The 224,699-nt window shown below is 73.4% G+C and carries 205 protein-coding genes, 1 pseudogene and 1 riboswitch (2 of these 207 only partly in view); of the genes and pseudogenes, 98 read left to right on the top strand and 108 right to left on the bottom strand.

Translation table 11 applies throughout. The annotated features are described in order from the left end of the window. Window positions 1-49: the 3' end of a styrene monooxygenase/indole monooxygenase family protein gene (locus OG500_RS09600; protein WP_327066101.1), read on the top strand. 1,190 nt of this gene lie to the left of the window's left edge; only the last 49 of its 1,239 coding nucleotides appear in the window; the start codon falls outside the window, past its left edge; its stop codon occupies window positions 47-49. A 58-nt stretch (window positions 50-107) separates the two neighbouring features. Here the strand turns inward: OG500_RS09600 and purN are convergent, their stop codons facing one another. After that, entirely contained in the window at window positions 108-731 is a 624-nt protein-coding gene (purN, locus tag OG500_RS09595) for a phosphoribosylglycinamide formyltransferase (protein ID WP_329578631.1), read from the bottom strand. Between the two features lie 143 nt (window positions 732-874). Between purN and OG500_RS09590 the strand changes: the two genes are divergently transcribed. The 5 genes from OG500_RS09590 (at window position 875) to OG500_RS09570 (ending at window position 4,593) form a co-directional block, all read left to right on the top strand. Then, complete coding sequence (locus OG500_RS09590; protein ID WP_329578629.1) at window positions 875-1,405, top strand: GNAT family N-acetyltransferase; 531 nt, start codon at window positions 875-877, stop codon at window positions 1,403-1,405. Between the two features lie 44 nt (window positions 1,406-1,449). After that, window positions 1,450-2,112 carry a hypothetical protein gene (locus OG500_RS09585; RefSeq protein ID WP_329578626.1) on the top strand — a complete coding sequence of 221 codons (663 nt, stop codon included), beginning with the start codon at window positions 1,450-1,452 and terminating at the stop codon, window positions 2,110-2,112. A gap of 114 nt (window positions 2,113-2,226) precedes the next feature. Further along, window positions 2,227-2,808 carry a MarR family winged helix-turn-helix transcriptional regulator gene (locus tag OG500_RS09580; protein ID WP_442907016.1) on the top strand — a complete coding sequence of 194 codons (582 nt, stop codon included), beginning with the start codon at window positions 2,227-2,229 and terminating at the stop codon, window positions 2,806-2,808. Continuing rightward, the gene (locus tag OG500_RS09575; RefSeq protein WP_329578623.1) at window positions 2,805-3,707 is read left to right on the top strand and encodes an ABC transporter ATP-binding protein; all 903 of its coding nucleotides are present in this window, start codon (window positions 2,805-2,807) and stop codon (window positions 3,705-3,707) included. Before OG500_RS09580 ends, OG500_RS09575 begins: the two co-directional genes overlap by 4 nt. Next, the gene (locus tag OG500_RS09570) at window positions 3,667-4,593 is read left to right on the top strand and encodes an ABC transporter permease (protein ID WP_329578620.1); all 927 of its coding nucleotides are present in this window, start codon (window positions 3,667-3,669) and stop codon (window positions 4,591-4,593) included. The genes OG500_RS09575 and OG500_RS09570 overlap by 41 nt, the downstream gene beginning before the upstream one ends. Window positions 4,594-4,686: 93 nt before the next feature. Here the strand turns inward: OG500_RS09570 and OG500_RS09565 are convergent, their stop codons facing one another. The 11 genes from OG500_RS09565 to OG500_RS09515 all read right to left on the bottom strand — a co-directional run bounded on the left by OG500_RS09565 (window position 4,687) and on the right by OG500_RS09515 (window position 18,958). Continuing rightward, a complete protein-coding gene (locus OG500_RS09565) occupies window positions 4,687-5,340 on the bottom strand; it encodes a hypothetical protein (RefSeq protein WP_327066095.1) in 654 nt (217 codons plus the stop codon). Beyond that, a complete protein-coding gene (locus OG500_RS09560) occupies window positions 5,337-6,767 on the bottom strand; it encodes a DUF58 domain-containing protein (RefSeq protein WP_327066094.1) in 1,431 nt (476 codons plus the stop codon). Before OG500_RS09560 ends, OG500_RS09565 begins: the two co-directional genes overlap by 4 nt. Then, a complete protein-coding gene (locus OG500_RS09555; RefSeq protein WP_327066093.1) occupies window positions 6,764-7,801 on the bottom strand; it encodes an AAA family ATPase in 1,038 nt (345 codons plus the stop codon). The genes OG500_RS09560 and OG500_RS09555 overlap by 4 nt, the downstream gene beginning before the upstream one ends. A 106-nt stretch (window positions 7,802-7,907) precedes the next feature. Beyond that, window positions 7,908-8,516, bottom strand: coding sequence for a hypothetical protein (locus OG500_RS09550; protein WP_329578615.1), 609 nt, complete (start codon window positions 8,514-8,516; stop codon window positions 7,908-7,910). Then, the gene (locus OG500_RS09545) at window positions 8,516-9,526 is read right to left on the bottom strand and encodes a DUF4129 domain-containing protein (RefSeq protein WP_329578612.1); all 1,011 of its coding nucleotides are present in this window, start codon (window positions 9,524-9,526) and stop codon (window positions 8,516-8,518) included. The genes OG500_RS09550 and OG500_RS09545 overlap by 1 nt, the downstream gene beginning before the upstream one ends. Window positions 9,527-9,731: 205 nt before the next feature. Then, window positions 9,732-12,284 carry an ABC transporter permease gene (locus OG500_RS09540; RefSeq protein ID WP_329578609.1) on the bottom strand — a complete coding sequence of 851 codons (2,553 nt, stop codon included), beginning with the start codon at window positions 12,282-12,284 and terminating at the stop codon, window positions 9,732-9,734. Window positions 12,285-12,354: 70 nt separating this feature from the next. Then, complete coding sequence (locus OG500_RS09535; RefSeq protein WP_327066089.1) at window positions 12,355-13,116, bottom strand: ABC transporter ATP-binding protein; 762 nt, start codon at window positions 13,114-13,116, stop codon at window positions 12,355-12,357. Window positions 13,117-13,341: 225 nt separating this feature from the next. Further along, complete coding sequence (locus OG500_RS09530; RefSeq protein WP_329578606.1) at window positions 13,342-15,480, bottom strand: restriction endonuclease; 2,139 nt, start codon at window positions 15,478-15,480, stop codon at window positions 13,342-13,344. Window positions 15,481-15,552: 72 nt separating this feature from the next. Then, the gene (locus tag OG500_RS09525) at window positions 15,553-16,287 is read right to left on the bottom strand and encodes a succinate dehydrogenase/fumarate reductase iron-sulfur subunit (RefSeq protein WP_329578603.1); all 735 of its coding nucleotides are present in this window, start codon (window positions 16,285-16,287) and stop codon (window positions 15,553-15,555) included. Next, the gene (locus tag OG500_RS09520; protein ID WP_329578600.1) at window positions 16,284-18,242 is read right to left on the bottom strand and encodes a fumarate reductase/succinate dehydrogenase flavoprotein subunit; all 1,959 of its coding nucleotides are present in this window, start codon (window positions 18,240-18,242) and stop codon (window positions 16,284-16,286) included. The genes OG500_RS09525 and OG500_RS09520 overlap by 4 nt, the downstream gene beginning before the upstream one ends. Then, window positions 18,239-18,958, bottom strand: a complete 720-nt coding sequence (locus OG500_RS09515; protein ID WP_327066085.1) for a succinate dehydrogenase cytochrome b subunit — start codon at window positions 18,956-18,958, stop codon at window positions 18,239-18,241. Before OG500_RS09515 ends, OG500_RS09520 begins: the two co-directional genes overlap by 4 nt. An 84-nt stretch (window positions 18,959-19,042) precedes the next feature. Between OG500_RS09515 and OG500_RS09510 the strand changes: the two genes are divergently transcribed. Together OG500_RS09510 and OG500_RS09505 are read left to right on the top strand one after the other, a co-directional pair. Further along, the gene (locus OG500_RS09510) at window positions 19,043-20,032 is read left to right on the top strand and encodes a LysR family transcriptional regulator (RefSeq protein WP_327066084.1); all 990 of its coding nucleotides are present in this window, start codon (window positions 19,043-19,045) and stop codon (window positions 20,030-20,032) included. A 267-nt stretch (window positions 20,033-20,299) separates the two neighbouring features. Then, a complete protein-coding gene (locus OG500_RS09505) occupies window positions 20,300-22,093 on the top strand; it encodes a hypothetical protein (protein ID WP_329578596.1) in 1,794 nt (597 codons plus the stop codon). A gap of 98 nt (window positions 22,094-22,191) precedes the next feature. Here OG500_RS09505 and OG500_RS09500 read toward each other — a convergent pair whose 3' ends face one another. Both OG500_RS09500 and OG500_RS09495 read right to left on the bottom strand, forming a co-directional pair. Continuing rightward, the gene (locus tag OG500_RS09500; RefSeq protein ID WP_329578593.1) at window positions 22,192-22,584 is read right to left on the bottom strand and encodes an SCO5389 family protein; all 393 of its coding nucleotides are present in this window, start codon (window positions 22,582-22,584) and stop codon (window positions 22,192-22,194) included. A 288-nt stretch (window positions 22,585-22,872) separates the two neighbouring features. Continuing rightward, the gene (locus OG500_RS09495; protein ID WP_329578592.1) at window positions 22,873-23,367 is read right to left on the bottom strand and encodes a hypothetical protein; all 495 of its coding nucleotides are present in this window, start codon (window positions 23,365-23,367) and stop codon (window positions 22,873-22,875) included. Window positions 23,368-23,845: 478 nt separating this feature from the next. Here OG500_RS09495 and OG500_RS09490 point away from each other — a divergent pair, with 478 nt between their 5' ends. Then, window positions 23,846-30,622, top strand: a complete 6,777-nt coding sequence (locus OG500_RS09490) for an RHS repeat-associated core domain-containing protein (protein WP_329578589.1) — start codon at window positions 23,846-23,848, stop codon at window positions 30,620-30,622. Between the two features lie 103 nt (window positions 30,623-30,725). Further along, window positions 30,726-31,199: a hypothetical protein gene (locus tag OG500_RS09485; RefSeq protein WP_327066079.1), complete on the top strand. Its 474-nt coding sequence runs from the start codon at window positions 30,726-30,728 to the stop codon at window positions 31,197-31,199. Between the two features lie 93 nt (window positions 31,200-31,292). On the opposite strand, the gene OG500_RS09480 is transcribed toward OG500_RS09485, so the two are convergent. Then, on the bottom strand, window positions 31,293-33,335 hold the full coding sequence (locus tag OG500_RS09480; protein ID WP_327066078.1) for a transglycosylase domain-containing protein: 2,043 nt from the start codon (window positions 33,333-33,335) through the stop codon (window positions 31,293-31,295). Window positions 33,336-33,562: 227 nt separating this feature from the next. Next, on the bottom strand, window positions 33,563-33,751 hold the full coding sequence (locus OG500_RS09475) for a hypothetical protein (RefSeq protein WP_327066077.1): 189 nt from the start codon (window positions 33,749-33,751) through the stop codon (window positions 33,563-33,565). 192 nt (window positions 33,752-33,943) lie between these two features. On the opposite strand from OG500_RS09475, the gene OG500_RS09470 reads away from it, so the two are divergent. After that, window positions 33,944-34,294 (top strand): hypothetical protein, encoded by a 351-nt coding sequence (locus OG500_RS09470; RefSeq protein WP_327066076.1) that lies wholly within the window; start codon window positions 33,944-33,946, stop codon window positions 34,292-34,294. 24 nt (window positions 34,295-34,318) lie between these two features. On the opposite strand, the gene OG500_RS09465 is transcribed toward OG500_RS09470, so the two are convergent. After that, window positions 34,319-36,409: a S9 family peptidase gene (locus OG500_RS09465; RefSeq protein ID WP_329578585.1), complete on the bottom strand. Its 2,091-nt coding sequence runs from the start codon at window positions 36,407-36,409 to the stop codon at window positions 34,319-34,321. 74 nt (window positions 36,410-36,483) lie between these two features. Continuing rightward, window positions 36,484-36,930, bottom strand: a complete 447-nt coding sequence (locus OG500_RS09460) for a MarR family winged helix-turn-helix transcriptional regulator (protein ID WP_329578582.1) — start codon at window positions 36,928-36,930, stop codon at window positions 36,484-36,486. Window positions 36,931-37,159: 229 nt separating this feature from the next. Between OG500_RS09460 and OG500_RS09455 the strand changes: the two genes are divergently transcribed. Continuing rightward, window positions 37,160-37,516: a hypothetical protein gene (locus tag OG500_RS09455; RefSeq protein WP_327066073.1), complete on the top strand. Its 357-nt coding sequence runs from the start codon at window positions 37,160-37,162 to the stop codon at window positions 37,514-37,516. Between the two features lie 102 nt (window positions 37,517-37,618). Here the strand turns inward: OG500_RS09455 and OG500_RS09450 are convergent, their stop codons facing one another. From OG500_RS09450 to OG500_RS09440, 3 genes are all read right to left on the bottom strand, one after another. Continuing rightward, entirely contained in the window at window positions 37,619-39,310 is a 1,692-nt protein-coding gene (locus OG500_RS09450) for a sigma-70 family RNA polymerase sigma factor (protein ID WP_329578579.1), read from the bottom strand. Window positions 39,311-39,425: 115 nt separating this feature from the next. Continuing rightward, the gene (locus tag OG500_RS09445; RefSeq protein WP_442789322.1) at window positions 39,426-40,790 is read right to left on the bottom strand and encodes a sensor histidine kinase; all 1,365 of its coding nucleotides are present in this window, start codon (window positions 40,788-40,790) and stop codon (window positions 39,426-39,428) included. Window positions 40,791-40,872: 82 nt separating this feature from the next. Continuing rightward, window positions 40,873-41,550, bottom strand: a complete 678-nt coding sequence (locus OG500_RS09440; protein ID WP_327066070.1) for a response regulator transcription factor — start codon at window positions 41,548-41,550, stop codon at window positions 40,873-40,875. Window positions 41,551-42,069: 519 nt separating this feature from the next. Between OG500_RS09440 and OG500_RS09435 the strand changes: the two genes are divergently transcribed. Beyond that, window positions 42,070-43,185 (top strand): MGDG synthase family glycosyltransferase, encoded by a 1,116-nt coding sequence (locus OG500_RS09435; protein WP_329578573.1) that lies wholly within the window; start codon window positions 42,070-42,072, stop codon window positions 43,183-43,185. Continuing rightward, the gene (locus tag OG500_RS09430; RefSeq protein ID WP_327066068.1) at window positions 43,182-43,895 is read left to right on the top strand and encodes a polysaccharide deacetylase family protein; all 714 of its coding nucleotides are present in this window, start codon (window positions 43,182-43,184) and stop codon (window positions 43,893-43,895) included. The genes OG500_RS09435 and OG500_RS09430 overlap by 4 nt, the downstream gene beginning before the upstream one ends. 47 nt (window positions 43,896-43,942) lie before the next feature. Here the strand turns inward: OG500_RS09430 and OG500_RS09425 are convergent, their stop codons facing one another. From OG500_RS09425 to OG500_RS38150, 6 genes are all read right to left on the bottom strand, one after another. Beyond that, the gene (locus tag OG500_RS09425) at window positions 43,943-45,082 is read right to left on the bottom strand and encodes a cytochrome P450 family protein (protein ID WP_327071487.1); all 1,140 of its coding nucleotides are present in this window, start codon (window positions 45,080-45,082) and stop codon (window positions 43,943-43,945) included. Continuing rightward, complete coding sequence (locus OG500_RS09420; RefSeq protein ID WP_327066067.1) at window positions 45,064-46,548, bottom strand: cytochrome P450; 1,485 nt, start codon at window positions 46,546-46,548, stop codon at window positions 45,064-45,066. The genes OG500_RS09425 and OG500_RS09420 overlap by 19 nt, the downstream gene beginning before the upstream one ends. Further along, window positions 46,545-47,183 (bottom strand): GTP-binding protein, encoded by a 639-nt coding sequence (locus tag OG500_RS09415; protein WP_442789130.1) that lies wholly within the window; start codon window positions 47,181-47,183, stop codon window positions 46,545-46,547. The genes OG500_RS09420 and OG500_RS09415 overlap by 4 nt, the downstream gene beginning before the upstream one ends. Then, complete coding sequence (locus OG500_RS09410; protein ID WP_327066066.1) at window positions 47,161-47,517, bottom strand: DUF742 domain-containing protein; 357 nt, start codon at window positions 47,515-47,517, stop codon at window positions 47,161-47,163. The genes OG500_RS09415 and OG500_RS09410 overlap by 23 nt, the downstream gene beginning before the upstream one ends. Then, window positions 47,514-47,939 carry a roadblock/LC7 domain-containing protein gene (locus OG500_RS09405; protein ID WP_327066065.1) on the bottom strand — a complete coding sequence of 142 codons (426 nt, stop codon included), beginning with the start codon at window positions 47,937-47,939 and terminating at the stop codon, window positions 47,514-47,516. The genes OG500_RS09410 and OG500_RS09405 overlap by 4 nt, the downstream gene beginning before the upstream one ends. A 69-nt stretch (window positions 47,940-48,008) precedes the next feature. Then, window positions 48,009-49,805 carry an ATP-binding protein gene (locus OG500_RS38150; protein ID WP_442789129.1) on the bottom strand — a complete coding sequence of 599 codons (1,797 nt, stop codon included), beginning with the start codon at window positions 49,803-49,805 and terminating at the stop codon, window positions 48,009-48,011. 220 nt (window positions 49,806-50,025) lie between these two features. On the opposite strand from OG500_RS38150, the gene OG500_RS09395 reads away from it, so the two are divergent. Further along, window positions 50,026-51,858, top strand: coding sequence for an NAD-binding protein (locus OG500_RS09395; RefSeq protein ID WP_327066064.1), 1,833 nt, complete (start codon window positions 50,026-50,028; stop codon window positions 51,856-51,858). A gap of 16 nt (window positions 51,859-51,874) precedes the next feature. Here the strand turns inward: OG500_RS09395 and OG500_RS09390 are convergent, their stop codons facing one another. The 6 genes from OG500_RS09390 to egtA form a co-directional block, all read right to left on the bottom strand. Then, window positions 51,875-52,780 carry an AurF N-oxygenase family protein gene (locus OG500_RS09390; RefSeq protein WP_329578566.1) on the bottom strand — a complete coding sequence of 302 codons (906 nt, stop codon included), beginning with the start codon at window positions 52,778-52,780 and terminating at the stop codon, window positions 51,875-51,877. Window position 52,781: 1 nt separating this feature from the next. Next, window positions 52,782-53,465, bottom strand: a complete 684-nt coding sequence (locus OG500_RS09385) for a TetR/AcrR family transcriptional regulator (protein WP_327066062.1) — start codon at window positions 53,463-53,465, stop codon at window positions 52,782-52,784. Between the two features lie 130 nt (window positions 53,466-53,595). Further along, window positions 53,596-54,570, bottom strand: a complete 975-nt coding sequence (egtD, locus tag OG500_RS09380) for an L-histidine N(alpha)-methyltransferase (RefSeq protein ID WP_327066061.1) — start codon at window positions 54,568-54,570, stop codon at window positions 53,596-53,598. A gap of 63 nt (window positions 54,571-54,633) precedes the next feature. Next, window positions 54,634-55,386 (bottom strand): ergothioneine biosynthesis protein EgtC, encoded by a 753-nt coding sequence (egtC, locus tag OG500_RS09375; protein WP_329578563.1) that lies wholly within the window; start codon window positions 55,384-55,386, stop codon window positions 54,634-54,636. Beyond that, window positions 55,386-56,771: an ergothioneine biosynthesis protein EgtB gene (egtB, locus tag OG500_RS09370; protein ID WP_329578560.1), complete on the bottom strand. Its 1,386-nt coding sequence runs from the start codon at window positions 56,769-56,771 to the stop codon at window positions 55,386-55,388. The genes egtC and egtB overlap by 1 nt, the downstream gene beginning before the upstream one ends. Next, window positions 56,765-58,180, bottom strand: coding sequence for an ergothioneine biosynthesis glutamate--cysteine ligase EgtA (gene egtA, locus OG500_RS09365; RefSeq protein ID WP_327066058.1), 1,416 nt, complete (start codon window positions 58,178-58,180; stop codon window positions 56,765-56,767). Before egtA ends, egtB begins: the two co-directional genes overlap by 7 nt. Before the next feature lie 254 nt (window positions 58,181-58,434). Between egtA and OG500_RS09360 the strand changes: the two genes are divergently transcribed. The 3 genes from OG500_RS09360 (at window position 58,435) to OG500_RS09350 (ending at window position 62,191) form a co-directional block, all read left to right on the top strand. Beyond that, the gene (locus OG500_RS09360; RefSeq protein WP_327066057.1) at window positions 58,435-59,112 is read left to right on the top strand and encodes a TetR/AcrR family transcriptional regulator; all 678 of its coding nucleotides are present in this window, start codon (window positions 58,435-58,437) and stop codon (window positions 59,110-59,112) included. A 150-nt stretch (window positions 59,113-59,262) separates the two neighbouring features. After that, window positions 59,263-60,771, top strand: coding sequence for an MFS transporter (locus OG500_RS09355; RefSeq protein ID WP_327066056.1), 1,509 nt, complete (start codon window positions 59,263-59,265; stop codon window positions 60,769-60,771). A gap of 313 nt (window positions 60,772-61,084) precedes the next feature. Continuing rightward, window positions 61,085-62,191: a S66 family peptidase gene (locus OG500_RS09350; RefSeq protein WP_329578555.1), complete on the top strand. Its 1,107-nt coding sequence runs from the start codon at window positions 61,085-61,087 to the stop codon at window positions 62,189-62,191. Between the two features lie 78 nt (window positions 62,192-62,269). On the opposite strand, the gene OG500_RS09345 is transcribed toward OG500_RS09350, so the two are convergent. Continuing rightward, a complete protein-coding gene (locus OG500_RS09345) occupies window positions 62,270-62,866 on the bottom strand; it encodes an O-methyltransferase (RefSeq protein ID WP_329578552.1) in 597 nt (198 codons plus the stop codon). A 208-nt stretch (window positions 62,867-63,074) separates the two neighbouring features. Here OG500_RS09345 and OG500_RS09340 point away from each other — a divergent pair, with 208 nt between their 5' ends. After that, the gene (locus OG500_RS09340; RefSeq protein WP_329578549.1) at window positions 63,075-65,027 is read left to right on the top strand and encodes a phosphocholine-specific phospholipase C; all 1,953 of its coding nucleotides are present in this window, start codon (window positions 63,075-63,077) and stop codon (window positions 65,025-65,027) included. Window positions 65,028-65,199: 172 nt separating this feature from the next. Here OG500_RS09340 and OG500_RS09335 read toward each other — a convergent pair whose 3' ends face one another. Next, window positions 65,200-65,328 carry a hypothetical protein gene (locus OG500_RS09335; RefSeq protein WP_327066052.1) on the bottom strand — a complete coding sequence of 43 codons (129 nt, stop codon included), beginning with the start codon at window positions 65,326-65,328 and terminating at the stop codon, window positions 65,200-65,202. 577 nt (window positions 65,329-65,905) lie between these two features. Here OG500_RS09335 and OG500_RS09330 point away from each other — a divergent pair. Then, window positions 65,906-66,919, top strand: coding sequence for a GNAT family N-acetyltransferase (locus OG500_RS09330; protein ID WP_329578546.1), 1,014 nt, complete (start codon window positions 65,906-65,908; stop codon window positions 66,917-66,919). Window positions 66,920-66,932: 13 nt separating this feature from the next. On the opposite strand, the gene OG500_RS09325 is transcribed toward OG500_RS09330, so the two are convergent. From OG500_RS09325 to OG500_RS09315, 3 genes are all read right to left on the bottom strand, one after another. Continuing rightward, complete coding sequence (locus OG500_RS09325) at window positions 66,933-67,142, bottom strand: DUF397 domain-containing protein (RefSeq protein ID WP_329578543.1); 210 nt, start codon at window positions 67,140-67,142, stop codon at window positions 66,933-66,935. A 99-nt stretch (window positions 67,143-67,241) separates the two neighbouring features. Beyond that, entirely contained in the window at window positions 67,242-67,454 is a 213-nt protein-coding gene (locus tag OG500_RS09320; RefSeq protein ID WP_329578540.1) for a DUF397 domain-containing protein, read from the bottom strand. Then, on the bottom strand, window positions 67,451-68,281 hold the full coding sequence (locus OG500_RS09315) for a helix-turn-helix domain-containing protein (RefSeq protein ID WP_329578537.1): 831 nt from the start codon (window positions 68,279-68,281) through the stop codon (window positions 67,451-67,453). The genes OG500_RS09320 and OG500_RS09315 overlap by 4 nt, the downstream gene beginning before the upstream one ends. Before the next feature lie 106 nt (window positions 68,282-68,387). Here OG500_RS09315 and OG500_RS09310 point away from each other — a divergent pair, with 106 nt between their 5' ends. Next, complete coding sequence (locus OG500_RS09310; protein ID WP_329578534.1) at window positions 68,388-68,696, top strand: hypothetical protein; 309 nt, start codon at window positions 68,388-68,390, stop codon at window positions 68,694-68,696. A gap of 263 nt (window positions 68,697-68,959) precedes the next feature. Beyond that, entirely contained in the window at window positions 68,960-69,460 is a 501-nt protein-coding gene (locus OG500_RS09305; protein ID WP_329578531.1) for an NUDIX hydrolase, read from the top strand. An 82-nt stretch (window positions 69,461-69,542) separates the two neighbouring features. Here OG500_RS09305 and OG500_RS09300 read toward each other — a convergent pair whose 3' ends face one another. Further along, on the bottom strand, window positions 69,543-70,460 hold the full coding sequence (locus OG500_RS09300; RefSeq protein WP_329578528.1) for an NAD(P)-dependent oxidoreductase: 918 nt from the start codon (window positions 70,458-70,460) through the stop codon (window positions 69,543-69,545). Between the two features lie 218 nt (window positions 70,461-70,678). Between OG500_RS09300 and OG500_RS09295 the strand changes: the two genes are divergently transcribed. Then, window positions 70,679-71,863 carry an alpha/beta hydrolase family protein gene (locus tag OG500_RS09295; protein ID WP_329578525.1) on the top strand — a complete coding sequence of 395 codons (1,185 nt, stop codon included), beginning with the start codon at window positions 70,679-70,681 and terminating at the stop codon, window positions 71,861-71,863. 41 nt (window positions 71,864-71,904) lie between these two features. Here the strand turns inward: OG500_RS09295 and OG500_RS09290 are convergent, their stop codons facing one another. Next, window positions 71,905-72,318, bottom strand: coding sequence for a RidA family protein (locus OG500_RS09290; RefSeq protein WP_327066039.1), 414 nt, complete (start codon window positions 72,316-72,318; stop codon window positions 71,905-71,907). A 95-nt stretch (window positions 72,319-72,413) separates the two neighbouring features. On the opposite strand from OG500_RS09290, the gene OG500_RS09285 reads away from it, so the two are divergent. After that, window positions 72,414-73,841, top strand: a complete 1,428-nt coding sequence (locus OG500_RS09285; RefSeq protein ID WP_329578520.1) for an FAD-binding oxidoreductase — start codon at window positions 72,414-72,416, stop codon at window positions 73,839-73,841. 7 nt (window positions 73,842-73,848) lie between these two features. Here OG500_RS09285 and OG500_RS09280 read toward each other — a convergent pair whose 3' ends face one another. The 3 genes from OG500_RS09280 to OG500_RS09270 all read right to left on the bottom strand — a co-directional run bounded on the left by OG500_RS09280 (window position 73,849) and on the right by OG500_RS09270 (window position 78,152). Next, window positions 73,849-74,826 (bottom strand): NAD-dependent epimerase/dehydratase family protein, encoded by a 978-nt coding sequence (locus OG500_RS09280; RefSeq protein ID WP_329578517.1) that lies wholly within the window; start codon window positions 74,824-74,826, stop codon window positions 73,849-73,851. Window positions 74,827-74,949: 123 nt separating this feature from the next. Further along, window positions 74,950-77,010 (bottom strand): glycosyl hydrolase family 18 protein, encoded by a 2,061-nt coding sequence (locus tag OG500_RS09275; protein WP_329578514.1) that lies wholly within the window; start codon window positions 77,008-77,010, stop codon window positions 74,950-74,952. 320 nt (window positions 77,011-77,330) lie between these two features. Beyond that, window positions 77,331-78,152 (bottom strand): class I SAM-dependent methyltransferase, encoded by an 822-nt coding sequence (locus OG500_RS09270; RefSeq protein WP_329578511.1) that lies wholly within the window; start codon window positions 78,150-78,152, stop codon window positions 77,331-77,333. Window positions 78,153-78,585: 433 nt separating this feature from the next. Here OG500_RS09270 and OG500_RS09265 point away from each other — a divergent pair, with 433 nt between their 5' ends. After that, on the top strand, window positions 78,586-79,374 hold the full coding sequence (locus OG500_RS09265; protein ID WP_329578508.1) for a transglycosylase SLT domain-containing protein: 789 nt from the start codon (window positions 78,586-78,588) through the stop codon (window positions 79,372-79,374). 75 nt (window positions 79,375-79,449) lie between these two features. Here OG500_RS09265 and OG500_RS09260 read toward each other — a convergent pair whose 3' ends face one another. The 10 genes from OG500_RS09260 to OG500_RS09215 form a co-directional block, all read right to left on the bottom strand. Further along, window positions 79,450-80,364, bottom strand: coding sequence for an ABC transporter substrate-binding protein (locus OG500_RS09260; protein WP_327066033.1), 915 nt, complete (start codon window positions 80,362-80,364; stop codon window positions 79,450-79,452). 43 nt (window positions 80,365-80,407) lie between these two features. Then, complete coding sequence (locus OG500_RS09255) at window positions 80,408-81,103, bottom strand: ABC transporter permease (RefSeq protein ID WP_327066032.1); 696 nt, start codon at window positions 81,101-81,103, stop codon at window positions 80,408-80,410. Further along, window positions 81,070-81,738, bottom strand: coding sequence for an ABC transporter permease (locus OG500_RS09250; protein WP_327066031.1), 669 nt, complete (start codon window positions 81,736-81,738; stop codon window positions 81,070-81,072). Before OG500_RS09250 ends, OG500_RS09255 begins: the two co-directional genes overlap by 34 nt. Further along, entirely contained in the window at window positions 81,728-82,921 is a 1,194-nt protein-coding gene (locus tag OG500_RS09245) for an ABC transporter ATP-binding protein (RefSeq protein WP_329578500.1), read from the bottom strand. The genes OG500_RS09250 and OG500_RS09245 overlap by 11 nt, the downstream gene beginning before the upstream one ends. Window positions 82,922-83,144: 223 nt before the next feature. Then, window positions 83,145-83,543: a rhodanese-like domain-containing protein gene (locus OG500_RS09240; protein WP_327066029.1), complete on the bottom strand. Its 399-nt coding sequence runs from the start codon at window positions 83,541-83,543 to the stop codon at window positions 83,145-83,147. Further along, window positions 83,537-84,073: a cysteine dioxygenase gene (locus tag OG500_RS09235; RefSeq protein ID WP_327066028.1), complete on the bottom strand. Its 537-nt coding sequence runs from the start codon at window positions 84,071-84,073 to the stop codon at window positions 83,537-83,539. The genes OG500_RS09240 and OG500_RS09235 overlap by 7 nt, the downstream gene beginning before the upstream one ends. Before the next feature lie 417 nt (window positions 84,074-84,490). Continuing rightward, window positions 84,491-84,778 (bottom strand): hypothetical protein, encoded by a 288-nt coding sequence (locus OG500_RS09230; RefSeq protein WP_329578496.1) that lies wholly within the window; start codon window positions 84,776-84,778, stop codon window positions 84,491-84,493. Then, window positions 84,775-85,188 (bottom strand): hypothetical protein, encoded by a 414-nt coding sequence (locus tag OG500_RS09225; RefSeq protein ID WP_327066026.1) that lies wholly within the window; start codon window positions 85,186-85,188, stop codon window positions 84,775-84,777. Before OG500_RS09225 ends, OG500_RS09230 begins: the two co-directional genes overlap by 4 nt. A gap of 140 nt (window positions 85,189-85,328) precedes the next feature. Then, window positions 85,329-86,798 (bottom strand): sensor histidine kinase, encoded by a 1,470-nt coding sequence (locus tag OG500_RS09220; RefSeq protein ID WP_327066025.1) that lies wholly within the window; start codon window positions 86,796-86,798, stop codon window positions 85,329-85,331. Beyond that, on the bottom strand, window positions 86,795-87,529 hold the full coding sequence (locus OG500_RS09215; protein WP_327066024.1) for a response regulator transcription factor: 735 nt from the start codon (window positions 87,527-87,529) through the stop codon (window positions 86,795-86,797). The genes OG500_RS09220 and OG500_RS09215 overlap by 4 nt, the downstream gene beginning before the upstream one ends. A gap of 233 nt (window positions 87,530-87,762) precedes the next feature. Here OG500_RS09215 and OG500_RS09210 point away from each other — a divergent pair, with 233 nt between their 5' ends. Continuing rightward, window positions 87,763-88,029, top strand: coding sequence for a GlsB/YeaQ/YmgE family stress response membrane protein (locus OG500_RS09210; protein WP_327066023.1), 267 nt, complete (start codon window positions 87,763-87,765; stop codon window positions 88,027-88,029). A 133-nt stretch (window positions 88,030-88,162) separates the two neighbouring features. On the opposite strand, the gene OG500_RS09205 is transcribed toward OG500_RS09210, so the two are convergent. From OG500_RS09205 to OG500_RS09195, 3 genes are all read right to left on the bottom strand, one after another. Further along, on the bottom strand, window positions 88,163-90,160 hold the full coding sequence (locus tag OG500_RS09205; RefSeq protein ID WP_329578491.1) for a putative Ig domain-containing protein: 1,998 nt from the start codon (window positions 90,158-90,160) through the stop codon (window positions 88,163-88,165). A gap of 488 nt (window positions 90,161-90,648) precedes the next feature. Continuing rightward, on the bottom strand, window positions 90,649-91,287 hold the full coding sequence (locus tag OG500_RS09200; RefSeq protein ID WP_327066021.1) for a TetR family transcriptional regulator: 639 nt from the start codon (window positions 91,285-91,287) through the stop codon (window positions 90,649-90,651). Window positions 91,288-91,376: 89 nt separating this feature from the next. After that, window positions 91,377-92,399, bottom strand: a complete 1,023-nt coding sequence (locus OG500_RS09195; RefSeq protein WP_327066020.1) for an aldo/keto reductase — start codon at window positions 92,397-92,399, stop codon at window positions 91,377-91,379. 261 nt (window positions 92,400-92,660) lie between these two features. On the opposite strand from OG500_RS09195, the gene OG500_RS09190 reads away from it, so the two are divergent. The 7 genes from OG500_RS09190 to paaE all read left to right on the top strand — a co-directional run bounded on the left by OG500_RS09190 (window position 92,661) and on the right by paaE (window position 100,617). After that, window positions 92,661-95,168, top strand: coding sequence for an RICIN domain-containing protein (locus OG500_RS09190; RefSeq protein ID WP_327066019.1), 2,508 nt, complete (start codon window positions 92,661-92,663; stop codon window positions 95,166-95,168). Between the two features lie 444 nt (window positions 95,169-95,612). Beyond that, window positions 95,613-96,818, top strand: a complete 1,206-nt coding sequence (locus OG500_RS09185) for a M20 family metallopeptidase (RefSeq protein WP_327066018.1) — start codon at window positions 95,613-95,615, stop codon at window positions 96,816-96,818. Between the two features lie 147 nt (window positions 96,819-96,965). Then, window positions 96,966-97,895, top strand: a complete 930-nt coding sequence (gene paaA, locus OG500_RS09180) for a 1,2-phenylacetyl-CoA epoxidase subunit PaaA (RefSeq protein WP_329578486.1) — start codon at window positions 96,966-96,968, stop codon at window positions 97,893-97,895. Next, window positions 97,888-98,175 carry a 1,2-phenylacetyl-CoA epoxidase subunit PaaB gene (gene paaB, locus OG500_RS09175; protein ID WP_327066016.1) on the top strand — a complete coding sequence of 96 codons (288 nt, stop codon included), beginning with the start codon at window positions 97,888-97,890 and terminating at the stop codon, window positions 98,173-98,175. The genes paaA and paaB overlap by 8 nt, the downstream gene beginning before the upstream one ends. A gap of 11 nt (window positions 98,176-98,186) precedes the next feature. Next, complete coding sequence (gene paaC / locus OG500_RS09170; RefSeq protein WP_329578482.1) at window positions 98,187-99,062, top strand: 1,2-phenylacetyl-CoA epoxidase subunit PaaC; 876 nt, start codon at window positions 98,187-98,189, stop codon at window positions 99,060-99,062. Then, window positions 99,056-99,550, top strand: a complete 495-nt coding sequence (gene paaD / locus OG500_RS09165) for a 1,2-phenylacetyl-CoA epoxidase subunit PaaD (RefSeq protein ID WP_327066014.1) — start codon at window positions 99,056-99,058, stop codon at window positions 99,548-99,550. The genes paaC and paaD overlap by 7 nt, the downstream gene beginning before the upstream one ends. After that, window positions 99,550-100,617, top strand: coding sequence for a 1,2-phenylacetyl-CoA epoxidase subunit PaaE (paaE, locus tag OG500_RS09160; protein ID WP_329578479.1), 1,068 nt, complete (start codon window positions 99,550-99,552; stop codon window positions 100,615-100,617). Before paaD ends, paaE begins: the two co-directional genes overlap by 1 nt. 56 nt (window positions 100,618-100,673) lie before the next feature. Here paaE and OG500_RS09155 read toward each other — a convergent pair whose 3' ends face one another. Further along, window positions 100,674-101,045: a YbjQ family protein gene (locus OG500_RS09155; protein ID WP_327066012.1), complete on the bottom strand. Its 372-nt coding sequence runs from the start codon at window positions 101,043-101,045 to the stop codon at window positions 100,674-100,676. A gap of 102 nt (window positions 101,046-101,147) precedes the next feature. On the opposite strand from OG500_RS09155, the gene OG500_RS09150 reads away from it, so the two are divergent. Continuing rightward, window positions 101,148-102,068 (top strand): hypothetical protein, encoded by a 921-nt coding sequence (locus tag OG500_RS09150; RefSeq protein ID WP_327066011.1) that lies wholly within the window; start codon window positions 101,148-101,150, stop codon window positions 102,066-102,068. A gap of 9 nt (window positions 102,069-102,077) precedes the next feature. Beyond that, window positions 102,078-102,815: a peptidyl-tRNA hydrolase gene (locus OG500_RS09145; RefSeq protein ID WP_329578471.1), complete on the top strand. Its 738-nt coding sequence runs from the start codon at window positions 102,078-102,080 to the stop codon at window positions 102,813-102,815. Window positions 102,816-103,007: 192 nt separating this feature from the next. Here the strand turns inward: OG500_RS09145 and OG500_RS09140 are convergent, their stop codons facing one another. The 3 genes from OG500_RS09140 to OG500_RS09130 all read right to left on the bottom strand — a co-directional run bounded on the left by OG500_RS09140 (window position 103,008) and on the right by OG500_RS09130 (window position 105,699). Beyond that, window positions 103,008-103,895 carry an alpha/beta fold hydrolase gene (locus tag OG500_RS09140; RefSeq protein WP_329578468.1) on the bottom strand — a complete coding sequence of 296 codons (888 nt, stop codon included), beginning with the start codon at window positions 103,893-103,895 and terminating at the stop codon, window positions 103,008-103,010. A gap of 290 nt (window positions 103,896-104,185) precedes the next feature. After that, window positions 104,186-104,962: an SDR family NAD(P)-dependent oxidoreductase gene (locus OG500_RS09135; protein WP_327066008.1), complete on the bottom strand. Its 777-nt coding sequence runs from the start codon at window positions 104,960-104,962 to the stop codon at window positions 104,186-104,188. Continuing rightward, window positions 104,959-105,699 (bottom strand): DUF998 domain-containing protein, encoded by a 741-nt coding sequence (locus OG500_RS09130; RefSeq protein ID WP_329578465.1) that lies wholly within the window; start codon window positions 105,697-105,699, stop codon window positions 104,959-104,961. Before OG500_RS09130 ends, OG500_RS09135 begins: the two co-directional genes overlap by 4 nt. Window positions 105,700-105,737: 38 nt before the next feature. Between OG500_RS09130 and OG500_RS09125 the strand changes: the two genes are divergently transcribed. After that, complete coding sequence (locus OG500_RS09125) at window positions 105,738-106,346, top strand: TetR/AcrR family transcriptional regulator (RefSeq protein WP_329578462.1); 609 nt, start codon at window positions 105,738-105,740, stop codon at window positions 106,344-106,346. 135 nt (window positions 106,347-106,481) lie between these two features. Here OG500_RS09125 and OG500_RS09120 read toward each other — a convergent pair whose 3' ends face one another. From OG500_RS09120 to modA, 3 genes are read right to left on the bottom strand one after another with little or no spacing between them, the layout of a single operon-like run. After that, entirely contained in the window at window positions 106,482-107,561 is a 1,080-nt protein-coding gene (locus OG500_RS09120) for an ABC transporter ATP-binding protein (protein WP_327066005.1), read from the bottom strand. After that, window positions 107,558-108,361: a molybdate ABC transporter permease subunit gene (gene modB, locus OG500_RS09115; RefSeq protein WP_327066004.1), complete on the bottom strand. Its 804-nt coding sequence runs from the start codon at window positions 108,359-108,361 to the stop codon at window positions 107,558-107,560. Before modB ends, OG500_RS09120 begins: the two co-directional genes overlap by 4 nt. A 10-nt stretch (window positions 108,362-108,371) precedes the next feature. Beyond that, complete coding sequence (gene modA, locus OG500_RS09110) at window positions 108,372-109,217, bottom strand: molybdate ABC transporter substrate-binding protein (protein ID WP_329578458.1); 846 nt, start codon at window positions 109,215-109,217, stop codon at window positions 108,372-108,374. Between the two features lie 348 nt (window positions 109,218-109,565). On the opposite strand from modA, the gene OG500_RS09105 reads away from it, so the two are divergent. From OG500_RS09105 to OG500_RS09095, 3 genes are all read left to right on the top strand, one after another. After that, complete coding sequence (locus OG500_RS09105; RefSeq protein WP_327066002.1) at window positions 109,566-110,633, top strand: RNA ligase (ATP); 1,068 nt, start codon at window positions 109,566-109,568, stop codon at window positions 110,631-110,633. Window positions 110,634-110,714: 81 nt separating this feature from the next. Continuing rightward, window positions 110,715-111,740 (top strand): hypothetical protein, encoded by a 1,026-nt coding sequence (locus OG500_RS09100; RefSeq protein ID WP_327066001.1) that lies wholly within the window; start codon window positions 110,715-110,717, stop codon window positions 111,738-111,740. Window positions 111,741-111,816: 76 nt separating this feature from the next. After that, a complete protein-coding gene (locus tag OG500_RS09095) occupies window positions 111,817-112,488 on the top strand; it encodes a response regulator transcription factor (RefSeq protein WP_329578454.1) in 672 nt (223 codons plus the stop codon). A 57-nt stretch (window positions 112,489-112,545) separates the two neighbouring features. On the opposite strand, the gene OG500_RS09090 is transcribed toward OG500_RS09095, so the two are convergent. Next, window positions 112,546-113,013, bottom strand: coding sequence for a nuclear transport factor 2 family protein (locus OG500_RS09090; RefSeq protein ID WP_329578452.1), 468 nt, complete (start codon window positions 113,011-113,013; stop codon window positions 112,546-112,548). A 224-nt stretch (window positions 113,014-113,237) separates the two neighbouring features. Here OG500_RS09090 and OG500_RS09085 point away from each other — a divergent pair, with 224 nt between their 5' ends. The 5 genes from OG500_RS09085 to OG500_RS09065 all read left to right on the top strand — a co-directional run bounded on the left by OG500_RS09085 (window position 113,238) and on the right by OG500_RS09065 (window position 119,458). Next, window positions 113,238-114,173, top strand: a complete 936-nt coding sequence (locus OG500_RS09085; RefSeq protein ID WP_329578450.1) for a TIGR03619 family F420-dependent LLM class oxidoreductase — start codon at window positions 113,238-113,240, stop codon at window positions 114,171-114,173. A 17-nt stretch (window positions 114,174-114,190) separates the two neighbouring features. After that, window positions 114,191-115,672 (top strand): MFS transporter, encoded by a 1,482-nt coding sequence (locus tag OG500_RS09080; RefSeq protein ID WP_329578448.1) that lies wholly within the window; start codon window positions 114,191-114,193, stop codon window positions 115,670-115,672. Between the two features lie 68 nt (window positions 115,673-115,740). Beyond that, window positions 115,741-116,433, top strand: a complete 693-nt coding sequence (locus OG500_RS09075; RefSeq protein WP_329578446.1) for an HAD family hydrolase — start codon at window positions 115,741-115,743, stop codon at window positions 116,431-116,433. Window positions 116,434-116,573: 140 nt separating this feature from the next. Then, window positions 116,574-117,935, top strand: a complete 1,362-nt coding sequence (locus OG500_RS09070; RefSeq protein WP_329578443.1) for a diaminobutyrate--2-oxoglutarate transaminase family protein — start codon at window positions 116,574-116,576, stop codon at window positions 117,933-117,935. Beyond that, window positions 117,932-119,458, top strand: coding sequence for a pyridoxal phosphate-dependent decarboxylase family protein (locus tag OG500_RS09065; protein WP_329578440.1), 1,527 nt, complete (start codon window positions 117,932-117,934; stop codon window positions 119,456-119,458). The genes OG500_RS09070 and OG500_RS09065 overlap by 4 nt, the downstream gene beginning before the upstream one ends. A gap of 65 nt (window positions 119,459-119,523) precedes the next feature. On the opposite strand, the gene OG500_RS09060 is transcribed toward OG500_RS09065, so the two are convergent. Continuing rightward, complete coding sequence (locus OG500_RS09060; RefSeq protein ID WP_329587465.1) at window positions 119,524-120,327, bottom strand: inositol monophosphatase family protein; 804 nt, start codon at window positions 120,325-120,327, stop codon at window positions 119,524-119,526. 182 nt (window positions 120,328-120,509) lie between these two features. Then, window positions 120,510-121,265: a MerR family transcriptional regulator gene (locus OG500_RS09055; protein WP_327065993.1), complete on the bottom strand. Its 756-nt coding sequence runs from the start codon at window positions 121,263-121,265 to the stop codon at window positions 120,510-120,512. A 151-nt stretch (window positions 121,266-121,416) separates the two neighbouring features. Between OG500_RS09055 and OG500_RS09050 the strand changes: the two genes are divergently transcribed. The 6 genes from OG500_RS09050 to OG500_RS09025 all read left to right on the top strand — a co-directional run bounded on the left by OG500_RS09050 (window position 121,417) and on the right by OG500_RS09025 (window position 128,821). Then, window positions 121,417-123,003, top strand: coding sequence for a flavin-containing monooxygenase (locus OG500_RS09050; protein WP_329578437.1), 1,587 nt, complete (start codon window positions 121,417-121,419; stop codon window positions 123,001-123,003). Beyond that, a complete protein-coding gene (locus OG500_RS09045; RefSeq protein WP_329578434.1) occupies window positions 123,000-123,920 on the top strand; it encodes an alpha/beta fold hydrolase in 921 nt (306 codons plus the stop codon). The genes OG500_RS09050 and OG500_RS09045 overlap by 4 nt, the downstream gene beginning before the upstream one ends. Continuing rightward, on the top strand, window positions 123,917-124,807 hold the full coding sequence (locus OG500_RS09040) for an SDR family oxidoreductase (protein ID WP_327065990.1): 891 nt from the start codon (window positions 123,917-123,919) through the stop codon (window positions 124,805-124,807). Before OG500_RS09045 ends, OG500_RS09040 begins: the two co-directional genes overlap by 4 nt. A gap of 89 nt (window positions 124,808-124,896) precedes the next feature. Beyond that, entirely contained in the window at window positions 124,897-125,946 is a 1,050-nt protein-coding gene (locus OG500_RS09035) for a glycosyltransferase family 2 protein (protein ID WP_327065989.1), read from the top strand. A gap of 117 nt (window positions 125,947-126,063) precedes the next feature. Continuing rightward, window positions 126,064-126,837 carry an SDR family NAD(P)-dependent oxidoreductase gene (locus tag OG500_RS09030; protein ID WP_327065988.1) on the top strand — a complete coding sequence of 258 codons (774 nt, stop codon included), beginning with the start codon at window positions 126,064-126,066 and terminating at the stop codon, window positions 126,835-126,837. A 112-nt stretch (window positions 126,838-126,949) separates the two neighbouring features. Beyond that, complete coding sequence (locus OG500_RS09025) at window positions 126,950-128,821, top strand: ABC transporter ATP-binding protein (protein WP_329578430.1); 1,872 nt, start codon at window positions 126,950-126,952, stop codon at window positions 128,819-128,821. Here the strand turns inward: OG500_RS09025 and OG500_RS09020 are convergent. Both OG500_RS09020 and OG500_RS09015 read right to left on the bottom strand, forming a co-directional pair. Next, a complete protein-coding gene (locus tag OG500_RS09020; RefSeq protein WP_327065986.1) occupies window positions 128,794-129,462 on the bottom strand; it encodes a lysophospholipid acyltransferase family protein in 669 nt (222 codons plus the stop codon). The two genes, OG500_RS09025 and OG500_RS09020, sit on opposite strands and share 28 nt — an antisense overlap. A 126-nt stretch (window positions 129,463-129,588) precedes the next feature. Further along, the gene (locus OG500_RS09015; RefSeq protein WP_329578428.1) at window positions 129,589-130,650 is read right to left on the bottom strand and encodes a glycosyltransferase family 2 protein; all 1,062 of its coding nucleotides are present in this window, start codon (window positions 130,648-130,650) and stop codon (window positions 129,589-129,591) included. Between the two features lie 617 nt (window positions 130,651-131,267). Here OG500_RS09015 and OG500_RS09010 point away from each other — a divergent pair. The 3 genes from OG500_RS09010 (at window position 131,268) to OG500_RS09000 (ending at window position 132,283) form a co-directional block, all read left to right on the top strand. Next, complete coding sequence (locus OG500_RS09010) at window positions 131,268-131,534, top strand: hypothetical protein (RefSeq protein WP_327065984.1); 267 nt, start codon at window positions 131,268-131,270, stop codon at window positions 131,532-131,534. 101 nt (window positions 131,535-131,635) lie between these two features. Further along, window positions 131,636-132,058, top strand: coding sequence for a YjbQ family protein (locus OG500_RS09005; protein WP_327065983.1), 423 nt, complete (start codon window positions 131,636-131,638; stop codon window positions 132,056-132,058). Window positions 132,059-132,073: 15 nt separating this feature from the next. Continuing rightward, window positions 132,074-132,283: a hypothetical protein gene (locus OG500_RS09000; protein WP_442789127.1), complete on the top strand. Its 210-nt coding sequence runs from the start codon at window positions 132,074-132,076 to the stop codon at window positions 132,281-132,283. 13 nt (window positions 132,284-132,296) lie between these two features. Here OG500_RS09000 and OG500_RS08995 read toward each other — a convergent pair whose 3' ends face one another. Continuing rightward, the gene (locus OG500_RS08995) at window positions 132,297-135,458 is read right to left on the bottom strand and encodes an SMC family ATPase (protein WP_327065981.1); all 3,162 of its coding nucleotides are present in this window, start codon (window positions 135,456-135,458) and stop codon (window positions 132,297-132,299) included. Further along, window positions 135,455-136,624, bottom strand: a complete 1,170-nt coding sequence (locus OG500_RS08990) for an exonuclease SbcCD subunit D (RefSeq protein WP_327065980.1) — start codon at window positions 136,622-136,624, stop codon at window positions 135,455-135,457. Before OG500_RS08990 ends, OG500_RS08995 begins: the two co-directional genes overlap by 4 nt. A 264-nt stretch (window positions 136,625-136,888) precedes the next feature. Between OG500_RS08990 and OG500_RS08985 the strand changes: the two genes are divergently transcribed. From OG500_RS08985 to OG500_RS08975, 3 genes are all read left to right on the top strand, one after another. After that, on the top strand, window positions 136,889-137,497 hold the full coding sequence (locus OG500_RS08985) for a hypothetical protein (protein ID WP_327065979.1): 609 nt from the start codon (window positions 136,889-136,891) through the stop codon (window positions 137,495-137,497). 149 nt (window positions 137,498-137,646) lie between these two features. Continuing rightward, on the top strand, window positions 137,647-138,006 hold the full coding sequence (locus OG500_RS08980; RefSeq protein WP_327065978.1) for a glyoxalase: 360 nt from the start codon (window positions 137,647-137,649) through the stop codon (window positions 138,004-138,006). A gap of 236 nt (window positions 138,007-138,242) precedes the next feature. Then, window positions 138,243-139,037, top strand: a complete 795-nt coding sequence (locus OG500_RS08975; RefSeq protein WP_327065977.1) for an SGNH/GDSL hydrolase family protein — start codon at window positions 138,243-138,245, stop codon at window positions 139,035-139,037. 86 nt (window positions 139,038-139,123) lie between these two features. Here the strand turns inward: OG500_RS08975 and OG500_RS08970 are convergent, their stop codons facing one another. Both OG500_RS08970 and OG500_RS08965 read right to left on the bottom strand, forming a co-directional pair. Then, a complete protein-coding gene (locus OG500_RS08970) occupies window positions 139,124-140,458 on the bottom strand; it encodes a carbohydrate-binding protein (protein ID WP_329578420.1) in 1,335 nt (444 codons plus the stop codon). Between the two features lie 190 nt (window positions 140,459-140,648). Further along, on the bottom strand, window positions 140,649-142,475 hold the full coding sequence (locus OG500_RS08965) for an AMP-dependent synthetase/ligase (protein ID WP_327071482.1): 1,827 nt from the start codon (window positions 142,473-142,475) through the stop codon (window positions 140,649-140,651). Between the two features lie 311 nt (window positions 142,476-142,786). On the opposite strand from OG500_RS08965, the gene OG500_RS08960 reads away from it, so the two are divergent. The 5 genes from OG500_RS08960 (at window position 142,787) to OG500_RS08940 (ending at window position 148,342) form a co-directional block, all read left to right on the top strand. Next, window positions 142,787-145,606, top strand: coding sequence for a sensor histidine kinase (locus OG500_RS08960; RefSeq protein ID WP_329578417.1), 2,820 nt, complete (start codon window positions 142,787-142,789; stop codon window positions 145,604-145,606). Continuing rightward, window positions 145,603-146,010 carry a roadblock/LC7 domain-containing protein gene (locus OG500_RS08955; RefSeq protein ID WP_327065898.1) on the top strand — a complete coding sequence of 136 codons (408 nt, stop codon included), beginning with the start codon at window positions 145,603-145,605 and terminating at the stop codon, window positions 146,008-146,010. The genes OG500_RS08960 and OG500_RS08955 overlap by 4 nt, the downstream gene beginning before the upstream one ends. 122 nt (window positions 146,011-146,132) lie before the next feature. Next, window positions 146,133-146,480: a DUF742 domain-containing protein gene (locus tag OG500_RS08950; RefSeq protein ID WP_327071481.1), complete on the top strand. Its 348-nt coding sequence runs from the start codon at window positions 146,133-146,135 to the stop codon at window positions 146,478-146,480. Further along, window positions 146,461-147,069 (top strand): GTP-binding protein, encoded by a 609-nt coding sequence (locus OG500_RS08945; protein ID WP_327065897.1) that lies wholly within the window; start codon window positions 146,461-146,463, stop codon window positions 147,067-147,069. The genes OG500_RS08950 and OG500_RS08945 overlap by 20 nt, the downstream gene beginning before the upstream one ends. A gap of 505 nt (window positions 147,070-147,574) precedes the next feature. Beyond that, window positions 147,575-148,342 carry a winged helix-turn-helix domain-containing protein gene (locus OG500_RS08940; protein ID WP_442789321.1) on the top strand — a complete coding sequence of 256 codons (768 nt, stop codon included), beginning with the start codon at window positions 147,575-147,577 and terminating at the stop codon, window positions 148,340-148,342. Between the two features lie 102 nt (window positions 148,343-148,444). Here the strand turns inward: OG500_RS08940 and OG500_RS08935 are convergent, their stop codons facing one another. After that, complete coding sequence (locus OG500_RS08935) at window positions 148,445-149,260, bottom strand: IclR family transcriptional regulator (protein WP_327065896.1); 816 nt, start codon at window positions 149,258-149,260, stop codon at window positions 148,445-148,447. A 312-nt stretch (window positions 149,261-149,572) separates the two neighbouring features. Here OG500_RS08935 and OG500_RS08930 point away from each other — a divergent pair, with 312 nt between their 5' ends. The 6 genes from OG500_RS08930 (at window position 149,573) to OG500_RS08905 (ending at window position 155,286) form a co-directional block, all read left to right on the top strand. After that, the gene (locus OG500_RS08930) at window positions 149,573-150,580 is read left to right on the top strand and encodes an ABC transporter substrate-binding protein (RefSeq protein ID WP_327065895.1); all 1,008 of its coding nucleotides are present in this window, start codon (window positions 149,573-149,575) and stop codon (window positions 150,578-150,580) included. A gap of 50 nt (window positions 150,581-150,630) precedes the next feature. Next, a complete protein-coding gene (locus OG500_RS08925) occupies window positions 150,631-151,665 on the top strand; it encodes an NrtA/SsuA/CpmA family ABC transporter substrate-binding protein (protein ID WP_327065894.1) in 1,035 nt (344 codons plus the stop codon). Beyond that, on the top strand, window positions 151,662-152,510 hold the full coding sequence (locus OG500_RS08920) for an ABC transporter permease (RefSeq protein ID WP_327065893.1): 849 nt from the start codon (window positions 151,662-151,664) through the stop codon (window positions 152,508-152,510). The genes OG500_RS08925 and OG500_RS08920 overlap by 4 nt, the downstream gene beginning before the upstream one ends. Further along, on the top strand, window positions 152,507-153,238 hold the full coding sequence (locus OG500_RS08915; RefSeq protein WP_327065892.1) for an ABC transporter ATP-binding protein: 732 nt from the start codon (window positions 152,507-152,509) through the stop codon (window positions 153,236-153,238). Before OG500_RS08920 ends, OG500_RS08915 begins: the two co-directional genes overlap by 4 nt. Before the next feature lie 76 nt (window positions 153,239-153,314). After that, window positions 153,315-154,226 (top strand): ABC transporter substrate-binding protein, encoded by a 912-nt coding sequence (locus OG500_RS08910; protein WP_329578410.1) that lies wholly within the window; start codon window positions 153,315-153,317, stop codon window positions 154,224-154,226. Further along, complete coding sequence (locus OG500_RS08905) at window positions 154,216-155,286, top strand: LLM class flavin-dependent oxidoreductase (protein WP_327065890.1); 1,071 nt, start codon at window positions 154,216-154,218, stop codon at window positions 155,284-155,286. Before OG500_RS08910 ends, OG500_RS08905 begins: the two co-directional genes overlap by 11 nt. A 39-nt stretch (window positions 155,287-155,325) precedes the next feature. On the opposite strand, the gene OG500_RS08900 is transcribed toward OG500_RS08905, so the two are convergent. Further along, window positions 155,326-156,315, bottom strand: a complete 990-nt coding sequence (locus tag OG500_RS08900) for an aldo/keto reductase (protein ID WP_327065889.1) — start codon at window positions 156,313-156,315, stop codon at window positions 155,326-155,328. 334 nt (window positions 156,316-156,649) lie between these two features. Between OG500_RS08900 and OG500_RS08895 the strand changes: the two genes are divergently transcribed. Beyond that, a complete protein-coding gene (locus tag OG500_RS08895) occupies window positions 156,650-157,684 on the top strand; it encodes an LLM class flavin-dependent oxidoreductase (protein WP_329578406.1) in 1,035 nt (344 codons plus the stop codon). Between the two features lie 28 nt (window positions 157,685-157,712). Here the strand turns inward: OG500_RS08895 and OG500_RS08890 are convergent, their stop codons facing one another. Then, window positions 157,713-158,300 carry a Clp protease N-terminal domain-containing protein gene (locus OG500_RS08890; protein WP_329578403.1) on the bottom strand — a complete coding sequence of 196 codons (588 nt, stop codon included), beginning with the start codon at window positions 158,298-158,300 and terminating at the stop codon, window positions 157,713-157,715. Window positions 158,301-158,302: 2 nt separating this feature from the next. Further along, complete coding sequence (locus tag OG500_RS08885) at window positions 158,303-158,533, bottom strand: RNA polymerase subunit sigma-70 (protein WP_327065886.1); 231 nt, start codon at window positions 158,531-158,533, stop codon at window positions 158,303-158,305. A gap of 89 nt (window positions 158,534-158,622) precedes the next feature. Between OG500_RS08885 and OG500_RS08880 the strand changes: the two genes are divergently transcribed. Together OG500_RS08880 and OG500_RS08875 are read left to right on the top strand one after the other, a co-directional pair. Then, window positions 158,623-159,096, top strand: a complete 474-nt coding sequence (locus tag OG500_RS08880) for a group III truncated hemoglobin (protein WP_327065885.1) — start codon at window positions 158,623-158,625, stop codon at window positions 159,094-159,096. Window positions 159,097-159,302: 206 nt separating this feature from the next. Then, window positions 159,303-159,908: a hypothetical protein gene (locus tag OG500_RS08875; protein WP_327065884.1), complete on the top strand. Its 606-nt coding sequence runs from the start codon at window positions 159,303-159,305 to the stop codon at window positions 159,906-159,908. Between the two features lie 5 nt (window positions 159,909-159,913). Here OG500_RS08875 and OG500_RS08870 read toward each other — a convergent pair whose 3' ends face one another. The 5 genes from OG500_RS08870 to OG500_RS08850 form a co-directional block, all read right to left on the bottom strand. Beyond that, window positions 159,914-160,888, bottom strand: coding sequence for a DMT family transporter (locus OG500_RS08870; RefSeq protein WP_329578398.1), 975 nt, complete (start codon window positions 160,886-160,888; stop codon window positions 159,914-159,916). Beyond that, window positions 160,875-162,359 (bottom strand): pyridoxal phosphate-dependent decarboxylase family protein, encoded by a 1,485-nt coding sequence (locus OG500_RS08865; protein WP_329578395.1) that lies wholly within the window; start codon window positions 162,357-162,359, stop codon window positions 160,875-160,877. Before OG500_RS08865 ends, OG500_RS08870 begins: the two co-directional genes overlap by 14 nt. Next, window positions 162,359-163,060: a GNAT family N-acetyltransferase gene (locus OG500_RS08860; RefSeq protein ID WP_329578393.1), complete on the bottom strand. Its 702-nt coding sequence runs from the start codon at window positions 163,058-163,060 to the stop codon at window positions 162,359-162,361. Before OG500_RS08860 ends, OG500_RS08865 begins: the two co-directional genes overlap by 1 nt. Next, window positions 163,053-163,880, bottom strand: coding sequence for a gamma-glutamyl-gamma-aminobutyrate hydrolase family protein (locus OG500_RS08855; protein ID WP_329587461.1), 828 nt, complete (start codon window positions 163,878-163,880; stop codon window positions 163,053-163,055). Before OG500_RS08855 ends, OG500_RS08860 begins: the two co-directional genes overlap by 8 nt. A gap of 139 nt (window positions 163,881-164,019) precedes the next feature. Then, the gene (locus OG500_RS08850; protein ID WP_327065879.1) at window positions 164,020-165,060 is read right to left on the bottom strand and encodes an Lrp/AsnC family transcriptional regulator; all 1,041 of its coding nucleotides are present in this window, start codon (window positions 165,058-165,060) and stop codon (window positions 164,020-164,022) included. 109 nt (window positions 165,061-165,169) lie between these two features. Here OG500_RS08850 and OG500_RS08845 point away from each other — a divergent pair, with 109 nt between their 5' ends. Next, a complete protein-coding gene (locus OG500_RS08845; protein WP_329578386.1) occupies window positions 165,170-166,537 on the top strand; it encodes a carboxylesterase/lipase family protein in 1,368 nt (455 codons plus the stop codon). Between the two features lie 61 nt (window positions 166,538-166,598). On the opposite strand, the gene OG500_RS08840 is transcribed toward OG500_RS08845, so the two are convergent. Together OG500_RS08840 and OG500_RS08835 are read right to left on the bottom strand one after the other, a co-directional pair. Beyond that, entirely contained in the window at window positions 166,599-167,456 is an 858-nt protein-coding gene (locus OG500_RS08840) for an NAD-dependent epimerase/dehydratase family protein (protein ID WP_329578383.1), read from the bottom strand. A gap of 45 nt (window positions 167,457-167,501) precedes the next feature. Then, window positions 167,502-168,737: an MFS transporter gene (locus tag OG500_RS08835; RefSeq protein WP_329578379.1), complete on the bottom strand. Its 1,236-nt coding sequence runs from the start codon at window positions 168,735-168,737 to the stop codon at window positions 167,502-167,504. 100 nt (window positions 168,738-168,837) lie between these two features. Between OG500_RS08835 and pdxR the strand changes: the two genes are divergently transcribed. The 4 genes from pdxR to OG500_RS08815 all read left to right on the top strand — a co-directional run bounded on the left by pdxR (window position 168,838) and on the right by OG500_RS08815 (window position 172,659). Further along, a complete protein-coding gene (pdxR, locus tag OG500_RS08830; protein ID WP_329578377.1) occupies window positions 168,838-170,295 on the top strand; it encodes a MocR-like pyridoxine biosynthesis transcription factor PdxR in 1,458 nt (485 codons plus the stop codon). 360 nt (window positions 170,296-170,655) lie between these two features. Then, window positions 170,656-171,234, top strand: a complete 579-nt coding sequence (locus tag OG500_RS08825) for a DUF4865 family protein (RefSeq protein WP_329578376.1) — start codon at window positions 170,656-170,658, stop codon at window positions 171,232-171,234. Between the two features lie 49 nt (window positions 171,235-171,283). Then, entirely contained in the window at window positions 171,284-171,718 is a 435-nt protein-coding gene (locus tag OG500_RS08820; RefSeq protein ID WP_327065873.1) for a carboxymuconolactone decarboxylase family protein, read from the top strand. After that, window positions 171,715-172,659 (top strand): phosphotriesterase family protein, encoded by a 945-nt coding sequence (locus OG500_RS08815; protein ID WP_329578371.1) that lies wholly within the window; start codon window positions 171,715-171,717, stop codon window positions 172,657-172,659. The genes OG500_RS08820 and OG500_RS08815 overlap by 4 nt, the downstream gene beginning before the upstream one ends. Window positions 172,660-172,687: 28 nt before the next feature. Here OG500_RS08815 and OG500_RS08810 read toward each other — a convergent pair whose 3' ends face one another. Further along, window positions 172,688-173,452 carry an SDR family NAD(P)-dependent oxidoreductase gene (locus tag OG500_RS08810; protein WP_327065871.1) on the bottom strand — a complete coding sequence of 255 codons (765 nt, stop codon included), beginning with the start codon at window positions 173,450-173,452 and terminating at the stop codon, window positions 172,688-172,690. Window positions 173,453-173,591: 139 nt separating this feature from the next. Between OG500_RS08810 and OG500_RS08805 the strand changes: the two genes are divergently transcribed. Beyond that, on the top strand, window positions 173,592-174,251 hold the full coding sequence (locus OG500_RS08805) for a TetR family transcriptional regulator (RefSeq protein WP_327065870.1): 660 nt from the start codon (window positions 173,592-173,594) through the stop codon (window positions 174,249-174,251). A 198-nt stretch (window positions 174,252-174,449) separates the two neighbouring features. On the opposite strand, the gene OG500_RS08800 is transcribed toward OG500_RS08805, so the two are convergent. After that, window positions 174,450-174,785 carry a MoaF-related domain-containing protein gene (locus tag OG500_RS08800; RefSeq protein WP_327065869.1) on the bottom strand — a complete coding sequence of 112 codons (336 nt, stop codon included), beginning with the start codon at window positions 174,783-174,785 and terminating at the stop codon, window positions 174,450-174,452. 189 nt (window positions 174,786-174,974) lie between these two features. Here OG500_RS08800 and OG500_RS08795 point away from each other — a divergent pair, with 189 nt between their 5' ends. The 3 genes from OG500_RS08795 (at window position 174,975) to OG500_RS08785 (ending at window position 177,201) form a co-directional block, all read left to right on the top strand. Next, complete coding sequence (locus OG500_RS08795) at window positions 174,975-175,169, top strand: DUF1059 domain-containing protein (protein WP_327065868.1); 195 nt, start codon at window positions 174,975-174,977, stop codon at window positions 175,167-175,169. A gap of 127 nt (window positions 175,170-175,296) precedes the next feature. After that, the gene (locus tag OG500_RS08790) at window positions 175,297-176,355 is read left to right on the top strand and encodes a class I SAM-dependent methyltransferase (RefSeq protein WP_327065867.1); all 1,059 of its coding nucleotides are present in this window, start codon (window positions 175,297-175,299) and stop codon (window positions 176,353-176,355) included. 117 nt (window positions 176,356-176,472) lie between these two features. Further along, on the top strand, window positions 176,473-177,201 hold the full coding sequence (locus OG500_RS08785; protein ID WP_327065866.1) for a helix-turn-helix transcriptional regulator: 729 nt from the start codon (window positions 176,473-176,475) through the stop codon (window positions 177,199-177,201). An 89-nt stretch (window positions 177,202-177,290) separates the two neighbouring features. Here OG500_RS08785 and OG500_RS08780 read toward each other — a convergent pair whose 3' ends face one another. Beyond that, window positions 177,291-177,683: a ribonuclease domain-containing protein gene (locus OG500_RS08780; protein WP_442789125.1), complete on the bottom strand. Its 393-nt coding sequence runs from the start codon at window positions 177,681-177,683 to the stop codon at window positions 177,291-177,293. A 303-nt stretch (window positions 177,684-177,986) separates the two neighbouring features. Continuing rightward, a riboswitch (cyclic di-AMP (ydaO/yuaA leader) is annotated at window positions 177,987-178,118 on the top strand. A 3-nt stretch (window positions 178,119-178,121) separates the two neighbouring features. Between OG500_RS08780 and OG500_RS08775 the strand changes: the two genes are divergently transcribed. Further along, a complete protein-coding gene (locus OG500_RS08775; protein ID WP_329578367.1) occupies window positions 178,122-179,321 on the top strand; it encodes a glycoside hydrolase family 16 protein in 1,200 nt (399 codons plus the stop codon). Here OG500_RS08775 and OG500_RS08770 read toward each other — a convergent pair. Then, window positions 179,318-180,850, bottom strand: a complete 1,533-nt coding sequence (locus tag OG500_RS08770; protein WP_327065864.1) for an MFS transporter — start codon at window positions 180,848-180,850, stop codon at window positions 179,318-179,320. The two genes, OG500_RS08775 and OG500_RS08770, sit on opposite strands and share 4 nt — an antisense overlap. Window positions 180,851-180,998: 148 nt before the next feature. Continuing rightward, window positions 180,999-181,451, bottom strand: coding sequence for a MarR family winged helix-turn-helix transcriptional regulator (locus OG500_RS08765; protein ID WP_327065863.1), 453 nt, complete (start codon window positions 181,449-181,451; stop codon window positions 180,999-181,001). A gap of 121 nt (window positions 181,452-181,572) precedes the next feature. Here OG500_RS08765 and OG500_RS08760 point away from each other — a divergent pair, with 121 nt between their 5' ends. Both OG500_RS08760 and OG500_RS08755 read left to right on the top strand, forming a co-directional pair. Continuing rightward, window positions 181,573-182,478: an alpha/beta hydrolase gene (locus OG500_RS08760; RefSeq protein WP_329578362.1), complete on the top strand. Its 906-nt coding sequence runs from the start codon at window positions 181,573-181,575 to the stop codon at window positions 182,476-182,478. A gap of 68 nt (window positions 182,479-182,546) precedes the next feature. After that, window positions 182,547-184,070 carry an MFS transporter gene (locus OG500_RS08755; protein ID WP_327065861.1) on the top strand — a complete coding sequence of 508 codons (1,524 nt, stop codon included), beginning with the start codon at window positions 182,547-182,549 and terminating at the stop codon, window positions 184,068-184,070. Window positions 184,071-184,098: 28 nt separating this feature from the next. On the opposite strand, the gene OG500_RS08750 is transcribed toward OG500_RS08755, so the two are convergent. Next, window positions 184,099-184,896, bottom strand: coding sequence for an IclR family transcriptional regulator (locus OG500_RS08750; RefSeq protein ID WP_327065860.1), 798 nt, complete (start codon window positions 184,894-184,896; stop codon window positions 184,099-184,101). Between the two features lie 193 nt (window positions 184,897-185,089). Between OG500_RS08750 and aceB the strand changes: the two genes are divergently transcribed. Next, the gene (gene aceB / locus OG500_RS08745) at window positions 185,090-186,766 is read left to right on the top strand and encodes a malate synthase A (protein ID WP_327065859.1); all 1,677 of its coding nucleotides are present in this window, start codon (window positions 185,090-185,092) and stop codon (window positions 186,764-186,766) included. 79 nt (window positions 186,767-186,845) lie between these two features. Beyond that, window positions 186,846-187,235, top strand: a complete 390-nt coding sequence (locus OG500_RS08740) for an allophanate hydrolase-related protein (RefSeq protein WP_329578358.1) — start codon at window positions 186,846-186,848, stop codon at window positions 187,233-187,235. A gap of 62 nt (window positions 187,236-187,297) precedes the next feature. On the opposite strand, the gene OG500_RS08735 is transcribed toward OG500_RS08740, so the two are convergent. Together OG500_RS08735 and OG500_RS08730 are read right to left on the bottom strand one after the other, a co-directional pair. Beyond that, window positions 187,298-187,849: a flavoprotein gene (locus OG500_RS08735; protein WP_329578355.1), complete on the bottom strand. Its 552-nt coding sequence runs from the start codon at window positions 187,847-187,849 to the stop codon at window positions 187,298-187,300. Continuing rightward, window positions 187,846-188,169: pseudogene (locus OG500_RS08730) on the bottom strand (helix-turn-helix domain-containing protein); the annotation flags it as partial. The pseudogene OG500_RS08730 and the gene OG500_RS08735, both read right to left, overlap by 4 nt. Before the next feature lie 296 nt (window positions 188,170-188,465). On the opposite strand from OG500_RS08730, the gene gcl reads away from it, so the two are divergent. Then, window positions 188,466-190,253 (top strand): glyoxylate carboligase, encoded by a 1,788-nt coding sequence (gene gcl / locus OG500_RS08725; protein WP_327065857.1) that lies wholly within the window; start codon window positions 188,466-188,468, stop codon window positions 190,251-190,253. Between the two features lie 80 nt (window positions 190,254-190,333). On the opposite strand, the gene OG500_RS08720 is transcribed toward gcl, so the two are convergent. From OG500_RS08720 to OG500_RS08685, 8 genes are all read right to left on the bottom strand, one after another. Further along, window positions 190,334-191,980, bottom strand: coding sequence for an MFS transporter (locus OG500_RS08720; protein ID WP_329578352.1), 1,647 nt, complete (start codon window positions 191,978-191,980; stop codon window positions 190,334-190,336). Between the two features lie 236 nt (window positions 191,981-192,216). Continuing rightward, window positions 192,217-193,599, bottom strand: coding sequence for an 8-oxoguanine deaminase (locus OG500_RS08715; RefSeq protein WP_327065855.1), 1,383 nt, complete (start codon window positions 193,597-193,599; stop codon window positions 192,217-192,219). A gap of 8 nt (window positions 193,600-193,607) precedes the next feature. Continuing rightward, on the bottom strand, window positions 193,608-195,002 hold the full coding sequence (locus OG500_RS08710; protein WP_329578348.1) for a nucleobase:cation symporter-2 family protein: 1,395 nt from the start codon (window positions 195,000-195,002) through the stop codon (window positions 193,608-193,610). Window positions 195,003-195,271: 269 nt separating this feature from the next. Then, window positions 195,272-196,192, bottom strand: coding sequence for a factor-independent urate hydroxylase (gene pucL / locus OG500_RS08705; RefSeq protein WP_327065853.1), 921 nt, complete (start codon window positions 196,190-196,192; stop codon window positions 195,272-195,274). A 17-nt stretch (window positions 196,193-196,209) separates the two neighbouring features. Next, the gene (gene uraH, locus OG500_RS08700; protein ID WP_329578344.1) at window positions 196,210-196,545 is read right to left on the bottom strand and encodes a hydroxyisourate hydrolase; all 336 of its coding nucleotides are present in this window, start codon (window positions 196,543-196,545) and stop codon (window positions 196,210-196,212) included. Between the two features lie 96 nt (window positions 196,546-196,641). Next, window positions 196,642-197,172: a 2-oxo-4-hydroxy-4-carboxy-5-ureidoimidazoline decarboxylase gene (gene uraD / locus OG500_RS08695; RefSeq protein WP_327065851.1), complete on the bottom strand. Its 531-nt coding sequence runs from the start codon at window positions 197,170-197,172 to the stop codon at window positions 196,642-196,644. Window positions 197,173-197,362: 190 nt separating this feature from the next. Beyond that, the gene (locus OG500_RS08690) at window positions 197,363-197,746 is read right to left on the bottom strand and encodes a helix-turn-helix domain-containing protein (protein ID WP_327065850.1); all 384 of its coding nucleotides are present in this window, start codon (window positions 197,744-197,746) and stop codon (window positions 197,363-197,365) included. Beyond that, on the bottom strand, window positions 197,743-198,024 hold the full coding sequence (locus OG500_RS08685; protein ID WP_329578341.1) for a thiamine-binding protein: 282 nt from the start codon (window positions 198,022-198,024) through the stop codon (window positions 197,743-197,745). Before OG500_RS08685 ends, OG500_RS08690 begins: the two co-directional genes overlap by 4 nt. A gap of 216 nt (window positions 198,025-198,240) precedes the next feature. On the opposite strand from OG500_RS08685, the gene OG500_RS08680 reads away from it, so the two are divergent. From OG500_RS08680 to OG500_RS08625, 12 genes are all read left to right on the top strand, one after another. Then, complete coding sequence (locus OG500_RS08680) at window positions 198,241-199,083, top strand: hydroxypyruvate isomerase family protein (protein WP_329578338.1); 843 nt, start codon at window positions 198,241-198,243, stop codon at window positions 199,081-199,083. 69 nt (window positions 199,084-199,152) lie between these two features. Beyond that, window positions 199,153-200,046, top strand: coding sequence for a 2-hydroxy-3-oxopropionate reductase (locus tag OG500_RS08675; RefSeq protein ID WP_329578335.1), 894 nt, complete (start codon window positions 199,153-199,155; stop codon window positions 200,044-200,046). A gap of 311 nt (window positions 200,047-200,357) precedes the next feature. Next, entirely contained in the window at window positions 200,358-201,497 is a 1,140-nt protein-coding gene (locus OG500_RS08670) for a glycerate kinase (protein WP_327065846.1), read from the top strand. Between the two features lie 133 nt (window positions 201,498-201,630). Continuing rightward, window positions 201,631-203,001, top strand: coding sequence for an allantoinase AllB (gene allB / locus OG500_RS08665; protein ID WP_327065845.1), 1,371 nt, complete (start codon window positions 201,631-201,633; stop codon window positions 202,999-203,001). A gap of 30 nt (window positions 203,002-203,031) precedes the next feature. Next, on the top strand, window positions 203,032-204,312 hold the full coding sequence (alc, locus tag OG500_RS08660; RefSeq protein ID WP_329578331.1) for an allantoicase: 1,281 nt from the start codon (window positions 203,032-203,034) through the stop codon (window positions 204,310-204,312). Window positions 204,313-204,393: 81 nt separating this feature from the next. Then, entirely contained in the window at window positions 204,394-205,854 is a 1,461-nt protein-coding gene (locus tag OG500_RS08655; RefSeq protein ID WP_327065843.1) for a catalase, read from the top strand. A gap of 281 nt (window positions 205,855-206,135) precedes the next feature. Beyond that, window positions 206,136-206,888: an IclR family transcriptional regulator gene (locus OG500_RS08650; protein ID WP_442789320.1), complete on the top strand. Its 753-nt coding sequence runs from the start codon at window positions 206,136-206,138 to the stop codon at window positions 206,886-206,888. A 187-nt stretch (window positions 206,889-207,075) separates the two neighbouring features. Beyond that, on the top strand, window positions 207,076-207,810 hold the full coding sequence (locus tag OG500_RS08645; protein WP_327065842.1) for a polyprenol monophosphomannose synthase: 735 nt from the start codon (window positions 207,076-207,078) through the stop codon (window positions 207,808-207,810). Between the two features lie 188 nt (window positions 207,811-207,998). Beyond that, window positions 207,999-208,883: a metal-dependent hydrolase gene (locus OG500_RS08640; RefSeq protein WP_327065841.1), complete on the top strand. Its 885-nt coding sequence runs from the start codon at window positions 207,999-208,001 to the stop codon at window positions 208,881-208,883. A gap of 49 nt (window positions 208,884-208,932) precedes the next feature. Then, window positions 208,933-210,057, top strand: coding sequence for a PDR/VanB family oxidoreductase (locus OG500_RS08635; protein WP_329578322.1), 1,125 nt, complete (start codon window positions 208,933-208,935; stop codon window positions 210,055-210,057). 3 nt (window positions 210,058-210,060) lie between these two features. Then, window positions 210,061-210,918 carry a M24 family metallopeptidase gene (locus tag OG500_RS08630; protein ID WP_329578319.1) on the top strand — a complete coding sequence of 286 codons (858 nt, stop codon included), beginning with the start codon at window positions 210,061-210,063 and terminating at the stop codon, window positions 210,916-210,918. Beyond that, complete coding sequence (locus tag OG500_RS08625) at window positions 210,915-212,642, top strand: SDR family oxidoreductase (protein WP_329578316.1); 1,728 nt, start codon at window positions 210,915-210,917, stop codon at window positions 212,640-212,642. The genes OG500_RS08630 and OG500_RS08625 overlap by 4 nt, the downstream gene beginning before the upstream one ends. A 43-nt stretch (window positions 212,643-212,685) precedes the next feature. Here OG500_RS08625 and OG500_RS08620 read toward each other — a convergent pair whose 3' ends face one another. The 9 genes from OG500_RS08620 to OG500_RS08580 form a co-directional block, all read right to left on the bottom strand. Continuing rightward, a complete protein-coding gene (locus OG500_RS08620; RefSeq protein WP_329578313.1) occupies window positions 212,686-213,918 on the bottom strand; it encodes a globin domain-containing protein in 1,233 nt (410 codons plus the stop codon). Between the two features lie 19 nt (window positions 213,919-213,937). Beyond that, the gene (locus tag OG500_RS08615) at window positions 213,938-214,558 is read right to left on the bottom strand and encodes a pyridoxamine 5'-phosphate oxidase family protein (RefSeq protein WP_329578310.1); all 621 of its coding nucleotides are present in this window, start codon (window positions 214,556-214,558) and stop codon (window positions 213,938-213,940) included. Window positions 214,559-215,120: 562 nt separating this feature from the next. Next, window positions 215,121-216,236, bottom strand: coding sequence for a hypothetical protein (locus OG500_RS08610; RefSeq protein WP_329578307.1), 1,116 nt, complete (start codon window positions 216,234-216,236; stop codon window positions 215,121-215,123). Continuing rightward, entirely contained in the window at window positions 216,233-216,865 is a 633-nt protein-coding gene (locus OG500_RS08605) for an RNA polymerase sigma factor (protein ID WP_329587457.1), read from the bottom strand. Before OG500_RS08605 ends, OG500_RS08610 begins: the two co-directional genes overlap by 4 nt. A gap of 258 nt (window positions 216,866-217,123) precedes the next feature. Continuing rightward, window positions 217,124-218,317 carry an XdhC family protein gene (locus tag OG500_RS08600; protein ID WP_329578303.1) on the bottom strand — a complete coding sequence of 398 codons (1,194 nt, stop codon included), beginning with the start codon at window positions 218,315-218,317 and terminating at the stop codon, window positions 217,124-217,126. Window positions 218,318-218,441: 124 nt separating this feature from the next. After that, window positions 218,442-219,920, bottom strand: a complete 1,479-nt coding sequence (locus OG500_RS08595; protein ID WP_329578300.1) for an NCS2 family permease — start codon at window positions 219,918-219,920, stop codon at window positions 218,442-218,444. Window positions 219,921-220,178: 258 nt separating this feature from the next. Then, window positions 220,179-222,539 (bottom strand): xanthine dehydrogenase subunit D, encoded by a 2,361-nt coding sequence (pucD, locus tag OG500_RS08590; protein ID WP_329578296.1) that lies wholly within the window; start codon window positions 222,537-222,539, stop codon window positions 220,179-220,181. Next, a complete protein-coding gene (locus OG500_RS08585) occupies window positions 222,536-223,024 on the bottom strand; it encodes a (2Fe-2S)-binding protein (RefSeq protein WP_327065831.1) in 489 nt (162 codons plus the stop codon). Before OG500_RS08585 ends, pucD begins: the two co-directional genes overlap by 4 nt. Beyond that, a complete protein-coding gene (locus tag OG500_RS08580; RefSeq protein WP_327065830.1) occupies window positions 223,021-223,908 on the bottom strand; it encodes an FAD binding domain-containing protein in 888 nt (295 codons plus the stop codon). The genes OG500_RS08585 and OG500_RS08580 overlap by 4 nt, the downstream gene beginning before the upstream one ends. Before the next feature lie 526 nt (window positions 223,909-224,434). Here OG500_RS08580 and OG500_RS08575 point away from each other — a divergent pair. After that, window positions 224,435-224,699 carry the 5' portion of a PucR family transcriptional regulator gene (locus OG500_RS08575; protein WP_327065829.1) on the top strand. It continues 1,328 nt past the right edge of the window, so 265 of the gene's 1,593 nt are visible here — the first part of the coding sequence; it begins with the start codon at window positions 224,435-224,437; its stop codon lies beyond the right edge, outside the window.

Here is a 224,699-nt window from a genome sequence, read left to right as displayed (position 1 = left end):
CCCGGAGAAGGCCGGCGCCTTCCTGGCCTCGGTCACCCCGCAGGCCTGATCCGGCCGGCGATCCCACCGCCCCGCCCCGCACTCCCGCGTGGGCGGGGCGGCCCGCTTCAGGAGCCCTCGGCGGCACTGGTGGCACCGGCGGCTCCGGCGGCCAGTGCCAGCGCCTGGACGGTGGCGGGCAGCAGCGCGTGCTCGATCGGCAGCACCCGGCCGGCCAGGGACTCCACGGTGTCCCCCGGGCGCACCGGGACCGGCCGGGCGGCGAGCACGGTGTGCGGCCGGCCGTCCGGCACCACCAGGTGGACGGAGACACCGGTGAGGCACTCGCCCGCGGCGAGCACGGCGCGGTGCACGCGGTGGCCGTGCAGCCCGGGCCCGGTGTGGCGGGGGAGCAGCGACGGGTGGACGTTGACGATCCGCCCGGCGTACTCGCGCAGGGTGCGGGGCCCGAGCCGTTTCAGATAGCCGGCGGTGACCACCAGATCGGTGGCGTGCTCGCGCAGTTCGGCCACCACGGCGGCGTCCAGGTCGGCGGACTGCGGATGGGTGCGGCCGGACAGGTGCCGGGCCGGGATGCCCGACTCCCGTGCGTGGGCCAGGGCACCGGCGCCGCTGTTGTTGCTGATCACCAGTGTGACGGCGTAACCGGCGCCGGGCCGGCCCGCGGCGGCGGTCAGCGCCCGCAGGTTGCTGCCGGTGTGCGAGGCGAGCACCGCGACCCGAAACGTCATGGCCCGATCGTCCCGGCCGGGACCCGCCGCCGTCCCACGACCGGTGCATGCCGGTGGAGTGTCCCTGAGGTCGCGCCGTCGACTGTGGCAGTTCCGACCCGCCGCCGGAGGTCCTAACCTGGGCTCCGACGAAAGGGGCGGCGATGCCGGAGAGTTCGGGTGCGATCGAGGTCCGGCGGCGCTGGTCCGGGGATCTGGACGGCTGCGTGGCCGCGCTGGCCGGTGTGCACGAGGCCGACGGCTATCCGGTGGACTGGCCCGCCGACCCGGCCCGCTGGCTGGTCGAGTCGGACCAACTCGCCTCCTGGGTGGCGGTGTCGGCGACCGGGGGGATTGTCGGGCACGTCGCGCTCGGTCGTGGGACCGGGTCCTCGGCCGGCGAGGTCTGGGCGCGGCGGGCCGGGCGGGAGGCGGCGGAGGCGGGTGCGGTGGGCCGGCTGTACGTGGCGCCGCTCGCGCGCGGGCGCGGGCTCGGTGAGCGGTTGCTGGCCTCGGCGGTCGGGCAGGCGCACGCGTGGGGGCTGCACCCGGTGCTGGACGTGGTGACGTCCGGCGCCGCCGCCGTCGCGCTGTACCAGCGGCTGGGCTGGGAACTGATGCTGACGGTCGATCAGATCTGGCCCAATGGGTCGGTGGTGGCCGTGCACTGCTTCGCGGGAGGCGAGGGCGCCTGATCGGCCCGGCTGCGCGGTGGGCGGCCCCTGGTAGCTTTCGCCGCATGAACAATGATCATGGAGTACGCCGACCCGCCCCCGTCACCGCGGACGACGTCGATCAGGCCGTCCGGCTCGCCCTGGCGACCCTGGCGGGGGCCGTCGACGCCGACTGGTCGGTGCCGGCCGGCGAGTTGGAGTGGGACTGCTGGGAGACGCTGGAGCACGCCGCGGACGGCCTGTGGGCCTATGCGGCCCAGGTGGTCACCCGGCGGGTCCCGTTGGACCGCTACCTGGCGCTGCGCTGGCATCGGGAGCGGCCGGGCGGTCCGGCGAACGCGGTGTGGGGCCGGCGCGAGGAAGGGCCCACCGCACTGCTCGAACTCCTCGAAGCCGGTGGCGCGTTGCTGGCCTCGGCGGTGCGGACGACCGATCCGCAGGTGCGCGGCCACCACTCGTACGGGGTCGCGGATCCGGAGGGGTTCGCCGCGATGGGCGTGGTGGAGACCCTGGTGCACACGGAGGACGTGGTGCGTGGGCTCGGGCTCGACTGGGCGCCGCCGGGGGAGTTGTGCGAGCGGGTGCTGGCGCGGCTCTTCCCCGAGGTGCCGCGGGAGGGCGCGGTGGCGGACCAGTGGACCAACCTGCTCTGGGCGCTCGGCCGGGTCGAACTGCCCGGACGGCCGCGCCGCGTGTTCGAGCAGTGGCACAGCGCGCCGCTGGCCTAGGGATGCCTGAAGGGCGGTGCCTGAAGGGCGGCGTCCGAAAGGTGGTGTCCGAAAGGTGGTGCCTGGAAGGTTGCCTCTGGACAGATAGCTCTTATTGAGAGCTAAAATTATCGTATGCCTGTCACCGACCCCGGGATCCCCGCCGCGCGAAGCTCGGACCCGGACCCCATCGACGAGTTTCCCGCCCTCCTCGCGGGCATCCCGCGCCTGGTGCGCCGCCGCCTGCGCCAGGAGCTCACGGTGCCGCGCCTGCGCGGTGCCCAGGTGGAGCTGCTGCGCCTGGTGGCGGCCAACCCCGGTCTGCGGGTCTCGGCCGCCGCCAAGGAGCTGTGCCTCGCGGGCAATTCGGTGTCCACCCTGGTCAACCAGCTGGTCGCGGACGGTCTGCTGCGCCGCGAGGTGGATCCGGCCGACCGGCGGGCGGCGCTGCTGCACGTCACCCCGGCGGCGGCCGAGCGGCTGGAGGTCTGGCGGGCCAACCACCAGGCGCTGGTCGGCGGCCTGGTCGCCGGGCTCCCCGCCGAGGACCGGGCCGCGCTGGCCGCCGCGCTGCCCGCGTTGCGCCGCCTGGCGGCCGGACTCCAGCGCGGTGACAGTGACCGCGGTGACGACGACCGTGGTGACGGCGACCGCGGTGACCGTGACAGCGACCGCGGTGACCACGACCGCGGCGACGACGGAGGGGACGACCGATGACGGACACCCGCACCGACACCGACACCACCGGCGCTGCGGCCCCACCTGCCCCGGGCGAGGCCGTGGTCTGCCACGACCTGGAGTACTCCTTCGGCCACGGCAAGCGCGGCTCGGCCCCCACCAAGGCCGTGGACGGCGTGGACCTCACCGTGCACACCGGCGAGGTGTTCGGTCTGCTCGGCCCGAACGGCGCCGGCAAGACCACCACGATCCGCGCCATCACCACCCTGCTGCCGGTGCCCGCCGGCATGGTCCAGGTCTTCGGCCAGGACGTCGCCCGGCGCCGGATGGAGGTGCGGCGGATGCTCGGCTACGTGCCCCAGCAGCTGTCCGCCGACGCCGGGCTGACCGGCCGGGAGAACGTCGAGCTGTTCTCCCGGGTCTTCGACGTGCCGCGCGGCGAGCGCGGCCCGCGGGTGGCCCAGGCACTGGCGGCGGTCGACCTGGCCGAGGCGGCCGACCGGCTGGCCGGGACCTACTCGGGCGGCATGGTGCGCCGTCTGGAGCTGGCGCAGGCCCTGGTCAGCGCGCCCCGGCTGCTGGTGCTGGACGAGCCGACCATCGGGCTGGACCCGATCGCCCGGACCAGCGTCTGGGAGTGCATCGACGCGGTGCGCCAGGCCACCGGCATGACCGTGCTGGTCACCACCCACTACATGGACGAGGCCGATCAGTACTGCGACCGGGTGGGCCTGATGGACCGCGGCAAGATCCGCGCGCTGGGCACCCCCGAGCAGCTGAAGGACCAGGTGAGCGAGCAGGACCCGGAGCTCGAACACCCCACCCTGGATGACGTGTTCCGCCACTTCGCCGGGCGCGACCTCGGCCGTGGCCAGGCACCGGAAGGAGACTTCAGCGATGTCCGCCGTACCCGCCGCACCGCTTCCCGCGTCGGCTGACCAGGCCGCGGGCGCTACCGCCACCGCCACTGCCGCCGCCACCGACCAGGCCGGCGCCGGGCAGTCGCAGGCCCGCCGCCCCGAGCTCGGGCTGCTGCTGGTCCCGCCGCGCGCCCGGACCGGCTGGCGACTGGTACCCGCCCGCGTAATGGCGATGTGCGCGGTCGAGCTGCAGAAGCTGCGCCACGACCGCACCGAGCTCTACACCCGTGCCGTCCAGCCGGCCCTGTGGCTGCTGATCTTCGGTGAGACCTTCACCAAGCTGCACGCCATCCCCACCGGCGGGATTCCCTACCTCGACTACCTGGCGCCGGGGATCATCGCGCAGTCCGCGATGTTCATCGCGATCTTCTACGGCATCATGATCATCTGGGAGCGCGACTCCGGGGTGCTCACCAAGCTGCTGGTCACCCCGACGCCGCGGGCCGCCCTGGTCACCGGCAAGGCGTTCGCCGCCGGGGTGAAGGCGGTGATCCAGGCCGTCGTGGTGGTGCTGATCGCCGCCGCGCTCGGGGTCGCGATGACCTGGAACCCGCTGCGGCTGCTGGGCGTCGTGGTGGTGGTCCTGCTCGGCTCGGCGTTCTTCTCCTGCCTGTCGATGACCATCGCCGGGATCGTGCTGACCCGCGACCGGCTGATGGGCATCGGCCAGGCGATCACCATGCCGCTCTTCTTCGGCTCCAACGCCCTCTACCCGGTGGCGCTGATGCCGGGCTGGCTCCAGGTGATCAGCAAGGCGAACCCGCTGAGCTACCAGGTGGACGCGCTGCGCGGCCTGCTGATCGGCACGCACGCGCACCTGGTCTCCGACTTCGCGGTGCTGGCGCTGGCCACGGCGCTCGGCATCACCGCCGCCTCGGCCCTGCTGGGACGGCTGGCGAGGTAACACCCCGCGAACCGACGAGGGGGTGACCGCTGAGCAGTAGCGGCCACCCCCTTCGTCGTACGTCGGAGCCGTACGCCGGAGCCGTACGTCGGCTCAGCGCCGCTCGTAGAGGGTCAGCCCCACCGCCCCGGCCGCCACCGCCACGCCCAGCGCGGCCAGCAGCCGGGCCGCCGAGGAGTGCCCGGTCGGCACGAGCGCGGCGAGCAGCACCACGCCGGACGCCAGGTAGGCGACCGCGAGGGTGGTGCGCCCCGGCGGCCGGTGGACGTCGCTGAAGGTGTCCACGTACAGCAGGTAGGTCAGCACCAGCACGGTGCTCGCCGCGGCGAGCCAGGCCGCGGCGGGTGCCATCGCCGCGAGCAGCAGGGCGACGGCGGCCAGCACCGTGTTGCGGTGCCGGGACAGCTGCCGGAACAGCCGCAGCCGGGGCTGCGCCGCGTCCTCGGGCACCGGCGGTGCGGCCCACCAGGCGAAGCCGGCCCCGACGACGGACAGCCACAGGGCGATCCCGAGGCCGCCCTTGGTGCCCAGGGCCAGCGGCACGGTGCCCGAGACCACCAGGGCCACGCCCAGGCAGCGGGCCGCCAGGTGCCCGGTGAGCCTGCGGACGACCGGGCTCCCGGGCTCCTCGGCGCGCACCCGATCGTCCGGCACCCGATCGTCCGCCACGTGACCGTCTGCCCTCCGATCGGCCATCGCGCGGTCGGCCGCCACTCGATCGGCCATCACCTGATCGGTGGAGCTCATCGGTTCCTCCCCTGGATCCGGCTGCGCAACAGCGGGGCGAGCGCCAGGTCGAGCGCCTCGCCGGGACGGTGGGCGACCACCGGGATGCCGCGGTTGCGCAGCGCGAACCGCATCGCCTCGCGGTCGGCCCGCCACAGCCGCAGGGCCGGCGGGCCGATCTCGTCGTCCTCCTCCACCACCGGGTCGCCGACCGGGATCTCCACCACGACCAGCGGGTTGCCCCGGTCGGCGAGGTCGACGAGCAGGTTCAGCATCCGCTGGTCGGCCAGCGGCGTGAAGACGTAGACCAGCGCGCCGGCGGGCAGCGCGGTCGGTGGCAGGCGTTTCAGCTCGGGCGTGCGGTAGCCGAGGTCGGTCCGGACGTCGAGCACGGTCTGCACGATCCGGTAGAAGTGCTGGCTGCCGCTGCCCGCCTGCAGCCAGCGGGTGGCGCCGCCGACCGAGACCACGCCGATCCGGTCGTGCAGGCGCAGGTAGGCGCGGGTCAGTCCGGCGGCGGCGCGCACCGACTCGTCCAGCGTGGAGGTGCCGCTGGCCGGGTCCCGGAAGTCGCCCAGCGCATCGAGCAGCATCACGGTGTCGGCCGCCCGCTCGGCGCTGAACTGGTTGAGCTGGATGCTGCCGCGCCGGGTGGTCGAGGGCCAGTGGATCCGCCGCTGCCGCTCGCCCCAGACATGCGGGCGCACCCCGTTGACCTCGGCGCCCTCGCCGCGCTGGCGGGTGGTGTGCTCGCCGATCCGCTCCGGCAGCCGGACCGGGATCGGGGTCAGCCCTGCGGTGGTCGGCAGCGGGAAGACCTCGGCCTCGCCCAGGTCGACCCGCACGGTGCACCTGGTCAGGTGGCCGGCGTCGTAGACGTCCAGGTCGACGTGGCCGATCGTCCAGCGGCCCCAGCGGGTGGCGGTGAGTTCCAGGGTGACGGTGTCGAGGGTGATCCGCTCGGAGTCGACGCAGACGCCGTGCCCCAGCACGCTGCGCGGGTCGAGCAGTCCGGCCTCGCCGTCGTGGCGGACCCGGATCGTGACGGTGATCCGCTCGCCCTCGAACAGCCGGCGGGACGAGACGCTCGCCTCGGCGTCGATCCGGGTCGGCCTGGTGCGGCCGGGCGCGGCCAGTGCCAGCAGCACGGCCACCCCGGCGGCCGGTGCGAAGAGCCAGGCGTGCCCGGTGACCAGCGCGGCGATGACCGCGACCGTGCCCACCGTGAGCAGCCGCAGGGTGCGCGCGGTGGCGCGCCAGCCGGTCGGCGGCGGGCTCGCCAGCTCGCTCATGGCCAGCTGCCACTTGCGCTCCTCGGTCAGCGGCGGGCGGCCGGTGACGATGGCCCGGCTGCTGCCGACGGCCGCCGGCCCGGCGCCGGCCCCGTCCGCCGGCCCGTCCGCCGAGCCTCCCGCCGGCCCGTTGGTGGTGGCCGCACCCGTCGTCATGACCGGGCGGCCTCGGCCGCAGCCCCGCCCTCGGCCGCAGCCGGCACCGCAGCCGGCGCCGAGGGACGCGGTACCGTCTGCGGGGTCGGCACCTGCGCCACCAGCGCTGCCAGCACGTCGTCCGCCTCGACCTGGCGCACCCACAACTCCGGCTTCAGGGTGACCCGGTGGGCCAGCGCCGGCACCGCGACCGCCTTGACGTCCTCCGGGGTCAGGAAGTCACGCCCCTCCAACGCGGCACGGGCCCGCGCCAGTTGGACCAGTGCCAGGCCACCGCGCGGCGAGGCGCCGACCTGGATCTGCGGGTGCGAGCGGGTGGCGTCGATCAGTGCGACGACGTACTCGACCAGGTCGTCGGAGACCTCCACCTGCTCCAGCGAGGCACGCATCGCGAGCAGTTGGGCGGGGTCGGTCACCGCGCTGAGCACCGCCTCGGGCGCGGCGCGGTCGACCCGGGCCCGCAGCATCCGGGCCTCCAGCTCGGTGGTCAGGTAGCCCATCCGCACCCGCAGCAGGAAGCGGTCGAGCTGCGCCTCGGGCAGCGCGTAGGTGCCCTCGTACTCGATCGGGTTCGCGGTGGCGATCACCACGAACGGGTCGGCCAGCTTGTGCGTGGTGCCGTCGACCGACACCTGCGACTCGGCCATCGCCTCCAGCAGCGCCGCCTGGGTCTTGGGCGGGGTGCGGTTGATCTCGTCGGCCAGCAGCAGGTTGGTGAAGATCGGCCCGGGACGGAACACCATGTCGCCGCTGCGCTGGTCGTAGAACGGGGCACCGGAGACGTCCGAGGGCAGCAGGTCGGGGGTGAACTGGATCCGGCGGAACTCCAGGCCGAGCGTGGTGGCGAAGGAGCGGGCGAGCAGGGTCTTGCCCAGGCCGGGCAGGTCCTCGATCAGGATGTGGCCGCCCGCCAGCACGCCGAGCATGACCAGCTCCAGCGCCTCCGGCTTGCCGACCACGGCGCGCTCGATCTCCGCCAGCACCTCGCGGGCGAGCTTGCCGGCCTGCTGGGGCGTCAGGGTATCGGTGGTCACAGGGTCCTCACAGAAGGGAAAGTGTTCGCGATGGTGGGTGCGGGGCCGGCGGGGCGCCCGGCACGGGGAAGTCGAAAAGCGTCGGTGCGTCAGGCCGGTGCGCGGGTCACAGCGCTTCCAGCCGGTCGATCAGCATGGTCAGCACCGCCGGCGACAGCTCGGACTCGGCGCTCGGGTCCTCGGGGTCGAGCCACGGCCAGACCTCGGGGCCGACCAGGGCCGCGGCCCGCTGCGGCTCGGCGAAGAACGAGATGTTGTGCCGCTCGGTGAGCCGCGCGGCGTACAGCCGGCGCAGCCGGGTCCGCAGCGGGTGCGGGAAGTCCTTGGCGTTCAGGCCGTTGCGCACGGTCCAGTGCCAGTCGGCCAGGCTCGGGTCCCGGCTGGACATCAGCCGCTGGCGCCGCCGGAAGCCCCCGTTCTCGGTGTCGGCGCCGATCACGTGGCGGGCCAGCACCAGGGCGGTGCCGCCCAGCAGGACGACCCCGGCGGCCAGCCCGGGGACGCCGCCGGTCAGGCCGAACAGCAGCAGGGCGATCGGCACCAGCTGGCCGAGCACCACCAGGGTGTGCCGGGTCGAGCCGAGCTCCACCGCGCGCTTCGGGCTCCCGGCGGCGGCCGGGGCACGGTCGGCCCGGCGAGCGGCCTTGCGGTCGGCTTTCCGGTCGGCCCGGCCGCGGGTGATGCTCTCGCGCTCCGGAGACTGTTGCCGGTCCATCAGGAGTGCACCCCCGTCGACTGCGAGGCGGATCCGGCCGCCGCTGCCCGGGCCGCGGCGGCCTCGGCCTCCGCGGCCGCCCGCTCGGCGATCCGCCCCGCGAGCTGCTCGGCGATCGCGTCCAGTGCGGCGCCGGCCCGGGCCAGGTGGCCCTGGTCCATCGGGTGACGCGAGAACCGGGCCTCGCGGAAGAGCGCGGTGAGCTCGGTGGCGTCCGCACCGCGCAGCGTCCCGGCGGCTGCCGCGCGCTCCAGCAGGTCGGTGGGGCTGTCCGAGACCTCCCGTTCGACGCCCGAGGCCGCCAGCGACTCCTCCATCGCCAGGTAGCAGGCGATCACGGCGGTGCGCGCGTCGTCGCCGTGCAGCAGCGCCCGGCGCGCCTCGCCGACCGCCTCGGCCAGTTCACGCTCGGTGGTGCGCACCCGGCGCTTGGGCGCCGGCGCGGCCCCGGTCGGCCGGCGCAGCTGGCGAAAGACGAACCAGAGCAGGACGATCAGCCCCACCAGGCCGACGATCAGCCCGATGAAGGCCAGCAGGCCCATCGAGGGGGAGTCGCTGTGCGGCTCCGGCGGGGGCCCGTCGAGCTTGGGCGGCGGGCGGAGCACCGACACCGGCGGTAGCTCGTGCAGCACGCTCGCGGCGCGGTAGACCAGCAGCAGGGCGACCGGCAGCAGCAGGCCCACCAGCGGGAGCAGCCGCAGCGCCGCGTCCTTCAGGCGCTCGGCGCGCGGCGACAGGTCCGCCAGGTGCTGGACCTGGCCGCGGAAGTGCCGATAGGTGCGTTCGATCAGGAAGACCCAGCCGAAGCCGATCAGCACCACCAGGCCGAACTTGTCGCTCAGCGGCGCGTGGGTGCTGCCCTGCAGCAGGCTGCTGCCCGGGCGCAGCTCCAGGGCGGCGAAGCCCAGGCCCGCCACTGCGATGACGGCCAGGGTCTGGCGCAGCCGGGCGGTGCTCGGTCCGGGACGCTCCGGGTGTTCCCGGTCGTCCGAACCATGCGGTGCTCTCATGGTCGTGCTCCCCCCGTACGGGTCCGCCCGCATTCCGGTGACGGCCCGCTAGCAGTGCAGCTTGGCACAGTGGTCCAGACATTGTCAGCACCCGCAGGAACGTGCTCGGCGCCGGGGGTGCCCAACTGCCCGAAAGGGCCTGGACACCCCGCCTCGACACCCCGACCGGACACCCGGCCTGGACACCCCGGTGCGAGGCCCCGGCTCAGCTGGCCCGGATGCTGTCCAGCACGTCCAGCCGGGAGGCCCGCCGGGCCGGCCAGAGCGCGGCCAGCAGGCCGACCAGCGCGGCAGCCGCGACGAAGCCGAGCATCGGCAGCGGCGGTACCACCGTGGTCAGGTCCTTGAAGCTGCCGGCGATGGTCCGGTTGCCGGCCCACCCGGTCAGGATCCCCAGCCCCACCCCGAGCAGCCCGCCGAGCAGTGCGATCAGCAGCGACTCCAGGCGCACCATCCGCCGCACCCCGCGCCGGTCGAGCCCGACCGCGCGCAGCATGCCGATCTCCCGGCGCCGCTCGAAGACGGACATCGCCATCGTGTTCACCACGCCCAGCACCGCGATCACCACCGACATGCCGAGCAGCCCGTACATGATGTTCAACGCCGCACTCAGCATCTGCCGGTTCTCCTTCTTCAGGTCGGCCTGGCCCTTGATCGAGATGAGCGGGTTGCCGCCGGTCGCGTCCTGCAGCGCCTGCTTGAGCGCGGCGTCGGCGCCGTGCGCGCCCTTGACCAGTACCCGGTCCGGGCCCTGGCCCGCGCTGTGCGGGGCGAGCAGCGCGTCGGGTGCGAGCAGTCCGTTCACCACCGAGTTGTCGGCCACGATCCCGCCGACGGTGAACGTCCCGGTGCTGCCGTCGGGGAAGCTGCCGGTGAACGAATCCCCCACCGACAGACGGTCGTACGTCGCGGTGCTGCGGTCGACCAGCAGTTGACCCTTCGTCAAGGCGTCGAGAGATCCGCCGACTTGGGTGAGGTTCACCAACTGGCCGATGGCGGCCGGGTTCACGCCGGTGATCCAGCGGTCGTCGTCGCCGACCGACACCGGCACCTGGCGCAGCACGCTGCTCGCGCTCACCCCGTGGGTGGCCGCGATCTGCGGGGCCACCTCGGGCGCGAGCTGGGCGTAGTTCTGCATCGCCACCGCGTAGTCGGCCCGCAGGTCGTTGCCGGCCGCCCGGTCGACGGCGCGGTTCACCGAGGCACCGACCACGGTCAGCGCGGTGATCAGGGTGACTCCGACGGTCAGCGCGGAGGCGGTGGCGGCGGTGCGGCGCGGGTTGCGCAGCGCGTTCTCCCGGGCCAGCTTGGCGGGGCTGCCGTAGAGGCGCTGGAGCAGCGGGGCGAGCAGCGCGATCAGCGGGCGGGAGAGCAGCGGGGTCAGCACGAAGACCCCGATCAGCAGGGCGCCGGCGCCCAGGCCCACGGTGTTCGTGTCGTGGCTGCCCGCGCCGCGCAGCAGCAGACCGGCGCCGGCCGCGGCGATCAGGGTGCCGACGGTGTTGCGGATCAGCAGGCTCTTCTGGGTGGCGGGCTGGTCGCCGTTGCTCATCGCGGCCACCGGCGCGATCCGGGCGGCGCGGCGGGCCGGCAGCCAGGCGGCCACCACGGTGACCAGCACGCCGACCAGCAGGACGCTCGCCACGGTGCTCGCGGTGACGATCAGCGGGCCGTCGGGCAGGTTGGCCTGCCCGGGGCCGTTCAGGATCGCGCGCAGTCCGGCCGCGATGCCGACCCCGGCCGCCAGCCCGCCGGTGGCCGCCAGCAGGCCGACCAGCAGCGCCTCGATCAGCACCGAGCGGGTGATCTGCCTGCGGCTGGCGCCGATCGCGCGCAGCAGCGCCAGCTCCTTGGTGCGCTGGGCGACCAGCATGCTGAAGGTGTTGGCGATGATGAAGATGCCGACGAAGAGCGAGATGCCGGCGAAGACCAGCAGCGAGGCGCTCAGCCCCTTGGTGCTCTCGGTGATCCGGCGGTCCTGCTCGGCGGCCAGTGCGGCGCCGGTCTGTGCGGTGAAGTCGCCGTCTCCGGGCAGCAGTCGGCGGACCTGGTCGAGCAGCTGCTGGTCGTCGGTGCCGGCCTTGGCCCGCACGTCGATCTCGTTGAACCGGCCCTGCGCCAGGTAGAGCTGCTGCGCGGTCGCGGTGTCGAAGGCGGCCAGCGAGCCGCCCGCGGTGATCCGCGGGTCGTTGACGTGCAGCAGGCCGGTGAGCTTGAGCTGCATCACCGGGCCGTTGACGGCCACCCGCACGGTGTCGCCGACCCGGTAGCCGCCCTTCTGCGCGGTCCTGGTGTCCAGCGCCAGCTCGTCGGGGTGCTGCGGACCACGGCCCGCGGCGAGCGGGTAGCGGGTGTCCTGACCGCCCGTGTCCGGCACGTAGTTGGTGCCGGTGGTCGAGAAGCCGTCACCGATCAGGGCGCCGTTGTGGTCGGCGATGCCGGCGAAGCCGCTGACCACGCCGCGGGCCTCGGCGACGCCGGACAGCGCGGCGATCGCCTGCCTGGTCTGCTCGGTCAGGTGGCCGGTGACGCCCTTCCGGCTGCCGCGGCTGTAGCCGTTGCTGACCGCGCCGTCGTCACTGACCGAGACGGCGATGCCGGTGAAGCTCCTGGCGTTCTGCGACTTCAGCGCGCTGCCGAGGGTGTCGGTGAAGACCAGCGTGCCGGAGACGAACGCGGTGCCCAGCAGCACGGCCAGGGTGGTCATCAGCAGGCGGGCCTTGTGGGCCAGGACGTTGCGCAGGGCGGTGCGGTACATGGGCTGCGGGCTCTCGGTCCTTCTCGGCGCGGCCGGTTCGGTCGTCCGCGGTCGGGGTGGGGTGGACGGGTCAGACGGTCCGGCCGGCGCCCTCGAAGCGGCGCATCCGGTCCAGCACGGTGGCCGGGGTGGGCAGCGACAGCTCGTCCACGATCCGCCCGTCGGCCAGGAAGACCACCCGGTCCGCGTAGCCGGCCGCCATCGGGTCGTGGGTCACCATCACCACGGTCTGGCCCAGTTCGCGCACCGAGTTCTGCAGGAAGCCGAGGATCTCGGCGCCGGCCCGGGAGTCCAGGTTGCCGGTGGGCTCGTCGGCGAAGACGATCTCCGGTCGGCCGGCCAGCGCGCGGGCGCAGGCGACCCGTTGCTGCTGGCCGCCGGAGAGCTGGCCGGGCCGGTGCGACAGGCGTCCGGACAGGCCCACCGTCGCCACCACCCGCGCCAGCCAGGCCTGGTCCACCTTGCGCCCTGCGATGTCCATCGGAAGGGTGATGTTCTCCAGCGCGGTCAGCTGCGGCAGCAGGTTGAACGACTGGAAGACGAAGCCGAGTTGGTCGCGGCGCAGCTTGGTCAGGGCCCGGTCGGGCAGGCCCACCAGCTCGGTCTCCCCGATCCGCGCCGAGCCGGCGGTGGCGTAGTCCAGGCCCGCCATGCAGTGCATCAGGGTCGACTTGCCCGAGCCGGAGGGGCCCATGATCGCGGTGAACTCCCCGGGCCGGAAGGAGACGCTGACCTGGTCGAGCGCCACCACCCGGGTCGCGCCGGAGCCGTAGACCTTGGTCAGCCCGGTCGCGGTGGCGGCGGCTCTGACGGGGGCGAGGGTCATGGGCATGTGGGGGCTCCCGGGGACGGACAGACTCGTGCAGGTTCGGTCCCATCCTGGTGGCGCCCACGGGCCGATCCGTCGCTCCGTCGAACGGTTGCCCGGTCCCCGGCCGGAGGGGCGGCGGGGGCGGGTCTCCTCCTCAGGTATGACGTGACCCTGAAATGCCGCCGCGGTTGCAACCGGACGGCCCCGCCGGCCCGTCAATGACCGGACTCCCCGGGAGGGCGGAGCTCAGGCGATCGCCACCCCGCGCCCGGTCGCCAGCCCCGCCAGCCCGCCCCGCACCGGGCGCACCGCCGCCTCGAAGCGCCAGCCGCCGCCCGGCCCGGTGCGCCGGAAGGCGCCCAGCTCCAGCGCGCTCTCGGCGATCCCGCTGGTGCCCTCGGCCCAGCGGTGCAGCTCCAGCTCCGAGGCGCGCTCGGTGACCACCAGGGCCAGACCGTGCAGATAGCCCAGCGGCAGCGCCGGCCCCGGGTCCTCCTCGGTGGAGACGGCCACGGCCACCTCCGTCACCTCGGGGCCCACCCGGTCCAGCGCCAACGCCAGCGTCGCGGTGCGCAGTCGGTCGCCCGCCGCGGTGCGCGCGGAGCCGAGCCTGACCGCCCCGCCCGGATCGGCGGGGTTGTTGAAGAAGACGAAGTGCTCGTCGCTCAGCACCCGCCCGCCCGCGCACAGGAAGGCCGAGACGTCCAGCTCGACCGGATCGCCGCCCACCGTGCGCGACTGCCACTCGATCCGCAGCCGGACCTCGCCCGCCCCGGCTCCCGGCGCTCCGGCTGCCGCCTCCCCGGCCATCGGCGCGGCCGGTGCCGGGCCGAGCCGTCCGCGCAGCCCCTGCTCGGCCAGCAGCTCGACCAGCTCGGGCCCGTTCACCAGCGACAGCGGCTTGTTCTCGATGTAGTCGTAGGAGCCGCGCCCGAAGTGCGCCGTGGTCACCAGGATGCCTTTGATCGCGCCGTGGTGGCGCACGGTGCTGTCTAGGTCCCGCACCGCGGTGGGGGAGACGGTCGAGCGGTAGCGCTTGGCCTGGATGACGATCTTGCCGCCGGTCACCGGATCCGGGTCGACGGCCACCACGTCCACGCCTTCGTCCCCGCTGCGCGCGGTGGTCGCCACCCGGTAGCCGCGGGCCCGGAACAGCTCGGCGATCAGCTCCTCGAAGGCGATCGGGTCCATCGTGAAGAGATCCGGCTCGTCCTCGCCGTGGCCCAGCACCCGGGCGCCCACCTCGTGCGGCCGCCGCTCCTCGCGCACCTCGGCCAGTCGCTCGGGGCGGGCCGAGAGCCGCCCGCCCAGGCCCTCCAGGCACTCCACCGGCGCCACCCGGTCCAGCGCGATCGCCCGGAACGCGGCACGGGTGGCGGTCACCGCCACCAGCACCCGTCCGGTCTCCCGCCCGGTCGCCGGATCCACGCCCTGCACCAGGCCGTTCAGCGCCACCGAGTCGACCAGGCCGCGCTGATCGGCCCGGAACAGCTCGTCCAGCACCCGCAGCGTGCCGCGCGCCAGCACCTCGCGGTAGATCCGCTTGCGCTCGGCCGCCGCCCTGGCCACCGGGGCCTGCCGGTCGTCCGTCTTCACGTACCGCACCCGGCTGTGCTCGGGCACCACGTCGAACCCGGGCAGCTCCCACTCCACGACAAGCTGACGATGCGTCACATCCCAGGCCAGGCTGATCCGGTGCGGGAATCCCTCGGGCCAGCCGGTGGAGCCGTAGAGCGCCGCGCTGAAGTACTCGCGCACCGCCTCGTCCTCGCCGCGGCCCAGCCGCTCGGCCAGCTCCCGGGTGCGGGCGATCCGCTCGGCGTCGTGCCGGCGGTGCTCGGCCGCCCACTCGTCGAAGCCGCGCTGGTACTCCGTCAGCTGCCGCAGCCGCTCGCGCTCGGCGGCCTGCGCCCGGTGCCAGTCCCGCTCGTACTGCGCCTGGGCCTGCGCGCGCTGCTCCTCGTAGCGGCGGCGCTGCAGCATCCCGCCCTGGGCCGGCACCTGGTAGCGCGCCGGATCCGGCATCGGGACGGGCACCCCGAGCCGTCCGGGGTCGAAGGCGGCCGGCAGCGCGGCGGGCGCCAGCAGCGGGTCCAGGCTGAACGCGGGGCGGGCCAGGCCCACCCGCAGCAGGCCCTCCAGCTCGGCCACCCGCTCCTCGAGCCGCGCGCTCAGCTCGCCGGCCTCGGCCTCCCGGCTCTGCTGGTACGCCTTGGCCGCCTCCCGCTCCCCGCGCGCCGCGGCCAGTTGCGCGGCCCTGGCCGCCTGCGCCGCCTGCCGCTGCGCCGCCACCTGCGCCCGCTCCTGGGCCTGCCTGCGCCGCTGCTCCTGCCGCTGCGCCTCCGCCCAGACCGAGAGCACCCCGCCGCCCGCTCGCCTTGCCACGTCCACCCCTTCACCCTGCCGCTGTCTCGCGCACAGATACCTTAGGGGGTGTACGGCGCAGCGCGGAGCGGGTCACCGCCCGCCGAGCAGGAACTCCCGGTTCAGCGTCGCGATCGCGTTCAGCCCGATCCCCTTGGGGCAGGCGGTGGCGCACTCGCCGGTGTTGGTGCAGCCGCCGAAGCCCTCCGCGTCCATCGCCCCCACCAGGGCCCGCGCCCGGCTGCGCCGTTCCGGCGCACCCTGCGGCAGCACGTTGAGGTGCACCACCTTGGCCGAGGTGAAGAGCATCGCCGACCCGTTGGGGCAGGCCGCCACGCAGGCCCCGCAGCCGATGCACTCGGCGTGCTCGAAGGCGAGGTCGGCGGCCTCCTTGGGCACCGGGGTGGCGTGCGCCTCGGGGGCGCTGCCGGTGGGCGCGGTGATGTAGCCGCCGGCCCCGATGATCCGGTCGAACGCCGACCGGTCCACCACCAGGTCCCGCACGACCGGGAAGGCCGCCGAGCGCCACGGCTCGACGTCGATCACGTCGCCGTCCTGGAAGTGCCGCATGTGCAGCTGGCAGGTGGTGGTCCGCTCCGGGCCGTGCGCCTGGCCGTTGATCACCATGCCGCAGGCGCCGCAGATGCCCTCGCGGCAGTCGTGGTCGAAGGCCACCGGCTCCTCGCCGCGCGGGATCAGCTCCTCGTTGAGGGTGTCCAGCATCTCCAGGAACGACATCTCCGGGCTGATCCCGGTGACCTGGTAGGTGGTCAGCGCGCCGGGCGCGTCCGGTCCGGCCTGCCGCCAGATCCGCAGGGTGAGGTTCATGCGTAGCTCCGCTGGGTGGGGTGGACCTCGGTGAAGGTGAGCTCTTCGCGGTGCAGCACCGGTGCGCCGCCGTCGGTGTACTCCCAGGCGGCCACGTAGCCGAACTCCTCGTCCTTGCGGGCCGCTTCGCCGCTCGGGGTCTGGCTCTCGGTGCGGAAGTGGCCGCCGCAGGACTCGGTGCGGTGCAGCGCGTCCAGGCACATCAGTTCGGCCAGTTCGAAGTAGTCGACCAGTCGATTGGCCTTCTCCAGCGTCTGGTTGAGCTCCTCGCCGGTGCCCGGCACGGCGAGCCGGCGCCAGAACTCGGCGCGCAGCTCGGGGATCCTGGCCAGCGCCCGGCGCAGCCCGGCCTCGTCGCGGGCCATCCCGCACTCGTCCCAGAGCAGTTGGCCCAGCTCGCGGTGGAAGGACTCGGGGCTGCGGTCGCCGTCCACGGCCAGCAGCCGCTTGAGCCGGTCCGTCACCTCGGCGATCACCGTGGTGACCTCCGGGTGGTCGGCGGCCACCGGGGCGACCGGCGCCTGGGCCAGGTAGTCGGCCAGGGTGGCCGGCAGCACGAAGTAGCCGTCGGCCAGTCCCTGCATCAGGGCGCTGGCCCCGAGCCGGTTGGCGCCGTGGTCGGAGAAGTTGGCCTCGCCGATCGCGAACAGGCCCGGCACGCTGGTCTGCAGGTCGTAGTCGACCCACAGTCCGCCCATCGTGTAGTGGATCGCGGGGTAGATCCGCATCGGCACCCGGTACGGGTCCTCGGCGGTGATCCGCTGGTACATCTCGAAGAGGTTGCCGTACCTGGCCTCGACGGCCGCCCGGCCCAGCCGGGCGATCGCGTCGGCGAAGTCCAGGTAGACGCCCTGCCCGCCGGGTCCGACCCCGCGGCCCTCGTCGCAGACGTTCTTCGCGGCCCGGGAGGCGATGTCGCGCGGCACCAGGTTGCCGAAGGCGGGGTAGATCCGCTCCAGGTAGTAGTCCCGCTCGTCCTCGGGGATCAGCTCCGGCGAGCGGGTGTCGCCGGCGGTCCTCGGCACCCAGATCCGCCCGTCGTTGCGCAGCGACTCGCTCATCAGGGTGAGTTTGGCCTGGTGCTCGCCCGAGCGCGGGATGCAGGTCGGGTGGATCTGGGTGAAGCACGGGTTGGCGAAGTACGCGCCGCGCCGGTGCGCGCGCCAGATCGCGGTGGCGTTGGAGTTCTTGGCGTTGGTGGACAGGTGGAAGACGTTGCCGTAGCCGCCGGTGGCCAGCACCACGGCGTCGGCCAGGTGGGCACTGACCGCACCGGTCACCAGGTCGCGGGCCACGATGCCGCGCGCCCGCCCGTCGATCACCAGCAGGTCGAGCATCTCGGTGCGCGGGTGCAGCTCCACGTTGCCGGCCGCGACCTGCCGGGAGAGCGCCTGGTAGGCGCCGAGCAGCAGCTGCTGTCCGGTCTGGCCGCGGGCGTAGAAGGTGCGCGAGACCTGCACGCCGCCGAACGAGCGGGTGTCCAGCAGGCCGCCGTACTCGCGGGCGAACGGCACGCCCTGGGCCACGCACTGGTCGATGATCTGCACCGAGACCTCGGCCAGCCGGTGGACGTTGGACTCCCGGGCCCGGAAGTCGCCGCCCTTGACGGTGTCGTAGAAGAGCCGCCGCACCGAGTCGCCGTCGTTGCGGTAGTTCTTCGCCGCGTTGATCCCGCCCTGCGCGGCGATCGAGTGCGCCCGCCTGGGGGAGTCCTGGAAGCAGAACTGCACCACGTGGTAGCCGGCTTCGGCCAGCGTGGCGCCGGCCGAACCGCCCGCGAGGCCGGTGCCCACCACGATCACGGTGCGCCCGCGCCGGTTGGCCGGGTTCACCAGCTTCGCCTCGAACCGGCGCCGGTCCCAGCGCTCGGCGATCGGGCCGTCCGGCGCCCGGTCGTCGGCGATCGGCGCGCCGACGGTGAAGTCGCTGTAGTCAGTGGGCACTTCGGAGGTCATCGGACGATTCCTGTCATCACGGCGAGCGGCACGGAGAGGAAGCCGGCAGTCAGCACCAGCGCCAGCAGGTTGGCGGTCAGCTTCAACGCCCGGTCGCGGCGCGGGTTGTTGACGCCCAGCGTCTGGGCGGCGCTCCAGAAGCCGTGCCGCACGTGCAGCCCGACCGCCAGCATCGCCACGCAGTAGATCCCGCCGTCGTACCAGGTGCGGAAGGCACCCACCACGTTCTGGTACGGGTGCCCGGGGTCGGCCACCGGGTTCACGGTCAGGGTGGTCAGGTCCAGGATGTGCCAGACGATGAAGAGCGCCAGGATCACCCCGCCCCAGCGCATGGTGCGCGTCGCGTAGCTGGCCCGCGCCCGGGTGCGCCGGTAGCCGGTCGGCCGGGCGGCCAGGTCGCGCCGGCTCAGCTGGTAGGCGGCCACCCCGTGCACCACCACGGCGAGCACCAGGCCGACCCGGGCGATCCACAGGAACCACGCGTGGCCGAGGAAGGGCTGGCCGATGGTGCGCAGCCAGGCCGCGTAGCCGTTGAGCTCGCCGGCCCCGAAGAAGATCTTCAGATTGCCCAGCATGTGGAGGACCAGATAGGTCAGCATCGCCACACCGCTGACCGCCATCGCGGCCTTCTTGCCGATGGTCGAACCCCAGAGCACCGCCAGGGTGGACCGTTCCCGCGTCGACCCGCGGGGTCGCGCTCCCGTTGTCACTGCCATGCCGAGAACGGTAGGAACCGCAGTGGTGATCCGTCCAAGACATCTTCCGGCTCACCACGATAGGTAGCGGCTATGATGGCAGCTGTGCAGTTCCACCAGCTCCGCTACTTCGTGGCCGTCGCCGAACTGCGGCACTTCACCCGCGCCGCCGAGCGGACCAGGGTCGCCCAGCCCTCGCTCTCCCAGCAGATCCGTTCACTGGAGCGGGAGTTGGGCGCCGAGCTGTTCCACCGGACGCGCGGCAACATCGCGCTCACCGACGCGGGTGCGGCGCTGCTGCCGCTGGCCCGGCGCATCCTGGCCGACGCCGAGAGCGCCCGGCTCGCCGTCCAGGAGACGGTGCAGCTGCGGCGCGGCCGGGTCCGCCTCGGTGCCCCGCCGAGCCTGTGCACCAGCCTGGTCCCCGACGTGCTGCGGGCCTACCGGTCCCGGCACCCGGGCGTCGAGCTCGTGGTGCGCGAGGACGGTTCGCGCGATCTGGTCCGTACCCTGACGGCCGGCGAACTGGACCTGGCGCTGATCATCACACCGCAGGCGGGCGAGGCACCCGGGCTCGCGGTCACCGAACTGCTCTACGAGGACCTGGTGCTGGTCTCGGCCACCCCGATGCGGCGGCGCAGGGCCCGGATCGAGGACCTGCGCGGGCAGCCGCTGGTGATGTTCCGGGAGGGCTACGACCTGCGCGAGGCCACCCTGGCGGCCTGCCGGGCCGCCGGTTTCGAGCCCGAACTCGCGGTGGCCGGCGGGGAGATGGACGCCGTGCTCGGCTTCGTCCGGGCCGGCCTCGGGCCCGCCGTGCTGCCCGGCATGGTGGCCGCCCGCAGCGGCCTGAGCGTCACCCCGTTCGCCGGGTCCGGCCTCGGCCGGGTGATCGCGCTGGCCAGCGGTGCCGAACTGCCGCTCAGCCGCGCGGCTGCGGCGCTGCGCGAGGTGCTGCTCGATCACCTGGTCGAGGCCGGCCGGGCGGGCGCACTGCCGCCCGGCACCCGGCTGCTCGATCCCGACCGGCCCGGCCCGTTCGGCCGCACCGCGGCCTCTCGGTCTGACGATGTGTCAGCTGATCGCCTCGGGTGACGCGGCACCATCGGCTCGCCGTGCGGCGCGTGTCAGGCGGGCGCCGCGGCCCCGGGCGCGCCACAGTGGCAGCGGACAGGGTCAGGTGCGTGCAAGCCTCGAACGCCCACCCGTATCCTGGCCTACCAGCACGGACACCGGTGCGCGGGACTCGCTCCACCCGCCCCGGGCGCCGTCCCGCCCCGCCCCGTCGAAGTTTTACCCAGTCTTCCCGAAAACCCGCCTTCCCCGCCACGAACCGGACGGTTCTCAATGACAGTACTTCCCGTGCAGAACGCCGATGTACCGCCGCAGGACCGCTCGGCCGGTCCCGCGGCCGACCGGGCGCCGGACCTCCGTACGGACCTGCTCCGGTACGCCGAGCTGGGCGGCTTCACCCTCGCCGCCGACACCCACGCCTGGTACGCCGCAGCAGGCACCGTGACCAACCCCGAGGAGGCCAGGGCGGCCTCCACCGTGCTGGCCGAGGTGCGCGGCGGCGACCTGGCCGTCCTGCAGGAGGCGGCCGAGCGGCTTGCCGCCGAGGCCGCGCTGCGCGAGCCGACGACCCTCGCCGAGGTGCTCACCCTGCTCGCGCTGCTGCGCCGGGTCCAGGAGACCGCCGCCACCCTGCGCTCGGGCGCCTACGAGGCGGACCTGGACGCGCTCGCCGCAGCCACCGCGAACGGCAGCTGGCGCAAGGAGCGCGGGCTGAAGATCTCCTGGGGCCGACGCCGCAAGCTGCGGGCCGAGGCCAAGCGGCTGGCGGTCGCCGACCGCCCGCGCCGTGAGTCGCTGCACGCCGCGCTGGTCGCCGCCGCCACCGAGCGCACCGAGTGGCAGACGCTCGCGCCGGCCCCCGGCACCACCGCCCGCCCGGTCGACGCCGAACTTCTGGAGGTCACCGGACAGGCCGCCGAGACCCTGGCCGGCGCGCTGCGCGGGCTGGGCCGGCTGCTGGCCGACCGCGAGCTGACCGGCCTCCCGTTCGAGGAGCTGGCCGCGCTGGTGGACGCGCTGGCCGCCGACGAGGGCACCCTCTACCGCCTGCCCGAACTGCGCACCCTGCGCGCCGGGCTGGAGGAGGGCGGGCTCGACGACCTGCTCGCCGAGCTGACGGCCGCCCGCGCCGATCGCTCGGCCGTGCTGCTCGCGTACGCGCGCACCACGGGGGAGGCGGAGGCCGAGGACGCGGCGGAGGCTGCGTCGGCGCTGGATGCGGATGCGGATGCGGATGTCGAGGCCGAGGCCGAGGTTGATGCCGAGGTCGAGGCTGCGGCCGAGGTGGCGGAGGCGGTTGTCCCGCACATCGCCATCCCGTCCCCGTCGCCCGAGCCGTCCGCCGAGACCATCGCCCGCACCGAGGTGACCGTGGTTGAGGCGCCGGCGGTCGAGGAGTCGGCGATCGAGGCGCCGGTGACCGAGGCAGCGGCCGAGGAGGTCGACGCCGAGGAGGCCGAGGCTGCGGACGCGGCTGCCGAAGAGCCTGCCGCGGAGGAGCCGGTCGCCGAAGAGCCGGTGGTCGAGGAGCCCGCTGCGGAGGAGCCGGTCGCCGAGGAGCTCCCCAGCGAGCCGGAGCCGGAGCTCACTCCCGAGCCCGAGCCCACCCCTGTGGCCGCCGCAGAGTCCGAGCCCGAGCCCGAGGCGGCCCCCGAGCCCGAGCCGGAGCCCGCTCTGGAGGCCGCCCCCGAGGCCGTCGCTGCCGTGGAGCCCGCCCCCGCTCCCGCCTTTGAGTCCGAGCCCGAGCCGGAGCCCGCTCTGGAGGCCGCCCCCGAGGCCGTCGCTGCCGTGGAGCCCGCCCCCGCCTCCGAGCCCGAGCCCGAGGCGGCCCCCGCCTCCGCTGCCACCCCCAAGCGGGTGCGTCGGCCGAAGAAGCCCGACCTCGCCCCCGGCCGCCCGATCACCGCCTACTCCGCCGAGGAGCTGCTCGCCCTGGTCCGCTGGATCGACGGCGACTTCGTCCAGCGCACCGACGACGAACTGCTGCGCGCCACCATGAAGGAGCTCGGGTTCGCCCGGCTCGGCCCCCGGATCAAGGAGGCGCTGGGCGCAGCCGTCGCCGCGGCCCGCCCCACCGACTGACCACCGGCACCGAGTGCAGCACCAGGCGCAACAGCGGGCCCGGCCCGAGCGAGTCACTCGCTCGGGCCGGGCCCGTTTCCGCTACCGCTTCCCCCGCCTCAGCAACTGCGCAGCTCGGGTGTCTGGTTGAGCAGCTGGGCGCGCATCGAGACGAACGCCCGGTACTCCGCGCCCTGCTCCGCACCGACCGGGAAGACCGCCACCCGGTGGCAGTTCATGAACGCCAGCCGCACGCCGAAGTGCCGCTCCAGGCTGCCCCGGATCGAGTCGCTGGCCATCGCGCGCAGCAACTGCCCGCGCTCGGCGTCCGACGGTGGCTCCACCTGGTTGTCCGCGAACGCGACACCGCCGGCGGCCAGTTCGATGCTGAGCTGCTCGACCATCCCGTAGGCGTAGGGGAGCGACTCGCGGACGGTGGCGACGAAGTCGGCTTCGGCGACCTCCCCGGCCTCGGCCTGGGCGAGCAGTTCGGGGGAGACGGTGAGAGACATGCTGGAGGGCTCCGTTCACGTGAGCGAAATGAAATCCATTTCCACTAAGGATCGTGGCCTACCGCTGACGCCCTGTCAACCGACAGTGCCCCTCGATCCTGGCTGCGTGGTGCCCCTGGGGCGGCCTCGTGCCTCGGAGTACCACGAAGCCGCCGTGGGCACTGACCCCTGGTCAGTGCCCACGGCGGCTTCGGCGGGATGCATCCAGTTCTGACGCAGCATTATTTCCATGGATCCCATGCTGACGCCTATTCACCAGCGCCCGGGTATCGCGAGAAATGCGCGCCATTACTGACAGGCGTGCACCGTGCCCTGCTGGTTGTTGTAGGTGCCGGTCGCCCAGGTCGCCTGTCCAGCGGTGTTGTAGATGACGAAGTTCCCGTCGTCCTGGATCACCGCGGTGCCGCCCGGTGCAGGATTGTCGCTTCCGAGGTCGCAGAAGACGCCGGTTCCCCAGTCCTCGGTCCTGAGCATCTCGATGTCGCCGTTGTGCGAGAAGTCGAGGATGGTCGGATTGTTGGTGGTGCCGTAGGTGCCGGTGGCCCACATGGCGTGACCATCGCTGTTTCGGTACAGCACCAGGTTTCCGTCGCACTGGAACTTCAGGGTGGTCTGGGCCGCATACCAGGCCGCGCCGCAGCCAAAGTTCGGCGTGCTGGTGGACAGGCGCTCGCTCGGGCCGCCAGGGAGGGCGAACGCCGAGGTGGCGCCTGTGAGCAGGGTGGCGAACGCCACGCCGGTCGCCACTGCGAGAGTTCCGACCCGCTTGGTGATTTTCTTCATGGAGGGTCCTTTGGGTCGCTCTGTTATTTCGTTCCGAAAATGATCAAGATGGCGCGGGGCGCGGCTGGCGCCGCGGTGCTACCGAGGTGATGGATTTTCATCACATAGAAATCAGGGTTGTCAAATCTCGGATTTTGGAAGATGGCTGATGATTTATCAGGAGAATGAATGAGCGGGATTGTCCGCTTTGCCCCGGGCTGCCATGGCAATCGCCGGTTGGCTCTCTTTTCTTCAACTGATTCGGTAACGAATCAACAAGTGCACTACCGTGCGCCATCGGCGACGAACTACCATCTCGTCCGAAGACAGCCGAGGCGTCGACCCGAGGGCCCACCTCGCCAAGGGGTGAGGCTCCCTCCGCCTGCCCGCTGCTGCCCTCGGCAGGACAGTCCCCGTATTTTTCACAGCATCCGTGCGACGCCGGAGCGCGCGCGGGGAGCGCCGGTGCGCACCTGAAGAAGTCAGGATCCCTTTCCCAGTGCGTCTCTCTCGTTTTCTCGACCGGGCCGGCGGCTGGCCGGCGCCCGGCCTACCAGTGGCGGGCCTGCTGTCCGTCGCTCTGGTGGCCGGCGTCGTCTCGCCGGCCACCGCGGACACCAAGCCGGCGCAGCCGGCCAAGCCCGGCTCGTCGTCCTCCTCCTTGCCCACCGGCGGCGGCAAGCCGCTCGGCCCCTCCGACGACGTGCTGCTCAACGGCTGGGGTGACGCGAGCGGGTACCACCTGGCGGTGGCCAAGGGCGGTAACGGATACAGCTGGCGCGAGGTGGCGCTGCTGAAGCCCGCAGGCATCGACGACGATTCCTGGACGGGCTACCAGTGCACCTCGGGTGACGGGGACTTCGCGGCGGTCACGGTGCTGCCGACCTCCGCGGCGAACTCCACCGAGGCGCGGGACCACGGGGCGTTCGCGTACTCGGTGGACCTGCGCAGCGGCACGGTCAGGCCGGTGGCCGCCGGTGTGGCGCTGAAGTACTACTCGCCGGGCTGTGGCACCGGTGACCTCGCGGCCTTCACCTCCAACCCGGGAGTCGAGGAGCAGACCACCCAGGTCCTCACCGTCGACCTGGCCGCCGGGAAGGTGCAGCACATCACGACGGTCGGCGCCCAGGTCACCTCGGTGGTGCCGACGAGTGACGGTCCGGTCGGCGTGGTCGGCGCGAACCTGGTGAAGATCCCGGAGAGCGGCGCCAGGACGGGGCAGCCGCAGAAGCTGGCCCAGGTGTCGGGCTCGGCCTTCGACCTGCGGCCGCTCGCCGACGGATCCGTCGGGTTCGTGACGGTCCACCAGGACGACCAGAACGCGACGGTGCTGAAGGAGCACGGCGGCACGGTGACCCAGGTCGGCTCGGGACCGCGCACCTCGGTGCAACTGCTGCCGGGCCGGGCGGGCAAGGCCGTGGTGGTGGGCACCGACAAGCTCGACGCCAAGGCGGGTCTGGTCGCGGCGAGCGCGAAGAGCCTGCCGCTGGGCGCGTCCGCCGCGTCACTGGACGGCGGTGCCGTGCTCGGCGCCGGTCCGCAGACGGATGCCGCCACGCCGCTGGTGGTGGCGACCGCGAGCAACACCCAGGTGCAGCCGGCAAAGCCCACCAACACCCCCGCGCCCTCGACGGTGCTGCCGGACACCACGGTCGGCGGCGGCTCAGCCGCCCCGCCGGCGGCACCGCAGGGCGGTGGTACGACGCAGGGCAAGGCGCTCTCCGAGGGCCTGCTGGCCGCGGCTCCGGCCACCGTCCCCGCCGCCGTTCCGGCCGACACCGGGCCGAACACGACGACGCCCAAGTGTTCCGTCCCCCGGCTGGCGGAGAACCGTCAGGTGATGCAGCCCTCGGCCGCGCAGGTGGAGTGGGCGGTGCAGATGGCCGAGCAGGGCCTGCTGACCGGCTCGCAGTACACCCGTCCGGCGAACTACGCCAACCTGGGCCTGGCCGCCTACGCGCCCAACGGCGACTTCCCGCGGATCCCGCTGCAGCACCCGGCCGGCGACAGCTGGGACTCGGTGCCGCGCTCGGTCTACCAGGCGATCGTGGCGCAGGAGAGCAACTTCAGCCAGGCCTCCTGGCACTCGGTGCCCGGCATCCCCGGCGACCCGCTGATCGGTGACTACTACGGCGCCGGCGGCACCGTGACGCAGCTGGACTACTCCAAGGCCGACTGCGGCTACGGTCTGGGCCAGGTCACCGCGGGCATGTCCACCGGTGACGGCATCTTCTCGGCGCACGGTCAGATGAAGATCGCGGTCGACTACCAGGAGAACATCGCCGCGGGCCTGCAGAACCTGGAGAACACCTGGAACAAGCTCTACTCCATGGGCATCCTGGTCAATGGCGGCGACCCGCGCTACCTGGAGAACTGGTACCTGGCCGCCTGGGCGTACAACTCGGGCATACAGCCCGATGCCGCGCACGGCAACACCACCAACTGCACGCCGAGCGCGACCTGCACGGGGCCCGACGGCACCTGGGGGCTGGGCTGGGGCAACAACCCGATGAACCCGGACTACCCGCCCAACCGCGCCCCGTACCTGTCGACGACGTACGACGACGCCCGGCACCCGGGCAGTTGGCCGTACGAGGAGCGGATCATGGGCTGGATGGGCAGCCCGATCCTGCGCTACACCGGCACCGCCTACTCCCCGGCCTTCGCCAAGCCGACCTACCACGGCGGCAAGTCCTGGCCGCAGATCCCGCCGATCAGCCAGTTCTGCACCGCCGACAGCAAGTGCGACCCGACCTACGTCAACCAGTCCAACCCGAACATCAGCTACTGCACGCTGGCGGACCGCGAGTGCTGGTGGCACACCCCCACCACCTGGATCCCCGACTGCTCCACCACCTGCGCCACCAGTGACTACACCTGGGCAGCCGGCTCGACCGAGCCCGCCCAGTCCGACCCGCACCCGCCGACCTGCAACGTGGACCCGTCGAAGGTCCCCACCACGTCCAATGGCGCGCCGATCATCGTCGCGGAGTCGCAGAGCTATCCACCCCTGAACCTGGTCGGCTGCGCCAACCCGAACTGGACGCAGGGCGGCACCTTCAGCTACAGCTACGGGACGAACGCGGCCGGTGCACCGCTCGGCGCGATCGACACCCACCAACTCGGCGTCGGCTTCGGCGGTCACATCCTGTTCAACCACACGGTCGACGGCTCCGACCCCAGCCAGGTCGACACCGGTACCTGGACGCCGAACCTGCCCAAGCTCCAGTACTACAAGATCAAGCTGCACCTGCCGGCCACCGGCGCCTCGGCCACCAACGTCGTCTACACGATCAACCCCGGTGGGGGCGTGGCCCCGTGGAAGATCCGGGTGAACCAGGACTGGGGCTCCGAACAGTGGGTCACCATCGGCACCTTCGCGATGCAGAGCGGCGGCAACGTCCAGCTCACCAACAAGAGTGACACCTACGGCTCCGGCAACATCGACTACTCCAGCTATGACGTCGCCTACGACGCGATCGCGTTCATCCCGCAGGGCGGCACGCCGGGCCAGCCGATCGGCGGCCCGCCGACCGTCCAGGACGCGCCGAAGGGCAGCAACCCGGCCTTCATCCAGTGCGGTTGCGCCCGTCGCACCGCCGGTGACCCGGTCGACACCAGCACCGGCTACTTCGGTGACGACTTCACCGACCTGAGCACGCCGGGCCGCGGCATTCCGCTGAACTTCACCCGCAGCTATGCCTCCGCGCTCGCCGACCCGAACGGCCCCAACGGCTCGCTGGCCGTCAACGGCCCGTTCGGCTGGGGCTGGACGGACTCCTACAACCTCAGCACCACGACCGATCCGAGCACCGGCAACGTCACCGTCCACCAGGAGGACGGCTCCCAGGTCACGTTCGTGAACACGAACGGCAGCTACGCGCCGTCCGCGCCGCGCTACGACGCCACGCTGACCGGCAGCGGTTCCTCCTACATCTTCACCCGCCAGTCGAAGGAGATCTACACCTTCGACACTGCCACCGGCCACCTGACCGCCGAGACCGACGTCGCGGGCAGCAAGGCCGCCCCGCCGTACGCCACCAAGCTGTCCTACGACAGCAACGGCAACCTGTCCACCATCACCGACCCGGCCGGCCGCGCCTACACTCTCACCTGGTCCGGCGGCCACATCACCGCGCTGACCGACACCGCCGGCCGCCAGGTCAGCTATGGCTACGACGGCAACGGCAATCTGACCGACGTCTACGGTGTGGGCACCATCCGCACCCCGACGCTCCAGGACAACGACCACGCGCAGTACGGCTACACGGCCGCGCACCTGATGAACTCCATCCGCAGGCCGGCCCAGTTCGGCAGCACCGCCACCCCCTCCCCGGTCGTCTCGACGACCTACGACGCGAACGAGCGCGTCCTGACCCAGACCGACCAGGTCGGCGCCACCACCCGGTTCACCTACGGCCCCGACAGCACCACCCAGCTGGTCGCCGGCCAGACCCTGGTCACCGACCCGGCCGGCCACAAGACCCTGGACACTTACCAGAACGGCCTGCTGGTCACCGAGACCAAGGGCTACGGCAGCTCCGCCGCGGGCACCTGGAGCTACTCCTACGACCCGGTCAGCCTCGGCGTCATCGGCATCACCGACCCCAATGGCGGCCTGCAGACCTTCACCTACGACGACCACGGCAACCAGACCTCGGCCAGTGACCCCCGAGGGTTCACCACGGTCAAGGCCTACGACGCCAACGACAACCTGATGTCCACCACCGACCCCGCCGGTCTCCAGACCACCTACACCTACGACCCCACCACCCTCCAGCTCACCGGGACCACGCAGACGCCCACCGACGGCGTCACCCCCGCCCGCACCAGCACGGTCTCCCATGACGATCCGGCCCACCCCGGCGACGCCACCCGGACCACCGACGCCCGCGGCAACACCACCACGACCGGCTATGACGCGATGGGCGACGTCATCAGCGTCACCGACCCGCTCGGCAACACGACGAAGAACGGCTACGACACCGCCCGCGGCCTGCTGAGCTCCACGGTCAGCCCCGTCGGCACCGCAGCGGGCACCGCCCCGGGCTGCACCCCGCCCGCCAGGGGCTGCACGACCTACCAGTACGACGCCCATGGCAACCGCACCAGTACCACCGACCCGCTCGGGCACACCACCCTGGCGACGTACGACGCCGACAACAACCGCACCACCAGCACGGACGGCAACAACCGGACCACCGGCTACGCCTACGACGCGGACGACCGGGAGACCTCGGTCACCAAGCCGGACCACACCGTCTCGCACACCGACTACAACCCCGACGGCACGGTGGCCGACACCGTCGACGCCACCGGCGCCAAGCTGTCCTACGGCTATGACGGGCAGGGCCACCGGAACAGCCAGACCAATGCCGACCAGCAGAAGACCGCCTACACGCTGAACACCCTCGGCCAGGTACTGACCGTCACCAACCCGGCCGGCCAGACCACCACCTACGGTTACAACCCGGCAGGACAGGTCACCTCGATCAGCTACTCCGACGGCAGGACACCCGCAGTCACCTTCGGCTACGACGCGGGAGGCCGGCGTACCGGCATGACGGACGGCACCGGCTCGACGACGTGGTCCTACGACGCCTTCGGCGAGGTCCTCAAGGAGGTCAACGGCGCTGGAGCGAGTGTCGGTTACGGCTACGACAGCAACGGCAACCAGACCTCGGTCAGCTACCCGGGGCAGACGACCCCGGTCGCGCAGGCCTTCGACAAGGCCAACCACCTCACCGGCGTGACCGACTGGAACAACGCCGCCACCGGCTTCGGCTACGACGCCGACGGCAACGTGACTTCGGTGACCTATCCCAACGGTGACACCATCAGCAGCACCTACGACGACACCGACAGCATCACCGGCGCGGCGGCGGCGCACGGCACGACTCAGCTGGCCTCGCTCGGCTACACGCGGGACAACTCCGGTCAGCTCTCGGGCACCTCGCCGACCGGTCTGCCGGACGCCGCGCAGAGCTACCAGTACAGCCCGCGTGAGGAGTTGAACTCGGCGACCACCGGGTCGACCACGACCGCGTACGGCTACGACGCGGCCGGACGTCCCACCTCCAACGCCGGCACGGCCCAGGCCTTCGACCCGGCCGGCCAGTTGTGCTGGACCCTGCCGGGCGCCGCCACCGGCAGCGCCGCCTGCGGCACGCCGCCGGTCGGCGCGACCACCTACACCTACAACAGCCAGGGAGACCGCACCGCCGCCACCCCGATCACCGGGACGGCAACGAGCTACACCTACAACCAGGCCGACGAGCTCACCGGTTACAGCGGCCCGGGTGGCACCGCCACGTACGGATACAACGGTCAGGGCCTGCGCATCAGCAAGACCGTCGGCGGTGTCAGCACTGCTTTCACCTGGGACGCGGCGGCCGCCGCCGACCTGCTCAGTGACGGCACCACCAATTACCTCTATGGGCCTGGCGGTCTGGCCATCGAGCAGATCAACTCCACCGGCAGCCTCTGGTACTTCCATGACGCCCTCGGATCCACCAGAGCGCTGCTGGACGGCACGGGCGTGGCGGCCGCCGGCTACGCCTACGACGCCTTCGGCAACCAGACCAGCCACACAGGCGTCGCCGGGACGCCGCTCCGCTTCGGTGGTGACTACAACGACAGCGAGTCGGGTCTGGTCTACCTGCGAGCCCGTTACTACGACCCGTCCACCGCGCAGTTCATCACGGTGGACCCGGCGATCGCCGCGACCCACAGTGCCTACGGCTACACCGACGACAGTCCGGTCAACATCACCGACCGGACCGGCCTGTGCTTCCCATGGTGCACCGCGCTGATCGGCGCGGTGATCGGTGGTGCGGCCGGTGCCATTGGCGGCATCGTCAGCGGTGCGGCCAGCGGTCACATCAACTGGGGAGATGTCGCGATCGACGCCGGTGCCGGCGCGGTCATCGGTGCCGCGGTCGGCGCCTGCGGTCCGTGCGGTGCGACCGTCGCGGCCTCGGCGGTGACCGGCGCGGTCTCCGGGGCAGCCGACGGCTTCGTCACAAGTGTCGGCACCCAATGGCACGACAACGGAGGCCTCGGAAAGGTCGACTGGGGGCTGGCCGGTGGCGAAGCCGCCTTCAACGGGATCATCGGTGGTGTGACCGGCGGTCTCGGCGGTCGGATCAGCACCACCTCTCCCTGGGGCCCCGCCGTGACCTCCGTCATCTCCAACATCCCCGGCCTCGGGGTCGGCGGCATGTTCGCCGGCATCGACCCGCCAGGGCTGATCAACCAGGGATGCCACCAGCAGTAGTGTCCGCGCCCTGACCGGTCGGGGTGCGGCCCGTTCCGCCGAACGGGCCGCACCCCGGCGCTCGGCCCTGCGTCTCCCCGACCCCGTGATAGGGAAGGACCTCATGTACTACTCTCTGCGCCGCCCGCCGATCAGCGCCGGCGCCATCGCTCTGACGCCCTCCGGCCGGTGGCAGTGGGCCGCGGTGATCCCCTTGGCCGTCGCCGGGCTGGTGGCCGTGTTCGTCCGGGCGTCGGCGGGCCGGGGCATCTGCCTCGCTTTCGGGGTGGCGGTCGCGCTGCTCGTCCTGGTGCGGACCAGGGTGCTGCTGGCGCTGGACGGCGATCGCCTGGTAGTGCGGCTCTTCGTCGTCTGGAAGACCGTCGCGCTCGACCGGCTGGCCGAGGCACGTGCCCTGCCGCGGACCCGCGGTGGCCCGGTGCTGAGGATCACCGACCGCGACGGCCACGGCTGCCACCTGATGCTCTCCGGCCTGCGCCCGGCCGGACTGGCCCAGCTGCGCGCCGTGCTGCGCCGGCAGCTGGCCGCGGGCGGGGTGCGCACCACCGGCCCGGTGACCGAGCTGCTCGCGGACTGAGCCGGCCGAACGGAGGCGGCTGAACGGAAACGGCCCGGGCCCGGCGGAATGACCGCCGGGCCCGGGCCGTGGCATCGCCTGCGGCGGTACCGCCTACGGCAGCGGCACCGAGGCGAGCGAGGACGGCGGGGTGTTCTGCAGTGCGCCGCTCATCGCGTCCCGCCAGATCGGCCCGGACAGCGTGCCGCCGAAGGCCTGGTCGACGTACTTGCCGCCGATCCGCTGTCCGTCCAGCGAGGTCGGGTTGTCGGTGTCGGTGACCACCGTGGCGCCCGCCAGCTCCGGCGTGTAGCCGACGAACCAGACCTGCTCGCTGTCGTTGGTGGTGCCGGTCTTGCCGGCGCTGTCCCGGTCGGTGAGGCCGGCCGGGCTGCCGGTGCCGTCCTGCACCACGCCCTTGAGCATCGTGGTGATCTCGTCCGCGGTGGTGGCCGACATCGCCTGGCTGCACTGGCTCTGCGGCACGTTCAGCGGCTTGCCGTCGGGGCCGGTGACGCTGGCTATCGCGGTCGGCGTGCAGTACGTGCCGTGCGCGGCGAAGGTCGCGTAGACGTTCGCCATCTCCAGCGGGGTCAGGTCGTTGCTGCCCAGCGCCATCGCCGGCACCACCTGCAGCGGCTCGTTGCCGGCCTGCTGGGTGATCCCGAGCTTGTTGGTCATCTGCGCCACGTTGCACAGCCCGGCGTCCGCCTCCAGCGAGGCGAAGTAGGTGTTCACCGACTGCGCCATGGCCGGCGCCATGGTGAAGGGGCCGACCAGCGAGGTGGCGTCGTTGTGCACCTGGGCGGGGCGGAAGCCCTGGCCCTGGCAGTCCTTCATCTTCGGCCAGGCCATGCTGTACGGCGAGGGGTAGGACTGCGAGGGGTTGATCCCGTTCTCCAGCGCCGCCGCCGCCACGATCGGCTTGAAGGTCGAGCCGGTCGGGAACCCGATGCCGCCGCCCATCGACTTGGTGACGTTGTAGTTGATCTGCGTCTGGTTGGCGTTCACCCCGTACGGGCGGCTCTGGCCCATCGCGATGATCTTCCCGGTGCCCGGCTGCACGATGGTCATCGCGGTCGCCGCCTTGTCGGTGGCGTACACGTGGCCGGTGACCGACTTCTGCAGGGCGGTCTGGGCCGTGGGATCCAGGGTGGTGTGGATCTGCAGGCCGCCGCGCTTCCAGAGCGCCGCCCGGTCGGCCGAGCTGGCACCGAACGCCGGGTCGTTGAGCACCTGGTTCTTCACGTAGTCGCAGAAGAAGCCCTCGCCCTGCTGGGCGGTGATGCAGCCCTGGTTCGGCTTGTTGACGTTCAGCGTGACCGGGGTGGCGATCGCCTGGTCGGCCTGGGCCTGGGTGATCGTGCCGTACTGCGCCATCTTCTTCAGGACGGTGTCCCGGCGCTCCTTGGCGGCCTTCGGGTTGACGATCGGGTCGTACCCGGAGGGGGACTGCACCAGGCCGGCCAGCAGTGCGGCCTGCGGCAGGCTGAGGTCCTTGGCGTCGACGCCGAAGTAGCGCTGGGAGGCGGCCTGGATCCCGTAGGCCTGCTCACCGAAGAAGGTGATGTTGAGGTAGTTGGTCAGGATCTGGTCCTTGGTCAGGGTCTGCTCGACCTTGATCGCGTACTTCATCTCCTTGACCTTGCGGCCCACGTCCTGCGCCTGCGCCGCCTGGACGGCCGCCGAGTCGTTGCCGGCCTCCTCGACGAAGACGTTCTTCACGTACTGCTGGGTGAGCGTGGAGGCGCCCTGGGTGCCGCCGCCCGAGGCGTTGCTGCTCAGTGCGCGCAGCACACCCTTCACGTCGATCGCGCCGTGCTGGTAGAAGCGGTTGTCCTCGATGTCCACCAGCGCCGACTTCATCAGCGGGGATATCTGGTCGCTGGGGACCACGGTGCGGTCGCGGTCGAAGACGGTGGCGATCACCCCGCCGTTGGCGTCGTAGATCGTCGACGCCTGGCTGAGCGGGGGTGTGGTGAAGTCGTCGGGCAGGCTGTTGAAGTCCCCCACGGCGCTTTTGGCGCCCAGCCCGAGCCCACCGACGGCGGGCAGCGCGAGCCCCGCGGTGAGTGCGCCGGCCACCACACTGACACCGAGGAAGGTGGCGGTGAGCTTGGTCTTGTGGACGAACGAGCCCGAGTGCGACGAAGACATGCACTGAAGCCTAAGCACTAAAAATGAGTAAATCGGACCAATCGGCGAGCGGGATCTGTCACAAGCCTGCGACAATCGTGCACCCACGGGTGCTGGGCGGTCCGGGCCGTTCGTGTTCGCAGCGCTGTCGGGCGGGCCATCGGGCCTGGCCCGCGCACGCCGACGCCGCCGCTCCCGGGCCAGGCCCGGAAGCGGCGGCGTCGCGAGGTGACGGCGCCCGTTCGGCGTCAGGGGAGCACGCGCTCGACGGCGGCCGCGCCGTCCCGTGCGATGGCCTGGCGCGCCTTCTCGATCAGCGCCGGGGTCGGGTCCTGGCCGGAGGCCATCACCAGGTCCACCGGGTCGATCGGGCGCTCGGCTCCGGTGTGCAGCAGGCGGTCAGGGGTGGGCGACTCGCTGTCGATGGGCTCGGACATGAATGCCTCCGTTGTTCGGGGCGTGGTCGGCCGGATGGCCCTGCTCTCACGAGTGTGGAACCGAAGTGGCCCTCCGCGCACCTCCGAGAGGGGATGAATCGGTACGAACTTCGTGAAGGGTCTTCGCGGGTGTTCGCCCCCTTGGCCCCCTCGAAGGCGCCCCGGCCACGGCGGCGTGCTTAGTCTGCGGTCATGACCAGCCACGATGTGACGTCCCGAGTCGGGGCGCGTTCCCGGGAGCAGGTTGAGAGCGCGCTCGCGCGCCTGGAGTACATCGGCGACACCCCCTTCGAACCCTCGCACGCCCGCGAGGGGGCCCTGGACGGCTACCGCTGGGCGCTCGGCCGAGGCCGGCTCGCCCCGGTCACCGCGAGTGTCGCCAGCGGACCCGAGGGCCCCTGCCCGGCGCAGCTCGGCGCCGAGCAGCAGGCCGCCCAGGTGCGCCACCTGGACCTGCGACTGGACGCCGAGGTGCGCGAGTACGCGCGCGGGGTGCACGACGCGATCGCCTGGGTCTCCGGGCGCAGCGACGTCCAGCCGTAGGGCAAGACCAAAGCGCGCGGAGCCTCAGCCCAGGCCCAGGTGCCGCTGGAGGAACTCCAGCTGGTGCCCGAGCAGCTGCGGGTAGAGCGGCGAGGCGAGCCCGGAGTGGCTCACCCCGCTGAGCGGCAGCACCTCGTGCGGCCGTCCGGCCGCCAGCAGCGCGGTGGACAGCCGCAGGGTGTTGGCGACGAACACGTTGTCGTCGGCCAGCCCGTGGATCAGCAGCAGCGGACGGCTCAGATTCGGCGCCTCCGCGAGCGGTGAGCACGCCTCGTAGCGCTCGGGGTGCTCGGCGGGGTCGCCCAGGAACCGCTCGCGCCAGTGCGTGTCGTACAGGCTCTGGTCGCCGACCGGGGCACCGGCCACCGCGGCGTGGAAGACGTCGGGGCGGCGCAGCACGGCCAGGGCGGCCAGGCCGCCGCTGAACGACCAGCCCCGGATGCCGACCCGCCCCAGGTCCAGCAGCCCGGGGTGCTGCCGGTCCACCTCGTGCAGCGCGTCCACCTGGTCGTCCAGGACCCGACCGAAGGTGTCGCCGTGGATCTCCCGCTCCCAGGCCGGGCCGTGCCCGCCCACCCCGGCGCCGTCGGTGACCAGCACCGCGAAGCCCTGCTCGGCGAACCACTGCGAGGCCAGGGTGTGCCCGGCCTGCTGGGCGAGCACCTTCTGCCCCGCCGGTCCCGCGTACGGATCGAGCAGCACGGGCAGCGCCGGGTCGCCGGGCCGGTGCCAGGAGGGCAGGTAGAGCATGGTGCGCAGCTCGCGCGGCCCGACGGCGGCCGGTATGACGCGCAGCGTCAGCACCGGGGTCTCGACGAACGCGGCGATCGGCACGGCGGGCCGACCCGGGCGCCGCACGGTGGTGCGCGGGCCGGCCTGGTCGAGGGTGCGGGCGGTGTGCACCAGGGTGCCGCCGCTGAGCCGCCCGGTGTGCACGCCCGGCTCGGTGGTCAGCCGCTCGGTGCCGCGCTCCGGGTGGTAGGACCACAGGTGGATCTCGGTCGGTTCGCTGCCGCCGGTGAAGAGCACCGTCTCGCCGTCGGTGCCGAGCACTGCGCGCAGCTGGAGGCCGGGCTCGGTGACCGGGGTGCCGGCCACCGTCAGGCGCCGGGTGTCCCCCTCGTCGAGGTGCCCGAGCAGCGCGCCGCCGGCGGTGCGCGCGGGCAGGCCGGCCACCAGCTGGACCCAGTGGTCGTCGCGCTGCTCGTGCAGCACGGTGGTGGAACCGTCGGCGGGGTCGATGGCCAGCACCCGCACGGTGCGCTGGTCACGGCTCTGCACGGCGGCGAAGGGGCCGTGCCGGTCCCAGCCGGCGGCCGGCAGGTACTCGAAGGCGGTCCGGTCCCAGGGGACCTCGCGCCGGGTGCCGTCCAGCTCGGTGAGCCAGAGGGTGACCTCGGCGTTGCGGCTGCCGGCCGCCGGGTAGCGCATGGCGCGCGGCGGGCGGTCCGGGTTGGCCGGGTCGGCGATGTACCAGACCTGCACCTCGGACTCGTCGACCCGGGCGACCAGCAGCCGCTCGCCGTCGGGGGCCCACCAGTAGCCGCGGTCGCGGTGCATCGACTCGGCGGCGACGTGCTCGGGGGCGCCGAAGGTCACCTGCGGGCCGTCGGGGGCGGCCAGCGCCCGGTCCCCGGTGCCGTCGGCGGCGATCACGCGCAGGGTGGCGCCGCTCAGGTAGGCGATCCGGCGCCCGGTGGGGTCGGGACGGGGGTCGACCACCGCGCCCTCGGCGGGCAGCCGGCGGGCGGCGCCGGTGCCGGTGTCCACCGTCCACAGGCTGCCGGAGAGGGCGAAGACGGCGAGCTCGGCCGCCGCGTCGGTGGTGTAGGAGGCGATGCCGCGGGTCAGCCGGCGGCTGCGCTCGCGGCGGGTCCGCTCCTCGTCCGACAGCTGCTCGGCGGCTCCGCCCAGCAGCTCGGCGGGGTCGACCAGCAGGCGCTCGTGCCCGCTGTCGAGGTCCAACGCCCACAGGCAGTTGACCGGGTCGTCCCCGGCCCGGCTGCGCAGGAAGAGCACGGTGGCGCCGTCGGGGGTCACGGTGGCCTGATCGACGGCGCCGAGGGTGAAACCACGGGTCCGGGACAGCTGGTGGGGCAGCGAGATCATCGGCATGCCGGACACTCTCGCACCCGCCGCGCGCCCTGCGGCCGCCGGGGCCCGGTGGTGGCGCGGGACTCGACGGGCCGTCAGTTCATCAGCCCGAGCGTGGTGGTGAGGGTGGCGAGAGCCGCGTCCAGGGCCTGGCGGGCGGCCGGGTCCAGGCCGGCGGTCAGCTCCTCGTCCAGCTCCCGGGCGATGGCGGTGCAGCGGGTCAGCAGCTCCTGGCCGGTGTCGGTGAGGACGAGCTGCTGACGGCGCCGGTCGCTCTGGTCGCGCAGGCGGCGCACGGCGCCCAGTGCCTCGAGCCGGTCGGCCACCGTGACCACCAGGCTGGGGGCCACGGCCAGGCGCCGGGCCACCGCCAGCTGGGTCGTGGGGCCCTCGGAGTGGAGCAGGCCGAGCAGGGCGACGTCCTTGGGCTTGAGGCCGAGCGAGCCGATCCGCTCGGTGAAGCGGGCGTGGGCGAGCGCGCCGAGAAGGCCGAGCCGGTAGGTGGTGGTGGCGGTCAGTGGCGCCCGGGCAGCGGCATTCATGGCAGGAACGGTATCAGGGAGGAAATCGTTCGCCAGCGGAACGGTTGTGCCGGGTGAGGTGGGCCCCGTTCGCCCCGTGGGTCGCACAGGGCGGCCAATCTGGCCATCCGGGGTGCGCGGGCGGCCCAGCGGGGCCAGTCTGAGCACATGGGCGGAGTCGAGCGGCCACACAGGGTGACCGAGGTCGATCCGCCCAGAACACTGGAGATCTCACCCTGGAGCTGAACCGATGACCTCGGACCTGACACCGCACCAGCTCACCGCCGCCCGGCCGCCGATCGCGATCGACTACCACCCGATCGACGGCCCCGCCCAGCAGTTGCTGGTCAGTGGTGAGCAGCTGCACGCCGACGCCTGCCTCTACTGCGGCACCGATCAGCAGCAGCTGCACACTGCCGGGCACGCCTACACCCACAGCGGCGGCCTCGCCTGGGTGGTGGTCGCCTGCGCCGCCCACCTCGCGCTCGGCCGCGCCGAAGTGCAGGCGGCCCAGGCCGCCCAGGCGAACGCGGCGGGCGCCGTGCCCGCCGCGGTCCCGGATCTCGGGGCGCCGCCCGGGGCGGGCGGGGTGACGCGGGCGAGCTGAGGGTCGGTCGGGGTCCTGCTCCGGGGTCGGAGCAGGACCTTTCCTGTGTCCGCCGCCACCGAGCGGCTGGGCCGGACCGGTGGCGGGCCGGGCCGGGTCGGGTCAGGCGGGGGAGCCGAAGTCCTGGGTCCACCAGGGGCCGCCGCTGCCGTAGTGGACGCCGATGCCGATCTCCTTGAAGGAGCAGTTGAGGATGTTCGCGCGGTGGCCCGGGCTGTTCATCCAACTCTCCATCACCGAAGAGGCGTTGCCCTGTCCCTTGGCGATGTTCTCGCCCCAGCTGCTCCACTGGTAGCCGGCCGCGTCGATCCGCTGCTGCGGGCCGGCGCCGTCCGGGTTGGTGTGGTCGAAGAACTGACGAGCCGCCATGTCGTTGGACTGGCCCTGGGCGGCTGCCTGGAGCTTGCTGTTCGCGCTGAGCGGGCCGCAACCGTTCTGCGCGCGCTGGGTGTTGACCAGGCTGAGCACCTGCTGGACGTCGCTGCCGGCGGCGGCGCCCGCGCGCGGGGCGGTGGTGGTGGGCGTGGCCGCCGGGGCGGTGGTCGGCGGCGCCGCCTGGAGGGTCGAGGGCGCGGCGGACGGCGCCTGTGACGGGGACGGGGACGGGGAGGACGACGGCGCGGCGGTGGGGCTCGGGGAGGCCACTCCGGAGACCGCGTCCAGCACCACCCCCGCGCCCGGGATCAGCAGGCCGGCCGGCTCGGCCGAGGTCCTGGGCGGTGCGCCCGCCGCGCCGGCGGTCCGCGGGGACGGCTGCAGCCCGTCCCAGACCAGCCCGGCCGCCACCAGCGCGGCCAGCGCCCCGAGGGCCAGCACCGTCACGCGGCGGCGACCACGCGGGCGGGTGGACCGGCGCCGGCCTGCGCCGGGGCGCTGCCGCGAGCCGTGGCCTGCGGTGGGGCGGTGGGCCGCGCCGGAACGGGCCGCCGCCCGGCCGCCGTGAGCGGTGCCGTGTCCGGTGCCGTGTCCGGTGCCGGTGCCGGTGGCGCTCGCGCCGGTGCCGGTGGCGCTCGCGGTGGGCCGGGCGTGCAGCCGGCGGGGCAGCGGCAGCAGGGCGAGCCCGGCCAGCAGCCCCTCGGCCGGGACGAGGTCGTCCGCCCGGCCCTGGCAGGTGGCGCAGTCCCGCGCGTGGCGGGCGATCCGCTTGCGCCACAGCGCCCCCGGCTGCCCGTCCCAGTCGGCGGTGAGCGCGGCCAGCTCGGGGCAGGCGGGGGTGGCGGCCAGCGCCCGGACCACCACCCGGGCGGTGTCCAGCCGCTCCTTGGCCCGCTGCACCCGCACCGCCGTGTGCTGCGGCGTCAGCTCCAGCGCCGCCGCCAGCTCGGCCCGGTTCAGCTCGCCCGCGGCCTCCTGCCACCACAGCGCCAGCAGCTCGCGCTCGGCGGGCTCCAGCCAGCGGGTGGCCTCGGCGACCTCGCGGCGCTGGCCGGACAGGCCCAGCCGGACGATCGTCAGGGCCACGAAGTCGCTGGCCGGGTCGGCGATCTCGCGCGCCTCGTCGAGACCGCCGCCGGCCTGGGCGGCCTGCTGCGCGCGGTGCCGGTCGCGCACCTGGTTCATCGCGATCGCCACCAGCCAGGACCGGAAGGCGCCCGGCTCGCGCAGCTCGGGCAGCCCGTCCACCGCGTGCAGCATGGTCTCCTGGACCACGTCGTCGGTGTCCGGATGCCCGTTGAGCGCGCGGCCCACGATGTTGTAGACCAGCGGCAGGTGCCCGGAGATCAGCTCCTGGCGGGCACGCTCGTCGCCGGTCCGTGCCCGGTCCACCACGTCCTCGTCCACTGCCCTGTCCACCGTGCCCACCCTCTCCGTCCAACGGCCTGTCCACCTTGGGAGACGCGTCCGGTGCCGGCCGATAACGAAAACCTTCTCGCGAATCCGGCCTGACGGCAGAGAATCCTAGGGACGCTCAGCGCGCGAGAACCGCCCGGGGGCGTGGGGCGGCCAGCGGCAGGCGCGCCACCAGGCGGGCGCCCTGGTCGGCGGGCTCGGCGGTCAGCGTGCCGCCGTGGTGGGCGGCCAGGTCGCGGGCGATCGCCAGGCCCAGGCCGCTGCCGCCGTGATCGCGGCTGCGGGCGTCGTCCAGCCGGGTGAAGCGCTCGAAGACGCGCTCGCGGTCCGCCGCCGGGATGCCGGGGCCGTCGTCGCGCACCTCCAGGACGGCGCAGCGCCCGTCCTCGGTGGGCCGCAGCAGCACCGTGACCTCCCGCACCGCGAAGCGCTGCGCGTTGTCCAGCAGGTTGGTCACCACCCGGGTCAGCCACAGGCCGCTGCCGGTCACCGCGACCCCCGGGGCCAGCTGCGCGCGGATCGGCAGCGGGTCGCCGCGCCGTTGGCCGATCGCCTCCTCGACCAGCTCGGTCAGGTCCAGCTCGGCCCGCGGTGCGGGCTCGGCGGCGTCGATCCGGGCCAGCAGCAGCAGGTCGGCGGCCAGCTGCTGGAGCCGGTCGGTGTCCTCCAGCGCGCCGCTGATCAGCTCGGGCCGCAGTGCCGGGTCGGGCACCGCGAGGGCCACCTCCAGCTGGGTGCGCAGCACCGCGATCGGGCTGCGCAGCTCGTGCGAGGCGTCCGCGATGAACTGGCGCTGGCGCTGCCCGGAGGACTCCAGGCGGTCCAGGGTGCTGTTCATGGTGACGGCCAGCCGGGCGATCTCGTCGTGGGTGCGCGGCACCGAGACCCGGCGGTGCAGGTCCCGGTCGCTGATCTCGGCGACCTCGGCCCGGATCGCCTCCACCGGGCGCAGCGCCCGCCCGGTCACCCACCAGGTGACCCAGGCCACGGTGAGCAGCAGCAGCGGCCCGCCCACGGCGAGTGCGGCGGCGGTGGTCGAGTCGGCGGCGTCGGCGTCCCGCAGCGAGGTGCCGGCGTAGACGGTGACCAGACCCTGGCCGGTCCGCGTGGTGACCTCCACCACCCGCTGGCGGTTGTCCCGGCCGAGCGGTCCGGTGTCCCAGGTGGTGCGCACGACGCCGGGGACGGTGGGCCGCTGGGCGGCCACCGGCGGGCGGCCGAGCAGGTTCTGGCTGGCGGTGAGCACCCGTCCGTCGGCGGCCACCACCTGCAGGAAGTCCGCGCCGTGGGTGGGCGTCAGCAGCGGGTCGAGCCGGCCGGCGTCGGCGAGCTGGGCGACGGTGGTGGCCTGTGCCTCGGCGTCGCTCTCGGCGTTGTGCAGCAGGTTGGCGTCCAGCAGGCCGAGCAGCGCGAGCGAGGCGAGGGCCAGGGCGGCGGCCACCACCGCGCTGGCCCCGAGGGTGGCGCGGGCCCGCACCGTCATCGGGCGCAGCCGGTCGAGGGCCCGCCGTCGGACCGTGGGGCGGGCCCCGTCGGCCGTCACGTCCGCGGCGCTGTCCGCCGCCTCAGCCACCGTCGGCCGCCAGCCGGTAGCCGACCCCGCGCACGGTCTCCAGCGCGCTGCGGCCGAACGGCGCGTCGATCTTGCGCCGCACCGCGCTGATGTGCACCTCCACGACGTTGGGGTCGCCCTCGAAGGCGCTGTCCCAGATCTGCTCCAGGATCTCGCGCTTGGCCACCACCTCGCCGGCCCGCTGCGCCAGGCACTCCAGCACGGCGAACTCGCGGGCGGTCAGCTTGATCGGGGTGCCGCCGCGGGTGCAGCTGTGCCGCGCCGGGTCGAGCACCAGGTCGCCGAACTCCAGCGACTGCGGGCGCCGCCGCCCGGTGCGCCGGGCCAGCGCGCGCAGCCGGGCCACCAGGACCACGTAGGAGAAGGGCTTGGAGAGGAAGTCGTCGGCGCCGGTGTCCAGCGCCTCGGCCTCGTCGTACTCGCCGTCCTTGGCGGTGAGCATCAGGATGCCCGCCTCGTTGCCCGCCGCCCGCAGCCGGGCGCAGACCCGGTAGCCGTTGACACCGGGCAGCATGATGTCCAGCACGATCACGTCGTAGTCGTGTTCGCCCGCCAGCCACAGGCCCTGAGGCCCGTCGTGGGCCACGTCGACGGTCATGCCCTCGGCCTGCAGCCCGCGCTGCAGCGCCGCGGCCAGTCGCCGCTCGTCCTCCACCACCAGTACCCGCATGCCGACCAGGATCCCAGGCGTGCCTAGGCGTTTGCTGAAGACGGCTTCAGCTGCCTTCAGCCCGGCTTCAGCAACCGCCGCCCATGCTGTGCCGCAGCAGTCCACAGGGCGGGTGCACGCAGGGCGCCGGTCACCGGCAACCCGGTCATCCCGGGCGATTCGGTGCGCAGTTGGCCGACCCGTCGGGGTCCGGACACCTGGTGTCCGGTCAACCGCCACATGGACTCCCGCTGGGCGGCCTACCGTCACGTGCCTGACCGGCCCACCGGGGCGGTGGGGCGGACGTCGACACCGGGGCCGCCCGGCCCGACCGGATCGGACCGGTGTGCCGGGGGCGGTTCCTCAGGTTCCCGACCGAGCCCGGCCAAGGGAGTCGGGGTGCTCGGTGCGCGGGTCAGGGATCGGCCCGCGCACCGCCGGACACCCCGTTCTCCCCGGTACATCCGTCAGACGCAGTGGAGTCGCGGGTGCGGTCTCCGCCGTCGGCGGTCGGCCGCGACCCGCTCTGGAAGGAGCCTGATGCGGTCGACACAGCCGCGCCGGATCGTCGTCGTGTCCGCGAGCGTGGGGGCGGGCCACGACGGCGCCGCCCGCGAACTGGTCCGCCGCCTGCGGACGGCCGGGTTCGACGCCGAGTGCCACGACTTCCTCGACCTGCTGCCGCGCGGCTGCGGGCGGCTGCTGCGCGGCAGCTACGCGCTGGAGCTCAAGGTCGCGCCCTGGGCCTGGGGCTGGCTGCTGCGCGGCCTGGAGAAGAACCGGCACTCCGCGGCGCTGGTCGGCGCCCTGTTCGCGGTGGCCGGCGGCCGGCGGACCGCGAAGCTGGCCGGGGCCGGGACGGCCGCGGTGGTCTCCACCTACCCGCTGGCCAGCCAGGCGCTGGGCCGGCTGCGCCGGCGCGGCCGGCTGGCGGTGCCGGTGGCCACCTTCCTCACCGACATGTCGGTGCACCCGCTCTGGGTGGCCGAGGGCGTCGACCTGCACCTCGCGCTGCACCCGGTCGCCGCCGACCAGGCGCAGCGCCACGGCGCGCGCCGGGTGGAGATCTGCGACCCGCTGGTCGGCCCGGCCTTCCGCCCGGCCCGCTCGGCGGCCGAGCGGCGGCGCGCGCGGGCCCGCTTCGGGCTGCCCGCCGAGGGACCGATCGCGCTGGTCACGGCCGGCTCCTGGGGGGTCGGCGAGGTCGAGCTGACGGCCCGCGAGATCGCCGCCTCGGGCCGGGCCGTGCCGGTCACCGTCTGCGGGCACAACGAGGCGATGCGCGAGCGGATCTCCGCCGCCGGCCACGGCGTGGCGCTCGGCTGGGTGGACGACATGCCGGACCTGCTGCGGGCCTGCGACGTGGTGGTGCAGAACGCCGGCGGCCTCACCTCGCTGGAGGCGATGGCCAGCGGCCTGCCGGTGGTCAGCTACCGCTGCCTGCCGGGGCACGGGGTGACCAACGCCGCCGCGCTGGACGAGGCCGGACTGGCCGACTGGATACGCGAGGAGAAGCGGCTGGGGGCCGCCTTGGCCGATGCGCTCGCCCAGGGCGCCGCGCCGCGCCGGCGGCCCGCCGCCCGGCCCGACGCGATCGTGGCCGACCTGGCCGGCGGGCTGCCCGCTCCGGCGACGATCCTGGAGGTGGCCTCGTGAAGCCGGTCCGTACGCTGGCGCTGACCGCCGGCGCCCTCGCGGTGGGCCACAGCCTGCCCGCGCTCACCTCGCTCGGCCCGCTGCGCCCGCTGCTCGCCCCGGGGCTGAGCGGCCCCGGCGACCCGGGCCACGTCGCGCTGACCTTCGACGACGGCCCGGATCCGGCTTCCACCCCGCGCTTCCTGGCGGAGCTGGCGAAGACCGGCACCAGGGCGACCTTCTTCCTGCTCGGCCGGATGCTGCAGCGGGCTCCCGAGCTCGGCCGGGAACTGGTCGAGGCCGGGCACGAGGTGGCGGTGCACGGCTGGGAGCACCGCCCGCTGCTGGTCCGCTCGCCCCGGGCCACCCGCGACGACGTGGCGCGGGCCCGCGACCTGGTGGCCTCCGTCACCGGACAGCAGCCGCGCTGGTACCGGCCGCCGTACGGGGTGCTGAGCGCCTCGGCGCTCTACGCGGCGAAGGAGAACGGGCTGACGCCGGTGCTCTGGACCCACTGGGGACGGGACTGGACCGCCTCGGCCACGCCCGAGTCGGTGCTGCGCACCCTCACCCGCACCCCGCTGGCCGGCGGCACCGTGCTGCTGCACGACTCGGACTGCACCTCCGCGCCCGAGTCCTGGCGCGCCACGCTGGGTGCGCTGCCCCGGCTGCTGGAGCTGTGCGAGCAGCGGGGGCTCGCGGTCGGCCCGCTGCGCGACCACGGGATCTGAGCGGGTGCACCCGGCCGGCCCGGAACTCCGGGCCGGCCGAGTGACCGTCAGCTCGCGGCCGGGCGCAGCACCACCGGCAGCTGCCGGTGGCCGTTGGAGATGAACGACTCCATCGGCGTCAACCCGCCCTCCGCGAGCGCCAGGTCGGGGAACCGCTCGAAGAGCGCCGGCAGGGCGACCGCGGCCTCCAGGCGGGCCAGCGGGGCGCCCAGGCAGAAGTGCGCGCCGTGGCCGAAGGCGACGTGGTCCTTGACCTCGCGGGTGAGGTCGAAGACGTCCGCGTCCGCGCCGTGCACCGCCTCGTCGCGACCGGCGGTGGCGTAGGCCGCCATGATCGCCTCGCCCTTGCGGATCAGCACGTCGCCGGCCTGGATGTCCTCCAGGGCGTAGCGCAGCGGCAGGTTGGCCACCGGTGACTGCACCCGCAGCGTCTCGTCGATCACGTCGTTCCAGGAGGCCCGGCCCGAACGGACCAGGGCCAGCTGCTCGGGGTGGGTCAGCAGCAGGTGGATCGCGTTGTCCAGCAGGTTGACCGTGGTCTCGTGGCCGGCGCTGATCACCAGCAGCAGGGTGTCGAGCAGTTCCTTCTCGGTGAGCGTGCTGCCGCCGGCGGCGTCCTCGCCGTCCGCCTCGGTGTCCCGGGCGGCGATCAGCGCACTGGTCAGGTCGTCGGCCGGTTCCTTGCGCTTGATCGCGACCAGCTCGCCGAGGATCCGGTAGACCTCCTCGGCGTTGGCCTGGGCGGCCTCGGGCGTGATGGTGGTGTCGAAGAAGCCGTCCACGCAGCCGCGCAGGCCGGGGTGGAGGTGCTCGGGGACGCCGAACAGCTCGCAGATCACCTGGATCGGCAGCGGGTAGGCGTACCCCTCGCGCAGGTCGGCGGCGGTGCCGGCGGGGGTGGTGGCGAGCGCGGTCAGCAGGTCCTCGGTGATCCGCTCGACGCGCGGGCGCAGCGCCTCGGTGCGCCGGTTGGTGAAGGAGCCGGCCACCAGGCGGCGCAGCCGGCGGTGCTCGGCGCCGTAGGCGGTGAACATGTTGTCGACCGCCACCCAGATCATCAGCGGCCAGTCGGCGGGGATCTCACCGTTGATGAGCGCGGGCCAGTGCTGGCGGGCGCTCTTGGAGACCCGGGGGTCCGCCAGCAGCTGCTTGATCAGCTGCTGGTTGCCTACCGACCACGCAACCACGCCACCAGGGAGCTCCACCTTGGCCACCGGCCCGTCCTGGTGGATGCGGCGGGCCTCGCCGTAGATGTCGCTTCCGCTCGGGTCGATCCGGAAGGGGCAGCGGTCGGGTTCCATGCAGGGCCTCCAGGGGTGGGGTGGGGTGCGGTCGGTGCCGGCTGCGGGGCGGCGGGCGCGGTGGGGATCGCCGAGGCCGTCGTGAGCAGGCTGCCGGGGGCCGCCGGATGGGCGAGCGGCGCGGTGCCGGTGGCCGGCGGGAAGTACACCGGCAGGTCGGCCAGCGCGCGGTGGAACGGCCCCGGGCGCCACCGCAGTTCATCGGGCTTGATGGCCAGCTCCAGGTCCGGCAGCCGGTCCAGCAGCTTCTCGACGGCCACCGCGGCGATCAGCCGGGCCGGGCCCTGGGCCGGGCAGGTGTGCGGGCCCGCGCTCCAGGCCAGGTGGGCCCGGTTGCCGCCGCGGGCGCGCCCGGCCAGCGCCGGGTCCGTGTTGGCAGCCGCGAAGCTGACCACCACCGGCTCGCCCTCCGGCAGCAGCACGCCGCCCATCTCGACGTCCCGCACCGGGAAGTGCACCCCGTAGTTGGCCATCGGCGGGTCGGTCCACAGCACCTCGTCCAGCGCGTCGTCCACCGGCAGGGTGCCGCCGGCCAGGTCGCCGGCGAAGCGGTCGTCGGCGAGCAGCAGCCGCAGCGTGTTGCTGATCAGGTTGAGCTGCGGCTCGGTGCCCGCGCCCATCAGCAGCACCAGCTGGTGCAGCATCTCCTCGTCGGTCAGCGCGGCCGGATGGGCCATCAGCCAGCTGGTCACGTCGGCGCCCGGCTCGGCCCGCTTGAGGGCCACCAACTCCAGCAGCGCGCCGGTGAGTTCGGCGTTGGCCCGTTCGGCGTCGACGCCGTCGAAGATGCCCGTCATGCCGGCCACCAGCCGGTCGCCCAGGTGCGCGGGGGAGCCGAACAGCTCGTTGAAGACCAGCAGCGGCAGCGCCCTGGCGTAGTCGGCCACCAGGTCGGCGGAGCCGCGTCCGGCGAAGGCGTCGATCAGCCGGTCGGCGCTGCGCTCGACGTAGCCGCGCAGCGCGTTCGGGTCGACCCGGTCCAGCGAGTCGGTCACCGCGCCGCGCAGCCGGTCGTGCGCGTCGCCGTCGCTGAACAGCGCGTTGGGCCGGTGCGCCATCATCGGCACGGCCGGGTTGTCCGGGGCGACCCGGCCGTCCGCCAGGCCGCGCCAGCGGCGGGAGTCCTTGGAGAAGGTCTCCGGGCTGCGCAGGACCTCCAGCGCCGCCTGGTAGGAGAGCACCAGGGTCGCGGTGGTGCCCGGGTAGAGCTCGACCGGGGCGAGCGGGCCGTACGCCCGCAGCCGGGCGTAGACGGCGGCCGGGTCGGTGGCGAACTCCGCGCCGTAGAGCGGGAAACCGGTGGGCCGCGGCTGGTGGGCCGGGCAACCGGGCGGTGGCGAAGGGGCGTTCACGCGGACTCCTGGTCGGTGGTGCGAAGCAGGTACTGGACGAGAGAGATCAGCGCCAGGGTGGCCGACTCCGGGTCGCGGGCGTCGCAGGTCACCAGCGGCGTGCTGGGCAGCAGGTCGAGCGCCTCGCGCAGCTCGTCCTCGGCGAACTCCGGTGCGCCGTCGAAGCGGTTGACCGCCACCGCGTACGGCAGCCCGTGCTCCTCCAGCAGGTCCATCACCGGGAAGGAGTGCTCCAGGCGCCGGGTGTCGGCGAGCACCAGGGCGCCGAGCGCGCCGAGCGTCATGTCCCGCCACAGCGGGGTGAACCGCTGCTGGCCGGGGGCGCCGAACAGGTAGAGGACCAGGCTCTGACTGAGCGTCAGGCGGCCGAAATCCATCGCGACCGTGGTGGTCTCCTTGTTCGGCACCCCGGTCAGGTCGTCGACCAGCACGCTGGCCTGGGTCATCGGCTCCTCGGTGCGCAGCGGCTCGATCTCCGAGAGGGTGCCGACGAAGGTGGTCTTGCCGACCGCGAAGTGCCCGGTGATCAGCAGCTTGACGGCGGTCTGGATGCCCTCGCCCAGGTAGCTGACCTGCCCCGGGGCGGGCGCGGCCAGGGTGCCGGGCAGCATGTCAGAGCCGGGCGCGGAGACCATCGAGCACCTCCTGGAGCAGTTGGTAGGTGGGCAGTTGGGCGCGCGGCACGGCCGCCCTGGTGATCAGGTGGCCGCTGTCGACCAGGTCGCCGAGCAGCACCTTGGTGACGCTGACCGGCAGGTGCAGGTGCGCGGCCACCTCGGCGAGCGAGAGCGAGCCGTGCAGGCACAGCTCCACCAGCCGCCGCTGCTCGGGGCCGAGCCCGGCGAGCGGGCGGTCCGGCATGGCGGTGACCAGGGTGACCAGGTCGAAGGTGTTGCGGGTCGGCTCGAACCGCCCGTTGGTGACCACGTAGGGCCGCACTAAGCCCCGGTCGCGCCGCGCCGCGCTCATCGCAGGGCTCCCAGGTCGTGCCGGGGCGGGGTGCTCAGTTCCTTGCCGAGGCGGTCCACCAGCTTCTGCATCCGGTAGCTCACCGCCTCCATGTCCACCCGTTCCCCCGCGGAGACCGCCAGGTAGGCACCGGGGCCGGCGGCGACCAGGAAGACGTAGCCGCCGGCGAACTCGATCAGGGTCTGCCGCCAGGGGGTCGGGGTGGCGCCGAGGAACCCGGCGGTGCTGCGGCTGATCGACTGGACCCCGGAGAGCGCGGCGGCCTGCCGGTCCGCCTCGTCGCGGCTGATGCCCGCCGAGTGCGCGCGCAGCAGGCCGTCGGCGGACAGCAGGATCGCGTGCCGGGCCTCGGGAACGAGCAGGACGTCGTCGAGCATCCAGCCGAGATCGTTGGTCGGGTGGCTGTTCAGCCGGCTGTTCATCGCAGGGCTCCTAGCGGGGGGCGGACGGCGGCTGTGCCGGGGGACCAGCCGCGGGTGGCTGCCAGGGGGTCAGCCGGTGAAGGGATCGTCTGGTGCGGTGCCGTCGGGGCGCGCGGCGTGGCGGCCGTAGCCCGGGGGCGGCAGGTCGGGGTCGGACTCCCGCCCCGCCCGGGTGCCGCGGGCGAAGGCGCCGAGCCGGCGGGCGGTGGCCTGCGCGTCCCTGGTCCACTCCGCGGGCAGCTCGGTGGCGGGGGCCGCGCCCTCGGCCGCCTCGGCGGCCTGCTCGACCTCGGCGAGCTGGGCCTCGCTCAGCGGCTCGCGCCGGCGCCGCTTGGGCAGACCGCCGGCGGTGCGCGGGGCGGGTGCGGTGGGCGTGACCGAGGCCGCGTGCGGGAGCGGTGCGGCCTGCGGGGGCGGCGCGGCGGTGCGCGGGGGCAGCGGGGCGGGGCGGCCGTAGCCGCGGTTGTTGAAGCCGTGGTTGTCGAGCCCCGGGGTGTCGTGGCCGTGGCCGTCGTGGCCGGGGGCGACGCCGTCGCCGGGCCCGGGCAGCCGGCCGAGCGCCGCACCGTGCGCCGCGGCGGGCGTAGCGGCGGGGGGCTGGGAGGCCACGGCCTGGGGCGCGGGGTGCGGCGCGGCTGCGGGCGCCGGGGCGTGGTGCTGGGGGGCTGGGTGCTGGGTCACGGTGTGGTGGGGCGCGCTGTAGCGGGGGGTGCCGTGCGGGGTCGCGGTGTGCGGCGTCGCGGGGTGCAGGGGCGCGGGGTGCTGGGTCACGGTCTGCTGCGGCGCGGTGTGCTGGGGTGTGCTGTGCTGGGGCGTGCTGTGCTGCGGGGCGCCGTACGCCGGGGCGGCGGCGGGCTCGGGGGCGAGCGAGCTGAGCAGCACGGTCGGCAGGAAGAGCACCGCGCGCACGCCGCCGTACGGCGAGCGGGTGTCCACCGAGACGCTGAACCCGTAGCGCGCCGCCAGCACGCCGATCACGGCGAAGCCGAACTGCGGCGGGTCGCCGAGCCGGGTGACGTCCACCACGCGCTGACCGGTCAGCAACTGCCCGGCGAGCTGGGCCTCGCGCGGGTCCATCCCGACGCCAGCGTCGTCGATCACGATGCAGGCGCCGTTGTGCGCGGGCTGGAGGTTGACCTCGACGGTGGTGTTGGGCTGGGAGTGGCGGGCCGCGTTGTCCAGCAGCTCGGCCACCGCGAGCACCACCGGCTCGACGGCCCGGCTGACCACCGCCAGGTCGACCTGGGTGCGCACCTCGACCCGCTTGTAGTCCCGCACGCGGGACTTGGCCCCGCGCACCACGTCGCTCAGCGAGGAGGCCTCGCGCTGGCGTCCGGGCCAGGAGCCGCAGAGCACCGCGATGGCCTGCGCCCGGCGCCCGAACTGGGAGTTGGCGTGGTCGATCTCCAGCAGATCGCGCAGCACGGCGGGTTGGTCGTGCCGTTCCTGCATCTCGGAGATCGCCACCTGCTGCTCGTTGGCCAGCCCCTGCAGTGACCGCATCGCGCCCTTGAGCGCGGACTTGGCGTTCTGGTCGGCGCGCGTCTGGGCCTGCTCCACCGCGCCGCGGAACTGTTCGGCCACCGCGAGGAGGCTGCGCTCGTAGTCGGTTCCGGCCAACAGCGGGTCGACGGTGAGCGGCTCGACGGGGACCGGGCTGGCGACCGCGGAGGACGCGAGCGAGGGCAACTGGCGGGTGGCCAGCCGGTGCGCCTCCTCGTCCCTGGCCCGGAGGGCCTCCCGCAGTTCGGCCAGGGACCGGGCCCTTGACCTGGCGGTGAGCCACTGGCGGATCAGCAGGCCGGCGGCCACCAGCAAGCCCGCACCCAGGCTCCAGGTCACCGCCTGCGGTATCTGTGACGACATCAAGTTCCTTGCACGAGCAGACGGTTCGTGGGGGCAGCGCAGGAGGGCCCGCGAGCGGCAGGCGCGGATCATCTAACCAGATTGACGACTGAATGTCAGAAGTCTGTCTCACTAAGTGATCTGATGAACAGTAAAGACCACGTCAGTGGCTGAAATTGATCGGTGGCCCGGTTGATGACGGACGGTCCCATCCGGGTCATCCGCAAGTACCATCCGGGCTATGACACAGGTAGCTCGGGGGGTGAATCCGGGAGCGGGGGAGCCGTCGGCGCCCTGCTTCCGGGAGCACTACATCGTCTGCGGGGCCAATGCCTTGGCACACCGCCTGATCCTGGAACTGATCGAGCACTACGAGGTGCCCGTAGTGGCCCTGGTGCCCGACCGGATGCGCGACCACGCGCCGCGGATCGAACGGATCGAGGGCGTGGCGGCCGTCCTGGAGTTCAGCAGCGTCACCCAGGAGGCGCTGCTGGCCGCCGGTGCCGACGGCGCGCGCGGGATCGCGCTGGTCGACGGTGACGATCAGGCCAACATCCACGTGGCGCTCGCCGCGCAGGGCCTCAACCCGGAGATCCGGATCGTGCTGCGGATCTTCAACCAGCGGCTCGGCGACCAGATCCAGGTCCTGCTGAAGAACTGCGCCGCGCTCTCCGGCTCGGCCACCGCCGCGCCGGCCTTCGCCAACGGCGCGCTGGCCCGCCCCAACTCGGTGCAGGTCGGCGACCGCTACCTCTACATCGCCTACGACGAGGACCTGCGGGCCGGCCACCTGTGCGTGGCCGCCGACCGGATCGACCGGCAGGACCTGACCAGGCTGCGGCTGCTGCCGGAGACCGAACCGGCCTCCACCGACTTCATCCGGCTGGCCCAGGCCTTCGGCGAGGGTGCCCCGATCCCGGTGGCGGGGGCCAGCAGGGGCAGCGGCGGGCCGGGGCAGCCGGACGGCATGGCGGTGCTGCAGACCCTGCCCACCGAGCCGCGGCTACGGGTGCCGCTGCGCTTCCGGCTGCTCTACCGCTTCCTGGACACCCTGCGGTTCTTCACCGGGGTGCGGATCCGGATGGTGCTCTTCGGCGCCTTCGCGGCGATCGCGACCGCCGCGCTGATCATCTGGTACTTCAACCGGAGCTTCGGCTGGACGCTCTACCTCACCCTGCTCGACATGGCCGGCTCCGCCCAGCCCGACCAGATGGGCGACCCGACCGCCGGCACCGGCGGCCCCTGGCAGCGGGTCGCCCAGGTGATCATCACCTTCAGCGGCATCGCCCTGGTGCCGGTGCTCACCGCGATCGTGGTCGACTCGCTGGCCTCCGGACGCCGCGGGCTGCCGCGCGCGCCGAGCGCGGGCCTGCGCGGCCACGTGATCGTGGTGGGCCTGGGCAACGTCGGCACCCGGGTGGCCACCCAGATGCACGAACTCGGGGTGCCGGTGGCCGCGCTGGAGCGCGACCCGCTGGCCCGCGGCATCGTCGCGATGCGGGCGCTGGGGATACCGGTGGTGGTGGGGGACGGGCCGCTGGTCGAGCAGCTGCGCCTGGCCAGGGCCCGGCACGCGCGCGCGGTGGTCGCGGTGACCAGCGACGACGCGGTCAACCTGGAGGCGGCGCTGGAGGCCCGCGCGCTGCGCGAGGACGTGCGGATAGTCGTTCGCCTGTTCGACGACGACTTCGCGCAGCACGTCTACGCCACGCTCGGCAACGTCGCCTCGCGCTCGGTCTCCTACCTGGCCGCGCCCGCCTTCGCCGCCGCGCTGATGGGCCGGGAGGTGCTCGGCACCCTCTCGGTCTTCCGGCACGTGCTGTTGATCGCCGAACTGGTCGCCGAGGAGGGCGGGGCGCTGGTCGGGATGAACCGCAACGAGGTGGAGGCGATCGGCGGCCTGCGGGTGCTCGCGGTGCGACTCGCCCGCTCGCCGCAGAACTACCAGTGGGGCTACGCCGACCGCAGCCGGGGCTTCGCGGTGGGCGACCGGGTGGTGGTGGTCGCGACCCGCAGCGGCCTGGCCCGGCTCAACAACGCCGCGCCGGAGCCGCTGGTGGCCGAGACGACCTAGTGCCGCGTCAGGCGGGTCAGCCCAGCAGCCCCGCCCGGCGCCACATGCCCTCGCTGCGCCGGTCGATGATGCCGAGCTCGGTGAAGAAGGCGACCGCCTTGCGGGCCCAGTCCCGCCGGGCGGCCTGCCAGTGCGGGTTGGCCGCCGCTGCCGCCTTGGCCTGCTGGACGTCGAGCCCGGCCAGCGCGTAGATCCGCGGGTTGACGCACTCCAGCACCGCCTCGTACACCAGCACGCCGATCACCTGGCGGAACACCGCCCGCCGCGCCGGGCTCATCCGGGCCCAGCGCCGCTCCAACTCCGGCTTGGCGTAGCCGATGTGCCGGGCCTCCTCGATCACGTGGATCTTCGCCACCGAGCGGGCCAGCGGCTGCAGGCTCTCGTCGCGGATCATCTCGCGCTGCATCGCGTCGGTGAACTCCTCCACGAAGATCGCGCCCGCGAAGGTCAACGTGGTGTCGTTGAGCAGCAGATGGAGCCGCCCGCGCCGCTCGGCGCGCCGGCTGGGACGGGCGGTGGGGTAGCCGGTCCTGGTGATGTACTTGGCGAACATCGTGGAGTGTCGGCACTCGTCGGCCACTTCGGTCAGCGCGTACTGCGCGTGCTGGGTGGTCAGGTCGCTGTCGTAGACGTGCCGGACCAGGCCGTGCATCAGGATCAGCTCGAACCAGATGCCCGCCGCGGTGACGCTGGCCAGCTGGTGGGTGCTCAGCTTCGCCTGCTGACGGAGCGTCATCCGCTGCCACAGGTGGGTGCCGTAGAGCGAGACCCGGTGCGGGGGAAGGGCGAACTGGTCGGGATCGATCGGCTCCTGCCAGTCGATCTCGGTGAGCGGGTCGTGGGAGTGCTTGGCCGAGACGCGCAGCAGGCGTTCGGCGTTCTGCTCGCGGGCTTCCAGGGAGGTGGGGGCAAGGTCTCGCATGCTACGGCTCCGGTTCGGGCTCGGGCTCGGTTCTCGCGCCGGCGGGGTCGGCTGTGCCGGGGTGGCCGGCTGCGCCCGGGTGGGTGGGCGTGCCGCCCAGGGCGCGCAGGGCGAAGGAGATCAGTGCGGGGATCAGGTCGTCGGGTGCCCGGCCGCCGTCCGCGAGCGGGCCCACCAGCGCCTCGCCCACCCCGCCGACCAGCAGGGCGGCGGTCAACTCGGCGTCCTGGGCAGGCAGTCGGCCGGCCGTCACGCCCTCGGCGATCCGGGCGGCGATCACGTCGCGGAACGCCCGGCGGAAGACCAGGCGTTCGGCCTCCACCTCGGGGTCGACCGGCTCGGCCAGCAGCGCGTAGGCCAGCCGCGGGTGACCGAGCGCGCGACCGGCGAAGGTGCCGATCACCGAGGCGACCTGGGCGTGCAGATCGCCGGCGAAGGCGGCCGCCTCGCGCACCGCCGCCACCTCCCGGCCGACCACGATGCCGAACACCTCGGCCACCAGCTCGGCCTTGCTCGGGAACGAGCGGTACACGCTCCCGGTGGCGATCCCCGCCCGCTCCGCGACGGCCGCCACCGAACAGGCGGCATAGCCGCGTTCGGCGAGCAGCTCGGTCGCGGCGGTCAGCACCGCCTCGCGCTGGGCGTCGAGCCGGGCTTGGACGGCGGGGGTCTTCCGATAGGCCACGGCAAGAAGTGAAGCAGCGATTCAGTTCTTCAGCAAGACCCTGCGCCACCCTTTGCCGGACAAGCGGAACCGGGGCCCCGGCGCAGTGCCGGAGCCCCGGTTCGACGGGCCGCCTCGGTGGACCGGCCCGCTACACCGGCTCGGCCAGCGACAGTCCGAAGCGTCCCTCGGGGTCGGTCCACCAGTGCCGCAGTGCGAAGGAGGCGTCGGCCAGCTCGGCGGCCACCTTGTCGCGGCGGAACTTCGCCGAGATCTCGGTGCGCAGCTCCTCACCCTCGGCGAAGTCCACCTCCAGCCCCAGCGCCGCGACGGACACCCGCTGCGCGCGCCGCGAGCGCAGCCGCATCTCGATCCACTCCTGCTCGGCGTCCCAGCGGGCCACGTGCTCGAAGGCCTCCGGGTCGAAGCCGGCCTGCAGCTCGCGGTCCAGCACGTTGAGCACGTTCTTGTTGAACTCCGCGGTCACACCGGCCGCGTCGTCGTAGGCGGCCACCAGCACGGCCGGGTCCTTGACCAGGTCGGTGCCGAGCAACAGTGCGTCGCCCGGCGCCAGGTCGGCCCGCAGCGCGGTCAGGAAGCGGGCCCGCTCCTCGGGCAGCAGGTTGCCGAGCGTCCCGCCGAGGAAGGCCACCAGTCGCGGCGCCTGCACCGCGCGCGGCAGTCCGAGCCGCGCGGTGAAGTCGGAGACCACGCCGTGGATGGCCAGCGCCGGGTACTCGGTGGCCAGTTGGCGGCCGGCCTCGCGCAGCGCGCTCTCCGAGACGTCGACCGGGACGTAGCTCTCCAGGGTGCCCAGCGACTGCAGTGCGTCCAGCAGCAGCCGGGTCTTCTCCGAGGAGCCCGAGCCCAGTTCGACCAGGGTGCGGGCCCGGGTCACGCTCGCGATCTCCTTGGCCCGCTCGGTCAGGATGGCCCGCTCGGCGCGGGTCGGGTAGTACTCCGGCAGTCGGGTGATGTCCTCGAACAGCTCACTGCCGCGCTTGTCGTAGAACCACTTCGGCGGCAGCCACTTGGCGGGGGCGGTCAGACCCTGGCGGACGTCCGCGCGCAGGGCCTGGGCGAAGTGGTCGGCGGGGAGCAGGCGGGTGAGCTCGAAGGCGGTCATCGGATGTGGTCCTCTCGTGGTGCGGCCCAGCAGGAAGTGCGGGTGGGGGCTCAGGTGGGGGTCTCAGGGGGTGGCGGGGTCCAGCGGACGGATGGTGACGGCATCGGGGGTGGCCAGCAGCACGGACCGGTCGGGGACCGGCACCCAGCCGGGCCCGTCGTCGCCCGGTTCCGAGGCGACCAGCACGCTGCGCCCCAGCTCCAGGCGGTGGAAGAGGGTGTCGCCCCAGGTGGTCGCGGCTATCACCCGGCCGTCGGTGACCAGCAGGTTGAGCCGGGCCTCGGTGTGCGCGGCGACCTCGGCGACGGTGTCGGCCAGGGCGGCGCCCACCTCCTGGCCGCCCGCCAGCCGGCGCCGCAGCAGTGCCCAGACCAGCGCGGAGTCGCAGCGGGCCGCCAGCTCCAGCAACTCGCCCGGCGTCAGCAGCCCGGCCAGGGCGGTGGCCGTGCCCGGCCAGCCGCCGAGCGCGCCGTTGTGGCTGAACAGCCAGCCGTCACCCCGGTAGGGCGCGGCGGCGCTCTCGTCCGGGCTGGTGCCGGCGGTGGCCGAGCGGACGGCGGCCAGCAGTGCCGTGGTGCGGATCGCGCGGGCCAGGTCGGTGAGGTTCTCGTCCGCCCAGATCGGCACCGCCCGGCGGTAGCGGACCGGCTGCGGGTCGCCCTCGACGAACCAGCCCAGCCCGAAGCCGTCCGCGTTCACCGTGCCGTACCGCTGCAGGCGCGGCGCCCAGGACTGCCGGTAGAGCCCGTAGGGCGGCTCGACCAGCACCTCGGTGGCCGCCACCGGGGTTCCCAGATAGGCGAGGTGACGGCACATCAGGCGGCATCCAGATCCCGGGCGGTCCGGAAGCCGGCGAAGATCTGGCGGCGGATCGGGTAGTCCCAGTTGCGGAAGGTGCCCCGGCAGGCCACCGGGGCGACCGCGAAGCTGCCGCCGCGCAGCACCTTGTACTCGGCCTGCTCGCCGGGGGCGGCGAAGAAGACCTCCGAGTACTCCCGGTAGGGCCAGGCCCGGAAGCCCGGGTAGGGGGCGAAGTCGCTGGCTGTCCACTCCCACACGTCACCGATCAACTGCCGTACCCCGTAGGGCGATGCGCCGTCCGGATAGCTGCCGACCGGGGCCGGCTGCAGATGGCGCTGGCCGAGGTTGGCGTGCTGCGGCCCGGGAGGGGTGTCGCCCCAGGGGAAGCGGCGTGAGCGGCCGGTGGCCGGGTCGTGCCGGGCGGCCTTCTCCCACTCCGCCTCGCTGGGCAGCCGCCGCCCGGCCCAGCGCGCGTAGGCGTCCGCCTCGTACCAGGTCACGTGCAGCACCGGCTCGGCGGCCGGCACCGGTTCGAGGTGGCCGAAGCGGCGGCGCAGCCACTGGCCGTCCGTCCGGCTCCAGAACAGCGGCGCGGTCAGCTTCGCGGTCATCCGGTGCGCCCAGCCCTGCGCGGTCCACCAGCGCGGCTCCTGGTAGCCGCCGTCCTCGATGAAGCGCTGGTAGTCGGCGTTGCTGACCGGGGTGGTGTCGATCGCGAACCCCGGCAGGTCCACCTGATGCGCGGGGCGCTCGTTGTCCAGCGCCCACGGCTCGGTGTCCGTGCCCATGGTGAACGGGCCTGCGGGGATGGTCACTTCGGCTGGCAGCAGGTCGACCGGGGCCGGCTCGGGCGTCGGGGCGGAGAGCACGGCGGCGCCGCTGCGCAGCTGATGGGTGATCAGCATCGTCTCGTCGTGCTGCTGTTCGTGCTGGGCGATCAGCCCGAAGGCGAAGCCGGCCTGGAGCAGCGGCGGTCCGGCGAGTTCGACGCCGGCCAGCAGGTCGAGCACCCGGCCGCGCACCTCGTGGGCGTAGCCACGGGCCTCGGCGGGCGGCAGCAGCGGCAGCGTGGGGCGTTCGGAGCGCGGGTGCTCGAAGGCGTCGTAGAGCGGGTCGATCTCGGGGTGCATCGGCTCGCGGCCGCCCACGTTGCGCAGCAGCCAGAGCTCCTCCTGGTTGCCGATGTGGGCCAGGTCCCAGACCAGGGGTGACATCAACCGCGAGTGCTGGGCGGTCAGTTCGGCGTCGTCCAGGCACTCGGTCAGGCCGCTGGTGCGGTTTCGGGCGGCCAGCAGCTCGGTGGCGACGGCCTCGCGCAGCCGCTCGTCGGTCAGCTCCGCGCCCGGCTCGGCACGGCCCGGCGTGCGGCTCTGCGCGGGGCCCGGTTCGGCGTTCAGCATGGTGCGTCCTCCTCGGACTTCGGGGAGTTCCCGGACGGCGGGGAGTCCGCGGACCGGCCCGCGCCGGTGCGCGGCGGCGCGGCGCCGTCCAGCAGGTCGTCCGCCGGGCAGCGGCCCCTGGCGGTGTAGCGCTCGGCGAACTCGCCCAGTGCGGACCGCAGTCGGCCCTCGCCGGGCCGGTCGGCGAGCACCGTGTCGGCGGCCGCGAAGCAGTCGAGCGCGGCCTGGCGCAGCACCGGATCGTCCATGCCGCGGGTGGCCGCCCGGCTCCAGGCCGGCCCGCGCGGGCCCGGCTCGGCGGTGCCGGACGCGCCGGCGGCCAGCGGCTCCAGCGCGGCGAGCGCGGCATCGACGGAGCGGGGGCCGGCGAAGAGGGCGGAGGTCAGCGCGGCGGGGACCACCCAGCCGTCGCCGGGCTGCGCGTCGATCATCCGCAGTTCCAGGTAGCCGCGCGGGCGCACCGGCGGGAAGAGCGTGCTCAGGTGGTAGTCGAGATCGGCCAGGCTCGGGCGCTCGGCCTCGGGCCGCCGCAGCCAGGCGCGGAAGGTGAGCCCGACCGGCGCGTTCCACGGCCGTCCTTCGGGCCGGCGCACGCAGAGCACCGCGGCGTCCAGCACGTAGCGGGCCCAGGCCGCGCACGGATCGCCGTCCGGGCCGCAGCCGTGCACGCCGCCCGGGGCCAGGGTGCGACTGGGGTCCATCCGGGCCCAGACGGCCTGCCGGGTGGACCGGTAGCCGGTCGGCCGTCCGTCCAGCAGCGGGGAGTTGGCGAAGGCGGCGACCAGCACCGGACCGAGCAGGTGGGCCAGGCGCCAGCGGGTGCGGAAGCCGTCGGGGCCGGCGGTGTCGGTGCCTGCGTCCAGGCAGACCTGGGTGGAGGCGGTGGCGCACATCATGATCTTGCCCCAGGGGCCGGTGCGGCCGAAGAACTCCTCCATCGCCAGGTAGCGCGGCTGGCGCAGGGTCACCCGGCGTTCCTTGGGATGGGGTTCGGTGCCGTAGCCGGCGAGGTCCAGGCCCTGGGCGGCGAAGGCGGCGCGCAGGGCGGCCAGGTCCTGGTGGGTGGTCTCCACGCAGCCGGGGAGATCGGCGGCGGCCGGGGAGCTGAGCTCGACCTGGCCGCCCGGCTCCTGGGTCACTCGCGAGCCGTTGGGGAGGAAGGGGTGGTCGGGGGGCAGGTGCAGCGCGTCGAGAGCGGCGCGCACCCGCGCGGGGTCGGGGGCGGTGTGGGGTCGACAGGAGTCATGGACGAACCACTCCAGCTCGACGCCGACCCGCCCAGGGGGGCCGATCTTGAAACAGGTGCTGGCCACGTACGCCTCGGCGGACGATTCGGTCAGCGGGGTCACCGTCGGTGGCGCCTGCGGTTCGGTGTCGAGCGACAGGCTCGACGGTCGTGCGAGGTTCACGTTGATCACCGTCCTCGTCATCCGGCTCACGACAACCTGAGGTTCCTGCCCAGTCTGCTGCGGCCCATACGGCGTCGCCCGGTGCTCGGGCCGTAACCCATGGATTCCCGCTGGTCAGGTCGGGCAACCGGGTGAGGTGAGCTGCCTCACATCTCACGCAACAGGCGCCTGGGCGGAAATATCCGGGGACCTTCTCCCCGTTTGCCGTACAGTCGATGGAAGTGGGGACGGAATCCCCGGAAAGGAGCGCAGCCATGGACACCCTGCAGGCGGGGACGTGCATCCCCGAAGCATCGCCCTGTGCCCGTGCCGCCACGCCCCGACTCCGGGCGGACGCCACCCGCAACCGCGAGCGGATCCTGGCCGCGGCCCGCGAGCTCTTCGCCGACGAGGGCGCCCTCGTCCCGCTGGACGAGATCGCCAAGCGCGCCGGGGTCGGCAACGCGACCCTCTACCGTAACTTCCCCGACCGGGTGACCCTGATCCACCAGGTCGTGCTCTCGGTGCTGGGGGGCGTGCTGGAGCAGGCCAAGGAGGCGCTGGCCGACCAGGGCGACCCCTTCGAGGCGATCAGCCGCTATGTGCACGCCGCTGCCGGCGAGCGGATCGGCGCGCTCTGCTCGCTCCTGTCCGACCACCTGAAACTCCACGAGGACGAGGACCTGCTCGCCACCCGGACCGAGCTGGAGCGCGTGGTCGAGCAACTGCTCGACCGGGCCCGGCGGGCCGGCCGGCTGCGGCCCGACGTCGGCCCCGGCGACCTGTTCGTCGCGCTGGCCCGGCTGACCCGTCCACTGCCCGGCAAGGAGTGCCTGGAGGACGAGATGTTCGTCCACCGGCACCTCCAGCTCTTCCTGGACGGGATGCGCGCCCCGGCGCCCACCGTCCTGCCCGGGCGCGCCGCCACCATGGAGGACCTGCGGCGCGCGTGACCGCCTCCGGGTCGTCCCCGGTCTCCTGATCAACCACTGAGTCGCCTGATCAACCACTGACCTGCTCGACCGTTGAACACTCAAGCTTCCCGTGGGCGCGGCACCCCGCGCCCCACCCTCAGCAACTCCTGCCGTTAGGTGAGTACAACCATGTCTCAAACCGTCCCGCAGGCCGACCCCAGGCGCTGGAAGGCACTGGGCTTCATAGCCCTGGCCCAGCTCATGGTGGTGCTGGACGCCACCATCGTGAACATCGCCCTGCCCTCGGCCCAGCGAAGCCTCGGCTTCTCCGACACCAACCGCCAGTGGGTGATCACCGCCTACGCGCTGGCCTTCGGCGGCCTGCTGCTCTTCGGCGGCCGGATCGCCGACCTGTGGGGCCGCCGTCGCACCTTCATGACCGGTCTGATCGGCTTCGCCCTGGCCTCGGCGCTCGGTGGCGCCGCGCAGAGCACCGGGATGCTGATGGGTGCCCGTGCCCTGCAGGGCCTCTTCGGCGCGCTGCTCGCCCCCGCCGCCCTCTCGCTGCTGACCGTGACGTTCACCGAGGCGAAGGAGCGGGCCAAGGCCTTCGGCATCTTCGGCGCGGTGGCCGGTGGTGGCGGCGCGATCGGCCTGATCCTGGGCGGCGTGCTCACCGAGTACCTGAACTGGCGCTGGACCTTCTTCATCAACGTGCCGTTCGCGATCATCGCGGTGACCGGCGCCGTCCTGGTGATCCGGGAGCCGGCCGGTACCCGTAACCGCAACCGCCTCGACATCCCCGGCGTGCTGCTGGTCTCCACCGGTCTCGTCTCGCTGGTCTACGGCTTCACCAAGGCCTCGGAGGACGGCTGGACCTCGCACGTGACGCTGGCCCTGTTCGCCGCCGCCGTCGTGCTGCTCAGCGCGTTCGTCTTCGTCGAGAGCAGGGTCAGCGCGCCGCTGCTGCCGCTGCGCGTGGTGCTCGACCGCAACCGCGGCGGTGCCTACCTCTCGCTCGGCCTGGCCGTGATCGGGATGTTCGGGCTCTTCCTCTTCCTGACCTACTACATGCAGACCGTGCTGGGTTACTCCCCGGTCATGACCGGCGTCGCCTTCCTGCCGATGGTGGCCGGCATGATCACCGGCTCCACCCAGATCGGCGCCCGGCTGATGAACCGGCTGCCGGCCCGGGCGCTGATGGGCCCCGGCTTCCTGGTCGCCTCGGCGGGCATGCTGATCCTGACCCAGATCAAGGTCGACTCCTCGTACTGGCTGATCCTGCCCGGTCTGATCCTGATGGGCCTGGGCATGGGTACCGCGTTCATGCCGGCGATGAGCCTGGCCACCTTCCGGGTCCGGCCGCAGGACGCCGGTGTCGCCTCCGCGATGGTCAACACCTCGCAGCAGGTCGGCGGCGCGATCGGCACCGCGGCACTGAGCACGGTGGCCACCAGCGCCTCCAAGGCCTTCGCCACGTCGCACCCGATCAACCCGAAGTCGCCCGTCGAGCTGCAGATGCTGGTGCAGGCGCAGACCGCGGTGCACGGCTTCTCCACCGCGATCTGGTTCTCCTTCGGCATCCTGCTGGCGGCCGCCGCGATCGCCACGGCGCTGCTCAACGGCGGCGGCAAGGCGAACCTGGTGGCTGCGGGCGCCGAGGGCGAGGTCGTCGATGTCCCGGTGATGGCGCACTGACGGCTCCGCGGCAGGAGCGCTGACGCTGCGTCGTACGCACAGCTGGTGGGCCGGATCCCTTCGGGGGTCCGGCCCGCTGTCGTCCGCGCGTCGTCGCCGGGGCGTCGCTGTCGGGGCGTCACGGTTTGCGCGTCGCGGGCGCCCGGAAACGCGCTGGACGGTGGCGGCCGCGCCGTGGTCGACTCCTGCGTCGGCACCGAGGGCGGTCGCCCCCGCGAACGGTCGACACCGCACAGCGGAGCTGGACTGAGCTGCGCGGGGCGAGGGGTAATTCCCTGGTCGCCGTGGACCCGGCGTTCATAGGATCGACGCCATGACGGCACCCGAACCCGTACCCGCGTCCGTACCGGCACCCCCCGTGCCCGTGCCCGTACCCGCGTCCGTAGCCGCGTACCCGGCCAAGCCCCGGCCTGGCGACCGCGTCGCGGTCCTCTCGCCCTCCGCCGCGCTGCCCGGTCTCTTCCCGCACCCCTACGAGCTGGGGCTGCGCCGGCTGCGCGAGGAGTTCGGCCTCGAACCCGTGGAGTACCCGGGCACCCGCAAGCTCGGCGCCACCGCCGAGGAGCGCGCGGCCGACCTGCACGCGGCCTTCGCCGACCCGGGCATCAAGGCGGTGATCGCCACCATCGGCGGCGAGGACCAGATCACCGTGCTGCCGCACCTGGACCGGGAGTTGATCCGGGCCAACCCCAAGCCGTTCTTCGGCTACAGCGACAACACCAACCTGCTGCTCCTGCTGCGCAACCTGGGCATCGTCAGCTACCACGGCTGCTCGGTGATGGTGCAGCTGGGACGCGGCGGCGCGCTGCACCCGGCCACCGCCGAGTCGCTGCGCGCGGCGCTGCTCGGCTCCGGCGCGTACGAGCTGCGGCCCAGCGCCGAGGTCGGCGACGTCGAGCTGCCCTGGACCGAGCCCGACCTGCTCGCGGGCGAGCCGGTGATGGAGCCGGGGGAGGGCTGGACCTGGCACAACGCGGACCAGGTGGTCGACGCCCCGGGCTGGGGCGGCAACCTGGAGATCCTCGCCTGGATGGCGATGGCCGACCGGGAGATCGGCCCGGTGGAGCAGTACGCCGGGCAGGTGCTCTTCCTGGAGACCTCCGAGGAGATGCCGCGGGCGGACGAGGTCTACCGGATCCTGCGCAACCTCGGCGAGCGCGGGCTGCTGCGCCAGTTCCCCGCGCTGCTGATGGCCCGGGCCAAGAGCTGGAGCTTCGAGCAGATGCTGGAGCCGGCCGCCAAGGTCGAGTACCGCAAGGCCCAGCGGGCCGCGGTCCTCCGCGCGCTGGCCGAGTACGCACCGCAGACGATGGCCGTCTTCGACGTCGACTTCGGCCACACCGACCCGCAGCAGATCCTCCCCTGCGGCGGCCGGATCCGGGTGGACGGTCCGGCCCGGCGGATCACCGTCTGGTACTGAGCTGTTCGGTACCGAGCTGTCCGGTACTGAGTCGTCCGGTACCGGGCCACGGGAGTCCTCGGCGAGCCGGGCCGCTGATCAGCCGCGCAGCGTGCCGACCAGCGTGCTCAGGTCGGCGGCCAGGCGCAGTTCGGTGGTGCGCAGGGCCGGGTGCTCGAGCCAGTGCAGGCGGGCGGTGTCCGGGCGGCCCTCGTGCTGTGGGGGCCAGGTGGTGCAGGGGGTGAAGTCGTCCACCGTGACCGTGCCGCCGGGCGTCAGCAGCCGCACCGGGTCGGCCGGCGGCTCGGCGCCCTTGCCCTGGCCGCCGCCGTCCAGCACCAGCAGGTCGAACGGCCCGCGCCGGTAGAGCTCGCTCCAGTCGCCGGTGACCACCTCCACCTGCGGCTGGTCGGCGAAGACCGCGGCGGCCACGGCGGCGCGGGCCGGGTCCCGTTCGACGCTGACCAGCCGCACCCCGGGCCCGGCCCCGCTGGCCAGCCAGGCCAGGCCCACCCCGCACCCGGTGCCGCTCTCGCCGATCCGGGTGGCCGCGCCGTGCGCCAACGCGCTGATCAGCAGGCCCTGTTCGGGGCGGCAGGAGTTCTCGAAACCGTGCGCCCGCGCCGCCGCCAGCGCGCGCCGGACCAGCGGCGGCAGGTCGGTGGCGAGGTGCAGGGCGGTGCCGTTCAGGGACATGGGCGGTCTCCGGCGGGGCGAAGTCGTCAGTGCTGCCTTGAACCTGATGATTAATCAGCTGCCGTTTGTGTGGCAAGTGCGCGCAATGCGGGACGGACATGTATGGACACCTTTTTGGCTGTCCCCGGGTCTTCCACCGTTCACCCTCCGCTGGAATCATCCCCCTACCCGCAAGTAGCCAACTGCGCCCCCGCCTTCAGGAGGACCCGTGTCCCCGCTCTCCCGCCGCGCCCTGCTCGGCTCGGCCGCCGCCTCCGGTGCCGCCCTCGGCCTGGGCGCGCTGCCCGGCTCCGTCCAGCAGGCGCTGGCCGCGCCGGCCGCGCCCGGCACGATGGACGATGTCGAACACGTCGTGGTGCTGATGCAGGAGAACCGGTCCTTCGACCACTACTTCGGCACCCTGAACGGCGTGCGCGGCTACGGCGACACCTCCAGGGTCCGGTTCCCCGGCGGCTCGGACGTGCTGCGCCAGAAGCTGCTCGGCACCGTCGGCGGCACCGACCTGCTGCCCTGGCACCTGGACACCTCCACCAGCGACGCCCAGCGGATCTTCGACCTGGACCACTCCTGGGGCGGCACCCACAGCGCCTGGGCCAACGGGCAGTGGAGCAACTGGGTCCCGGCCAAGACCTGGTACACGATGGGCTACTACACCCGCCAGGACATCCCCTTCCAGTACGCGCTCGCGGACAACTTCACCCTCTGCGACCAGTACTTCTGCTCCGCGATGACCTCCACCGACCCGAACCGGCTCTACCTGTGGTCCGGGATGATCGACCCGAACGGCACCGGCGGCGGCCCGGCCACCGACAACAGCAAGTCCGGCTTCACCTGGACGACTTACCCGGAGCGCCTGCAGGCCGCGGGCATCTCCTGGAAGGTCTACCAGCAGCAGGACAACTTCGACGACAATGCCCTGGCCTGGTTCAAGAGCTTCCAGACCGCCCCGCAGGACTCCCCGCTCTACCAACGCGGCATGGCCCGGGCCGGCGCCGACGACTTCGCGAACGACGTGGCGGCGGGCACGCTGCCGGCGGTCAGCTGGGTGGTCGCCCCGACCGCGCAGTCCGAGCACCCCAACTACCCGCCCGCCCAAGGCGCGGACTTCACCTCCGCGTACGTGCTCCAGGCGCTGGCCGCCCACCCGGAGGTCTGGGCGAAGACCGTGGTGCTGCTCAACTACGACGAGAACGACGGCTTCTTCGACCACGTCGTGCCACCGGTGGCGCCCGACGGCACCCCCGACGAGTTCATCGGGGGCGTGCCGATCGGCCTGGGCCCGCGGGTGCCGATGATCGTCATCTCGCCGTGGAGCCGCGGCGGCAGGGTCAACTCCGAGGTCTTCGACCACACGTCGGTGCTGCGCTTCCTGGAGAACTGGACCGGCGTGAAGGAGACCAACATCTCCGCCTGGCGCCGCACCGTTTGCGGCGACCTGATGTCCGCCTTCGACTTCACCACCAGCAACCGCACCTTCCCGGCGCTGCCCGACACCAAGCAGCTGCTGGCCGACCTGGCCGAGCAGGACAAGAAGCTGCTGCCGCCGCTCTTCCCGCCGGTCATCCAGAAAGCCCCCCAGGTCGAGCCCGGCGACCGGCCCGCCCTGCCCACCGGCTACCGCTTCGGCTCCTCCTCGCGCACCGACACCACCACCGGTCAGCTCTGGATCACCCTGGACAACCTGGGCACCTTGGGCGCCGGGATCTCGATGTACGCCGTGAACTTCCGCCAGTTCGGCGCCTGGCGCTACACGCTGCCGGTCGGCGGCACCGTCAGCGACTTCTTCAGCGCCCTCGGCGTCAGCGGCGGCCCCTACGACATCGACGCGCACGGCCCCGACGGCTTCCTGCGCGGCTACCAGGGCGACGTGCGCACCTGGAGCGACCCGGCCAAGGGCCACCCCGAGGTCGCCTCGGTGGAGACCCCCGACGGCGTGCGGATCACCCTGACCAACCAGGGCGGCAAGCCGGTGGTCTTCACCATCGGCGCCAACTCGGCCTTCGGTGCCGCCGGTTCGACCCCGGCCACGGTCACGGTCGCCCCCGGCGGCAGTGCCGAGGCGGTGCTGGCGCCGACCGCCGCCGGCCGCTACGACTACACGGTCACCGCCGACACCGCCGACGCCTTCGCCCGCCGCTTCGCGGGACGCCTGCAGCCGTAGCCGTCCGCCCACCTGAATCTGGGCACGGTGTAACACCGGCAACGCGAACAACATCTGCTCCGGAGCCGAGCCGGCCGGTGCGTCACCCACGCACCGGCCGCCGGCTCCACCGCTCCCGCACCTCCCCACCGCGCGGCCGGAGCGGCCATCCCAGCGATCAGAGGGCTGCCGGTCACCGGCCACCGGGCCAGCCGAACAGGCCCAGGACCGGCCGGTCCCGCAGCGCGTTCGCGTACTCCGACGACTCGTCGAACTCACGGAAGTTGGTGATCGGATCGTCGGCCGCGTACAGCATGGCCACGGCGCACGGTGTGCAGAAATCCTGTCCGGTGTCGAGGTCCCGCAGGTTGGCGTATCTCTGACATCCTGCCCACTGGCAAGACCTGCGGTGCTTGGCCACCTACCTGCTCAGCCCCTTCGGTGGTTCTCGTGGTGCTGTGAGGCTAGGCGATCGCCAGGACCTCGCACTGCTGCCTGTCACTGATCCACTGCCCGGCCGCGGTGAGGTCGAGGCGCTCCAAGAAGTTCACCAGGGCACTCCGGGCGTCAGCGGCGACGGCTTCCGGTAGCTGGGAGGACAGCGCCGGGGTGGGCAGGTCGGGGACGAGGGCGCCCGCCTGGACGTGGCCCGTTCGATGGGGCGGCGGGTGCGGTCGGCGACTATGGCGCGGGCGCCGTCCAGGTCGAACAGGTCGGCGAGGTCGGCGGCGTCGCGCTGGTAGACGGTGGGCTCTTTCGGCCACGCGGTCCGGGGGGCAGGTCCAGTGGTGGCGCCTCCTCGATGGTCGGCGTCTTCGTGGCGGTGGAGTGCGAACGGCGGACATCTCTCCGGGGGGAGAGTTAGGTTGAGGGCCTGAGTGATCGTCGGTGGGGGAACCATGAGCATGGAGATACGGCCGTTCGACGCGGCGACGGCTTCGGAGCGCGAACTCTCCGAGTACCACCTCGCCTCGGCGGCCGCCTGGCGGGTCGACTTCCCCGAGGAGCCACCGGCCGGCTACGAGGCCACGGTCGGCCGACTGCGGACACCCTGGCCGCACGAGGGGAGGTGCCGGTACTGGGCCGCCTACGTGGACGGGGTGTTGGTCGGTCTGGGCCGGCTCGCGTTGCAGGACGGCGAGAACAGCGGGATCGCGCAGGTGACCGTGACGGTGCATCCCGAGTACCGGCGCCGGGGGATCGGCACCGCCGTGCTGCGGGCCGTCCTGCCGGCGGTGCGGGAGACCGGGCGGCCGACGGTGACCGGCGAGGCGATGAAGTCCGGCTCCCCCGGGGACCTGTGGGCCGCTCGCTTCGGGTTCCGGGCGGTCAATCGCACGGCGATCATGATGCTGATGGTCGACGAGACCGAGCCGGAGCGGTGGGACGTGCCGGTCCCGGCCGGGTACCGCCTGGCCGGCTGGGTCGGCACGGCCCCGGAGGAGCTGATCGAGGCGTACGCGGCCGCCAGGGAGGCGGTGCAGGACGCGCCGATGGGCGAGTCGAGTATCCAGATCGTTCGGTGGGACGCCGAGCGGATCCGTCGGGAGGAGCGGGAGCTGGCTGACCAGGGTGCCGAGGAGCGGGTGGTGGTCGCGGTCCACGAGGCGAGCGGTGAGATCGCCGGTGTCACGGGGCTCCTCACCTACGCCTACCGCCCGGACAAGTCCTACGTGAACGACACCTCCGTGGTGCGGGCGCACCGTGGACACGGCCTCGGCCGGGCGCTGAAGGCGGCCATGACGCGCCAGGTCCTGCGGGAGCGACCACAGGTGCGGCGCATCGTGACGAGCAACAACGAGGACAACGTCCACATGATCGCGGTGAACGAAGCCATCGGGTACCAGGTCCTCCGCCGCCTGATCTGGGTGGAGACCACCGCCGACGGGTTGACGGGGGCGCTGAGCCGGTAGGCGGTGGTGGTGGTCAGAGGAACGCGAACCGGCCGGTCTTGACGCCGGTGATGAAGGCCGCGAAGGCGGTGGTGGTGAAGAGGAGGGTGGGCTCGTCCGGGTTGGTGGAGTCGCGGAGGGGGACGAGCCCGGGGATGTCGGCGGCGATCTCGACGCAGCTGCCGCCGTTGCCGCTGTGGGTTGACTTGAACCAGTTGGCCTGGGAGAGGTCCGGGTCGGTCATGGGCACAGATTCTCCCGCGCCCTGGTGAGCGGGACAAGGGTGCCTCGGAACGGCTCCGGGCCGACCTGAGGAGATCAGGTCGGCCCGGCTGATGCATGGTCAGACAGAAGTGAACTGGCCGGCCTTGATGCCGGTGATGAAGGCGGCGAAGGCGGTGGCGGGGAAGAGGAGGGCGGGCTCGTGGGGGTTCTTTGAGTCACGGACGGGGACTACCCCTGGGAAGTTGGGGGCGACCTCTACGCAGGTACCCCCATTGTTGCTGTGGCTTGACTTGAACCAGGCAGCGCCCGACAGGTCTGCGGGGTCGGTCATGAGGGAAGTTCCTTTCGGGCCTTGCGGATCAGCGCTACAGATGCAGCTTTCGACAATGCTTCCACCTGGAGCTGATGGTAGTCCCTCTCCCACGCCCGGACGGTCTCGTCCTGCCGGACCACATAGCCTTGGTCATTCGATTCGGTGTAGCCGACCACCGACCGGTCTGCAAAGGTCAGGAGGGTCACGACGGCTCCGAACGGCACGAACTCGGCCAGGCTGAACGGTGCCACCTGGATGATCACGTGCGGCCGGGCCGCCATCGTGACGAGATGATCGAGCTGGGTGCGCATGATCTCGGTGCTTCCGACCGGGCGCCGGATGCAGCTCTCATCCATGACCGCGTGGATCAGGGGCGGGGCGGAGCGCCGCAGAAGCCGTTGGCGCACGGCGAGGAAGCGTACGCGTTCATCTGCTTGCTCCTGGCTGATGCTGCCGCGTTGAACCGCCGCTGAGGCCAGCGCCGCGGCGTACTGCGGAGTCTGGAGAAGTCCAGGGATCATGATCGGCTCGAAGATCCTGATCTCCGCCGCCCGCGCCTCCTGTGCCGCGTGCTCCGGGAAGCCCTCCAGCAGTGCGGAGTTCTTGATCCCCCGCACCATCAACTCAAGGGTCTGACCCGTCCCCAGAGCCGAGTCCGCCGACTTTGCGAACTTCAGGGTGGGGGATTTACGGGCCGTTTCCAGCGCGGAGATGTAGGTGTCCGAGTACCCGATGCGCCCGCCCAGTTGGGTCTGCGACCAGCCGCGCGCCTCCCGCGAGGTGCGGAGCTGGTGTCCGAAGGCGGCTCGGGGGGATGACTGGGGATCAAGCTTCTTCCGGTTCACGGGCACTCCTCGGACTCCACTTAGCCCATGGGCAAGTTGAACAGTTCCCGAGCGTACGGGACAGTGGGCGCTCTCGGTAGTGGATCGACTACGGAAAGGAGTGGCCATGCCCGCGTACCCGGCATCCCCCACCACTGTCTACCGTCCCCAAGTCGGCCAACTGGTAGCCGATTTGGCCAACCACGGCAGACAGGGCATCTACATGGACACCTTGGGTGGCCGCGCCTACCTTCGCCCGAATGGGGGAGGCTGCGAATGGGACACCGACCCCGACCGGCTCGAACCCGTGCTCGACGCACCGGATCTGGCGCCCGTCGTCCAGCGCAACGCGCCCCGCTGCGCCGCCGATGTCCGGCTGCCGGAGGTGCCGCCGCTTCCCGTCACGCCCAACTCCGGCCCGGAGCCGACGGCATGATCGACCTCGCGCCGTCCATGCTCCCCACGCCCCCGATCTCACCCCAACCCCCGCCCCTCCCCGCTCCCGTCCCCGGCTGCCAGGAGTGCGCGCGCCTCGTCCACAAGGAGCGCGCCGACACGGCCAACGGTGACCCGAGCGGCGCTGTCGACGCCCGCGTGCTTCGCCGTCGGCACGGCCTCCAGCACACCAAGTGCACCTAGCCCGAACGAAGTTCCCCGCAGTTACCCCGCACCACCCGCACCACCCGCAAGGAGGCCCCGTTGTCCTGGGACCGGACCCACTTCACCACCCCGCCCCGCCGCCGGATCGCCGGCCAGGCCGTGCTGCTCCATCCCGACGACCGCTCCGTGCTGCTCCTGGAGTTGGCCCACCGCCCCTGCCTCAATCTGCCCGGCGGCCACAGCCGGTCGGACGAGGAGCCCCGGGCGACCGTGCAGCGCCTGGTCAGGGCCCAACTCGGGCTCGCACTGCCGTTCAGCGGGGCCGACCTGGCGACCGTCGACTACGCGCGCGCCAAGCCCGAGTCCGGCGTGTGCGAGGGCTACAACTTCGTCTTCGCCCGTGAACTCACCGCCGCACAGGCCGCCATGGCCCGCCCCCGTGCGGAGGCGGGCCCGGACCTGCGTGCGATCCACTGGGTCAGGGTCGAGCACCTGCCCACGGTCTGCGCGGACTACCACGTGCGGCGGATCACCGAGGCGGCCTCCTGGCTCGCGGACGCCGCCTCGGCCGTCCTCCTCACCAACGGCGCCCTGGCCTGACCTCGGCCTCGGGCCGCCACCCCAGGCCCGACCGCCGTGCCCTCGGCCCCGACCGCCGCCCCCTCGGCCCCGCCCCGCCCCCTCAGCCCTGCCCAGCGCCACCCCGACGCCTGGCCGTCTCGCCGAGGGCGGCCAGATCCCGCTCGCCGTCGCCGTGCGCGATGCTCTCGATCAGGGCGTCGCGCAGCACGCTCGCGATCGGCATCGGCACCTTGGCGGCGGCGCCCGCGTTCAGCGCCAGGCCCACGTCCTTGAGGCCGAGCACGAGCCGGAACGCCGCCGGGTCGTACCGCCGTTCGGCGATCATCGAGCCGTAGCCCGCGTACACCGGGCCAGGGAAGAGCGTGCCCGAGAGCAGTTCCACCAACTGGTCCGCCGCCAAGCCGTTGGCCTCGGCCAGCGCCGTCGCCTCCGACAGTGCCTCGATGGCCGAGATCAGCATGAAGTTGACGCTGATCTTCGCGATGTTCGCCAACTCCGGCCGCTCGCCGAGCCGGTAGGTCTGACGCCCCATCGCCTCGAACAGTGGTGCCACCCGGTCGACCAGCGAACTCTCGCCTGCCGCCAGGATGCTGAGGTTTCCCGCGGCGGCCACGTCGGTGCGGCCCAGCACCGGCGCGGCGACGTAGCCGATCCCGTGCCGCTGGTGCAGCTCGGCGGCGCGCCGGGCCAGCTCCGGCGAGACGGTGGCCATGTTGACGTGCACGCTCGCGCCCGCCGCCGCCAGCACCTGCTCATCGAGCAGCAGCTCCGTCACCACCGCGTCGTCCGCGAGCATCGAGACGACCACGTCGGCCGCCATCGCCTCGGCCGGCGTCGCCGCCGCCTCGGCGCCCAGTGCGACGAGTGCCGTCACCGGCGCGGGGGAGCGGTTCCACACCCGCACCCGGTGGCCGGCTTTGACCAGGTGGGCGGCCATCTCCCGTCCCATCCCGCCCAGCCCGATGAATCCGACATCCAGTCCGACTGCAGCCGACCCGGCCTTCGCTTCGACGCTCACGAGGTGTCTCCTTGTCTCTGGTGGTGACTCTACGTATCCGACAGTCTCGCATCCTTCCGGGTCGGCAGGGGGTCGTCACCCCGGGGCGTACATCTGTGGGCCACTACGCAGGCCGCGGGTCAGCCCGTGGTCGGATGTGTTCGCATGCAACGCGTGACAGCGTTCGACTCATGGATACGAACCGGCACCAGACGGACCATCAGCAGGAACCCACCACGATGACGCGCCGTCACATACTTCGCGCCGCAGTCGCCGTCGGCGCCGCCGTTCCGCTCGTCGTCGCCGCACCCGCGTGGGCGGCTCAGGCGACCGCCGCCGCGGCTCCCGGCCCGGCGCAGTTCACCCTCCCCACGCCGACCGGGCCGCACCCGGTGGGCACGGTGGCGCTGCACCTCGTCGACAGCTCACGGCCGGACCAGGTGGCCGGCCCGGGGCACTTCCGCGAGCTGATGGCCAGCGTCTGGTACCCCGCCCGGGACGTCGAGGGGTACCCGTCGGCGCCCTGGATGACCACGGGCGCCCTGCGCGCGTTCCTCGTCTCCGGTGGCTACGACATCGACCCCGCCCTGGCGCCGCTCACGGCCGGCCACGAGGGCGCTCCGGTGCGGCGCGGCGACCGACGGCTGCCGATCGTCGTCTTCTCGCACGGCGCGCACAGCCACCGCAGCGACCACACCACCATCGTCCAGGAACTCGCCAGCCACGGGTACGTGGTGGTCACGGTGGACCACTCGTACGACTCGTTCAGCGAGTTCCCCGACGGCCGGGTGGTCACCCCGGTCCAGGACCCGGCGTACATGCCCGGTCCCAAGGACTTCGCCACGGACCTGCGGTTCGTCCTGGACCGTATCGAGGACCTCGCCGCCGGGCGCAATCCGGATGCCGAGGACCGTCCGTTGCCCGCCGGCCTGTCCGGCGCTCTCGACCTGGACCGCATCGGCGTCTTCGGCTGGTCGAAGGGCGGGACGGCGACCGCCCTCACCATGCTGGCGGACCAGCGCGTCCGGGCCGGGCTGAGCCTGGACGGCCCGATGCAGCCGACCATCACCACCGACCTGGACCGGCCGTTCCTGATGATGACCGCGGTGTTCACCCGCGCCCAGGATCCCGCCGCCGCCGAGTTCTGGTCGCACCTGCGGGGCTGGCGGCTCAACATCCAGGCCGAGGGCGCGATCCACGCGTCGTACGGTGACGACGCGGCGCTGATCCCGCAGCTGGCGAAGGTGCTCGGGATGACCGAGGCGCAGGTTCAGGACGCGATCGGCACCATCGATCCGGCCCGGGCGGTGCGGATCCAGCAGGCGTACCCGCGGGCGTTCTTCGACCGGTACCTGCGGGAGCGCCGGGGGCACCTGCTCGACGGCCCCTCCCGCGCCTTCCCCGAGGTGAAGTTCCTCCCGTGAGCCGCCGGGGAGTGGCGCGCCGCGCCACTCCCCGAGCGTGTTCAGCCCTGCCCGGCCGTCGCGGGCACGACCGCCAGTGCCTCGATCTCGAACAGGAACTCGGGCCGGACCAGCGCCGCCACCACCAGTGCGCTGCAGGTCGGCAGCCGCTCGGCGTCGAACACGGCGTCCCTGGCCGCGCGGATCGCGGGCAGGTGGGCGAGGTCGGTGAGGAAGAAGGTCAGCTTGAGCACGTCGTCGAAGCCGGCCCCGGCCGCGACCAGACAGCGGCGGATGTTCTCGAAGACCTGCTCGGCCTGGGCGGCCGGGTCGCCGACGCCGACCAGCTCGCCGTGCTCGTCCAGGGCGATCTGTCCGGCGACGGTGATCAGCCGGCCGGTGCCCCAGGCCACCTGGCTGTAGCCGTTGCCGGGGGCGACCCCGGCGGGTGCGAGCACGTGGACGTTGTCGGACATGCGGAACCCCGTTCTCCTCGGGCGAGAAATCGATCAAGCCCGGCCACGCTAACGGAAACACGTGCGGGAGGGCAGTGCCCGGCTACCGTTGCCCTGTGACGCCGCCCGCCACCCCCGACCCTGTCCCCGCCGCGCTCGCCCCCGCGCTCGCCGAGCTGCGCCGCGCGCTGGGCGCCGACCGGGTGCTGGCGCCGGGCGACGCGGCGGCCGGCTTCGTGCGCGACGAGCGCGGCCTGCTGCCCGCCCACCCCGCCGCCGTGCTGCGTCCGCGCAGTACGGCCGAGGTGGCCGCGGCCGTCTCGGTCTGCGCCCGCCACCGCGTGCCGGTGGTGCCGTTCGCCGGCGGCACCGGTCTGGTCGGCGGCGCGATCCCGCTCGGCGAGGGCACCCAGGTGGTGCTGAGCGTGCGCGAGTTGAACCGGATCCGCAGCGTCGACGTGCCCGACTTCGCACTCACCGCCGAGGCCGGCTGCGTGGTGGCCGACGTGCAGCGGGCTGCCGCCGAGGCCGGCCTGCTCTTCCCGCTGCGCCTCGCCTCCGAGGGCAGCTGCCGGATCGGCGGCGTGGTGGCCACCAACGCGGGCGGCAGCAACGTGCTGCGCTACGGGATGACCCGGGAGCTGGTGCTGGGCCTGGAGGCGGTGCTGCCGGACGGCCGGATCTGGCACGGGCTGCGCACCCTGCGCAAGGACAACACGGGCTACGACCTCAAGCAGCTGCTGATCGGCTCCGAGGGCACGCTCGGCGTGGTCACCGCCGCCACCCTGCGGCTGTTCCCCCGGCCCCGGCACCGCGCGGTGGCCCTGCTCGCGCTGCCCGGACTCGACGTGCTGCCCGGACTGCTCGCGCTCGCCCGCGAGTTGCTGGAGGAGCGGCTGAGCGCGCTGGAGCTGTTCAGCCGCACCGGACTCGGCCTGGTGCTCGCCCAACTGCCCTCTGCCAAGGACCCGTTCGACCGCCCGCACCCGCAGTACGTGCTGGTCGAGGCCATCGCCACCCGGGACGGTGCCGCGCTGACCGCCGCCCTGGAGGGACTGCTGGCCGAGGCGATCGAGCACGGCCTGGCCGTGGATGCCGTCCCGGCGCTGGATGCGGCCCAGGCCCGTGCGCTCTGGGCGCTGCGCGAGGCGCTGCCGGAGGCCGAGAAGCGGGCGGGTGGCGCGGTCAAGCACGATGTGAGCGTGCCGCTGGGTGCGATCGGCGCGTTCATCGAAACCGCCGAGCGGGCGGTGGCGGCAGCCTGCCCGGGGGCGGTGGTGAACGCCTTCGGGCATGTCGGCGACGGCAACGTGCACTTCAACGTGCTGTCGGGGGAGGGGAGTTCGGCAGTCGTCCACCGTCTGGTCGGCGAGTTCGACGGCAGCGTGAGCGCCGAGCACGGCATCGGCGTGCTCAAGCGGGAGGCGCTGGCCGCCACCCGCTCGCCGGTCGAACTCGCCCTGCTGCGCACGGTGAAGGATGCGCTCGACCCGCAGGGGATCATGAACCCGGGCAAGCTGCTCGAAGAGTCGACAGCGGACTGACGGGCCGTCACCTCGCCTTGTAGTGCCGCAGTGTCAGCTCCACCGCCGTCGCCAGGTCGGTCACCTCCCAGCCCAGCGCGTGCCGGGCCAGCCGCGCGTCCGGGTTGACCTCCGAGGTGAGGAAGTGCAGCTCGCCGAAGGAGATCTGCGGCGCGGTGCCGGTGAACTTCGCGGTCAGCTCGCCGATCGCCGTGTACGCCCAGGCGACCGGGGCGCCCATCGTCATCGGCACCCGGGCCGAGGGGCGCACCGACTTCACCAGCTCGGCGATGGCCGGCAGCTCCAGGAACCGGTCGCTGAACAGGTAGCGCGAGCCGATCGGCGCCTCGGCGGCCAGCAGGTGCCCGCGGGCCAGGTCCTCGTTGAAGACCACCGCCATGCCGCCCGGCGGCAGCATCGGCACCCGGCCCCGGGCCAGGTCGACCAGCATCCGGTTGAGCGCGGCCGGGCGGGCCGGGCCGGGGCCGAAGACCGCCGCCGGGTGGGTGATCCGGGCGGGCAGCCCGCGCTCGGTCACCGCGGCGGTCACCAGCCGGTCGGCCTCCTGCTTGGAGCGCTCGTACGCGGTGCCCAGCGGCTCGGCGGCGAGCACCGTCTCGTCGAAGGCCACGGCCCGGTCGCGCGGGCGCTCGAAGACGTCCATGGTGCTGGTGTGGACGAAGCACTCGACGCCCTCGGCCAGGGCGGCCGCCACCAGTTGCTCGGTCCCGGTCACGTTGACCCGGTGGAACCCGCCCTTGTCCCGCAGCCACTGCTCGGCCAGCCCGGCGGTGTGGAAGACGGTGTCGCACCCGGCGACGGCCGCCCGCAGCGAGGCCGCGTCGGTGAGGTCACCCGCCACCGCCGTCACCCCCTCGGGCAGCAGCGGTGCGGCCCGCGCCGGATCCCGTACCAGCGCCCGCACCTGATCGCCGCGCTCGACCAGCAGGCGGGCCAGCGGACGGCCGACGGTGCCGGTCGCACCGGTGATCAGGACCTTGCGCATGGCGACTCCTGGAGTCCGTGGGAGAGGGGCCGGGTGGTCCCGATCATGCCGTATCGACGCCGATGGCCCCACCCCGCCGGAGGACGGCGGGGTGGGGCCACGAAGGTCGGCGGGAGAGAGCGGTCAGCTGACCGCGAAGTCGTCCGCGTACACGTTGGCCTGGCCGTACCAGCCGTGCACGTACACGGTGACCTTGCCGGTGGCGTCGGTGGTGAACGGCACGCTCAGCTGGGTCCAGCCGCTGCTGTTGGTCCAGGTGGAGCCGGTGGCGCCGCCGCTGACGCCGATGTAGGCGTACGAGCCCTGCACCCAACCGGTCAGCGTGTAGGCGTGGTTGGGCAGCAGGGTGACGCTCTGGTCGCACTCGCCGGTCTGGCTCGCGCTCGGGGTCACCTGCAGCGCGTGGCTGCCGGAGTGGACCGGGGTGCTGACCACGGCGCTGCCCGACTGGCAGGTCCACGGGCTCGGGCTGCCGCTCTCGAAGCCGCCGTTGGCCAGGCCGCTGGTGGTGGCACCGGTGACGGTCAGGGTGTAGCCGGCGGTGTGGCTGCCGGAGGCGGCGGTGCCGGTGATGGTCAGCGGGTAGCTGCCGGGCGCGGTGGCGGCGGTGGTGCTGATGTTCAGCGTGGAGCTGCCGCCGGCGGTGACGCTGGCCGGGCTGAGGGTGGCGGTGACGCCGGCGGGGGCGCCGGAGACGGTCAGGGCCACGCTCTGCGCGCTGCCCGAGGTGACCGCCGTGCTGACGGCCGCGCTCGCGGTGCCGCCGGCGGTGACCGAGCCGGTGGCCGGGCTGACGCCGACCGAGAAGTCGTTGGTGCCGGTGCCCGCCACGGTCAGGGTGTAGCCGGCGGTGTGGCTGCCGGAGGCGGCGGTGCCGGTGATGGTCAGCGGGTAGCTGCCGGGCGCGGTGGCGGCGGTGGTGCTGATGTTCAGCGTGGAGCTGCCGCCGGCGGTGACGCTGGCCGGGCTGAGGGTGGCGGTGACGCCGGCGGGGGCGCCGGAGACGGTCAGGGCCACGCTCTGCGCGCTGCCCGAGGTGACCGCCGTGCTGACGGTGGCACTGGTCGAGGAGCCCGGCTGCACCGAGCCGCTCGCCGGGGAGGCGGCGAGCGAGAAGTCGTTGGTCACCACGCCGCCGCCGGAGGTGAAGGGCTCACCGGCGTGACTGAAGTCCCAGGTGTTCTGCGCGATGCCGGAGCAGGTGTCCGAGCCGGCCGTGCCCACGCAGCCGCCGTTGTCGCGCTCCAGCGCCCAGAACGACAGGGTGTTGACGCCCTTCGCGGTGGCCCAGCTCTGCACGTTGGCCATGTCCGCGACGGTGGTGGTCTCGCCCGCGCCGAAGTCGTCGATGCCCGGCATCATCGTGATGCCGATCGAACTCCACAGCTGGGCGGGCGTCTTGCTCGGGTACAGGCTCGCCAGCTGGCTGTAGAGGCCGCTGGCGGCGTTCTCCGCGTCGGTGCCCATCTCGTGGCTGGCGCCGTCGTAGTAGTCGAACGTCATGATGTTGACGACGTCGATCCGGGCGCCGTTGCTCACCGCGTTGCGCAGCACGGCCAGCCCGCTGTCCGCCAGCCCGCTGGTGGTGGTCGGCAGGGTGTAGGAGAACTGGACGTTGCGCCCGTTCGCCGCCGCCCAGTCCTCGACCAGCTTGACCGCCTTGTTGCGGCGGTCGATGCCGGCGGTGTTGGTCAGCGAGTTGTCCTCGGTGTCGAGGTCGATCCGGTTGACGTTGTAGGTGGTGATGACCGACTCGTACTGCGCCGCGATCTGGTTGACGTCGGTGCAGCTGTCGGCGATCTCGGTGCCGCCGTCGTCGGCCGCGTAGCCGCCGAAGGACGGGATCACGTCGCCGCCCGCCGCCTGGATCGAGCTGATCTGGCTGCCGTAGGTCGAGGCGGCGATCGGGGTGCTGGTGGCCCCGTTCCAGTAGGCGGTGCAGGAGCCCTTGGTGGCGGCCTGGACGAACGCCATCGAGAGGTACTTGTTGCCCGACTGGCTGGCCAGGGTGGCCGGGTTGTCGCTGCTGTAGGCCTCGAAGTAGGGCGCGAAGACGTGCGCCGGCAGCGGTGTGGCGGCGGGCGCGGCGGTGGCGGCGGTGCCGACACCGGCCATCAGGCCGGCCGAGGCGGCCAGGGTGGCTCCGGCGGTCAGCACCGCCTGGACGGATCTGTGAAGTCGCATCAGTGCTCCAGCAGACGTAACGGAAAGGGTGGGGGACAGAGCGAGGTGCGCATGACGACGACCGGCCTGCGGGCAACAGCCGCGAGCCAGTGGGTGCGGTGAACGAGTAGGGGGCGGTGGGCAGATCAAGGCAGGGCGAGTCCCTGCCGGCCGGTGGTCACACCCCCACAGTGCATCCCGGTCGGATGGACAGACCTTATGGTTGGACTAGACCACTGTGCTGTCAAGAGCGCCGACCGCCACGCGGCCGGATCCCCCGTGGAATCCGGCCGGTGCGCATACGGTGCCTGACCAGCCGTCAGCGTGTTCCGGCGGTCGGCTCATCCCTGCGGTCGGCGAGTCCCGGCCGTCAGCAGATGCCCGCTGATCCCGAGCAGCGAGGGCTCGGATTCGGCCCGCCGCAGTGCGTCCAGTACCAGCGCGCGCTGTTCCGGGTCGTCGAGCCGCTCCTCGATCCCCAGCAGCCAGGCCGCGCCCTCCAGCCCGTACTGGCCCCGCACGGTCAGCCCGGCCTGCTCGAACTCCACCGGTACCTGCGCGGGTTGGTGGAAGTAGGCGGTGGTGAACAGGCTCTGCCCGCCCACCGGGCGCAGCTCGCCGCCGGCCACGCAGGCGTCGGTGACGGCCCGCTTGGCCGGCTCGAAGTACGCGCCGCTGCGCAGGGTGTCGTGCAGGCCGGCGAAGCGGTTGATGGTCGCGGCCACCACCAGCCCGCCGGGGCGCACCACTCGGCGCGCCTCGGCGAGCGCGCGCAGCCGGTCCGCGCGCTCGGGCAGGTGGTAGAGCGGGCCGAGCAGCAGCACCGCGTCCGCCGAGGCGTCCTCAGCCTCCAGCGCCCGGGCGTCACCGAGGACGGCCGCCACGCCCGGCAGCTGCCCGGCCTGCTCGACGTGGAGCGGGACCGGGTCGACCAGCGTCACCCGGTGCCCGTCGGCGGCCAGCCACTGCGCGTGGATGCCGGCGCCCCCGCCCACGTCCAGGACCCGCAGCGGCTCCCCGCCCGGGGCGGCCCCGGCCAGCAGTCGGCGCAGTACGTCCTGGGTGCGCCACAGCTCCAGGCGGTTGTGGCCGTGGTGCAGGCGGCCCGCCTCCGCGCCGCGCTCGTAGTAGGCGAGTACTTCGGGGTCGAGATGAGGTGTCATGCGCCGACAGCCTGGCCGGGCCGCGTCCGCCGGGGCAAGCGATTTCGCGGCGCAGCCGGCCGGTGACCCATGGTGACCGGCCTGGTGACAACAACCACAGGCCGATCGGGACTACGGCCGGGGATCGTGGCCCGGCACGCTGGCAGCACTGGTCGGCGCCGGTACCTCGCAGACCGACCTACGATCGACCGTCGTAGTGGCAGGGTTTGATCCCCCCGGAGCGCTCGGGTTAAACCTGGACGAGTCGCCAAGCGCGCCGCCCGCACCGGGCCGATCGGTTCCGGTGCCGTTCCTTCTGCGGTGGCGCGCTTCCGTACGGCACCGACCGACACCGGGGTGCCCACGGTTCCGATGTGCCCGCAACAGCCTGCGGCCTGCCGCCGCGCTGCTGTCGTGCGCCCGGGACCGGCTACACGAACGAGGTAGATCCAGCATGCGCAGCGCCCTGATGTCCACCGTGCGTCGACGATCCTCCGTGGTCCTCGCCTCGGCCGGCCTCGCCGCCACCTGTGCCGCCTCCGCCGTGGCCTTCGCGCTCCCCTCCGACGCCGCCACCACCGCGGCCCCGAGCGCCCGGGCCGCCGAGGTGGCCGGCGCCTCGCTCAGCCTCTCCACCAAGGCCGCGCCCGACGCCGTCGCGCCGCTGGCGGCCGGTGGCGACACCGGCAAGATCGACGCCGCGTCCTACCTGAAGCCGAACACCCCGCAGGGCGGCTCCCTGCTGACCGCCGAGCCGTTCGGCGCCCCCGAGCAGCCGCAGGCCGACGCCCCGGCCGCCGACGCCCAGCCGGAGCAGCAGCAGCCGGAGCAGCAGCCGCAGCCCGAGCAGCAGCCGGCCCCGGCCGAGCAGCCCGCCCCGGCCCCCGCGCCCGCCGCGCAGCCCGCGCCCGCCCCGGCTCCCGCCCCGCAGCCCCAGGTGGCCACCGACACCAGCCCCAGCGGCATCCGCGCGCTGGCCCAGAGCATGGTGCCGGCCAACCAATGGACCTCGTTCGCCAACATCGTCAGCCACGAGAGCAGCTGGAACTTCCAGGCCACCAACCCGTCCTCCGGCTCCTACGGCCTGGGCCAGGCGCTGCCCGCGAGCAAGATGGCCTCGGCCGGCTCGGACTGGCGCACCAACCCGGTGACCCAGATCAAGTGGACGCTGAACTACATGAACGAGCGCTACGGCAGCCCGAACGCCGCCTGGTCCTTCTGGCAGTCCCACCACTGGTACTGAGCCGCCGGTCCGACGACGAAGGCGCGGGCCCGGGACGGAGAGATCCGTCCCGGGCCCGCGCCTTCGTCGTGGGCTTCAGCTCAGGCCGGCGGTCTTGACCCAGTCCTTGGCGACCGCCTCCGGGTCGTCCTTGTCGATGGAGACCTTCTTCATCAGCGCGACCAGCGTCGCCGTGTCCAGCTTCGCCGAGACCGCGTTCAGCGCGGCGGCGGCGGTGTCGTTCACCCCGGCCTTGTAGACCAGCGGGGTCACGTTCTGCGCGCCGAACACGTTCTTCGGGTCGGTCAGCGAGACCAGGCCCAGCTGCAGCAGCTTCGGGTCGGTGGTGAAGACGTCGCCGACCTGGATCGTGCCGTCCTTGATCGCGTTGGCCGTGGTGTCGGCGGTCGGCTTCCAGTCCTTGAAGGTCAGCCCGTAGGCGTCCTTGAACTGCTGCTCACGGCGCGACTTGAACTCCGGCATGCCGCCGACGGTGAAGTTCGAGGCCTGCGCGGTCAGGTCCGCGATGCTCTTCAGGTTGTACTTGGCGGCAGTGTCCTGGGTGACCGTGAGCGAGTCCTTGTCCTCGGCGGCCGAGGAGTTCAGGATGCCCAGGCTGCCGGGCAGCTCCTTGGTCAGCGCGGCATTGACGTCGGCCTCGGTGGCGGCGGTCGACTTGCTGTCCAGGTAGGCGAGCAGCGCGCCGTTGTACTCCGGCAGCACGGTCAGCTTGCCGTCCTTGATCTGCCCGTAGAGCAGCTCGCGGCTGCCGATGTTGAACTTCTCGGTCACCTTGACGCCCTTGGCCTGCAGCGCCTGCGAGTAGATCGAGGCCAGCAGCACGTTCTCCGGGTAGTTCGCCGACCCGACGGTGACGGTCGAGCCGTCGCCGGCGGCTTTGGAGCCGCCACCGAGCGGATTGCCGGACGAGGAGCTGGAGCAGGCGCTGGCAGCCAGCGCGACGGCGCTGAGCAGGACGACGGAGCTGACGGCACGCGAACGCGAACGCATGGAAAGGGTCCTTTCAGGAACAGGAAAGAGGGCGGAGCCGGGGTCAGCGCCGTCGCAGCCCGGCGGGCAGTGCCCAGCGGCCGAGTGCCGCGAAGAACAGCTGGGCGGCCACCGCGAGCAGGACCACGAGCAGCGCGCCGCCCAGGGTCTGCGGGAAGTCCTGGGTGGCCAGTCCGTCGACCACGTAGCGGCCCAGGCCGCCCAGGCCCACGTAGGCGGCCACCGTGGCGGTGGCGATCACCTGGACGGTGGCGGTGCGCAGGCCCGCCAGCAGTGCGGGCAGTGCCCACGGCACGCAGACCTGCCAGAGCACCTGGGGGTGGGTGAGGCCGATGCCCCGGGCGGCGTCGCGCAGGTCGGGGTCGGTGCCGCGCACGCCCTCGCAGGCGGCGACCAGCAGCACCGGCGCGGCCAGTGCCACCAGCGGTACCAGGACGGCGCTGTCGCCGACCCCGGCGACCAGCACCGAGAGGGTGACCAGGCCCAGGGTGGGCAGCGCGCGGGCCGCCCCGGTCAGCGCGGTCACCAGCGCCGCCGCCCGGCCGGTGTAGCCGAGCAGCAGGCCCAGCGGCACCGCGATCAGGAAGGCGAGACCGAGCGCCTCGCCGCACAGCAGCAGGTGTTCGGTGACCCGGTGCACGATCGAGTCCGGGCCGTGCAGCCGGTCCGGATCGGTGAAGAACGTCGACAGCCAGCCGCCCCAGTTCACCGGCCCACCGCCGATTCGCGGACGGCCCACGGCGCGAGCAGCCGGCGGGCCAGCAGCAGGACCGCGTCGGTGGCCAGCGCCAGCGCCGCCACCAGCACGATGCCCGCCACGATCGGGGTCGGGAAGGTGCGCTGGAAGCCGTCGATGAAGAGGTAGCCCAGCCCGCCGCGCCCGACCAGCGCGCCCACGCTGGCCAGCGAGATGCTGGAGACCGCCGCGACCCGCAGGCCCGCCATCAGGTAGGGCACGGCTGCGGGCAGCTCGACCGCGGCCAGCCGTCGCCAGGGGCCGTAGCCCAGCGCGGTGGCCGCCTGGCGGACCGGCTCGGGCACCGCGCGCAGCCCGTCCACCGTGGTGGGCAGCAGCACGGCGAGCGCGTAGCAGGTCAGCGGGATCATCACGGTGGCCTGGGTGGCCAGACCGGTGTAGGGGATCAGCACGACGAAGACCGCGAGTGAGGGCAGCGCGTAGACCACGTTGAAGACCGCGGCCAGTGGCTGGTAGAGGCGGGGGAAGCGGGTGCAGAGCAGCCCGAGCGGGAGCGCGATCAGCAGGCCGAGCAGCACGGGGACCAGCGAGATCACCGCGTGGTCGCGCAGCAGGTCCCAGAGGTAGCCGAGGTGGTCGCGGATCCAGTTCCAGCGGACCAGGGGCTCACCGTCCATGGCCGGCTCCGCTGTTGCTGGCCGGGTCGGCGGCTATGCCGGTGGCGTCCGCCACCGGTTCGGCGCCGCTCGCCCCGGTGGCGGGCGTCTTGGTCAGGGCCGTGGGGGCCGGGTCGCTGAGCGCGGGTGCCTGCGGGCCCGCCGCGTCGAGCGCGTCGAGCACCGCCGCGCGCGGGGCCAGGCCCAGCACCCGGCCCGCCGGGTCCACCGCCACGGCCGCGCGGGCGGGGGAGAGCACGGCGCTGTCCAGTGCGGTGCGCAGGGTGTCGGTGCCCGGCCGGTAGACGGCGACCTGGCGGTGGCCGTCCACCGCTTCGGCGGCGGTGTCGCCCAGGGCGGCCGGGCGCCACCCGGTGGGCCGGCCATGCGCGTCCACGGTCAGCGTCCAGCCCTCGAATGGCAGGGTGTGCGGCACCAGGGTGATGCCCTCCGCCGGGCGCAGTCCGAGTGAGCGCAGGCCCCGGTCGCGGCCGAGGAAGGCGGCCACCAGCTCGTCGGCGGGCGCGCTGAGCAGCGTGGCCGGGTCGGCGACCTGCCCGATCAGGCCGTGTTCGCGCAGCACCACGATCTGGTCGCCGAGCCGCACGGCCTCCTCGATGTCGTGGGTGACGAAGAGCACGGTCTTGTTCAGCTCGGCCTGCAGCCGCAGCAGTTCCTCCTGCAGTCCGGCGCGCACCACGGGGTCGACGGCGCTGAACGGCTCGTCCATCAGCAGCAGCGGCGGATCGGCGGCCAGTGCCCTGGCCACCCCGACCCGCTGCTGCTGGCCGCCGGAGAGCTGGAACGGATAGCGCTTGGCGGTCTCCGGAGCCAGCCCGACCAGTTCGAGCAGCTCCATCGCGCGGGCGCGGGCCCGCTTGCGGTCCCAGCCGAGCAGGTACGGCACGGTGGCGATGTTGTCCAGCACCCGGCGGTGCGGGAAGAGGCCGGCCTGCTGGATCACGTAGCCGATGCCGCGGCGCAGTTTGGCGGCCTCCAACTGGGCGACGTCGGTCCCGTCCAGCAGGACCCGGCCCGAGGTGGGCTCGACCATCCGGTTGACCATGCGCAGGATCGTCGTCTTGCCGCACCCGGAGGGCCCTACCAGGACGGTGGTCTGCCCGGCGGGCACGGTGAGATCCAGGCCGGCCACGGCGATGGTGCCGTCGGGATGGCGCTTGCCGGCGCCGTCAAATCTGATCACAAGGAATTCCTAGCTGGGGTGCCGGGGCACCGTCGTCGGTGGGGCGAGTGCGGCGTTGTCAGGGCGGACACCCGTGGCTGCCTGCCCCCGACTGCACCAAGGGAAACCCTGAACGGTGATCGGTGACGGATCCGACACGCCGACCGGACCTGGCGCGATGTCAGAATCGCGACAAGATTCGGCCGATCCGGGACGGAAGTGGCACAGGTTCTGACCGGATGGGCTACGTTCCGTCCGGCCCGGGCACGGTGGGTAGTCCTGCGGCGGCCCAGGCGACGAAGCCGCCGTCCAGGTCGGTGGCCCGGTGCAGGCCCAGCTCGCGCAGCGAGGCGGCGGCGAGCGAGGAGGCGTAGCCCTCGGAGCAGAGCAGCACCACCGGCAGGTCGTAGCCGGTCGCCTCCGGGATCCGGTGGCTGCCGGCCGGGTCGAGCCGCCACTCCAGCACATTGCGCTCGATCACCAGCGCGCCGGGCACCTGTCCCTCGCGGGCCCGCTGCGCGGCCGGGCGGATGTCGACCAGCAGCGCGTCCTCGCGCTGCCAGGCGCGGTGGGCCTCCTCGGGCCCCGGGCGGTGCACGCCCGCGCGGGCCCTGGCCACCAGATCGTCGACGGTCGTCACCACTGCTCCTTCCCCTCCCGCGCGGTCAGCCGCAGGCCGCTCGCGCGCAACTCGTAACGCGACATCTCGTTCAACGGTGGAGAGTACGCGTGCAGAGTGACAGCCGGGCCGCCCGCGGTGTTGCGCACGTCGTGCAGGAACTCCGGTCCGAACGCGCGGGCCGTGCCGGTGGGCAGCCGGCGGGTGCGCAACTCGCCGTCCTCGCCGCCGATCGACAGCTCCTCCAGCTCGCCGAGCGCCACGGTGAACGCGCCGCGCGAGCCGCCGTGGTCGTGGAACCCGGTGGACTGGCCGGGCAGCCAGCTGATCAGCCAGACCTCGTGGTCCTCGGTCAGGGCCAGCCGCTCGTACCAGCGCTCGCCGACCGACAGGCGGACCTTGTGGATCCACTCCTGCGGCCGTTCGGCCAGCTCGGTGACGATGGCGCGCAGTGCGGCGGGGCTCAGCGCGGCGGGGCTCAGCGGGGTGCGCTCGTCGGTGGGGTGGCCCGCCGGGGCGGACGGCGGATCGGTGCTCACGAGTTCGACACTCATGGGGAGTCCTCACGGAAGCTCGGGGTGCGCGCGGCGGCCGGCACCCGCAGCCGCAGCCGCGTGACGTGCGGCTACCGACGAGCGGGAGGGGCCCGATGACGGTGAAGAGTGCGGGGCCGCACACCCCGGCAGGTGGTCACGGGGCGGGGTGCGGCGGAGCGGAGCGCGCCGGAGCGCGTGCTCAACAGGTCAGCAGGCACACATGTCGCTCGCCTGGCGTCGCAGATCGACGTGCAGGCGGCAGACGAGCTCGGTGCCGTGGTCCATGCCCGAGATAGTGGTTGATCGCCCACCGGGACGTCAAGCCGACGGGCGGCGGGTCCTGACAGGTGGACCGGCCGAGCGCACGGCCGCCCACGGCGGCGCAGAGCCGTCAGCGCCCGGTCCTGTCGGTCAGGACCGGGCGCTGATGTGACGTCAGTTGTTCTGCGCGGCATCCGAGTCGGCGGCGGAGGCGGCGCTCTCGGCCGCGTCGAGCTTCTGCTGCATGTCCTTCAGCTGCTGGTCGGCCGGGGCGGAGCCGGTGGACGTCGCGGCGGGTGTGGCGGCGGCGGCCGGCTGCGCGCCGGTGCCGGGCCCCGCGTTCGCGCCGGAGCCGCCGGAGCCGCCGGAGCCGCCGCAGGCGGTCAGGGTCAGTGCGGCGAGCACCGCGCCCACCGCGAGCGCGGCGGTGCGCCCGGCCCGGGCGGCCGGCGGCCGGATCACTGGGCGGTGCCGCTCGGCGCGGCCAGGCCCTGCGAGGAGCACCAGGTGGCCACCGACTGGAGGTCGGACTGCCGGGTGGTCAGGGTCGGCAGCAGGCTCTTGCGGAAGGTCAGCCGGTCGTTGAGGTAGGTGTAGATCGCGGTCTGCCCGGCGTTCTTGGCGTTGTCGACCCGCTGCTGGAGCCGGGCGACCGAGCCGTTCTCGGTGGCCGGACCGTTCAGCCGGTCCAGGGCCTTCTGCACCCGCTGCTCGGTCTTCGGCAGCCGCTTGCAGATGCCCTTGGCGCCGTCGCCGGTGGGGGCGGTGCTCGGGGTCGGGGTCGCGGCCTGGGCGGGGACGGCGGCGGCGAGCAGCGTGCCGCCGAGGGCGAGGGCGCCGAGGGTGGCTCCGGCCTTGCGGTAGGAGAGCATGACGTGGTCCTCCAGGTCCTGGATCGGGTGGCGCCGGGCCCGTGGGCGGCCCGGCTGAGCAGGACGGTAGGGGGGTTCCTTGTGGATTCCTTGTGAGTGGATCCCCGGCTCGGCTCCCGGCCGGACAGCTGGTCGGCCGGTCAGCCGGTCGCCCCGATCCAGTCCCGGCGGGCCGGCAGCGGCAGCGTCGGCGCGTCGGGGGAGGCCAGCAGCGGCAGCCGGACCTCGATGCGGCAGCCGCTCCCGGACGGCGGCGTCGCCACCCTCACCGCGCCCCGGTGCAGGGCCACCTGCTGGGCCACCAGGGTCAGCCCGAGGCCGGAGCCCGGGCTGTCCCGCCGGCGGTGGAACCGGTCGAAGACGGCGGCGCGCTCGGCCTGCGGGATGCCCGGCCCCGCGTCGTCCACGGTCAGCACCACCTGGTCGGCCTCCTGGCGCAGCGCCACCGCGATCCGCCCGGGGCGGCCGGGCTGCCGCCCGTGCACGGCCGCGTTGGCGAGCAGGTTGTCACAGACGATCCGCAGTCCGGCCTCCCAGCCGAACACCCGCGGGGCGCCGCCCGGACCGGCCGCCTCCGGCAGGTCGGTCATGATCTCCAACTCCGGGCACCGCCGCCGTAGTTCGGCCACTGCTGCGGTGATCTGATCGGCCGGGTCCAGCGGCCCGAAGGCCTCCTGCTCCACCAGATCACCGCGGGCCAGCATGCGCAGCGCGGTGAGCAGGTCGAGCATCCGGCGGTGGTCGTTGCGCAGGTCGGCGAGGATCTCCGCGCGCTCGGCGGGCGGCAGATCGGGGTGGGCGGCGAGCACGTCCAGGTTGGTCTGCAGGCCCATCAGCGGGGTCCGCAGCTCGTGCGAGGCTGCCGCCGAGAACGAGCGCGCGGTCTCCAGCGCCCCCGCAGTGCGGGCCGCCTGCTCGTCGTACCGGGCCAGCGCCCCGGCCAGCGCGGCGGCCAGCTCGTCCACCTCGCCGATCCCGCTGTGCCGGTGGTCGAAGCCGGCCGCCCCGGCCTGCGGGTCGAGCGCGGCGGCGCGGCGCCCGAGCCGGCTGAGCGGGGCCGTGGCGCGCCGGGCCAGCCCGTAGGCGAGCAGGCCGGCGAGCGGCGCGGCCAGCAGGGTGACCAGGACGATCCGGCCCCGTACCGCGCTGACCTGCGCGGCCGTGGCGGAGGCCGGGACGGCCACCCAGAGCGTGCCCGGGTCGGCGCCGGTCACCGGGCGGGCTAGCACCCGCCAGGCCTGGCCGCCGGCGCGCACGGTCACCGGACCCGCTGCGTCGGTGGTGGCGGGCGGCAGGGCCGCGGCGGCGGGCAGCCGGCCCTCGGCCAGCAGCTGGGCGCCGCTCGCGTCGGCCACCTCGATCCCGACGTCCAGCGCGGCCCCCAGGACCTTCTGGTGCTGGTTCTGCTCGACCCTGGTGCGTCCCGCGTGGTCGGCGTTGAGGTAGGCGCGGACGTACGGCAGCTCCAGCTGCGCCCGGTCGCGCAGCTTCGCGTCCTGCTCGTTGCGCAGATCGTGGCTGACCAGGCCGAGCAGCAGCGCGCTGGTGCCCAGCACCAGCAGCGGCAGCAGCACGGCGGCCCAGATCGCGATCCGGGTGGCGAGCCTCATCGCACCGCCCCCGTCCCGTCGCCGCTCCCGTGGCCCGGTGCGGGGACCCGCAGCACGAACCCCACCCCGCGCACGGTGTGGATCAGGCGCGGACGACCGCCGTCCTCCAGCTTGCGGCGCAGATAGCTGACGAAGGTGTCGACCGCGTCGGTGCGCACCTCGAAGTCGTATCCCCAGACCCGGTCCAGCAGTTGGTCCCGGGTGAGGACCAGGCCGACGTTGCGGGCCAGGTGCTCCAGCAGTTCGAACTCGCGGCGGGTCAGGTGCACCGGCTCGCCGTCGCGGTGCACCTCGCGGGTGTCCGGGGCGATCGCGAGCGGTCCGACCCGCAGCACGCCGTCGGCCACCGGCGGGCGGCGGCGCAGCAGCGCGCGCAGCCGCAGCACCAGCTCCTCCAGCGCGAACGGCTTGACCAGGTAGTCGTCCGCCCCGGCCTGCAGACCGGCCACCCGGTCGGCCAGCTCGTCCAGGGCCGAGAGCATCAGGACCGGGATGTCGCTGCCGTGCTCGCGCAGCCGGCGGCAGACCTCGGTGCCGCTCAGGTCCGGCATCGAGACGTCGAGCACCAGCACGTCCGGCGGTTCGGCGGCGAGCAGCGCGAGGGCGGGCAGCCCGCCCTCGGCCGAGCGCACCGCGAAGCCGCTCAGCCGCAGGCCGCGCTCCAGCGAGCGGCGGATGGTGTCGTCGTCGTCGACCACCAACACGCGTCCCAGGGGCTGGGCGCCGGTCATCGGTGCTCTCCTCGTGCGTCGTGCATTCGTGCTTCGGGCGTCATGCTGTCGGGCGTCATGCTGTCGGGCGTCGTGCTGTCCTGCTGTCGTCCGTGCCCGGTGGGTCGGGCGACCGCCCAGGGTCGCAGGCCACCATGAGAGCGCTCTCAGGAAAGCCCGGCGCAACCGGAGCCGGGTGTCCCGGCGTCTGGGTGGGCAGACTGCCGCGTACGAGGACAAAGGGGGAGAGGAACATGGGCGTCATCAGTTGGATCGTGCTGGGCCTGCTGGCCGGGGCCATCGCCAAGCTGCTGCTGCCCGGGCGCGACCCGGGCGGCCTCATCATCACCACGCTGATCGGCATCGCCGGGTCGTTCGTCGGCGGCTGGCTCTCCGTGCGCTTCCTGCACCGGCCGGTCGCCCACCACTTCTACGACCCGGCCACCTGGGGCTCGGCCATCGCGGGCTCGCTGGTGCTGCTGATCATCTACCGGCTGCTCTTCGGCAACTCGCGGCGCTAGCCAGACCGTTGACAGCAAAGGACAGCGGGGGCGGGCCAGTGGGCCCACCCCCGCTGCGCCGTGGTGGTGGCCGTGCCGAGGTCGGGTCGGCACGGAGTTCAGCACCCGGTCAGCGCCGGGGCGAGGCGTTCGATCAGCTGGCGTTCAGCGCCGTGTCGTCGATCACGAAGCTGGTCTGCGCGGAGGAGGAGTTCTCCACGCCGCTGAACTTCACCGTGACGCTCTTGCCGGCGAACGCGGAGAGGTCGTAGCTCTCCTGGACGTAGCCGTTGTTGGCGTTCAGGTTGGAGAAGGTGGCCAGCGTGGTGGAGCCCGCCGTGACGGTCAGCTTGTCGGCCGCGGTCTTGCCGGTCTTCGCGGTGTCGATGTGCAGCCAGAAGCTGAAGGTGGCCTTGCAGCCGGTCGGCACGGTCACCGTCTGCGAGAGGGTGTCGGTGTGCGAGGCGCCGTAGCCGTCGAGCCAGGCGTCGTAGTTGCCGGAGTGGGCCGGCTCGTCGGTGGTGTCGCTGTTGATCACACCGGCGGTGGCGGTCCACGGCGAGGCGCTGCCGGTCTCGAAGCCGGGGTTGCCGAGCAGCTGGCCGGAGCCGGAGCAGCCGCCACCGGAGGTGGAGACGGTCCAGCCGAAGGTGGTGGAGCCGCTGGCACCGGTGGAGTCGGTGACGGTGACGGTCACCGAGTAGCTGCCCGCGGTGCTGGCGGTGCCGCTGATCAGGCCGGTGCTGGAGTTGATCGACAGGCCGGTGGGCAGGCCGCTGGCCGAGTAGGTCAGGGTCTGGCCGGAGGCGCTGTCACTGGCCTTGATCTGCAGGCTGGCCGCGCTGCCGGTAGCGGTGGACTGGCTGCCCGGGTTGGTGACGCTCACCGTGTTGCCGCCGGTGCTGCCGCCGGAGGTGAAGGCGGCGGTGCCGTTCGGGGTGCCCCAGCCGGTCGGGCCGTCGTAGCCGGTGCCCGCGGTGCACAGGTAGGTCGGCGAGCAGCTGCCGTTGCTGCCGCTGGTCACGTCGTTCAGCGCGCTGGTGTGCGCGTAGGGGTACGACGCCGGGTAGGTGCTCGCGGCCGGGGTGCCGGCCAGCGCGTACACCGAGGCGATGATCGGCGAGGAGGCGCTGGTGCCGCCGTAGACGTCCCAGCCCGAGCCGCCGTAGGTCTGGTAGACCGCGACGCCGGTGGCCGGGTCGGCGACCGCGGAGACGTCGGCGACGGTGCGCTCGCTGCAGCCGCTGTCGGTCTGCCAGCTGGGCTTCGGGTCGTAGGCCGAGCAGCCGGAGCCGGTGCCCTCGGTGCTGCTGGTGTTCCACACGCTCTCGCTCCAGCCGCGGGCGTTGGACGCCTTGGAGAGCGAGGTGCCGCCGACGGCGGTCACGTACTGCGAGGAGGCCGGGTACTCGGCGCCGTAGCCGCCGTCACCCGCGGAGACCGTGATGGCCACGCCCGGGTGGTTGAAGTACTGGCTGTCCGAGCTGGTGTCGGTGGAGTCCTCGGAGCCGCCGTAGCTGTTGGAGACGTACTTGGCGCCCTGCGCGACGGCCTGGTTGACCGCGGTGCCCAGGTCGCTCATGTTCGCCGAGGTGGCCTCGACCAGCACGATGTGGCAGTTCGGGCAGACCGCGCTGACCATGTCGAGGTCGAGCGAGATCTCACCGGCCCAACCGGTGTCGCCGGTCGGGTAGCTGGTCCCGCCGTTCTCGTCGACCTTCTTGAAGCAGCCGTTCGCCGTGGTGCAGGCCGGCAGCCCGTAGGTGGAGCGGTAGGTGGCCAGGTCGGACTCGGCGTTCGGGTCGTCCTGGGCGTCCACGATGCCGACCGTCTGGCCGGAGCCGGCCGAGGTGGGCAGGTTGTAGGCGCTGGCCAGGTCGGTCGGGCCGTAGCCGGAGGGGGCCGCGTTCGGGGAGACCGCGTGCGGCTCGGCGACGTTCGTGCGTTCCAGGGCGAGACAGGCCATCTGGCCCGGGTGCGTCGGTGCCGCACAGGCCCGCTTGACCGCGACGTTGTCGCTCGTGCCGGCCGGTGCGGCGGCGTGGGCGGCGGGCGCGAGCAGGCCCAGGGCGACCAGGGTCGCCGACGGGAGCAGGGCGGTCAGCGCGCGCAGCCTGCGCGGGCGTGGACCGGCCGTGGGATTTGTGCGCAAGATTGAACCCTCCGTGGGGGTCGGGGCGTCGCCCGGCCGGTCCGGGGTGCGACTGGCGGTTGGGCGGGCCCGGTGCTGGTGGATCTCGGCACGTGCGGACGGCTCACGACTCGTGGCCGCGAGCCGGGGTACGCCGCGCACGGGCGCATGCCGTGTGCGGCGCAGGGGAGAAGCAACGCGCTGATCTGGACGACGCACCGGGCCGCCGACCGCGGACCGGGCACGTGGGTGGGGCAGTGAGCGCGCGAAACAAGGGGCCGCCGACCGTCCGGCGCCGCACGGCACCGCGCCGAGGTCAGCGGGGTGGCACGGTCATGACAGAAGAAGGCCCCACACCTGTCCCGCCGGTCAGGGCTGGGCTGGTGTGGGGCAGACGCTAGTGCGCGTTCACGTCAAGCGGCAAGGTGCGGGCAGCATCCTTTACCTGCCCGAAACGCTCAACTCACGGACCAACTGGAGTGGTTCGCGATCAACCTGATGACGGGCCGTCACTTCCCGGCGGTGCGCGGCTTCGACGCGGGGGCGTCCGGGGTGCCCCAGGGGCCGCGCAGACCGGCGTGCAGCAGCGCCCACAGCGCCTCGAAGTCGGTCGCCGAGCGGCGCTCGTCGGCCCACTCGCCGGCGTAGCCGGGGTCGTGGAAGTGCGAGCCCGCCTGGAACACCGCGCGGGCCGTGGGCGCCACCGGCACCGGGCTGAACTCGCCCTGCCAGATGCCGTCCTGGATGATGTGCGCGATCTGCTCGGTGAGCGTCTGCAGGTGCGCGTCGACGGTGTTGCTGTGCTCGGCGACCAGGGTCAGATAGGTGGCGAACAGCTCCGGGTCGTCCAGCGCCTTCTTGCGCTTGGCGGCGAACAGGGTGCTCAGCCAGCGGTGCAGCCGCTCGCCGGCCGGGCCGGTCTCGATGCTGATCGAGTGCAGGCTCTCGTGCGCCTGGTCCAGCCAGCGCTGGGTGACGGCCTCGCGCAGCGCGGCCTTGCTGGGGAAGTGGCGGTAGACGCTGCCGTGGCTGACCCCGAGCGCGCGGGCGATGTCGACCACGGTGGCCTTGGCCGGGCCGAACCGGCGCAGCACGTCCTCCGCCGCGCTCAGGATCTGCTCGGGGGTGAGGGTGGTCTCGGGGGTCACGGAGTGCTACGTCCTTACTGGTCCGGCGGGTGGGTCGACGGCCCTGCCGGTCGGCCCCGGGGCGGGCTGCCCGGGGCCGACCGGTCGACTCAGTGCGCGCCGGGCGCGCTCCGCTCGCTGTCGAGGGAGGCCATCTGTTCGGCAGCGTACCGGTCGCCGGCCGCGGCTCCGGCCGGGACGGCCGCCTCGATGGCCGCGAGGTCGGCGCCGGTCAGCTCGATCCGCAGGGCGCCGAGCGCCTCGGCCAGCCGCTCGCGGCGCCGGGCGCCGACCAGCGGCACGATGTCCTGGCCCTGCGCGGCCACCCAGGCGATCGCCACCTGCGCGACGGTGGCGCCCTTGGCCTCGGCGATCCGGCGCAGCGCCTCGACCAGGGTGAGGTTGTGGGTCAGGTTCTCGCCCTGGAAGCGGGGGCTGTGGCCGCGGAAGTCGCCGCCGGCCATCGCCCGGTCGGCGCTCCAGTGGCCGCTGAGCAGGCCGCGGGAGAGCACGCCGTAGGCGGTGACGGCGATGCCCAGCTCGCGGGCGGCGGGCAGTACCTCGGCCTCCAGCGAGCGGGAGATCAGCGAGTACTCGATCTGCAGGTCGCTGATCGGGTGGACCGCGGCGGCCCGGCGCAGGGTGGCGGCGCCGACCTCGGAGAGGCCGATGTGGCGCACGTAGCCGGCCTTGACCAGCTCGGCGATGGCGCCGACCGTCTCCTCGATCGGGACGTTCGGGTCGAGCCGGGCCGGGCGGTAGACGTCGACGTAGTCGGTGCCCAGGCGGCGCAGCGTGTAGGCGAGGGCGGTCTTGGTGGCGGCCGGACTGGTGTCGACGCCGATCCAGGAGCCGTCCGGGCCGCGCTGGGCGCCGTACTTCACGCTGAGCTCGACCGAGGCGCGGTCGCGCCCGCGCAGCGCCTGGCTGATCAGCAGCTCGTTGTGGCCCATGCCGTAGAAGTCGCCGGTGTCGATCAGGGTGACCCCGGCGTCCAGTGCGGCGTGGATGGTCGCGATGCTCTCGGCCTCGTCGGCCGGGCCGTAGAGGTCGGACATGCCCATCGCGCCCAGGCCGAGCGCGGAGGTGACGGGGCCGGTGCGGCCGAGCTTGCGGGTGGCGATGGCGGTCATGGGGTGCCTCCGGGGCGGTCGTGCTGGGTGCTTGCGATGACAACATTGGCATGACGGCTGACAGATTTCAATATCTGTCATCGGTCATCTGTCGAGTGTTATCTGCCATCGCTCATCCCGACATGCGGAACTGTCGATCAATGCACAGTTCTTGACGCCCAGTCAGTCGATCCCTACCGTTTGCTTTTGCTCGGTATCGTTCGATTTACCGTGAGCAGCGCTCACAATCCCCCACGGCGAACCACGGGAGGACTGCACCTGATGCGCACCGACCCCCGCACCCCGCCCCTTCGCTCCGCCCGCCCTCTGGGACGCAGCGCCCCCGCCGCCGTCCTCGCGCTCTGCTTCGCGCTCTGCCTCGCGCTGCTGGTCGGCCGGGCCCAGGCCGCCCCGGCCCCGGCCACCCCCGCCGCCCCCGGGGCCCGCGCCGCGCTCGCTCCCACCGCCATCACCGTCGACGGCACCTCACCCGGCCGCACCTTCGACGGCGTCGGCGCGATCAGCGGCGGCGGCGGCAACTCCCGCCTGCTGCTCGACTACCCCGAGCCCCAGCGCAGCCAGATCCTGGACTACCTCTTCAAGCCCGGCTACGGCGCCGCGCTGCAGATCCTCAAGGCCGAGGTCGGCGGCGACACCAACTCCACCGACGGCGCCGAGTCCTCCATCGAGCACACCCGCGGCACCATCGACTGCAACAACGGCTACGAGTGGTGGCTGATGGAGCAGGCCAAGGCCCGCAACCCCGCGATCAAGCTCTACGCCCTCTCCTGGGGCGCCCCCGGCTGGATCGGCAACGGGAACTTCTGGTCGCAGGACATGATCGACTACCTGATGAGCTGGCTCGGCTGCGCCAAGCAGCACGGCCTGTCCATCGACTACCTCGGCGGCTGGAACGAACGCGGCTACAACGCCACCTGGTACGAGAACCTGCACGCCGCCCTCGCCGCCAACGGCTACGGCAGCACCCAGGTGGTCGGCGCCGACGACACCTGGGCCATCGCGACCTCGATGCGCTCCGACAGTGCGCTGAACGGCGCCGTCGACATCGTCGGCACCCACTACCCCTGCGGCTACATGTCCGCGATGACCAGCTGCAGCAGTACCGCCGACGCGCTGGCCACCGGCAAACCGCTGTGGGCCAGTGAGAACGGATCGGAGGACGCCGACACCGGGGCCGGCCCGATCGTGCGCGGGATCAACCGCGGCTACCTGGACGCCAAGCTCACCGCCTTCATCAACTGGCCGGTGGTCGCCGCCCTCTACCCCAACCTCGGCTTCAACACGATGGGCCTGGTGACGGCGAACCAGCCCTGGTCCGGTGCCTACGCGGTGGGCCGCAGCGCCTGGGCGATCGCCCAGACCACCCAGTTCACCGCGCCCGGCTGGCAGTACCTGGACACCGCCTCCGGCTACCTGGGCGGCAACCGCGCGAACGGCAGCTACGTCAGCTACGCCGCGCCGGACCGCTCGGCCTGGAGCACCGTCATCGAGGCGCTGGACGCCACCGCCCCGCAGACCGTGACGCTGAACGTCACCGGCGGCCTGCCCGCCGGCGCGCTGCACGTCTGGTCCACCGACTTCTCCTCCAACTACTCCACCGACCACCTGGTCCCGGGCCCGGACCTCACCCCGAGCGCCGGCGGCTACCAGCTGACCCTCCAGCCCGGCCACGTCTACACCGTGACCACCACCACCGGGCAGGGCGCCGGCACCGCCACCTCCCCGCAGCGCGGCCTGCTCGCGCTGCCCTACCAGGACAGCCTCGCGGGCACCGGGACCGGTCAGGAGGCCCGCTACTTCAGTGCCATGAACGGCGCCTTCGAGACCGAGCCGTGCGCCGGCGGCCGACCGGGCAACTGCCTGCAGCAGCAGGCCCGGACCACCCCGATCCGGTGGACCGACGAGACCGGCGACCAGCCCTACACCACCATGGGCGACCTGAGCTGGACCAACTACACGGTCAGTGCCGACGTCCTGCTGCAACAGTCGGGCACCGCCGAACTGCTGGGCCGGGTCGGCACCCAGGGCCGCAACAACGGCGGTCTGAACGCCTACAACCTGCGGGTCGGCGACAACGGCGCCTGGACGATCCTCAAGGACGGCCAGGGCTGGAGCTTCACCACCCTGGCCTCCGGCACCGTCGCCCCGCTCGGCCTGAACACCTGGCACCACGTCGAGCTGGGCTTCCAGGGCAGCACCCTCACCGCCCGGCTGGACGGCGTCACCCTGGGTTCCGTCACCGACAGCTCCTACGGCGCCGGCCAGATCGCGCTCGGCACCGGCGGCTACTACAACGCGCAGTTCAGCAACCTCGCCATCACCCCGGGCACCAGCACCGCGCTGGACGGCACCTACAACCTGGTCAACGGCAACAGCGGCCAGCTGCTGGACGCCTCCAACCAGGGCACCGCCGACGGCACCCCGATCATCCAGTGGACCGGCAACGGCGGCAGCAACCAGCAGTGGCGGCTGACCAGCACCGGGGACGGCTACTACACGATCACCGGCGTGGGCAGCGGCAAGGCGCTCGACGTGCCGAACATCACGACGGTGCCGGCCACCCAGCTCGACCTGTGGACGCCCAACGGCGGGACCAACCAGCAGTGGCTGGTGGTGCCGGCCGGCGGCGGTCGCTACACCCTGGAGTCCCGCTCGGACGGCGAGCTGGTCGACGTCTCCGGCGCCTCGCTGACCATGGGCGCCCCGGCCATACAGTGGCCGCCCAACGGCGGCGCCAACCAGACCTGGCAACTCGCCCCGGTCGGTTAGCGCGCGTCAGAGAAGCCCTGGGGCCTGTCCGGATCCGCCGGACAGGCCCCAGGCCGTGTCCGGGGCCGGTGGATCGGCGGGGGCGGGCCGGCTCCACGGCGGGGCCGAGGATTCGTTCACTTGTGGCGGTTCATCATGCCGAGGCGCCCCGGCAGGTCCATCGTGGGAGATGGCCGCTGTGAAGGGCCACCTCGCCGGGGAGCGAGGCGTTCTTCTAGGCTCACTTCGGCCTCCGCTGCCCGGAGGCCGGTGTCCACGGGGGGTTCCGCGCCTGCGGGGCCGCCGGATCGAGCAAGGAGGACGTATGCCGACCAGCCGTTCCACCGCACCACACTGCTCAATCGCACCAGGGGTTCTCCGTCCACCAACCACGTGGCGTGCCTGGCCGGCTCTCGACACGCTGAGTACGGACTGCCGCCGCGGAGGTGCCCGGTGAGCCAACGCGTGACGACCCCGCCGGCCGACCCCGCCTCCAGGACCGAGGCGCTGCCCGGTCTGCCGGGCACCCTCGCCGCCCAGGCCAAGGCGCGCTCCGCCGGCATCCGCCGCCGGTGCGCCGCGCTGGCCGCCATCGAATCGCCGAGCGGCGACGCGACCCGCCTGAACAACCTGGCCGAGGAGCTGTCGGCCGGCTACCGGGCCACCGGCGCCGAGGTCCGCCGGGTGCCGGGCGCGGCCGGCGACCACCTCCAACTGCACTGGCGGGGCCAGGACGAGAGCCTTCCGCATCTGCTCTTCGTCGGGCACCACGACACCGTCTGGCCTGCCGGCACGCTGGCGGACTGGCCGGTCAGCGAGCACGACGGCGTGCTCAGCGGACCTGGCGTGCTCGACATGAAGGCCGGTCTGGCCCTTCTCGAAGGCGCCTTCGCCCTCCTCGCCGACCTCGGCCTGCGCCCGTACCACTCGGTGCGGGTGGTGGTGACCGCGGACGAGGAGGTCGGCAGCCCGGACGGCCGCCGCGTGGTGGAGCGCCAGTTCCCCGGCGCCGCCGCCGTCCTGGGCCTGGAGCCGCCGCACGAGGACGGCCGGCTGAAGACCGCGCGCCGGGGCTCGACCCGGGTGCGGCTGACGGTCACCGGCCACGAGGCGCACGCCGGCAACCACCCCGAGGACGGCACCTCGGCGGTGGACGAGCTGGTGGACCAGCTGGTCGCGGTGCGCGACCTGGCCCACCAGCCGGGCACCGAACTCAACACCGGCCGGATCCGTGGGGGGACCCGGGCGAACGTGGTGGCGGGGCAGGCCGAGGCGGAGCTGGGCCTGCGCTTCTCCACGCCCGAGGCCCAGCGCAGCACGCTGGACAGCCTGGCCCACCTGACCGCGCTGCGTCCGGGCGCACTGGTGCGCACCGAGGTGCTCTCCAGCCGCCCCGCCTGGCCCGAGCGGGCCGGCGACAACGCGCTGCTGCACCACGTGCGCTCGCTGGCCGCCGCGCTCGGGCAGCAGGTCGACGGCGCCCCGGCGGGCGGCGCGGGGGACACCAACCTGGCCGGCGCCCGGGGTCTGCCCACCCTGGACGGCCTGGGCGCGGTGGGTGCCGGGCCGCACGCCCGCGACGAGCGCATCGCGCTGGACCAGCTGGCGCCCCGGCTCGCGCTGCTGACCGGGCTGCTGGCGATGCCGCTGCCCCGGCTGGGCGCGCGCTAGCCTCCCGCACCCCCGATCCCGAGGGCGGGCCCGGTTCTGCCGGGTCCGCCCTCGGGCGTTGTGGCAGGTGATCCGTCCGTGCTTGTCATCCGTAGGTCACTGGCTACACAATGGAACCGACCGAACGGTCAGTCGGGAGGATTTCTCATGGTTGAGTTGGCCGAGCGTTTCGAGGCGGTGGTCGACGCCGAGCAGCGGATCGAGCCGCGCGACTGGATGCCCGACGCCTACCGGGCGACCCTGATCCGGCAGATCGCCCAGCACGCGCACTCCGAGATCATCGGCATGCAGCCCGAGGGGAACTGGCTCACCCGGGCCCCCTCGCTGCGCCGCAAGGCGATCCTGCTGGCCAAGGCCCAGGACGAGGCGGGCCACGGCCTCTACCTCTACGCCGCCGCCGAGACGCTGGGCGTGGACCGCGCGGAGCTGACCGAGAAGCTGATCAGCGGGCGGCAGAAGTACTCCTCGATCTTCAACTACCCGACGCTCACCTTCGCCGACGTCGGGGTGATCGGCTGGCTGGTGGACGGCGCGGCGATCTGCAACCAGGTCCCGCTCTGCCGCTGCAGCTACGGCCCGTACGCGCGGGCGATGGTGCGCATCTGCAAGGAGGAGTCGTTCCACCAGCGGCAGGGCTTCGAGCTGCTGATGACCCTGATGCGCGGCACCGAGGGCCAGCAGCGGATGGTCCAGGACGCGGTGGACCGCTGGTGGTGGCCCTCGCTGATGATGTTCGGCCCGCCGGACGACGACTCGCCGAACACCGCGCAGTCGATGGCCTGGCGGATCAAGCGGCACACCAACGACGAGCTGCGCCAGCGATTCGTCGACATGACGGTTCCGCAGGCCCAGCACCTCGGCGTCACGCTGCCCGACCCCGCGCTGAGCTGGAACGAGGGGCGCGGCGGCTGGGACTTCGGCGAGCCCGACTGGTCCGAGCTGCAGCGGGTGATCAAGGGCCAGGGGCCGTGCAACACCCAGCGGATCGACCGCCGCCGGGCCGCCCACGAGGAGGGCGCCTGGGTCCGCGAGGCCGCCGCGGCCTATGCGAAGAAGCGTGAGGAGTCCCATGTCTGACCAGTCCTGGCCGCTCTACGAGGTCTTCGTGCGCCCGCGGCGCGGCCTCAACCACGTCCACGTCGGCTCGCTGCACGCCGCCGACGACCGGATGGCGCTGCTCGCGGCCCGCGACCTGTACACCCGCCGCAACGAGGGGGTGAGCCTGTGGGTGGTCCGCTCGCAGGCGATCACCGCCTCCACGCCCGACGAGCGCGACCCGTTCTTCGAGCCCAGCGGGGACAAGGTCTACCGCCACCCCACCTTCTACGACATCCCCGAGGATGTCCCGCACATCTGACGGGGGCCCCCATGACGGACGATCACGTCTACCTGACGCTCGCCGAAGGCGATCACGAGGCCGAGGCCCGCTGGGCCTACGGCACCGGCTTCGCCGACCCGCTGCTCGGCGTCGACACCTCCGTGCCGCCGGAGGTCGACGGAGCCGACCTCTCGCTCTACTGCCAGCTGCTCGGGGACGACGCGCTGATCCTGGCGCAGCGGCTGATCGAGTGGTGCACCCGGGCGCCCGAGCTGGAGGAGGAGGTGGCGCTGGCCAACCTCGGCCTCGACCTGCTCGGCCAGGCCCGCCTGCTGCTCACCCGGGCCGGGCAGGCGGACGGCACCGGGCGCACCGAGGACGACTTCGCCTACTGGCGCGCCGAGCACGAGTTCCGCAACGTGCGCCTGGTGGAGCTGGCCAACGGTGACTTCGGCTTCTCGATCGCCCGCCTGCTGCTCTTCGCCACCGCCCGGCGCGCCCTCTACGAGCGGCTGGCCGCCGGGCCCGACCCGGTGCTCGCTGCGGTGGCCGCCCGCGGCGTCAAGGAGCTGGCCTACCACCAGGAGTACGCCGCCGCCTGGACGGTGCGCCTGGGCGACGGCACCGCCCACTCCGCGGCCCGGATGCAGGCCGGCCTGGACGCGGTCTGGCCGCTGCTGGAGGAGCTGTTCACCGCCCACGAGGTCGAGCTGCGGCTCGGGCTGGACCCGGCCGGGCTGCGCGAGCCGGTGCTCGCCGAGCTCGCCGCCTTGATCGCCGAGGCCCGGCTGACCGTGCCGAGCGCGGGCCCGCTGGCCCGGATCGGCGGGCGGGCCGGCCGGGACGGCGTGCACACCGAGGCGCTGGGCCCGCTGCTGGCCGAGCTGCAGTGCGTGGCCCGCGAGCACCCGGGGGCGACATGGTGAGCACCCTGGCCGCGCCGGACGCCGCCCGGATCGCGGGCGCCGTCCCCGACCCCGAGCTGCCCATGATCACCCTGGCCGAGCTGGGCGTGCTGGCGGGCGTCGAGCGGGACGGCGACGCCGTGACGGTCTGGCTCACCCCGACCTACTCCGGCTGCCCGGCCGTCGCCGAGATGGCCGCCGACGTCGACCTGCGGCTGCGCGCGGCCGGCTTCGCCGAGGTGCGGGTGCGGCTGCGGCTGGACCCGCCGTGGAGCACCGACCTGATCACCGAGTCCGGCCGGGCCAAGCTCGCCGCCGCCGGGATCGCGCCGCCGTCCCCGGCGGCCCCGGGCCTGCTGCAGCTGGGCCCCACCCGGCTGGTGGTGGACTGCCCGCAGTGCGGATCGGCCGACACCGAGGAGCTGTCCCGGTTCGGCTCCACCGCCTGCAAGGCGCTCTGGCGCTGCCGAGCCTGCCGCGAGCCGTTCGAACGCATGAAGGAGATCTGATGGCGCCCCGCCGTGCGCAGTTCCACCCCCTGCGGATCGCCGCCCTGGAGCGGCTGTGCGACGACGCGGTGGCCGTCACCTTCGAGGTCCCGGCCGGACTCGGCGAGGAGTACGTGTTCCAGGCCGGACAGACCCTGACCCTGCGGCAGCTGACCGAGGCCGGCGACGAGCGGCGCTCGTACTCGATCTGCTCCCCGGTCGGCGGGCCGCTGCGGATCGCGGTGCGCGAGGTGCCCGGCGGGCTCTTCTCCGAGCAGCTGGTGCGGCGGGCCGCACCCGGCGACACCGTGGAGGTGCTGCCGCCCGCGGGCGCCTTCACCGCCGACCTCTCCCGCCCGGCCCGGCACGTGCTGCTGGCCGCCGGGTCCGGGATCACCCCGATGGTCTCGATCGCGGGCACCGTGCTGGCCGCCCACCCCGAGTCCACGGTCACCCTGCTCTACGGCAACCGCCGCAGCGACACCGTGATGTTCGCCGACGAGCTGGCCGACCTGAAGGACCGCTACCTGGAGCGCTTCGAGCTGGTCCACGTGCTCTCCCGGGAGGCCCGGGACGCCGAGCTGCTGAGCGGACGGCTGGACGCCGAGCGGGTGCGGGCGCTGCTGACCGCGCTGGTGGACGTGCCGGCGGTCGGCCACTGGTGGCTCTGCGGCCCGTTCCAGATGGTGGCCGAGGCCCGCGCGCTGCTCGCCGGGCTCGGGGTCGCGCCCCAGGCGGTGCACCAGGAGCTGTTCCACGCCGAGGACGAGCCGGTCTCCGAGCGCGCGGAGGAGGAGCCCGGTGCCGAGGGGACCAGTGAGGTGACCGTGGTGCTGGACGGGCGGCGCAGCACGCTGCGGCTGCCGCGCGACCGCAGCGTGCTGGACGGCGCCCAGCGCTCCCGCCCCGACCTGCCGTTCGCCTGCAAGGGCGGGGTCTGCGGCACCTGCCGCGCCCAGGTCACCGAGGGCGAGGTCGAGATGCGCCGCAACTTCGCGCTGGAGGAGAAGGAGCTGGCGGCCGGCTACGTGCTCACCTGCCAGGCCCGCCCGGTCACCGACAAGGTGACGGTGGACTACGACGCCTGAGCACGAACGGTCCCGCCCCGTGCACCGGCACGGGCGGGACCGTTCGTCGTGCTGCGTCAGGCGGCCGGACCGATCACCACGGCGGTGCCGTAGGCGCAGATCTCGGTCCCCAGATCAGCTGCCTCCGTGACGTCGAACCGCATCGCCAGCACCGCGTTCCCGCCGCGCGCCCTGACCTGCTCGACCAGCCGCTCCATCGCCTGGTTGCGGCTCTCCACCAGGGTCTTGGTCAGGCCCTTCAGCTCGCCGCCGAGCATCGACTTGAACGAGGCCCCGATCTGGGTTCCCAGGTGCCGGCTGCGCACCGTGAGCCCGAACACCTCCCCGATCACCCGCTCGACCCGGTGGCCGGGCACGTCATTGGTCGTCACCACCAGCACATCCGCGTTCGCCGTCGGACCGCCGCCATATTCGTCAAGGTTGCTCATCTCGTCATACTGCACGGTGGGTTGGGCCGTGTCCGGTAGCCGCGCCCGAAAACCTGGGGCCGCACCGGTGAGCGGCGCCGCGAAAAGCCGTACCGTAGGCGCATGGGCGAGCGACGTGATCATCCGCAGGGGCCGGGCGCAACGGACAATCCGGGAGCGCTGGAGGTCGAGGCCACCGTGGTGCTCGGAATCCGGGTGACCGACTGGCCGGCGCTGCGCGCTGCCGCGATGGCGGCCGTGGAGGAGCTCGACTTCTCCGGGATCGATCCGGCGGCCCAGCGCCTGGAGCTGCTGCGCGAGGTGTCCGAGGACCCGCACGCCGCCCTCGGCGCCCTGCTCCACCCGGACCGGCTGATCGGCTCGCTGCCCGGCATCGAGGCGCTCGGCGGCACGCTGGAGATCAGCGCCACCGAGGACTTCGCGCCGGACTTCGCCGAGCTCTTCCCGCTGGACGGCGAGGACGGCGAGGCGGGCGACTGGACCCTCACCCCGCGCACCGCCTGCCTGCTGCACACCCAGCTGCTCGCCCTGGCCGACGCCGCCTACGACGACCTGGACGAGCACGCCGACGAGCCGGTGAACGACGAGGACGACCAGGACTGGGCCGTCTTCGCCCGCCTGCCGCAGCGCAGTTGGCGGATGCACCGGTCCTGGCGGCGGGCCATGGCCCGGGCCTTCGACGACCTCGCCGAGGACCTCGGCCTGGGCGAGTGGCCGCTGCCGCGCTGCCCGGGCGAGGAGCTGGCGCTGCGCCTGGCGCTGTCCGACGCCCGCTCGCTGCTGGGCGCCCAGCCCCAGGCGGTGGCCGACCTGATGGGCGACCTGCCCGCCGACCTGTACGACTACGACTGGGACGGCTGCGCCGACGAGCTGCTCGGCGTCTACGACATGGCCGGCCAGGAGGCGGAGGAGGACAGCGGGGCCCGGCTGGAGGCGCTGCTGTCCGCCACCCACCCCGAGGGCTGGTTCCTGCCGTACGAGGAGGCCGAGGAGCGGGAGCCCGGTCGCGGCTACCGCCGGTAGCCTGTCCAGGTGACCTCACCGTTCGACGCCCCGAGCCCCGCCGCCGACCCCGTGGACCGCGACGCCCGGCCGCAGTACGTGCTGCCGCTGGTCGTCCGGCTGGAGAAGAGCGAGCCGCCCGCCCGCACCGACGCCCTGGAGACCTCGGCCCGCGCGGTGCTCACCTTCCTCGCCGACGAGCGGGTGAGCGGCGAGGGCGAGTGGGCCGAGGCGGTGGCGGCCTGGGAGGACGCCCGGATCCGCAAGGTGGTGCGGCGGGCCCGCGGCGGCGAGTGGCGCAAGGCCGGCGAGCTGCCCGGCATCACCGTCACCGGTGGCAGCGCCGAGGTGCGGGTCTTCCCGCCGATCCCGCTGGACGGCTGGCCCAAGGAGCTGGCCAAGCTCCAGGTCTCCGGCACCGAGCTGAGCGACCCCGAGGACTGGCAGCCGCCCGCCCCCGATCCGGAGCTGCCGGTGCTCTGGCTCAACCCCGAGCTGAAGATGAGCGCCGGGAAGACGATGGCGCAGACCGGCCACGCCGCCCAGCTCGCCTGGTGGCGGCTGGACGGGACGCAGCGCAAGGAGTGGGCCGAGAACGGCTTCGCGCTCGCCGTGCGCACCGCCGACCCGGCCCGCTGGGCGGAACTGACCTCCGGCGACCTGCCGGTGGTCCACGACGCCGGCTTCACCGAGATCGCCCCCGGGCCGACTGTCGCCGTAGAGGGGGGCGAGCGCTACTGCCCCACCCCGCGCCTTCGGCGCCCGTGAGCAGTACGCCACGACTCGCCGGTACCTGGAAGGCGGCGGCCCCGCGAGTTCACCGGCTGCGGCATGCTGACGCTGCGCGCCTCGCACCGGGTCGAGGACCCGGAACCGACCCGTACTCCGTCGAACGTGTGGCGCCGGCGCCGGAGGGTTCCCGGCAGGCTTGCCGCCTGCCGGGAACGCATCGGTCTTCTGTCAGCGGGCGGTGGCCCGGGCAGCCTGTTCGATCAGGTCGGTGACTGCGCCGGGCTTGGTGAGCATGATCAGGTGGGGGCCGTTGGCCTCGACGGTGTGCGCGTGGGCCCGGGTGGCCATGAACTCTTCGAGGGCCGGGGCGATGGCGTGGTCGCCTTCGGCCACCATGTACCACGACGGGATCGTCTGCCACGCCGGTGTGCCGGAGGTCTCGGTCACCGCGGCGAGGCTCAGCGGCCGCTGCTCGGCGGCCAGCGCCTCCTCCTGGTCGAGCGGGAGCTCGTTGTCCAGGAAGACGCCGGGGTACCGGGTCGGGTCGATGGTCAGCTCCGTCCCGGTGGTGCCGCCGGGACCCGGGTAGCTCGTCGCGATGACGGGGAGCGCGGGGATGGTCCTGCCCAGCTGCGAGCCGTTGAGGCCGGCCAGCGAGTCGCCCTGGGCCGGTGCGAAGGCGGCGATGTAGACCAGTGCCTTGACCTCGGGGTCGCCCTGGACGGCGTTGGTGATCACGGCGCCGCCGTAGGAGTGGCCCACCAGGATGACCGGGCCCTGGATCTGTTCCAGGACGCTGTGGATGTACTGCGCGTCGGAGTCCAGGCCGCGCAGCGGGTTCGGCGGCGCCTTGACGGGGAAACCGGCCGCCTCCAGCCGTTCGACGACCGGGGTCCAGCCGGCGGCGTCCGCCCACGCGCCGTGCACCAGCACGATGGTGGGCTTGGCGCCGTGCCAGTCCGCGAGGGCCCGGGTCTGGGCCGAGAGGGCCTGGGCCTGTACCGCGTTGGCCTGGGACGCCCTGGCCTGGGCGTTGGAGGTGAGCGCGACCGTCGACAGCCCGGAGGCCGCGAGTGCCGCCGCGACCAGGCCGGCGATCCGTGCGTTGCGTTTCATCGCAGTTTCTCTCCCGCTTCGGTGGGGGTTGGGTCGTGCGATTGCGACGTCGGCTCCGTCCGGGGCCGGCGCCCACGGTGCCGCGAGTCGAACTCGCGGCACCGCGCTGTGTTTTCGGACATTCCTCGCCCCCGCGGGCCGCGGAGGCCCGCCGTCGACCGCAGGCGCCGCGCCATGGATCGTCGAAGCCTGCTCAGAGGCTCGGAATGCACCACGGCACCGGCTCGCTCCGGGGGATCGACGGCTCGATCGGCCATGCGCAGGGCGCGCCGACCGGCCCGTCCGTGGCCCTATCGGGCGGCCAGGTATCCCCCGTCGACCGGAAGGGTCACGCCGTGGATGTGCGTGGCCCGGCTGCTGGTCAGGAACACGACCGCGTCGGCGACCTCGTCGGAGGTGCCCGGGCGGCCGTGCGGGGTGGTGGCCGTGTAGCCGCGCAGCGCGTCGTGGAAGGCGGCGTTCTCCTCGGTCATCGTCGGTCCGGGCGCCACCGCGTTGACCCGGATGCCCTTGGAGGCCAGTTCCGCTGCCCACGACGCGGTCAGCGAGTGGAGCGCGGCTTTGGTCGCTCCGTACAGTGCCGCGACGGACATGCCGATCGCGCCGTTGATCGACCCGACGTTGACGACCGCACCGCCGCCGGCCTCGATCATGGCCGGGACCAGGGCCGCGGTCAGCAGGGCCGGCGCCTTGATGTTCACCGCCAGGGCCAGGTCCGCCAGTTGCTCGTCGACCTCGGTGAGCGACTGCGCGGGGATGAGCAGCGCCGCGTTGTTGACCAGCACGTCGATCGGTCCGCCCGCCGCCTCGGCCGCGGCCTGGGCCAGACGCGTGGCCGCCCGGGCTCCGTCGGCCAGGTCGGCGCGCACGAAGTGCGCCGCGCCGCCGACCGAGCGGATCTCGGTCACCACCTTGTCGCCGGCGTCCTTGTTACGGCCGCAGACCACCACGGTGGCGCCCTCACGGGCCAAGGCCGTGGCGATCGACCGGCCGATGCCGGAGGTCGAGCCGGTGACCAGGGCGCGACGGCCGGCCAGACGCGCCACGGAGTGCGGAACAGCCGTCATGATGCGAGCCTTTCAGGGGAGTTGGGCACAGAAGGAAGGGTGCGCTGACGCGGCGGACGGATCAGCAGGATCCCCCCGAGCAGCAGCTCGAATGCCAGAATCGTGTACACCGCGATGCGTTCGGGCACTCCTCCGTAGGAGTCGTAGAGCGGCCGGTCGGCCTGAAGGAGCACGAATGCGGCCAGGCCGAGGACCCCGAGCGCGGTGCCGGCCGCGCGCAGCCACCGGGGGGCGCCCAAGGCTGCGCCGCCTGTGCCGACCAGGATCGGGAGCACGTTGCCGGCGATGATGGTGGCGGCCGCGCCGATGCTGTGGACCACGATCACGCCGTTGTGCAGGGCGGCGGAGGATTCGTGGCAGAAGCCGACGAGGATCACGCCCACGCCGTGGGCGATCGCCAGCCCGAGCAGCGCCCGTCTGAACCGTCCCGCGTTCACGGCGGCGAGCAGCAGCACACCGGCTGCGATGAACAGTGCTCCCTGGGCGATGAACGCGGTGTCCATCACCAGGTGCAGCGGCGAGTCGACCAGTCGGCCCTGGAACACGTCTCCGGGGACCGGGTTGCCCAGGTCGCTGATGAAGTCGACGGCGTAGTTGTAGGAAGGGTTGTGCCAGGCCGCGGCGGCGACGTACTCCAGCGCCGCGTACTGCACGGCGGCGAGTACGAGGAGTGCTCCGGCGCCGCGTATGCGGGCTACGAGGTTTTGGACTTTCACGTCCATGAGGCTGGCACGCAAAATTTGGACTATCAAGTCCAGAAAGCTAGGCTTGCTTCATGCCCACACCCAAGGGAGAAGCGACCAAGGCCCGCATCGTCGAGGCCGCAGCGGACCTGCTGATCACCGCGAACGACATCAACCTCGACGAGGTCATGCGACTGACCCGCACCAGCAAGGGGCAGGTGTTCCACTACTTCCCCGACGGGAAGGAGGAACTGCGCCGCGCGGCCGCCCAGTGCCACCTCGCCCGACTGACCCAGGCCGAGGCACCTGCGGTGCCGCTGGCCACCTGGCAGGACTGGGAGTCGTGGATCGAGCAGATCCTGCGGCTGCACGAGCAGCAGGGGCGCGACGACGCCTGCGAGGTCGCAGCCCTGGCGGGCCGGGCGCTGGACACCGACCGGATCACCCGGGACCTGGTCGGCCGGATGTACGAACAGTGGGCTGCCGAGCTACGGGAGCAGCTCACTGCCATGCAGGCGAGCGGCCTGCTGCGCGAAGGAACCCCCGTCACCGAACTCGCCTCCATGATGCTCGCCGTACTCCAGGGCGGCGCGGTCATCGACAAGGCGACCGGATCCCATCAGCACCTCGCCCGCGCACTGCGGCAGGCCCTCGTCCTGCTCCGCTCCTACGCCGCAAAGCAGCCGGGTGGCGAAGGCTGAAGATGTCTGCCGGGATCTCGCCGCCGTTATCCGGGCTGGGGCTTCCGGTGTAGTCGAGCAGTTCGTGGGTCGTGCAGGTTCGGGTGGGGTGCTCGGCGACGAGGTCGATCCGCTGCCGAGCCCTCCGGAGCCCGGTCAGGCCGGGTAGGCGTGGGTCTGCGCCGCCTTCACCGAGACCCAGACCCGCGTGCCCTGGCCGAGGTCCAGCTCGGCGGCGGCCGCCGGGGTGAGGTCGGCGGCCAGTGGCAGCGTCCCGGTCAGCTCGGCGCGCACCTGGTCGCCGTGCAGGTCGAGCCCGGCCACCGTCAGCTCCCAGACGTTGCGGGCGCTGCTGGTGGGCCGCTCCCGGTAGAGGGTCACGGCGCCCGGGGCGAAGGCCACGAAGGCCGGCCCGGACACCTCCTCGGCCGCCGCCACCACCACGCCGTCCGGCAGCCGCACCGCGTGGCCCTCGCCGGTGCCCTGGTAGAGGTTCAGGCCCACCAGCCGGGCGATGTAGTCGGTGCGCGGGCGGCGCGCCACCTCGGCCGGGCTGCCGGACTGCACCTCGCCGCCGTCCTCGATCACCACCAGCCGGTCGGCCAGCACCATCGCGTCCAGCGGATCGTGGGTGACCAGCACCGCCACCGCCTCGAACTCGGCCAGGTGCCGGCGCAGTTGGGCCCGCACGTCGAGCCGGGTGCGGGCGTCCAGCGCGGCCAGCGGCTCGTCGAGCAGCAGCAGCCGGGGCCGCACCGCCAGCGCCCGGGCGAGCGCGACCCGCTGCGCCTGCCCGCCGGAGAGCCGGCCCGGGCGGGCCTCGGCGTGCTCCGCCAGGCCCATCCGCTCCAGCCACTCGCGGGCCAGGGCCCGCGACTCCCGCTTCGAGCGGCCCTGGCAGCGCGGGCCGAAGCCGACGTTGTCGAGCGCGCTCAGGTGCGGGAAGAGCAGGTAGTCCTGGAAGACCACGCCGACCGGGCGGCGCTCGGCGGGCGTGTGCCGCCCGGCCGCCGGGTCCTCCAGCAGCTCGCCGTCCAGGCGCAGGTGCCCGTCGCCCAGCGGCAGCAGACCGGCCAGCGCGCGCAGTGCGGTCGACTTGCCGGCGCCGTTCGGGCCGAGCAGCGCGATCACCTCGCCGGGGGCGGCCCGCAGCGCGAGGTCGAGGGTGAAGCCGGGGCGCTCGACCCGCAGGTGGGCGTCGAGTCCTGGCCCGCTGCCGGGTTGCGGTCCGGTCATGGTGTGCTCATCCAGCGTCCGCGCAGCCCCGCCAGGACCGCGATCGAGACCGCGAGCAGCACCAGACTGAGCGCGATCGCCGCTTCGGGATCGTTCTCCATCGCCAGGTAGACCGCCAGCGGCATGGTCTGGGTGGTGCCGGGGAAGTTCCCGGCGAAGGTGATGGTGGCGCCGAACTCGCCCAGCGCCCGCGCCCAGGCCAGTACCGCGCCCGCGCCCACCCCGGGCGCGATCAGCGGCAGCGTGACCCGGCGGAACGCGGTCAGCCGGGAGGCGCCCAGGGTGGCGGCGGCCTCCTCGTAGCGCGGGTCGGCGGCGCGCAGCGCACCCTCCACGCTGATCACCAGGAACGGCATCGCCACGAAGGCCTCGGCGACCACCACACCGGGCGTGGTGAAGGGCAGCGTGATGCCGAAGGCGGAGTCCAGCCAGCGCCCGACGATCCCGTTGCGCCCCAGCACCAGCAGCAGCGCCACGCCGCCGACCACCGGCGGCAGCACCAGCGGCAGCGTCACCAGCGCCCGGATCAGCCGCCGCCCGGGGAACTCGGTGCGCGCCAGCAGCCAGGCCAGCGGCACCCCGAGGACCAGCGACACCGCCGTGGCGGCGGTGGCGCAGATCAGCGAGAGCCGCAGCGCCTGCCAGACCTCGGCGCTGGCCAGCTGCCCGGGCAGCGCCCGCCAGGGCGCGCGGATCACCAGCCCGAGCAGCGGCAGCACCAGGAAGAGCAGCCCGAGCAGGGCCGGCAGCAGCAGGGCGAACGGGATGCGGGCCGAACCGCGGCGGCGCACGCCCGTCACCGGTGGGCCGTCACGAGGCGGACGGCGCCGGGGAGGAGGCGCCGGCCGGGGTCTGGAAGCCGGCGGCGGTCAGCACCGCGATGCCCTCGGGCGACTCCACGTACTGGACGAAGGCCTTGGCCCCGGCCGCGTTGGGCGCCTTGGCCAGGTCGGCCATCGGGTAGTCGTTGATCGCCTGGGCGGCCTCGGGGAAGTTGACCCCGGCCACCTTGCCGCCGGCGGCCTTCACGTCGGTCTGGTAGACGATCGAGGCGTCCACCTCGCCCAGCTCGACCTTGGTCAGCGCGCTCTTCACGTCCTGCTCCAGCGAGACCGGCTTCAGGTCGACGCTGCCGGCCTTGAGCGCGGTGATCGCCGCCGCGCCGCACGGTACCTGCTGCGCGCAGAGCGCCACCTTGACGCCGGGGGCCGCGAGGTCCTTGAGCGAGGCGATGTGCTTCGGGTTGCCCTGGGGGACCGCGATCTCCAGGGTGTTGCGGACGAAGACCTTGGGGTCGCCCGCGTTGTCCTTGGCGTCGGTGACGGTCTTCATGGTGGCCGGCGAGGCGGCGGCGAAGACGTCGGCCGGGGCGCCGGAGACGATGCTCTGGGCCAGCGCGGAGCTGCCGCCGAAGTTGAACTTCACCGTGGTGCCGGGGTGGGCGGCCTCGAACTTCTTGCCGAGGTCGGTGAAGGTGTCCTGCAGCGAGGCCGCGGCGAAGACGGTGACGGTGCCGCTCACGGCGGGAACGGAGGAGCCCGTCGAGCCGCCGCTCGCGCTCGACTTCGCGCTGCTGCCGCAGGCGGTCAGGCCCCCGGCCAGCGCGAGCGCGGCCAGGGCGACGGCGGCGGTGCGGGTCCGGCTTGAGAACTGCATCGGGAATCCCCTCCTGCCGGTCCACGCGGGCCCGGCGGTGCGGTCAGGTGCGGGCCGGTCCACCGCACTGCGCGACGGAAGGGGGCGACCCTGGACCGGTGGCCACGTGCGGCAGGCTCCGCCGCGTTCCGCCGGAGGCCTGCCCGGGGGTTGCCGGGGGCCCAGCCGGGCTGGCGGTGGGTCTGCGGTGCTCGTATCTGCGGTCGTTGTGGCGATCATAGTGCCGCAGGTGCAAGCCTGAAATCCCTTGTGCCTTTGCACAGCGTGCTGGCCCCGGGTTCCCCCGTCCGGCTGTGCGAACCCGAAAACCGGTGGCAGCGGAACCCCGGCGACCAGCACAGTTGCCCAATGTCCACACTGCGGGTCACCGTCGAGCGGCTGACCATCCACGAACACCCGAACGCCGACGCGCTGGAGCTGGCCCAGGTCGGCCTCTACCGCGCGGTCGTCGCCAAGGGCGCCTACCGCACCGGCGAGTTCGCCCTCTACATACCCGAGCAGGCGGTGCTGCCCGCCGCGTTGATCGAGGAGCTGGGACTGACCGGCAAGCTGGCCGGCTCGGCGGCGGACCGGGTGCGCGCGGTGCGGCTGCGCGGAGAGCTCTCCCAGGGCATCGTCTGCCGCCCGCGCGCGCTGGCCGCCACCGACCTGGCCGCGGCCGCCGCCGAGGGGCGCGACTTCGCCGGGCAGTTGGGCATCACCAAGTGGCAGCCCCCGATCCCGACCGCGATGAACGGCGAGGTCGAGGCGGCTCCCGACCTGCTGCCCTGGGTCGACATCGAGAACCTGCAGCGCTTCCCGGACGTCTTCGAGGCGGGCGAGCCGGTGGTGCTGACCGAGAAGCTGCACGGCAGTTGCTGCCTGCTCACCTACCACGCCGCCACCGGCCGGGTGCAGGTCTCCTCCAAGGGCATCGGCGCCCAGCACCTGGCGCTGCGGGAGGACGGGCGCAACCTGTACTGGCGCGCGGTGCGGGCACACGGGGTGCCGGAGGTCGCCGCGCGGCTGGCCGAGCGGCTGGGCGCCGAGAGCGTCGGCGTCTTCGGCGAGGTCTTCGGCGCCGGGGTGCAGGACCTGACCTACGGCGCCTCCGGGCGCACTGAGCTGCCCGGCTACGCGGTCTTCGACGTCTCGGCCCTGATCGACGGTCAGCTGCGCTGGCTGCCGGCCGCCGAGCTGCTGACCGGCGAGCTGCCGCTGGTGCCGGAGGTGTGGCGCGGACCGTTCGACCCGGCCGTGGTGCTGGCCCACGCGGAGGGCCGCGAGACCGTCTCGGGCCGGGCGCTGCACCTGCGCGAGGGTGTGGTGGTGCGGCCGCAGCAGGAGCGGCACAGCCCGCTGCTCGGCGGCCGGGCGATCGCCAAGGTGGTCAGCGGGGCGTACCTGACCCGCAAGGGCGGCACCGAGTACGAGTAGCAGCGGCGCGTGGTGGGGGGCGACGCACCGGCCCGACGAGGAGTCAGGGGTCGGCCCGGAGTGGACCGTACGCTGACAAATATGATCACGCACGAGGAGTCGAAGGGCCGCGCGCCGGGGGCCGACCGCCGCTGGACCGAGTTGCTCGACAGCTACCGGCGCACCCGGGTGGCCGCTGCCGTGCGCGGGGGCGCGCGGGCGGCGGTCGAGCGCAGCGCCGTGCTGGGCCACGAACTGGCCCTCGGCGCACCGGCTCCGGTGGCCGCCGCCCTCTTCGACCCGGCGGCCGGCCTCGGTGCGGCGGGGGAGTCGGACGGCTGGGTGGGACCGCTCTGGGAGGTGCTGGCCGCCCGGCAGCCCTGGGCGGTGCTGGCCGCACTGCCGCTGCCGGAACCGGTGCGCACCCTGATGGCGCACACCCGGGTGCTGCTCGGCGAGGACCTGACGGGCGGGCGCCCCGCCGTGCCGCGGCCGCTCGGGGCCCCGGGCGGCCGGGCCGATCCGGGCGGGGCGCTCGCCGTGCCGCTGGTCCTGCAGCCCTGGGAGCAGGCCGGCTGGGAGGCGGCGGACCGGGTGACCGCCTACCGCGTCGACGGCGCGGCCACCCCGCACTTCCCGCTGCCCGACAGCCGCGAGGGGCTGGGCCCGACCCGGCTGCCCGAGCCCGGGCCGCCGCTGCCCGGCCCCGAGCAGCCCGCCACCGCCGCCCTGCGCGGCCTGTGCGGCTGGCTGGACGCCCGCTGCCTGCGCGGCACCGCCCCGCAGGCGGCCGCCCTGCTCGCGCCGGCCGCGCTGCGCGCCGAGGCGACCGCCGGCTACCTCCCGTTCGCCGCCGCCTATCCCGCGCTGGTGCGGGCCGGCTCGGGCGCCGGAGCCTACGGCCGCTCCGGCGGCGCGGCGAGGGGCCGCCTCGCCGTGTGGCAGGCGCTGGCCGCGATGGCCGATCCGGCCGGGCACTGCACGCTCGCCGAACTGCTCGCCCTGGTGGCCAGGCTGCGCTGCTTCACCTGGTGCGAGCCCGCCGACGAGGTGTGGCACCTGCACCTCGCCCTGGAGGACCCGGCCACCGGCCTGGCCTGGGCGGTCAGCGGCGGCGACTACGACTGAGCCGCTGACCCAGCGCGCCCGGAACCCCTAAGGTGGAGCCCGCCATGGGGAGCGGTCGGAATGGGGGGCCACGGGCGTGACGCGCGTGCTGGTGGTGGACGACCAGATGCTGATCAGAGCCGGGCTCGCGGCGCTGCTGCGCGCGGCGCCGGGGATGCAGGTGGTGGGGGAGGCCGCCGACGGCGCGCAGGCGGTGGCGCTGGCCGCCTCCGAGCGGCCCGACGTCGTGCTGATGGACGTCCGGATGCCGGGCATGGACGGCATCACCGCGACCGGGACGATCCTCGGCCGGGCGGCGGAGCCGAAGCCGCGGATCATCATCCTGACCACCTTCGACCTGGACGAGTACGTCTACTCCGCACTGCGGGCCGGCGCTGCCGGCTTCCTGCTCAAGGACACCCCGCCGGAGCGCCTGCTGACGGCGGTCTCGACGGTGGCGGCCGGTGACATGCTCTTCGCGCCCAGCGTGGTCTGCCGGCTGATCGAGGCCTACGCGCACCGGGCGGGCGGGCGGGCGGCCATGGCGCCGCCCGGCCTGGACCCGCTGACCAACCGGGAGCTGGACGTGCTGCGACTGGTCGGCCAGGGGCTGTCCAACCCGGAGATCGCCGGGCGGCTGGTGGTCAGCGTGGCCACGGTCAAGACCCATCTCAACCGGACCATGGCCAAGCTGAACCTGTCCAGCCGGGCCCAGGCGGTGGTGCTCGCCTACGAGAGCGGGCTGGTGATCCCGGGCGGCGCCGCCTGACGGTGGCTCAGCGGCGGCGGCCCAGCGGCGCCCTGTGACCCAGCGGCGCCCCGTGGCTCAGTGGTGCTCGTCCTGCTCCGCCTGCGCCGCCTGGGCGATCGCGAAGATCTCCCGGTTGCCGCTGGCCCAGAGCGCGGTCATCACGATGGACTCGATCTGCCAGGCGTCCTCCACCAGCCGCAGCCCGAACCGGTAACGCCCGCCCAGGGTGTAGGTGTTGTCGCCGAGCGCGAGGTCGACCACATGGGTGGCGTGGAAGTGCGCGGTGCAGATGGCCTGGTCGCCCTCGACGGTGACCAGGTGGTTGGTGAGGATGTGCTGGGTGGCCTTCATGCCGCCCAGCAGGGAGCGCCAGGAGGCGATCAGGTCGGCCCGGGAGACCTCGGCCGGGGCACCGGCGCCGAAGCTGGAGTAGTCCAGCGCCACCTTCTCGGCCATCACCTCGCCCAGTCTGTCCCAGGCCCGCAGGTCGGTGTACCAGCACATCCGAACGGTGGTCTCGATCACGTCATCGCGGGTGCTCACGTGGTCACTCCGAAGTGGTCGGCGGTCAGTCCCTTGGAGGCCCAATACACACCGCAGCTGATTGCCTGTCAACAACAACGTGTGCGCATAGTCACAAACTGACGTTCTCTCCGGCGGGACGTCCCCAGGTGTGGCTGTTCGGGCTCAGGGACCGGTGCTTGACGGACTGTCAGGACTAGTTTTACCTCGGACCATCACAGGCAGTCGTGAGCAAGGAGTGGCGAATGACCGGCGACCTGCTGCTCGGCGTAGGAGTACCCCAGTCCGGCGCCTGGGCCACCGCCGCGGGGCAGCTGCGGGTGGCCCGGCAGGCGGAGCGGCTCGGCTACCACTCGCTGTGGGCGTTCAGCCGGCTGCTGGTGCCGGTCGCCGAAGGCGGCGGCGGGGGCGGCGCGTTCTACAACGGCTCGGCCGAGCCGCTGATCAGCCTGGCCTATCTGGCGGGCGCCACCGAGCGGATCCGGCTGGGCCTGTCGGTGGTCAACGCGCCGTTCTTCGCGCCCGCGGTGCTGGCCAAGCAGCTGATCCAGCTCGACAACGCCTCCGGCGGCCGGCTGGACGCGGGCATCGCCCAGGGCTGGTCGGAGGCCGAGTACCTGGCGGCCGGGGTGCCGCCGGAGCGCCGGCTGGGCCGGACGCTGGAGTACCTGAAGGTGCTCCGATTGATGTGGGAGAACGAAGTCGCCGAATTCAAGGGCGAGTTCACCGAACTGCCGCGTACCCTGGTGCGTCCGCGCCCGGTCCAGCCGGCCTTCCCGCTGCTGCTCGGCGGCGCGGTGGACAAGGCCTTCGACCGGGCCGGCCGCCTCGCCCAGGGCTGGCTGAGCCCGGGCTCGGTGAGCACCGAGCTGGTGGCCCGGGCCTCGCGCGAGGTGCGGGCCGCCGCCGAGCGGGCGGGCAAGGACCCGGCGGCGGTGCGGATCGTGATCCGGGGCAAGGTTTTCTACGGCCCGAGCGAAGGTCCCGGGCGCGGGCTGCTGCACGGCGACGCCGACCAACTCCGCAGCGACCTGGCCCTGTTGCACGACCTCGGGGCCACCGAGGTGTTCCTGGACTTCAACTTCGACCCGCGGATCGTGGGCGACCAGGCGGATCCGGCGGCCTCGCTCGCCACGGTGACCGAGGCGCTGGCGGCGCTCGCGCCCGCGGGAGGCGGCTGACCGGGAGCGGTGGCACCGTGCTCCCCGCGCTCTTCCCCGGGCGGCGCTCCACCCACCGCACCCACCGCCCCGGCGTCGGTGTCACCCGGACCGCCGGGCCCGGTGCCGCCACGGTCGCCGCCGCCGTCCTCGGCCTGGGTTTCTTCCTCACCATCTCCGACACCACCCTGGTCAATGTCGCCCTGCCCGCCATCGGCCGGCACTGGCACGACGAGGTGACCGGGCCGCAGTGGGTCTCCGACGCCTACACCCTGGTCTTCGCGGCCCTGCTGCTGTGGGCCGGCACGCTGGCCGACCGGATCGGCGCCGTGCGGGCCTTCGGCACCGGCCTGGTGCTGTTCGGCGTCACCTCGGCGCTGTGCGGCCTGGCCCCCAGCCTCGGCGTGCTGATCGCCGCCCGGGCGGCGCAGGGGGCCGGCGCGGCGATCATGCTGCCGGCCTCGCTGGCCCTGGTCAGCCGGGCCTATCCCGATCCGGTCGAGCGGGCCCGGGCGATCACCCGGTGGATGGCCGGCGGCGGGGTGGCGATCGCGGTGGGCCCGGTCCTGGGCGGCGCGCTGACCAGCGGGCTCGGCTGGCGCTGGGTCTTCCTCGGCAGCTGCGCCGGCCTGCCGCTGGGGGTGCTGGCGCTGCTCGTCCTCGGCCGGGCCGCCCGGGCGGCCGGCGAGGGGGCGGTTTCCCCGCCAGGCGGGCGCAGACCCGACGGCCGGGCGCCGCTGGACCTGGGCGGGCAGGCGGCCATCGGGCTGGCGGTGGCGGTGCTGGTCTTCGCGGTGATCGACGGCGGCGCACACGGCTACGGCTCCCCGCGCACCGTGCTGGCACTGCTGCTCGCCGCCGCGCTCGGGACGGCCTTCGTACTGGTCGAACGGAGCCAGCCGCACCCCGCCGTCCCGCTCGCGTTCTTCCGCGACCCGGTGGTGGCGCTCTGCACCGCCACCGGCTTCGTGCTCAACTTCGCCTCCTACGGCCTGGTCTTCGTGCTGACCCTCTTCTTCCAGCAGGAGCGCGGCGCCTCGGCGCTGACCGCGGGCCTGCTGTTCATCCCGATGACCGCGCTGACCACGGTGGTCAACCTGGCCGCCGGTGCGCTGACCTGCCGGCGCGGGCCCAAGGTGCCGCTGATCCTGGGGCAGCTGGTCCAGGCGGGCGCGCTGCTCGCGCTGCTGTCCGTCGGACCGCACACCGGCACCGGGCCGCTGCTGCTCCTGCTGGTGCCGCTCGGGATCGGGGCGGGGCTGGCGGTGCCGCCGCTGACCTGCGCGATGCTGGCCGCGGTGGACACCGGGCGGGCCGGGCTGGCCTCGGGGATCCTCAACTCCGCCCGGCAGTTGGGCGGGGCGGTGGGGGTGGCGGTCTGCGGCGCGCTGATCGCCGCACCCGGGGGCTTCATGGCGGGGCTGCACATCGTGCTGCTGATCGGCGCCGCGCTGCTGCTGGCCGGCACGGCGGCGGTGGCGCTGCTGCTGCCGTCCGGCCGGGGCCGCCCGCCGGGGTGAACTGCGGCCCCCGCGACCGGAGCTGACACCCTTGCCAGTGCGGCTGATGCTGGGTCAGGATCGGCCGCATGATCAAGGGAATCATGTTCGATTTCTCCGGCACCCTCTTCCGGGTCGAGCCGACCGAGCGGTGGCTGGCGGCGGTGGCGGCTTCGGCGGGCCTGGAGCTGACGGCCGAGGAGCTGGCAGCGGGCGCGGCCCGGCTGACCGAGTACGGTGCGCTGCCCGGCGGCGCCGAGCCCCGGACCCTGCCGGCCGGGCTGGCGGCGGCGTGGGAGGCCAGGGACCTGAGCGCGGAGCAGCACCGGGCGGCGTACACCGGGCTGGCCAGGGCGGCCTGGGAGCCGGGGCGGGAGCTGGCCGACGCGCTGTACGACCGCCACATGACGCCGGAGGCCTGGCAGCCCTACCCCGACGCCGAGCCGGTGCTGCGCGAGCTGCGCCGGCGCGGCCTGCCGATCGCGGTGGTGAGCAACATCGGCTGGGACCTGCGCCCGGTCTTCCGCGGCCACGGGCTGGACGAGCTGGTCGACGCCTACCTGCTCTCCTGCGAGGTGGGGGCGAAGAAGCCGGATCCGGTGATCTTCAAGGCCGCCTGCGACCGGCTCGGCCTGGCGCCGGCCGACGTGCTGATGGTGGGCGACCACCGGACGCAGGACGGCGGCGCCGCGGCGCTCGGCTGCTCGCTGCTGCTGGTCGACCACCTGCCGGTGGAACGCCGGCCGGCCGGGCTGGCCCCGCTGCTCGACCTGCTCGACTGAAGCGGGGGGCGGACCCGTGACCCGCGGGCGCGGGCGTCGTTGACAACGGGGTGGCCCAGGGTGCCGGGGACGGTGGCTGACGGTACGTAAACTTAGGTTAGGCTAACCTAAGTTTACCGTCCCGCATCCTGGAGTCCACGGTGACCCTGACAGCCGAGTCCCCCCACCCCGTCGGCGACGCGATCCTGCGCCGTCAGCGGGTCCGCGAGTCCGCCGCCCGCACCTACGCGCGCTCCTTCCCGATCGTCCCCGTGCGCGCCAGCGGCATGACGGTGGAGGGCGCCGACGGCCGTCGCTACCTCGACTGCCTCTCCGGCGCCGGCACCCTCGCGCTCGGCCACAACCACCCCGTGGTGCTGGCCGCGATCCGCCGCACGCTGGACAGCGGCGCCCCGCTGCACCTGCTCGACCTGGCCACCGCCGAGAAGGACGACTTCACCACCGCGCTGCTGGAGAGCCTGCCGGCGCCGTTCGCGAACGACGCCCGGGTGCACTTCTGCAGCCCGGCCGGCACCGACGCGGTGGAGGCCGCGCTCAAGCTGATGCAGACCGCCACCGGGCGGCGCGGCGCGCTCGCCTTCACCGGTGCCTACCACGGCATGACGGCGGGCGCGCTCGCGGTGACCGGCAACGTCGCCGTCAAGGAGCCGCTGCCCAGCGGCGGCGAGGTCACCCGGCTGCCCTACCCGTACTCCTACCGCTGCCCGTTCGGGGTCGGCGGCGAGGCGGGCGAGCGGCTGGCCGCGGTCTACGCCGAGCGGCTGCTCGACGACCCGGCGGGCGGGGTGGTGCCGCCCGCCGCGATGATCGTGGAGGCGGTGCAGGGCGAGGGCGGCGCGGTGCCCGCGCCGGACGGCTGGCTGCGCGAGATGCGCCGGATCACCGCCGAGCGCGGCATCCCGCTGATCGTCGACGAGGTGCAGACCGGCGTCGGGCGGACCGGCGCGATGTGGGCGGTCGAGCACAGCGGCATCGTCCCCGACGCGATGGTGCTCTCCAAGGCGATCGGCGGCAGCCTGCCGCTCGCGGTGGTCGCCTACCGCGCGGAGTACGACGGCTGGCGCCCCGGCGCGCACACCGGCACCTTCCGCGGCAACACCCTCGCCATGGCGGCCGGCGCCGCCACCCTGCGCCACGTGGCGGCGAACGGCCTGGCCGCGCGGGCCGAGCAGGTCGGGCGGCGGCTGATGACCGAGCTGACGGCGCTCAAGGAGCGGCTGCCGGTGATCGGCGACGTCCGCGGACGCGGGCTGATGCTCGGCGTCGAACTCGTCGACCCGGCGGGCGGGCCGGACGCCGTCGGCTCCTGCCCGCCGGACCCGGCGCTGGCCGTGCGGGTCCGGGAGGCCTGCCTGGCCCGCGGACTGATCGTCGAGCTCGGCGGGCGGCACGACGCGGTGCTGCGCCTGCTGCCGCCGCTGACCATCACCGACGAACAGGCGGGGGCCGTGCTGGAGCGCCTCGCCGAGGCGATCGCGGCGGCGGCCGGGGACGGGTCGTGACCGGTCTGACGGAGCACCGGCACCGCGCGGTGGCCGTCGACCCGGCGGCGCTGGCCGGCGGCGAGCACGGGCCGACGGCGCTGCGCCCGCTGCTGGAGCAGGTGCTCGCGGCGCTGGCCGCCGGCGCCGCCCGGCGCGGCGGCCCGGTGACCGGCGGCGATCCGCGTGAGCTGGCCGAGCGGGTGGCCCGCGCCGCCCGGGCACCGAGCGGGGCCGGCGCGCTGGGCGCGCTCACCGAGCTGCTCGCCCACGGCGCCGCCGACCCGGCCGACCCCGCCTGCGCCGCCCATCTGCACTGCCCGCCGCTGGCCGTCGCGGTCGCCGCCGACCTCGCGGTCAGCGCGCTCAACCCCTCGCTGGACTCCTGGGACCAGGCGCCGGCCGCCACCGTGCTGGAGACCGAGCTGCTGGCCGAACTGGCGGCGCTGGTCGGCTACCGGCCGGACCGGGCCGCCGGGGTGCTCACCTCCGGCGGCACCGAGTCCAATCTGCTCGGTCTGCTGCTGGCCCGCGACCGGCTGCTGCCCGGACAGCCGGAGCTGACCGGGGTCGACCCCGCCCGCCGCCCGCGGGTCTTCGCCTCCCGGGCCGCCCACTTCTCCATCCAGCGCGCGGCGGCGGTGCTCGGCCTCGGCGAGCGGGCGGTGGTCCCCATCGAGGTCGACCGCGACCAGCGGATGGACCCGGGGGCGCTGGCCCGGGCGCTGACCGAGGCCCGGCGCGCGGGGCAGACCCCGCTCGCCGTGGTCGCCACCGCCGGCACCACCGACACCGGCGCGATCGACCCGCTGACCGCCTGCGCCGAGCTGGCCGCCGACCACGGTGCCTGGCTGCACGTGGACGCCGCGTACGGCGGCGGCGCGCTGCTCTCCGCGCGGCTGGCCCCGCTGCTGGCGGGCCTGGAACTCGCCGACTCGGTCTCGCTGGACTGGCACAAGCTGGGCTGGCAGCCGGTGGCCGCCGGGGTGTTCCTGGTCCGGCGGGCCGAGAGCTACGACTCGCTGGCCCGCCGCGCGGCCTACCTCAACCCGGCGGACGACGAGGAGGCGGGCTACCCGAGCCTGCTCGGCCGCTCGCTGCGCACCACCCGCCGGGCCGACGCGTTCTCGCTCGCGGTCACCCTGCGCACGCTCGGCCACGCGGGCCTGGGCGCCCTGGTCGACCGCTGCCGCGAGCTGGCCCTGGCGGCGGCCGGCGGGATCCGGGCCAGGGTGGAGCTGGAGCTGCACGGCGACCCGCTGCTGACCACCGTGCTCTTCCGCCAGCTGCCCGGCGACCCGGCCCGGCGGGCCGACCCGGCGGCCGTGGACGCCTTCAACGCCGCGCTGCGCCGGCGCCTGCTGGCCACCGGGCGGGCGGTCCTGGGGCGGACCGAACTGCCGTGCGCGGGTGGGAGGGCGGTGGCCGGACAGGTGCGGCTCAAGCTCACCCTGCTCAACCCGCAGGCCACCGAGGCGGACCTGGAGCGGCTGCTCGACCTGGTCGTCCTGACCGGCCGCGAGCTGGACCGGGCGGGGGAGTAGGGCCGGCCCGGAGGCCCGCGTGGTCTGCGGGTGGAGCGGCGAGGGCCGGGCCCGGCTCCCCGGGCTCAGTTCTCCAGGCCGAGCAGGAGCGCCCGGGTGCGCTCCCAGGTCTGCGGGTCGCAGGCGACCAGCAGTCCGTCCGCGCCGCCCGGCGGGTCGGCGCGGTAGGGGGTGCCGTCCAGCCGGGCCGAGACGCCGCCGGCCTCGCGCACCAGCAGCGAGCCGGGGGCGTGGTCCCAGGGGAGGGTGCGCCAGTACAGCAGGAAGTCCAACGCGCCGTCGGCGAGCAGCGGGTACTCCATGCCCGCCGCGCGCCGCCCCGGGGTCAGCTCGCCGAAGGCGCTGGAGTCGGGGGCGAGGCCGGGGAAGTGCTCCGGGCGGCGCAGGTAGGGCTTGACCGAGCCGCGCCAGCGGGCGGGGTCGGCGGGTGCCGGGGCCCGGGTCAGCCGGTGCCCGTCGCGCCAGGCGCCGGCGCCCAGCTCGGCGGCGTAGGCGGTGCGGGTCATCGGCTGCCAGATCCAGGCAGCCACCGCCTGGCCGTCGCGCACCAGCGAGGCCATCACAGCGAAGTCCGGCCGCCCGGCGACGAAGTTGGCGGTGCCGTCGACCGGGTCGACCAGCCAGCAGGCGGGCTCGTTGTGCAGCGCCAGGGCGAGCGCGGGGTCGGCGGCCACCGCCTCCTCGCCGACCACCGGCAGCGGCAGCAGCTCCTGCAGCCGACGGGTGATGATCGCCTCGGCCTCCCGGTCGGCGATGGTCACCACGTCGCCGGGGGCCTTCTCCATCACCTCGCCGGCCGCCAGCGCCCGGAAGCGCGGCTCGACGGCCTGGGCCGCGGCCTCGGTGAGGATCTCGGCCACCTTCTCCATCAGCACGCCGGTGCGCTCCCTTCACTCGGGACCACTCTCGCACGCCCGCACCGATCCGACCTGCGCCGACCAGGGAGTGGACCCGGGCCGTCCGAGGGGCGGCGGTGGTGCTGCGGTCAGCCGGTGGTGGACCGGCACACCATGGAGCGCTGGGCGGCGGCCCGCAGCTGGGACCTCTGAGGTCAGCGGCGGCGGCGCAGCACCTCGTCGTACTCGGCGTGCACCCGGCGGTCCAGGGCCAGGCCGAACTGGGCGTCCGCGACGGTGCGGGCCAGCGGGCGGATCCGGGTCAGCGCCTCGGTGAGGTGGGCGGCCTCGCCGGGCGGCAGCGGCTCCTCGCCGGCGAGCGCGCCGAGCAGCTGATCGCGGATCAGGCCGACGAAGACCTCGGCCACCGCGTCCGCGTACTCCTGCGCCTTGCGGCTGGCGTCCAGCACCGCGGCCAGCGGGATGCCCTCGGCGATCAGCGCGGTGGTGGCGTCCATCAGGCGGCGGCTGACGTGGGTGATGCCGTCCTCGGAGACGGTGATGTAACCCTGGGCCAGCGACTCGGCGGTGTTGGCCTCGGTGAGCTGGTCGCCGAAGGCCGTGCGCAGCTCGTCCCAGTCGAGCGAGACCGGGGTCTCGTCCGACCAGGGGGAGATGATGGCCGCCGCCAGGCCGATCAGCTCCGCGACGTCCCGCCCGCTCTCGCCCGCGCCGATCAGCTCCGCGATGCCGCCCAGGGTGTGGCCGCGCTCCAGGAGCTCGGCGATCACCCGTAGCCGGGCCAGGTGCGCCTCGCCGTACCAGGCGATCCGGCCCTCCCGGCGCGGCGGCGGCAGCAGTTTGCGCTCGCGGTAGAAGCGCAGCGTGCGGGTGGTGATGCCGGCGGCTGCGGCCAGCTCCGCCACCCGGTACTCGCGCGGGCCGGCCGCTTCGTTCTCGATCTCCGCCACGCCGTCAGCATAGGGCGCGGGGGCGGCGGAACCGGCGCGGTCGGACGTCTTCCTAGACACGCTGTCAACAGCTACCCTGCCAATCATGCCAGTAATCACTGGCGCGATTGATCCTCATACGCTTAGGCGTCCCCGAGAGAGGACTCGCCGCATGGCTGCCAGCAAGTCCGCGCAACGCACCCGGCCCAAGGCGCCCGACGCCACCCAGCATGTCGCCGTCGCCGTGATCGGCTCGGGCTTCGGCGGCATCGGCGCCGGCGTCCGGCTGCGCCGCGCCGGGATCACCGACTTCGTGATCCTGGAGCGCGCCGGCTCGGTCGGCGGCACCTGGCGGGACAACAGCTACCCCGGCTGCGCCTGCGACGTGCCCTCGCACCTCTACTCCTTCTCCTTCGCACTCAACCCCGACTGGCCGCGCAGCTTCTCCGGCCAGGGCGACATCCGCGCCTACCTGGAGCAGGTCACCGACACCTTCGGCCTGCGCCCGCACCTGCGCTTCCATCACGAGGTCACCGAGGCCCGCTGGGAGAGCGCGCACACCCGCTGGCGGATCACCACCACCGGCGGGGAGTGGACCGCCGACGCGCTGGTCTCCGCCACCGGCCCGCTCTCCGACCCGCAGATCCCCGAGCTGCCGGGCCTGGACGCCTTCCCCGGGCAGGTCTTCCACTCCTCGCAGTGGGACCACGGGCTGGACCTCGCCGGCAAGCGGGTCGCGGTGGTCGGCACCGGCGCCTCGGCGGTCCAGATCGTGCCCGAGATCCAGCCGAAGGCGGCCCGCCTCACGCTCTTCCAGCGCACCCCCGGCTGGGTGCTGCCGAAGCTGGACCGGGAGATCAGCGCCCTGGAGAAGCGGTTGCACCGCGCGGTGCCGGCCACCACCGCGCTGCGCCGGGCGGCGCTGTTCGCGGTCCGCGAGCTGCAGGTGGACGCCTTCGTGCGCCGCCCTGGCACGCTGAAGCTGGTCCAGAAGCTCGCCCTGCGGCACCTGGCCCAGCAGGTCGGCGACCCCGCGCTGCGGGCCAGGCTCACCCCCGACTACCGGATCGGCTGCAAGCGGATCCTGCTCAGCCAGACCTACTACCCGGCGCTGGCCGCACCCAACAGCGAGGTGACCGCGGGGCTGCGCGAGGTGCGCGGCTCGACCCTGGTGGCCGCCGACGGCAGCGAGCACCAGGCCGACGTGATCATCTTCGGCACCGGCTTCCATGTCACCGACATGCCGATCGGCGCCCGGGTCTTCGGCGCCGACGGGCGCAACCTGGCCGAGGTGTGGAAGGAGGGCATGGAGGCGCTGCGCGGCTCCACCGTGCGCGGCTTCCCCAACCTCTTCTTCGTGATCGGCCCCAACACGGGCCTGGGCAACAGCTCGATGATCCTGATGATCGAGTCGCAGCTGAACTACCTCGTCGACGCGCTGACCACACTGCGCTCGGTGGGCGCGACGGCCCTGCAGCCCACCGAGCGCGCCCAGCGGCACTGGAACCAGCGGCTCCAGCACCGGATGTCGCGCACGGTGTGGACCACCGGCGGCTGCCGCAGCTGGTACCTGACCGAGGACGGCAAGAACACCACGCTCTGGCCCGGCTCCACCGGCGCCTTCCGCCGCGCCACCCGCCGCGTCGACCTGGCCGAGTACGAGCTGATCAAGCGCCGGCTGCCCGCCACCGCCGCTGCCGAGGCCACCGCCACCGCCGCTGCCGACGCCGACGCCGACGCCGAGGAGGTCCGCGCGTGAGCCGGTCCGAATTCGTCCTGCCCGAGCCGGTGCAGCGGCTGCGGGTGCGCTCCGCCGACGGCAGCTGGCTGAACGCCGAGACCTTCGGCCCGTCCGGGTCGCCGATCGTGGTGCTGGTGCACGGCTGGACCTGCAACACCGCCTTCTGGGCCCCGGTGGTGCACCGGCTGGCCGCCGACCACCAGGTGATCGCCTACGACCAGCGCGGCCACGGCCGCAGCGACATCCCGGTCGGCAGAGCCGGCTACAGCACCAGAGCGCTGGCCGAGGACCTGCAGGCCGTGGTCACCCGGCTCGTCCCCGAGGGCCGGCGGGCCGTGCTGGCCGGCCACAGCATGGGCGGGATGACCGTCATGGCGGCCGGCGGGCGCCGCGCGGTGGCCGCGCGGACGGCGGCGGTGCTGCTGTGCAGCACCGGCGCGAGCGACCTCACCGACCACCTGCGGGTGCTGCCGCCCTTCGTCCGCCCGCCCGCGCTGCGCCGGGCGCTGCACCGGCACGTGCTGCAGTCCGCCCTGCCGATGGGGCCGGTCAGCGCGCTCTCCAAGGCGCTGCTCAAGCAGGGCACGATGGGCCCGGGCGCGACCGCCGCACAGGTCGCCGCCTGCGCCGAGATCGTGCACGCCTGCCCCGCCGGGGTGCGCTCGGGCGCCGCGCGGATGCTCGGCGACCTGGACGTGCGCCCCGGTCTGACGATGCTGGAGGCGCCCACCGCGATCATGGTCGGCAGCCGTGACAAGCTCACCCCGCCGCCGCACGCGCACGCCATGTACGCCGCACTGCGCCGCCCCGACGGCCTGCAGGAACTGCCGGGCGTCGGCCACATGGCGCCGATCGAACGCCCCGACGAGGTCGCCGCGGAGCTCCGCCGCCTCGTGCGCACCCATCTGACCAGCGAGAGGACCGAAGTCGCATGACCGTTCCGCCGTTGCACGCACAGGTCGTCGTCGTCACCGGCGCGGCCCGGGGGCTGGGGGCGCTGATGGCCCGCAAGCTGGCCGATCGCGGCGCCCGGGTGGCGCTGGTCGGCCTGGAGCCGGCCGAACTCAAGACGGTCGCCGAGCAGTGCGGCCCCGAGGCCTCCGCCTGGGAGGCCGACGTCACCGACCTGGTCGCGCTCAGCGCGGTGGCCCAGCAGGTCAAGGAGCGGTACGGGCGGATCGACACGGTGGTGGCCAACGCCGGCATCGCGATCGGCGGCCCGCTGCTGGACAGCGATCCGGCGGCCTACAACCGGGTGATCGAGGTCAACCTGCTCGGCAGCGTGACCACCGCGCGGGCCTTCCTACCCGCGCTGATCGAGAGCCAGGGCTACCTGCTGCAGATCGCCTCGCTGGCCGCGATCACCCCCGCGCCGCTGATGAGCGCCTACTGCGCGAGCAAGGCGGGCGTCGAGGCGTTCGCCCATGCGCTGCGCGCCGAGGTCGCGTACCAGCAGGTGCGGGTCGGGGTCGGCTACCTGAGCTGGACCGACACCGACATGGTGCGCGGGGCCGACCAGGACGACGTGCTGCGCGAGATGCGGGCCAAGCTGCCCTGGCCGGCCAACCGCACCTACCCGATCGAGCCGGCCGTGGACCGGCTGGTGGCCGGCATCGCCCGCCGCTCGGCGCACGTCTACGCCCAGGCCTGGCTGCGCGGCATGCAGCCGGTCCGCTGGCTGCTGCCGCCGCTGGTCGCCGCGGTCGGCTCCCGCGAGGTGGCCCGCCTCGCGCCCCGGCTGGCGGCCACCGCCGCGGCCCGGCTGCGCCCGGTCGGCGCGGGCGGGGCGGCCGACGAGGCCTCGCGCAGCGTGCGGGGGTAGCTCCTGTCGGCGACGGTGGGCGGGGGAGGAGGCGACGGGCCGGACGGTAGGATCTGGGCACACCCCTGATCGAAAGGCCCGCGCAGCCGATGGCCCCCCGCCTGTCCGTCGTCGTCCCGATCTACAACGTCGAGCGCTACCTCCAGGAGTGCCTCGACTCGATCGCCGCCCAGACGTTCCGCGACTTCGAGTGCGTCATGGTGGACGACGGCTCGACCGACTCCAGTGCGGCGATCGCCGAGGCGTTCGCCGCCGAGGACGCGCGGTTCCGGCTGGTCCGCCAGCAGAACAAGGGCCTCGGCGCGGCCCGCAACACCGGCTGGCGCAACCTGACCGAGGGCACCGAGTTCCTGGCCTTCGTGGACAGCGACGACAGCCTGCCGCCCGGCGCCTACCAGCTGATGATCAGCACGCTGGAGCAGACCGGCTCGGACTTCGTGGCCGGCAACGTGCTGCGGTTCCGCTCGACCGGCTCCTACCAGTCGAACGCGCACGTCAAGCCGTTCCGGCAGACCCGCCTCAAGACCCACGTGACCGAGCTCCCGGCGCTGGTCACCGACCGCACCGCGTGGAACAAGGTCTACCGGCGCGGCTTCTTCGACGCGGCCGGCATCCGCTACCCCGAGGGCATCCTCTACGAGGACGCCCCGGTCAGCGTGCCGCACCACTACCTCGCGGTCAGCGTGGACGTGCTCGCCGACCACATCTACCACTGGCGCGAGCGCGAGCTGGACGATCCGTCGATCACCCAGGGGCGCACCAACCCGCGCGGGCTGGCCGACCGGGTCCGCTCGATGGAGCTGGTCCGCGAGTGGCTGCTGGCCCGCCCCGAGCCGAAGTTCCGCGAGTACCTGCGCTCCTACGACCAGAACTGCCTGGTCGAGGAGATCCCGATGTTCTTCTGGTGGGTGCCGGACGGCGACCGGGCCTACCGCGCGGTCTACCAGGAGCACGTCAGCCGGCTGCTGCGGCTGATCGGCACCGACCGGCTGCGCGCGCTGCGCGCCCCGCTACGGGTCAAGTACCAGCTGACGCTGGCGAACCGGATGGAGGAGTTCGTCGCGCTGCAGCGGGTGCACCGCGCCTACCGGCGCCGGGTGACCCGGCTCAAGGCCCGCGCGGCCGCGGCCCGGGGCTGACGGTTCGGGGCTGAAGACTCGGGCCTGACCGTCCGGGGCGGACGGCCCGGGCCCCGCTGGACCGTCGGGCACGGACCCTGACTGCCCATCAGCGGCGCGACCCGCTACGGTCGCGCCATGACAACTGCCCTCATCACCGGCGCGACCGCCGGAATCGGTGCCGCCTTCGCCCGCCGCCTGGCCAAGGACGGCCACGACCTGGTGCTGGTCGCCCGCGACACCAAGCGGCTGACCGAGGCCGCCGCGGAGCTGGAGTCCCGCTTCGGCGTGCACGCCGAGGTGCTCACCGCCGACCTGGCCACCGAGGAGGGGATCGGCGCGGTCGAGCAGCGCCTCTCGGACGGCGAGCGGCCGGTCGGCATCCTGGTCAACAACGCCGGCTTCGGCAACCGCGGCAGCTACCTGAGCGTCCCGCTGGAGCAGGAGCTGGAGATGGTCAAGGTGCACATCGAGGCGGTGCTGCGGCTGACCAGCGCGGCGCTGCCCGGGATGCGCGAGCGCGGCTTCGGCGGGGTGGTGAACGTCGCCTCGGTGGCGGCCTTCGTGCCCCGCGGCACCTACGGGGCGAGCAAGGCCTGGATGGTCAACTTCACCCAGGGCGTGGCGCGCGACCTGGCCGGCAGCGGTGTGCGGCTGCTGGCGCTGTGCCCCGGCTTCACCCGCACCGAGTTCCACCAGCGGGCCGGGATGGGCACCAAGAACGTGCCGGCCTGGGGCTGGCTGTCCGCGGAGCGGGTGGTGGACGAGGCGTTGCGCGACCTGGCCCGGGGGCGGACCCTGTCGGTGCCGAGCAAGCGCTACAAGGCCGTGGTGGCCCTGGCCCGGATCCTGCCGGCCGGCCGCTTCGGCGGGATCTCCACCAAGGCGGCGCGCAGCTACGGCACGGACTGATCCGGGGCGCACGGAATGCGGGTGGTGCGCCACTGGTTTTCGGGGATAGCTCATTATTAGCTCACCTAACAATGAGCTATCCTCGCCATGTCGCCTTCCGCTTGGAGGTTCCATGAGGCCCGACAGAATCGACTGGACGCCGCCCACCCGCGATCCGGACCAGCCGCGCCCGCCGGCGCAGCTGCGCCGGATCCTGGCGCTGTTCCGCCCCTACCGCGGACGCCTGGCCGTGGTCGGGCTGCTGGTCGCGGCCTCGGCCGTGGTCTCGGTGGCCACCCCGTTCCTGCTGCGCGCCGTGCTCGACGTGGCGATCCCGCAGGGCCGCACCGGGCTGCTGAGCCTGCTGGCGCTCGGCATGATCGCCGCCGCCGTGGTCAACAGCGTCTTCAACGTGCTGCAGACGCTGATCTCCACCACGGTCGGCCAGCGGGTCATGCACGACCTGCGCACCGGCGTCTACAGCCACCTGCAGCGGATGTCGCTGGCCTTCTTCACCCGCACCCGCACCGGCGAGGTGCAGTCCAGGATCGCCAACGACATCGGCGGCATGCAGTCCACCGTCACCTCCACCGCCACCTCGCTGGTCTCCAACCTGACCAGCGTGGTGGCCACCGTGGTCGCCATGGTCGCGCTCGACTGGCGGCTGACCGTGGTCTCGCTGCTGCTGCTCCCGCTCTTCGTCTGGATCAGCCGCCGGGTGGGCAACGAGCGCCGCCGGATCACCACCGAGCGCCAGCGGCAGCTCGCCAGGCTCTCCTCCGCCGTGCAGGAGTCGCTCTCGGTCAGCGGCATCCTGCTCGGCCGCACCATGGGCCGCGCCGACTCGCTGGCCCGGGACTTCACCCGGCAGAGCGACGAGCTGGCCGAGCTGGAGGTGCGCTCCAGCATGGCCGGGCGCTGGCGGATGAACGTGATCCAGATCGTGATGTCCGCGATGCCCGCGGTGGTCTACTGGGCGGCCGGCCTGACCGCCGGCGGCGGGGCGCCGATCGTCTCGATCGGCACCCTGGTCGCCTTCGTGACCCTGCAGCAGGCGCTCTTCCGCCCGTCCGTCCAGCTGCTCTCCACCGGCGTGGACGTGCAGACCTCGCTCGCGCTGTTCCAGCGGATCTTCGAGTACCTCGACCTGCCGGTGGAGATCGACGAGCCGGCCGACCCGGTGCGCCTGCCCGCGGTGCGCGGCGAGGTGCGCTTCGAGCACGTGGACTTCGGCTACGACCCCGAGCGCCCGGCCGGAACGCTGGCCGACATCGACCTGACGGTGCCGGCCGGCACCTCGCTGGCGCTGGTCGGGGAGACCGGCTCGGGCAAGACCTCGCTCAGCTACCTGGTGCCCCGGCTCTACGACGTCACCGGCGGCCGGGTCGCCATCGACGGCGTGGACGTGCGCGAGCTGGCCTTCGAGACGCTGTCGGCGACGGTCGGCGTGGTCTCCCAGGAGACCTACCTCTTCCACGCCTCGGTCGCCGAGAACCTGCGCTTCGCCAAGCCCGAGGCCACCGACGAGGAGCTGGTCGAGGCCGCCCGGGCGGCCCAGATCCACGACCACATCGCGGGCCTGCCGGACGGCTACGACACCCTGGTCGGCGAGCGCGGCTACCGCTTCTCCGGCGGCGAGAAGCAGCGCCTGGCGATCGCCCGGACCGTCCTGCGCAACCCGCCGGTGCTGATCCTGGACGAGGCCACCAGCGCGCTGGACAACCAGACCGAGCAGGCCGTGCAGCAGGCGATCGACGCCCTGGCGGCGGGCCGCACCACGATCACCATCGCGCACCGGCTCTCCACCGTGCGCCGGGCCGACCAGATCGCGGTGCTGGACCACGGCCGGGTCGTCGAGCTCGGCACCCACGAGGAGCTGGTGGCGCTGGACGGCCGCTACGCCGCGCTGCTGCGCCGCGAGGCGCCCACTGATGCGGCCGGGGCCGCCGGGGTGGCGGCGGCGGTCGAGCCGGAGCTTCAGGCGGCCTTCGGCACCTCGTTGTAGACCTCGGCGGGCTCTTGGCCGGAGAGCTGCTGGATGGCCTGCATGATCTCGTCGGTCACCTGGCGGCGGACCCGGGCCGAGCCGGCCTGGCCGTGCAGGGCGGCGAAGTCCAGCGGCTCGCCGAACTTCACCGTCACCTTGCGCAGCCGGGGCCGGCGCTTGCCCACCGGCAGGATCTTCTCGGTGCCCGCCAGCGCCACCGGCACCACCGGCACGCCCGCGGTCAGCGCCAGCCAGGCCACGCCGGTCTTGCCCCGGTAGAGCCGGCCGTCCAGCGAGCGGGTGCCCTCGGGGTAGATGCCGAAGGCCCGGCCCTCCTCGAGGATCTCCAGGGCGGCGTTGAGCGCGGCCTGCGCCAGGTGGGCCTCGCCGCGCTGGACCGGGACGGCGTCGATGGCGTGGAAGAACGAGCGGGAGAGCCGCCCCTTGAAGCCGGTGCCCGTGAAGTACTCGGCCTTCGCCAGGAAGCTGATCGGCCGCGGGGCGGTCAGCGGGATCACCACGCTGTCGATGAACGACAGGTGGTTGATCGCCAGGATCACCCCGCCCTTGCGCGGTACCTGGTCAAGACCCTCGATGACCGGCCGGTAGAGCGCCTTCGCCAGCGGCTTGAGCACCAGCTTGGTGATGATCTTGATCATGGACCCTCCCCGGGGCGCCGGGCCCGCGTAGCTCGATTCTCCCGGCTGGCGAACGTTCTGGAATGACCTTTCATACCATCAGTACGACCGGAGGCCACAGTCGAGCAGGGAGCCCCGGGGCGTGCGCTACCGCGCGCCGAGGCCCTTGCGCACGCCGGCCTTGAGGGTGCGGGGCAGCCGGGCGGCGCGGCGCAGCTCGTCGTAGCCGCGCCAGGAGTCGCGGGCCGCCAGCCGGTACTGCAGGCCGCCCACCCCGCCGGGGTAGCGGTAGCCGGCCGGGCGGTGGGCGGCGAAGTGTGCGGCGATCCGGCCGAAGAAGTCGCGGCGCAGCTCGGCGGGGACCAGTCCCGGGGTGTCGTAGATGGTCAGCGCCTGCTTGACGGTCCGCTCGAAGACCAGGGTGCGCAGGTCGTCCGCCTCCGGGTGGCGGTCCAGGAAGGCGAAGATCGCGTCGTACTGGGCGAAGGCGTCGGCGTGCTTGGCGGAGGAGGTGGCGGTGATCGCGCCGGGCCGGCCGCGGCGGTAGTTGTAGCAGGAGCGGTCGAGGTAGCGCAGCCGGCCGGCGGTCAGCAGGGCCGGGTAGGTGACCGAGATGTCCTCGTAGAAGCCGCGCCCGAAGGAGACCTGCAGGCCGTCCAGGAAGGCGCGGCGGAAGACCTTGTTCCAGACCGAGAGCACGGTGCGCAGCAGCGGCCGGTGCTCGCGCAGCGTGCAGCCCTCGGCGCTCTCCAGCGGGGAGCCCGCCAGCAGGTGGCGCCAGGGGTTGGGCTCGGTGCTGTCGTCGGGGTAGACGTGGCTGAAGCCGGTGATCAGCACGTCCAGCGGGGTGCCGCCGGCCGCCGCGCGCTCGCGTTCGGCCCGCAGCTCGGCCAGCACGGCGGTGAGGGCGCCCTCGGGGAGCCAGTCGTCGCTGTCCACGCACCAGAGGTACTCGCCGCGCGCCTCGGGCAGCGCGGCGATCCGGGCGCCGCCCAGGCCCTGGTTCTCGGCCAGGTGCAGCACCCGCAGGCGGGAGTCGCGGGCGGCGTACGCGTCGAGGATCGCGCCGCAGTCGTCGGGGGAGCGGTCGTCGACCGCGATCACCTCGAAGTCGGTGGCCTCCTGCCCGTCGAGCAGCGAGTCCAGGCAGCGGGGCAGGAAGCGCTCCACGCCATGGACGGGTACGACGATGCTGAGGAGGACTGGCACGTCGGCCACTGTACAGAGGCGCCGGTGCCGCGCCGGGAGCGGGCGGCACCGGCGACCGTTGGCGGCCTGGCCGACCCTCAACGGCCGGCCGCCGATCCTCCACTGCCTGAAGCCTGGCCGCCGCACCATTGGGGAGGCCTGACAGTGGACTCAGGAAGTGGTGGAAGCTGAGCTGGAGGCTCAGTGGTCGTGCGTGTCATGTTTTGTGTTCATCAGTCGAACGCTCAGGTCGGCTGGACGGCGACTGAAGCCACTGTGACAGATACTGCTTGGACGGATCGAGCCCGTCAATCCCCCGCAAGTATTCAGTTTCCGAACGATCTGGGGGCCGTCGTCGGCGGCCTGGCGGCCCGGGCGCCCCGCAGGCGGGGTTCTCGTGACGGCGGGGCTGACGTACCGTGGCCTTGACGCTTCGTCAGCGGCTCGGATCGCGTGCGGGTTTCGGTCGGGTTTGCCCGTATCGATGCCCAGTCGTGACCGAGCCAGGGGTCCCTGGTGCCACGTGAGTTGTCATCACACGATACGGTGGCAGAACTCCAGGACGGTTGCGTGAGGACCGTCCCTCCCGGATAGTCTTCGCCTCACGGCCCTGGCGCCTCGTAGGGGTGGGAATAGTCATGGAACAGTTGCAAGTGCGGAACAGGCCCCGCGTGCCGGCCATTCAGTGCGGCGTGGGCACGACCGGGCGGCGGATCGAGCGCCACCTGTCCGTACTCGGCGCGCCCGCCGTTCCCGCGGTCGACACCGCGGAGGCCCTCGGCCTGATAAGGGAGCTGACGCCCCGCGGCGTGAGCCCGCACGCGGCCCCGCGCCGCACCACCCGGGTGCTGCTGCTGGCCCCGCTGCGCCGCCTCAAGCGCAGCCTCTTCGGGAGCCGCCACTAGGGCTTGCCCCAGGGCCTGTCCGGCCTCGACGGACGACCTCCGGTGCCCGGTCGGGCAGGCGGAGGTTGTCCCGCACCGGTGTCGCAGCGCAGGATGGCGCCATGGCCGACACGTTCCAGACCCGGACCTTCGAGATCGTGACCGGCGACCGCGAGGTCGCCCTGGACATCACCGAGCGCTGTGCGGACTTCCTCGCCGAGGCGGCGGCCGGACGCGACGGGCTGTTGAACGTCTTCGTCCCGCACGCCACGGCCGGTGTCGCCGTGCTGGAGACCGGCGCCGGCAGTGACGACGACCTGCTCGCGGTGCTGCGCGACCTGCTGCCGCCCGACGACCGCTGGCGCCACCGCCACGGCAGCCCGGGCCACGGTCGCGACCACGTGCTCCCCGGCCTGGTGGCCCCGCACGCCACGCTGCCGGTGATCGGGGGGCGGATGGCGCTCGGGGTCTGGCAGTCGGTGGTGCTGATCGACACCAACGGGGACAACCCGCGCCGCACGGTGCGGCTCTCCTTCCTGGGCTGAGCGAGGATGGACCGCATGTCCGACGACGATGCCGCCTACTGTCCCGCCCCCGCCGCGGCCGACGCCGCGCTGAGCGCGCTCGCCCCCGCCGAGCCCGGCGCCGGCCCCCGGGCGGACTGCGTGCTGTGCGGCGAGGCCACCGAGTACCCGGCGGGCACCCCCGGCAGCACCCTGTGCGCCCGCTGCGCCTGGCAGCAGGCCCAGCGCGGGGCCTGCTCGGGCTGAGCCCCCTGGTCGGCTAGCCCTCTTCCGGGCCGGTGAGGTGCAGGGTGGAGCCGTGCCGGGTCTTGCGGACCAGGAGCTGGGCGGGGACGCGCTGGCGCAGGTCGGCGACGTGGCTGACGATGCCGACCGCGCGGTCGCGCTCGCGCAGCCCGTCCAGCACGTCCATCACCTCCTCCAGCGCCTGCTCGTCCAGGGTGCCGAAGCCCTCGTCGATGAAGAGGGTGTCCAGCGGCATGCCGCCCGCCTCGTCGGTGACCACGTCGGCCAGGCCCAGGGCCAGCGCGAGGGAGGCGAAGAAGCTCTCGCCGCCGGAGAGGGTGGCGGTGTCCCGCTCGGTGCCCGTCCAGGCGTCGACCACCAGCAGGGACAGGCCGGAGCGCCGGCCGCCCGGGCCGCGTTCGTCGCTGTGCACCAGGGTGTAGCGCCCGCCCGACATCCGGACCAGGCGGGTGCTGGCGGCTGCCGCGACCTGTTCCAGGCGCGCGGCCAGCACGTAGGACTCCAGGCGCATCTTGAGCCGGTTGTCGCCGCTGGTGCCGCCGGCCAGCTGGGCGAGCCGGCTGATCTCGCCGAAGGCGGTCAGCCGGGGCGCCAGGTCGCGGGCCAGCTCGGCCAGCCGGTGGCCGAGGCCGGCCAGCTCGTGGCGGCGCTCGCGGGCGGCGTGCTCGGCGGCGGCAGCGGTCCGCAGCGCGCCGGTGGCCGTGGCCAGCACCTGCTGCGCCCGCGCGGGATCGGCCGGCGGCAGCGCGGCGGCGGCCACCAGCTCGGGACGGCCCAGCTCGTCGGCGACGGCGCGGCGCTCGGCCGCGCGCTCGGTGAGGCGTCGGCGCAGCGCCGCCAGCTGCTCGGCGGGCAGCGCGGCCGCCGCTGCCTCGTCCGCCGTGGCGAAGCCGGCGGTGCGGGCGGTCAGGGCCAGCTCCTGCTCGGCCTCGCGCAGTTGCTCGGCGGCCTGTTCGGCCGCCCGGTCGGCCTGGACGGCGGCGGCCAGCGCCTGCGCCAGGCGGCCCAGCCGCTCGGCGCGGGCGGCCACCGAGGGGGCGTCGCCGCGGGCCTCGGCGACCCGCTCCGCCAGCTCGGCCCGCTCGGCGGCCAGCGCGTCCAGCCGGGCGGTGCCGGCCGCCACCCGCTCGCGGCTCTCGTGCAGCTGGGCGCTGTACCGCTGCTCCTGCTGCTCCAGCCGCTCGCGCTGCTGGAGCAGCACGGTCAGCTGCTCGGCGGCCTGCAGCTCGCCGCGCAGCTGCCGGGTCAGCTCGTCGAGCTGCCCGGCCAGCACGGCGACGGGCTGCTCGCCCGCCGTGGCGTCGGCCGCGGCGGCAGCCACCCGGAGCCTGGTCAGCTCCGTCTCGGCGCCGGCGAGTGCGCGCTCGGCGCGCTGCTGGGCCGCGGCGGCGGCCTGCTCGTCGGCCTCCCGGACCGGGGCACCGGCCGGGGCGGCGGGCGCCGGGTGCTCGGTCGAGCCGCAGACCAGGCAGGCCTCGCCGCCGCGCAGGCGGTCGGCCAGTTCCGCGGCGATCCCGTCCAAGCGGCGCCGGCGCAGCTCCAGGCCGTGCTCGCGGGCGTCCAGCGCATGCTGCCGGTGGTCCAGCAGGGCGCGCTCGGCCTCGGCGGTCGCGGTGCGCAGCTCGTCGCGCCGGTGCGCGGCGGCCAGCCGCTGCTCGGCCTCGGTGCGCTGGGCGCGCAGCTGCTCGGCGCGGGCGGCGGCACCACGGGCGGTCTCCTCGCGCTGCCGGCGCTCCTCGGCCTCGGCCTGCTCGGTGGCGAGCCAGCGCTCGGCCTCCTGCGCGGCCTCCTCGGCCCGGCGCAGCTCGGCGGCCTCCCGCTGCCCGTCGGCGGTCAGCGCGGCGGCGCGGCGCTCGTCGGCGGTCGCCGACTCCAGCCGCCCGATCGCGGCGCTGGTCGCGGCCTCGGCCGCGACCAGCCGCTCGACGGGGGCCGCGGCGTCGGCCGCGCTCTGGGGTGCGCTTGGGGGGGTGTCGGGGGCGCCCGGCTGGCCCGCCGCACTCCACAGCGGCGCCAGCGCGCGCCGGGCGGCCTGCGCGGCCTGCCCGGCGCGGTGGTGCGCCGTCGTGGCGGCCGAGCGGCGGCGCAGCGCGGACTCCACCGTGAGCGCGGCCTGGGCCAGGGTCAGCCGTTGCTGCTCGGTGTTCTCCTGGTCCAGCGTCCGGGCCAGATCGGCGGAGCGGCGCAGTGCCTCGGCGTGCCGCCGCTGCCGGGCCGCCAGCTCCTGGTGGGCGGCGAGCGCCTGCTCGGCGTCCCGGTGGCGGGCCTCGGCCGTGCCGAGCGCGACGGTGGCGGCGGTGTGCGTCTCGGCGGCCTCGCAGCGCAGCAGCGCGGCCCAGCCCAGGGCGGCCTGGGCCAGGTCCGGCTCGGCGGCCCGCGCCGCCGCCTGCCCGGTGGCCGACTGCTGGGGGATGGCCGCCCGGCGCCGGGTGCCGTCCTCGGGGTGCGGCTCGGCGTCGGCGGGCAGCCACTGCTCCGCCGGGTGGGCGGTGCGGCCGGCCGCCTGCTCGGTGCGTCCGACCAGCTCGCGCAGCCGGCGCCGGTCGGCCTGGACGGCCGCCTCGTGCTCGCGGCGGCGCTCGGTCAGCCAGGACTCCACCCGGCGGTAGCGCTCGGTGTCGAAGAGCCGGCCGAGCAGCTCGGCGCGCTGGGTGGCGTCCGCCTTGAGGAACCGGGCGAAGTCGCCCTGCGGCAGCAGCACCACCTGGCAGAACTGCTCGCGGCTCATCCCGATCAGGCGCAGCAGCTCCTCGCCGGTCTCCTGGTGCGAGCGGCTGGCCGCCTGCCAGCCCGGCTGCCCCTGACCGGCGTCGGCGACCCACTCGCGCAGCAGGGTCTGGGCCTTCTCGGTGGTCCAGCCGGTGCCCTTCTTCTTGGGGCGCGGCTGCTCGGGCAGCCGGGTGATCTCCAGCCGCCGCCCGCCCAGGGTCAGCTCCAGCGTCACCGCGGTGAGCTCGTGCGGATCGGCGTGGTCGCTGCGCATCCGGTTGGCCCGGCGACTGCCGGGCAGCTCGCCGTAGAGCGCGTAGCAGACCGCGTCGAGCACGCTGCTCTTGCCCGCGCCGGTGGCGCCGCGCAGCAGGAACAGCCCGCCGGCGGCGAGCGCGTCGAAGTCCACCTGCTGGCGGCCGGCGAACGGGCCGAAGGCGGTGACGGTCAGCCGGTGCAGTCTCATCGGGGCAGCTCCGCCCGGTCCTGCTGGTCCAGCCGCACCTGCTCGAAGCCGGCGCGCAGCAGGGAGCGCTCGGCCGCGGCCAGCTCGACGCCCGGGCGGACGTGCCGCACGAAGCTCTCGGCCACCTCCAGCTCGGCGCGTCCGCGCACCCGCGCGGCGTAGGAGACGGGGGCCTCGGCGGGCTGCTCCTCCGGTTCGAAGAGCAACTGCAGGGTGTGCGGGAAGCGGCGGCGCAGCCGTTCCATCGGCTCGCTGGGGCGGCCCGGGTCGGTGAGGGTGACCTGGACCCAGGACTGCTCGTGCTCGGCGTACTCGGGCTGCTCCAGGAGCTCGTCGAGCCGGCCGCGCAGGCAGGCCAGCGGGCGCGGCACCGGGCAGTCGATCCGCTCGGCGCTGACCTCGCCGTCGGCGGCCAGGTCGACCAGCCACATGGTCTTGCGCTGGCGGGCCTCGGAGAAGGAGTAGGCGAGCGGCGAGCCGCTGTAGCGCAGGTGCGGGGCGAGGGTCTGGGCGCCGTGCAGGTGGCCTAGCGCGGCGTAGTGCACGCCGTCGAAGACGCTCGCCGGCACGCTCGCCACGCCGCCCACCGCGATGTCCCGCTCGCTGTCGCTGGGCGCGCCGCCGGTGACGAAGGCGTGCGCGAGCACCACCGCCCTGGTGCCCGCGGGGCGGGTCGCCAGATCGGCCCTGACCTGGTCCATCGCCGCGCCGAGCACGGTGGCGTGTCCGCCGCGGGCCAGCCCGAACCGCTCCCGCACCAGGGCCGGCTCCAGGTAGGGCAGCCCGTAGACCGCCACCGGGCCGTGCCGGTCGGCGAGCAGCACCGGGGTGCCGCAGCCGTCCGGGTCGGTGCGCAGGTGGATGCCGGCCCGCTGGATCAGGCCGGCGCCCACGCCCAGGCGGCGGGCCGAGTCGTGGTTGCCGCTGATGAAGACGGTGGGCACGCCCAGCTCGGCCAGCCGGTGCAGCACCTCGTCGAAGAGCGCGACCGCGTCCAGGCCGGGCAGCGCCCGGTCGTAGACATCGCCCGCGACCAGCACGGCCTCGACCTCGTGCGCCCGGACCACCGCCACCAGGTGGTCGAGGAAGGCGCGTTGGGCCTCGTGCAGGTTCTCCCGATGGAAGGAGCGGCCCAGGTGCCAGTCGGAGGTATGCAGCAGACGCATGCCGTCGACCCTAGCGGGCGGCGCCGACAAACCACGGCCACTCTTTCGGCACACTGGTCCCGGGAGCGTTCCGGCGCTCCCGCCCTGCGACCTGGGACAGGCGGTGGGCGGAGGTGCCCCAAGCGGGCGTGAGGGCTGTTCATCGACCTCCTGTTCGGGGAAGATCAACAGGTCGGACCCCGCGCGGCCCCTTGATCCCCGCGCCGGTGCCGGCCAGCGCACCACGACCACCGGCCCGGCGGGCCCGACCCCGGAGGGAGAGCTATGCAGCGGATCGAGTACAGCGCGGAAATCGCCGAGCTGCTGGGCCGCATCCGGCGCCGCCCGGCGGCGGGCTGGCCCTGGCGGCCGGGCGAGGAGGTGCCGCCGGGGCTGCCGGTGAAGCAGTCCTGGGGCTGGCTGTTCGCACCGGACGGGCGGGTGCTGACGCTGGTGAACCCCAGGGACGGGATCGTCAGCCTGCCCGGCGGTTCGCTGGAGCCCGAGGACCGCGGCGATCCGGCGGCGGCACTGGCCCGGGAGGCGGGCGAGGAGGCGCAGGCGCTGATCGGCCCCGCGCACTACCTGGGCTACCTCTACGACCGGGTCGGCTCGGCCAACGGCGGCCACGAGTGCGCCCGGGTGCGGATGGCCGCCGCGCTGCGCGCGGTCGGGGCGAGCGAGCCCGATCCGGCCTCCGGGCGGCACTACCGGCGGCTGCTGGTGGCGCCGGGCCTGGCGGTGGAGCTGCTCGGCTGGGGCCCGCCCGGTCTGCGGCAGGCCCGGGCGGCGGTGCGCGCGGCGGTGGCGCAGCTGGGGGTGCCGGCGGCGGCGAACGAGGTGATCGAGGAGCTGCCGCTGACCGGGTGCGAGGTCTTCCCGCTGGTCGGCTGAGAGCCGGACGGGCTCGGGGCCCGGCCGGGGAGCGCCGGTCCTGGCGCGGTACTCACACCTGTGGGCGTTCCGGGCGGGCGGTGTGCGCGTTTCGGGTGAGCCGTGCGGGCCGGTCGGCTAGGGTCGGTGGCGACCCGAGGGAGGTGCCCATGTCCGGGCCCAGCGGCCGTCTCATCCACCACGTCGAACTCTGGGTGGACGACCTGGTGTTGGCCGCCGAGCAGTGGGCTCCGGTGCTGCTCGCGCTCGGTTGCACCCCGTTCCAGAGCTGGGCCGCCGGCCGCAGTTGGCGACTCGGCGAGAGCTATCTGGTGATCGAACAGTCGCCGGCGCTGCGCCCCGGCGGGCACGACCGGCTGCGCGCCGGGCTCAACCACCTTGCCGTGTACGGATCGCGCTCGGCCGTCGGTGCCGCGCTGGCGGCGGGCTGGACGCTGCGGGTGGACACCGGGGAGACGGTGCACCTGGTGGACGGTCAGGGTTTCGAGCTGGAAGTGGTCTGCGACTGAGGAGGATTGGCGTGGCGTCTGCCGCCAGTGGGCTCCCAGCCGGTACTCAGCCGGCGGTCAGTCTCCCGTCAGTGCATTCGCGACCATTCGCCAGGAAGGCGACAGCCGGCTGACATCTGGGTCAACTTCTGCTGGTGCAGTGAGAATTCCCGTCAACATCTTTGGCATGGGCACTTCCCGAGACCCGGCGCCACTGGTACCACGGAGTAACCCCAACACTCTCCCGTGGAGGTGCAATGCGCCCCGTTCGTGTTGTCTCCGGCGCTGCCGTGGCGTCGCTGTTCGCTGCCGGCACGCTTTTCTTCGCCGGTCCGGCAAGTGCCGCAGGTGTCAACTACGTCGCCCTGGGCGACTCCTACTCGGCCGGCGTGGGGGCCGGCAACTACGACAGCTCCAGCGGTAGCTGCAGCCGCAGCTACGACGCCTACCCGGAACTGTGGGACGCCGCCAACAGTCCGGCCAGCTTCAGCTTCGTCGCCTGCTCCGGGGCGAAGACCGGTGATGTGCTCAACACCCAGCTCTCCGCGGTCAACTCCAGCACCACCCTGATCAGCCTCACCATCGGCGGCAACGACGCCGGCTTCACCAACACCATGGAGACCTGCGTGCTGGACGGCACCAGCGCCTGTCAGAGCGCCGTGGCCACCGCCGAGTCGTACGCCCAGAACACCCTGCCCGGCCAGCTCGGCAACCTGTACCAGGCGATCAGAGCCAAGGCACCCGGCGCCGAGGTCGTCGTGGTCGGCTACCCGCACCTGTACGAAGTGCCGGGCAGTTGCTGGTTCGGGATCAGCGACACCTCACGGACCGCCATCAACGGGGCGGCCGACGCACTGGACGGGGTGATCGCCAAGGCGGCGGCCAATGCCGGGTTCACCTTCGCCGACGTGCGCAGTGCCTTCACCGGGCACGAGATCTGCAGCGACGACGAGTGGCTGCACAGCACCACCCTGCCCATCGACGAGAGCTACCACCCCACGGCGGACGGTCAGTCGCAGGGGTACCTGCCGGTCTTCTCCGGCGCAGTCTGATTCCTGACGCCTCGTCAGCACTATAGCGCAGCAGCCGCACGGGTGCACCAGGCACCCGTGCGGCTTCGCCGTGCGTCGGCGCGGGATCAGCAGGGGCCGTCGTCGGCCCAGACGCCGTACTGGCCGCTGGCGCTGGGGACCTCGTTCAGCGTCCACCACTTGGCGTGGTAGTTGTGCCCGTTGTAGGAGACCTTGTTGCCGGCCACGTACGTGGTACTGGCGCTCCAGGCCGGCGCGGTGCAGGTGCCCGGGGAGCTGGGCGGGGTGACCGGGGGCGTCACCGGCGGGGTCACCGGCGGCGTGACCGGCGGGGTGGTGGGCGGCGTCACCGGCGGGGTCGCGCCCGCGAACTGGGTGGTGAACTTGGTGAAGTCCCAGGGGTTCTGGGTCACGCCGGAGCAGGAGCCGGACAGGCCGGGGTCGACCACCGGGGTGCACTGGCGGTCCCGGTTGACCGACCAGAAGGTGTAGCGGGCCAGCCCGTTGGTGGTCGCGAAGTTCAGCACCGTCTGGAAGTCGGCCTGGCTGAAGTACTCGGCGGCGTCGGTGCGCCCGTTCATCATCGAGACGCCCTCGTGGGCGTAGGCGGTGGCCGCGCTCCAGCCGAAGGTGTTCTGCAGGATGCCGTTGAACGCGGTCAGCGCGGCGACCTGGGCGGCGCCGCCGTTGAAGCCGCCGTCGAAGGGCATGATCGAGTAGTTGTTGGGCGTGAAGCCCTGCGACTTGGCCTCGTTCAGCATCTGGGTGCCGAACCAGCCGGTGCCGGCGGTGGTCCCGGCGGTGGTGATCGAGATGTAGAGCCCGGGGTTGTTCGCCTGCAGGATCTTCGCCGCGCCGATCTCGTTGTGGATCGCCGCGCTGTTCTCGTACTCCGGCTCCTCGAGGTCGAAGTCGATCGCGTGCAGCCCGTACTTGGTGATCACCTTCTGCTCGGCGGCGGCGGTGGCCTCCGGCGTGCCGCAGTCCTGGCCGAGCTTGTTGCCGCCGTAACCGCCGAAGGAGACCGAGACGTCGCCGCCCCTGGCCCGGATCTCCTGGATCACGGCCGGGATGGTGGTGTCGGTGTCGATCGAGGAGGTGCCGCCCCAGGCGGGGGTGCAGCCGCCGGAGTCGAGGATGAAGGCGAGCTGGAAGGCCTTCTGGCCGGTGGCGTCCATCACCGTGCCGGCGTCCGGCGCGCTGTTGTCCTCGGGCATCAGGTACGGCGCGGAGGCGTACCAGTTGCTGCTCAGGGCGCCGCCGCTGTCGGCCGGTGCGGTGCTGGAGGCGAGGGCCGAACCGCCGCCGGCCAGGGTGGTGAAGGTGCCGGCCAGCAGGCCGAGCGTGGCCAGCCCGGTCAGGGCGGTGGTGCGGCGCCGGCGGTGCCGGGGTGCCGGGGCCGCCGCGGTGGCGGCGGCCGGGGGGAGCTGGGCGCGTTCCATCGGAACCTCTCCAGGACATGGGCAGTGGGGGACCGCCTCGGCACGCCGTGGGGGAGCGCGCAGGCGGGTGTCGCGGGTGTCGCCGACCGGATCGGCAGAGACCCGTGCCCAATAAAGTGGACTAGACCAACTGTCAGGTCAAGAGCCGGATCCCGGATTAAGGCCGCTTAAGGCTTGCTTCAGCGTGCGGTCACCCGTGGTAGAGCGCCTCGATGTCCGCCGCGAAGCGCTGGGCGATGGCCTGGCGGCGCAGTTTGAGCGACGGGGTCAGCAGCCCCTGCTCGACGGTGAACTCGCCCGGCAGCAGGCGGAAGGCCCGGATCGACTCGGCCCGGGAGAACGCGGTGTTGGCGGCCGCCACCGCGCGCTGGATCTCCGCGTGCAGCTCCTCGTCCGCCAGCGCCGTCCAGCCGTCCACCGGGGCCCGGCGGCGCGACAGCTGCCAGTGCTCGAAGGCCCTGGCGTCCAGCGTGATCAGCGCCGTCACGTACGGGCGGTTGTCGCCCACCACCAGGCACTGCGCGACCAGCGGATGCGCCCGCACCCGCTCCTCCAGGGCGGCGGGCGCCAGGTTCTTGCCGCTGCTGGTGACGATCAGCTCCTTCTTGCGCCCGGTGATGCTCAGGTACCCGTCCTCGTCCAGCGAGCCCAGGTCGCCGGTGGCCAGCCAGCCCTCGTGCAGCGCCTCGGCGGTGCAGCGCGGGTGGTTGAGGTAGCCGCCGAACACCCCGGGACCGCGCACCCAGATCTCGCCGTCCGCCGCGATCGCCACCGCGGCGCCGGGGATCGGCCGGCCCACGGTGCCGAACTTGGGGCGCCCGACCGGGTTGGCGATGATCGCCGCGGTGGTCTCGGTCAGCCCGTAGCCCTCGTAGATGGTCATGCCGGCGCCGGCGAAGAAGAGGCCCAGGTCGCGGCCGAGCGTGGAGCCGCCGCAGATCATGTTGCGCACCCGCCCGCCCAGCGCCGCCCGCAGCTTCTGGTAGACCAGCCGGTCGTAGGCCAGGTGCCGCATCCGCAGCGAGGCACCGGGCCCCGGGCCGTGCCCGAGGCCGCGCCGCTCGGTCGCCTCCGCCCAGCGGATCGCCGTCTCGGCGGCCTGGGCGAAGTTCTCGCCGCGCCCGGCCGTCTCGGCCGCCAGCCGCGCCGAGGCGTACAGCTTCTCGAAGACGTAGGGGACGGCCTGCAGGAAGGTGGGCCGGAACGAGGCGAGCGCCTCCAGCAGCGGCCGGGCGCCGAGCTCGGCCAGATGGCCCAGGCGCATCCTGCCGCGCACGGCCGCCACCTGCACCATCCGTCCGTAGACGTGGGCCAGCGGCAGGATGAGCAGGGTGGCGGCCTGCTCATCCGACCCGTCGCTGAAGACCGGGTCCCAGCCCGCCAGCACGTTGTCCGCCTCGGCGCTGAAGTTGCCGTGGGTGAGCAGGCAGCCCTTGGGGTGGCCGGTGGTGCCGGAGGTGTAGATCACGGTGGCGATGGAGTCGGCGGTGACGGCGGCCCGTTGACGGTGCACCAGGGACTCCGGCACGCCGGTGCCGTCGGCGGTGAGGGTGCGCACGCAGCCCTGGTCCAGCTGCCAGATCCCGGACAGCCTGGGCAGGGCGTCGCAGACCGCGCCGATCGTCATCGCGTGGTCCTCGTCCTCCACCACGCAGGCCACCGCGTCGGTCTCGGCCAGGATCCAGCGCACCTGCTCGGCGGCGGCCGTCGGGTAGACCGGGACCGGGATCGCGCCGATCGACCAGAGCGCGTAGTCGAACAGGGTCCACTCGTAGCGGGTCCGGGACATCACCGCGACCCGGTCGCCGAACCGGATGCCGCGGGCGAGCAGGCCCTTGGCCAGGCCCAGTACTTCGTCCCGGAAGGTGGCGGTGGTGACCGGGGTCCAGCGGGCGGTCGCGCCCGAGCGGCGGGAGAACTGGACCAGCGCGGGGACGAGTTCGGCGTTCTGGTAGACCGAGTCGGCCAGCCCACCGGGCGCGGGTGGCGCCAGTGGTGGGGTGCTCAGCTCGCGCAGCATCGTCCTGGCCCTCTCCGGCCCCGCCACGACCACGCTCCGTGGCCCGTCCGGAGACCGTTGGTGACCTTCCCGGGGGCTCACTGGCGACGGTAGCGGATCGCCGCCGCGCTGCCCAGGGTTGCGCGATTCCCCCACTGGAAAGTCACCGTCAGGGGTATTTCGTGCCAGTGCTTCCGGGGTGCTCAGCAGCGGATCAGACAAGGGCCAACAACAGATCAGGATCGATCCTGAAGAGGCGTCGAACACGTCAGGATCGAGTAGTAAGCTCGCGCAGACTCCCACCCGGGCACACCCGACCGAGGGCCCTCATGCGTCTGCGAAGCAGCTCGATCCGCGCGAAGATCATCGCGCTGCTCCTCGTGCCCATCGTGGCGCTGGTCGGCCTGTGGGCCTACGCCACCCTGGTCACCACCAGCGACTTCTGGAACCAGCTGAACGTGGCCTCGGCCATCCGCGCCTTCGCGGCCCCGGTCGACCAGGTCACCCGCGACCTGCAGGCGGAGCGCACGGCGGCCGTGGTCCGGCTGGCCGGACCGCAGGCCGAGGACGTGCAGAACGAGTACCTCGCCGCGCAGAAGACCACCGATCAGGACCTGCAACTGCTGCAGCAGAAAGAGTCCGGATCGTCCGCGGGCAAACTGAACGGCGCCGAGCGGGCCCAGCTGCAGAACGTATTGAAGGTGGCCGGTCAACTCACCCAGCTCCGCGGCCAGGTCGGGCAGCAGACGATCAACTGGGAGTACGCGATCGGGCAGTACAGCGAGCTGGTCAAGCCCTCGTTCTCCTTCTTCACCTCCTTCGTCAGCCAGCAGGCCGGCCAACTGCCCCGTCAGGGCGAGGTCCTGATCCAGCTGAACCGCGCCAGGGAGTACCTGGCGCAGGAGGACTCGGCGATGCAGGGGCTGCTCGGCCCCGCCGCCCCGGACTCCACCGCGTACCAGGCCGTGCTCGACCCGATGCACAACCAGCAGGCCCTCTACACCGTCTTCATCGAGGAGTTGGACCAGCCCGACCAGAGCGACTACACCGCGTTGCGCGGCGCCTCGGACTGGAGCGCGCTGGACATGTACGAGCGCGAGTTCCAGAGCGCGGCCTCGCCCGGCGACGCGCAGCGCAACATCAGCGAGGACAGCTGGCGGCAGACCTCGGGCCGGGTGCTCGGTGACCTCGCGCAGGAGAACGGCAAGCTGGCCGGCGTCCAGGCGGACCGGGCCGACTCGTACGCGATGGGGCTGCTCTGGCGCGGCGGGATCGCCGGTGCGGTCGGCCTGTTGGCGATCGTCGTCACGGTGCTGGTCTCGCTGCGGATCGGCCGCGGCATGGTGCGCGAACTGGTCGGCCTGCGCAACGCCGCCAACGACCTGGCCGCCGCCCGACTGCCCTCGGTGATGCAACGGCTGCGCGAGGGACAGCCGGTGGACGTCGCCACCGAGGCGCCCGAACTCGACTTCGGGTCGGCCGAGATCGGCCAGGTCGGCCGGGCGTTCAACCTGGTCCAGCGGACCGCCGTGCGGGCCGCGGTCGAACAGGCCGAACTGCGGCGCGGGGTCTCGGCGGTCTTCGTCAACCTGGCCCGGCGCAGCCAGGTCCTGCTGCACCGGCAGCTGACCCTGCTGGACACCATGGAGCGGCGCACCGAGGACCCGGCCGAGCTGGAGGACCTCTTCCGGCTCGACCACCTGACCACCCGGATGCGGCGGCACGCGGAGGGCCTGATCATCCTCTCCGGCGGCTCGCCCGGACGGGCCTGGCGCAAGCCGGTGCGGATGGTCGATGTGGTGCGCGCGGCGGTCGGCGAGGTGGAGGACTACGCCCGGGTGATCGTGCGCCCGTTCCCCGGCACCGGGCTGCTCGGCAGCGCGGTCGCCGACGTGACCCACCTGATCGCCGAACTGGTCGAGAACGCCGCGGTGTTCTCGCCGCCGCAGACCCAGGTGACGGTGCAGGGCGAGGTGGTGGCGCACGGTTTCGCGCTGGAGATCGACGACCGCGGGCTCGGGCTGAGCGAGGCGGCGCTGGCCGAGATCAACCAGCGCCTGGAGGTCGAGCAGGCCTTCGACCTGACCGACACCGACCGGCTCGGGCTCTTCGTGGTCAGCCGGCTGGCGCGGCGGCACGGGATCCGGGTGAGCCTGCGGGCCTCGCCGTACGGGGGGACCACGGCGGTGGTGCTGATACCCAGGGAGCTGTTGGCGGAGGTGCCGGGAGGCGTTGCCGGGGGTGCTGGTGTCGGTGCCGGGGGTGCCGGGGCTGTCGGCGGTTCCGGCGGGGCGGTCGAGGGGGCACCGCGGCAGCGGGATCTGGTGGCGGTGGCCGGCGGGGCGCGGGCGGAGTCGCCGCGCCTGGGCGAGGCGGGCAGGGGGCACGGGGACACCGGGGGGCGGGGCGCCGAGGCGCGCACCCGCGGGGCGAACCACCGGCCGGCCACCGGGCCGCAGCCGGCCGGTGCCGAACCGGCCCGCACTCCCGGCGGGTTGCCGCGGCGGCGGGCGGCCGGTGGGCCGGTGCTGGTCCCGGCGCCCGACGGCGGGGGTGGTGGAGATCCGGGCAGGAGCGGCGGACGGCATCGGCGACAGGTGCCGAGCACGATGGTTGACGGAGCGTCAGTTGTAGAGCCCGAGGTCGAGGTCGAGCGGCCGGCCGGTGGGCTGCTGCCGCGCCGGGTCCGGCAGGCCAGCCTCGCACCGCAGTTGAAGGAGGCGGCGGCCCGCCGGGCGGAGCGCGGGGCGCACCGTGCGGCCGAGCCGCCGATGCCGGAGCGGTCGCCCGAGGAGGCCCGCGCCGCCTTCAGTTCGTTCCAGCGAGGCTTCAGCCGGGGGCGGGCGGACGCCGCGCCCGGCACGGTGCCGTCGGTGCCGTCGGGCCTGCCCACGCGGTCGCGAGGCGGCGCGCCGTCGAGTGCGCCCTCCGGTGCGCCGGTGTCCGCCACACCGCCCGGACCGGCGCCCGGATCGCCGTCCGCGGCCCCGCTTTCCGTTGTACCGTTGCCCGCCGCGCCCTCGCCCGTCGAGGTCCGTTCGCTCTCCCCGGAGGCCCGCCGCGCACTGGCGGCCCCGCCCGTACCGGCGGCCCTGCCGGCCGCTCCACGCCCCGCAGTACCCGCACCATCGGAAGGACCCGATCGATGACCGCAATGACCCAGCCCGCCGGCGACCTCAACTGGCTTCTGGACGACCTGGTGGGACGCGTCGCGGCACTGCGCCACGCGGTCATCCTCTCCAGCGACGGTCTGGCCACCGGGGCTTCGCAGGGGCTCGGCCGGGAGGACGCCGAGCACCTGGCCGCGGTCGCGGCCGGTTTCCACAGCCTGGCCAAGGGCGCGGGCCGCCACTTCGAGGTCGGCGGGGTGCGGCAGACCATGGTCGAGCTGGACGAGGCCTTCCTCTTCATCACGGCTGCGGGTGACGGCAGTTGCCTGGCGGTGCTGAGCGACGCGGACTCCGACATCGGCCAGATCGCCTACGAGATGGCGCTGTTGGTCAAGCGGGTCGGGGAGCACCTGGCGGCCGAGCCCCGGCACCCGGCCGGATGACCGGCCGGCCACCGCGGCGGGACGCGGGCGAACCCGCGGTGCCCGCGCAGCCCGAGGGGCCCGTGCAGCCCGAGGAGCTCGACGAGGCCCAGCAGCAGTGGTTCGACGACGAGGCGGGCCCGATGGTGCGCCTCTTCGCACTGACCAAGGGCCGGGCCAGGCCGGTCGGCGACGGGTTCTTCGACCTGATCTCGATGATCTCGCTCGCCGACCCCCGGGCCCGGGACCCGTTCCAGCCCGAGCCGGTGCTGGACCCGGAGCACCGGGCGATCCTCGACCTGTGCGCCGACGGCCCGCTCTCGGTGGCCGAACTCGGCTCCTACACGGACCTGCCGGTGAGCGTCGTCCGGGTGCTGCTGGGCGACCTCGACGACGCCGAACTGATCCACGTCACCAGACCCGTCCCGCTCGCCGAACTGCCCGACGAGCGCCTGCTGCGAGAAGTGATCAATGGCCTCCGTGCGCTCTGACGGTCCGTCAGTCTCCGTACCGTTCCGGGCTCCCGACGGATCACCGACGACCGCGCTGAAGATCCTGGTGGCCGGCGGTCTGGGGGTGGGCAAGACCACGCTGGTCGGCGCGGTGAGCGAGATCCGGCCGCTGCGCACCGAGGAGCGGCTCAGCGAGCTGGGCCGCCCGGTGGACGACACCAGCGCGGTGGCCGCCAAGCACACCACCACGGTGGCGATGGACTTCGGGCGGATCGACCTGCGGCCCGGCCTCGCGCTCTACCTCTTCGGGACCCCGGGGCAGGACCGGTTCTGGTTCGTCTGGGACGAGTTGGCGCTGGGTGCGCTGGGCGCCGTGGTGCTGGCCGACACCCGGCGGCTGGCCGACTGCTTCCCCTCGGTGGACTTCTTCGAGCGGCGCGGCCTGCCGTTCCTGATCGCGGTGAACTGCTTCGAGGGCACCGAGGTGTTCGACGTCGAGGACGTGCGGGCCGCGCTCGACCTGGATCCGGACGTGCCCGTGCTGCTCTGCGACGCCCGCCGCCGCGAGGACGGCCGCGAGGTGCTGATCCGGCTCGTGCAGCACGCCGCGCGCCGCCGGTCGGTCTGAGAGCGGTCGATCCGGTCCGGCCGGTGGACCGACGCTTGCCCTCGGCCCGGTCGGCATGGAACCCTCGGACCGAACACGCCGCGACGCGATCAGCGCGTCCGGCCGATCCACCCGGGGGAGGGCGGCACCATGACGGCGGAGCGGGGACACCTTGCGCGCCGAGCGGTGCGACGCGCCGCCCGGGGGATCTGCTTCAATGGGGTCATGCACACCACCGTGGACAGCAGCCGAGGTCATCAGGACCTTGAGCCGTTCTGGCCGTCCCGGCAGCCGCACCTCTTCGACCAGACCTGTCCGGGCTCGCCTCGCGCGTCCCGGCTCGCCCGCCACTGACTCCAGGTCACCACCTCGGATCAGGCACGGACAGCAGAGTCCGGTCCGACGCGCAGACGACGTCCACCCGAAGCGTCCTGTGCGAAAGAGCTGCCTTATGTCCTCCTCCTCGGCCATCCTGACCCCGCCCGCCGCCACCCCGCACCTGCGGGCTGTCCGTTCCGTCTCCGCGATGCCCACCGGTGCGGACCGCTGGCATCCGGCCGCCGCAGGCCCACCGCCCGTCGCCGCCCCGGCTCCGGCCGCCGCGCCGGACCGCGTCGCGCCCGAGCTGTTCGGCGCGCTTCCCGAGGGCGCCACCGTCGTCGCCGCGCTGCCGCACTCCGCCCTGCCGCAGGCACTGCTCGCGCAGTACGGGGCCCAGTTGGGCGCCCAGGGTGCCGGGCAGCCGCTGGTCGGCTACCTGGTGCTGGTGCCGGCCGAGTCGGCGCCGGGCGCGGTCGCCCCGCTGGGCCTGGCGCCGCTGGCGCCGGCCACCGTCCCGCTCGCCCCGGCACCGGAGTACCCGCCGGTGCCCGACTACGCCCCGCTGCCGGAGTTCGTGCCGCAGGGCGCACTCGACCACCCGGCCCCGGAGGAGCCGGTGGCACACTTCCGGTCCGAGTCCGCACCCGATCTCGCGGCGCAGCGACCGGCGCGGCAGCCCGCCCGCGGCATCCGTGTCGACCTGGACCGGCGCAGCGCCTACGTCGACGGTGAACTGCTCGATCTCACCTACCTGGAGTTCGAGTTGCTCGCCCACCTCACCCAGCACCCGCAGCGGGTACACACCCGCGACCACCTGGTCTCCGCGGTCTGGGGGTACGGTCACGTCGGCGACGGCCGGACGGTGGACGTCCATGTCGCGCGACTGCGCCGCAAGCTGGGCGCCGCGCACCGGGACAGCATCGTCACCGTGCGGCGGGTCGGCTACAAGTACGCGCCGATCGGCCGCAGCTGACGGCAGGTCCAGGCTCGGTGAGGCCCGGCTCCGCGGGGGAGCCGGGCCTCACGCCTGCTCCGCCTCGCGTCCACTGCGCCTCGCGTCCACTCCGCCTCGGGCCTACGCGGGTCGTGGCCGCTGCTCCGGCGGCAGGAGCAGGACGCGCAGCGCGGCCGCGCAGCCGTGCGCCTCGCGCAGCACCTCGGGCAGCCGCTCGGCGGTGAGCCGCTCGGGCGTGGAGCGGACGGCGAGCGCGAACCTGGCCTGCCCCGCCGCGTCCAGCACCGGTACCGCCACGGTGCGGACGCCGTCGGCCGACTCGCGGTCGTTCAGGGCGTGGCCGGCCTGCCGGACCCGGTCCAACTCGGCTGCCAGCTGGGCGGGATCGACGATGGTGCGGGCGGTGAAGGCGCGCAGCGGGTGGCCGGCGGCCAGGCCGGGCGCCGGCTCCGCCGGGTCGGGCCAGGCGAGCAGCACCTTGCCCAGTGCGGTGGAGTGCAGTGGTCGGCGCAGGCCCAGCCCGGAGTCCGGGCGCACCGAGTCGCCCACCAGGATCAGCGCGTGCTGGCCGCTGCGGATCGCCAGGTCGGCGGTGGCGCCGGTGCGCCGGGCCAGCACCGCCAGCTCGGGGGCGGCCAGGTGCAGGCCCCGCTGGTGGAAGCTGAGCTGGCCCAGTTCGGCGACCGCGGGGCCGAGCCGGTAGCGGGCGGTCAGCTGGTTCTGCTCCAGGAACTCCATGCTGACCAGGGTGCGGGCCAGCCGGTGCGCGGTGGAGACCGAGAGCCCGGTGCGCCGGGCCAGGTCGGAGGCGCTCAACTCCGGTCCGTTGTCGTGGAAGCAGTGCAACAGCCCGAGTGCGCGGACGACCGCCTGCGCGCCGCTGGGCGGGGTGCGGGCGGCCGGCGGCGGGGGCGTGGTGGCGGCGGCCTCGGCCATAGGTGCTCAGGTCCTCTGCTGGTGGGGAGGGCGGTGGTTCCCAGAGTATGGGAGCTTGGGCTGCCGCACTGTGGCGGCAATGTTTCATCACCATGGCATTGATGAACATCGCATCCCATCATGTGGCAAGGCTTGCCCTGGCCGATCGGGCCGTGGAACGCTCGGCACATCGCGGCGCCGCTCTCCCCGAGCCGCCGCCCCTCTCACCCCCGTTGCCCCCGGCCGCTGTCGGCGGCCTGTCCCGGGGTGCCGCCGTGACCGTCGCGCCAGCGGCGGACGTCAGCCGAAACCAGCAGCAAAGGTTCCGCCACCATGCCCACGCCCGCTCCAGCCCAGGCACCCGACGCACTCTGGTTCACCCGCTGCCCGGTCCCCACCGCCACCGGCATCGCCGCCGACCAGGGCTGGCTGGCGGCCGAGTTCGCCGCCGAGGGGATCGCCGTCCGCTCGCTGCAGGACGTCCCCGCCGAGCTGGCCGCGGACCACCACTACACCCACGCGCTGCCCGGCCTCTTCCGCGAGGGCGGCAACGTGCCCGCGCTGTGGGCCCGTTCGCGCGGCGAGCACACCAGGCTGATCGGTCTGACCTGGATCGAGGAGCGCCAGGTGGTGCTGGTGCGGGCCGGTAGCGGCCTGCGCGGCGCGGGCGCGCTGCGCGGACTGCGGCTGGCGGTCCCGCGGCACCCGATCGGCATCGACTTCTGGCAGGCGATGGCGCTGGCCGGCTTCACCGGGGCGCTCGGATCCGTCGGACTCACCCTGGCCGACGCCCGGTTGACCGAGGTGACCGCCCAGCCGGGCGCCGGCCAGTGGACCGCCGAGCTGACCGCGCTGCGCGAGGGCCGGGTGGACGCCGTCTACGTCAAGGGTGCGCTGGCGGTGGAGGCGGCGCAGCGGTTCGGCGCCGAGGCGGCCGTCGAGCTGGACGCCGAGCCGGACCGCCGCACCCGGGTCAACAACGGGACACCGCGTCCGGTGACCGTCCGCCAGGACCTGCTGGACGCCCGGCCCGACCTGGTCGCCAGGTTCCTCGCGGTGCTGCTGCGGGCCGCGGACTGGGCGGCCGAGCGGCCCGGCGAGGTGGCCCGGATCCTCGGCGCGGAGACCGGCGCCGGTGCGGCCGGTGTCGCGGGCGCCTACGCCGCCGACAGCCACCGCACCCTGCACCTCTCGCTCGCCTCCGACCGCCTCGACCTGCTCGCCCAGCAGGAGCGGCTGCTGCGCCAGCACGGCTTCCTGCCCGAGCCGGTGGACGTGGCCGCCTGGGCCGACCCCGAACCACTGCGCGCCGCACAGGCGTTGCTCGCTGCGCGCAGCTGACGGCGCAACCCCGTGCCCTTCCTGCGCCGATTCCCGACCCGGAGCCCGAAGTGAACCTCTCCCGCCCCCTGCTCGCCGCGGCTGCCGCGCTGCTCACCCTCTCGCTCGCCGTCGCCTGCTCCTCCTCCCCGGCCACCGGCCACGGCGCCGCCGGCGCCGCCGAGGTGACCGTGCGCATCCCCGACCCCGGCAACTCCGGTGTGCTGGCCCTCGGCAAGAAGGACGGCACGCTGGAGCGCGCGCTCTCCGCCGTGCACGCCAAGGTGGCCTGGACCGGCAGCGCGGGCCCGTTCGCCCCCGCCGCCCAGGAGTTGAACGCCGGGCAGCTCGACTTCGCGCTCGGCTCGATCACCTCCGCGGTGACCGCGCTCGCCGCCAAGCCGGGCTTCAAGCTCTTCGCCGCCACCGACCCCGATCCGGTGGGGGAGGGGATCCTGGTCAAGGACGGCTCGCCGATCGGCTCGGTCAAGGACCTGGTGGGCAAGAAGGTCGCCGTCAACCAGGGCGGCACCGGTGAGTACCTGCTGCTCCAGGCGCTGGCCAGGAACGGTGTGCCGGCCGATCAGGTGCAGCGCGTCTACCTGCGCCCCGACCAGTCCGCCCCGGTCTTCAACTCCGGCCAGGTGGACGCCTGGGCGACCTGGAGCAGCTACGCGGTCGCCGCGCTGGCCGGCTCGGGCGCGCACTTCCTGGCCAACGGCCAGGCGCTCGGCTCGGACAACTACAGCGTCTGGGCGGTGCGCACGGCCTTCGCCGATCAGCACCCCGAGGTGACCCGGGCGCTCTACCAGTACCTGCACGACGGCGACGTGAAGGCCAAGGCCGATCCGGCGGCCTACCTCAACGTCTTCACCGACGCCGGACCGCTGGCGGTCAACGGGCGGACGAAGGAGATCAGCGTGGACTTCGGGCGGCAGAACGGCGTGCTCGGGCCGATCAACGACACGGTGGCCGCGCGCTTCGACCGCGTCGCCGCCTTCTACGCCGACCAGAAGATCACCAGGAGCAAGGTGGCGATCCGGCCCGACCTGCTGGACATCACCAAGCTGCCGACCGCCGGTGCCGCCTCGGCCGGTGCCCGATGACGGCCGGTCCCGCGCTCGAGGAGCGGGCCGCCGAGGTGGCCGCGCTGGTCACACCGCGCGTCGCTCAGGCCCGTCCGCGACCCCGGGCCCTCTCGCTCACCCTGCGCGCGATCGGCCCGCTCGCGCTGCTCGGCGCCTGGAGCGCCGCCTCGGCCGGCGGTCTGCTGACCCCCGACGTGCTCGCCTCGCCGGCCGATGTGGTCCGCGCGGTCGGGGAGTTGTGGGGCAACGGCCAGCTCGGCGACGCCCTCACGGTCTCGCTCACCCGCTCCGGCCTCGGCCTGCTCTTCGGTCTGACGGCGGGGCTGCTGCTCGGCGTCACCACCGGACTCTCCCGGCTGGGCGAGGAGTTGCTCGACTCGCCGATGCAGGTGCTGCGCACCGTGCCGTTCCTCGCGCTGGTCCCGCTCTTCATGGTCTGGTTCGGCATCAACGAGACCGCCAAGGTGGTGATCATCGCGGTCGCCACCACCTTCCCGATGTACGTCAACACCGCGCAGGGCGTGCGCGGTGTCGACCGCAAGCTGATCGAGGCGGCGCGCGCCTTCGGCCTGGGCCGGCTCGCGCTCGTCCGCGAGGTGGTGCTGCCCGCCGCACTGCCCGCGCTGCTGGCGGGCCTGCGGCTGTCGATGACGCTGAGCGTGATCGCGCTGATCGCCGCCGAGGAGATCAATTCCACTGCGGGCATCGGCTACTTGATGACCCAGGCGCAGAACTACGCACGGACCGACATCCTGGCCGTCTGCATCCTGATCTACGGCCTGCTCGGCCTGCTCGCCGACCTGCTGGTGCGGCTGCTGGAGCGGGTGCTGATGCCCTGGCGCGCGACGGGAGCCGGCCGATGACCGCCGAGGCTCGGCTCGCCGTCCGACTGCGCGGTCTGCGGCGGGTCTTCGCCGGCCGGGCGGTGCTCGACGATCTCGATCTCGACCTGCCCCGCGGCGAGTTCACCGCGCTGCTCGGGGCCAGCGGCACCGGCAAGACCACGCTGCTGCGCATCCTCGGCGCACTCGACGCCCCCGACGCGGGCCGGGTCCTGGTGCCGGAGGCCCGGACCGTGGTCTTCCAGGAGCCCCGGCTGGTCCCGTCCAAGCGGGTGCTGGCCAATGTCGCACTGGGCCTGCCGCGCGGTCGGGACACCGAACTGAGGGCCCGCCGGGCACTCGCGGAGGTCGGCCTGGAGCAGCACGCCGAAGCCTGGCCGAGCACCCTGTCCGGCGGCGAGGCGCAGCGGGTCGCGCTGGCCCGGGCGCTGCTGCGCGAGCCCGAACTCCTGCTGCTGGACGAGCCGTTCGCCGCGCTGGACGCGCTGACCAGGTTGCGCATGCAGGACCTGGTCGGCGAGCTGTGCCGCAAGCACCGGCCCGCGGTGCTGCTCGTCACCCACGACGTGGACGAGGCGGTGCGGCTGGCCGACCGGGTGGCCGTGCTGCGCGAGGGCCGGCTGATCCGCGACGAGCGGGTCGAGGTGGCCCGCCCGCGCGACCCGGCCGACCCCGCGTTCGCGTCCCTGCGCCGCCGGCTGCTCGCCGACCTCGGGGTCGAGCAGTCCTCGCCCGGGCCACGTGCTTAGAAGGCACTTGGCCTCCGCGCCCGTCTCCGAACCCTCGTAACCCCGCACATCCCGAACTCCCCACCGGAGCAAACCGATGACCATCACCCTGGGCGTCCACCGCAGCAACCCCTCGCTCTACTACCTCTCCCGACTCGAATACCTGGAGGAGGAGTTGGCCAAGGTCGGGGAGCAGGGCCGGTTCCACCACTACAGCGACGGCACCCGCACCGGAGCGCTGCTCGCGGACGGCACCATCGACCTGGGCGGCACCGGCTCGACCCCGCCGATCACCGCCCAGGCAGCCGGGCACGACCTGGTCTACACCGCCGTCTCGGCGCCGCGCCCGGACCACGGCGCGCTGCTGGTGCGGGCGGACGGGCCGATCCGGACCGTCGCCGACCTCAAGGGCACCACCGTGGTGCTCGGCGTCGGCTCCTGGCAGACCCACCTGCTGGCCAAGGCGCTGCACCGGGCGGGCCTGTCCTACCGGGACGACCTCACTGCGCAGCGGCCGACGGGCACCGAGGCCGAGCGGCTGCGCGACGGCGAGATCGCCGGCTGGGTCGCGCAGGGCGCCGAACTGGTCCGGGCGCTGCGCGAGGACCAGGTCCGGGTGCTGATCCGCACCAGCGAGGTGATCACCGACCGCTCGGTCTTCTTCACCCGCCGGTCCTTCGCCGCCGAGCGGCCCGAGGTGGTGGGCGCCGTCACCGCCGCCCTGCAGCGCGCCGACCGCTGGGTGGCCGCGCACCTGGACGCGGCCGCCGCACTCGCCGCCGCCGACCAGGGCGGTGAGCTCGCCGATCACCGGGAGGCGCTCTCCCGGCTGCCCTGGCTGCTGGAGCCGGTGAGCGCCGCGTTCGTCGCCGAGCAGCAGGAGGCCGCCGACATCTTCCACCAGGTCGGCTTCATCGACCGGCCGATCCGGCTGGCGGATGCCCAACTGCCGCAGCTGGCCGAGACCGTGGCCGCCGCGCTGGAAGGGAGCCGCAGCAATGGCCAGTGAATTCCTCTGGTACCTGATCCCGCGCGAGGGCCACTACCCGTGGGAGCCGGCCGGGCGCCGTCCGGTCGACCTCGGCTACCTGCAGCGCCTGGCCGCCGATACCGAACGGCTCGGCTACAGCGGCGCGTTGCTGGCCACCGACCTGTATGACGTGTGGACCCTGGGCAGCGCCGTGGCCGCCGCCACCGGACCCGGCTTCCAGCCGCTGCTGGCGGTGCACCCGGGGCTGGTCTCGCCCACCCTGCTGGCCAAGATGGCGCTGAGCTTCGAGCACCTGCACGGCCCGCGCCTGCGGTTCAACGTGGTCAACGGCTCGACCGGTCAGCTGCGCGAGTACGGACTGGACGTCGGGCACGACGACCGCTACCGGCTGAGCGCCGAGTACTGGAGCCTGGTCAAGCGTCTGACCTCCGGCGAAGTCTTCGACCACGAAGGCGAGTTCTACCGCCTGAAGAACGCCGGCGCGAGCCTGCGGGAGCTGGCGCCCAAGCGCGAGGGGCACATCCCGCTCTGGTTCGGCGGCTCCTCGCCGGCCGGCATCGAGATGGCGGCGGAGCACGTCGACGTCTACCTCACCTGGGGCGAACCGCCGCACCTGCTCAAGGAGAAGCTGGCCCGGGTGCGCGAGCGGGCCGCCGCGCACGGGCGCACGCTGCGGATCGGCCTGCGGCTGCACCTGATCGTACGGGACACCGAGGAGCAGGCCTGGGCGGCGGCCGACCGGCTGCTCGACGTCACCAGCCAGGCCACCTACGCCCGCCAGCTCGGCGGCCGGGAGGCCGAGGACGGGGTCGGCTGGCAGCGCCAGTTCCGCCAGCACGGCGGCCAGGTCCCGGCCAGGGCACGGGAGTTGGAGACCTCGCCGAACCTCTGGCCGGGGATGGGCCTGTTCCGTCCGGGGCCGGGCACCGCGGTGGTCGGCAGCACCGCCCAGGTCGTCGAGCGCCTGCGGGAGTTCGAGGACCTGGGGGTGGACACCTTCATCCTCTCCGGCAACCCGTTGCTGGAGGAGGCCTACCGGGTGGCCGAGACGGTGCTGCCGGCCCTGCGGGCGCGCTGACGGACGGCGCAGCGGGCCGAGCAGCGCCTGCCGGAGGTCCTAGGCCGACAGCCGGTCGATCTCGGCCAGTTCCTCGGCGCTCAGCGGTCCGGCCGCCAACGCGTCGAGGTTCTGGTCGAGTTGCGCCACGCTGCTGGCCCCGATGATCACCGAGACCACCCGCGGGTCGCGCAGCACCCAGGCCAGCGCCAGCTGGGCCAGGCTCTGTCCGCGCTGCCCGGCCAGCTTGTCCAGCGCCCGCAGCCGCTCCAGCTTGTCCTCGGTGAGCGCCTCCTGCCGCAGGAAGTGCCCCACCGACATCCGCGAGCCGGCCGGCACCTCGCCACCCAGGTAGCGGTTGGTCAACAGGCCCTGGGCGAGCGGCGAGAAGGCGATCAGGCTGGTCTGGGTGTCGCCCACCGCGTCCAGCACGCCGTCCTCGACGTGGCGGTCCAGGATCGAGTAGCTGGACTGGTTGAGCAGCGCCGGGGTGCCCAGCTCGCGCAGGATCGCCACCGCCTCGCGGTGCTGCTCGGCCGGGTAGTTGGAGATCGACGCGTAGAGCGCCTTGCCCTGCTGGACGGCCGAGGCGAGTGCGCCCATGGTCTCCTCCAGGGGCGTGTCGGGGTCGTAGCGGTGCGAGTAGAAGACGTCCACGTAGTCCAGGCCCATCCGGCCCAGCGACTGGTCAAGACTGGCCAGCAGGTACTTGCGGCTGCCGCCGTCGCCGTACGGGCCGGGCCACATGTCGTAGCCGGCCTTGGAGGCGATGAACAGCTCGTCGCGGTACGGGCGGAAGTCCTGGGCGAAGAGCGTGCCGAAGTTCTTCTCCGCCGAGCCGTACGGCGGGCCGTAGTTGTTGGCCAGGTCGAAGTGGGTGACGCCCCGGTCGAAGGCGCGGCGCAGCACCGCGCGCTGCACCTCCAGCGGGTGGGTGTCGCCGAAGTTGTGCCACAGCCCGAGCGAGACGGCGGGCAGCTGCACGCCGCTGCGTCCGGCGCGGCGATAGGTCATCGAGGTGTAGCGGGACTCGGCCGCGAGGTAGCTCATGCGGGCATCCTGCCAGGTCGGATGGGGCGTCGGCGCCAGCGCCACGGGCCCTTGCCCGGAGGGTCGGGCCCGATCTAAGATCAGTTGAATTTTGTCCAATCTCTGCTGTCGCTCAGTGGGAGGGGTGGGTCCGATGCGTCGTCCGGTCACCGGCCGCCTCCCGCGCCGCTGTTGTCGTCGCGGCGCGCTGACGCGTCCGGGCTGCTGAGGACCGCTCTCCCCGGCTCCGCCCGCCGCGCACCTCGCGGTGCACCGCCGCGCACCTCGCGGTGCATCCGTGCGCCCCGCTTCCGTTCCGCCCTCCCCTCTCTCGGCTCAGCGAGGAGTCACCGCCATGCGGTTCATCGTCTCGTCCCTGCTCTCCAACGGCCCCGATCCGGTCACCGGACGCCAGTACACCGCGTACGAGAAGTACCAGAACGTCATCGACCAGGCCGTCACCGCCGAGGAGTTGGGCTACGACGGCTACGGCGTGGGGGAGCGCCACGGCGCGCCCTTCCTGTCGCCGGCGCCGCCGGTGCTGCTGGCCACCGTCGCGGCCCGGACCAGCGTCATCCGGCTCTTCACCACGGTGACGGTGCTGAGCGTCCTGGATCCGGTCCGGGTCGCCGAGGACTATGCGATGCTCGACCAACTGTCGGCCGGGCGCCTGGAATTGATCATCGGCAAGGGCAACGACCCGCGCCACTTCGAGCTGTTCGGGCTGAGCGAGGAGCGGCAGTGGGACGCCCTCGCGGAGAACTACGGCCTGCTGCACCGGCTCTGGCGCGAGGAGGGGGTGGACTGGGCCGGCAGTACCCGCCCGGCGCTGACGAACGTGACCAGCTACCCACGGCCCTACCAGCAGCCGATCCCGGTGTGGCACGGCAGCGCGACCAGCCGGCAGTCCACCGACCTGGCCGCCCGCTACGGCGATCCGCTCTTCTCCGCCAACAGCTTCCACCCGCTGGAGAAGTACCGGGCGCTGGTGGACCACTACCGCGAGCGCTGGGCGCACTACGGCCACGACCCGCGCGAGGCGGTGGTGGGCACCGGCTTCGGCGGGCTCTTCCTCGCCAAGCGCTCGCAGGACGCGGTGGCGGGCTTCCGCCCCTACTGGGACGCGCTGTTCAACTCGGCCGCGGGCAAGCACAACAACTCGCCGTTCGCCTCGCTGGAGGACGCCCTGGAGCGCGGTTCGGCCCTGGTCGGCAGCCCGCAGCAGGTGATCGAGAAGATCCACCGGTACCACGAGGCCTTCGGCAACGAGGTGGTCGGGATCGGTGTGGACGCGCTGACCGAGGAACTGCAGCACGACCAGCTCGCCCTGTTCGCCTCGGAGGTGGCGCCGGTGATCCGTCGGGAGCTGCCCGCGCGGGTACGGCCCTAGCCCGGCCGGTCCGGCCGGTCCAGCCGGTTCAGCGGTCGACGGTGGCGAGGACGGCGGCGTGGACGGCCGTGAGCGCCAGGCCGTGGTCCTGGAGCACCCGGGCCGCCAGGCCCTGGCGCTGCTCGCGGGTCGGGCCGAGGGCGGCCTCCTGGAGCACCCCGAGCAGCAGGTGGCCCGGTGTGATCGCCTTGCTCCTGCGGGCCAGCGCGGCCCGCAGGCTCAGCTCCACGGCCTTCTTCGCGCGATCGCTGAACCGCACCCGTCCGCCGGCGGGGCCCTTGTCCTTCTCCGGCCGGCTCGCGGGGCCGTCCAGAGCGCCGCGTCCGAAGCCGGCCTCCACCGCCTCGCGCACCGCCGTCAGATCGATGCCGATGCTGCCCAACGCCTCGGCGTCGCCGCCGGCCGTGCCGTCGCCGAGCAGCCGGACGACGCCGGCCCTGGCCGTCGGCAGGTCGAGACCGAGCTCGACCAGGACCGCGACCGAGCTGTCCTCGGGGTGGTGCAGCAGGCCGAGCAGCAGGTGCTCGGTGCCGAGGTAGGGGTGGTGCAGCCGGGTGGCCTCCCACTGGGCCACCGAGACCGCGTCGCGGGCGGCCGGGGTGAAGCGGTCGAACATGGTCACTCTCCGTCCAGGAAGTGGGGGCGTCGGGCGTGTTTCTTGTGCACCGCCTGCCGGCTCACGCCCAGGCAGGCGGCGATCTCCTGCCAGGACCAGCCGTGCGCCCGGGCGTTGCCGACCTGGAGGTCCTCCAGGCGGTCGGCCAGGTCACGCAGGGCCCGCACGGCCCGCAGGCCGATGGCGGGGTCGCGGCTGCTCGCGTCCGCGGCGAGCTGGGTGGTCTCACTCATGCTGTCAACATAGGTTGACGGCGGAAGGATGTCAACCAAGGTTGACAGTTACGGTTGCTGCCGAGCGTCCACCGCAGAGGAGGCCCCCGATGCCGCACCCTGACGCCGCCGGCTCTGGCGCGGCCGAGCCGGACATCGCCACCCGGTCCGACCTGGAGCACCTGCTGCGCCGCTTCTACGCCGCCGCCTTCGCCGACCCGCTGATCGGCCCGCACTTCACCGAGGTGGCCCGGATGGACCTGGCGGCCCACCTCCCGCGGATCACCGACTTCTGGGAGAGTGCCCTGCTGCGCTCGGCCGCCTACCGCCGCAACGCCTTCGCCCCCCACGCGGCCCTGCACGAGCGCGAGCCGCTGACCGCCGCCCACTTCGGCCGCTGGGTGCAGCTCTGGAGCGCTGCCGTCGACGGCCTGCACCGGGGCCCGCTCGCCGACCGCGCCAAGGCCCAGGGCGAGCGCATCGCCCTGGCCATGCTGCGCCGCACCTCCGGCGAGGACCCGGCGACGGGCGGCCCCGGCGGCTTCGTCCCGCTCTCCGCCGTCCTGCTGCGCAGCCCCGGCTGAGCGTCAGGCTCCGGGGCCGCCGGATCCCGCCGGGCAGCCGAGCGCGGTCAGGGCCCGGCGGACCAGGGCCACCCGCCGGTCCGTCGGCGCGGCCGGGGCGTCGATCAGCTCGAACCCGAAGGCCCGGTAGCTCTCCTCGTGGACCCGCTCTGACTTCGCTCAACTTCGTTTCCTCTTCGTCGTCCTGGTCAGTACGCTCACCGCCCATGAAGATCGTGCGGGGTGGGCAGGCGGTACCGGCCGAGGCGGCGTTGCGAAGATCGCGGCGGCAGGCGGCGATCGAGATGGCCGTGACCTTCGTGCTGGGGTTCGCGCCGGCACTGTGGGTGCGGCCGGATCCGGATCCGCCGGGCATCCTCCTGCTGGGCCTGATCTCCGGGTTCCATCTCGCCTTCTTCCCGATGCGGTGCGAAGCCGGGACGAAGGTGTGGGTGGACCCTGCCGACCCGAACCTGGTGACGGGGCGGACCTTGAGCGGTCGGCGGACCGTGGACCTCGCTCGGATCACCCGCATCAGGATGTACAAGTACACCTCGCGCGGTTACTCGCCGCCCATGCTCATGGTGCGGGACCACCGGGGCGTCCGGCTCGGTCTGAGCGGCAGCGACGGCTACCGGCTGGTGCGGGAGGCGCTGCAGCGCCGTGACGCGAGCCTCCCGATGCCCCGGGTGTCGAGGTCCGCTCGACGCCTGATCGACACCGGTTCCCTCCGGTGGGGACGCGAGGCGCTGTACGGGGCGTTGAGCGTGCTCTGGGGCCTGGCGTGCGCGGGGGGCGTCGTCTGCGCGGCCGTCGTGGTCGCGATGTCCTGAGCGCCCTATTCGGCCGGTTCGCTGCGCCTCGCCTCCGCCAGTGCGCGGTTGAAGAGGTAGGCGCAGAGGAAGACGCCGCCGACGACCAGCAGGCCGCCCCACAGCTCGGGGGAGGTGGGCAGGCGCCGTTCCCGCATGAGGTTGAAGACCGCGCCGAAGACGGCCTCCATCCCGATGATCGGGCCCATGACGGTGGTGGGCAGCCGTCGGGTCGCCGCGTTCCAGAACCAGGTGGCGCACCAGGAGCCGAGCAGGGCCAGGGCGGCGCACCAGGCCAGGTAGCGCCAGAAGGTCCCGGTGTCGTGGAACGGCGAGGGACCGCCGCCCGCGCGGGCGAGTGGCACCAGCAGCAGCGAGGCGGCGAAGGCGCCGGTGCCGATGCTCGCGGTCCACACCGCGTTGTCGACGGGGGTCTTGGCGCGCTTGAGGACGATGCCGTTGGCGATGACGAAGTACGCCCAGGCCAGGCAGGCCGAGACGCCCAGCACGATCCCGAGCAGGGTCCGCCCCGCGGAGAGGCCGGCCCGGTCGGCGGCGGAGGAGGCGCTGTCCACCAGCAGCAGCCCGCCGGACATGACGGCGATCGGCAGCAGCAGCCGGCGCCAGCCCAGTGCCTTCTCGAAGACGTTGGAGGCCAGCGCGACCATCGCGGGGATCAGTCCGGTCAGGGTCGAGGCGAGGACCCCGCCGCCGATCCTGGTGGAGAGCGACAGCAGCAGGTAGAAGCCGATGTACCCGACCACGCCCAGGTGCATCGCCGTCAGGAAGCTGCGCACCCCGAGGGCCCGCGCCCGGTCGGAGTTGAGCGCCAGGACGGTCAGCGACATCACGCCGAAGACCGCGTACCTGCCCACCACCAGGTAGTAGACGTTGAGCGGGGCGATGACGGCGGGCCCGAGGAAGGTGAATCCCCACAGCGCGGTGGCGACCAGCGCCGCCGGCAGCCCGACCGAGTACGTGCCTGACCTAACGGGAATCACCTCTCGGGGCCGCGGGCAGCTGCCGGGTGAGCCGGTCGCCGATCGCCTGGATCCGGTCGACCAGGAACTCGATGTCGGCCGTCGTCGTCCGGTGGTTGTTGTTGGCGACCCGGATGACGAACTTCCCGTCGATCACGGTGTGCGAGGGCATCGCCAGCCCGCCCACCTGGAGCTGTGACAGGATCTCCCGGTTGACCTGGTCCAGTGCCTGCGCCCCGCCCTGCGGCCAGACGTAGCGCAGCGTGGCGATGTTCAGCCGGCTGCGCGAGACGACCTCCAACGCCTCGGACGCGTCGGCGAGTTCGGTCAGCCGGGCGATCTGCTCGATGTTGCCCGCGATCGCGTCGGCGAAGGCGTCGATGCCGTGGGTGCGGAGCGCGAACCACACCTTCAGCGCCCGGAACCGGCGGGACTGCTCGATGCTCCGGTCGGAGAACGCCACCTCGTAGGCGGCCGGCCCGCGGTCGGTGCGGCTGATGTAGTCGGCGGTGGAGCTGAAGGCGGCTTCGAGGGCGTCCGGCCGGTTGACCAGGACGCAGCTGACGTCGAACGGCAGGTAGAGCCACTTGTGCAGGTCGAAGACGAGCGAGTCGGCCTGGTTCAGGCAGGCCAGCAGCCGCCGGTGGCTCGGCAGCAGGTAGGCGAACGCGCCGAAGGCGCCGTCCAGGTGCAGCCACAGGCCCGCCTCGCGGGCGAGGGTCACCAGCTCCTCCAGCGGATCGATCGCGCCGGTGTTGACGGTGCCGACGTTCCCGACCACGCAGAGCGGGTGGAACCCCGCCGCGCGGTCCTCGCGGATCGCCTCGCGCAGCGCGGTCACCTCGATCCGGAAGTCCTCGTCGACCGGGATCTGCCGGAAGAACGTCCGCCCGATCCCCAGCAGTTCGACCGCCTTCTCGACCGAGTGGTGCGTCTCGGTGGAGCCGTAGACGGTGAGCTGGGGGCCGGCCAGGTTGCCGTCGCGGCGCACGTCCCAGCCGCCGGTGCGGGCCTCGCGCGCGGCGGCCAGGGCGATGATCTGCCCCATCGAACAGCCGCTGGTGAGCACCCCGGAGCCGGTGTCGGGCCAGTCGAAGGCCTGCATCAGCCAGTCGATCACCTGCCGCTCGACCAGCATGGCCGCGTTCTCGCCGGAGCCGAGGGTGCAGTTCATCACGGAGGCGAGCAGGTCGGCGTAGGCGGCGATGGGCACGCCGGATCCGTTCGCCCAGCCCCAGAAGCGCGGGTGGATGTTGCCGCGCGGGTACGGCAGGATCGACTCGCAGAAGTCCTGGTAGACGGCGGCCATCGGCGCCCCGGTGCGCGGCAGTTCGGTGGCCAGGCGGGCACGGACGGCGTCCGGTACCGGCTGCCAGACCGGGCGGTCCCGGACGCCGGCGAGGTAGTCGACCATGTCGTCGACGATCTGCTTGCCCAGCGCCCGGAACTCCTCCCAGTCGGCGGGATCGAGCGGTGCCGTCTCGTGGCCCATCAGGTGTCCCCTCTGTTGACTGCGCCGGCCCCGCTGACGTCGAACGGAGCGGGCTGCAGCCGCAGGGCGAGGCAGGGCCCGGAGTCGTCGATCACGAGGGAGGTGCCGGTCCACCCGTCCCGGAAGGCCTGCTCCAACTCCTCGGTGGCGCCGAGCGCGACGGTCCGCCGCGGGCCGGCGGCCGCGGGCCAGCCGGCCGGGCTGGGGCGGTAGCAGAGGAAGCGGAGCTTGCCGCCGAACTTCCGCACCAGCCGCACCGGCCTGAAACCCGTCTCGATCAGCGAACGGACCCCGTGCGGATTGGCGGGTGAGCTGGTGGAGAGGAGGTGACGGATGTCGGTCTGCTCCAGGTCGGCCAGCGCCCGGGTGTTCAGCAGCCTGGCCAACTGGAATCCGCGCCACTGGGGAAGGACGGCGATGGTGTCCCAGTGCGCCACCCGGAGGTGCTCGGCGGGCGGCAGCGGGGTGTCCCGGGCCAGATTGAACTCACGATCGCGCGGGAAGTACACCATGCGGTAGGCGACCGTTTCGCCGCCGCGCGAGACGCCGTAGCAATGGCCGCCCTCCGCAAGGCAGTAGGAGATGAACTCCGGCGAACTGGTCTGGAAAATCGCCTTGTCGGCGAGGCCGGAACGGATGCGTTCCTGGAGTTCCAGAATGAGCCCGAGATCCTCGGGGGCGAGGCGGCGGAGTTCAAACACGGGGCTGCCTCGCTGCCGTGACGAAGGCGGATATCAACGGGTCGGCCGGCAACGAGTCCGGCAGTAACGGGTCGGCCGGCAACGAGTCCGGCAGTAACGGGTCGGCCGGCACAGGGATTTCGCCGCCATTCGTCGTCGCGGGCAGCTCCGGGTGCCAGAGCACGCCGACGGCCCAGCCGCCCTCGACCTGTTCGATGGCCTCGACGAGCGAGTCCTCGGAATGCGCGGTGGCCCGCCAGCGCGCATCCGGGGCCTCGGGCATCGTCAGCCCCTGGTGGTGGTAGGAGGTGACCCAGCGGGACCGCTCCCCGTAGGCCCGCGCCACCACGCCCTCGGCGGCCAGGGTGACCAGGTGTCGGGACGGTTCGGTGAGCGAGAGCCGGTGTGCGACGCTGCCGTCGGTGACCTCGGGGATGTCCGGGATCAGCCGGTTCCCGGTGGCGACGTGCAGCACCTGGCAACCGCGGCAGATGCCGAGGACCGGCACTCCGGCCGCCAGGGCCAGGGTGGCCAGGCGCAGTTCGAAGGCGTCCCGGTCGGGGTGGTAGTCGTATCCGGGCTGGCGCGGGGTTCCGTCGGCATAGGCGGGATCGATGTCCTCGCCGCCGGTGAGCAGAAGGCCGTCCAGTGCGGACAGCACCGGTTCGCAGAGCTTTTCGTCGCCGAACGGAATGACGATCGGTACACCGCCTGCCCGGGCGACCTGGTCGACGTAGGCCTGGTGGACACAGTGGCTCTGCACTGACCGGCGTAATCGCGCGGTGATACCGATCCTGGGTTGCATGACCCGCCCCATGAAATCGTGCACGTGATGGAACACGAACAAGAGGAACGCTAACTGACGCCACGTCGGCTGCGCAAGATCGGACGGGCCCGGTTCGGGTCCGCCGGCGCGCGCCGCCGACGTGGGACAACTCCACTGCCCGGCAGCCTGGTTGACGCCGCGCGAGCGCGTGGGTTCACCAGGCCGGACGGGTCAGCCCGGTGCGCTTGGCGGTCGCCAGGATCGGCGTGGTCTCGATGCCGGTGATCTTCGTCAGGGTGCCGACGGTCCCGGTCAGGAACCCGTACAGGGCGCTGAGGTCCGCCACGGCCACCGCCACCAGGAGATTGGCGGGGCCGGTGGTGGCGGCGACGAACCGGACCCGGGGGTGGCGGCCCAGTGTCCGCCCGGTGGCCTCCAGCGCGCCGGGGCTGACGGTCAGCCAGAGCAGCGCCTCGCTCTGGCAGCCGAGCAGGGCCAGGTCCACCTCGGTGGCCAGCCGGACCACGTGGCCGCGCACCAGCGCCGCCACCCGGCGCCGGGCGGTGAGCGGGCCGAGGCCGGTGCGGGCGGCCAGCTCGGTCCAGCCGGCCCGGCCGTTCGCGGTCAGCGCCTCGATCAGCGCGGCGTCGCCCGGCGCCTCGCCGGCCTCGGTGACCGCGGGCACCTCCGGTGCGTCCGGTGCGTCTGGTACGTCCGGTGCCTCCGGCCCGGGCGCGTCGGCCGGCAGCGGATCGGTCGCCTGGAGCAGTGCGGTCTCCTGGGCGGAGAGCAGGCCGCCGCTCCAGTGGAACGAGGTCGGAAAGACCCGCAGCAGCGTGTGCGCGGTCCAGGAGGCGACGGCGGCGGTGGCGGGCAGGTCGCGCAGCAGCAGGGTGTTGCGGGCCTCGGGGCCGTCCAGGAAGAGGATCGTGCTGATCTCGTCGCCGCCGCCCAGCACGTCCACCCAGACCGTGTCGGGCCGGCGGGCCAGCGTGGCGGCCACCGCCCGCACCCGGTTCGGGCGGCAGCGCACCCGCAGCGCCAGCGGGACCAGCGCGGGGAACCGGGCGGGGCTGCGCACCACGGTGGCCCGCAGCGTGCCGTCGGCGTACAGCGGCCCGGCCCGGCGGACCACCGTGCGCTCGGACAGCTCCAGGCAGTGCGCGAGGGTGCGCCAGGAGGCGCGGGGTGCGATCAGCAGCGCGGCGGCGATCCGGCGGTCGGTCTGGTCCAGCGATTGGCGCACATTCGGCATTCTAGAGTGCTTCGGTGACGCACTTTCGGAAGCCGGGCCCCCTGTGATGGCCCGGTCCTGCCGGGAGGTCGTACACCTGGGACGTCAGCACGACGAAAGGGGACGGGCCATGACCGACGGAACGAGCGCAACGGGCAGCACGAGCGGAGCGGACGGCACGGGGCCGGTGCTCGCCACCGCCCACGGGCTGCTGCGCGGCACGGTGGAGGGGACGGTGGCGGCGTTCCGCGGCGTCCCGTACGCGGCCTCCCCGGTGGGCGCGCTGCGTTTCGCCGCTCCGGGCCCGCAGCCGGGCTGGTCCGGGGTGCGCGACGCGGTGCGCCCGGGCCCGGCGGTGCCGCAGGGCCCGTCCCGGCTGGAGGTCGTGATGGGTCCGCGCACGCCGGACTGGGACGAGGAGGGCTGCCTCACCCTCAACGTCTGGACGCCCCGGCCGGCCCTGGACGCCGCCACGGCCGCGCCGCGCCCGGTGCTGCTCTGGTTCCACGGCGGCGGCTTCAGCAGCGGCAGTGGCGGCTGGGACTGGTACGACGGCGCCCGGCTCGCCGCCCTCGGCGACATCGTCGTGGTCACCGCCAACTACCGCCTGGGTCCGCTGGGTTACCTCTACCAGCCGGAGTTCGGCGCGGACAACCCCGGCTGCCAGGACCAGGGCGCCGCGCTGCGCTGGGTCGCCGAGAACATCGCCGCGTTCGGCGGCGACCCGGGGGCGATCACGGTCGGCGGCCAGTCGGCCGGCGCCTACTCGGCCCTCGCGCTGGCGGTCGACCCCGCCACCGGCGGCCTGGTGCGCCGGGTGATCGCGCAGAGCGGCCCCTGGGGCATGCGCCCGCAGGGCCCGGACGAGGCCGCCGGGTCCGCCGCCGACTTCCTGCGCCTGCTCGGCACGGCCCCGGGGCGGGCCGGCTGGGAGGAGCTGCGCACCCTGCCCGCCGAGCGCCTGCTCGACGCCTACCGCCGGTTGGCCGCCGACCGCGCCGGGTCCGGCGACCCGAACCCGCCCATGTACCCCGTCCTCGGCGGCGCGGGCCTGCCGCAGCCGCTGCTCCCGGCGGTGGCCGCGGGCGCGCTGGGCGGCAAGGACCTGCTGCTGGGCACGACCACCGACGAGATGACGGCCTTCGGCCTGCGCGGCGAGGTCGCCGGGGCCGTCACCCGCGGGTTCTTCCACGCCGGTGCCACCGAGCTGGCCGAGCACCGCGCCGCCCAGGGCACCCCGGCGTACGTCTACCGCTTCGACCGCCGCCCGGTGCCCGACGACCTGGGCACCGGCGTCACGCACTGCGCCGAACTGCCCTTCCTCTTCGGCACCTTCGACGCCTTCGCAGCCGCCCCCATGCTGGGCGGGGTCAGCGCGGCCGACCGCGCGCTGGGCGAGTCCTTCGCCCGCGCCCTGGCCGCCTTCACGGCCACCGGCGCCCCGGACGGGGGCTGGGCGCCGTACCGGAGCGAGGCCGACGTCCGGCGCTTCGCCTGACGGTCTCGCCGGCCGGCCCGCGCCACCCGGGTCGGCCGCGGCCCCGGCCCCGCTCCCGGCCTCAGCCTCGGCCGAGCTCCGTGAAGCCCTGTCGCCAGGAGGCGCGGGTCGGCCGCCAGCCGCGGGCGGTCCTGGCCAGCGTGCCGTCCGCACCGCGCTCCCAGGCGGCCCGCCCGGCCGCGGCCGGCGGCGTCGGCGCCCCGACGGCGGCGGCCAGCACCGGGACCCAGAGCCGGGCGGGGGCCGGGTCGTCGTCCACCACGTTGACCGTGCCGCTGGGCCACTCCAGCGCCGCGAGCGCCGCCCGGGCGGCGTCCTCGACGTGCAGGAAGGAGTTCACCGCCTCGCTCGCGGCCAGCTCGCCCCGGTGCAGCCGCTCGGCCATCAGACCGTCCTCGGCGTACCAGGTGCCCGGGCCGTAGAGGGTGCCGTAGCGCAGCACCACGTGCTCGGGAAGCTCGGCCACGGCCTCCTCCAGCGCGCGCACGCCACCGACCGTCGCGGCGCGCGGCTGCTCGGTGGTGGGGTCCAGCGGGGTGGCCTCGGTCGCCGGGGTGTCGCCGCCCTGGTAGGCCCAGGAGATGGACTGGGCGACGATCCGGCGCACCCCGGCCCGGTGCGCGGCGTCCACCAGGTTGCGGGTCCCCTCCCGCCGGATCCGGGCGTTCTCGGTGAGGTCGAGACCGCTCAGCGCGGTCAGCTGGTGCACCACGGCGTCCGGCGCGGCCGCCGCCACGGCCCGTTCGACCACCGCCCGGTCGAAGACGTCCAGCCGGAGCGCCTCGGCTCCCTGCGCGCGCAGGGCCCGGGCGCCCTCCTCGCTGCGCGAGCCGGCCACCACCTGGTGGCCGGCGGTCAGCAGCAGCGGCAGCAGGAGCCGGCCGATGGCGCCGGTTGCCCCGGCGAGGAAGACGCGCATGTGGATCTCCGATGAGCAGACGGTGGAACGGGGTGGGGTGAGTGGTCAGTTCGCGGCCCGCCGGTCGCCCAGCCAGAGCGCGCCGGCCACCGCCGTGAGCCCCAGCCCGGTCAGGCAGCTGCCGAGCCATCCGGCCGCGGCGTACAGCGTCGCGGCGGCGGTGGCGCCGACCGCGCCGCCGAGGAAGTAGGCGGTCATGTAGGCGGTGGTGACCCGCGACCGCAGCGCCACCGGGAACGTGTAGATCCGCGCCTGGTTGAGCACGTTGAGGCCCTGGGCCCCGACGTCCAGCAGCAGGATCCCGGCGATCAGCGGGAGCAGGTGGTGGCCGCCGGCCAGCGCGGCCCAGGCGAACGCGAGGGTGAGCAGCAGCAGCCCGGTGGCGGGGTGCGCCGACCCGCGGTCCTGCAGCCGCCCGATGGGCCGGGCCCCGAGCGCACCGGCGGCGCCGAGCAGGCCGAACAGGCCGATGGTGGCGGCCGAGTAGTGGTACGGACGGTCGCTGAGCAGGAACGGCAGGCCGGTCCAGAGGAGTTGGAAGCAGCCGAAGGCGAGTGCCCCGCTGGCCATCCGGCTGCGCAGCAGCGGCTCGGTGCGCACCAGGGTGGCGACCGAGGCGAGCAGGCGCGGATAGCTCTGCCCCTGGCGGGCCGGCAGTTTCGGCAGGCGCAGCCGCAGGGCCAGCGCGAGCAGCCCGGTGGCCGCCGCCGCGAGGCCGTAGACCGCGCGCCAGCCGGCCAGTTGGTCGAGCGCGCCGGAGGCGGTCCTGGCCAGCAGCACCCCCAGCAGCAGGCCGGTCATCAGGATGCCGACCACCCGGCCGCGCTGGTCCTCGCGGGCCAGCGAGGTGGCGAGCGGGATCAGCACGCTGGCGGCCGAGCCGGTCAGCCCGACCACGGCCAGCGCGGCCAGCAGGCTGCCCGCGCCGGGGGCCAGCGCGGCCGAGGCCAGCGCCAGGGTGTCCACGGCGAGCATGGTGACGACCAGTCGGCGCGGGGCCAGCAGGTCGCCGAGCGGCACCAGGAAGACCAGGCCCAGCGCGTAACCGAGCTGGTTCAGCGTGATGCAGAGCCCGGCCACACCGCTGGAGACCCGCAGGCTGCCGGCCAGCGCGGGCAGCAGGGGCTGGGCGTAGTAGTTGTTCGCCACCACCAGCCCGCAGGCCGTGGCGAGCAGCAGCACCAAGGGCCGCGACAGACCGGGAGCGGCAGCGGCGCTGGAGGCGGCGGGGGCGCCGGTGGTGCCGAGTTCCCCCGGGTCGGCGGTCCGATGTGTGGTCACCTGCTCAAACTAGAAGCAGAAAGGACCATCATCATGGACCAAAAACACCCCCGCGAAGTGAGCCAATCCCGTGCCTCCAGCCACACCCCCGGATGAGCCCGTGCCCGGCCTCGACCTGCTGATCGAGCTGGTCGACACCGGCCCGCCCGGCGCCCGGGGCAGCCGCCGCCGGTCCGTCGAGGAGGCGCTGCGCACCGCGATCCGCCAGGGCCGCCTCGCGCCCGGCGCCCGGCTGCCCGCCACCCGGCACCTGGCCGAGCAACTCGGCCTCTCCCGCGGCACGGTGAGCCAGGCCTACGAGCAGCTGATCGCCGAAGGCTGGCTCACCGCCCGTACCAAGGCCGGCACCCGGGTCGCCGAGGACGCCGGGCCCGACCCGCGGCCGTCCGCGGGCCCGCCCGCCGCCGCACCCGGGCTCCGCCACGACCTGAGCCCGGGGCGCCCCGACGTCTCCGCCTTCCCCCGCGTCGCCTGGGCCCGCGCGCTGCGCCGGGCGATCCACGAGGCGCCCGCCGAGGCGTTCGGCTACGGCGACCCGCGCGGCCGGATCGAGCTGCGCACCGCGCTGGCCGGCTACCTCGGGCGGGTGCGCGGGGTCCGGGTCGCCCCGGAGCACCTGGTGATCTGCTCCGGCTTCGCCCAGGCGCTCGGCCTGCTCACCGCCGCGTTCGCGGAGACCGGTGTGCCGGCCGTGGGCATGGAGAACCCCGGGATGCCCGATCACCTGGCGACCGTCGCGGCCCGGCTGCCGGTGCTCGACCTCCCGGTCGACGACCAGGGCCTGCGGGTCGACGCGCTGTCCGGCAGCGCCGTGCGGGCGGTGCTCTGCACACCGGCGCACCAGTTCCCGCTCGGCGTCGGCCTCTCGCCCGGCCGCCGGGCGGCGCTGCTGGCCTGGGCCGAGGAGTGCGGGGGCTGGATCGTGGAGGACGACTACGACGGCGAGTTCCTCCCGCAGCCCCCGGCCGGCCGGACCCCGATCGCCCGCCGCCCGGTGGGGGCGCTGCAGGGCCGCCGCCCGGACCGCGTCGTCTACGCCGGCTCGCTCAGCAAGTCGCTGGGCCCGGCGGTCCGGCTGGGCTGGATCGCCTGCCCGCCACCGCTGTTGGAGCCGCTGACGGCGGCCAAGCGGCTGGCGGACCGGCAGACCTCCACACTGGAGCAGCTGGCCCTGGCCGACCTGATCGGCTCCGGCGCCTTCGACCACCATCTGCGGACCATGCGCAGGAGCTACCGCCGCCGGCGCGACGCGTTGGCCGCGGCCGTCGCCGAGCGGCTGCCGCGCGCCCGGCTGACCGGGATGGAGGCCGGCCTGCACGCGCTCCTGCAACTGCCGCCGCAGCCGGACCGGGACGAACGGGAGATCGCCGCCGTGCTCCGCCGGGCCTCGGTGCTGCTCCGACCGCTGAGCGACTACCTGCGCGGTCCGGGGGCGGCCGGCACGCCGACCGCGCTGGTGGTCGGCTACGCGACCCCGCCCGCGCACGCGTACCCGGCGGCCCTCGATGCCCTGGTCGGGGCGTTGCAGGGGCTGTACGGACCGGAGCGGCGGCTCTGACGGCGGTGCGCCCGGCGCGGCCCGCCGGACAGGGAGCCGCCCGCCCGCGTGGGGGTGCGGGCGGGCGGCGGTCCGGTGGGGGGAGAGGCGGAGCAGAAGTCCGCGTCCGCATGCGCCTTGGAATCGAAGAACAATCGCCCGTCGGACCCGTAACAACGCATGAAGATTCACCTATTCCGGGGCAACTATCCCGTGTCTGCATGTCCCTGTCCAGTCTTTTGTTCATTAATGAGTAGCGAATGTACCTACTAGTATGTACATTAAGTCCCGCGGGAGATCATGCAGCGACGGATCCGCACGTCGAGCCGGGTCCGCCCGCCCGATATCGGTCGTACCCGCATAACGGACAGGGGAGCCACGATGCATGCGATGCAGTACGAGATCACGTTGCCGGCCGACTACGACATGGACATCATTCGCCGCCGGGTCGCGGAGCGCGGCCACCTGCTGGACGACTTCCCGGACTTGGCGGTGAAGGCCTATCTGGTGCGCGAGCGCGGGCGGGTGGAGTCGCCGGTGAATCAGTACGCGCCCTTCTACCTTTGGCGGGCCGTGCGGGGGATGAACCGCTTTCTCCGGGGCCCCGGTTTTCAGGGCCTGAGCCGGGACTTCGGCCGGCCGCGGGTCCGCTCCTGGCTGGGCCTGGCCGTCGAGGACGGTCCGGCGCGAGCCGGCGAGGCGATCGCCGCCACCCGGCTGCTCGAACCGCTCGCGCCCGACGCCGACCCGGCCGCCGAGATCGAGCGGGCCCGCGCCGCGCTGCCGACCGGCCTGGCGGGCGTGCACACCACCGCACTGGCCGTCGACCCGGACCGCTGGGAGCTGGTCACCTTCACCCTCTGGAGCGAGCCGCCCGGCCCCGGGCACGGCGAGCGCTACCAGGTCCTGCACCTCAGTCGGCCCGAGCTGGCCGAGCTGCCGCGCGGGCAGCACTGGTGACGAACCGTCAGATGACTGCCGCGACCCGACCACGCCTGGAGACGTCCCCGTGAACGACACCGAAACCACCGCCCTGGCCGACCAGTTGGCCCGCGCCGTCGTCGACCGCTCGGCCGGCTACCGCCTGCTGGACGAGCTGCAGGACCGCCCGACCCAGCAGGCGGCGCTCCCCGCGCTGGAGCAGCTCGCACCCGGCTTCGCGGACTGGATCGTGACCAGCCTCTTCGGCGGCACCTACCAGCGCGCGGGCCTGGAGCACCGGGACCGCCAACTGCTCAACCTGGCCGCGCTGGCCACCCTCGGCGGGGTGGACCCGCAGCTCGCCGGGCACATCCGCAGCAGCCTGCGGGTCGGGCTGACCCGGCAGCAGGTGGTCGAGGTCTTCGTCCACCTCGCCCCCTACATCGGCACCCCCAAGGCGCTGGCGGCCCTGCGGGTGGCGGCTGCCGCCTTCGCCGCGCTGGACGAGGCGGCCGCCGCATGAGCACCCGACCGGCCGGCACGGCGGCGAAGGTCCGCACCGTCCTCGGCGATCTGGACCCGGCCGAGCTCGGGGTCTGCGACGCGCACGACCACCTCTTCTTCCGCAGCGTCCGGCTGCCGGGGCAGGAGCTGGACGATCCGGTGGCCGCGGCGGCCGAGCTGGCGGCCTTCCGGGCGGCGGGCGGGCAGGCGGTGATCCAGTGGACGCCGCACGGGCTGGGCGGCCGGCCCGACCAGCTGGTGCGGCTGGCCGCCGAGAGCGGTGTGCACCTGGTCGCGGCCACCGGCCTGCACCAGGCGGCGCACTACGCGCAGCTCCCGCCGCTGGACACCCTCGCCGACCTCTTCGTCGCCGAGCTGACCGAGGGCATCGCCGCCCACGCTCCGACGGACCGCCCCGGCCCCCGGGCCGGCCTGATCAAGGTGGCCGGCGGCTACCACGGCCTGGACGAGCACGCCCGCCGCACGATGACCGCGGCCGCCGGCGCGCACCACGCCACCGGCGCCCCGATCGCGGTCCACCACGAGCTGGGCACCGGCGCGGCCGACGTGGTGGAGCTGCTCTGCGACCGCCTCGGCGTGCCGCCGGCCGCCGTGGTGCTCGGCCACCTCAACCGGTTCCCGGACCCGCTGCTGCACCGGGACCTCGCGGCCACCGGCGCCTACCTGGCGTTCGACGGACCGTCCCGGGTCAACCACGCCACCGACTGGCGGCTGCTGGAGACGCTGGCCGAGCTGGCCGGGGCCGGGCACGGCGACCGGCTGCTGCTGGGCGGCGACACCGTGGTGGCCAGTGCCCGCTCCACGGCCGAGGGTCCGGGCATGCCGTTCCTGCTCACCGGCCTGCGCCCGCGGCTGCTGCGGGAGCTGGGGGAGGAGCAGACCGAGCTGATCCTGCGCCACAACCCGGCCCGCGCCTTCGCGGCCCACTGGCGGGGCTGACCCGCGGCCGGGCGGCACCGGGTGCTACCTACATGTGGGTGCCGCCGTCGATCCGGATCTCGGTGCCGGTGACGAACGCGCCGTCCTCGCTCGCCAGCATCGCGATCACCCCGGCCACCGTCTCCGGGCCCGCGAAGCCGGCGCCGAGGGCGGGCGCGAGCTTGGCCAGCAGGCTGAAGTCGGCGTCCGTGGGCAGGCCCGGATTGTTGGTCATGCCGCTGTCGATGCTGCCCGGCGCCACGCAGACCGCGCGCAGCCCCTGCTTGCTGTACTCCTGCGCGATCGCGTGGGTGAAGGACTGGATGCCGCCCTTGGTCGCGGCGTAGGCGGCCATGTACGGGTGGGCGAAGCTCGCCGAGGTGGAGCTGAAGTTGACCACCACGCCGGAGTCCGAGGCGAGCAGCGCGGGCAGCGCCTCGCGGGTCATCAGGAAGGTGCCGGTCAGGTTGACCTTCAGCAGGGTGTTCCAGAACTCCAGGCTGGTCTCGTGGGTGTGCGAGGAGCGCAGGATGCCGGCGGCGTTGACCAGCACGTCCAGGCCGCCCAGGGCCCGCACGGCGGCGGCCACCCCGGCACGGACCGACTCCTCCTCGGAGATGTCCAGGACGGCGGTGGTCAGCCGCTCGGCGGTGCCCTCGGCGGCGGCCCGCTCGGCGGTCTCGCGCAGGCCGGCCTCGTTGACGTCCACCGCGACGACGCGGGCGCCCTCGGCGAGCAGGCGGTGGGCGGTGGCCCGGCCGATGCCGGAGCCGGCGCCGGTGATCAGGACGCGACGGCCGGTGAAGCGCTGCATGGGGGTGCTCCGATCTCAGGGCTGTTCAGGTGCGGCGACCGCTGCCCGCGGCCACCCGAGTCACGGTACGCCGAGATGGCACATTGTGCCACTTCGTCATGGCATGCCATATGGGCCGGGTGTGGCGTAGCGTGGGGGCATGACCGACCGACCCGCCCCGACCGAGCAGGCAGCGCCGGCCGACCGGCCCTCGCTCACCGACCGCCGACGGGCCGCCACCCAGCTGGAGATCGCCACCACGGCCGCCGCCCTCTTCGCCGAGCGCGGCGCCGAGGCCACCAGCGCCGAGGAGATCGCGCGCGCCTCGGGCGTCGCGCTGCGCACCTTCTACCGGTACTTCCGGACCAAGGAGGAGGCCGTCGCCCCGCTGCTCGCGGCCGGCGGGCAGCGCTGGCTGGCATCGATCACCGCCGCGCCGGCGGGGCTCGCGGTGCCCGAGGTGCTGGAACGGGCGGCGGTGGAGGCGCTCACGCCGGCCGACGCGCGGGCCGCCGAGGCGCTGCGCTGGACGCGCGCGCTGCTCACCGATCCGGGACTGCGCCGGATCTGGCAGGCGGTGCACCAGGACTCCGAGGACGCGCTGGTCCCGATCCTGGCCGAACGCTGCGGCGCGGGTGTCGACCCGCTGGAGGTGCGGCTGGTGGCGGCGGCCGCCACCGCCGCGATCCGGGTCGCGCTGGAGAGCTGGGCGGCGGCCCCGGAGCCGGCCGAGGGCCCGGCTGCGCCGGGCCCGCTCGCCGCGCGCTGCCTGCGCGAGCTCACGGCGGGGCTGCGGCTCTTCGACGGCGCCACGGGCTGAGACGGCGCCACGGGCCGAGGTGGGGCGACGGGCTGACGCGGCGTCCGCCGAGGCGGTGTCAGGCAGGCCGCGTCAGGCGGGCCGCGGAACGCGCACCGAGCGCTGCCGGCAACGGCTCCGGACGCAACCGGCCCCGCCGGAGGAGTCCGGCGGGGCCAGGTCGGCTCGGGTGTCGCGGGTGTCGCGGGTGTCGCGGGGTCAGGCCAGCGGCTCCAGCGTGCCGGTGTGCAGCTCGCCGACCCGGCCGCCCTCGCCCTCGTAGGTCCAGAAGGCGCGCACCGTCATCGTCACCAGGTCCATCACATGGCTGACCGTCAGGCCGCTGCGCTCGGTCCAGCTGACGAAGTAGACGTCGGGGGCGACCAGTGCGACGTGCAGTGACACGTCCTCCCACTGGCCGGCCGACTCGCCGAGCCCCTCCCAGCGAAGCCGCGTGCCGTCGGCCGAGTAGGCGTTGCGGAAGGCGGCGCCGTTGTCGACCTGGAAGAGGTACGTCCGGCCGGCGAAGCCGGGCAGGGCAGCGGTCTCGGTCATGCTGGTGGAGGTCCTCGTCTGTGATCCGGGGAGCTTGGCCGGGGCATTGGTGCGCTCCCAAAGCTATCCGACCCGCGGCATGGAGGGACAATGGTTCCGCGACACGCCCCGTGCCACCGCCCGCCGGTCCTCCGGCCAGCGGGTGGCCGGCCGACGGGTGGGGCACCGTGGCTGGTCGGGAGGTCGATCATGCGCAAGGTTGTCGACTGCCGGGAGTACCCGAGCGAGATGAACTGCACCCTGGCCATCTCCGGCGAGGAGGAGGAGGTCGTGCGCGCCGCCGCCGAACACGCGGTCTCGGTCCACGGCCACCAGGACACCCAGGAGCTGCGCGACCAGATCCGCGCCACGCTCAAGGACGAACTGGTCCTCCAGCACACCTGACAGCAGAGCTGACAGCACACCTGACAACAACACCCTCACCCCGTCCCGGGCCGTACGGAGAATCCCGTATGGCCCGGGACGGGTGCGCTCTGCTGGAGTGAGGGGGAGTGCCGAGGAGGTGGCCGCGATGGCGGTCGACGAGGACAAGGTGATGGAGTTCCTGGGCCGAGTGGTGTCCGACGGCGCCGCCGCGATGGCCGGGCTGTGCACCTCGCTGGGCGACCGGCTGGGCCTGTACAGCGCGATGGCCGGCGCCGGACCGATGACCGTGGCCCAGCTGGCCGAGCGCACCGGCCTGCACGAGCGCTACCTGCGCGAGTGGCTGGCCGCGCAGGTGGCCGGCGAGTACGTGGAGTACGACCCGGCGACCGACGGCTACCTGCTGCCCGACGAGCACGCCGCCGTGCTGGCCGACCCCGGTGCGCCGACCTACGCGGCCGGCTTCTTCACCATGATGCAGGCGCTCTACGGCACCGAGGACGTGCTGATGGAGGCGTTTCGGACCGGGCGAGGGGTGGGCTGGGAGGAGCACGGCGACGCGCTCTTCGCCGGGACCGCCAAGTTCTTCCGCCCGGGCTACGCGGGCGCCCTGGTCCCCGAGTGGATCCCCGCGATGAACGGCACCGAGCGCAAGCTGGCCGCCGGCGCCGAGGTCGCCGACGTGGGCTGCGGCTACGGCTGGTCCACCATGCTGATGGCCAAGGCCTACCCGGCCTCGCACTTCCACGGCTTCGACTTCCACCGGCCCTCGATCGAGGCGGCCAACGAGCTGGCCAAGGAGCAGGGGCTGGCCGACCGGGTCAGCTTCGAGGTGGCCGGTGCCCAGGACTTCCCCGGGGACGGCTACGACCTGATCACCTTCTTCGACTGCCTGCACGACATGGGCGACCCCGGCAGCGCGCTGCACCACGCCGAGCAGTCGCTGGCCCCCGACGGCGCCTGCATGATCGTCGAACCGAACGTCTCGGCCGACGTCCGGGCGAACGCCAACCCGATCGGCCGCGCCGTGGTCTCCGCCTCGGTCGCCATCTGCCTGCCCTCCGCGCTGGCCCAGCACGGGCCGCAGGCGATGGGCAACCACGCCGGTGAGGACGCGATGCGCCACCTCGCCGACGACGCCGGCCTGCACCACTGGAAGCTGGCCGCCGAGAGCCCGCTCAACCGCGTCTACGCCGCCAGCCGGTAGCCGACCGGTCACCGTTGCTCCTCTCCCACATGATCGCCTCGTTGGGCGGGCGGTCCGCAGCCGGGCTTGTCGGGGCCCGGCTTGACCCGGCCTCCCCGGTGGGCGCACGCTCGATGCGTGACTCCGTCCGGGGAGGCCGGCTTGCGGCGGATCTGCGCCGTGATCGACCTGCTGATCGACGCCGTCGACGAGGAGACCCTGCTGCCGGCGCTGTTTCCGGTGCTGCTCCGCGCCGTGCCGGGGGACAGCCTCACCTGGTCCACCCGCACCCCCACCGGGCGCCATCCGGTCACCCTGCCGCAGGCGCTGTTCAGCCCGCAGACGCTGGCCGCGTTCTTCCGGTACGCCCCGGCGGACCCGCTCTTCGTGCACACCAACGGCGGCAGCGGCGTCCCGCTGCGCCGCAGCGACCTGCAGTCCCGGACCGAGTACCACCGGCTGGGCACCTACGGCGAGGCGCTGGGCCCGGCCGGTGCGGAGTACCAGCTGGCGATGGCCTTCCCGGCCGGCTGGACGAGCGCCGGGCGGCGCACCGTGGCGCTGATCGTCAACCGGTCCGGCAGCGACTTCCCGGACGCCGACCTGGCCTCGGCCACCCTGCTGCGGGCCCGGCTCACCCACGCCCTGGAGCGGCTGGCACCCCCGCCGCGGGCGCCGGCCGCCGACCTCACCGCGCGCGAGGCCGCCGTGCTGGACCTGCTCGCGGACGGCCTGACGGACCAGCAGATCGGCCGCCGTCTCGCGGTCTCCACCCGCACCGTGGACAAGCACCTGGAACACGCCTACGCCAAGCTGCGGGTGCACAGCCGGGTGGCCGCCGCGGCGGCCTGGCGCGGCACCGGCTGAGCCCCGGTCCCCGCGTGCTTGCGGGGACCGGGGCTCAACGGGGGCTCGACGGGCTCAGACCCGCTTCGGGGTCCGCTTCAGCGCCGGTTTCAGCAGCTGAAGTCGATCAGCGAGAACGACTCGTAGTGGTCGGAGGTGTAGTAGTCCGACCCGTCCTCGCCGGTGATGATTCTGCGCGTGCCGCGGGTGGGCGCACCCGGCGTGACGACCGTGTACTCCTGGTAGTAGCCGTTCGGCTCGCTGGGCAGCACGCCCTCGCGGTTCTGGAAGGTCTCGCCGTCCTCGGAGTACGGGAACGGGCCGCCCTGGGCGATCAGGTTCAGCGTGTCGTCCGCCTGGCTCGGCAGCGCCGACTGGCAGATCGAGCCGCTGACGTCCGCGTGGGCGTCGGCGGCGAAGACGGCGGTGGGGGCCAGGGTGAGCATGCTCACGGTGACCACGGAGGCGGCACGCGACTTCAACGCGCGTAGAAGAGTCTGCATGGCAAGCAGTCTGGGGGAGCGTCAGGAAGTCTGGGAAGGTGCTGGGAGCACGCCAAGAGACTTTTCATGTCCATGTAACTGGATGGCGGTCCAGGTGATGCGATGGCGTCGCTTTCGGTGCTGGTGTGACAGGTGTGACTCGCCTGACATTGATGATGATCATGTCATCTGCCTACCCTGCTGGCGCCCGCCACCCAGCGGCGGGCCCAGCCCCCGGGACCGCCGAGTCCTGCCTGCCGGTGGCCGGCCCCGGAGCACCGCACCAGGCAGGAGCGGGGGACCCAGGTAGTGCCAGCCGTGCCCCGCCCGCCTGCGCCCGCAGGCCCACCAGGCACGCCCGGCTAGGGGTGAAGCCGCCACCGGAATCCGTCGGTGGCCGGGCCATCTTGCGGCCCGAACCCGACAGCTCACCTCGTAGGCGTCGCAAGAGGACTCCCCGTGATACCCACCTCCACCCCGCTGCGCCTCGGCGTCGTCGTCGGAGCGCTCGGCCTGCTCGCGGTGCCCGTCGTCGGCCAGGCCGATGCCTGGGCCCGTACGTCCGGCACCGCCGTGCCCCAGGTCACCCAGGACCGGCTGACCCCCGCCACGGCCACCGCCGGCGCCTCGACCACCGCCGCGCTCACCCTGCACGCCGCCTCCTGCTTCACCGCGAAGACGGTGGGGGTCGGGGTGCGCGACGCCGCCGGCAACAACCTGGACTTCCCCGGGAACCTCGGCAACCAGCAGATCTGCCCGAGCGGCCTTTCGCTGACCACCGGCGCGCGCAGCTTCCCGGCCGGTGCGTACCAGATCTTCGGCTTCTTCCAGGACCAGGCGGGTGCCTGGCACAACCTGACCACGCAGACCCTCACGGTCTCGGCGGCCGGCACCCCCACCTCCACCCCGGCCCCCGCCCCGACGCCCGCGCCTTCGCCGTCGCCGAGCACGCCGCCCGCCACCGGCGGCTCGCCGGTCGCCGGCAAGACGCTGACCTGGTCGGACGAGTTCAACGGCCCGCTGGACGCCACCAAGTGGAACGACAGCACCACCACCGCGTACAAGTACGGCACCCACAACCCGGACGACAACAAGCTCGACTGGCTCGACCCGTCCGACGTCTCGGTGGCGAACGGTGTGGCCACCTTCACCGCCCAGCCCTCCAGCCACACCCTGGAGAACGGCAAGCAGGCCTGGACCACCGGCCTGCTCACCACCGAGGGCACCCAGCAGGGCTTCAAGGTGAAGACCGGCGACTACGCCGAGGCCCGGGTGCAGATGCCCTCCGCGCCCGGCGCCTGGCCCGCGCTGTGGACCTGGGCGAACGGCGGCAGCGAGATCGACTCCTTCGAGTACCACCCGGACAACCCGAACCTGCTGGAGCTGACCAACCACGTCAACCCGGCGCACGACTACCTGACCGACGCCACCGACGTGAAGCCCGGCCAGTGGGTCACCATCGGCACCTACTACGGCGCCAACTCCGTCGACTGGTACGTGAACGGGGTCAAGGTCTACTCGGACAACACCGGCGTCGGGGCCAACTGGTCCGCCAACCTGATCCTCAACCTGTCGATCAGCGCCGGGCAGTACCACCCCGGCCCGAGCGGCTCCGCCCCGATCACCTTCGCGGCGGACTACGTGCGGGTCTACCGCTAGGCCTCGGCGCCGGCCTCCTGCCCCTGGACGGCGGAGAGCGGAGCGGCCAACTCCTCCAGGGAGAGCCGCTCCGCCCGGACGCCGATCGCCGCCTCCACCAGCCCGGCCGCCGCCATCAGCGAGGCGCCGATGCAGAAGGCGAGCGTGGTGTCGGCGGGCTTGCCGCTGTTCACCAGGCCGTTGAAGAGCAGCGGCCCGGTGATGCCGCCCAGCGCGGTGCCCACCGCGTAGAAGAACGCGATGCACAGCGCCCGCACCTCCAGCGGGAAGACCTCGCTCACCGTCAGGTAGGCGGCGCTCGCGCCGGCCGAGGCGAAGAACAGCACGCCCACCCAACAGGCCGTCATGGTGGTGGCGTTGAGCAGGCCCTGCTGGAAGAGCGCGGCCGTGCCGAAGAGCAGCACCCCCGACAGCAGGTAGGTCCCGGCGATCATCGGCTTGCGGCCCACGCTGTCGAAGAGGTGGCCGAGCAGCAGCGGGCCGCAGAAGTTGCCCACCGCGATCACCGCGAAGTAGTAACCGGTGTCGCCCTGCGGGACGTTGAAGAAGGTCGTCAGGATCACCGCGTAGCCGAAGGTGACCGAGTTGTAGAGGAAGGCCTGGCCGACGAAGAGCGCCAGGCCCAGGACGGTGCGCTTGGGGTAGCTGCGGAAGACCGTGCGGGCCACCGTGGTGAAGCTGACCGGTCCCTGCTCGCGCACCGTCACCCAGCCCTCGGGGGCCGGCAGCGGCTCGCCGGTCTGCTCGGTGACGGTCCGCTCGATCTCGTCGACCAGCTGGTCGGCCTCCTCGCCGCGCCCGTGGGTGAAGAGCCAGCGCGGGCTCTCCGGCACGTGCCGGCGCACCAGCAGGATCACCAGGCCCAGGGCCACGCCGATCGCGAAGGCCAGCCGCCAGCCGATGTCCGTGGCGAAGAGCGCGGTGTTCAGCAGCGCGATCGAGGCGAAGGCGCCGATCGCCGCGCCGACCCAGAAGCTGCCGTTGATGATCAGGTCGACCCGCCCGCGCACCCGGGCCGGGATCAGCTCGTCGATGGCCGAGTTGATCGCCGCGTACTCGCCGCCGATGCCGAAGCCGGTGAAGAAGCGGCAGAGGAAGAAGAACCACGCCGTCCAGGAGAACGCGGTGACGGCGGTCGCGGTGAGGTAGACCACGAGGGTGAGCATGAAGAGCTTCTTGCGGCCGAACCGGTCGGTGAGCCGGCCGAAGAAGAGCGCCCCGCAGCAGGCGCCCGCCACGTAGATGGCGGCTGCCCAGGTGGTGACCTGGCCGGTGCTGATCGCCAGCCCGCTGCCGTGCTCCGACAGCCGCCCGGCGACGTTGCCGACGATGGTGACCTCGAGGCCGTCCAGGATCCAGACCGTGCCCAGGCCGATCACGATCCGCCAGTGCCACCGCGACCAGGGCAGCCGGTCGAGCCGGGCGGGGACCTGGGTGCGGATCAGCCGCTCGGGGGCGGCGGCCGGCCCGGCGGGGACTGCTCCTGCGCCCCTCCCGGACCCGGCATCGGTGGTCGGCTCGTGCGGCATGGCGGCTCCCTTTCCAGGCCGGCGGGCGTCGGCTCCCCGCCCTCGTCAGGCTTGCGCGCCTACCCCGAGGCCGCGAGCACGAACCCGTGACCGGCCGCCCGTCGCCCGAAGGGGTGACAGGAGGCGAGGCCGGACGCCGAGCGCCTGGTCACCCCGTCGGCATGCCCACCCGCGCCTGCTCCAGGGTCTGGCGCAGCAGGGCGACGGTGGTGGCCAGCTGGTCGAGCGACTGCGCGCCCAGCGGCTCGGTCAGCCAGCTGCGCAGCCCGTCCTCGAAGGTCGCGGTGGCGGCGGCCAGCAACTGCTCGCCGGCCGCGGTCAGGCCGAGCAGGGAGGAGCGGCGGTTGCTCGGGTTCGGGCGGCGGCTCACCCAGCCCGCGGCTTCGAGCCGGTCGACCCCCTTGCTGGTCGCGCCGACGGTGATCGCGACCTCGTGGGCGAGGTCGTTGACCCGGCAGTCCTCGCGCCCGCCGATGATCCGCAGGAACTCGAACTGGCTCGTGGTCAGTCCGTGCTCGGCCCGCAGCCGCTCCCCGAGGGCGTTGTAGAGCCGGGTCTCGTACCGGACGAGGTCGGCGAACACCTGTGCGGGATCGGTCATCCGGATCACACCTTCCCAGGAAGTACATTCCATGGAATATTATTCGTCGAGGGCCAGCCCCTCGCGGATCCATGATCTCCCACCCGACCGATCCCATCCCACCCGACGCTGGAGAACCCCCATGAGCAAGGAACAGCGCACCGCCGTCGACGCCTTCTACCGGTCGACCCGGTTCGACGGCGCCCGCTCGCCCCAGGAACAGCGCGAGGCCTTCGAGGCGATGATGGCGGGCGGCCCGCCGCCGCTCGGCGTCACCTCGGCCCCGAGCACCCTCGGCGGCCGCCCGGCCCTGCAGTTCGAACCCGAGGCCGGCGTCACCGGTGGCACGATCCTCTACTTCCACGGCGGCGGCTGGATCTTCGGCTCGCCCGCCACCGCCCGGCACCTCACCGCCGCGCTCGTGCGGCGCACCGGCGCCCGGGCCCTGTCGGTCGACTACCGGCTCGCCCCGGAGCACCCGTTCCCGGCCGCCGTCGAGGACGGCGTCGCCGCCTACCGCGACCTGCTGGAGAGCGGGGTCGCGCCCGAGCAGATCGTGCTGGCGGGCGACTCGGCCGGCGGCGGGCTCTGCGTCACGACCCTGCTCGCGGCGCGCGACGCCGGTCTGCCCATGCCGGCCGCGGCGGTCGCTTTCTCGCCGTCGACGGACAGCACGCGCAGCGGCGAGAGCATGACGACCAAGCACGGGATCGACCCGCTGTTCACCCGCGAGTCGCTGCTGGCCCTGAGCCCGCACTACCTGGCCGGCCAGGACCCGCGGCAGCCGCTGCTGAGCCCGGCGATCTGCGCCGACCTCGGCGGGCTGCCCGCGCTGCTCCTCCAGGTCGGCGGCAACGAGGTGCTGCTGGACGACTCGACCCGGCTGGCGACCCGCGCGGCGGCGGCCGGCGTGGACGTGATCCTGGACGTCACGGCCGACGTGCCGCACGTGTTCCAGTCCTTCACCGGCTCGCTCGACGAGGCGGACGCGGCCCTGGACCGGGCCGGGCGCTTCATCCTCGACCAGTGGGCGCTCGCGGTGCGTTAGCCGCGCGCCGCGGCCGAACGGGTTAACGCCGCTGCCCCGACCCCGCGGGATGGGCCAGGCTAAGGAGGATGAGCGAGTCCAAGCCGTCCGTCGGCGCCGTCGACGGCGGTTCCCATCCCCTGGCGGGCGATCGCGCCGAGCAGCGGCGCCGCTGGCAGGCGCTGGCCGTCTGCCTGCTGGTCGGCTTCATGACCCTGCTGGACGTCTCGATCGTCAACGTGGCGCTGCCCTCGATCGAGCGCGGCCTCCACGCCAGCTCCGCCGACCTGTCCTGGGTGCTCTCCGGCTACGCGCTCACCTTCGGCCTGACGCTGATCCCGGCCGGGGTGCTGGGCGATCTGTGGGGGCGGCGCACCGTCTTCCTGGTCGGGCTCTGCCTGTTCACCGCCGCCTCGGCCGCCTGCGGCCTGGCGCCGACCGCCACCGTGCTGGTGCTCGCCCGCCTGGTCCAGGGGGCGGGCGGCGGGCTGCTCGGCCCGCAGATCTCCGGGCTGATCCAGCAGATGTTCACCGGCGCCGTGCGGGCCCGGGCGTTCGGCTACTTCGGTACCACGGTCGGGCTGGCCACCGCGGTCGGGCCGCTGGCGGGCGGGCTGCTGATCAACGCGGCGGGGGAGCAGACGGGGTGGCGCTGGGTGTTCTTCGTGAACCTGCCGATCGGGGTGGTGGCCTTCGTGCTCGCGCTGCGGCTGATCCCGCGCGGCGCGGGCCCCGGGGTGGGTGCCGGTCCGGGGGCGGGCCTCGCCCCGGGAGGCCGCCCCGCCCGCCGGATCGACTGGGTCGGCGTGCTGCTGCTCGCGCTGGGGCTGGTGGCGATCCTGCTGCCGCTGGTGCAGGAGCAGCAGTGGCACGGCGCGGCCAAGTGGCTGCTGCTGCCGACCGGTGTGCTCGTGCTGGCCGGCTTCGCCGGCTGGGAGCGGCGGGTGGCGGCCCGCGGCCGGCGCACCCCGCTGGTGGACCTGTCGCTCTTCGCGATCCGCTGCTACACCTTCGGCGTCACGCTCGGCCTGCTCTACTTCGCCGGCTTCACCACGGTCTTCTTCATCTTCACGCTCTACCTGCAGAGCGGTCTGGGCTACAGCGCGCTGGCGGCGGGCCTGGCGATCACCCCGTTCGCGCTCGGCTCGGCCGTCTCGGCGATGGTCGGCGGGCGCTGGGTGAGCAGGGCCGGGCGCACGGTGATCCTGGTGGGGCTGGTGGCCGTGCTGATCGGGACGGGGCTGGCCGCCCTCGCCGTCCAGCTGGTGCCCGGCCACGGTGCGGGGTGGGCGACGGCCGCGCCGCTGCTGGTGGCCGGGATCGGCTCCGGCCTGGTGATCGCGCCCAACCAGAGCCTGGCGCTGGCCGATGTGCCGGTGGCGCGCGCCGGGACGGCGGGCGGCATCCTGCAGACCGGCCAGCGCCTGGGCAGCTCGCTCGGCATCGCCGTGGTCGGCGCGGTCTTCTTCGGCCGCCTGGGCGCCGGCCACGACTGGGCCGGCGCCTTCAAGCTGGGGCTGCTGGTCGCGCTCGGTTTCGAGGCGGCGGCGCTGTGCTGCGCCCTGGCCGACCGGCGCCTCGGCGGCAAGAAGCCTGCCGGCAAGCGCGATTGACGGCAGGACCGGCCGGGCGGCCCCGACCTCAGGGTGCCAGGACCGCGCCCAGCCGCTGGGCGATCTGGCTCATCACCGGGACCAGGGCCGAACTGCCGCTCTGCTCCTCCAGGGCGCGGATCCGCGCCTCGGGACCGGAGACGGAGAGCGCGGTGGGTGTCGGCGCGCCGGGCACCGCCACCGCGATGCAGCGCACGCCGATCTCCTGCTCCTGGTCGTCCACCACGTAGCCGGCCTCGCGGGCGGCGGCCAGCTGCGCGAACAGGGCCTCGGGGTCGGTGACGGTGAACTCGGTGTGCGCGGGCAGCGGCTGGGTGCCGAGCACGGCGCGGGCCTCGGGCTCGGGCAGCTGGGCGAGCAGTGCCTTGCCCACGCCGGTGCAGTGCGGCTGGACCCGGCGGCCGACCTCGGTGAACATCCGCATCGAGCGGCGGGACTGGACCTGGCCGACGTAGACCACCTCGCCGCCTTCCAGCACGGCCAGGTTGGCGGTCTCGCCGGTGGCCTCCATCAGCTCCGCGAGGTAGGGGCGGGCCCAACTGCCCAGCAGCCGCCCGGCCGTCTCGCCGAGCCGGATCAGTCTGGGGCCGAGCGTGTAGCGCCGCGCGGTGTCCTGGCGGACATATCCCTGCTGTGCGAGGGTACGAACCAGCCGGTGGATGGTGGGCATCGGCAGGCCCGAGGTGGTGGACAGCTCGCTGAGGGTGGCGACGCCGTTGGCATCGGCGAGCGCTTCCAGGAGCTGGAAGGCGCGTTCGACGGACTGCACGCTCCCTGCGGAGGAGCGCTCGGATCCGGTCGAGGCTTGGGCGGGGGTGCTGGCCACCGGCGTTCCCTTTGCTGTCGGGGGAGGAGTAGAGTCCCTGCGATCTACCTCAACAAACCGTTGAAATTCTGTATCGCGGAAACTAGTGTCCACCTTACAGAATCGAACTCGCCAGTAGGTGGGTCGGATCAGATGAGGGAAGCCCCATCGGAGCTCCCTACACAGGTTCTACCGTCCAAGGAGTGTCCTGCCCATGGCTACAGACCAGGGACCCGCCCCCACCCTCCGGCCGGAGGCGTCCTCAGGTACCGCTGCCGCCCCGCTCGTCACCATCGCGGGGGAGCGCGTCGCCCGGGCGGAGGAGGTGCTCACCCCCGAGGCGGTCGCCTTCGTGGTCGGCCTCCATCGGACCTTCGAGGGCCGTCGGCAGGAGCTGCTCGCCCGCCGCCGCACCCGCCGCGCCGAGATCGCCCGGGCCGGCACGCTCGACTTCCTGCCCGGGACCGCCGAGATCCGCGCCGCGGACTGGCAGGTCGCCCCGGCACCCCGGGCGCTGCAGGACCGCCGGGTCGAGATCACCGGGCCCACCGACCGCAAGATGGTGATCAACGCCCTCAACTCCGGGGCCAAGGTCTGGCTGGCCGACTTCGAGGACGCCACCTCGCCCACCTGGCACTCGGTGGTCACCGGCCAGCTCAACCTGATCGACGCCTACGAGGGCCGGATCGACTTCACCTCGCCCGAGGGCAAGGCGTACACGCTGCGGCCCGCCGCCGAACTCGCCACCGTGGTGGTCCGCCCGCGCGGCTGGCACCTGGACGAGGCCCACCTGCTGGTGGACGGCACCCCGGTGTCCGGCGCGCTGTTCGACTTCGGCCTCTACTTCTTCCACAACGCCGCGCGGCTGCTGGCCAAGGGCCCCGAGGACCCCAACTCCGGGCCGTACTTCTACCTCCCGAAGACCGAGAGCCACCTGGAGGCGCGGCTCTGGAACGAGGTCTTCAGCCACGCGCAGGCCCAGCTCGGCATCGAGCACGGCACCATCCGGGCCACCGTGCTGATCGAGACGATCACCGCCGCCTTCGAGATGGAGGAGATCCTCTACGAGCTGCGCGACCACGCCGCCGGGCTGAACGCGGGCCGCTGGGACTACCTCTTCTCGATCGTCAAGAACTTCCGCGACGCCGGCGAGCACTACATCCTGCCGGACCGCAACAGCGTCGGCATGACCTCGCCGTTCATGGCCGCCTACGCCCGCCTGCTGGTGCAGACCTGCCACAAGCGCGGCGCCCATGCGATCGGCGGGATGGCCGCCTTCATCCCCAGTCGCAAGGACCCCGAGGTCAACGCGGCGGCGCTGGCCAAGGTCAAGGCGGACAAGGACCGGGAGGCCGCGGGCGGCTTCGACGGCTCCTGGGTGGCCCACCCCGACCTGGTCCCGGTGGCCCGCGCCAGCTTCGACGCGGTGCTCGGCGAGCGGCCCCACCAGAAGGAGAACCCCGGCTCCCCGGAGCAGGTGACGGCTGCCGAACTGCTCGACATCGCCGGCGCCGGCGGCTCCTGCACCCAGGCCGGCCTGCAGAACGCGGTCGCCGTCGGCCTGCGCTACTGCGAGGCCTGGCTGCGCGGGCTGGGCGCGGTCGGGATCTTCAACATGATGGAGGACGCGGCCACCGCCGAGATCTCCCGCTCGCAGATCTGGCAGTGGATCCACAACGGCGTGGTGCTCGCCGACACCGGTGAGAAGGCCACCGCCGAGCTGACCCGCCGTCTGGTCGCCGAGGAACTGGCCGCGATCAAGGCCGAACTCGGGGACGAGGCCTACGCGGCGGGCCGGTGGGCCCAGGCGCGCGAACTCTTCGAGCAGGTCTCGCTCGCCGAGGACTTCGTCGACTTCCTGACGCTGCCAGGCTACGCACTGCTCGGCTGAGTCCGTAGTGCCGTTTCGTACGGTCCGCCGGGGCGAACACTCCCCGGCGGACCATGCACTTTCCCGAAAGGCCCCTCCCATGGTCCGCATGTTCCTCAACGGCCAGGCGATGCGCGGCGGCGAGTTCCACCCGCTGCTCGGCGATGCGCCCTTCCTCGGCGTGGTCCGCACCGCCCCCGGCCACCGCTTCTTCTCCATCCGCGACGTCTGCCCCGGCCTGCTGCCCGACCCGGCGGTCGACACCGCCATCGAGGGCGAACTGTACGAGGTGTCCCTGGAGTTCCTGCGCGACGTGCTGCTCCCGGGCGAGCCGCCCGAGCTGGCGTTCGGCGTGATCAAGCTCGCCGACGGCAGCGCCTGCTTCTCGATGGTGCTCGCCCCCGGCGAACTGGAGCGCGGCGTCCACAAGGAGATCACCGAGTTCGGCGGCTGGCGCGCCTACCTGGCCACGCTGGGCCGCGAGTTCTGACCGGAGCCGACACCCTGCCTGTGGGCGGACACCCGTGGGGGTGTCCGCCCACAGAGCTGCGGCTACTCCAGCGCCGTCCTCGACCGCGCCACCGGGCGGAGCAGGTCGAGGACGTGGGCCCAGTCGTACTCGTCGCGTCCCCCGCCGGCCTTGGGCTTGTGGGGGACGTAGTCGCCGATCAGCACCCCCATCGACCGGAGCCGGACCAGGCTCTCCGCGTACGCGGGGTGGGCGGCCTGGGCGGAGTTGACGTACGGCTGGACGGCCACGGGGATGCCGAGGCCGTACGCCTCGCAGAGGATGCCGAGGGCGAGGGTGTCGCAGATGCCGGCGGCCCACTTGTTGATGGTGTTGAACGTGGCCGGGGCGACGGCGATGGCGTCGGCCGGGGGCAGCGGCTGGGGGATGCTCGGCGTGCGCCAGGCAGAGCGGATCGGGTAGCCGGTCTGGGCTTCGACGGCTTCCTGGTCGATGAATCCGAGCCCGTTCGGGGTCGCGATCACCCCGACTCCCCAGCCCTCGGCCTGGGCAGCGGTGATCAGTTCGCCCACTCCGTCGGCGATGCCCGACGCGCAGACGACGACGTAGAGGAACGGCTCGCGGTGCTCGGTCAAACCTGGACTCCCAACTCCTGGCAGAAACAGCGAAGCTCCGGGACGGCGCCGCGCCGGTCGCGAGCGGCCATGTCACCGGCCAGCTCGAGCACGCTGGGCCGTCGGCGGATGTCCTCCGAGGCACAGCTCTCCGCGATCCTGAGCGCTTTGTATCCCTCGGCCAGTCTGCCCTGCTGGCTGTAGGCCCGTGCAGCCTCCACCCACAGTGCTGCCCGGCGCTCGGGGACCGGGATACGCCTGCGCATCAGGGGTTGGGCGGCTTCCAGCGCCGTTCCCGCGTCGCCGAGGACGACCGAGGCGCTCACCGAGTGGAGTGCGGCGTCCACAAGGAGATCACCGAGTTCGGCGGCTGGCGCGCCTACCTGGCCACCCTGGGCCGCGAGTTCTGATTCCCGAACGCCGATGGCCGCGGTGCCCCCGCGGCCGTCGGCAGTGTGCGCCCTAAAAGTCTGCATACGAAGAGGTCTCTCGGGTCGTCGACCCTCGCTTCAACGAGTTGTTGAAGTTCTCCCCCTCGAACCCTTGACGCCCGCTCGGCCTGCCGCCTACCGTCATTTTCGCATCCTAAAAGCAATATTCCGCATCATGGAATACGAGCCGACGCAGGAGTTCCCCGATGCCTCGAATGACAGCCGCCCGCGCGGCAGTTGAGATCCTCAAGCGCGAAGGCGTCGAGGTCGCGTTCGGCGTGCCGGGCGCCGCGATCAACCCCTTCTACGCCGCGCTCAAGGCCGGTGGCGGGATCCGGCACACGCTGGCCCGGCACGTCGAGGGCGCCTCGCACATGGCCGAGGGCTACACCCGGACCCGGGCCGGCAACATCGGCGTCTGCATCGGCACTTCGGGGCCGGCCGGCACCGACATGATCACCGGGCTCTACTCGGCGATCGCCGACTCGATCCCGATCCTGTGCATCACCGGGCAGGCCCCGGTCGCCAAGCTGCACACCGAGGACTTCCAGGCCGTCGACATCGCCTCGATCGCCAAGCCGGTCACCAAGGCCGCGACGACCGTCCTGGAGGCCGCACAGGTTCCCGGCGTCTTCCAGCAGGCCTTCCACCTGATGCGCTCCGGCCGTCCCGGCCCGGTCCTGATCGACCTGCCGATCGACGTCCAGCTGACCGAGATCGAGTTCGACCCGGAGACCTACGAGCCGCTGCCGGTCTACAAGCCGGCCGCGACCCGGGCCCAGATCGAGAAGGCGATCGGCTTCCTGCTGGAGTCGCAGCGACCGCTGATCGTCGCCGGCGGCGGCATCGTCAACGCCGACGCGGCCGACCTGCTGGTCGAGTTCGCCGAGCTGACCGGCACCCCGGTCATCCCCACCCTGATGGGCTGGGGCACCATCGCGGACGACCACGAGCTGAACGCCGGCATGGTCGGCGTGCAGACCGCGCACCGCTACGGCAACGCCAACTTCCTGGCCTCGGACTTCGTCCTGGGCATCGGCAACCGCTGGGCCAACCGCCACACCGGCTACAAGCTGGACGTCTACCGCGGCGAGCGGAAGTTCGTCCACGTCGACATCGAGCCCACCCAGATCGGCCGGATCTTCGCCCCCGACTTCGGCATCGCCTCCGACGCCAGGGCCGCGCTGCAGCTCTTCGTCGAGGTGGCCAAGGAGCTCAAGGCCGCCGGCCAGCTGCCGGACCGCACCGAGTGGGTCGCCGCCACCCAGGAGCGCAAGGCCACCCTGCAGCGCCGCACCCACTTCGACGACATCCCGATGAAGCCGCAGCGCGTCTACGAGGAGATGAACAAGGCCTTCGGTCCTGAGACCCGCTACGTCACCACCATCGGCCTGTCCCAGATCGCCGGCGCGCAGATGCTGCACGTCTACAAGCCGCGCCACTGGATCAACTGCGGCCAGGCCGGCCCGCTCGGCTGGACCATCCCGGCCGCCCTCGGCGTCGCCACCGCCGACCCCGAGACCCCGGTCGTCGCGCTCTCCGGCGACTACGACTTCCAGTTCATGCTGGAGGAACTGGCGGTCGGCGCCCAGCACCGGATCCCCTACGTCCACGTCCTGGTGAACAACGCCTACCTGGGCCTGATCCGGCAGGCGCAGATCGGTCTGGACATCAACTTCCAGGTCAACCTGGAGTTCGAGAACCTCAACTCCCCGGAGCTGGGCGTCTACGGCGTCGACCACGTCAAGGTCGTCGAGGGCCTGGGCTGCAAGGCGATCCGGGTCACCGACCCGAACGAGCTGGGTGCCGCCTTCGAGCAGGCCAAGAAGCTCGCCGCCGAGCACCGCGTCCCGGTCGTGGTCGAGGCGATCCTGGAGCGGATCACCAACATCGCGATGAGCCGGACGGCCGACATCAGCGACGTCAGCGAGTTCGAGGAGCTGGCCACCGAGCCCGGCCACGCCCCCACCGCGATCAAGCCGCTGAAGGTCTGATCCGCATACCGTGATGCCCCTGCCGGCTCGGGGCCGGCAGGGGCATCAGGCTGCCCGGGGCCGACCCCGGGCGGGCCGGGTCAGCGGGCCTTGGCGAGCTGGCCGGCGGGGCAGGGGTTGCCGCGCAGGAAGGAGTAGCTGGCGGTGATCCGGTAGGTGCCGGGGTTGGGGGCGTAGAGCGTCGTCCACTCGCCGGCCGAGGCCAGGCAGCCGGCCGTCGCCGAACCGGAGCGGTCGCCGGCGATGCCCAGCCAGGGGGACCAGGGCAGCAGCAGGTGCACCCGTCCCGGCACCGGGACGGAGACGGTCAGCTCGGCCGGTCCGGCCTGCTGCACCACGGCCGGCGGCGCGGCCAGCGGGGTCGCGTCGGTGAAGCGGTACAGGCGCCAGCCGCCCTGCTGCCAGATGGGCTGCAGCCAGGGCTGGCCGGCCGCCACCAGGGCGGCCTCGTCCACCGCGGCGTCGTCCGGCCGGTCGCTGGAGAGCGCCACGAAGCCCACGCCCCAGCGCTGCAGCCAGGCGTGGTAGTCGGTGGGGGCCAGCTTGTCGGTGTAGAAGAGCGGGTTGCGGGTGACGTCCGCCTGCCGGTTCCAGCCGCGCGCCAGGTCGACGTACGGGGCGATCCCGCTGGCCTCCCAGTGCGAGGCCAGCGGGACCACCTCGACCCGGCTGCGGTCGGCGCCGACCCGGTGCAGCTCGTTGATCAGCGCGGTGCTGTCCGTGGCGGCCTTGGACACCGGCACGGTCACCAGCAGGTCGCCCAGGGTGCGCCCGGCCAGCCAGCAGGCCACCGCGGTGAAGGCGAGCGCGGTGGCCACCGCCCGGCGCCGGGACTGGCGGGAGTTCAGCAGCACGGCGAGCAGCACGGTGCCGGCGAAGAGCAGGCTGAGCCGCTCCACGTTGCTGCCCACCGGCGAGGGGATCAGCCAGACCAGCACCACCCCGAGCGCGTAGACCAGCGCCCCGCGCCGCACCGCCGTCCAGCCGCCCGGCACCACGAAGGCCACCGCCAGCGCGGCGGCCACCACCGGCGCCGCCGCCCACCAGTCGAAGGGCTGCACCCCGGAGAAGGGGAAGAGCAGCGTGGTGGCGGCCACCACCACGACCGGGGCGACGGCCAGCGGGTAGCTGTCCCGGCGCCGGGCCGTCAGGAACAGCGCGGCGGCCACCACCTCCAGGAAGAGGCCGACCACCGGACTGCCCATGGTGGCCAGCGCCGAGAGGGCGAAGAGCGTGGTGCGCCGCAGCCGCGGCCCGCCGGCGCTGAAGGCGACCACCGTGGCCGCCAGCCCGAAGGCCACCCCGATCGCGAAGGTCACCCGCCCCGAGGCGACGTCGCACCAGAGGGCGAACGCCGTCCACAGCGCGGGCGCCATCGGGCGGGCCAGGCCGGAGCGGGTGAGCAGCGTGGCGGCCAGCGCGGCGGAGGCGGTGCCGGCCAGCATGCCGGTGGTGCGCACCCCGAGCAGGCCCATCAGGTAGGGCGACAGCACGCTGTAGGAGGCGGGGTGCATCCCGCCGTACCAGGACAGGTTGTAGGCCGAGTCCGGGTGCTGGCGGGTGAACTCGGTCCACGCGTACTGGGCCGCCAGGTCGCCCGCGTCGTTGGCCAGCGCCAATGCCCAGACCAGGTGCAGCATTCCGGCCAGCAGGGTGGCGGCGAACACCGGGTGGCGCAGCGCGGCGGGCAGGCGGGCAGCGGGGATCGCTGGCCCCACGGTGGTCATATGGTCTCTTTCGGCCGTCGAGGAGCGGTGTGCGGTCAGCGGTGCTGAACACCAGTAACCTACGGTGCCTCACCTCACGACGCGCCACAGCCCCGGACCCTCGCCGTGGGTCCGGGGCTGCGGTCCGTCCGCCGGGAGGCGGACGGAGTCCGGGTCACGCACCGTCCCTGGGCGGCCCGGAGTCTGGTGGATGCGTGGATGCGTGATGCGTGGATGCAGCCAGTGGTGCGCGGGCGTCAGTCCCGCGCGGCCAGCTCCCGGGCGGCCCGGGCGCAGGTGAGCGCGATCTGGTCCTCGTTGACGGTGGTCAGGGTGTCCTTCTCCACCACGGCGTTGCCGTTGACGAAGAGCGCGGTCAGCGGCGGCAGGGCGCCCATGGTCAGCGCCGCCACCGGGTCGGCGATCGAGGAGTGCAGGAGGCCGTCGACCTTCCACAGCGCCAGGTCGGCGAGCTTGCCCGCCTCGATCGAGCCGATCTCGTCCTGCCGGCCCAGCACCCGGGCGCCGCCCATGGTGCCCAGGCGCAGCGCACCGCGCGCGGTCAGCGCGTCGGGGCGGCCGTGCAGCCGGTTGATCAGCAGCGCGTTGCGCAGCTCGGTGCCCAGCTCGCCGGACTCGTTGGAGGCGGTGCCGTCCACGCCCAGGCCCACCGGTACCCCGGCCGCCAGCATGGCCGGGACGCGGGCGATGCCGGCCGCCAGGCGTGCGTTGGAGGAGGGGCAGTGCGCCACACCGGTGCCGGTCTCGGCGAACTTGGCGATGTCGGAGTCGTTCATGTGCACGCAGTGAGCCATCCAGACGTCCTCGCCCAGCCAGCCGGTGGACTCGAAGTAGTCGGTGGGGCCCATGCCGAACAGCTCCTTGCAGAACTGCTCCTCCTCGGCCGTCTCGGAGCCGTGGGTGTGCAGCCGCACGCCCTTGCGGCGGGCCAGCACGGCGGTCTCGCGCAGCAGCTCGGTGGAGACCGAGAAGGGCGAGCAGGGCGCGATGGCGACGTGCAGCATCGAGCCGAAGGAGGCGTCGTGCCAGCGGTCCACCGCCGCCTCGGAGGCGATCAGGATCTCCTCGGTGCTCTCCACCGCGTGGTCCGGCGGCAGGCCGCCGTCCTTCTTGCTGCGGTCCATCGAGCCGCGCAGCGCGGTGAAGCGCAGGCCCAGCGACTGGACGGCCTCGATGGAGGCGCCCAGGATGTCGCCGCGGCCCTTGGGGAAGACGTAGTGGTGGTCGCTGGCGGTGGTGCAGCCGGACTTGAGCAGGGCGGCGGCCGAACCGAGGCTGGCGGCGTGCACCAGCTGGTCGTCGATCCGGGCCCAGGTCGGGTAGAGCGCGACCAGCCAGTCGAAGAGGATGTTGTCCTGGGCCAGCCCCCGGGTGATCCACTGGTAGAAGTGGTGGTGGGTGTTGACCAGGCCCGGGGTGACCAGGTGGCCCTCGGCGTTGATCCGGCGCACCACGTTGTCCAGCCACTGCGGCGCGGGACCGTCCCCGACCGACTCGATGAGGTTGCCCTTGATCACGACGTGGCCGCGGGCGTACTCGGTGTCGGTGGCGTCGACGGTGGCGATCGCGGCGTTCTCGATCACGATCCGCTGATCGGCGGGCGGGGGCTGGACTGCCATGGTGACTCCTAGGGAGTGGGGGAGGGTTGGGCCGCTCGGGCGCGCGGGCCCAGATGGTGGAAGAGCAGGTTGAGCAGGACCGCGCTGACGCAGCCGACCGAGATGCCCGAGTGCAGCAGGGTGCGCAGCGCCGGCGGGAAGGCGTCGTAGAAGTCCGGTACGGCGATCGGGATGATCCCGACGCCGAGCGAGACCGAGACCAGCAGGACGTTGGACCCGGACTCCAGCCCGGCCTCGGCCAGCGTCCGCACGCCGCTGGCCGCCACCGTGCCGAAGAGCACGATCCCGGCGCCGCCGAGCACCGGCTGCGGCACCAGCGAGACCACCGCGCCCAGCCGCGGGAAGAGCCCCAGGACCACCAGGATCCCGCCGGCTGCGGCCACCACGAAGCGGCTGCGGACCTTCGTCAGCGCGACCAGCCCGATGTTCTGGGCGAAGGCGCTGCAGGCGAAGCCGTTGAAGACCGGGCTGAGCGCGGTGGCCAGGCCGTCCGCGCGCAGCCCCGCGGCCAGCACGGCCTCGTCGGCCGGGCGTTCGACGATCCGGCCGAGCGCCAGCATGTCCGCGGTGGACTCCGTCATCGAGACCACCATCACGATGCACATCGAGATGATCGCCGCGGGGTCGAAGACCGGGGCGCCGAAGTGGAAGGGGGCGGGCAGCGCGAAGAGCTGTGCGTCCCGCACCGCGCCGAAGTCGGCCAGGTGCAGCGGGAAGGCCAGCAGGGTGCCGGCCAGCAGGCCCAGCAGCAAGGAGAGTTGCTGCCAGAAGCCGCGCAGCACCCGGTTGAGGAGCACCACGACGGCCAGCGTGAGCGCGGCCAGCACGATGGCGTGCACCGAGCCGTAGCCCGGTGCTCCCGGACTTTCCCCGCCGCGCGCCCAGTTCACCGCCACCGGCAGCAGCGACACCCCGATCAGGGTGATCACCGTGCCCTGCACGACGGGCGGGAAGAACCGGATCAGCCGGCAGAAGTACGGCGCCGCTAGGAAGCACAGGGCTCCCGCGACGATCACCGCCCCGAAGACGACCGGCAGGGCGTCCTTCGGGCTGTGCTCCTTGGCGATCGCGAGCACGGGGGCCACGCCCGCGAACGAGACGCCGTTGACGAACGGCAGCCGGGCGCCGATCCGCGAGCGGGTCCGGCCGCCCAGGCCGAGCGTCTGGAGCAGGGTGGCCAGGCCTGCGGTGAACAGGCTGGCCGAGATGAGCAGGGCCAACTCGCCGGGCCCGAGCCCGACGCCGGCGCCGATGATGAGCGGGGGTGCGACCACGCCCGCGTACATCGCGGCGACGTGCTGCAGACCGGTGCCGAACAGGCGCACCGGGGGCAGGAGTTCGTCCACGGGGTGGACGAGCTGGGAGGATCCGCCGTCGGTACTGCTGGTGGAGCGGAGTGCCATGTCGAGCTCCTCTGGTGCTCGCGGCTCTCGGCGCGCCCGTGGCGCTGGGGACGTGGTGGTGGAACCGGGCCCGAGGGCGGGACGGCGGGTCGAGGATCCCTCGGGCTGCGTCTCCAGCTCCCCGGGCCGGCCGCCGTGGGGCGAGCACGATCTCCGGTGGGTGGGGGTGGAGAGACAGGTGGAACGGGTGGAGCTGCTGGTGGCGCTGCTGCTGCAGGCGGAACCGGGCGCCCGGCGCGGGGGGTTGGGACGCAGGGCGCGGTTCACGGTCAGGCCACCGGGATGACCGGGGTGACGCCCTCGCGGTGCACGGTGCCCTCGATGAGGCCGTACATCCGGTCGGCGGCGTAGTAGACCTCGTTCTCGTTCTTCAGGTCGAAGGGCGAGAGGTCGACCAGGAAGTGGTGCTTGTTCGGCAGCTCCAGGCGGACCTCGTCCACCTCGGCGCGGTTGTTCAGCACCCGGGTGCCCATCGCGTGCAGGGTCTGCTGCAGCGAGTAGGAGTAGGTCTCCGCGAAGGCCTCCAGCAGGTGGCGGCGCACGTGCTGGTAGGAGCGGTTCCAGTTCGGCTGGGCCTCGCCCTCCTGGCCGCGGTAGTTGTAGGCCCAGCGGGCGGTCACCTGGGTGGCCAGGATCCGGTCGTAGGCCTCCTGCAGGGTGGTGTACTTGTCCTTGATGTAGCCCCAGAACTCGGAGTTGGTCGTGTTCATCACGATCAGGTCCTTGAGGCCGGAGATCACCTGGACGGACTCGCCGTCGTAGACGATCTCGCTGGTGCGCACCTCGCCGCCGTCCCGGACGAAGGAGTGGCCGACCTCCTCCGAGCCGATGAAGCGCGAGGTGTTGTCCGGGGTCTTGATCCGGTTCCAGGAGTACTCCTCGATCCGGATCCGGGCGCCGTGCACCACGCCGCGCTCGGTGTCGTCGACGAAGTGCCGCGCCAGTGTTATGCCGAAGGCCTCGGCCGACTCGATGCCGTACTCCTTGGCGAAGGCGTAGACGGTGTTCTTGGTGGTGTCGGTGGGCAGGCAGTTGGCGTTCGAGCCGGTGAGGTGGACGTCCTCGAACTCGCCCTGGAGGGCGACCGAGACGTTGAGGTCCTTGATCTCGTGACGAGTGCTGTCACGGTAGACCCGGACGATGCGGTTCTCCGCCTTGCCGTACTGGTTCTGACCGAGCACGTGGGCCATCGTCGGCTCCTAGCTGTCTAGCTTCCGCGGTAGACGGAATATCCGAAGGGGTTCAGCAGCAGCGGCACGTGGTAGTGGTGCTGCGCGGGCGCGACCGTGAAGACGATCGAGACCTCGGGGAAGAACGGCGTCCCGCTGGACTTCTGCCGGTAGTACGCGGCGGTGTCGAAGCGGAGCCGGACGACCGAGCCCGCCTCCACGGCCGGCAGGTCCTTGGCCCGGCCGTCGGAGTCCGTGGCGCAGGTGCCGAGCACCTGCCAGCCACCCTCGGTGGTGAGTGCGAGCTCGACCGGAACGCCCTCGGCCGGTCGGCCGAGGCTGGTGTCGAGCACGTGGGTGGAGATGCCAGTCATGGCGGAAGTGACCTTACTGGTAATGGATGTGACGGACCGTCAGATCTCTGCTTGTGGGCGACAGGGGTCGACCGGTCATCATTGTCCGACGTGACGTCAGTTGAGCGGCTCATCCAGCAGTCGGTTGAGCCGGATGTCGTTGATCCTGCGCAGCTCGTCCCGGACGATCCCGGCCTCGGCGGCCGCGGAGTTGGGGTGGCGCTCGCGCAGTGCGGCGAGCATGGTGGCCGCGGTGCGCCCGGTGGCGCAGATCAGGAACACGTGGCCGAACTTCGCCTCGTAGGCGGCATTGGCCTCGTCCAGTTCGGCAAGGAGTGCTTGGTCCACTCCCTGGATGCCGGCCTGCTCGCGCTCGGAGGTGGCGTCGCCCGCCTTGGGCTTGCCGATCCGGGCGTGGCCGGCCATGGCGTCGTTCAGATCGGCGACCGACAGCTCCCGCATCGCCGCCTCGTTGGCGGCCAGCAGGGCCGAGCGGTCGGGCCAGGGGCGGCTGCCGGCGACGGCGGCGGCCCAGCGGGGGCTGGAGCAGACCTCGAGCAGCGTCCGCTCCAGCTCGGCGTCCGGGGTCTTGGCCAGCGCCGCGAGGGCATCGGCCGCGTCAGCGGTCGCATGGGGGTGGTTGGTCACGGGTGGACCTCCTGAAGAGTGGTGCCACCCGCAAAAACTAGATCCACCACCCCGGGGCGTCAACAGTTTGTTGAAGCCTTGGTGGTTACGTTTCGAACCGCCCGCGGTCCGGGACCGCTTTCGTGTGCGATCCACCAAGTGTGCCCGGCTTGCCCGTCGATGAGACTGGCCCGACCGGGCAGTCCCGGTCTCAGCCGGACTTCGGTCCCTCGACCTGGCGGTTCAGGTAGTTGTACACCGTGAACCGGCTGACGCCCAGGGCGGAGGCGACCGTCTCCACCCCGTGCCGCACGGTGAAGGCGCCGCGCTCCTCCAGCAGGGCGACGACCCGCTGCTTCTCCAGCCGGTCCAGCTCGCTGAGCGGACGGCCGTCGAACTGGCGGGTCATCTCGGCCAGCAGGCGGTCGAGCGCGCTGCTCAGGTGGGGCAGCCGCACGGCGAGGGCCGGGTGGCCGTCCCACTCCAGGACCACGTCGTCCTGCTTCGCCTGCGCGACGGCGAGCGGGGTGGCGCCCACCGCGTCCAGCAGTGGCTTTATCGCTCGGGCGAGCGGGTGTTCCAGGGCGTCGCTCACTGCGTATCCACTCCTTCGGGCGCCTCGGGCTCGGTCTTGGTCTCGGGCAGCACGCTGACCTGGACGGAGATCCGGTTCGCACCGGCGTCCAGGGTGTCGTGCAGCAGTCGGGCGACCGCGGCGAGCACCTGCTCGGCCTCGCCCTCGGCGCTGGTCCCGAAGGGGCCGACCGAGACGGCCAGGCCGGCCTCGTCGACCGCCCGGCGGGCCGCCGCGGCGTGGTCGGGGAAGGTGACCAATTCGAACGGTTCTGTCGTGAACTCCACCATCAATCGCACCAGCTCACTCTAGCGAGCGGCGCGTCGCGCAGGGGGGTCGCGGCGGGGGTCGATGGTGCGGCGGCGGCCAGCGGGTTCAACAAACTGTTGCAGGAGTCTTGACACTCCCTCGGGTGCTCATGGCAAGCTTCCACCAAGCAGAATCCTTCTTCCGCATGATGGAAATCGTGAGGTGAAGGCCCCGCCGGCCGACCGCCGGGGGAGAAGAAGTGAAAGGTGAGGGACGTGACAGCCGCTTCCGAGCACAGCTACACGGTCAACCTGTCGATCCTGTTCAGCGAGCTCCCGTTGCTGGAGCGCCCCGCCGCCGCGGCTGCCGCCGGCTTCACCGCGGCCGAGCTGTGGTGGCCGTTCGGCACCGAGGCCGCGCCGTCCGAAGGCGAACTGGACGCGCTGCGCAAGGCCTTCGACGACGCCGGGGTCCGGCTGACCGGCCTGAACTTCCTGGACGACCTCACGGTCGGCGCCAAGGGCACCGTCTCGCTGCCCGCCGAGCGCGACCGGTTCCGGTCGAACATCCCGGTGGCCACCGCGCTCGCCCGGTCGCTGGGCGCCGGTGCGCTCAACGCGCTCTACGGCAACCGGGTCGCCGGCGTCCCGGCGGCCGAGCAGGACGCGCTCGCGCTGGAGAACCTCGCCCTCGCCGCCCGGGCCGCCCACTCGATCGGCGCGATCCTGCTGATCGAGGCGCTCAACAGGGTGGACGCACCGGACTACCCGCTGCACACCGCCAAGGCCGCGGTCGAGGTGGTCGACCGGGTCAACGAGGCCACCGGGCTCGGCAACGCCAAGTTCCTCTGCGACTTCTACCACCTGGCCGTCAACGGCGAGGACCTGGCCGCGGTCGTCGCCGACCACGCCGACCGGATCGGCCACGTGCAGATCGCCGACAACCCGGGCCGCAACGAGCCCGGCACCGGCGGGCTGGACTTCGAGGACCTGCTGGGCCGCCTCACCGCGGCCGGCTACCGCGGCCGGATCGGCCTGGAGTACAAGCCGTCCACGGGCGTCAGTGCCGACAGCTTCGCCTGGCTGCCGCGCGAGCTGCGCGCCGGCTGACCTGCCGCCGGCCCACCCGCACCCGCCCTCCCTGATTCAATCTCCCCTCGTACAAAAGGATTCAACGCGATGAGCGCCTCCCGCAAGATCGCCTTCATCGGCCTCGGCATCATGGGCAGCCCGATGGCCGCCAACCTGGTCAAGGCCGGGCACCACGTGACCGGCTTCAACCTCACGCAGCCGCAGATCGACGCCCTGGTGGCGGCCGGCGGCCACGGTGCGAGCAGCATCGCGGACGCGGTCAAGGACGCCGAGGTGGTCATCACCATGGTCCCCGCCGACCCGCAGGTCGAGCAGGTCGTCCTCGGCGAGGGCGGCGTGCTGGAGCACGCCAGGCCCGGCTCGCTGGTGATCGACATGTCCTCGATCACCCCGCAGGCCTCGATCAAGGTCGAGGCCGCCGCCAAGGAGAAGGGCATCCGCACCCTGGACGCCCCGGTCTCCGGCGGCGAGGCGGGCGCGGTCGAGGCGGTGCTCTCGATCATGGTCGGTGGCGCTGCCGAGGACTTCGCCGAGGCCAAGCCGCTCTTCGACGTGCTCGGCACCACCGTGATCCACGTCGGCCCCAGCGGTGCCGGCCAGACGGTCAAGGCCGCCAACCAGCTGATCGTGGCGGTGAACATCCAGGTGGTGGCCGAGGCCGTGGTCTTCCTGGAGAACGCGGGCGTGGACCTGCCGGCCGCGCTGGACGTGCTCGCGGGCGGCCTGGCCGGCTCCACGGTGCTGAGCCGCAAGAAGGCCAACATGACCGAGCGGCAGTTCGCCCCGGGCTTCCGGATCGACCTGCACCACAAGGACATGGGCATCGTCACCGCCGCCGCGCGCGCCGTCGAGGCGCCGCTGCCGGTGGGCTCGCTCGTCGCCCAGCTGGTCGCCTCGGCCCGCGCCAACGGCGACGGCTCGCTCGACCACTCGGCGCTGCTGCGCGGCGTGGAGCGCCTGGCGGGCCGCGAGGTCAAGTAAGCAGACCCCGCTCATCACAGACTCCTCCTGGTGGCGTGTACCTGTCCGGTCGTGCCCGCGTCACCAGGAGGGCCCTTTCGACCAGCGGGCGAGCTGGGGCGAGAATCCGCTCCCCGCTGGTCGTGCCAACCGGCGGCGCGGGCGCACTTCGGTCGTGCGCCCGGCCGCCCGGCCCCCTCCCGCCGAGGGGAGCCCCCCGTACGTCGGAAGCGGGACGGGGGGAAACGGCGGGAGGGGGTCGCACCCTGCTTCGATCATGGAGCATGTGATCGACCGTCAGTTCAGCTCGACTCGGAAGTGAGGCCAGCACCATGCCCGCCACCCCCACCCAGGGCCACGTGGTCGTAGCTCCCGACAAGTTCAAGGGCACCCTGGAGGGTGCCGAGGTCGCCGCGCGGCTGGCCGCGGGCATCCGCCGGGTGGTGCCCGGCGTCGAGGTCCGTGAACTGCCGGTGGCCGACGGCGGCGAGGGCACGCTGGCCGCCGCACTGGCCGCCGGGTTCACCCGGATCCCGGTCAAGGTGGCCGGCCCCACCGGCCTGCCGGTGGACGCCGCGATCGCCGTCAAGGGCAGCACCGCCGTGGTCGAGCTCGCCCAGGCCTCGGGCCTGGCCCGGCTCCCCGGCGGACGCACCGCCCCGCTGGCGGCCGGCTCCTTCGGGGTCGGCCAGCTGATCGGCCGGGCCGTGGGCCTGGGCGTCAAGCGGGTCGTGCTGGGCCTGGGCGGCAGTGCCTGCACCGACGGCGGTGCAGGCATGGTCCAGGCGCTCGGCATCGGCCTGTACGACGCCGAGGGCGGCGAACTGCCGCCGGGCGGTGCGGCCCTGCGCCGGCTGCACCGCCTCGACCTCGGCTCGCTGGCGGACACCCTGAACGGGGTCGAGGTCGTGGTCGCCTGCGACGTGGACAATCCGCTGCTCGGCCCGCGCGGCGCCACCGCCGTCTACGGACCGCAGAAGGGCGCGGACGGCGCGGAGCTGGTGGTGCTGGAGGCGGGCCTGACCCGGTGGGCCGAGGTGGTCGGTGCGACCATCGGCGCCGACTTCCGGCAGGCTCCCGGCGCCGGGGCGGCGGGCGGGGTCGGCTTCGCCGCCCTGGCGCTGCTCGGCGCCACCATGCGGCCCGGCATCGAGCTGCTGCTCGAACTGCTGGGCTTCGACGAGGCCGTGCGTGGGGCACGCCTGGTCGTGACCGGCGAGGGCTGCCTGGATGCGCAGACGCTCCACGGCAAGGCCCCCGCTGGGGTCGCCGCCGCGGCCACCGGGGCGGGGGTTCCGGTGGCCGCGGTGGCCGGCCGGCTCGAACTGGCCGAGAGCCAGTGGCGCCGGGCCGGGTTCGTGGCCGCGTACGCGCTGACCGACCTGGCCGAACAGCCGGGGGACAGCCTCACCAAGGCCGCCGAACTCGCCGAGGTGGCGGGGGAGCGGCTGGCCCGGGACCTGCTCCGCTGAGACCGCCCGAGCGCCCACCGGGACCGCTCCTGCGGCATTCATTCATCGTATTTTCCTACATTGACGTTTTGTTGAAGGCGGGCCTAGGCTCCGAGCCACCCCCACAGCAGCGCAAGCCCAGTCGGAGGTCCTGATGCAGCAGTTCGGCACCCCTCACGCATCGACTGAGGTGATCCGCTCCCGGCGTGTGGTGCTCCCCGACGGCGAGCGCCCGGCCGACGTCCTGGTGCGCGAGGGCCGGATCGAGCGGATCGCCGCCCACGGCTCGCTCGCCGAATCCGGTGCCGCGCTCACCGACCTCGGCGACCTCGCGCTGCTGCCCGGCCTGGTCGACACCCACGTGCACGTCAACGAGCCGGGCCGCACCGAGTGGGAGGGCTTCGCCAGCGCCACCCGGGCCGCCGCGGCCGGCGGGGTCACCACCGTCATCGACATGCCGCTCAACTCCATACCGCCGACCACCACGGTGGCGGGCCTGGCGGCCAAGCGGGGCATCGCCGAGGGGCAGGCCTGGGTGGACCTCGGATTCTGGGGCGGTGCCGTCCCCGGCAACACCGGGGACCTCGAAGCGCTGCACCGGGCCGGGGTGTTCGGCTTCAAGAGCTTCCTGTCGCCGTCCGGCGTCGACGAGTTCCCGCACCTCGAACAGCCCGAGCTTCAGGCGGCGCTCACCGAGCAGGCCAGGCTCGGGGCGCTGGCGATCATCCACGCCGAGGACCCGGCGGTGCTCGCCGCCGCCCCGCAGGTCCCCGGCGTGCACTACCGCGACTACCTCGCCTCGCGGCCCGACGACTCCGAGGCCGCCGCCGTCGCCCGGCTGCTGCGGACCGCCGAGCGCACCGGCGCCCGGGTGCACATCCTGCACGTCTCCTCGGCGGCGGTGCTGCCGCTGCTGGCCCAGGCCCGGGCGGCCGGTGTACGGGTCACGGCCGAGACCTGCCCGCACTACCTGACGCTGGCAGCCGAGGAGATACCGGACGGCGACACCGCCTTCAAGTGCTGCCCGCCGATCCGCGACGAATCCAACCGCGACCGGCTCTGGGAGGCCCTGGCGGCCGGCGAGTTCATCGGCGTGGTCTCCGACCACTCGCCGTCCACCGCAGATCTGAAGCTCCGTCAGGACGACGGCGGCAGTGGCGACTTCGCGCTCGCCTGGGGCGGCATCGCCTCGCTCCAGCTCGGCCTGCCGGCGATCTGGACCGAGGCCCGCCGCCGCGGCCACACGCTCGGCGACGTGGTCCGCTGGATGGCCGCCGGGCCGGCCTCGCTGGTCCGGCTGGACGGCGTCAAGGGCGCGATCGCGGTCGGGCACGACGCCGACCTGGTCGCCTTCGACCCGGACGCCGAGTTCGCCGTCGACCCCGCCGAGCTGCACCACCGCAACCCGGTCACGCCCTACGCGGGCAAGAAGCTGACCGGCCAGGTCGTCACCACCTGGCTGCGCGGACGGGTGGTCGACGTGGACGCGGCCCCGTTCGGCCGGCAGATCCTCCGTCATCACTGACCCTTCACCACCGCTGAGGAGCGAGACGATATGAGTACCAGTCAGACCCCGGCCGCTCCCTTCACCGAGCTGGTCAACCTCGCCTCCCGGCTGCTGGGCGCCGGCGTGGTGGCCACCAACGAGGACACCTTCGCGGACGCGGAGAACCTGCTGGTGGCCGAGCCCGCCGAGTTCCGGCCGCACACCTTCGGCCACAAGGGCCAGATCATGGACGGCTGGGAGAGCAAGCGCCGGCGCGGTGCCAGCGCCGAGCAGCCGCACCCCACCGACCAGGACCACGACTGGACGATCGTCCGACTGGGCGTCGCGGGGCGGATCCACGGCGTGATCGTGGACACCGCGCACTTCACCGGCAACTACCCCGAGAGCGCCTCGGTGCAGGGCGCCTCGATACCCGGCATCCCCTCGGCCGCGGAGCTGGCCGGGGCCGCCTGGACCGACCTGGTACCGCGCACCGCGCTGCGCGGCGACACCGCGCACGAGTTCGCCGTCGAGGACCGCACCCGCTACACCCACGTGCGGCTCAACATCTGGCCGGACGGCGGGGTGGCCCGGCTGCGGGTGCACGGTGAGGTGCTGCCCGACCCGCGCGACCTGGACGGGCTGACCTTCGACCTGGCCGCGCAGGAGTACGGCGGCGTGGCCGAGGCCGCCTCGGACCGCTACTTCTCCTCCCCGCACAACCTGAACGCTCCCGGCCGCGCCTCCGTCATGGGCGAGGGCTGGGAGACCCGGCGTCGGCGCGACAAGGCCAACGACTGGGTGCGGATCGCCCTGGCCGGGGGCGGCGAGGTGCTGGCCGTCGAGGTGGACACCACCCACTTCGTGGCCAACGCCCCCGGCTGGGCCGACCTGCTGGGATACGACGCCAGCGGCGGCGGCGACCCCGAGGGCGACGCCGCCGGCTGGTTCGAGATCCTGCCGCGGACCCGCCTCGAACCCGACACCCGGCACCGGCTGCGCCTGCCGGCCGGCGGCCCGAACGCCGGCCGCGCGGCCACCCACGTGCGGCTGAACGTCTACCCGGACGGCGGGGTGGCCCGGCTGCGGCTGACCGGCCGGCTCACCGAGGCTGGGCGTGCCGCGCTCGCGCTGCGCTGGTTCAATGCGCTGCCCGCCGGCGAGGCCGCCCAGGCGCTCACCGAGGCCGGGCTGACCGCCGCCGAGGCGGCCGAGCTGGCCGCGGCCCGTCCGCTGGCCGCGCCCGCCGCGGTGACCGGTGCCGTCGCCGCGCTGCGCCCGGCCGACGGGCCGGACGGGACCGAGACCTCGCGCCGGGCCGCCGCGATCTGGCGCCTGCTGGGCGTCTGACCTCCCGCCGTTCCCGCACCTGATCCCGCCCCCGCCCCTGCTCACCGGCAACTCCCGTACCTGAAGGACTGAAGGACCCCCATGCCCAAGAACCTGACCACCGAGTCCGGCGCCCCGATCGCCGACAACCAGAACTCGGCCTCGGCCGGCGAGTACGGCCCGCTGCTCATCCAGGACCAGCAGCTGCTGGAGAAGCTCGCCCGGTTCAACCGCGAGCGCATCCCGGAGCGGGTGGTGCACGCCCGCGGCTCCGGCGCGTACGGCTACTTCGAGGTGACCGACGAGGTCGCCAAGTACACCCGCGCGGACTTCCTCGCCGAGGTCGGCAAGCGCACCGAGGTCTTCCTGCGCTTCTCCACCGTGGCCGGCAACCTGGGCGCCAGCGACGCGGTGCGCGACCCGCGCGGCTTCGCGCTGAAGTTCTACACCGCCGAGGGCAACTACGACCTGGTCGGCAACAACACCCCGGTCTTCTTCATCAAGGACCCGCTGAAGTTCCCCGACTTCATCCACTCGCAGAAGCGCGACCCGTTCACCGGCATCACCGAGGCCGACAACGTGTGGGACTTCTGGGCGCACGCCCCCGAGGCCACCCACCAGATCACCTGGCTCTTCGGCGACCGCGGCATCCCGGCCTCCTACCGCCACATGAACGGCTACGGCTCGCACACCTACCAGTGGGTCAATGAGGAGGGCGAGGCGTTCTGGGTCAAGTACCACTTCAAGACCAACCAGGGCGTGCGCTCGCTGGACGGCGGCCAGGCCGCCGAGGTGGTGGGCGGCGACGCCGACAGCCACCAGCGCGACCTGCACCAGGCGATCGAGCGCGGCGTCTTCCCGTCCTGGACCCTGTACGTCCAGCTGATGCCGGTGGCCGAGGCGGCCGATTACCGCTTCAACCCCTTCGACCTCACCAAGGTCTGGCCGCACGCGGACTACCCGCTGGTCAAGGTCGGCCGCCTGGTGCTGAACCGCAACCCGGAGAACGTCTTCGCCGAGGTCGAGCAGGCCGCCTTCTCGCCCAACAACTTCGTGCCCGGCATCGGCCCCTCGCCCGACAAGATGCTCCAGGGCCGGCTGTTCGCCTACGCGGACGCCCAGCGCTACCGCCTCGGCGTCAACCACACGCTGCTCGCCGTCAACGCGCCCAGGGCCACCGAGGCGCACAACTACGGCCGTGACGGCTTCTCGGCCGTCAACAAGGCCGGGCGCGGCAAGAACTACGAGCCCAACTCCTACGACGGCCCGGCCCAGACGGACCGGCCGCTGGCCGCCCCGCTCGCGCTCGGCGGCCACACCGGCACCTACAGCACGCCGGCGCACACCAAGGACGACGACTTCTTCCAGGCCGGTGAGCTGTACCGGCTGATGTCCGAGGGCGAGAAGTCCCGGCTGATCGACAACCTCGCGGGCTTCCTCGCCCAGGTCACCCGCGACGACGTGATCGAGAAGAACCTGGCGCACTTCCACGCCGCGGACGAGGAGTACGGCAGCCGCCTGGCGGCCGCCGTGGCCAAGCTCCGCGCGGGCGACGAGGGCTGATCCCCTCCGGTACCTGCTGACGCGACCCTCGGGCGGGCCGCCTCCCCGGGCAGTGGGGAGGCGGCCCGTCGTGCTCGCGGTCGCCCCCGGCCGGCTGTCAAACCCCGCGGCCCCGATCGACCGACCGGCGACCGTCTGGCATATGCCATTCGGCCATTACCCGTCACCCGTGGGATTCTCGCCGGACCTGGGGGTGCGCTGGGCGTTCGGTGGATAGGCTGTGGAGGATACCCGGGGCAGCGGAAGGGGAGGCCATGCCGGCACACGGTCAGGGTCATCAGATCATGCTGGACCAGGGCGAGTTCGGGCCGCACACCTCGCTGCGGCGCGCGCTGCGCCTGCTGGAGGCCGCCGACCGCCATCCGTACGGCGCGGGCCTGGCCGACCTGGCCCGGGAGACCGGCCTGCCCGAACCGGTGGTGCGTGACCTGGTCAATCTGCTCTGCACCGAGGGGTACCTCCAGTCCACCGACGTCGGCTGGGTGCTGGGCGGCACCTTCGCGATGCTCGGCCAGTACAACCGCGAGCAGCTGATCCGGATCCGCCTCCAGCACAAGCTGACCGAGCTGCGCGACGAGCTCGGTGCCGCCGTCTACTTCAGCCGCTACCACGACGGCGAACTGCGCGTGGAGGCGGTCGCCGCGGGTGAGCACGCGCCGGCGGTCCACGAGTGGGTCGACTTCAAGGCCACCGCCCACGCCAGTGCCATCGGCAAGTGCCTGCTCAGCCAGCTCGACCACGACGGCCGCCTGGACCACCTGGCCCGCCACCCGATCGCCCGGCTCACCTCGCGCACCATCACCGACGCCGAGCAGCTGATGCAGCACCTGGAGCGCCAGCCCGCCACCATGCCGGTGCTCGACCTCCAGGAGTACGCCCTCGGCACTGTCTGCGCCGCCGTCCCGGTGACGGCCGGCACCACGGTGGGCTGCCTGGCGATGTCGTTGCCGGTGGCCAACGCGCACCGGCTGCGCGCGGCGGCCGAGCTGCTGGCGGAGCGGGCGGCGCCGCTGATGCTGGCGATGGCGGTCTGAGGAAGCGGACTGGTTCGGGAACGATCGAGGGTGTGCTCGGGGCCTGCTGAAGGGCTGTTTTCTCGGTGACTTGGCCGGTGTGATTAGCTCTCAGCTGTCCTTGCGAACATGTGAGTTAGATGGCGCGGTGGGCCGCCCGGTCCGCGGCCAGCGAAACCAGCTGACTCCCGCTGAACGGAGCGCACCCGTGACCACCAACACCGTTGTGGTGATCCCGACTTACAACGAGGTCGAGAACCTCCCCCGGATCGTGCAGGAAGTGCTGAACCTGGAAATCGACGGCCTCGGCATCCTCGTGGTGGACGACGGGAGCCCCGACGGCACCGGTGAGGTGGCCGACAAGCTGGCCGAGACGCACCCCGGGGTGATCTCCGTGATGCACCGGACGACCAAGGACGGCCTGGGCCGCGCCTACCGTGCCGGGATGAGCAAGGCGGTCGCCGACGGTGCCGACCTGGTGGTGCAGATGGACGCCGACTTCTCGCACCCGCCGACGGCGCTGCGGGACATGATCGAGGCGGCCAAGAACGGCGCCGGCGTGGTGATCGGCTCCCGGTACACCGCCGGCGGCTCGCTCGACGACGCCTGGGCCGCGCACCGCCGGCTGCTGTCCAAGTGGGCCAACTTCTACGTGAAGACGATCCTGAGCGTGCCGGCGGCCGACGTCACCGCCGGGTACAACCTGTGGTCCAAGGAGGCGTTGGCGGCGGTCGGCCTGGAGCGGATCGAGTCCAACGGCTACTCGTTCCAGGTGGAGATGAAGTACCTGGCCGCCAAGGCCGGGGTGCGCATCGTCGAGGTGCCGATCCGGTTCGGGCAGCGCGCTTCGGGCGAGTCGAAGATGTCGATCAACACCCAGCTGGAGTCGGCCTGGATGCCGTGGCGCCTGCGGGCCAAGCACCGCGGGAGCGAGCAGGGCTGAAGCCTGCCGGAGTGACCCCAGGGGTGGGTGGTGGCCGTGGCCACCACCCACCCCTGGGGCGTTCCTGGAGCACGGAAGTCTTATTAGACTCATTGTCGATAAGACCTGCCGAACCTCTTGTGGCCTGCGATACCCGCCAGTAGTTTGAAGTGCTGACGCCCACCCCCGCCGCCCAGGAGGGTTCCCCCATGCCCAGAAACGCCCCCGAGGTGCACGCGGACCTCGTGCTGGAGCCGCGTGACGTGAAGTTCGACTGGAGCGCGCTCCCGCTGCACTGGATCCCCGACGAGCCCGTCGCCACGCACACCATCAACGTGCTCCACCTGCTGCTGCCCGAGGGCGAGCGCTGGTTCATCAAGGTGTTCAAGGACGCCCTGCCGCTGATCACCGACGAGCAGCTGCGCGAGGAGGTGCTCGGCTTCATCGGCCAGGAGTCGATCCACGCCGAGGCGCACCAGGAGGTGCTCGACCACCTGATCACCCAGGGGATCGACCCCAGGCCCTACGTGCGGCAGATCGCCTGGCTCTTCCAGCGGGTGCTCGGCGAGAAGCCGCGGCTGAGCCCGCGGCAGCGGCGGGAGAACATCATCGAGCGGGTCGCCTTCGTCGCGGCGATCGAGCACTTCACCGCGTTCCTGGGCAACTGGGCGCTCAACTCGCCGGGCCTGGACCGGGCCAAGGCCGACCCGACGATGCTGGACCTGCTGCGCTGGCACGGCGCCGAGGAGGTCGAGCACCGCAGCGTGGCCTACGACCTGATGGTGCACCTGGACCCGGGCTACCTGCGGCGGGTGCGCGGCATGACGGTCTCCGGACCGTTGCTGGTGCACCTGTGGGTGCGCGGGGTGCGCTACCTGCTGGCGGCCGACCCGACGCTGGCCGGGCGGATCAGGCCGACCTGGCGCCAGGCCTGGGAGATCTCCCAGCGCGGGCTGCTGCCCGACCCCCTCGCCTCGCTGCGCTCGGGGCTGCGCTACCTCAGGCCCGGCTACCACCCGACCCAGGAGGGCTCCAGCGCGCAGGCGCTCGGCTACCTCGCCACCTCGCCGGCCGCCCGCGCCGCCGCCCACTGACGCCGCCGACGCCACCGACGGCCGCCCGCCTGATCCCAAGGACCGCCTGATGGAGACCCCTCCCGCCCCCACCACCGTCTTCCACCGCACCACGCGGCTCGACGTCGACACGCCCCCGCCGGACCTCTACGGCCGCCCCCGGCTGGACCGGTTCATGCACGCCGTCACCGTCTTCGGCGACGTCTACACCCCCGCGCTGGGCCGCCCGCTGCTGCGCCGCAACCCGCGCCTGCCCGCCCCCCGCTCGCGGGCCCCGCTCTCGCTGGTGGTCACCGCCCACCGCGCGGTCGCCGAGGACGTGGTCGAGCTGCGCCTCGCCGACCCGTCCGGCGACCGGCTGCCCGCCTGGCAGCCCGGCGCCCACCTGCGCCTGACCCTGCCCTCGGGCCGCGAGCGCCACTACTCGCTCTGCGGCGACCCGGCCGACCGCACCGGCTACCGGATCGCGGTGCGCCGGATCGCCGACGGCGGCGGTGGCTCGCGCGAGATCCACGACGAGCTGCACCTCGGCGCCCGGCTGACCGTGCGCGGCCCGCGCAACGGCTTCGCCTTCTGCGGCGAGCGGCGGCTGCTGCTGGTGGCCGGCGGGATCGGCATCACCCCGCTGCTGCCGATGGCCCGGGAGGCCCAGCGGCGCGGCCTGGACTGGCAGCTGGTGCACGCCGGGCGCAGCGAGGCGTCGATGCCCTTCACCGAGGAGCTGCGCGCGCTGGACCCCGCCCGGGTCACCCTGATCAGCGGCACGGTCCCCACCGGCGCCGAGCTGCTGGCCGCGGCCGGCCCCGGCAGCGCCGTCTACTGCTGCGGCCCGGCCCCGATGCTGGCCGCCGTCCAGGCCGCCTTCGAGGCCTCGCCCGCCACCGCCCTGCACTACGAGCGCTTCGGCGCCGCCCCGATCCAAGGCGGCCGCCCGTTCACGCTCCAGCTCGGCGAGGGCGGCGAGCAGCTGCCCGTCCCCGCGGACCGCTCGGCGCTGGACGTGCTGCGCGAGGCCAGGCCCGACCTGCCCTACTCCTGCCACCAGGGGTTCTGCGGCACCTGCCGGGTCCAGCTGCTGGCCGGCACCCCCGAACACCGCGACCGCCGGCTGACCGCCGAGGAGCGCGCGAGCGGCGCCCTGCTGCCCTGCGTCTCGCGTGCGGCCGAGGGCGAGACCCTGGTCCTGGAGGTCTGACTCATGAGCCCCACCGTTGCGCACACCCCCGGCTTCGCCTACACCGCCCAGGACCTGGACCGCTTCCGCGAGGTCCAGCAGCTGGCCTACCACTGCGCCGAGCAGGTCGCCGCCTGGATCGAACCCGGCGTCACCGAACGCCAGGCCACCGCCCAGCTGCGCCGCTGCCTGGTCGCCGCCGGGGTGCGGGACTTCTTCCACATCCCGTTCGCCTGGTTCGGCGACCGCACCGCCTTCCGCCACTTCCACACCCCGCTGCAGTTCTTCGCCGGCTCCCGGGTGCTCCAGGAGGGCATGCCCTACGTGCTGGACTGCGCCCCGGTGGTGGACGGCTACACCGCCGACATCGGCTACGGCGGCAAGGTCGGCGACAACCCGGTCTGGGACCGCCTCGCGCTGGACCTGCGGGTCTACCGCGAGCTGATCCTGCGCGAGGTGCGGGCCCGCAAGCCGCTGAACGAGGTGTACGCGGCCGTCGACGCGCAGATCGCCCGGCACGGCTACGACAACCGCCACCAGGTCTACCCGGGCCGGGTGATCGGCCACCAGGTGACCCGCAACACCAGCCGCGCGCCGATGGGGGTGAACCTCTTCGGCTTCGGTGTGCGCACCCTGCAGACCCTGGGCCGGGAGCTGATCAGCGAGCGCCTGCACGGCCGCTCCCCGCTCTGGGCCGACGGCCGCTCCTCCCACCACGCGCCCACTCCCGGGCTCTGGGCGGTGGAGCCGCACATCGCCTTCCGCGCGGTCGGCATCAAGTTCGAGGAGCTGCTGGTGGTGACCGAGGACGACGCCTACTGGTTGGATGACGACCTGCCGCACGTGCGGCGCTGGACGAGGCTCGAGGAGACCGCCGCGTGAGTGAGAACCCCGCTGTCCGCCGTCGCACCGTGCACAGTGCCGGTGTCGACCTTGCCGTCTTCGAGCAGGGCGACCCCGCGGCGCCCACCGTGCTGCTGGTGCACGGCTATCCCGACACCCACCGGGTCTGGGACGACGTGGCCGCCGAACTCGCCGCCGACCACCACGTGGTCCGCTACGACGTGCGCGGGGCCGGCGAGTCCTCGGTGCCGCGCAGCCGTGCGGAGTACCGGCTGCCGCTGCTGGCGGCGGACCTGTTCGCGGTCGCGGACGCGGTCAGCCCCGAGCGCCCGGTGCACGTGGTCGCGCACGACTGGGGCTCGCTGCAGTCCTGGGAGGCGGTCACCGAGCCGGGTGCCGAGCGACGGCTGGCCTCCTACACCACGATGTCCGGGCCCTGCCTGGACCACATGGGCCACTGGATCCGCCACCGGATGCGCCGCCCCACCCCCCGCCACCTGCGCCAACTCCTGCTCCAGGGCGTGCACTCCTGGTACATCGCCGCCTTCCACCTGCCCTTCCTGGCGCCCGCGACCTGGCGGCTCGGCCTGGCCCGGGCCTGGCCCCGGGTGCTGCGCGACCTGGAGAAGGTCCAGCCCAGGGCCGGCCACCCGCAGCAGACGCTGCGTCAGGACGCGGTGCGCGGCATCGAGTTGTACCGCGCCAACATGCGCCCCACGCTGCGCAACCCGCGCGAGCGCCCCACCGAGGTGCCGGTGCAGCTGATCACGCTGCGCCGCGACCGCTACGTCAGCGCCTTCCTCTCCGAGGGCCTGGAGCGCTGGGTGCCCAGCCTCACCCGGCGCGAGCTGAACGCCACCCACTGGTCCGCGCTGCTCGAACAGGGCCCGGTGGTGGCCCAGATGGTGCGCGAGTTCACCGGGCGGATCGAGAGCGGGGGCGAACCGGCGGGACCGGCGCAGCAGTTGGTGGTCGTCACGGGCGCCGGCAGCGGCATCGGCCGGGCCACCGCGCTGGCCTTCGGCGAGCAGGGCGCCACCGTCGTGGTCTGCGACCTGGACCGGGAGGCCGTCGAGCGGACCGCCGAACTGGTCGCCCTGGTGGGCGGGGTGGGCCACGCCTACCAGGTGGACGTCAGCGACGGCGCGGCGGTCGACGACTTCGCGCGGCAGGTCGCGGCGGCGCACGGGGTGCCGGACGTGCTGGTCAACAACGCCGGGATCGGCCACTCGGGCACCTTCCTGCAGACCACCGAGAAGGAGTGGCAGCGGGTGCTGGACGTCAACCTGTGGGGCGTGATCCACGGTTGCCGGGCCTTCGGCGCGCTGATGGTCGAGCGGGACCAGGGCGGGCACATCGTCAACCTGGCCTCGGCCGCCGCCTACCTGCCCTCCAAGGTGCTGGCCGCCTACGCCACCAGCAAGGCCGCGGTGCTGATGCTCTCCGACTGCCTGCGGGCCGAACTGGCCGACAGCGGCATCGGGGTGAGCGCGATATGCCCCGGCATCGTCAACACCAACATCACCCGGACCTCGACCTTCTCCGGCACCTCCGGCAGCGAGCAGGCCGCCAAGCAGGCCCGGGCGGCCAAGCTCTACGCCCGGCGCGGCTTCCCGCCGGAGAAGGTGGCCGCCGAGATCGTCCGCGCGGTGCGCACCGGCAAGCCGGTGGTGCCGGTGACGGTGGAGGCGAAGGCGGCCCGCTGGATCGGCCGGCTGGCGCCCGGACTGCTCCGGCGGGCGGCCCGGATCAACGCGGGCTGAGCCAGGGCTCGTCCGGCGATCCGCGGCGGATCGGCGCGCGGGGTCAGCGGCCGGCGGGCTCGCCGCCCTCCGGCCGGCCCGTGCGGCTGCCCAGCAGACCGCTGCCACCGTCCAGCAGGCCCGCGCTGCCCTCCAGCAGGCCCGAGGTGATGTCGAGTTCGGCCGGCGTGGTGCTCAGGTCGTAGTGCAGCCGCTCGGCCGGTACCCCGTCGCGCTGGAACCGCTCGACCATGCTGACCACCATGTCGTCCGGGCCCGCCACGAAGACCTCGTGCTCCGGCCAGTGGCCCTGGTCCGGCACCACCTCGGGCAGCCGGCCCTGCACGCCCGGGTAGCCGATCTCCGCGGAGATCACCGGGACGAGCAGTAACCGGGGGAAGACGCTGGCGAGTTGGCGCAGGCTCTGCAGATCGTAGAGGTCGCTCTGCTGCCGGGCACCGACGAACAGGTGCAGGGTGAGCGGCCGGTGGCGCGCGATCATCTCCTCCACCAGCGCCTTGACCGGGGCGAGCCCGGTGCCGCCGGCCACGCAGACCACCCGGCGTGAGGGCCGTTCGGGCAGCGTCATGGAGCCGCGCCCCGGGCCGAGCCTGACCACGTCACCGACCCGGGTGTGGTGCACCAGCGTGTTGCTCACCCAGCCGGCCTGCACGGCTCGCACGTGCAGGGTCAGCAGGCCGTCCCGGCGCGGGGCGTTGGCGATCGAGTACGGGCGCCAGACGCGCGGCCAGCGTGCGGTCTCCACTGTGGTGTACTGGCCGGCCCGGTAGGGGAACGGGGCGTCGGGGCGCAGCGTCAGCACCGCGAGGTCCGGGGTGCGCTGCTCGTGCCCGACCACCTCGGCCAGCCAGCTGGAGGGGGTGCGCCCGGCCTCCGCCTCGGCGGCGCCGCTCATCGCGCCGGCGATCAGCCGGTAGGCCTCGCTCCAGGCGCTCTCGTGCGCGGGCGTCCAGGCCTCGCCGGCGAACCGGCGCAGGGTGGCGAGCAGCGCGCTGCCGACCGCCTCGTAGTGCTCGGTGCGCACCCCGTACTTGCGGTGGTCGCGGCCCAGCTGCTCCAGGAACGAGGTCAGTTCGGCGGGGCGGTCGAGCATCCGGACGGCGCCCGCCAGGGCCCGGAAGAGCCGGTCGCGCTGCACGTCCATCGCGGGCGGGAAGAGCTCGCGGACCTCGGGGTTGTGCAGGAAGAGCGTGGCGTAGAAGTGGCCGGTGAGCTTGTCCGAGTGCTGCTGCACCAGCGCGAAGCTGTCCCGGATCAGAGTCGGATTGTCGGTCATGGTGGTGGTTGACGCTCCGTCAGAGGACGTGTTGGCTGGTTTCCTTGGCGCCGAAGAAGTCGCCGCCCTTGCGTCGGGTGTCGTCGGTGCCCCAGGAACGGGTGCGCGGTGCGGGGACGAACCGCGGGATGTGCTTGGCGCAGTGCAGATAGGCCTCGTCGATGTCGACCAGGACCCAGTGCTCGGCGCGCCGGCCCGGGATCGTCTCCAGCGGCAGGCCGGGGACGTACGGGCGCAACTGGGCGTCCGTCAGCACCCGGGCCCGCCCGTTGATGTGCAGGCCGATCACGTCGTGGACGAAGTCCACCAGCAGCAGGCCGACATGGCCGTTCTCGCTGATGTTGCCCAGGCTCGCCATCACGCCGTTGCCCCGGTACTCGGGGTAGGCCAGCGTGTGCGGGTCGATCACGTGCAGGAAGCCGGGCGGCCCGGCCCGGAAGGTGGCGTCGCACTCGCCCTTCGCGTCGGAGGTGGCGACGAAGGCCATCTCCTGGCGGGCGACGAACTCCCGCATCCGCGGGTTGAGGTGGTCCAGCACCTGTTCGCGGTAGAAGCGATCGGCGCGCTCGGTGGAGCCGTAGGCCTCCTGCAGCAGGTGCTCCCCGGTCGAACCGGGGCGGTGGAGGAGGGGGTTGGCCATCGGGTCTCCGCGTCGTGAGGAAGGGAAGTCGGATGAACGGTCTATGTCAAGCGCATGACAACATTCCCCCCGGAACTTCACAACTGCGGTCAAACGCACCGGCGTTCGACCGTCCCTCGCACCCTACACGTAGGGCGACCAATGGTCACCCGGAAGTGTGCCGAGACCGTGTCGGACTCATGGGAAGATTCCGAACTGCGCCGGTCAGCGGGCCGCGTGGGGCAGGCGGCCGGTGCAGGGGCGGTGCAGAATCGGTGAGCCGCGAGGCGGCCGGGACCGGCGGCCAGGTCCTCGCCGTTCATCCAGGGCGGGAGCGCCACGGCGGACCGGCAGATGCCGGGGAGTTGCGACGAAGAGTCTGGGCCCGGCCCGGCCGACCCCAACCTTGCCGGGCCCAGACTCGTACCGCGGGGTGACGGACCCGGGGGAGTCCGTCACCCCGTCGAGGCCGGCGACCGAGCTCATGCACAGTCAGGGCCGCCGGAGTTCCGGGAAGGTGGCGTGCCCGGGGAAGCCACCACCGTCCCGGAGTCTGAGGGGGTACTGCATCCTTCGCTGCGGCTCACTGCCTCCCGCGGCCGTTGTCGCCACCGCTGTCCTGCCCCGGCGGGGCGGGGCTGCGGTTGTCCCCGCCGCCCGGCGTGCGCGCCGGCGTGGGAGCGCCGGGCAGCGGTACGGGAACGGGGGAGGCGCCGGGAGTGTCCCGGCCGCCCGGCTGGACCTGGCCCGGGGTCGGGGCCTGGCCGCCGCCCTGGCCGGAGCCCGGCAGCGCGGCGCAGTACGCCCGTACCCGGTTCGAGCCGCCCGCCGCGCGCGTCAGCGGCTCGAACCGGGAGTCGCTGGTCCCCGGCTGGCCGTCGCCCGGCCACAGCCGGCAGAGCGGCTGCAACAGGGCGGAGAGCCCCGACCCGCCAGGGGTGCCCGGGACGGCCTTGCCGGGCGGAGCGGAGCTGCCGGGCCTGGTGCTCGCCGCGCCGTCGCCCTGGCCGCCGGCCCCTGCCGAGGCCCCGCCCGGGGCGCCCGGCGAGGCCGAAGCCCCACCCGATGGCCCGGCCGACGCCGCGCCCGGTGTCCCGGCCGAGCCGCCGGGCAGCGGCCGTTCGGCCACCGGTCCGCTGGAGGCCGGCCCGACGGAGGTCGAGCCGGCGGAGGTCGAGCCGGCGGAGCCCGGTCCCGAGCCCGGCCGCGCGGACTGCTCCTGGCCGCCGCGGCTGCCGGCCGGAGCGGGCGAGGCCGATCCGGTGGCGGCCACGTTGTCGACGGGCGCCGAGTGGCCGGAACCGCCCAGCACCGCGGGCAGGTGCCCCGTCCCGGCCGCCACCGCGACCCCGCCGATCGCCGTCACCGCGAACGCCGCGACCACGGCCTTGGCACCGAGGAACCGCGTGGGAACGCGGAACCCCTGCGGTACGCAAGCGGCCATCGGGCGCCTCCGGGAGGTGGACGGAAGGGATGCGGACGAGCGGGACGTGGACGGGTGGGACGTGAGCCGAGCGGCCTCCCGGAACGCGGCGACCGCCGCTTCCTCCCCGGCCAGTTCGTCCGCGGTCGCAGGAGCGGCCGCGGCGGCGAGCAGTCCGAAGAGGGCGCCCGGACCGTCCGGCGAAGCGTCCGCCGCGCCGCCCAGCAGGTGCTCGGCGGCGTCGCGGTCGATCCGACGGGATCGGTTGGTGCTCATCTCATGTCCTTCAGCGTCGAGGCTCCGGCTGGTGTCACACCTTCGGCGGATTTTTTTTCGAGCCGTTTCGACGGACCGCGTGGCACGGGCACGGCGCCCGGGGATTCCAGCAGTTTGGCGAGCCTGCGCAGGCCCCGGTGGGCGGCCATCCGCACACTGCCGGCCCGCTTGCCGAGGACCTTGGCCGCGCTCTCCGCGTCCAGCTGCAGCACCACCCGCAGCAGCACCGCCTCGGCCTGGTCCTTGGGCAGCCGGGCGATCAGCGCCAGCGCCTGCTGGGTCCCGACGGTGGCCAGCGCGCTGCCCTCGGTGTCGTCCCGCGCGGGCAGCTCGGTCAGGTACTCCTCCGGCAGCTCGGCGGTCGGTCGCCGGCGCCGGGCCCGCAGGTGGTCCAGCGCCCGGTGGCGCGCGATGGTGGCGGCCCAGCCCCGGAACCCGTCGCCGTCGCCGTGGAAGGTGTGCAGGTCCCGGGCGATCTGCAGCCAGGTCTCGGAGGCGATGTCCTCGGCGTCCGGGGCGAACGGGCCGTCCCCGCCGACCAGCACCCGCAGGTAGCGCAGCAGCGGCGGCTGCACGGTCCGGAAGACCTCCCGGAAAGCCTCCTCGTCGCCGGCCTGCGCGGCCCGCACCGCCTGCCCGAGCCGCTCCGGCTGCCCGGGGTCCTGCGCACCGTCGGGCCCCTCGGCGGGAGCGGTCGGTGGGGCCGGTGGCGGACCGACGGCGTCGGCGTACCCGAACTGATCTGCGTTTTGCACCGAGCCATCATCCACTCTCTGCGGGTCGGAACACGCACGATCCCGCCCGGCAGCAGGTGCCGGACGGGATCAGTGTGCGCCAGCGCCGCAGGAAGCGGCGTTCCTGTGAGCTTGCTGGGGATTGACGGGGTGTCAGGCGGCCCTGCGGCGCTTGCCCGGGTCGGCGCGCTCCAGGTCGTGGTGGATCGGGCCCGAGCCGGCCGACAGCGGCAGGCAGCCGCCGCCGCGCCGGCTGGCGACGATCTCGGCGGCCACCGCGACGGCGGTCTCCTCGGGCGTCCTGGCCCCGAGGTCCAGGCCGATCGGCGAGCGGAGCCGGGCGATCTCGGCCTCGCTCAGGCCCGCCTCGCGCAGCTTCGCGTTGCGGTCCAGGTGAGTCCGGCGCGAGCCCATCGCGCCGACGAACCCGACCGGCAGCCGCAGCGCGCGCTCCAGCAGCGGGATGTCGAACTTGGCGTCATGGGTCAGCACGCACAGCACCGTGCGGCCGTCCAGGCCGCCGGCGCCGCCGGGTGCGGCGAGCTGGGCGTCCAGGTAGCGGTGCGGCCAGTCGACCACCACCTCGTCGGCCTCGGGGAAGCGCCGCGCGGTCGCGAAGACCGGGCGGGCGTCGCAGACGGTCACCCGGTAGCCGAGGAACTTGCCGATCCGCACCACGGCGGCGGCGAAGTCGATCGCGCCGAAGACCAGCATCCGCGGCTTGGGGACGTAGGACTCGACGAAGAAGGTGACGGTGCTCGCGGCCGTCGGGTCACAGGGGCGGCCGTCCAGCGCCAGGGTGACCTTGGCCGTCTTGCCGGCGTCCAGCAGCGCGCGGGCCTCGGCGACCACCGAGCGCTCCAGCGCTGCGGTGGTCGCGGGCCCGCCGGGGGAGAGGGTGCCGTGGTGGCTGTCGGCGGTCACCGCGACGGTGGCGCCGAGCAGCGCGGTGGGCCCCTCGATCAGCCGGACCAGTGCGACCGGGGTGCCGGAGGCGATGTAGGTGATGCCGGCGTCCAGCCCGGCGTCCGCCCCGGGCACCACCGGCTGGACGAAGACGTCCAGGATCCCGCCGCAGGTCAGCCCGACGGCGAAGGCGTCCTCGTCGCTGTAGCCGAACCGTTCGAGCACCGGCTGCCCGGATGCGATCGCCTCCCGGCACAGCTCGTAGACCGCGCCCTCCACGCAGCCGCCGGAGACGCTGCCGAGGGCCTCGCCGTCCGCGTCCACGGCCAGCGCCGCGCCCGGGTCGCGCGGCGCGCTGCCGGAGACGCCGACCACGGTGGCCACCGCGAAGGAGCGCCCGGAGGCGTGCCAGGCCTGCAACTGCTCGGCGATGTCCTGCATGTCCGTGGCTCCTATCGGTGGTGTCGAGGGGCTGGCGGTGGTCCGGCGGGCGGGTGGTGGCGGAGGTGACGGCGGCGCGGTGCGGGCGGCCGGTCGGCTCCCCCCGCACCACGCCGGACACGGCCTAGTGGACCCCCAGCCACTCCTTGACCGGTGTGAGCGCGAAGTACAGGACGAAGACGGCGGTCAGGATCCACATCAGCGGACCCGGTTCGCGCCACTTGCCCTTGCCGGCCTTGATCACCGTGTAGGAGATCACACCGGAGGCGACACCCGCAGTGATGCTGTAGGTGAACGGCATCATCGTGCAGGTCAGGAAGGCCGGAATGGCCACGTCGCGGTCGGCCCAGTCGATGTGCCGGGCCTGACTCATCATCATCGAGCCGATCACGACCAGCGCGGCGGAGGCGACCTCGACCGGCACGATGCCGGCCAGCGGGGAGAAGAAGAGCATCAGCGCGAAGACACCGCCGGTGACCGCGGAGGCCAGCCCGGTCCGGGCGCCCTCACCGACACCGGTGGCCGACTCGACGAAGACCGTCTGGCCCGAGGCGCCGAACAGGCCGCCGATCGCACCGCCGGCGCCGTCGATGAACAGCGCCTTGGACAGGCCGGGCATCCGGCCCTGCTTGTCGGCCAGGCCGGCCTCGGTGCCGACCCCGATGATGGTGGCCATCGCGTCGAAGAACCCTGCCAGCACCAGGGTGAAGACCGCGACCGAGGCGCTGATCGCGCCCATGCCCTTGGAGCCGAAGGCGCCGAACAGGTCGATGTGGCCGACCAGGCCGAAGTCGGGTGCGGCGACCGGGCTGCCCGGCCAGACCGGCGGCGCGCTGCCCCAGGCCTTGGCGGGGACGTGGCCGACCGCGTTGACCACGAAGGCGAAGACGGTGCCCGAGGCGATGCCGATCAGGATGGCGCCGCGCACGTTGCGGGCCAGCAGCACGAAGATGATCAGCAGCGTGACGGCGAAGCAGACCACCGGCCAGCCGGTCAGCTCGCCCTCGGGGCCGAGCGAGACCAGGGTGGGCCCGCCGCTCTGCACGAAGCCGGCCTTGTGCAGGCCGATCAGCGAGACGAACAGGCCGATCCCGATGGTGATCGCGTGCTTGAGCGGCAGCGGGATGCCGTTCATGATCTTCTCGCGGAGTCCGGAGACCACCAGCAGCACGATCAGCAGGCCGTAGATGACGCAGAGGCCGAAGGCCTGGGCCCAGGTGGTGTGCGGTACCACCAGCGCGGAGACCGCCCCGGAGACCGACAGGCCGGCGGCGACCGCCAGCGGCACGTTGCCCACCACGCCCATCAGGATCGTGGTGACGGCGGCGGCGAGCGCCGTCGCGGTGGTGAGCTGGGCGTGGCCGAGCTTGGCGCCGGTGACGTCGGCGCCGCTCAGGATGAGCGGGTTGAGCAGGACGATGTAGGCCATCGCCATGAAGGTGGTCAGGCCGCCGCGGATCTCGTTGCCGAAGGTCGAGCCGCGCGCGGAGATCTTGAAGTACCTGTCCAGAGCGTTGTTCGAACCGCCCGAGGCCGAGGTGGGGGTGCCGGCCTGGGCGGGGATTCTTTCGGTGGTGTCTGGCTCCGTGGGGATCCGGGACATGTCCACTCCCAAGGTTCAAAGGGGGTTGGGGTGGGCGAGCCGACCTGGGACGGTCAGTAGGGGCGACCGCCGAGGGGGACTGTTCGACTCACGAGGTGCACTCTGTGGTGCCTGCGGTGCGTGGGGTGGTGCGCACCGCTGCAGAGCCCCGGCGTGGGAGAGGCAGCGGAATGGTGGTGCACGGGGTACTTCCTGGTGGTGCGCCCCGGAGCGGCGGGGGAAGACGGTCCGCCGCCCCGGGGAGGTCGGGCACCGGGATCAGAGCGTCCCGGTGAGGTGCTCGGGCCGGACCGGGATCCGGTTGAGGGCGATGCCGGTGGCCTGCCGGATGGCGGCCACGATCGAGGGGGTGGCCGAGACCGTGGGCGCCTCGCCGACTCCGCGCAGCCCGTACGGGGCGTTGGGGTCGGGCAGTTCGAGCATGTCCACCGGGATCGGCGGCACGTCGAGGATGGTGGGGATCAGGTAGTCGGTGAAGGAGGCGTTGCGCACCTTGCCGTCCTTCACGATGATCTCCTCCATCACCGCCAGGCCCAGCGCCTGGGTGCAGCCGCCCTGGATCTGGCCGATCACCGAGAGCGGGTTGAGCGCCTTGCCGACGTCCTGGGCCGCCGTCAGCTCGACCACCTTGACCAGGCCCAGGTCCACGTCCACGTCCACCACCGCGCGGTTGGCGCAGAAGGTGTACTGGACGTGGCCGAAGCCCTGCCCGGTCTCCTTGTCGAACGGGACGGTGGGGCGGTGGTGGTGCTCGCGGGTCAGGTCGATCGCCTCGTCGCCGAGCAGGTCGACCATCGAGACCAGCGCGCCCTGCGAGGCGGAGACCACCTTGCCGCCGACCAGGTCCAGGTCGGGGTGCGTCCAGCCGTAGCGCTTGCGGCCCTTGGCGATCAGCGCCTGCTTGACCGCCTCGGCGGCGAGCTTGACCGCGCCGCCGGTCATGTAGGTCTGGCGCGAGGCAGAGGTGGAACCGGCCGAGCCGACCTCGGTGTTGGCCGGGTGGATGGTGACCTTCTCCACGCCCAGCTCGGTACGGGCGATCTGGCCGTGCACGGTGATCCCGCCCTGGCCGACCTCGGCCATCGCGGTGTGCACCATGGCCACCGGCTCGCCGCCGATCACCTCCAGGCGCACCCGGGCGGTGGAGTAGTCGTCGAAGCCCTCGGAGAAGCCGACGTTCTTGATGCCCACCGAGTAGCCGATGCCGCGCACGATGCCCTCGCCGTGCGAGGTGTTCGACAGCGCGCCGGGCAGCTCGCGGATGTCCAGGTTGGCCAGGTCCAGCGGCGGCGGCAGCGGCATGTCCTTGACCCGCTGCAGCAGTTCGGCCACCGGCGCGGGGGAGTCGATCTGCTGCCCGGTGGGCATGTAGTCGCCCTCCGACATCGCGTTCAACTGCCGCAGCTCCACCGGGTCCATGCCCAGTTCGGCGGCGAGCCTGTCCATCTGCGACTCGTAGCCGAAGCAGGCCTGCACCGCGCCGAAGCCGCGCATCGCCCCGCAGGACGGGTTGTTGGTGTAGAGGGCGATGGCCTCCATCCGCACGTTCGGGATGTTGTACGGGCCGTTGCCCAGCGAGGCCGCGTTGCCGACCACGGCGGGCGAGGCGGAGGCGTAGGCGCCGCCGTCCAGCACCAGGCGCACGTCCGCGTAGACCAGCTTGCCGTCCCGGGTGGCGCCGTGCTCGTAGGTCATCTTCGCCGGGTGGCGGTGCACGTGGCCGAAGAAGGACTCGTCGCGGGAGTAGACGATCTTGACCGGCTTGCCGGTGCGCAGGGCCAGCAGCGAGGCGTGGATCTGCATCGACAGGTCCTCGCGGCCGCCGAAGGCGCCGCCGACGCCGGCCAGCGTCAGGCGCACCTTCTCCTCGGGCAGGCCGAGCACCGGGGCCATCTGCTGGCGGTCCACGTGCAGCCACTGGGTGGCGACGTAGAGGTCGATGCCGCCGTCCTCGGCGGGCACCGCGAGGCCGGACTCAGGGCCGAGGAAGGCCTGGTCCTGCATGCCGACCTCGTACTCGCCGCGTACCACCACGTCCGCCAGCGCCTTGACCTCCTCGGTCACGCCCTGGCCGTGGACCAGCTTCTGGCTGTGGCAGATGTTGCCGGAGGCGTGCGACTTGTACTCGTGCGGCTCGTGCACGTAGCCGTTGAGCTCGGGGTTGAGCGCCTGCTCCTCGGTGGTGATCGGGGTGAGCACCTCGTACTCGACCTTGATCTTCTTCACCGCGCGGCGGGCGGTCTCCGGATGGTCGGCGGCCACCAGCGCGATCGCCTCGCCGTGGTAGCGGACCTTGTCGATCGCCAGCGCCGGCTGGTCCTGGATCTCCAGGCCGTAGTACTTGGAGCCCGGGATGTCCTCGTGGGTCAGCACCGCGTAGACGCCCGGGGTCTTCAGCGCCTCGGAGATGTCCACCGAGAGGATGGTGGCGCGCGGGTGCGGCGAGCGCAGCGCCATGCCCCAGAGCATGTCCTCGTGCCACATGTCCGAGGAGTAGGCGAACTCGCCCTTGACCTTCAGCGTGCCGTCCGGCCGCAGCGGGGAGCCGCCGATGCCGTGCGGGGAGCCGGTGGTGATGTCCTGGAGGTTCTTCTGCCCCCGGATCGTCCGTGTGGTCATTCGGCCGTCCCCACCTTCTGGCACTTGCGGGCGGAGGCGAGCCGCACCGCGTCCATGATCTTCTCGTAGCCGGTGCAGCGGCACAGGTTGCCGCTCAGCGCCTCGCGGATGTCGGTGTCGCTGGGCTGCGGGGCGCGGTCGAGCAGCGCGTCGGTCTGCACCAGCAGACCCGGGGTGCAGAAGCCGCACTGCACGGCCCCGGCGTCGATGAACGCCTGCTGGACCAGGCCCAGTTCGCCGTTCTCCTCGCTCAGGCCCTCGACCGTGCGCACCTCGCGGTCCTGCACCTGGCCGGCCGCCACCAGACAGGAGCAGACCGGCGTGCCGTCCAGGTAGACCGTGCACGAGCCGCACTCGCCCTGCTCGCAGGCGTTCTTCGAACCCGGCAGGCCGACCCGCTCGCGCAGCACGTAGAGCAGGCTCTCGCCCTCCCACACGTCGTCCGCCTCGACCGGCTTGCCGTTGGCGGTGAAAGTCACCCTCATGCCGCGCTCCTGATCTGCTTGCTGTAGTCGTTCCAGGTCCACGTGAGGGTGCGCCGCGCCATCACGGCCAGCGAGTGCCGGCGGTAGTCGGCGGTGCCGCGGACGTCGTCGATCGGGGAGGCGGCGGCCTTGACCAGCTCGCCGAACCGCTGGGTCACCTCGGCGCCCAGCAGCTCGCCCGACTCCCACAGGCCGCGCTCGGTCAGCACGCCCTGCAGGTACTCCTCCGCCTCCACCGCGCGGCGCGGCGTGGGGGCGGCCGAGCCGATGCCGGTGCCGACGGTGCGGTTCTTGGGGTGCAGCGCGAAACCGAAGGCGCAGACCGCGATCACCATCGCGTTGCGGGTGCCGATCTTCGAGAACTGCTGCGGGCCGTCCGCCACCGGGATGTGCACGGCGCGGATCAGCTCGTCCTTCTCCAGGCTGTTGCGCTTGACCCCGAGGTAGAACTCGTCGATCGGGATCAGCCGGGTGCCGCGCACCGAGGCGGCCTCCACGAAGACGTCGCGGCCGGCGGCCAGCAGCGCGGGGTGCGCGTCGCCGGCGGGGGAGGCACCGCCCAGGTTCCCGCCGACGCCGCCGCGGTTGCGGATCTGCGGCGAGCCGACGGTGTGCGAGGCCAGCGCCAGGCCCGGCAGCGGGCCGGCCAGCTCGGCGATGATCCGGGCGTACGTCACGGCGGCCCCGAGCCTGACCACGCCGTCGGTGATCGACCACTCGGTCAGCTCGGTGACGCGGTTCAGGTCGAGCAGCGCGGATGGCCGGTGGACGTCGAAGTTCATCTCGACCATCACATCCGTGCCGCCCGAGATGGGCAGCGCGGTCGGGTGCTCAGCCTTCGCCGCGAGCGCCTCGTCCCAGCTTGCGGGCCGCAGGAACTCCATGCGGGTGTCTCCTCAAGTCGTCGCCGATCGAACCTTTGGGCACTGTGCCCCGGGGACCGTACGGCCGCGCCCTGCGACGCGGCCGTACGGTCCCCCCAACCTCCGAAGAGCGGAAGCGGTCACCCCGGCGTTGCCGGGGCGTCCTGTCCTGGTCACCGGGGTGTGTCCGGCGGCGTGTGGCCAGTGAACCGCCGACCCGGGGCCCGCAGGCAGTCACCGATGGCATGAAGCCCGCGCGCCGGGGCCGCCCGGCATCCTGTACGTTCCTCTAAGGACGACGAATGCGCTGCTGAGCGGTTTGCCAACCGCCCCGTCCGGCCGTGATCCGGCCGTGACGGCCCGGCGACACCCCGTGACCCCGCACAGTGCTGAGACATATCGCCGAAGGCCCGGGATTCGGGCATATGGTGACCCCCCGACCCGCGCGGACGGTCACCGTCGCCGTTCGCCCGACCCCCTGCCATCGCGACCCCTGACCGGCTACCACCCAGTAACCCGCCCCCAGTTCAGACGAAGGAGTCTGCGGATGCGTGTCCGTGACCTGCTCGCCCCCGGCGCCCCGAGGCTGCGGCTGCTCGCCGCCGAGGAGGAGCTCGACCGTCAGGTCAGCGGTGTCATGACCACGGACCTGCACGACCCGGGCCGCTACCTGCACGGCGGTGAACTGGTGCTCACCGGCATGCTCTGGCGCACCGCGCCCGAGGACTCCGAGCGCTTCGTGCGCACGCTGGCGGCCGGCGGGGCGGTGGCGCTGGCGGCCGGCGAGGCCGAGGTCGGGCCGGTCCCCGAGG

It is taken from the genome of Kitasatospora sp. NBC_01250 (genome assembly GCF_036226465.1).
GTDB lineage: Bacteria > Actinomycetota > Actinomycetes > Streptomycetales > Streptomycetaceae > Kitasatospora.
This window is presented reverse-complemented; position numbering and strand designations above follow the sequence as displayed.

What these genes read in the sequence shown, in the direction of transcription:
- OG500_RS08995 (WP_327065981.1), bottom strand. Translation starts at nt 135,458, where the DNA reads ATGAGACTGCACCGGCTGACCGTCACCGCCTTCGGCCCGTTCGCCGGC.
- OG500_RS09410 (WP_327066066.1), bottom strand. Translation starts at nt 47,517, where the DNA reads ATGAGCGCGGCGCGGCGCGACCGGGGCTTAGTGCGGCCCTACGTGGTC.
- OG500_RS09395 (WP_327066064.1), top strand. Translation starts at nt 50,026, where the DNA reads ATGACACAGGTAGCTCGGGGGGTGAATCCGGGAGCGGGGGAGCCGTCG.
- OG500_RS09435 (WP_329578573.1), top strand. Translation starts at nt 42,070, where the DNA reads ATGCGGTCGACACAGCCGCGCCGGATCGTCGTCGTGTCCGCGAGCGTG.
- OG500_RS08980 (WP_327065978.1), top strand. Translation starts at nt 137,647, where the DNA reads ATGTCCGGGCCCAGCGGCCGTCTCATCCACCACGTCGAACTCTGGGTG.
- OG500_RS08800 (WP_327065869.1), bottom strand. Translation starts at nt 174,785, where the DNA reads ATGACCGAGACCGCTGCCCTGCCCGGCTTCGCCGGCCGGACGTACCTC.
- OG500_RS08655 (WP_327065843.1), top strand. Translation starts at nt 204,394, where the DNA reads ATGCCCAAGAACCTGACCACCGAGTCCGGCGCCCCGATCGCCGACAAC.
- OG500_RS08710 (WP_329578348.1), bottom strand. Translation starts at nt 195,002, where the DNA reads ATGGCACTCCGCTCCACCAGCAGTACCGACGGCGGATCCTCCCAGCTC.
- OG500_RS08920 (WP_327065893.1), top strand. Translation starts at nt 151,662, where the DNA reads ATGACGGCCGGTCCCGCGCTCGAGGAGCGGGCCGCCGAGGTGGCCGCG.
- OG500_RS08795 (WP_327065868.1), top strand. Translation starts at nt 174,975, where the DNA reads ATGCGCAAGGTTGTCGACTGCCGGGAGTACCCGAGCGAGATGAACTGC.
- OG500_RS08825 (WP_329578376.1), top strand. Translation starts at nt 170,656, where the DNA reads ATGCATGCGATGCAGTACGAGATCACGTTGCCGGCCGACTACGACATG.
- OG500_RS09360 (WP_327066057.1), top strand. Translation starts at nt 58,435, where the DNA reads ATGGACACCCTGCAGGCGGGGACGTGCATCCCCGAAGCATCGCCCTGT.
- OG500_RS09325 (WP_329578543.1), bottom strand. Translation starts at nt 67,142, where the DNA reads ATGACCGACCCGGACCTCTCCCAGGCCAACTGGTTCAAGTCAACCCAC.
- OG500_RS09585 (WP_329578626.1), top strand. Translation starts at nt 1,450, where the DNA reads ATGAACAATGATCATGGAGTACGCCGACCCGCCCCCGTCACCGCGGAC.
- OG500_RS09035 (WP_327065989.1), top strand. Translation starts at nt 124,897, where the DNA reads ATGGCCCCCCGCCTGTCCGTCGTCGTCCCGATCTACAACGTCGAGCGC.
- OG500_RS08585 (WP_327065831.1), bottom strand. Translation starts at nt 223,024, where the DNA reads ATGAGGGTGACTTTCACCGCCAACGGCAAGCCGGTCGAGGCGGACGAC.
- OG500_RS08765 (WP_327065863.1), bottom strand. Translation starts at nt 181,451, where the DNA reads ATGACCGATCCCGCACAGGTGTTCGCCGACCTCGTCCGGTACGAGACC.
- OG500_RS09215 (WP_327066024.1), bottom strand. Translation starts at nt 87,529, where the DNA reads ATGACCGGCGCCCAGCCCCTGGGACGCGTGTTGGTGGTCGACGACGAC.
- OG500_RS09320 (WP_329578540.1), bottom strand. Translation starts at nt 67,454, where the DNA reads ATGACCGACCCCGCAGACCTGTCGGGCGCTGCCTGGTTCAAGTCAAGC.
- OG500_RS09480 (WP_327066078.1), bottom strand. Translation starts at nt 33,335, where the DNA reads ATGTCTTCGTCGCACTCGGGCTCGTTCGTCCACAAGACCAAGCTCACC.
- OG500_RS08630 (WP_329578319.1), top strand. Translation starts at nt 210,061, where the DNA reads ATGAGCCCCACCGTTGCGCACACCCCCGGCTTCGCCTACACCGCCCAG.
- egtD (WP_327066061.1), bottom strand. Translation starts at nt 54,570, where the DNA reads ATGACCGCCTTCGAGCTCACCCGCCTGCTCCCCGCCGACCACTTCGCC.
- egtB (WP_329578560.1), bottom strand. Translation starts at nt 56,771, where the DNA reads ATGCTGAACGCCGAACCGGGCCCCGCGCAGAGCCGCACGCCGGGCCGT.
- OG500_RS08715 (WP_327065855.1), bottom strand. Translation starts at nt 193,599, where the DNA reads ATGGCAGTCCAGCCCCCGCCCGCCGATCAGCGGATCGTGATCGAGAAC.
- OG500_RS09010 (WP_327065984.1), top strand. Translation starts at nt 131,268, where the DNA reads ATGGAACAGTTGCAAGTGCGGAACAGGCCCCGCGTGCCGGCCATTCAG.
- OG500_RS09125 (WP_329578462.1), top strand. Translation starts at nt 105,738, where the DNA reads ATGCCCACACCCAAGGGAGAAGCGACCAAGGCCCGCATCGTCGAGGCC.
- OG500_RS08865 (WP_329578395.1), bottom strand. Translation starts at nt 162,359, where the DNA reads ATGGGCCACGAGACGGCACCGCTCGATCCCGCCGACTGGGAGGAGTTC.
- OG500_RS08935 (WP_327065896.1), bottom strand. Translation starts at nt 149,260, where the DNA reads ATGGCCGAGGCCGCCGCCACCACGCCCCCGCCGCCGGCCGCCCGCACC.
- OG500_RS09005 (WP_327065983.1), top strand. Translation starts at nt 131,636, where the DNA reads ATGGCCGACACGTTCCAGACCCGGACCTTCGAGATCGTGACCGGCGAC.
- OG500_RS09465 (WP_329578585.1), bottom strand. Translation starts at nt 36,409, where the DNA reads ATGCCGATGATCTCGCTGCCCCACCAGCTGTCCCGGACCCGTGGTTTC.
- OG500_RS09075 (WP_329578446.1), top strand. Translation starts at nt 115,741, where the DNA reads ATGATCAAGGGAATCATGTTCGATTTCTCCGGCACCCTCTTCCGGGTC.
- OG500_RS08640 (WP_327065841.1), top strand. Translation starts at nt 207,999, where the DNA reads ATGCCCAGAAACGCCCCCGAGGTGCACGCGGACCTCGTGCTGGAGCCG.
- OG500_RS38150 (WP_442789129.1), bottom strand. Translation starts at nt 49,805, where the DNA reads ATGTCGTCACAGATACCGCAGGCGGTGACCTGGAGCCTGGGTGCGGGC.
- OG500_RS08810 (WP_327065871.1), bottom strand. Translation starts at nt 173,452, where the DNA reads ATGCAGCGCTTCACCGGCCGTCGCGTCCTGATCACCGGCGCCGGCTCC.
- OG500_RS09290 (WP_327066039.1), bottom strand. Translation starts at nt 72,318, where the DNA reads ATGTCCGACAACGTCCACGTGCTCGCACCCGCCGGGGTCGCCCCCGGC.
- OG500_RS08805 (WP_327065870.1), top strand. Translation starts at nt 173,592, where the DNA reads ATGACCGACCGACCCGCCCCGACCGAGCAGGCAGCGCCGGCCGACCGG.
- modA (WP_329578458.1), bottom strand. Translation starts at nt 109,217, where the DNA reads ATGCAGTTCTCAAGCCGGACCCGCACCGCCGCCGTCGCCCTGGCCGCG.
- uraH (WP_329578344.1), bottom strand. Translation starts at nt 196,545, where the DNA reads ATGACTGGCATCTCCACCCACGTGCTCGACACCAGCCTCGGCCGACCG.
- paaE (WP_329578479.1), top strand. Translation starts at nt 99,550, where the DNA reads ATGGCGCCCCGCCGTGCGCAGTTCCACCCCCTGCGGATCGCCGCCCTG.
- OG500_RS08840 (WP_329578383.1), bottom strand. Translation starts at nt 167,456, where the DNA reads ATGCGCGTCTTCCTCGCCGGGGCAACCGGCGCCATCGGCCGGCTCCTG.
- OG500_RS09310 (WP_329578534.1), top strand. Translation starts at nt 68,388, where the DNA reads ATGCCCGCGTACCCGGCATCCCCCACCACTGTCTACCGTCCCCAAGTC.
- OG500_RS09575 (WP_329578623.1), top strand. Translation starts at nt 2,805, where the DNA reads ATGACGGACACCCGCACCGACACCGACACCACCGGCGCTGCGGCCCCA.
- OG500_RS09135 (WP_327066008.1), bottom strand. Translation starts at nt 104,962, where the DNA reads ATGACGGCTGTTCCGCACTCCGTGGCGCGTCTGGCCGGCCGTCGCGCC.
- OG500_RS09520 (WP_329578600.1), bottom strand. Translation starts at nt 18,242, where the DNA reads ATGACCTCCGAAGTGCCCACTGACTACAGCGACTTCACCGTCGGCGCG.
- OG500_RS08635 (WP_329578322.1), top strand. Translation starts at nt 208,933, where the DNA reads ATGGAGACCCCTCCCGCCCCCACCACCGTCTTCCACCGCACCACGCGG.
- OG500_RS09350 (WP_329578555.1), top strand. Translation starts at nt 61,085, where the DNA reads ATGACGGCACCCGAACCCGTACCCGCGTCCGTACCGGCACCCCCCGTG.
- OG500_RS08580 (WP_327065830.1), bottom strand. Translation starts at nt 223,908, where the DNA reads ATGGAGTTCCTGCGGCCCGCAAGCTGGGACGAGGCGCTCGCGGCGAAG.
- alc (WP_329578331.1), top strand. Translation starts at nt 203,032, where the DNA reads ATGAGTACCAGTCAGACCCCGGCCGCTCCCTTCACCGAGCTGGTCAAC.
- OG500_RS08960 (WP_329578417.1), top strand. Translation starts at nt 142,787, where the DNA reads ATGCGTCTGCGAAGCAGCTCGATCCGCGCGAAGATCATCGCGCTGCTC.
- OG500_RS09105 (WP_327066002.1), top strand. Translation starts at nt 109,566, where the DNA reads ATGTCCACACTGCGGGTCACCGTCGAGCGGCTGACCATCCACGAACAC.
- aceB (WP_327065859.1), top strand. Translation starts at nt 185,090, where the DNA reads ATGGCTACAGACCAGGGACCCGCCCCCACCCTCCGGCCGGAGGCGTCC.
- paaC (WP_329578482.1), top strand. Translation starts at nt 98,187, where the DNA reads ATGACGGACGATCACGTCTACCTGACGCTCGCCGAAGGCGATCACGAG.
- OG500_RS08985 (WP_327065979.1), top strand. Translation starts at nt 136,889, where the DNA reads ATGCAGCGGATCGAGTACAGCGCGGAAATCGCCGAGCTGCTGGGCCGC.
- OG500_RS09460 (WP_329578582.1), bottom strand. Translation starts at nt 36,930, where the DNA reads ATGAATGCCGCTGCCCGGGCGCCACTGACCGCCACCACCACCTACCGG.
- OG500_RS09060 (WP_329587465.1), bottom strand. Translation starts at nt 120,327, where the DNA reads ATGGAGAAGGTGGCCGAGATCCTCACCGAGGCCGCGGCCCAGGCCGTC.
- gcl (WP_327065857.1), top strand. Translation starts at nt 188,466, where the DNA reads ATGCCTCGAATGACAGCCGCCCGCGCGGCAGTTGAGATCCTCAAGCGC.
- OG500_RS09415 (WP_442789130.1), bottom strand. Translation starts at nt 47,183, where the DNA reads ATGGTCTCCGCGCCCGGCTCTGACATGCTGCCCGGCACCCTGGCCGCG.
- OG500_RS09470 (WP_327066076.1), top strand. Translation starts at nt 33,944, where the DNA reads ATGACCAGCCACGATGTGACGTCCCGAGTCGGGGCGCGTTCCCGGGAG.
- OG500_RS08970 (WP_329578420.1), bottom strand. Translation starts at nt 140,458, where the DNA reads ATGGAACGCGCCCAGCTCCCCCCGGCCGCCGCCACCGCGGCGGCCCCG.
- OG500_RS09050 (WP_329578437.1), top strand. Translation starts at nt 121,417, where the DNA reads ATGGCTGCCAGCAAGTCCGCGCAACGCACCCGGCCCAAGGCGCCCGAC.
- OG500_RS08790 (WP_327065867.1), top strand. Translation starts at nt 175,297, where the DNA reads ATGGCGGTCGACGAGGACAAGGTGATGGAGTTCCTGGGCCGAGTGGTG.
- OG500_RS09235 (WP_327066028.1), bottom strand. Translation starts at nt 84,073, where the DNA reads ATGAGTGTCGAACTCGTGAGCACCGATCCGCCGTCCGCCCCGGCGGGC.
- OG500_RS09280 (WP_329578517.1), bottom strand. Translation starts at nt 74,826, where the DNA reads ATGCGCAAGGTCCTGATCACCGGTGCGACCGGCACCGTCGGCCGTCCG.
- OG500_RS08610 (WP_329578307.1), bottom strand. Translation starts at nt 216,236, where the DNA reads ATGAGCACCAACCGATCCCGTCGGATCGACCGCGACGCCGCCGAGCAC.
- OG500_RS09355 (WP_327066056.1), top strand. Translation starts at nt 59,263, where the DNA reads ATGTCTCAAACCGTCCCGCAGGCCGACCCCAGGCGCTGGAAGGCACTG.
- OG500_RS09040 (WP_327065990.1), top strand. Translation starts at nt 123,917, where the DNA reads ATGACCGTTCCGCCGTTGCACGCACAGGTCGTCGTCGTCACCGGCGCG.
- OG500_RS08940 (WP_442789321.1), top strand. Translation starts at nt 147,575, where the DNA reads ATGCCCACCGGTGCGGACCGCTGGCATCCGGCCGCCGCAGGCCCACCG.
- OG500_RS08900 (WP_327065889.1), bottom strand. Translation starts at nt 156,315, where the DNA reads ATGAGCTACCTCGCGGCCGAGTCCCGCTACACCTCGATGACCTATCGC.
- OG500_RS09550 (WP_329578615.1), bottom strand. Translation starts at nt 8,516, where the DNA reads ATGGACCGGCAACAGTCTCCGGAGCGCGAGAGCATCACCCGCGGCCGG.
- OG500_RS08780 (WP_442789125.1), bottom strand. Translation starts at nt 177,683, where the DNA reads ATGCAGACTCTTCTACGCGCGTTGAAGTCGCGTGCCGCCTCCGTGGTC.
- OG500_RS09275 (WP_329578514.1), bottom strand. Translation starts at nt 77,010, where the DNA reads ATGCGACTTCACAGATCCGTCCAGGCGGTGCTGACCGCCGGAGCCACC.
- OG500_RS09475 (WP_327066077.1), bottom strand. Translation starts at nt 33,751, where the DNA reads ATGTCCGAGCCCATCGACAGCGAGTCGCCCACCCCTGACCGCCTGCTG.
- OG500_RS09195 (WP_327066020.1), bottom strand. Translation starts at nt 92,399, where the DNA reads ATGACCGCCATCGCCACCCGCAAGCTCGGCCGCACCGGCCCCGTCACC.
- OG500_RS09190 (WP_327066019.1), top strand. Translation starts at nt 92,661, where the DNA reads ATGCGCACCGACCCCCGCACCCCGCCCCTTCGCTCCGCCCGCCCTCTG.
- OG500_RS09140 (WP_329578468.1), bottom strand. Translation starts at nt 103,895, where the DNA reads ATGAAACGCAACGCACGGATCGCCGGCCTGGTCGCGGCGGCACTCGCG.
- OG500_RS09000 (WP_442789127.1), top strand. Translation starts at nt 132,074, where the DNA reads ATGTCCGACGACGATGCCGCCTACTGTCCCGCCCCCGCCGCGGCCGAC.
- OG500_RS09295 (WP_329578525.1), top strand. Translation starts at nt 70,679, where the DNA reads ATGACGCGCCGTCACATACTTCGCGCCGCAGTCGCCGTCGGCGCCGCC.
- OG500_RS08740 (WP_329578358.1), top strand. Translation starts at nt 186,846, where the DNA reads ATGGTCCGCATGTTCCTCAACGGCCAGGCGATGCGCGGCGGCGAGTTC.
- OG500_RS08760 (WP_329578362.1), top strand. Translation starts at nt 181,573, where the DNA reads ATGAGCAAGGAACAGCGCACCGCCGTCGACGCCTTCTACCGGTCGACC.
- OG500_RS09025 (WP_329578430.1), top strand. Translation starts at nt 126,950, where the DNA reads ATGAGGCCCGACAGAATCGACTGGACGCCGCCCACCCGCGATCCGGAC.
- OG500_RS08620 (WP_329578313.1), bottom strand. Translation starts at nt 213,918, where the DNA reads ATGACCGACAATCCGACTCTGATCCGGGACAGCTTCGCGCTGGTGCAG.
- OG500_RS09085 (WP_329578450.1), top strand. Translation starts at nt 113,238, where the DNA reads ATGACCGGCGACCTGCTGCTCGGCGTAGGAGTACCCCAGTCCGGCGCC.
- OG500_RS08910 (WP_329578410.1), top strand. Translation starts at nt 153,315, where the DNA reads ATGACCATCACCCTGGGCGTCCACCGCAGCAACCCCTCGCTCTACTAC.
- OG500_RS09270 (WP_329578511.1), bottom strand. Translation starts at nt 78,152, where the DNA reads ATGACACCTCATCTCGACCCCGAAGTACTCGCCTACTACGAGCGCGGC.
- OG500_RS08905 (WP_327065890.1), top strand. Translation starts at nt 154,216, where the DNA reads ATGGCCAGTGAATTCCTCTGGTACCTGATCCCGCGCGAGGGCCACTAC.
- OG500_RS09445 (WP_442789322.1), bottom strand. Translation starts at nt 40,790, where the DNA reads ATGACGGTGCGGGCCCGCGCCACCCTCGGGGCCAGCGCGGTGGTGGCC.
- OG500_RS09225 (WP_327066026.1), bottom strand. Translation starts at nt 85,188, where the DNA reads ATGCTCTCCTACCGCAAGGCCGGAGCCACCCTCGGCGCCCTCGCCCTC.
- OG500_RS08845 (WP_329578386.1), top strand. Translation starts at nt 165,170, where the DNA reads ATGACCGACGGAACGAGCGCAACGGGCAGCACGAGCGGAGCGGACGGC.
- paaA (WP_329578486.1), top strand. Translation starts at nt 96,966, where the DNA reads ATGGTTGAGTTGGCCGAGCGTTTCGAGGCGGTGGTCGACGCCGAGCAG.
- OG500_RS09535 (WP_327066089.1), bottom strand. Translation starts at nt 13,116, where the DNA reads ATGCCCATGACCCTCGCCCCCGTCAGAGCCGCCGCCACCGCGACCGGG.
- OG500_RS09345 (WP_329578552.1), bottom strand. Translation starts at nt 62,866, where the DNA reads ATGTCCCTGAACGGCACCGCCCTGCACCTCGCCACCGACCTGCCGCCG.
- OG500_RS09260 (WP_327066033.1), bottom strand. Translation starts at nt 80,364, where the DNA reads ATGCGTTCGCGTTCGCGTGCCGTCAGCTCCGTCGTCCTGCTCAGCGCC.
- OG500_RS08770 (WP_327065864.1), bottom strand. Translation starts at nt 180,850, where the DNA reads ATGCCGCACGAGCCGACCACCGATGCCGGGTCCGGGAGGGGCGCAGGA.
- OG500_RS08945 (WP_327065897.1), top strand. Translation starts at nt 146,461, where the DNA reads ATGGCCTCCGTGCGCTCTGACGGTCCGTCAGTCTCCGTACCGTTCCGG.
- OG500_RS09455 (WP_327066073.1), top strand. Translation starts at nt 37,160, where the DNA reads ATGACCTCGGACCTGACACCGCACCAGCTCACCGCCGCCCGGCCGCCG.
- purN (WP_329578631.1), bottom strand. Translation starts at nt 731, where the DNA reads ATGACGTTTCGGGTCGCGGTGCTCGCCTCGCACACCGGCAGCAACCTG.
- OG500_RS08600 (WP_329578303.1), bottom strand. Translation starts at nt 218,317, where the DNA reads ATGCAGGACATCGCCGAGCAGTTGCAGGCCTGGCACGCCTCCGGGCGC.
- OG500_RS08955 (WP_327065898.1), top strand. Translation starts at nt 145,603, where the DNA reads ATGACCGCAATGACCCAGCCCGCCGGCGACCTCAACTGGCTTCTGGAC.
- OG500_RS08895 (WP_329578406.1), top strand. Translation starts at nt 156,650, where the DNA reads ATGCGGTTCATCGTCTCGTCCCTGCTCTCCAACGGCCCCGATCCGGTC.
- OG500_RS09155 (WP_327066012.1), bottom strand. Translation starts at nt 101,045, where the DNA reads ATGAGCAACCTTGACGAATATGGCGGCGGTCCGACGGCGAACGCGGAT.
- OG500_RS08850 (WP_327065879.1), bottom strand. Translation starts at nt 165,060, where the DNA reads ATGCCGAATGTGCGCCAATCGCTGGACCAGACCGACCGCCGGATCGCC.
- OG500_RS09525 (WP_329578603.1), bottom strand. Translation starts at nt 16,287, where the DNA reads ATGAACCTCACCCTGCGGATCTGGCGGCAGGCCGGACCGGACGCGCCC.
- OG500_RS08755 (WP_327065861.1), top strand. Translation starts at nt 182,547, where the DNA reads ATGAGCGAGTCCAAGCCGTCCGTCGGCGCCGTCGACGGCGGTTCCCAT.
- paaB (WP_327066016.1), top strand. Translation starts at nt 97,888, where the DNA reads ATGTCTGACCAGTCCTGGCCGCTCTACGAGGTCTTCGTGCGCCCGCGG.
- OG500_RS09500 (WP_329578593.1), bottom strand. Translation starts at nt 22,584, where the DNA reads ATGTCTCTCACCGTCTCCCCCGAACTGCTCGCCCAGGCCGAGGCCGGG.
- OG500_RS09100 (WP_327066001.1), top strand. Translation starts at nt 110,715, where the DNA reads ATGATCACGCACGAGGAGTCGAAGGGCCGCGCGCCGGGGGCCGACCGC.
- OG500_RS09330 (WP_329578546.1), top strand. Translation starts at nt 65,906, where the DNA reads ATGAGCATGGAGATACGGCCGTTCGACGCGGCGACGGCTTCGGAGCGC.
- OG500_RS09565 (WP_327066095.1), bottom strand. Translation starts at nt 5,340, where the DNA reads ATGAGCTCCACCGATCAGGTGATGGCCGATCGAGTGGCGGCCGACCGC.
- pucD (WP_329578296.1), bottom strand. Translation starts at nt 222,539, where the DNA reads ATGACCACACGGACGATCCGGGGGCAGAAGAACCTCCAGGACATCACC.
- OG500_RS09405 (WP_327066065.1), bottom strand. Translation starts at nt 47,939, where the DNA reads ATGAACAGCCGGCTGAACAGCCACCCGACCAACGATCTCGGCTGGATG.
- paaD (WP_327066014.1), top strand. Translation starts at nt 99,056, where the DNA reads ATGGTGAGCACCCTGGCCGCGCCGGACGCCGCCCGGATCGCGGGCGCC.
- OG500_RS08720 (WP_329578352.1), bottom strand. Translation starts at nt 191,980, where the DNA reads ATGACCACCGTGGGGCCAGCGATCCCCGCTGCCCGCCTGCCCGCCGCG.
- OG500_RS08875 (WP_327065884.1), top strand. Translation starts at nt 159,303, where the DNA reads ATGAAGATCGTGCGGGGTGGGCAGGCGGTACCGGCCGAGGCGGCGTTG.
- OG500_RS09495 (WP_329578592.1), bottom strand. Translation starts at nt 23,367, where the DNA reads ATGAAGAAAATCACCAAGCGGGTCGGAACTCTCGCAGTGGCGACCGGC.
- OG500_RS09120 (WP_327066005.1), bottom strand. Translation starts at nt 107,561, where the DNA reads ATGACCGGACCGCAACCCGGCAGCGGGCCAGGACTCGACGCCCACCTG.
- OG500_RS08930 (WP_327065895.1), top strand. Translation starts at nt 149,573, where the DNA reads ATGCCCACGCCCGCTCCAGCCCAGGCACCCGACGCACTCTGGTTCACC.
- OG500_RS08595 (WP_329578300.1), bottom strand. Translation starts at nt 219,920, where the DNA reads ATGTCCCGGATCCCCACGGAGCCAGACACCACCGAAAGAATCCCCGCC.
- pucL (WP_327065853.1), bottom strand. Translation starts at nt 196,192, where the DNA reads ATGGCCCACGTGCTCGGTCAGAACCAGTACGGCAAGGCGGAGAACCGC.
- OG500_RS08990 (WP_327065980.1), bottom strand. Translation starts at nt 136,624, where the DNA reads ATGCGTCTGCTGCATACCTCCGACTGGCACCTGGGCCGCTCCTTCCAT.
- OG500_RS09030 (WP_327065988.1), top strand. Translation starts at nt 126,064, where the DNA reads ATGACAACTGCCCTCATCACCGGCGCGACCGCCGGAATCGGTGCCGCC.
- OG500_RS08885 (WP_327065886.1), bottom strand. Translation starts at nt 158,533, where the DNA reads ATGAGTGAGACCACCCAGCTCGCCGCGGACGCGAGCAGCCGCGACCCC.
- OG500_RS09210 (WP_327066023.1), top strand. Translation starts at nt 87,763, where the DNA reads ATGGGCGTCATCAGTTGGATCGTGCTGGGCCTGCTGGCCGGGGCCATC.
- OG500_RS09020 (WP_327065986.1), bottom strand. Translation starts at nt 129,462, where the DNA reads ATGATCAAGATCATCACCAAGCTGGTGCTCAAGCCGCTGGCGAAGGCG.
- OG500_RS09390 (WP_329578566.1), bottom strand. Translation starts at nt 52,780, where the DNA reads ATGCGAGACCTTGCCCCCACCTCCCTGGAAGCCCGCGAGCAGAACGCC.
- allB (WP_327065845.1), top strand. Translation starts at nt 201,631, where the DNA reads ATGCAGCAGTTCGGCACCCCTCACGCATCGACTGAGGTGATCCGCTCC.
- OG500_RS09560 (WP_327066094.1), bottom strand. Translation starts at nt 6,767, where the DNA reads ATGACGACGGGTGCGGCCACCACCAACGGGCCGGCGGGAGGCTCGGCG.
- OG500_RS09220 (WP_327066025.1), bottom strand. Translation starts at nt 86,798, where the DNA reads ATGAGGCTCGCCACCCGGATCGCGATCTGGGCCGCCGTGCTGCTGCCG.
- OG500_RS08670 (WP_327065846.1), top strand. Translation starts at nt 200,358, where the DNA reads ATGCCCGCCACCCCCACCCAGGGCCACGTGGTCGTAGCTCCCGACAAG.
- OG500_RS09265 (WP_329578508.1), top strand. Translation starts at nt 78,586, where the DNA reads ATGCGCAGCGCCCTGATGTCCACCGTGCGTCGACGATCCTCCGTGGTC.
- OG500_RS08880 (WP_327065885.1), top strand. Translation starts at nt 158,623, where the DNA reads ATGCCGCACCCTGACGCCGCCGGCTCTGGCGCGGCCGAGCCGGACATC.
- OG500_RS09540 (WP_329578609.1), bottom strand. Translation starts at nt 12,284, where the DNA reads ATGTACCGCACCGCCCTGCGCAACGTCCTGGCCCACAAGGCCCGCCTG.
- OG500_RS08975 (WP_327065977.1), top strand. Translation starts at nt 138,243, where the DNA reads ATGCGCCCCGTTCGTGTTGTCTCCGGCGCTGCCGTGGCGTCGCTGTTC.
- OG500_RS09580 (WP_442907016.1), top strand. Translation starts at nt 2,227, where the DNA reads ATGCCTGTCACCGACCCCGGGATCCCCGCCGCGCGAAGCTCGGACCCG.
- OG500_RS09440 (WP_327066070.1), bottom strand. Translation starts at nt 41,550, where the DNA reads ATGCGGGTACTGGTGGTGGAGGACGAGCGGCGACTGGCCGCGGCGCTG.
- OG500_RS08890 (WP_329578403.1), bottom strand. Translation starts at nt 158,300, where the DNA reads ATGTTCGACCGCTTCACCCCGGCCGCCCGCGACGCGGTCTCGGTGGCC.
- egtC (WP_329578563.1), bottom strand. Translation starts at nt 55,386, where the DNA reads ATGTGCCGTCACCTCGCCTATCTGGGAACCCCGGTGGCGGCCACCGAG.
- OG500_RS08615 (WP_329578310.1), bottom strand. Translation starts at nt 214,558, where the DNA reads ATGGCCAACCCCCTCCTCCACCGCCCCGGTTCGACCGGGGAGCACCTG.
- OG500_RS09485 (WP_327066079.1), top strand. Translation starts at nt 30,726, where the DNA reads ATGTACTACTCTCTGCGCCGCCCGCCGATCAGCGCCGGCGCCATCGCT.
- OG500_RS09545 (WP_329578612.1), bottom strand. Translation starts at nt 9,526, where the DNA reads ATGAGAGCACCGCATGGTTCGGACGACCGGGAACACCCGGAGCGTCCC.
- OG500_RS08815 (WP_329578371.1), top strand. Translation starts at nt 171,715, where the DNA reads ATGAGCACCCGACCGGCCGGCACGGCGGCGAAGGTCCGCACCGTCCTC.
- OG500_RS09590 (WP_329578629.1), top strand. Translation starts at nt 875, where the DNA reads ATGCCGGAGAGTTCGGGTGCGATCGAGGTCCGGCGGCGCTGGTCCGGG.
- OG500_RS08950 (WP_327071481.1), top strand. Translation starts at nt 146,133, where the DNA reads ATGGTGCGCCTCTTCGCACTGACCAAGGGCCGGGCCAGGCCGGTCGGC.
- OG500_RS08915 (WP_327065892.1), top strand. Translation starts at nt 152,507, where the DNA reads ATGACCGCCGAGGCTCGGCTCGCCGTCCGACTGCGCGGTCTGCGGCGG.
- OG500_RS09250 (WP_327066031.1), bottom strand. Translation starts at nt 81,738, where the DNA reads ATGGACGGTGAGCCCCTGGTCCGCTGGAACTGGATCCGCGACCACCTC.
- OG500_RS08675 (WP_329578335.1), top strand. Translation starts at nt 199,153, where the DNA reads ATGAGCGCCTCCCGCAAGATCGCCTTCATCGGCCTCGGCATCATGGGC.
- OG500_RS09570 (WP_329578620.1), top strand. Translation starts at nt 3,667, where the DNA reads ATGTCCGCCGTACCCGCCGCACCGCTTCCCGCGTCGGCTGACCAGGCC.
- OG500_RS09150 (WP_327066011.1), top strand. Translation starts at nt 101,148, where the DNA reads ATGGGCGAGCGACGTGATCATCCGCAGGGGCCGGGCGCAACGGACAAT.
- OG500_RS09515 (WP_327066085.1), bottom strand. Translation starts at nt 18,958, where the DNA reads ATGGCAGTGACAACGGGAGCGCGACCCCGCGGGTCGACGCGGGAACGG.